Below are 228,568 nucleotides of genomic sequence, written 5' to 3'. Positions count from 1 at the left end.
TGCGCGCTGGTTGCAGAACCCCCGCATGACCCAGGTTGCGGCCTGCATGACGGTGGCGCTGCTGGCGGCGCTGACGGTGATGAACACCTTCGCCGCAGGCACGGCCCTGGTGCTGGATGCCCGTCTGGCAGCGCTGGCGGTGGCCGCGGTCGCACTGTGGCTGCGTGCGCCTTTTCTGCTGGTGGTGGTACTGGGGGCATTGGCCGCCGCCCTGGTGCGCTGGCTGGCGTAGCCGCGGATCGTCGCCGCCGGTTGGCGGCGGCGTGGCCGCTTGCATCTGGCGCTAGACTGCGCTTTCCGTTGTTCCCCCCTTGATCGACTGTTCACCAGGAGCCTGTCCATGGATTTTCGCGATGCACACAACGATGTCGGCGCCTTGCTGCCCGGCAAGTCCACCGAACAAGGCGCCAGCCGCCGTACCGCCTTGCAGGCGGTGCTGGGCTTGGGCTACGCCGCAGCCGCTGCACCCATCATGGCGCAGACGGCCATCACCACGCCGGGCGATGGGCTGGAGGAGGGCTGGGTGACCATTCCTTCGCAGGGCTTTGACCTGCCGGCCTACCAGGCCCGTCCCAAAGGCAAGAAGCACCCGCCCGTGGTGCTGGTGGTGCAGGAAATCTTTGGCGTGCACGCCTATATCCAGGATGTGTGCCGTCGCCTGGCCAAGGCCGGCTATCTGGCGATCGCGCCCGAGTTCTACGCCCGCCAGGGCAAGGCCAGTGACTACACCGAGATCAGCAAGCTGCAGGCCGAGTTGGTCAGCAAGGTGCCTGATGCCCAGGTGCTGGGCGATCTGGATGCCACGCTGGCCTGGGCGGCCAAGGCCGGCGGCAACACGCAGAAAGCGGCCATCACCGGCTTTTGCTGGGGCGGACGCATCACCTGGCTGTACGCGGCCAGCGGCAAGGTCAAGGCCGGCGTGGCCTGGTACGGCCGCTTGGAAGGCCAGGCTTCGGCCATGACGCCCACCCACCCGCTGGCGCTGGCGGGTCAGCTGAAAGCGCCGGTGCTGGGTCTGTACGGCGGGCAGGACACCGGGATTCCCGTGGCCAGCGTGGCCAAGATGCAGGAGGCCCTGGCACAGGGCAGTGCGGCAGCCAAGAAGTCGGAATTTGTGCTGTTCCCGGATGCACCGCATGCCTTCCATGCGGACTACCGCGCCAGCTACCGCGAAGCCGCCGCCCGGGATGGCTGGCAGCGTCTGCTGCAGTGGCTGCACAGCCACGGGGTGTAAGCAAGCACACCGGCGGGCGGTGCCAGCGTGCTGCTCGCCGTGGCAGCCCTGCCGCCTGGCCGTGGTGGCAGGAAGAGCCGCCGCTGCGGCAAAACCCCCGACCAGGGGGTGGTGCGGCCACCGCTTCCGGCGCAAAAAAGTCAGTAGGTGTAAGCTTTTGGCCCTTGTCGCACAGCCATCGGTGTCTGTGAGTGCGCGGTACGGCGCATTCCAGCGGGCACCCCGTAGCGCGCATGCCGACCTATAAAAATACCCGCCATTTCGGGTGCTCCAACCCGTTCACAAAGCGCAAAAAGCTATGACCTTGGTCGCAATTCTTCTGGCCACACTGGCCGCCGGCATTGGCAGTGTCTGGGTGGCCGACCTGCTGTTGAGGGCCGGCCTGGGCCGCGGCAATGCCCAGCAGGGCATGCTCAGCCTGGCTGCCGGAGCCCTGCTGGCCACGGCCTTCATGCATCTGCTGCCCGAAGCCTTCGAAAGCGAAGCCGGTGCCAAAGACCTGTTTCTGACCCTGCTGGTGGGCGTGGTGTTCTTCTTTCTGCTGACCAAGGCCGAACTGTGGCACCACGGCCATGAACACCACCATGCGCCGCTGGCACAGGCGGAGGACCATACCCACCACGACCACGCGCACCATGGCCATGCCCACCCATCGGCCCATGGCCACACGCACAGCCACCGCAGCGGCGGAGGCTGGTCGCTGCTGACCGGTGACAGCGTGCACTGCTTTGGCGACGGCATCCTGATTGCCTCGGCCTTCCTGGCCGATATGCGGCTGGGTCTGATTGCCGCGGTGTCGGTGCTGGCCCACGAGGTGCCGCACCACATGGGCGATCTGGTGGTGATGCGCCTGAACAGCAACCGCAATGCCGCCGTGCTCAAGGTGTCGCTGGCCGGTGCCGTGACGGCCTTTGGCGGTCTGGTGGGCTACTTTCTGGTGGGGCAACTGGAAGCCTGGCTGCCGTTCTTCCTGACCATCGCGTCCAGCAGCTTTGTCTATGTGGCGCTGTCGGACCTGATTCCGCAGCTGCAAAAACAGCTGTCCGCCCGGGAAACGCTGGCCCAGGTGGTCTGGCTGGCGGTGGGCATCGTGCTGGTCACGGTGGTCAGTCATCTGGCACACGGCGGGCACTGAGCACGCTGCCATTTCACGGCGCCATCGGCACGGATGCTCGCCATGAAAAAACGCTGGCCACCTTGCGGTGCCAGCGTTGGCTGATGCAGATGTGCCAGTGGGCGCGGATCAGGCCATTTCCGGCTGCACCTGGATGTGCGGCTGGTTCATGATGGCCCGCACGGCAGACAGCTGGCGGCGCGAGACCATCAGCAACTCGGGCACGGCGTGCATGCGCAGCGCCCAGCCTTCGCCGTCGTCTTCGGTGTAGTGCTTTTCCAGGCTGCGCATCTGTTCACGGGTGACCAGGGCGTTGCGGTGGATGCGCACGAACTGCAGCGGATAGCGGCCTTCCAGCTCGGTCAGCGAGTTGTCCAGGATGTAGCTGCGGGTGGCCGTGCGCACGGTGACGTACTTCTGCTCGGCTTTCAGATAGATCACCTGGTGCAGCGGCACACGTTCGGTGCGGCCGCGGTCACGGATCAGCAGGGCGGCGGCGCTGCCCATGGACATGGTGGCCGGTGCCTTCTGCTCCAGCGTATACAGGCGGCGCACCTTGGCCACGGCCTGCTGCAGGCGGTCGGGGCGCACCGGCTTGGTCAGGTAGTCCACGGCTTCCACTTCGAACGCATTGGCGGCGTACATGGCGTGGGCCGAGATGAACACCACCGCCGGCGGACGGGGCAGGGAGCGGAGCGTTTGGGCAAAGCGCAGGCCGTCCTGGCCGGGCATCTGCACGTCCAGGAAGATCATGTCAACGGGATGGTGATCCTTGGTGCGGTGCAGCACATCCAGCGCCTGGGCGGCAGTGGCAGCTTCCGATACCAGGAACGGGGCCGAGGGATCCTCGCAATCGCTCAGCAGGACGCGCAGGCGGTTACGGGCCAAGAGTTCATCATCAACGATCAGTACGTGCATAGCTCCTTCTCCCTTATCTCAATATGGCGGATACATCAGGTACTGGCAGCGTGACGACAAACGGACCCTTCATGTCAGGGACAGAAATCGCCTGACCTAGTGCCGCAGTACCAAACGCGTTTGCACATTCGCGTGGGCCATGCCTTGACCCAGCGCAACCTCCCTCCGGTTAACAGGGGTGAAACAAAGTGTATTGGTAACTTGCAAGATGCACCCGTGACTGAAGAGTTTTGTTGTGACTGTCACGTTTCTGCTGCATTTACGGGCCGTTCCCGGCACTTTGCGGCGTTTTCTGCCCGCAAAGCCAGTGGAAACCCTGATGCGGGCCGTGGGGTCAGACTCCGTGGGCCGTGTACTGCAGGCGCCCATGGCATCGGTGCTCTGGCCGTCCCCACGGCAGCCGGACCAGCTCCGTCGGAGAGGCGCCAGACGCCAGCACGGTGAGGGTGTCGCGGTGCAACGTGGGGTCACCGCAGGCCGCAGAAACCGGGGGAGCCGCCGGGCTCGATAAAATTTGCGTATCTTGCATACGCGGCACCCGGATTTCCGGGTGTCCTGAACTTCCGGAAAATCTGTCCTCGCCTATGTCCTCCAACACCACCGCGCAGCCCTCCCACAACCAACTCGACACCAAGGCGCAGGCGTGGTCTGCCCTGTTTTCCGAGCCCATGAGCGACCTGGTCAAGCGCTACACCTCCAGCGTTTTCTTTGACAAGCGCATGTGGAAGGCCGACATCACCGGCAGCCTGGCGCACGCGGAAATGCTGGCTGCACAGGGTGTCATCGGTCAGGACGACTACTCCGCCATCCAGAAGGGCATGGCCCAGATCAAGTCGGAGATCGAAGCCGGTCAGTTCGACTGGAAGCTGGACCTGGAAGATGTGCACCTGAACATCGAAGCGCGTCTGACGGCCCTGGTGGGCGATGCCGGCAAGCGCCTGCACACCGGCCGCAGCCGCAACGACCAGGTGGCCACCGATGTGCGCCTGTGGCTGCGCGACGAGATCGATCTGATCGAAGGTCTGCTCAAGGAGCTGCAGCTGTCGCTGGTGGAAGTGGCCGAGCAGAACGTGGAAGTGATCCTGCCCGGCTTCACCCACCTGCAGGTGGCGCAGCCGGTGAGCTTTGGCCACCACATGCTGGCCTATGTGGAAATGTTCAAGCGCGACGCCGAACGCATGCTGGACGTGCGCAAGCGCGTGAACGTGCTGCCCCTGGGCTCGGCCGCGCTGGCCGGCACCACCTACCCGCTGGACCGCGAGCGCGTGGCCCGCACGCTGGGCATGGAAGGCGTGTCGCAGAATTCGCTGGACGGCGTGAGCGACCGCGACTTCGCCATCGAGTTCACGGCCGCCGCCAGCCTGTGCATGGTGCACGTGAGCCGCCTGTCCGAAGAGCTGATTATCTGGATGAGCCAGAACTTCGGCTTCATCAAGATTGCGGACCGCTTCACCACCGGCTCGTCGATCATGCCCCAGAAGAAGAACCCCGACGTGCCCGAGCTGGCACGCGGCAAGACCGGCCGTGTGGTCGGCCACCTGATGGGCCTGATCACCCTGATGAAGGGCCAGCCCCTGGCCTACAACAAGGACAACCAGGAAGACAAGGAACCGCTGTTCGACACCGTCGACACGCTGAAGGACACGCTGCGCATCTTTGCCGAAATGATTGGCGGCCAAGTCAACCCCGCCTCCGGCAAGAAGGAAGGCGGCATCACCGTGAATGCCGAGAACATGCGTGCTGCGGCCCTGAAGGGCTATGCCACCGCCACCGACCTGGCCGACTACCTGGTCAAGAAGGGTCTGCCTTTCCGCGATGCCCATGAAACCGTGGCCCATGCGGTGAAGCTGGCCTCTATGAAGGGGGTGGACCTGACCGAGCTGCCCTTGATCGAACTCCAGGCCTTCAACCCGCACATCGAAGCCGATGTCTTCGAGGCGCTGAGCCTGGAAGGCTCGCTCAACGCCCGCAACACGCTGGGCGGCACGGCACCGGCCCAGGTGCGCGCACAGCTGGTCAAGCACCGCGCACGCCTGGCCTGAGAGGCCAGGGCGCTGGGCGCAGAGAGGCAGGTCGACAAGACGCCTGTCTGCACACATGCAAAAGGGACGCTTCGGCGTCCCTTTTTTCATGGTGCCTGCACCGGGGCAAAAGGTTGGTTTCGCGGTTGAAGATGTGCAACATCGCAAACCAGTGTGTCTTCGAAATTTTTTCCGGGTATCCGACCGCTACGCTCGCAGATGGCCGTGTATGGCTTCTTCTTTTTTCTGCCTTCGGAGCACGTTGTGACCCTCTCTTCCCGCCGCCGATTCCTGGTCCACTCCGCTGCACAGGCCGCGGTTCTGGCTGCGGCCAGCGGGTCCGCCGGGGTCTGGGCCAAAGGCGGGCGTCCCTTGCGCATCCTGGTGGGCTTTCCGCCGGGCGGTGGCAGCGATGTGATCGCACGCCTGCTGCAGGAGCCGCTGTCGGAGCTGCTGGCCGTGCCCGTGATCGTGGACAACCGCCCCGGCGCGGGCGGGCAGATCGCCGCCCAGCAGCTCAAGGCGGCCCAGCCCGATGGCACGACGGTGTTCCTGACGCACGACCACACCATCTCCATCCTGCCGCAGGTGGTGCGCCAGCCGGGTTTCGATCCGGCACAGGACTTTGTGCCGGTCGGCGGCTTTGCCTCGTTCGTGAACTGCCTGGCCGTGTCTGGACAGCACCCGGCACACAGCGTGGCCGAGTATGTGGACTGGGTGCGCAGCGCTGCCCAGGGGCGCAGTGCGGTGGGAATTCCGGCGCCGGCATCGACCCCGGAGTTTCTGGTGCAGCTGTTGGCCAGGCACTACCAGCTGGATCTGGTGGCAGCGCCCTACAAGGGCAGCGCGCCGATGATCGGCGATCTGCTGGGCCGGCAGATCGAAGCCGGCATTGGCTCGGTGCAGGATTTCGTGGAGTACCACAAGAGCGGCAAGCTGCGCGTGCTGGCCGTGCTGGGGGCACACCGGCAAAAGGCGTTTCCCCAGGTGCCCACCCTGGGCGAGCTGGGTCTGGCGGGCTTCGAGGACATGCCCTACTACGGTTTCTATGCGCCCAAGGGCACGTCCGCAGCGTTTACACAACGTTTTGCCCAGGCGCTGGCCCAGGTGGTGGCGCGTCCGCAGATCCGCAGCCAGCTCGAACAGCTGGGGCTGACGGTGGAGCCCATGAACCCGCAGCAGCTGCAGCGCCGTGAACAGGCCTATACCGCGGCCTGGAAGGCCATCATCCGCAAGAGCGGCTTTCAGCCGCAGTAAGCGCCAGCTCGTGGTGCCTGTGGCGCACCGATGCCGGGTGCCCGCCGTGGGCCATTCCCAGGACGGAAAGCAGGGCACGCCAGCGCGCTGCCTGCCGGATGGCGTCTGCCATGTGCGTTTTGTCCGATTTGTTTCAGCTTGAAACGGCGGCTGCACGCCCTGGGGGAAGTTGCAGCCCTTTGGTACCCTCGTTGCTTCGCAAGAGGAGACCGCATGAAGCGCATGCACAAATGGGCTGCCGCAGCCGCCTTGTTGGGGGCGGGGCAGACATGGGCATTGGACATACAGAACGTCACCCCCCAAGGGCAGGTGGCAGAGATTCGCCAACTGGTGGTGCGGCTGGATGCCGATGCCGTGGCACTGGGCTCGGCCGAAGGGCCGGCACCGGTGGACTTCAGCTGCGCACCCGAGCAGCTGCCCGGCGGCAGCGGCCGCTGGAACAATGCCCGTGAGTGGGTCTGGCAGTGGAACAGCCCGCTGCCCCCCGGCACCCGTTGCACGGTGACGCCGAAAAAAGCCTTTAAGGCGGTGTCCGGCGCCACGCTGACCAGCACCAAGCGCTACCAGTTCGAGACGGCGGGGCCTTTTGTGCGCCACATCTGGCCGCGTGGCTGGGTGGCCATCGATGAGGAACAGTTCTTCCTGCTGCAGCTCAGCGGCCCGGCCACGCAGCAAAGCCTGCAGGAGCATGTGCATTGCCAGGCCGAAGGCGTGGGCGAACGCATCCCGGTGCGCTGGATCGGCGGCAAGGAGCGTGACGCGGTGCTCCAGACCCAGGTCTGGGACCAGGAGCTGCTGAAGAAATCCCCGGACCAGTTTGCCGTGCTGGCCTGCAACCGGCGCCTGACCGCCGGCACCGCCGTGCAGCTGGTGTACGGCAAGGGCGTCGCCGGCCCGCAGGGCGTGGCCAACCGCGAGGAAAAGCGGTTTGACTACACGGTGCGCGAAGCGTTTGCGGCCGAAATGCGCTGCGAACGCGAAAACGCCCAGGCCGGCTGCCTGCCGATCCGCCCGGTCTATCTGCAGTTCAGTGCCCCCGTGCCGCGCAGCAAGGCGCAGGAGATCCGCCTGGTGGGCGGTGGCGACAACCTCAAGCCCGTGCTGGAGCAAGGCAGCGGCGATGTGCGTGAGCTGCGCTTTGAAGGCGGCCTCAAGCCGCTGACCGGCTACCAGCTGGAACTGCCCAAGGACCTGAAGGACGATGCCGGCCGCCCGCTGCGCAATGCCGCGATGTTCCCGCTGGCGATCAAGACCGGCGACACGCCGCCGCTGGCCAAGTTCGCCGCGGCGCCGTTCGGCATTGTCGAACGCTTTGCCGAAGGTCCGGACGGGCCGGCCCTGCTGCCGGTGACCCTGCGCAAGGTGGAAGCCAGCGACAGCTCCCAGGTCAGCACCCTGCAGCTGCAAAGCGATGCCGACATCATCCGCTGGCTCGACAAGGTGCAGAACTACCACGAGAACAGCGTGTCCCGCACCGAGGCCCGCAAGGACGTGAAATCCCTGCCGCCAGTGATCGACCCCGACAACCAAACCTATGTGGCCACGCGCCAGCTGTCGCTGCTGCAGGGCCGGGACGGTGTGCAGCAGATGCAGCTGCCGGCCGGCAGCAAGGAAGACCCGCGCCCGTTCGAGGTGGTGGGCATTCCGCTGCAGCCGGGTTTTCATGTGGTGGAAATCGCATCGCCCCGCCTGGGTGCTGCCTTGCTTGATGAGCGCTACGGCGCGCAGCGCAAGATGTATGTGCGCACCGCCGCACTGGTCACCAACCTGGCGGTGCACTTCAAGCTGGGGCACGAAGGCTCCATGGTCTGGGTGACCTCGCTGGACAAGGGCAAGCCGGTGGCCGGCGCCCGGGTGCAGGTGTCGGATTGCGCGGGCAAGCCGGTGACCCAGGGGGAAACCGATGCCCAGGGGATGCTGCGCCTGCCGGAACTGGCCGGTGAAGCGCCCCGCTGCCGCACAGGCCGCAACAGCGGATCCTATTTTGTGAGCGCCCGCGCCACGCAGGCCGGTGTGGCCGATATGGCCTTTACCTGGAGCGACTGGCAAAAAGGCATCGAGCCCTGGCGCTTCAATGTGCCCGTGGCCTGGTCCGGCGAAAGCCAGCTTGTGGCCCATACGGTGATGGACCGCACCCTGGTGCGGGCCGGCGAAACCGTGTCCATGAAGCATTTCCTGCGTCAGCAGACGCTGACCGGCCTGGGGCTGCCGCAGCAGTGGCCGCAGCAAGCCATCATCACCCACATCGGCAGCGGTCAGCAGTTCCAGCAGGCACTGCAGTGGCGCACCACGGCGACCGGCGGCAAGAGTGCGGAAGCCAGCTTTGCCGTGCCGCGCGCCGCCAAGCTGGGCCAGTACGACGTCGAACTGCGCCTGCCGGGTGGCCGCAGCCTGCAGTCCGGCAGCTTCCGCGTGGAAGCCTTCCGCCTGCCGGTGCTGCAAGGCCAGGTGGCCCCCGTGGACAAGGGGCCGCTGGTGCGCCCGGGCAAGCTGGCCGTGGCCGTGCGCCTGGATTATGTGAACGGCGGTGCCGCCGCCAACCTGCCGGTGCAGGTGACGGCCATGGTGCGTTCGCGTTCGACCAGCTTCAAGGACTGGGATGACTACCGCTTTGGTCCGCCGCAGTCGCAGCGCCGCGAGCAGGGCGAGGAGTCCGACGATGAGGCGCCACGCGAAAGCAACCGCATCGTGCTGGACCGTGCGGCCCTGAAGCTGGATGCCAAGGGCCAGGGGCAGGTGGTGATCGACGCACTGCCGCCGTCCGAGCAGCCGCAGGATCTGGTGCTGGAAGCCACCTATGCCGACCCCAGCGGAGAAATCCAGACCCTGCGCAGCACCCACCCGCTGTGGCCTTCGGCCGTGGCGGTGGGCGTGCGCGCCGAAGGCTGGGCCGCAGCCGGCCAGCAGGTGCGCTTCCAGGCGCTGGCGCTGGGGCTGGACGGCCAGCCCAAGGCGGGCGTGGCTCTGTCGGTCAAGGCCATGCTGCACACCACCACCTCGGCGCGCAAGCGCATGGTGGGGGGCTTCTACACCTACGACAACCAGGAAAGCAGCAAGGACCTGGGCGAGGTCTGCAGCGGCACCAGCGACAGCCGCGGCCTGCTGCTGTGCAACACCAAGCTGGAGCAATCCGGCGAGGTGGAGCTGATTGCCACCGCCAAGGACGAGAAGGGCCATCCCGTGCAGGCCGCCACCAGTGTGTGGATCACGCGCCAGGGCGAGCTGTGGTTCGGCGGCCAGGACCATGACCGCATGGACCTGCTGCCGGAAAAGCGCAGCTACGAGCCGGGTGAAACTGCCCGCCTGCAGGTGCGCATGCCATTCCGCCATGCCACGGCGCTGGTGACGGTGGAGCGCGAAGGCATTCTGGACGCCCGCGTGGTGGAACTGCGCGGCGACAACCCGACGGTGGATGTGCCGGTGCAAAAGGAATGGGGCCCGAACGTGTATGTCAGCGTGATGGCGCTGCGTGGCCGTCTGGTGGAGGTGCCCTGGTACAGCTTTTTCACCTGGGGCTACAAGTCGCCCCGCGCCTGGTGGCAGGCCTTCTGGCATGACGGCAAGCAGTACGCCGCGCCCACGGCACTGGTCGACCTGTCCAAGCCGGCATACCGGCTGGGCATGGCCGAGCTGCAGGTGGGCCAGAAGGGGCAGACGCTGCAGGTGACGGTCACGCCGGACAAGTCCAGCTACCGCATCCGCGACACGGCCCGCGTGATCATCGAAGTCCGCCAGCCCGACGGCAAGCCGGCCGCCGGTGCCGAAGTGGCACTGGCCGCAGTGGACCAGGCGCTGCTGGAGCTGATGCCCAACACCAGCTGGCAGCTGCGCGACGCGCTGTGGCAACGCCGCAGCTGGGGCGTGCAGACGGCGACGGCGCAGATGGAAATCATCGGCCGGCGCCACTATGGCCGCAAGGCCGTGCCGGCCGGCGGCGGCGGTGGGCGTGCACCCACCCGCGAGCTGCTGGACACGCTGCTGCTGTGGAACCCGCGCGTGGTGCTGGACGCCCAGGGCAAGGCCACGGTGAATGTGCCGCTCAACGATGCGCTCACGGCCTTCCGCATTGCTGCCGTGGCCGATGACGGCGTGCAGTGGTTCGGTACGGGCGAAGCCTCCATCCGCACCACGCAGGATCTGCAGATCGTCAGCGGCCTGCCGCCGCTGGTGCGCGAAGGCGACCAGTTCCGCGCCCAGCTCACGTTGCGCAACACCACCAAGGCGGCGATGCAGGTGGAGCTGTCGCCGCGCGCCACCTGGCTGGATCTGAAGCCCCAGACGGTGGAGATTCCCGCCGGCGCCTCGCGCGAAGTGGCCTGGGACGTGACCGTGCCGGCTGCACTGGGCCAGACCCGTACCCAGCAGCTGATGTGGGAGGTGGCGGCCAAGGACAAGACCAGCGGCGCCAGCGATACGCTCAAGATCAGCCAGCGCGTGGAGGCGGCCGTGCCGCTGGCGGTGCAGCAATCGGTGCTGCAGCAGCTGGACGGCCCGTGGAGCCAGCAGGTCAGCCTGCCGGCCAATGCCCTGCCTGGCCGCGGCGGCATGCGCCTGGACTTCAGCGCGCAGCTGGCGGGCGGACCGGATGGCCTGCCCGGCGTCCGCGCCTGGTGGGAACGCTACCCCTACAGCTGCCTGGAGCAGACCAGCAGCCGCGCCATCGGCCTGAAGAATGCCGATCTGTGGCGCAGCACCATGGACAGCCTGCCCACTTACCTGGACGGCGACGGTCTGGCCCTGTACTTCCCGGTGCAGGACGGTCAGCGCGCCCAGGGCAGTGACACCTTGACGGCCCACCTGCTGGCCGTGGCCAGCGTGGCGGCCGAGCTGGACCCGGCGTTTGCCATTCCGCCGGCGCAGCGGGCGCAGATGGAATCCGGCCTGATCGCCTTTGTGGAAGGCCGTCTGCAACGCAAGTTCTGGAGCCCGCGCCAGGATCTGCAGGAGCGCAAGCTGGCCGCCATCGCCGCCTTGGCGCGCGGCGGCAAGGCCCAGGCGCGCATGCTGGGCAGCATCGACATCACCCCCGTGCAGTGGCCCACGCACACGCTGATCGACTGGATCACGGTGCTGCAGAAACTGCCGGATGTGCCCCAGCGTGAGGAGCGCCTGGCCGAGGCGCAGCAGCAGCTGCGCAACCGCCTGAGCTACCACGGCAGCCAGCTGGCCTTCAGCACCGAGGACCAGGACCGCTGGTGGTGGCTGATGCAGGACACGGACAGCAATGCCGCCCGTCTGCTGCTGGCCACCATGGGCGATGCCAGCTGGGCTTCGGAAGTGCCGCGCATGGTGGCCGGTCTGCTGGCACGCCAGAAGGGCGGCGCCTGGTCCACCACCACGGCCAACGTCTGGGGCGGGCTGGCGCTGCGCCAGTTCTCGCGCAAGTTCGAGAACACGCCCGTGGCTGGCACCACCACCACGGTGCTGGGCGCGCAGTCGGTGAATGTCGACTGGAAGGATGTGAAGCCCCTGCCCAAGGCGGAAGCCGGCGCGCAGGACGGCGCAGCGCTGGAGTCCCTGACGACTGCACTGGCCGGTGCGGTGCAGCAAGACCCACAAACGCCGCAGCGCATCTACATGCCCTGGGGCGAGCGCCGTTCGGGCGAGCTGCGCATCACCCACCACGGTGCAGGCAAGCCCTGGGTCACGCTGCAGTCGCTGGCTGCGGTGCCGCGCAAGGAGGCCTTCAATGCCGGCTATGCGGTGCGCAAGACCATCACCCCGGTGCAGCAGGCCGACGGCGTTGCCGCTGGCAAGTACCAGCGCGGCGATGTGCTGCGGGTGCGGCTGGAGGTCGAGGCCGGCGCCGACATGACCTGGGTGGCGCTGAGCGACCCCATCCCCGGTGGTGCCACGATCCTGGGCAGCGGCCTGGGCCGTGACTCCGAAGTGGCGGTGCGGGACCAGAAGGCGCCGGAAGGGGCCTGGCCGGCGTACGAGGAACGGGCGCACAACGCCTTCCGTGCCTACTACGCCTACCTGCCCAAGGGCAAGTCGGTGGTGGAGTACACCATGCGCCTGAACAACGCGGGCACCTTCGCCCTGCCGCCCACCCGGGCCGAGGCGCTGTATGCCCCGGAGGTGTTTGGCGAAGCGCCGAACGCCAGCATGCAGGTGCTTCAGGGCAAGCCCTGAGCACGCAGTCTGCGCAGCAGGTGTCGGCAGATGCCCGCTGCGTGGACAATCAACCGGCCGGCGCCGCACTGCGATTTTTCGGGTGCGGCGCTTTTTTATCGGGCCACCTGGCTGGCGTGGCCTGCCCGCATTTCTGGAGGAGACTTTCCATGCACTACCTGCTGACCTACGAATACACCGCTGACTACCTGGAGCGCCGTGGCACCTACCGCAATGCGCACATTGCCAAGGCCTGGCAGGCACAGGAGCGGGGCGAGCTGCTGCTGGCCGGTGCCGCCGGCGATCCGCCGGACAGCGCGGTGTTTGTCTTCGACTGCGACAGTGCGGCCCCCATCGAGGCCTTTGTGCAGGGCGATCCCTACTACGTGAACGGCCTGGTGGCCCGCCATGTGATCAAGCCCTGGACCACGGTGGTGGGCAAGGACGCCAAGACGCCCATCCGTCCGGACTGAGCCTGCATGCCGCGGCCGTGACGGGCGGCCGCAGCAACAGGATGCGCCAGGGCCCGTGCCCAGGCGCTTTGCCTTCCCAGGTGTCCCCTGTGCCGTTCCCAGGGAGGCCGCCCAATGGCGCAGGCGGTGTCGGGGTGTCATGACGCTGTCATGCCAGCCATCGACAACAGGGGGTTTATCCCGTCATGACGTTGACACAAGTCGTTTCTAGACTGGGTGCATGTCAACCATTCAACTGGAAGCCATCGCCAAATCGTGGGGAGACACCACGGCGCTGCGGGCGATGGATCTGCAGATTCCTGCGGGATCGTTCTGTGTGCTGCTCGGCCCCTCGGGCTGCGGCAAATCCACCACCTTGCGCATCATTGCGGGCCTGGAGTCCGCCACCTCCGGGCGGGTGAAGATCGGTGGCAAGGACGTGACCGATCTGCCGCCAGCCGCCCGCGGCATCGCCATGGTGTTCCAGAACTATGCGTTGTTTCCGCACCTGAGCGTGGCGGAGAACATCGGCTTCGGCCTGTCGGTGCGCAAGGTGCCCAAGGCCGAGGCCGACCAGCGTTTGAAAGAGGCGGCCGACCTGCTGGGCCTGACGCAGCTGCTGGACCGCAAGCCGGGTCAGCTCTCGGGTGGCCAGCAGCAGCGCGTGGCGCTGGGCCGGGCCCTGGTGGCCCAGGCCCATGTGTGTCTGATGGACGAACCCCTGTCCAACCTGGACGCCCAGCTGCGCCAGGAAATGCGCGCGGAGCTGCGTGAGCTGCAGCAGCGCCTGAGCCTGACGGTGGTGTACGTGACGCACGACCAGGCCGAAGCCATGAGCATGGCCGACCAGGTGGTGCTGCTGCACCAGGGCAAGGTCGAGCAGTGCGCGGCACCGCGCACCCTGTATGCACAGCCTGCGACCACATTTGCGGCGCGCTTCATCGGCACGCCGGCGATGAACCTGCTTCAGCTGCAGGACGGCGCCATCGCCGGCAGCGAGGTGCGCCTGCCGGCACCGGCGGGTGCCGCCTGGCTGGGCCTGCGGCCCGAGGCGGTGCACTGGGCCGATGCCGCCGGGGTGCCAGCCGGTGTGACCGGCCAGGAATACCTGGGGGCCGATGTGGTGCTGCGCTGCGCGATTGGCAGCGAGCCGATCATGGTGCGCACCCCCGGCCACCAGCAGGCTGCGGTGGGCGCTGCCGCACACCTGGCCTGGCAGCCCCAGGACATGCATTTCTTTGACGCCCAGGGCCAGCGCATCGCCTGCGGCTGACGTCGGTTTCCGCTCTCCCTTTCTTTCGTTTGAATCGCGCTTCGGCGCACCAGGAGTTTCCATGCAACGCAGCACCTTCTTGAAATCCATTCTGGCCACCACGGCCGCCATGCTGGGCCTGAGCGCACCCACCGCCCAGGCCGCCGAGCCGCTGGAAGTGCCGTTCTACTACCCCGTGGCCGTGGGCGGCCCCATCACCAAGGTGATCGACGGGTACGCCGCCGACTTCAACAAGGCTCACCCGCAGTACAAGGTCACGCCCATCTACGCGGGCACCTACCAGGAGACCATTGTCAAGGCGCTGACGGCCAACAAGTCGGGCAAGGCTCCGGCCACGTCGGTGCTGCTGTCCACCGACATGTTCACGCTGATCGATGAAGATGCCATCGCCCCCATCGATGACTTTGTGAAGACCGATGCCGACAAGGCCTGGCTCAAGGGCTTCTACCCCGCCTTCATGGCCAACAGCCAGACCGGAGGCAAGACCTGGGGGGTGCCGTTCCAGCGCTCCACCGTGGTTATGTACTACAACAAGGACGCGTTCAAGGAGGCCGGCCTCGATCCGAGCAAGGCCCCTGCGACCTGGAAGGAACTGAGCGAGGCGGCCAAGAAGCTGACCAAGAAAGACGCCAACGGCAATGTCACGCAGTACGGCATCCAGATTCCGTCGACCGGCTTTGCCTACTGGATGCTGCAGACGCTGACCACGCCCAATGGCGTGCTGCTGGCCAATGAAGCCGGCACCAAGGTCACGTTCGACCACCCCAAGGTGATCGAGGCGCTGGACTTCTGGGTCAACCTGACCAAGGAAGGCGTGCACCCCAAGGGCGTGGTGGAGTGGGGCACCACCCCCAAGGACTTCATGGAAAAGAAGGCCGCCATCATCGTCACCACCACCGGCAATCTGACCAATCTGAAGGCCAATGCCAAGTTCGACTTTGGCGTGGGCCAGATCGCGGGCAATGTGCGCAAGGGCTCGCCCACCGGGGGCGGCAACTTCTACATCTTCAAGAAGGCGCCCAAGGAGCAGCAGCAGGCGGCGTTCGAGTTCGCCAAGTGGGTGACCCAGCCCGAGCGTGCGGCCCAGTGGAGCATGGACAGCGGCTATGTGGCTGTCTCGGCGGCGGCGTACGACACCCCCACGCTGAAGAAATACGGCCAGGATTTCCCCCAGGCCCTGGTGGCACGTGACCAGCTGCCGGTGTCGGTGGCGGAGTTCTCCACCCACGACAACCAGCGTGTGACCAAGGTGCTCAACGATGCGGTGCAGGCGGCGCTGAACGGCACCAAGACCTCGGCACAGGCCATGAAGGATGCGCAGAAGGAAGCCGATCGCATTCTGCGTTCGTACAAGTAAGCGGCGTCACCGCCAGGCCTGACAAGGCCTGGGATGCCGTGGCCCGGATGGTCGGCCGCACTGCGGCAGCCCGTCCGGGCGCCATGTCTTCGGACAGGCACTGCCACCCGGCGCGGTGGTGATGCGGGATTGCAAACAGAGAAATTTCGGGAATGAGTGCTTCTTCTTCCATCGCCGGGTCCGGTCAGCGCAGCATCCATGCCTGGTTGCTGCTGCTGCCTGCGCTGGTGCTGCTGGTCACGTTCACCCACTGGCCGGCTGTGGCCACTTTGATCGACAGCTTCTATTCCACCCCCAAAGGCGTGCGCGCGGCGGTGTGGGTGGGGCTGGAAAACTACGAGACCATGGTGGATGACCCGGTGTTCTGGCAGGCCGTGCGCAACAACCTGTGGTTTGCAGCGGCCACCATTCCGGCATCGATCGGCCTGGCGCTGCTGATGGCGGTGTGGGTCAACGAACGCATTGCGGGCCGCACCTTCATCCGCATGGCCTATTTCACGCCCACGGTGCTCCCCATGATTGCCGTGGCCAACATCTGGCTGTTCTTCTACACGCCGCAGTACGGCCTGCTGGAGCAGGTGACGGGCGCCCTGGGGCTGCCGTCGCACAACTGGCTGGGCAGTCCCTCGACCGCACTGGGCGCCATCACCCTGGTGGCAGTGTGGAAGGAAGCCGGCTTCTTCATGATCTTCTATCTGGCGGCGCTGCAGACGCTGAATCCCAGCCTCAAGGAAGCGGCGGCCATCGAAGGTGCCTCGCGCTGGTATTTCTTCCGTCGCGTGCAGTGGCCGCTGCTGATGCCCACCACCTTGTTCGTGCTGGTCAACGCCGTCATCAATGCCTTCCGCCTGGTGGACCATGTGTTCATCCTCACCCGCGGCGGGCCGGACAACGCCACCACCTTGCTGCTGTACCACCTGTACGAGGTGGGCTTCAAATTCTGGGACACGGCCTATGCGGCCGCCATCACGGTGGTGCTGGTCGTGGTGCTGGCCGGCGTGGCGCTGTTCCAGTTCTTTGTGCTGGACAAGAAGGTGCACTACAAATGAACCGCACCCACGCCCCTGCGGTGATCTATCGCCACACCTGGTTCGACACGCTGGCCGCCTGGCTGCTGGCCCTGTGCTGGATCCTGCCGCTGGCCTATGCGGTGTGGACGGCTTTCCACCCCAGTGAATACGCCACCCGCTTCGATCTGACGGCGCCGTGGACGCTGCAGAACTTCCGCCACGCCTGGGAGGCCGCGCCGTTTGCACGCTATTTTCTGAACACCACGCTGCTGGTCACCATCATCCTGCTTGCGCAGCTGGTGCTGTCCACCCTGGCGGCGTTCGCCTTTGCGCGCTATGAATTCCGGGGCAAGAACATTGCGTTTGCGCTGGTGCTGGTGCAGCTGATGATCATGCCGGACATCCTGCTGGTGGAAAACTACCAGACCATGGCCAGGCTGGGCCTGGTCGATACGCTGCTGGCCATCGGCCTGCCGTACTTCGCATCGGCCTTTGCCATCTTCCTGCTGCGCCAGACCTTCATGGGCATTCCCAAGGAGCTGGACGAGGCGGCACGCGTGGAAGGTGCCAGTACCCTGCAGATTCTGTGGCGTGTCTATGTGCCCCTGGCCAAGCCGGTCTACACCGCCTTTGCGCTGGTGTCGGTCAGCTTTCACTGGAACAATTTCCTGTGGCCGCTGATCATCACCAACAGCGTGGAATCGCGCCCGCTGACGGTGGGGCTGCAGGTGTTCTCCAGCGTGGAGCAGGGCGTGGACTGGTCCACCATCACCGCCGCGACCCTGATGACTTCGGCACCGCTGCTGGTGGGCTTCATCCTGTTCCAGCGCCAGTTTGTGCAGAGCTTCATGCGCGCCGGCATCAAGTGAGGCGACGGTTGCTGCGCGCACAATCGGACCATGTCTGAGAACGCTGTATCCGGCCTGGTCTTGCGCCAGGCCACGCCCGCCGATCTGCCCCGGTTGATCGCCATCGAAAACGCCTGCTTCACGCCTCAAGAGGCGGCCACTCCTGCCGCCTTTGCGCAGCGCCTGCAATGCATCCCCGACAGTTTCTGGGTGGCCGTGCTGGAAGGCCGGGTGGTGGGCCTGGTCAACGGCCCGGTGGTGAACGAGCGCTATATCCGCGACGGCTTGTTTCGTGAACTGGGGGCCAACCCGGCCAGCGGCGGACACCAGACGGTGCTGGGGCTGGCGGTGGATCCCGCCTGCCGCCAGCTGGGCCTGGGCCGCAGGCTGCTGGCACAGCTGGAAGCCGTGGCCCGCGCCGCACAGCGCGAAACCGTCACGCTCACCTGCCTGCAGGACCGGGTGCCGTTCTACGAAGCGCTGGGCTATGCCAACGAAGGCCCGTCCACATCGGCCCATGCGGGCGCGCAATGGTTCAACATGGTCAAGCCGCTGGCTTGAGAAAGTCTTGGCAATGCAGATCCTGACGTGGAATGTGCAATGGTGCTGCGGGCTGGACGGCGTGGTCAGCCCGCAGCGGATCGTGCAGCACGCGCTGGCGATGGGGGCCGACCACGGCGGTCTGGACGTGCTGTGCCTGCAGGAAGTGGCGGTGGGCCACGACGGCTTGCAGGGTGGGCCGGGCGACCAAGTGGCGCAGCTGCGCGCGCTGCTGCCGGGGTGGCAGCTGTGCTTTGCCGCCACCACCGAGGGCTTTGATGCCCAGGGCCGGCACCGGGCCTTTGGCAATCTGGTGGCCACGCGCCTGCCGGTGGTCGAAGTGGCGCAGCACCGCCTGCCGTGGCGGGCCGAAACCGGCGTGGTCAGCATGCCGCGCGGCTGCCTGGTGGTGACGGTGCGCGACCCTGCGCTGGGCCTGGTGCGGGTGATGACCACGCACCTGGAATACCACAGCGCCCACCAGCGCCGCGACCAGGTGCAGGCACTGCGCCGCCTGCATGCCGAGGCCCTGGCCCAGTGTGCGGCGCTGCCCGGTGCGGCCGGTGCGGCCACGCCTTACGCCACGCCGGTGCATACCCCGCATGCCGTGCTGTGCGGCGACTTCAATCTGGAGCCGCACGAGGCGGAATATGCCCAGCTGGTGGCAGCGGCGGTTCCGGGCGAAGCCGCTTTCCACGACAGCTGGTCGCTGCTGCACCCGGGCGACCAGCAGCCGAACACGTTTCGCCTGTTCGACCGGACCTGGGGGCCGGAGCCGGGGGCCTGCGATTTTGTGCTGGTCAGCGACAGCCTGCGCGAGGCCGTGCGCGGCTGGCGCACGGACAGTATCACCCGGTTTTCGGACCACCAGCCGGTGTGCATCACGCTGGGCTGAACGCCGCATCCAAGGCGGCCTGAGAAGGTCCCCCGGGCTGCCAACCTACCGGGACCGTGGGCCAGGCCGGTGAGAACTTCGGTGCAGCGGGTGCTGCTGCGTCAGCAGGGCCACTGGCCTAGGCGGTAGGCACTGTCCCAGAACATCCATTCCAGCCGCGCCGCATCGGTGTAGGCCTGGTGCATGGCTTCCAGCGTGCGGGCATCCGCCTGGGCGGCCAGCTGATCGATGGTGGCACGCACACGGGCCACCAGGGCGTGGAACTCGTCACCGGCGTAGGTGTCGACCCAGCTCTGGTAGGGGTTGTTCGGTCGGGCTTCGGCCAGGATGGCACGGCCCACTTCGGCATAGATCCAGAAGCAGGGCAGCAGCGCGGCCAGCGCCACCGGGTAGCTGCGGCTCCAGCCCATGGATTGCAGGTAGTGCACATAATGGTGGCAGACCGGGGACAGCGGTGTGGCCTCGAACTGCGCGGCGCTGACTGCGTATTCGCGCATGAAGCCGTCATGCAGGGCGCGTTCCACGACCACGGCCTCTTCGGCTGCCTTGGCGAACTGCACCACGCCGTCGGCATCATCGGCCTTGGCGGCGGCCACGGCCAGGCTGCGGCCAAAGGCCACCAGGTAGTGCGCATCCTGGATCATGTAGTGCTGAAAGCGCTCGCGGCTCAAGGTGCCGGCGGCCAGTTCGCGGTTGAAGGGCAGGGCCAGCGTGGCGTTGAACAAGGGCAGATTGCGCTGCCAGGCAGCATCGGTGAAGCAGGGCGTGCTCATGTGGTGGTTTCTCCGGTAGCCAGGCGCACCGCCGCAGGGGGCGCGCGAAAGCGCCGATCATCGCCCATGGTGCAGACAAACACCGGGATAGGCCGGCATGGCCGGCGGGCTTTGTGCAGCGCCTTGGGGTGTGGCGCAGGCGGTCCGGCGGGGAACGAAGCGGCTGCGCTGCCGCCGCTCTGCTACAACCTCGGCTGGATTCTTTGTGGATGTGGTCTGTGTCAGCTGCTGTGCGTGCTTCTTTGTCGTTGTCCTTTCTGCCCCGGCGTCTGCGTGCGCGCACGGCCTGGCTGTGCCTGGCCGGCAGCCTGGCCGGCCCCGCCTGGGCCCTGCCCAGCTACACCGAGGTGCGCGGGGACTTTCGCCCGTCGGAGACCTGGATGCTCTCGCGCGAAGGGGAGCCGCTGCAGCGCCTGCGCACCGACAGCGCGGCCCGGCGCGGAAACTGGACGCCGCTGGCCGACATCTCTCCCGCACTGCGCATGGCCCTGGTGCTGAGCGAGGACCAGCGTTTCTATGCCCACAGCGGCGTGGATTGGGCGGCCGTCACGGCTGCCGCCTGGGGCAATCTGTGGAACAGCCGCACGCGCGGGGCCAGCACCATCACCATGCAGCTGGCCGGTCTGCTGGACGAGGACTGGCGCCAAAGCGGCGGCGGCCGCAGCGTGACCCAGAAGCTGGGCCAGGCCGTGGCCGCGCAGCGGCTGGAACGCAGCTGGCGCAAGGACCAGATTCTGGAGGCCTACCTGAACCTGGTGCCGTTTCGCGGCGAGATCGTGGGCATCGATGCGTTGTCGCGCAGCCTGTTCGGCAAGGCCCCGCACGGACTGGACCTGCAGGAAGCAGCCATTGCCGCGGCCCTGGTGCGCGCACCCAATGCCAGCGCCCAGCGCGTGGCCCAGCGTGCCTGCGGGGTATGGCGCGACATGCTGCAGGCGCAGTCGTCCGCCAGCCGCCCACGCCCAAAAGCCAGCCAGAACCCAAGCCAGAACGAAGGCGAGCAACCAGCCGAGGCGGTCCGCTGTGAGGCGCTGGAGTGGCAGGTCAGCCAGATCCTGCAGCAGCGGCGCTGGCCGGCCAGCGAGGGCGAGGCCCCCCACTTTGCGCGCCAGTGGCTGCAGCGGGTGCCGGACAGCCGCAAGGCGGCTGCGGTGCGCACCAGCCTGCGCGCCGATGTGCAGCGGGTGGCGCTGCAAAGCCTCAGGCAGCATCTGCTGGAGCTGTCCGGCCGCAATGTGGAAGACGGCGCCGTGGTGGTGCTGGACAACGCCAGCGGCGAGGTGCTGGCCTGGGTGGGATCTTCCGGCAGCCTGAGCCAGGCCCAGGAAGTGGATGGCGTGCTGGCGCGGCGCCAGCCCGGCTCCACGCTCAAGCCGTTTCTCTATGCCCAGGCGATAGCGGAAAAGCGGCTGACGGCGGCTTCGTTGATCGAGGATTCCGCCGCGCAGATCCGCACGGCCAACGGCCTGTACATCCCGCAGAACTACGACCGCAGCTTCAAGGGCTGGGTCTCGGCGCGCACGGCGCTGGGGGCGTCGCTGAACGTGCCGGCGGTGCGCACGCTGGTGATGGTCACGCCGGATGCGTTTTTCGAACAGCTGCAGGCCCTGGGCCTGCGCCTGCCGGAAAGCGGTGGCTACTACGGCTACAGCCTGGCCTTGGGCAGCAGCGAAGTCACCTTGCTGGACCTGACCAATGCCTACCGTGCGCTGGCCAACCAGGGGCTCTACACCCCGGTGGCCTGGGGCAGTGCCGCACGGCCGGCAGCGCTGCGCGCTGTGGATGCCGGTGCCTCCTTTGTCGTGGGTGACATGCTGGCCGACCGCAATGCGCGGGCCATGACCTTCGGCCTGGACAGCGTGCTGGCCACGCGTTTCTGGACCGCTGTGAAGACCGGCACCAGCAAGGACATGCGCGACAACTGGGTGGTGGGCTGGTCGGCCCGCTACACCGTGGGCGTGTGGGTGGGCAATGCCAGCGGCGCGTCCATGCACAGCGTCAGCGGGGCCAGCGGGGCAGCGCCGGTCTGGGCCGAGGTGATGGGGCATCTGCACGCCCGCCAGCCCAGCCGCCCGCCGCAGCCGCCCGCAGGGGTGGCGCAGCAGGCCGTGCGCTATGGGGCCGACCCGGTGACGGGCGTGCCGCCCGAAAGTGCGCGCCAGGAGTGGTTCCTGCCTGGCACGGCCCAGGCGGAATTCCAGATGGGCGGCGCAGGCAGCCAGGTGGCGGCAGGGGCCGGGCGCATTCTGCAGCCGGTGGATGGCAGCGTGCTGGCGCTGGACCCGGACATTCCACCCAGCCGCCAGCGTGTGCAGCTGCGCGCCCGGGCGGGGGAGGCACGCGAGACGGCGCAATGGCGCTGGCGCGTGGCGGGCGAGACCGTGCCAGCCAACCGGCGCGCGCTGGGCCAAGGCGCGCAGGCGCAGTGGTTCCCCTGGCCGGGGCGCCACCGCATCGAGCTGGTGGCGGCGGATGGACGGGTGCTGGACAGCGTGCAGATCGAGGTGCGCGGCGCCGGCGTGCGCTAGCCAGGCGACCGTTCGTCCGGCGTTCAGGGTCAAAGAATGTGAACGGTGCCGCTTTGTGGCGCAGTGGCGACGCGGCGGCGCAGGGCCGACGGGAGAATGGGCAAATCCCTTTTCTGTCCCTCTTTCTTCCTCCTGACCATGGGTGCCCCCTCCTTGCCGTGCCGTCTGCGTGCCGCGCGCCCGCTGCTGGCGGGGGCGCTGCTGGCCTGCACCGGCGTGGCCGCAGTGGCGCAGGAGGGCAATGCCCGGGGCATGACCGTGCCGGCGGCCTCGGTGTCCGCTGCGGTGGCGCAAACGGTCTGGGGGGTGCTGGGCTATACGCGCTGGCCCGGTGATCCATCCCCTGTGCAGCTGTGCCTGGTGGGGGAAACCGCCCACGCCCAGGTGCTGCTGGCGGGCACGGAACTGCCGGGCGGGCGCAGGCTGCAGACCCGGCGCATCAGCCCGGACGATGCACAGCCCCTGAACTCCTGCCATGCGGTGTATGCCGGCCCTCTGCGCCCCGGCCAGTGGCAGCGGCTGATGGCGGCCTGGCCTGCAGGCCAGCCGCTGCTCACGATCAGCGAGGTCGCGGCCGACTGCGCCACCGGCGGCATGTTCTGTCTGGACATCACGCCGCAGGGCGTCAGCTTCGAGCTGAACCTGGATTCCATGGCCCGCAGCGGCGTGCGTGTGAATCCCCGGGTGCTGGGTCTCGCCCGCCGCAAGGAGGGCAGCTGATGCATTTGCGCCAGGCCCTGCGCCGCACCCACACCCGCATTGCCCTGACGGCCGTGGCCGTGGCCAGCGTGCTGCTGCTGGCGGCCGGGCTGACGGCGCTGCGCGCCAACACCCAGGACAACCTGGAGCTGATGGCCCGCTCGCTGGTCTACAACGTGGAGCCGGCCCTGGTGTTTGGCGACAAGCTGGACGCCGCGGAATCGCTGGCCCGGATGGTGCGCGACGAAGGGGTGGCCGAAGCCACGGTCTGGGACGCGCGGGGCAATGTCTTTGCCCAGTGGATGGCACCCAACTGGCTGCCCTGCAACTGCGGTCACCAGCTGGCACGCGTGCTGGGGCTGAAAGTGGCAGCGCAGGAGGTGCGGGCCAATGGGGTGGTGATTGGCCGGGTCGAGCTCAGCAGCAACGGCCAGCGCATGCTGGCGTTCCTGCTGTGGGGCGGCCTGGCGCTGATGGTGTGCATGGCGGCCAGCGTGGTGGTGGGACACATCGTGTCGCGCCGTATCCACCGCAGCATCGTCAAGCCGCTGCAGGAGCTGGGGCGGGTGGCCCGTGCCGTGCACCGCGAGCGTGCCATGGGCCAGCGCGTACCGCTGGCGGACATTGACGAGCTGCGGGAACTGGGGGAGCACTTCAACGCCTTGCTGGACGAGCTGGAGGCGCGCCAGCTGCACCTGCAGCAGGAAAACCTGGTGCTGGAGCACAAGGCCTACCACGATGGGCTGACGGGTGTGTTCAACCGCGTGTACTTCGAGCTGCGGCTGATGGTGGCATTGCGCCAGGCCGCGCAGACCCATGGGCGGCTGGCGCTGCTGTTCCTGGACCTGAACCACTTCAAGGCGGTGAACGACAGCCACGGCCATGCCATGGGAGACCTGCTGCTGAAGGCGGTGGCCCAGCGCACGCAGAGGCAGGTGCGGGATGCCGATCTGGTGGCCCGGCTGGGGGGCGATGAGTTCGTGGTGCTGCTGCTGGAGCCGCATTCGCGGGAGGCGGTGCAGCAGGTGGCACGCAAGATACAGGAGGCGGTGCAGGCCCCGCTGGCGGCGGACGGGGGCGTGGTGCTCCAGCCCTCGGTCAGCATCGGGATGGCGCTGTTCCCGGAAGACGGGCAGACCATGGAGGCGCTGATGGCCGCAGCCGACGGCGCCATGTATGCCGCCAAACAGCAGTTCCGCGCCGGTGCGTAGCCGCGCGGAACACCACAGGAAATGGAGGAAGGGCGTATGGGACGTTGGTTATGGAAGTGGAGTGCCGCCTGCTGGCTGGCGATCGGTCTGGCGGCGTGCCAGAGCCCGGTGCAGCAGCCGGCCGCGCCGGGGCTGTCGCCCGAGCAGGTGCAGGTGCTGCGCTCCCACGGATTCGAGGACCAGGGAGGCAGCTGGGCCCTGATGATGCCAAGCAAGCTGCTGTTTGCGGTGGACACCGACCAGCTGGGCAGCCAGCAGGCCGATTACGTGAACCAGCTGGCCCGGGATCTGAAGCGCGTCGGTATCCAGAGCGTGCGGGTGGAAGGGCATACCGACGATACCGGGCCGGTGCTGTACAACCAGCAACTGTCGGAGCGCCGTGCACAGCGGGTGGCGGAGCAGCTGGTGCGTGCCGGCATGGATCCTTTGCAGATCAGCACCCGGGGCTGGGGCAACAGCAAGCCCCTGCCGATGGCCCAAGGCCAGGACGCGCGGCGGGAAAACCGGCGCGTGGCCATCATCATTCCGGCCCCTGTGGGGCCGTGATCGGATGGCAACACGGGCGGTGGACGGGGTGGCCTGCGCCCTGGCGCAGGCTCTGAGGGCCGCGTGGGCGGCAGGCAGGTAGCGGAGAAGGCCTCAGCGCTCCTGCACCAGCAGGTCGCCGGTGATCTCGGCCACGTTCTTCACGCTGGTCAGGGTCATGGCCACGCGCATTTCCTTTTCCAGCAGCTGGAGCAGATGGCTCACACCGGCACCGCCCTGTGCGGCCAGAGCATAGATGAACGCCCGTCCGATCATGGTGCAGTCGGCGCCCAGTGCCAGCATGCGCACGATATCGAGGCCGTTGCGCACCCCGGAGTCGGCCAGGATCTTGATCTGGCCCTTGACCGCATCGGCAATCGCAGGAAGGGCGCGGGCCGACGAGAGCACACCATCGAGCTGGCGGCCGCCGTGGTTGGAGACGACGATGCCATCGGCACCGAAGCGCACGGCATCCTTGGCGTCCTCGGGGTCGAGGATGCCCTTGATGACCATGGGTCCCTTCCAGAAGTCGCGGATCCACTCCAGGTCGCTCCAGGAGATCGAGGGGTCAAAGTTCGCACCCAGATAGCCCATGTAGTCTTCCAGGCTGACGTTCTTGCCCAGATAGGTCGAGATATTGCCCAGCGTGTGCGGCCGGCCTTGCAGGCCCACGTCCAGCGCCCAGTGCGGGTGGGTGGCCGCCTGCAGGTAGCGGCGCATGGCGGCATTGGGGCCGCTCATGCCGGAGTGCGCATCGCGGTAGCGTGCGCCGGGCACGGGCATGTCCACGGTGAACACCAGGGTCGACACGCCGGCTGCCTGCGCGCGCTCCAGCGCATTCTTCATGAAGCCCCGGTCCTTGAGCACATAGAGCTGGAACCACATGGGGCGCTGGATCTTGGGCGCCACTTCCTCGATGGGGCAGACCGACACGGTGGACATGGTGAAGGGAATGCCCTTCTGGTCGGCGGCCTGGGCGGCCTGCACCTCGCCACGTCGGGCGAACATGCCCAGCAGGCCCACCGGCGCCAGCACCACCGGCAGCGAGAGCTTTTCGCCGAACAGCTCGATGCTGGTGTCCAGCTGGCTCATGTCCTTGAGCACGCGCTGGCGCAGGGCCACATCGGTCAGGTCACTGACATTGCGCGCCAGGGTCTTTTCCGCGTAGGCGCCACCATCGATGTAGTGAAACAGAAACGGTGGCAGGCGCTTCTGCGCGGCTGCGCGGTAGTCGGTGGTGGATGAAATGATCATGTGAAAGGCTTGTGTTGTGTGGATGAAAAGCGTCCCAGCCGCTGCTGGCGGGCCTCCTCGGCATCGGCCTCGGCCAGCTTGGCGTGGACAAAGGCCAGGTGCTCGCCGATGACCGCTCTGGCCTGCTCGGGCTCGCCCTGGACGATGGCCTGCATCAGATCCTGGTGCTGCTGGGTCAGCCGCTCCAGGACCTTGGGGTCCTTGTGCACAAACATCTCGCGGCGGTTCTGGGCCACGGTGTTGAGCACCATGTCGAACAGGCTGCGCATCACCTGCACCACCACCACGTTGTGGGAGGCTTCGGCAATCGCCAGGTGAAACTGGGTGTCGGCCCGGGCGGCGTTGTCGCCATCCTGGCGCTGCTGGTGGTGCAGCATGGCGTCAAAGCAGCGGCGGATGTTGTCGCGGTCCTGGTCGGTGGCGCGCTGGGCCGCCAGCCAGGCGGTGCTGACTTCGATGATCTGGCGCGCTTCCAGCACGTCGTAGCGGTACTGCGGGTCGTCACGCAGCAGGGGGGCCAGCGGGGAGATGGCACGGTCACTCCACAGCGCAGCGGGGGCGCGCACAAACGTGCCCGAACCCATGCGGCTTTCCAGCATGCCGTGGCTGGAGAGCTGCTGTATGGCCTCCCGCAATGCGACGCGCGACACCCCCAGCTCGGCGGCCAGTTGCCGCTCGGCAGGCAGACGCTGGCCGGGCTGCAGCTGTCGCTGCTGCACCAGGGCGCAGAGTTGTTCGGCTACGTGGTCTGAGAGTCGCATACAGAGGGCGCCGAGGGACGGAGGGTCCATCGGTGGGGGATTAAATTGGTCTTACCGAAAATCATGGTCTGACGGGATTCGGATTGTAGAAATCGGATATTGGCCGGTATCACATGGTTTACCCTGGTAATTTTGAAATAATTGGTATGACCAATTTGAAGAGTGCAAGCGATCCTGCCATGGGGCGTGCAGGCATGGCGTGCGGGGCTGCGGTGCCGCAGCGGCGGAGTCGACCGGTTTTTCTGGGGACAATGCGCCCATGACCAAGCTTGCCCACATCACCTGTATCGAAGACCTGCGCGTGATCGCCGAACGCCGTGTGCCGCGCATGTTCTATGACTATGCCGACTCCGGTTCGTACACCCAAGGTACCTACCGCGACAACGAGGCCGCTTTCCAGAAGATCAAGCTGCGCCAGCGCGTGGCCGTCAACATGGAAGGGCGAAGCACGTGCAGCACTATGGTGGGCCAGGACGTGGCCATGCCGGTGGCGATTGCGCCCACCGGCCTGACCGGCATGCAGCATGCCGATGGGGAAATCCTGGCCGCCCGGGCGGCCAAGGCCTTTGGCATTCCTTTCACCTTGTCGACGATGAGCATCTGCTCGCTGGAAGACATTGCCGAGCACACCGGCCGCCACCCGTTCTGGTTCCAGCTGTACATGATGCGCGACCGCGGCTTCATGGAGCGCCTGATCGAACGCGCCAAGGCGGCCAACTGTTCGGCGCTGCAGGTGACGCTCGATCTGCAGATCCTGGGCCAGCGCCACAAGGACATCAAGAACGGTCTGTCCACACCCCCCAAGCCCACGCTGCGCAACCTGATCAACCTGGCCACCAAGCCGCGCTGGTGCATGGGCATGCTGGGCACGCGGCGGCGTTTCATGGGCAACATCGTCGGCCATGTCCAGGGCGTGGCCGACATGGGCTCGCTGGCATCGTGGACGGCCGACCAGTTCGACCCGACGCTGAACTGGAAGGATGTCGAATGGATCAGGCAGCGCTGGGGCGGCAAGCTGATCCTGAAGGGCATCATGGACGCGGAAGACGCGCGGCTGGCGGCCGAGACCGGTGCCGATGCGCTGATCGTCAGCAACCACGGCGGCCGCCAGCTGGACGGTGCGCCCGCCACCATCGATGTGCTCCCGTCCATCGTGCAGGCGGCAGGCCGGGACATCGAGGTGTGGCTGGACAGCGGCATCCGCAGCGGTCAGGACGTGCTCAAGGCCCGTGCGCTGGGTGCGCAGGGCACGCTGATCGGGCGCAGCTTCCTCTATGGCCTGGGTGCCTACGGTCAGGACGGCGTGACGCGTGCGCTGCAGATCATCCAGAAGGAGCTGGACACCACCATGGCCTTCTGCGGCCACACCGACATCAACCGGGTCGGCCAGGACATCCTGCTGCCGGGCACCTACCCGCTGCCGTTTCCGCAGGTCTGATACCGCGGGCATGCTGCGGGCGTGCGGGAGTAGCAGGTTTTCTGCCAATCATGGGGTTTTGCAGGCAAATGCGTGCGATTTCGCATGGAGTTGCATTCCGATGTGCGGAGCTGTCCTACATCCTCAGCCTGGTGCATGTTCCTAGACTGGGCCTTTTGCTGCCGCAGTGGTGGCTGGTGCAGCCCATTCAAAGGAGTGCGACATGCTGGATACCTTGATTCGTGAAGTCAGTGCGCGACTGGGCCTGGGCGACCAGGCCCGCCCCCTGATCCAGATGCTGGTGGCCTACATCGCCAACCCGGCGACCGGCGGGCTGTCGGGCTTTCTGGACAAGTTCCGCTCTGCCGGCATGGACGGCCTGGTGCAGAGCTGGCTGGGATCGGCCACCACGCCGCAGGTGCCCAGTGCCTCGCAGCTGGACACGGTGCTGGGTGCCGGGGACGGCCTGCTGAACAAGCTGGCCACGCGCCTGGGCCTGCCCTACGACAAGGTGAGCACGGCCGTGGCGGCCCTGCTGCCCATGCTGGTCTCGCGCATGACCCCGGGCGGCACGGTGCCGAATGTGCTGCCCACGGAATTCAATGACATTGCCCGCGAAGGCCAGTCGCTGTTTGGCATGGGCCAGGCGGCGGCCGCCCGGGTGGGGACTGCGGCCATGGCCGCCACGGCAAGCGCTGCGGCGCCGGTGGCTGCCGCCAGTGGCGGCATGGGCAAATGGCTGCCATGGCTGATTGCGGCCCTGGTGGTGATCTTCGGCATCAGCTACTGCGCCAAGGGCAAGCCGCCCGCCGAAGCGCCAGCGCCTGCTGCAGTGCCCGTGCCGGCGGCACCGGAGCCTGCACCAGCACCCGCGCCGGCCGCCACCCCGCCGGCGACCGACAGCTTCACCGCACCCGAAGGGGCGGGGGTGCTGGAAGGGATGCTGCAGGACATGCCGATGCTGCGCGTGTTCTTTGACAGCGGCAAGACCGAGGTGGCTCCGGAATTTGCCGACAAGGCCAAGGCCCTGGTGGCCTATCTGCAGGGGAACCCGGACGCCAAGGCAGTGATTTCCGGCTTCAACGATCCCACGGGCGACCCGGCCAAGAACGCCGAACTCTCCAAGCACCGGGCTGAAGCCGTGCAGACCGCCCTGGTGGCTGCCGGTGTGCCCATCGAGCGCACCGCGCTGGAAAAACCGGCCGACACCACGGACACGGGGGCCAGCAATGCGGCCTCACGCCGTGTGGATGTGGTGCTGCGCAAATAGGCAGCGCCGTGCCTGTGACGGTGGCGGCCCAACCTGTGCGTGGCGCGGCACACCCTGTGGAGGCGGCGCCACGCGGCAGACCTTGCCAGCCTGGGCGCCTATCATGGGGCCATGATTGACCATACCGGTATCCATGTGCAGGACCTGGCGCTCAGCCTGGCGTTCTACAAGGCGGCGCTGGCGCCGCTGGGCTATGGCGTGCGGCTGTCCTTGCCGGACGCCGTGGGTTTTGGCGCCGTGCCGCCGGCGCCGGGGGATGACCCGGGCGGTGATTTCTGGCTCACCCGGGCCACACCCATGGAACCGCGCAGCCACATCGCTTTCCGGGCACACAGCCGTGCGCAGGTGGACGCCTTCCACCGTGCGGCGCTGCAGGCTGGCGGCACCGACAATGGCCCGCCCGGTCTGCGTCCGCACTACCACGCGCACTACTACGCGGCGTTTGTGCATGACCCCGATGGCTACAACATCGAGGCCGTCTTTCACGGCGCCTGAGACGGTGGCGGAACAGCAGGGCAGGTGGTAGACCGCCTGGGCGGCATGCGGGGCGGCTGCCCGCTGCGCCGGCATCCATGGCGCACAGGCCCGTCGCCATGCGCGATTGCATCGCTGCCCGGAGGGAGGGGCGTCGCCAATCGTGCCGCCGGGCGCCTGCCGGGCTGGGTATGCTGGTGGTCCGTGGCCTGAGAGGGTGTTGTTGCCTTCCCGGCCAGGGCGTTGGCGCCGTGCCGCAGTGTTTGCGTGCACCGGTCTCACGCCTGGGCGGCGGTGCATGGTGGCACCGGCTGCCGCTTGCCTTGACCCTGCTTCATGTCCCTTTCTCTGAACGATCTCACCTGGTTGTGGGTGCCCATCACCCTGTTCGCCGCTGCGGCGCAAACCGTTCGCAATACCGCCCAGCGCTCGCTGACGCAGGAGCTGGGCACGCTGTCTGCCACCCTGGTGCGTTTCATGTACGGCCTGCCGTTTGCGGGCCTGTGGCTGGCGCTGCTGTATCTGGTGCCGGCGCAGGCACCGGCGGTGCCCGACCTGAGTCCGGCCTACCTGGGCTGGATTGCGCTGGGGGCCTTGTTTCAGGTGGGCGCCACCGTGGCGCTGCTGCTGGCCATGAAGGAGCGCAACTTCGCGGTGGCGGTGACCCTGTCCAAGACCGAGGTGCTGCAGGTGGCCCTGTTCTCCACCGTGTTCCTGCACGAGCTGCCCACGCCGCTGGCGCTGCTGGCCATGGCCGTGGCCACGGCGGGCGTGCTGATCCTGTCGCTGCCGCCGCGCGGCCAGCTGCTGTCGCTGCAGGCCTGGATGAGCAAGTCCGCGCTCTACGGTCTGGTGTGCGGCGCCTGCTTTGCGATCGCCACCGTGGCTTTCCGGGGCGGCGCGCTGGCGCTGGCGGCGGAATCGCCCTGGCTGTCCGGTGCCTGGGGGGTGTTGATTGCGCAGACCTTGCAGACCTTGGGCATGGGGGCCTGGATCCAGTGGCGCAGCGAACAGGGCCTGGCACCTATCTTTCGCGCCTGGCGCATTTCCCTGGTGGCCGGCAGCATGGGGGCCGCGGCCTCGCTGGCCTGGTTCACGGCCTATGCCATGCAGGGCGCGGGCCCGGTGCGCACGCTGGGCATGGTGGAGGTGGTGTTCAGCTACCTGGTGTCGCGCCGCTTGTTGAGCGAGGCGCTGAACCGCAACGAAAAAATCGGCATGGGGCTGATGCTGGTGGGGCTGGTGCTGATCTGCCTGCAAGGGGTGTAGAGCGCAGAGGGGTACCGGTGGCGCTGCAGGCGCCACAATGGGGGCTGTGAACGCGCCAGCCCCCGATCAAGCCCCCGCGCCAGCACCCACCGTGCTGCCGCGCCGCATTGCCCACCTGGACATGGACGCGTTCTTTGCGTCGGTGGAACTGCTGCGCTACCCGCAGCTGCAGGGCTTGCCGGTGGTGATCGGCGGCAGCCGCCACACGCCCGAGGACGAAGCTGCACTGATCGCCCGCTGGGGCGGCCTGGAGCAGATCCCGCTGGAGGCCTTTCCCCGACTGGCCGGCTATGTGGGGCGGGGCGTCATCACCACCGCCACCTATCCGGCACGGCAGTTTGGTGTGGGGTCGGCCATGGGCATGATGAAGGCCGCACGCCTGTGCCCGCAGGCCATTCTGTTGCCCATCGATTTTGTGCGTTACCGCACCTATTCCCGCCGCTTCAAGGAGGTGATCCTGTCCCTGGCACCGGTGATGGAGGACCGGGGCGTGGACGAGGTCTACATCGACTTCACCGCAGTGCCCGGCGGGCAGGAGGAGGGCGGCCGTGCGCTGGCGGCGCGCATCCAACAGGCCATCCATGCCGAAACCGGGCTGACCTGCTCCGTGGGCGTCGCGCCCAACAAGCTGCTGGCCAAGATGGCCAGCGAATTCCAGAAGCCGCGCGGCATCTCCATCGTGCAGCCGCAGGATCTGGAGCAGCTGATCTGGCCGCTGGCCTGCCGCAAGATCAATGGCATCGGTCCCAAGGCAGACGCGAGGCTGAAGGCGCTGGGCATCACCACCATCGGTGATCTGGCGGCCTGCTCGCTCCCTTTTCTGGTCCAGCACTTTGGCAAATCCTATGGGGCCTGGCTGCATGCCGCCGCCCATGGCCAGGATGAGCGGCCGGTGGTCACCGAGAGCGAGCCCGTCAGCATGAGCCGGGAAACCACCTTCGAGCGGGACCTGCATGCCGTGCAGGACAAGGCCGAACTGGGCGCCATCTTCACCCGCCTGTGCGAGCGGGTCGCCGAGGACCTGGTGCGCAAGGGGTATGCGGGACGGACCATCGGCATCAAGCTGCGCTATGCCGACTTTCGCAGCGTGACGCGCGACATGAGCCTGGACCACTTCACCCAGGATGCCGCCGCCATCCGCCGGGCGGCAGGCCTGTGCCTGAAACGGGTGCCTTTGCAGCAGCGCATCCGTTTGCTGGGCGTGCGCGTGGGGGCGCTGGTGGCCTGGGAAAATGGGGCTCCCCGGGATGCCGACGAAGTGCCTGTGGCGAGCCAACGCTCCCGCCCGTCGGATCCCTTTACCGCGCCCCTGTTCTGATGTGCAGAAGGGCGCAGCCGCACGCCTAGCGGTGAATGCAGAAAAGCGCGCCGGTAGTAGCCTCCATTCCATCCAGTACCGGAGTGAGAGGGACCATGCGCACCAATTTGCCAATCACGGAAAAAGAGTACGACTTCTCCAGTGATGAGCTGCTGATGTCCACCACGGACAACAAAGGCCAGATCACCCACTGCAACACCGCCTTCCTGCGCGTGAGCGGTTTCACCATGGACGAGCTGATGGGCCAGCCCCACAACATGGTGCGCCATCCGCACATGCCGCCCGAAGCGTTCAAGGACATGTGGAGCACGATCGGCAATGGCCGCAATTGGAGCGGTCTGGTCAAGAACCGGCGCAAGAATGGCGATTTCTACTGGGTGCGTGCCCATGTCACGCCCATCGTGGTGAATGGCAAGCCGCGGGGCTATATGTCGGTGCGCACCAAGCCGTCGCGTGAGGAGGTGCATGCGGCGCAGGCGCTGTACGCCAGGATCCAGGCCGAGCGCGAAGCCGGTATCAAAACCTTTGTGCTGCACGCCGGCCAGGTGCGTCCCACCGGCTGGCGCGACTATGTGGGCAGGCTGCAGCGGGCCTCCTTCACCCAGCGCCTGGCGGCCATGCTGCTGCTCACGCTGGTGGCAGCCATGCTGCCGGGCTTCATGGGCTGGACGGCACCGTGGCAGCAGGGGCTGCAGCTGGCGGTGGTGGCCGTGCTCTCGGCGGTCATGCTGTTTCGCTTTCACCGGCGAATCACGACCGCCGTGCAGGAAGCCAATGATCTGGCGCGCGATATTGCAGGCTGCAACCTGGCCAACGACCTGCCCAAGCTCAGCGGCCGCCATCCCATGGCCCTGCTGATGGAGCGGCTGCACCAGATTCACATCAATCTGCGGGCGGTGGTGGGGGATGCGCGGCATGAGATCCATGGCTTTGGCCACCTTGCCAACTCCATTGCCCAGGGCTCCAGCCAGCTGTCTGCGCGCACCGAACAGCAGGCCTGCAGCCTGGAGCAGACGGCTGCGGCCATGGAACAGCTGTCCAGCACGGTGCGCCAGTCGGCCGATACGGCGGAGCAGGTGATGAAGGTCAGCGAGCAAAGTGCGTCGCTGGCGCGGCAAGGGGGTGAGGCCGTGTCCAAGGTGGGGGAAGTGGTGCAGCGCATCGAGCATTCCTCGCACAAGATGGGGCAGATCATCACCACCATCGAGGGCATTGCGTTCCAGACCAATATCCTGGCGCTGAACGCGGCAGTGGAAGCGGCGCGTGCCGGGGAGCAGGGGCGTGGCTTTGCGGTGGTGGCTTCCGAAGTGCGCGCGCTGGCCCAGCGCAGTGCGGAAGCGGCAGGGGAGATCCGCGGGCTGATCGGGGAGTCCAAGTCGCAGATTGCGCTGGGAGCGGAACAGATGCTGCAGGCCAGCCAGACCATCGGCGAGGTGGTCACGTCGGTGGCCCATGTCAACGGCCTGATGGGCCAGATCGGTGGCGCCACACGGGAGCAGTCCACGGGCATCTCCCAGGTGAACGATGCGGTCACTGACCTCGATCGGTCCACGCAGGACAATGCCCGCATGGTGGACGAGTCGGCCAAATCCGCGCGCGACATGAGCGAGAACGCGGGCGTGCTGGGCCGCACGCTGGATGTCTTTCGTCTGCCTGGAGAGCCGTCGCAGCAGCGCCCTGCGGCGGTGCAGGTTGCACCGGCCAGCATGCTGGGGACGGTGCCCGGCACCGGCGTGTCAGCGCGTGTGCGGGTGCCGGCCATGCATTGAGTGGCATGGCGTTCAAGTGCTTATGCGCAGGATGCAGAAACATATGCCTTGTGCGATGATTCCGGGCACATACAGAACCGCTGCGGCTTTGGGAGGAGTTGGCAGCGGTTTTTGTCATGCGCCACCAGGCGCAGACATGCCAGAGGAACCCACAGCCCATGCGCACCAATCTGCCCGTTACCCAGAACAACTACGACTATCCCGGGGATGAGTTGCTGGTCTCCATCACCAACCCCAAGGGAGAGATCACCCACTGCAATGCGGCGTTTGTGCGAGTGAGCGGGTACACCTATGACGAGCTTCTGGGCCAGCCGCACAACCTGATCCGCCATCCCGACATGCCGGCGGCCGCATTCCAGGATCTGTGGCGCACGATCGCCCATGGCTATCCGTGGACGGCCCTGGTCAAGAACCGGCGCAAGAACGGGGACCATTACTGGGTGCGGGCCAATGTCACGCCCATCATGGAAGCGGGCAAGCCCCGAGGCTATCTGTCGGTCCGTACCAAACCAGCGGCGGCCGAAGTGGCCGCGGCCGAGGCGCTCTATGCGCAGATGCGCAGCGATGCGGCGCAAGGACAGGAGAGCTTCCGCCTGCGCGGCGGCCAGCTGCGGCACAAGGGCCTGCGCGGCCTGTGGGAGCGCTCCAGGGATGTGGGCGCCGTGGTGCGCATGGTCAGCATGCTGCTGCTGCTGACCGTGGTGGTCATGCTGCCGGACATGCTGGGGTGGCAGGGCACCAGCGCCTGGGCCAGCCGCATCGGCGCCATGGTGCTGGGTGGTGCCTGGATCTGCCAGCATTTCTATGACCGCTGCGTGCGCGGTCTGGAACAGGCCAGCCGCTTTGCGGCGGACATTGCCAGCTGCAACCTGACCACCACCTACGAGAACGGCTACCCCGGTGACATGGGCGCGTTGATGCAGCGCCTGCAGCAGATCCAGATCAATCTGCGGGCGGTGGTGGGCGATGTGCGCTCGGAAGTGAAAGGCTTTGCGAACACGGCGCAGGAAATCGCGCACGGCAGCCTGGATCTGGCGGCACGCACCGAGTCGCAGTCCAGCAATCTGCAGGAAACGGCAGCCTCGATGGAGGAGATCGCCGGCACCGTGGCCCAGACGGCGGACATGGCCCAGTCCATGGAACGCGAAAGCAATGCCAGCAAGGGCGTGGCACGCCGCAGCGGCAGCGCCATTCTGGAAGTGGGCACGGCCATGGAGCATATCCGCGGCTCTTCCACGCGCATGAGCGAGATCATCGGCGTCATCGAGAGCATTGCCTTCCAGACCAATCTGCTGGCCTTGAATGCGGCGGTCGAGGCGGCGCGGGCGGGTGAGCAGGGCCGTGGCTTTGCCGTGGTGGCAGGCGAGGTGCGGGCGCTGGCCCAGCGCAGCGCGGAAGCGGCCAAGGAAATCAGCGTGCTGATCCACCGCACGGTCGACGGCATCAACGACGGCAACGCCCGCATGGGTGCGGCCGGCCAGACCATCAATGGCATGGTGGAGGCGGTCGAACGGGTCAGCGACATGGTCCACCAGATCAGCATCGCCACGCGGGAGCAGTCCATGGGCATTGCCCAGGTGAACGAGGCGGTCGCCCAGCTGGACTCCGTGACGCAGCAGAACGCCGCCCTGGTGGAGGAATCCAGCAGCGCCGCGCATTCCCTGCGGCACAGCGCCACCACGCTGGAGCGCTCGGTGGACGTGTTCACCATGCGCTGACACCTGCGGTACCCGCGCATGCGGTGCGCGGTATCCGGAGGGATGTTGCGAAAAGGCAGCCTTTGGGCTGCCTTTTTTCTGTCTCATCTGCGCGCGCCGCCGGTGTTTTGTCTGCGGTCTTAGGTAGCATGGGGGGATGAATCTCCTGCTGAGCTCACTGGCCGTCGTGGCCTTTGTGGTGCTGGTGTTGCTGCTGTTGGCGCTGTTGGTGCTGATGGTGTACCGGCGCCGGCGTTCGAACGTCTCTAGAAATGCGGTGGGCCAGCAGGCGCACGGCATGGGAGGGCACGTGGGCGCGGACGGCAAGGATGTGCAATTTCGCATGCAGGGAGAGCGCGGCGCGGGCGGGCCCGTGTATGGCGATGTGCTGTGTGGCGATGGGGTGTACCTGCCCAAGGTCTGGGAGTCGGACTACCACACCTCGTTTGACGGCCGCTGGATCCGTACCGGTGCCTATGGCGGCGGCACGCCGTGCCTGATCGACCGCAAGTCGTTGCGCAGCTGGAATCTCACCACCGCCGAAGTGTCGGCGCTGGATGGCGTGCATTGGCGCCTGCCGCGCTGGAGCGAGGCCAGCGCCAACCGGCAGCGCCAGATGGAGGACGGGCAGCAGGTGTTCACGGATGCGGCCTTCGATGAATGGCTGAAGGACAACGTGGAGGGCGCGGCACAGGCCCTGGTGGCGGTGCGCGATCTGTGGGTGCCCGCAGACCAGGTCCCGTCGGAAGACGGACAGCAGGCGCCGGCCCTGACCCAGCCGGACGAAACGCCGGTGAAGCTGTCCATGCAGCGCCACTGGCCGGCATCGTTGCGCACCCAGCGCCGGCCGCTGGAGCCGGTGCTGCGTCCGCGCTGGAAGCTGTTGTTCGGTGAAACGCCCCAGCCCTGGGCTGTGGACGAGCACACCGAGCTGGTGTGGCGCGAGGACGGGCAGGCGTTCGCCTTCTACGGAACGTCGGCCGCGGAAAGCGAACAGATACCGGACACGGCACTGATTGTCTGGAGTGCACAGCATGGCTGGCTGCACTGGGATGCCCCGGCGCCAGCGGACCGCAAGTCCTGGCGCATCGGCATCTCCGTGGTGGGCGATGCCTCGGTGACCAAGTCCGTGGTGCCTGTGCTGCGCTGGGATGGCGACACGCTGCTGCAGCGCATGGAAGTCGACACCCCCGAACTGGAGCGTCTGCACGACGGCCAGCAGATCCACAGTGCCATGGACGGGGTCGACGGCTGTGTCACCCACAGCCGTGACGGCCGTGTGCGGCTGCAGAAGATTCCGCGCACCATGTTCCTGTGGCGCAGGCATCTGGCCAAGCCCGAGCTGTGGCAGGCCTACAGCGCCCCGGTGGCAGGCAAGCCGCTGTGCTGGACCCTGGTGAAGGAAGCGGCCGACGAGACCGGCGCCACCCCCGCCTACCAGCTGGAATGGGGTGAAAGCCGCCTGTCCGGCCTGTGGGAGCTGGAGCATGTGGTGGTCCAGGGCCGCTGGGCGGTGCTGCTGCAGCATGGGGCATCGCCGCTGCGGGGCGAGAAAAATACCGTGCAGATCTGGGATGGTGCCCAGCTGCAGACCCTGAGCCTGCCCTGGCCCGTGGCGCGGCTGCGCCCGGTGCCGTCGTCCAGCGGCAACACCGCGCCGCGGGTGCAGCTGCTGGCCATTGCGGCCTGCGCGGCCAGCAATGGCTCGGACTCCAGCACCGGTCTGTGGCGCTGGCACCTGCAGCCGCCCACCGCCAACTTCCTGGGCCGTGCCGGCTGGGAGGCCTGCTATGCGGTGCGCGATGCCGCACCGGACGCGCTGGGCCACTGGCATGTGCAGCCCGGCTGGCGTGAGGTGGAGCAGATCCAGCACCCCTGTGCCGACGGCGACTATGTGTGGCGCCAGCAGAAGGCGGGTGAGGTGATGTGGTGGTTTGGCGGCCTGCACAAGGAAGCCAACAACCAGTGGAGTCCCGATCTGCCGCGCGGTGAAGGCGTGGCGGTGACGCGCCATGGTGCCGTGCTGTGCGGCACCGGCCCCAGCGCCTGCCCGCACCCGGGCGGGGAAGGCTGGGTGGTGCTGGAGCTGGTGGCGCGCAGCGAGCATGAACCCCACCACTGGAAGCTGCACTGGTTGCAGCCGGCCATGCACGAAGTGCACACGCTGGCATTGCGTGCCTACCTGCCCATGCTGCAAAGCTGGGATGGTGTGGGCCTGCACTGGTACGAAGGCGAGCCCACGGTGGATGGGGCTGCTGCCGACACGGGCGCGGCGTCCAAGGCCAAGGGGCCGGAGCTGCAGACGGTGAGCTGGTCGCAGTGGATAGACGCCAAGGTCGAGGTGCTCTACGAAGGCCCCGAAGGCCTGTGGATGCGCAAGGAAGACATGCGTTACGCCGAAAACATCCTGGCGCGCGATGACTGGCCCTGGAAACGCATCAAGACGGCCGCTGCGGCCCAGATCTAGCGCCCAATCGCTCCATCTGACGCCGCTGCACCCGCGTGGCGCAGCTGGCATGCAAAAAACCCATCTCCTGCCAGGCAGGTGATGGGTTTTGTCGTTGTGGCGACCCGGATTTACTGGCGTGCCGTGCGCAGGGCTGCCGGCATGGCGCTGGGGTGGCTGGTGCGGAAGGGGCTGATGTCCAGGCCGCCGCGGCGTGTGTAGCGCGCATAGACGCTCAGCTTGACCGGCTGGCACTGGCGCCAGATGTCGGTGAACATGCGTTCCACGCACTGCTCGTGGAACTCGTTGTGGTTGCGGAAGCTCACGATGTACTGCAGCAGCCGTTCCTGGTCGATGGCCGGGCCGGTGTAGGCAATCTGCACGCTGCCCCAGTCCGGCTGGCCAGTGACCAGGCAGTTGCTCTTGAGCAGGTGGCTGACCAGGGTTTCGCTGATGGGAGGGGTCTCGGTGTCGGCGCGCAGCAGCTCGGGGCGGGGCTGGTAGTCGGTGCATTCCACATCCAGGCGGTCCAGCTCCAGGCCTTGCAGTTCCTGAACCTTCTGCGTGGCAAAGGCTTCGGGCAGCACCAGGCGCACGCCCACGGTGGCGCTGTGCGCGGCGCCGCGCCAGACGGCTTCGCTGACATCGGCACGCAGGCGGGCCAGCACCTCATCGGCACTGGCAAAACGGCTGTTGTTAAAGCTGTTCAGGTACAGCTTGAACGACTTGCTTTCGATGATGTGGGGCGTTTCGCAGGGGATGGTGAAGTGTACCAGCGCCACCTGGGGCTTGCCGCGCAGGTTCAGCCAGGACAGCTCATAGCCCGTCCACAGGTCGGCGCCAAAGAAGGGCAGCTGGCTGCCGATGCCGATTTCCGTGCGCTTGGTGGCGCGGGGCAGGGGAAAGAGCAGGCTGGGGTCGTACTGGTCGGCGTAGGCCGAGGGCTTGCCCAATTGGGATTGTTCGGGAGTGCTCATAAAAAATAGCTGTCCATGCGCTCCGGATAGGCGTCAGCGCGGAAATTTCACAGTCTGGTGGCGACGGGGTCAGTGGAACTCGCGTTCGCGCAGCCACTTGGTGGCGATCCATTTCTCGCCACGCAGCACCGGATCGCCACCGTGCAGCGTCAGTGTATGGGCTTGGGGCTGGGCATAGCTGAAGAACACCGCATTGCCCTTGCGCGGCTGGATGCGCAGCCGGGCTTCGGGGAAGGAGGTGCCGCCGCCTTCCTCAGGATCGTTCAGGTAGATCACGATCGTGCCCACGCGCTGGCCGCCCCGGCGCACGATGGTGGCCGTGCCGGGCTCGGCCGGGTCGAAGTAGTCGTGGTGGGGCTTGTACTCCGCCCCGGGGCCGTAGTGCAGCACCTGCAGGCCCTCGCCGTTCTCCAGCGGCCACTGCAGCAACTTGGCCAGGCGCGCTTCCAGCCGGGCCACTTCGGGGGTCTGGCCGCGCACGAAGAACATGCCCTGGCTGGTGCGGTCGGCATTGATCTCTTCGCTGCCGGTACGGGTCTCCACGGTGCGCGAGCGTGCCATCTGGGGGCGTGCCGCCGCGACGATGGCATCGCATTCGTCCGCGCTGAGCAGGTTGCCAAACAGCACGATGCGGGGGTGCTCCAGTGCCATCAGCACATGCACGGCACGGTCGCCCACATCGATGTCGGTGGGACTGCGGCGCAGGTCGGGCTCCGGAATCGGCGGGGCAGCCTGGGGCGCGGGGGCACTGCGCCAGCGCACCACCTGCGCAAAGGCCTGGCGGGCCACCGCATCGGACCAGCCGGTGTCGCGCAGCGACTGCAGCAGCGTGGCCTCCTTTTGACCAGCCTGCAGCTGCTGGTCCAGCCAGCGCAGCAGGTCGGGCGTGGAGCCGGGCACCATGGCGCTCAGGCTTTCCAGGGTGGTGGGGGCTGCACGCTCGGGCATAGGGGCTCTCCGTGGTCAGGTTCCAGAAGGGGCGGTACGGCGGAAGACCCAGCGGTCGGGTTGCGAGACTTCCGGTGCATAAGCATAGCCTTCGGCGTCGAACTGTTGAAGCTGGGCCGGACGGGTGAGGCGGTGTTCGATCGCATAGCGTGCCATCAGCCCGCGTGCGCGCTTGGCATGGAAGCTGATGATCTTGTACTTGCCGCCCTTGAAGTCTTCGAACACGCATTCGATGACGTGGGCCTTCAGGTGCGCCAGGTCCACCGCCTTGAAATATTCCTGCGATGCCAGGTTGACGACCACGGGTGCCTTGGCGTCCTTCTGGCGCGCGTTCAGATGCTCGGCGATGCGCGTTCCCCAGTACTGGTAGAGGTTGCGGCCCTGGTTGGTGGCCAGGCGGGTCCCCATTTCCAGGCGGTAGGGCTGCATCCAGTCCAGCGGGCGCAGCACGCCATACAGGCCGCTGAGGATGCACAGGTGCTCCTGTGCCCACTGCAGATCCTGGGTGGACAGGGTCCGGGCCTGCAGTCCTTCGTACACATCGCCATTGAAGGCCAGCACGGCCTGGCGGGCATTGCCGGCGGTGAATTCCGGGCTCCAGGCGGCGTAGCGCGCCACATTCAGTGCCGCCAGCTTGTCGCTGATGGACATCAGGCTGGCCACGTCCTGGGGTGCCAGCTCCCGCAGCACATCGATCAGCGCCTGGGACTGGGGGATGAACTGCGGCAGCGTGTGCGGCAACCGGTCGGGCAGGGGGGTGTCGTAATCCAGCGACTTGGCGGGCGAGAGCAAAAACAGCATGGCAAACAAAACGGAGGCTGGAGTGCAAACAGGGGCCACATGGGCCCCTGTTGTCTTGCGGTGCGATCAGGCAGCGGTGGCGCTGTCTTCGCGTTCAAACGGCAGCGTCATGGCCGCCAGGTCTTTGCGGGTCTCGACCAGGATCAGCGGACCCTCGTCGAGCACCACCACCGGCGGCCGCTCGCGCGGAACGTGCACGGGCTTGGGCTCGGCCGCGATGGCCGCCTGCACGGCAGCGATCTTGTCGGCATCGGAGTTGATCCACTGCAGACCCGAGGCTGCTGCAATCTGCTGCAGCGCATCCAGCGGCAGCTGGTACTGGCCGATGCGGGGCATGCGGCTGGCCGGCTCGGCCGCCGCCACAGGCGCTGCCACCGGTGCCGGAGCCGCCACGGGTGCGGCTGCGACCACGGGTGCGGCGGCCGGTGTGGCCGGTGCAGCAGCGGTTTCGACCGGTGCGGCAGCTTCGGCCACGTGCTCCACGGCGTCGACGGCCGCAGCAGGTGCCGCAGCGCGTTCGAAGTAGCTGCGGCGGGCCGGAGCGGAGTCGTCAGCGCCAGCATCCACGGGGGCGGCGGATTCGACCTGCGGGGCTTCAGCGGTCAGAGGCTGGGCTGCAGCGGCGGCTTCAGCCTCCTCGCTCACTTCGCCTTCGGCGGCGGCATCGCGGCCACGGCCACGGCGGTCGCGGCCATAGCGGTCACGCGAGCGGCGTTGGCGTGGTGCGCCGTCTTCGCCCACCGGGGCGGCAGAGGGCTCGCCATCTTGCGGCAGGGCGGTGGCAGTGTTGTCCAGCACGTCGGCGGCAGAGGCTTCAGGGGCCACAGCCGGGGCGCGTTCGCGGCGGCCTTCGCCGCGTTCTGCGCGCTCGCCACGCTGGCGGCCTTCGCCACGCTCACCGCGCTCACCACGCTCACCACGTTCGCGGCGGGGGCCGCGTTCGCTGCGTGCGGGCTCGGCACCGGCTTCCAGGCTCACGCCTTCGACCAGGTTCTGTGCAGCACCTTCCTGGGCCGACAGGCGTTGCTCGGCATCGCGGCGTTCGCCACGCTCTGCACGCTCACCGCGTTCGCGGCGCGGTGCGCGCTCGGTGCGCTCTCCGTCCTGCGGGCGGTTGGCACGGGCTTCGCCGTTGCGTTCGTTGCGGCGGCCGTTGCCATTGCCGTTGCGCTCGCCACGGCCTTCACCGGCTTCGCTGCGTTCACCGCGTTCGCCACGGTTGCCACCGCGTTCGTTGCGGCGGCCACGGCCTTCGCCGGTGCGACCGTCGCGGCGGGGCTCACGCTGGCCTTCGGGCTTGGCGGCCGGTGCGGCTTCCGTGGCCGGCTGGGCTGCCGGAGCACCAAAGCCGAACAGGCTCTTGAGCCAGGAGAAGAAGCCTTGCTCGCGCACTTCGGGCTTGGCAGCAGGCGCTGCCGCGGCAGCAGCCGGGCGCTGGCCTGCGGCTGCGGTGCGGCTGGCAGCGGGGGCGCGGGGTTCGGCCACCGGTGCCGGCACATCGGGCAGCACGCCCTTGATGATGGGGGTCTGCTTGTTGGTGGGCTCTTGCGAGCGGCGGGTGACCTTGGTCTGGTCTTCCACCACGTCGGCCAGCTTGTAGCTGGAGTCCAGGTCTTCCAGACGCGCGTCGTCGTGCTTCAGACGGTCCAGCTTGTAGTGCGGCGTCTCCAGCGTCTTGTTGGGGACGAGCATCACCGACACGCGCTGCTTGAGCTCGATCTTGGTGATTTCGGTGCGCTTCTCGTTCAGCAGGAAGGAGGCCACTTCCACCGGCACCTGGCAGTGCACGGCGGCCGTGTTGTCCTTCATGGACTCTTCCTGGATGATGCGCAGAATCTGCAGCGCCGAGCTTTCGGTGTCGCGGATATGGCCGGAGCCGCTGCAGCGCGGGCAGTTGATGTGGGCACCTTCGCTCAGGGCGGGCTTCAGGCGCTGGCGGCTCATTTCCATCAGGCCGAACTTGCTGATGGTGCCGAACTGGACGCGGGCACGGTCCTGGCGCAGGGCGTCGCGCAGGCGGTTTTCCACTTCGCGGCGGTTCTTCGACTCTTCCATGTCGATGAAGTCGATCACGATCAGACCGCCCAGGTCGCGCAGTCGCATCTGGCGGGCCACTTCGTCGGCGGCTTCCAGATTGGTGCGGGTGGCGGTTTCCTCGATGTCGCCGCCCTTGATGGCGCGGGCCGAGTTCACGTCCACCGACACCAGTGCTTCGGTGTGGTCGATGACGATGGCGCCACCGGAAGGCAGTTGCACGGTGCGCGAGTAGGCCGATTCGATCTGGTGTTCGATCTGGAAGCGGCTGAACAGCGGCGCGTCGTCGCGGTAGCGCTTCACGCGGGCGGCATGTTCCGGCATCACGTGGGCCATGAACTGCTGGGCCTGCTCGTAAATGTCATCGGTGTCGATCAGGATGTCGCCGATGTCATTGTTGAAATAGTCGCGGATGGCGCGGATCACCAGGCTGGATTCCTGGTAGATCAGGAAAGCGCCCTTGCCCGACTTGGCGGCGCCGTCAACGGCGCTCCACAGCTTGAGCAGGTAGTTCAGGTCCCACTGCAGCTCGGGCGCGGTGCGGCCGATACCGGCGGTGCGCGCAATGATCGACATACCCTTGGGGTACTCGAGCTGGTCCATGGCTTCCTTGAGCTCGGCCCGGTCATCGCCCTCGATGCGGCGCGACACGCCACCGCCACGGGGGTTGTTGGGCATCAGCACCACATAGCGGCCGGCCAGCGAGATGAAGGTGGTCAGGGCGGCGCCCTTGTTGCCGCGCTCTTCCTTTTCGACCTGGACGATCAGTTCCTGGCCTTCACGGATCACATCGTTGATGCGGGCCTGGCTGGGCGATACGCCTTCGGCAAAGTACTGCTTGGAGATTTCCTTGAAGGGCAGGAAGCCGTGGCGGTCTTCACCGTAGTCCACGAAGCAGGCCTCCAGGGAGGGTTCGACGCGGGTGACAACGGCCTTGTAGATATTGCCCTTGCGCTGTTCGCGGCCTTCGATCTCGATCTCGTAGTCGAGCAGTTTCTGGCCGTCCACAATGGCCAGGCGGCGTTCTTCAGGCTGCGTCGCGTTAATCAGCATCCGTTTCATGATGCGTTTCCTTTTCGTGAGGGGCGGGCAGTGGCAGCGATACGCTGCTTCACCGCGACGCCCCTGATTTTTTGCAATCAAAGACAGGCTCTGCTGGAGCCGTGATGCCTGACTGACGCGCTGAAACGAAAAGGAAGGGAATCGCCTGAGGCCTGGTTGCAACTGTGCCGAATCAGGTCAGCAAAGGTGGCAAGGGCAGGGGGCAGGGAGCGAGACGCGCATACAGCAGCGGCCGCTGTGTGCGGTCCGAGCCAGAGGCGACAAAAGACGGTGGGCGGCTTTTCACGGGGGCAGCAACGCTCCGCACCGGCACGTGCCGTTGCGTGATGCTCACCAGCCAGGAAAGAAAAGCCCACATGCTCGCTATACGTTTAATCGGCGGGTGGTGTGCAGAGCACCGTGCTCCAAACAGCACCACCAGCGTGAAGATTCCGTTCAGTGTTTCAATGCGTCAACCAGCCAGGTGGTGCGCCACTCCGTCAGGCCTGTCAGCCTGGAAATCATGGGCGCGACACCTGTGGCATCGACCTTCCTGCACGGGGGAAATGGCTGGCTGGACTAAACTCCATCAAAATCAACCACTTATAAATAAGTCGCGCAGGTGAAACACATTATAGAGGGCAAACCGGCCACCGACCGTTCCCCACAGCAAGTACAGGCAGCCGTGCGACTGATCGAGGTCGACGAGGAATCGGCAGGCCAGCGTCTGGACAACTTCCTGATGCGCCACCTCAAAGGGGTGCCCAAGACCCATGTCTACCGCATCATTCGCAGCGGCGAGGTCCGCATCAACAAGGGCCGTTGTGCGGCCGATACACGGGTGCAGACGGGGGATGTGGTGCGGCTGCCACCGGTGCGCGTGTCCGACAAGGTGCAGGAAAAGGCCGAGCGTCCGGCGCCGGCTCGGGAATTTCCCATCCTGCTGGAAGACGAGCACCTGATCGCCATCGACAAGCCGGCCGGCGTGGCCGTGCACGGCGGATCGGGTGTCAGCTTTGGCGTGATCGAGCAATTGCGCCAGGCGCGGCCGGAGGCCAAGTTTTTGGAGTTGGTGCACCGCTTGGATCGCGAAACCTCGGGCATCCTGCTGGTGGCCAAGAAGCGCTCGGCGCTGACCAAGCTGCAGGACCAGTTCCGGGAACGCGAAACCGGCAAGACCTACCTGGCCCTGGTGGCGGGCAGCTGGCCGGGCAACAAGAAGGTCATCGACACCCCGCTGCGCAAATACCTGCTGCCGGATGGCGAGCGCCGCGTGCGCACCACCACGGCCGACGATCCGGATGCCATGCGGGCGCTGACCCTGGTCAAGGTGCGCAGCCAGCTCGAGGCACGCAGCCTGCAGGGCCTGCCGGCCATGAGCTTGCTGGAAGTGACCATCAAGACCGGCCGCACCCACCAGATCCGGGTGCACCTGGCTTCGCAAGGCCACGGCATCGTGGGGGATGAGAAATATGGGGACTTCGATCTGAACCGCCGTCTGCCCAAGCAGGGACTCAAGCGCATGTTCCTGCATGCCTGGCGGCTGCAGTTCAACCACCCGGCCACCGACGAGCGCATCGAGTTGCGGGCAGAATTGCCCGAAGAGCTGGCCGAGTTTGTGGCCTGAAAGCACGCATGAGCACTGTGGATTCTTCCGTGCGGCCCCGCCGCTTTGATCTGATTGCCTTCGACTGGGATGGCACCTTGTTCGACTCCACCGCCGCCATCACCCGCAGCATCCAGGCTGCGGTGCGCGATGTCGGGGGAACGGTGCCGTCGGATGCCCAGGCGTCCTATGTGATCGGGATGGCACTGATGCCGGCGCTGGCCCATGCAGCGCCCGATGTGCCGCAGGACAAATACCCGGAGCTGGCCAACCGCTACCGCTACCACTATCTGCAGCAGCAGGAGCAGGTGACGCTGTTTGACGGTGTGCTGCCCCTGCTGCAGGCGCTGCGGGAACGCCACCACTGGCTGGTCGTGGCCACCGGCAAGAGCCGCAGGGGGCTGAATGAAGCGCTGGCCACGGTGGATCTGAAAGGCGTGTTCGATGGCTCGCGCACGGCCGATGAAACGGCCGGCAAGCCCCACCCCCTGATGCTGCAGGAGCTGATGGCCGAATTCGGGGTGGCGCCGGACCGGCTGCTGATGATCGGCGATACCACGCACGACCTGGAAATGGCCCGCAACGCCGGCTGTGCCAGCGTGGCGGTGGCCTATGGCGCCCACGGCAGCGAAGGTTTTGCGCCGCTGGGGCCCTTGCATGTCGCGCAGACGGTAGAGGATCTGCACGCCTGGCTGCTGGCCCACGCCTGATGCCGGCTTTGTCCCTATAGTGGCGGTATGACCCTGCCGCCCGACACTGCCATTGCCCTGTGCGCCAGCACCGATCTGCAGGAACGAGGGCGCGGGGTGTCGTTTGATGTGGTTTTTTCGGGACAGACCTGCCGGGGTTTTGCGATTCGTTACAACGGCGTGGCCTATGGCTATCTGAACCGCTGTGCCCACATCCCCATGGAAATGGACCATGAGGCCGACCGCTTTCTCGACGACAGCGGCGAATGGCTGCTGTGCTCCACCCATGGTGCGGTGTATGAACCCCATACCGGGCTGTGCGCGGGCGGCCCCTGCCGCGGCGGCCGCCTGGTGCCGATCGCACTGAGCGAGAGCGACGGGGTGGTGCACTGGCATACTGCCCACAACCTGCAACCTATCGAGTTTTGAGATGAGTTCACCGCAGACGCCCGGTACACCGGGTTCCGACCCTTCTTCCGCACTGCCCGGTCAAGACCTGTGGGCGCGCGCTGCCGTCCCCGAGACGCCGACCGCATCCGCTGCCGCAGCCCAGGCTCAGCCGCCGGGCTGGGAGCGCGATCTGCTGGAAAAGCTGGCCTTTGCCTCGCTCAACGAGCAGCGCAGCGCCCGCCGCTGGCGCCTGTTCTGGCGCTTTTCCTGGCTGATTCTGGGGCTGGCGCTGCTGTGGGCGCTGCTGTCCAAGGAGGTGTCGACGGCCGCCGTGTCCGGTCCGCACACTGCCGTGGTGGACATCAAGGGCGAAATCGCCTCGGGGGCCGACGCGAGTGCCGAATTCGTCATTGCCGCCATGCGCAGTGCGCTGGAGGACCAGGGTGCCCAGGCGCTGGTGCTGCTGATCAACTCGCCGGGCGGCAGTCCGGTGCAGGCCGGCATGATCACCGACGAGATCGTGCGCCTCAAGGCCATCCACCAGAAGCCGATTTACGCGGTGGTCGAGGAAAGCTGCGCTTCGGCGGCCTACTACATCGCCTCGGCGGCGGATGAGATCTTTGTCGACAAGGCCAGCATTGTCGGCAGCATCGGCGTGCTGATGGACGGCTTTGGCTTCACCGAGGTGATGCAGAAGGTCGGCGTGGAGCGCCGCCTGCTGACGGCAGGCGAGAACAAGGGCTTTCTCGACCCCTTCAGCCCGCTGACCGAGAAGCAGCGCGGGTTTGCGGAAACCATGCTGGGCCAGATCCACCAGCAGTTCATCGACGTGGTCAAGCGTGGTCGCGGCGACCGCCTGAAGGTGACGGATGAAACCTTCAGCGGCCTGTTCTGGACCGGTCAGCAAGCCATTGACCTGGGGTTGGCCGACAAGCTGGGCAGCCTGGACTATGTGGCGCGCGAGATCGTCAAGGCCGAAGAGGTGATCGACTACACGCGCCGCGACAACATTGCCGAACGCCTGGCCAAGCGCTTTGGCGCCGCCATTGGCGGTGGTGCGGTGAGTGCGGTGCGCGGCATGGCGCCGGCCATCCGCTGACAGCCCAAGCCCGCAGCAACCCTCTTTCAATACAGAAGCGCCTTCAGCGCCGTCTGCCAAGGTTTCCAGGCATCGTGTCTGGAAATTCCTGTGCAGCGGGCGGAAGGCGCTTGGTGTTTCTGGGGGCGGCTGCGCCGCCTATTGCCTATTGGCTATTGGCTATTGGCTATTGGCTATTGCCCCAGGGCAAACACCACCGGGGTGTGCTTGTCGGGCACGCGGTCCAGCTTTTTCCAGTCGCGCACGGTTTTGGACTGCACGCTGGCGCTCTCCAATGTCAGGCCGCTGGCCACCACCAGGCGGGTGGCGGGTTGCAGGCTTTGCAGCAAGGCCTGCCACAGGGCGGGGTTGCGATAGGGGGTCTCGATGAACAGCTGGGCCTGGTTCAGGCGCTGGCTCAGGCCTTCCAGTTCCTTGATGCGCTGGGCGCGCGGCGCGGCATCCTGGGGCAGGTAGCCCACAAAGGCAAAGTTCTGGCCGTTCAGGCCGCTGGCGGCCAGGCTCAGCAGCAGCGACACCGGGCCGATCAGCGGCACCACGGTGATGCCCAGGTCGTGGGCGGCGCGCACGATGGAGCTGCCGGGGTCGGCCACGGCCGGCATGCCGGCTTCGCTGACCAGACCCATGTCGTGGCCGGCCAGCGCCGGTGCCAGCAGGGCCTTGGCGTCAAACTGGGCACTGCCCTTGCCGCCGTGGTCGCCTTTTTTATGGGCTTCCCGCGGGAGTTCCTGGATCGCCTGGGCCTGCAGCGGGGCCGCCAGCGGGAACAGGGCATCCACCCGCTTCAGGTAGGCGCGGCAGCTTTTGGCGTTTTCGCTCACCCAGTGGGTCAGACGGGCGGCCGTGCGCAGCGTCAGCTCGGGCAGCACGTCGGTCAGCGGGCTCTGGCTGTCGCAGCCAAAATCCAGGGGGGCGGGCACCAGGTACAGGCGCCCCGGGGTGGCGGCGGTGCTCATGGCAGCACCAGCCCGGCAGCGCGCAGCATGCGGCAGGTGCGGATCAGCGGCAGGCCGATCAGCGCGGTGGGGTCATCGCTGTCAATCGCGTCCAGCAGGCTGATGCCCAGGCCTTCGCTCTTGGCGCTGCCGGCGCAGTCATACGGTTTTTCGGCCAGCAGATAGCGTTCGATCTCGGCGTCCGTCAGATCGCGAAAGCGCACGCCCACCTCGGCGATGTCGCTGTGCACCATGCCGGTGGCCTGGCAGACCACGGCCAGGGCGGTGTAAAAGCGCACGGTCTGGCCGCGCATCTGGCGCAGCTGGGCCACGGCGCGTTCGTGCGTCAGCGGTTTGCCTAGCGGCTGGCCGTTCAGGTCGGCCACCTGGTCGGAGCCGATGACGACGGCCTCCGGGTGCTGTTGGGCCACGGCATGGGCCTTGGCCAGTGCCAGGCGCAGCGACAGGTCGCGCGAGGCTTCGCCGGGGCGGGGCGTCTCGTCCACATCGGGCGAGGCGGTGGTGAAAGGGTATTGCAGGCGCTCCAGCAGCTCGCGGCGATAGCGCGAGGTGGAGCCCAGGATCAGTGAGCGGGCCACAGGGGCGGAAGAAGCAGTGGATTCAGGCATGCAAGGATTCTCTTACACTGCCGCCATGAGCAAGGATTTCTCTCCGGATCACCTTGATGTGAAGGCGTTTGCCCAGGCAGGCGCCACACTGACAGGCAGCGATCCGCTGTCACGATATACACGACTGGCCCAGGACGCCGAAGGCCCGGTGGACGGGTTGCAGGTGGATTGGCGCGCCGAAGGCGAATTGCGCGCCGAATCCGGCGGTGCCAGCCATCTGTGGCTGCACTTGACGGTCGAGGCCGGCCTGCCGCTGACCTGCCAGCGCTGCCTGCAGCTGGACCGCATGCCGCTGCAGGTGGACCGTTCCTTCCGCTTTGTGGCGGACGAGGCCACGGCCGAAGCCCTGGACGACGAAGCCGAGGAAGATCTGCTGGCGCTCAGCCGCGATTTCGATCTGCGCGCGTTGATCGAGGACGAGCTGCTGATGGCGCTGCCTCTGGTGCCGCGCCACGAGGTCTGCCCGCAGGAACTGCCCATGCAGTCCAGCGACGCCGACTTCGAGCAGGCCAGCGAGGAAAAGCCCAACCCGTTTGCGGTGTTGCAAGGCTTGCGCAAGAATGGCGCCCCGGACTGACTGGAGGTTTTCTCCATTCAGAAGCCTGCGCTGCTGCAGCGATCTTCGATCGGCAGCGTGGTCTGCCCAAGACACTGGTTATTCATTGCATAACGCTGTTGATAACGTTTGCGCTATACTCTAGGGCTTCGCGCGAAACCCCCTCGTGTCTTTAATGGGCTGATCGCGTATTTTTAGGGCATGCGTCTGTACGCAGGCCATGTCACCAACCCTTTTCAGACTCAGGAGCCATCATGGCTGTTCAGCAAAACAAAAAGTCTCCTTCCAAGCGCGGCATGCACCGTTCGCACAATGCACTGAATGTGCCTGGTATCGCAGTGGAAGCCACCACCGGTGAAACCCACCTGCGCCACCACATCAGCCCCAACGGCGTGTACCGCGGCCGTCAGGTGCTGAAAAACAAGTCCGAAGCCTAAACTAGCGTCTCGGACCCCCGCAAGGCCCGTCGCTACTTCTGGTAGCACGGGCTTTTGCGTTTTTTGAACACGCCCTGGCGTGTGACGGTTTCGGTCTGCCGCTCAGGCCTGCGCACCTTTCCTTCATGATCACTTTGGCAGTTGACTGCATGGGTGGCGATCACGGCCCCCGTGTCACGCTGGCCGCATGCCGCCAGTTTCTGGATTCCCACTCCGATGCCCAGCTGTTGCTGGTGGGGCGTGCGGAGAGTCTGCAGTCGTTTGCGCATCCCCGTGCCACGGTGGTGGGGGCCAGCGAAGTGGTGGGCATGGACGACCCGGTGGAGGTGGCGCTGCGCAAGAAGAAGGATTCTTCGATGCGCGTGGCCATCCAGCAGGTCAAGGATGGCATCGCCCAGGCGGCCGTGTCGGCCGGCAATACCGGTGCGCTGATGGCCGTGTCGCGCTACCTGCTCAAGACCCTGGAAGGCATCGACCGCCCGGCCATTGCCACCCAGATGCCCAATGAAAAAGGCGGCGCCACCACGGTGCTGGACCTGGGGGCCAATGTGGACTGCACACCCGAGCATTTGCTGCAGTTTGCCGTCATGGGCACCGCCCTGGTGAGCGCATTGAACGAGAGCGCTTCCGGTGGCGAGCCGTCGGTGGGCTTGCTCAATATTGGTGAAGAAGCCATCAAGGGCAATGAAACCATCAAGCGCGCCGGCGAATTGCTGCGTGCGGCCGGCGAGGCCAAGGCCCTGAATTTCTACGGCAACGTAGAAGGTAACGACATTTACAAAGGGCCGGTGGACATCGTGGTGTGTGACGGCTTCGTGGGAAATGTGGCCCTGAAGGCCAGCGAAGGCGTGGCCAGCATGATCGTGGGTGGCTTGAAGTCTGAATTCAAGCGCAACATCTTCACGAAATTTGCCGCCATCATGGCCTATCCCGTGTTATCTGCGCTGATGAAGCGTATGGATCACCGTCGATACAATGGAGCGGCCCTGTTGGGCTTGCGTGGCCTGGTGTTCAAAAGCCATGGCTCGGCCGATGCGATCGCTTTTGAGCACGCGCTCAATCGTGCGTATGATGCGGCCCGCAACAACCTGCTTGACCGTGTCCGGGCCCGGATTGCGACTGCGGCCCCTTTGCTGGTGCCTGCCGTTGCTGCACCAACCGCTGGAACCACGGGCAGCCCTGAGTGAGCCTCCGCATGACACGTTACGCACGCATTACCGGCACCGGCAGCTACCTGCCTCCCCGCCGCCTGACCAACAACGACTTGGCGGCGGAGCTGGCCCAGCGCGGTATTGAAACCTCGGACGAATGGATCGTCGAGCGCACGGGCATCCATGCCCGCCACTTTGCCGCTCCCGATGTGGGCAGCAGCGATCTGGCGCTGGAAGCCAGCCGCAATGCGCTGGAAGCCGCAGGCATCACCGCGCAAGACTTGGACCTGATCATCGTCGCCACGTCCACCCCGGACATGGTGTTCCCCTCGACGGCGGCCATCCTGCAGCACAAGCTGGGCATCACCAACGGCTGCCCCGCGTTTGACGTGCAGGCGGTGTGCAGCGGCTTTGTCTATGCATTGACCGTGGCCGACGCCATGATCCGCTCCGGCTCCGCCCGGCGCGTGCTGGTGGTGGGCGCGGAAGTGTTCAGCCGCATCCTGAATTTCAACGACCGCACCACCTGCGTGCTGTTTGGCGACGGCGCCGGCGCCGTGGTGGTGGAAGCCTCCGAAGAGCCCGGCATCCTGGCCAGCGATCTGCATGCCGACGGCAGCCATGTGGGCATTCTGTGCGTGCCCGGCCATGTGTCGGGTGGCGAGGTCCTGGGTTCGCCCATGCTGACCATGGACGGCCAGGCCGTCTTCAAGCTGGCCGTGGGCGTGCTGGAAAAAGCCGCCCGTGCCACGCTGGACAAGGCCGGCATGACCGACGCCGACATCGACTGGCTGATCCCGCACCAGGCCAATATCCGCATCATGCAAAGCACGGCCCGCAAGCTGAAGCTGCCCATGGAGAAGGTGGTGGTCACGGTGGGTGAGCACGGCAATACCTCGGCGGCGTCGATTCCGCTGGCCCTGGACCATGCGGTGCGCAACGGTCAGGTGCAAAAAGGCCAGAACGTCCTGCTCGAAGGCGTGGGCGGCGGTTTCACCTGGGGTGCAGTACTCCTGAAGATGTAGTGTTCGGTGCGCTCCATGAGCGCGCCAGAGCCTGTTTTACCGCTATTGAGTGACCAACACATGACGCAATTTGCATTCGTCTTTCCCGGCCAGGGCTCGCAGTCCGTGGGCATGCTGGACGCCTGGGGCGACCACCCGGTGGTGGCCCAGACGCTGAAGGAAGCCTCTGACGCCATGGGCGAAGACGTGGGCGCCCTGATCCACAGCGGCCCCAAGGAAGCGCTGGCCCTGACGACCAACACCCAGCCCGTGATGCTGGTGGCCGCCGTGGCCGCCTGGCGCGTGTGGCGTGCCGAAGGCGGCGCGCTGCCTGCCGCCGTGGCCGGTCATTCCCTGGGTGAGTATTCCGCCCTGGTGGCGTCCGGCGTGCTGACGCTGGCCCAGGCTGCTCCGCTGGTGCGCCTGCGCGCCGCGGCCATGCAGGAAGCCGTGCCCGTGGGCGTGGGCGCCATGGCCGCCGTGCTGGGTCTGGAAGCCGACAAGGTCAAGGCCGTCTGCGCCGAAGTGACAGCCCAGCTCGGCGGTGCCGAGGTGGTGGAGGCGGTGAACTTCAACGATCCCGGTCAGACCGTGATCGCCGGCTCCAAGGCCGCCGTGGAAGCCGCCAGCGTGGCCGTCAAGGCCGCAGGTGCCAAGCGTGCACTGCCGCTGCCGGTGTCGGCACCGTTCCACTCCAGCCTGATGAAGCCTGCTGCCGAAAAGCTGAAGCTGGCACTGGCTGCGCTGGAGTTGCAAGCTCCCCAGATCCCCGTGATCAACAACATCGACGTGACCGTGCAAACGGACGCCGATGCCATTCGCGACGCTCTGTACCGCCAGGCTTTCGGCCCGGTGCGCTGGGTGGAATGCGTGCAGGCCATCAAGGCCCGCGGCATCACCACCCTGGTGGAGTGCGGCCCCGGCAAGGTGCTGGCCGGCATGACCAAGCGCATTGATGCGGAATTGACGGGTGTTGCCCTGTATGACCCTGCCACACTGGCAGAAGTGAAGGAATTGCTCGCATGACAGAGACGACCACCCCCGGCCAAGTGGCCCTGGTGACCGGTGCCACCCGTGGCATCGGCGCTGCCATTGCCCAGGAACTGGCCGCCCGCGGCTACACCGTGATCGGAACCGCCACCTCGGACGACGGCGCGGCCCGCATCAGCGCGGCCCTGGCCCCTCTGGGCGGCCGTGGCGTGAAGCTGGATGTGAACGACGCTGCTGGCGTGGACGCGCTGGTGGACGACATTGCCAAGAACCAGGGCGGCCTGCACGTGCTGGTCAACAATGCCGGCATCACCCGCGACACCCTGGCCATGCGCATGAAGGATGACGATTGGGACGCCGTGGTCGACACCAATCTGAAGGCAGTATTCCGACTCAGCCGCGCGGCTATTCGCCCGATGATGAAGCAGCGTTTCGGCCGCATTATCAGCATCACCAGTGTGGTGGGCGGCATGGGCAATGCCGGTCAGGCCAACTATGCTGCAGCCAAGGCTGGCGTGGCTGGCATGACGCGCGCTCTGGCCCGTGAACTGGGCAGCCGCGGTATCACCGTGAACTGCGTGGCCCCCGGTTTCATTGCAACAGATATGACTGCAGTGCTCCCAGAAGAGCAGCAAAAGGCCTTGTCCGCACAGATCCCTCTGGGCAAGCTGGGCCAGCCTTCCGACATTGCAAACGCAGTGGCCTATCTGGCCTCTGCCGGTGCCGGCTATGTGACAGGCCAGGAATTGGCTGTCAATGGCGGCATGTACATGTAAATAACGAAAGTTATGCCGTTTCCTCGCGACGGCAAGCCGGCTGAAGGGAGATTCCCTGAACCGGCTAGAATCGCGGGTTCATTCACAACCCCCTGAGGGAAACCATGAGCGATATCGAAGCACGTGTCAAAAAAATCATTGCTGAACAACTCGGCGTTGAAGAGTCCCAAGTGACCAGCGAAAAGGCCTTCGTGGCTGATCTGGGCGCTGACTCCCTGGACACGGTCGAACTGGTGATGGCCCTGGAAGATGAATTCGGCATCGAAATCCCCGATGAAGACGCTGAAAAGATCACGACGGTGCAAAACGCCATCGACTACGCCAACACCCACCAAAAGGGCTAAGCCCTTTTGAGCGCACCGAGCGATAAGAATAAGGTTTGAACGCATGAGCCGTCGTCGCGTTGTCGTGACCGGCCTGGGTTGCATCAGTCCCGTGGGTAACACGGTTGCTGAGGCCTGGGCCAATCTTTTGGCCGGCAAGTCCGGCATTGGCCACATCACCAAGTTTGATGCCACGAATTTTTCGTGCCGCATCGCAGGTGAGGTCAAGGGATTCAACGTGGAGGATTACATGAGCGCCAAGGATGCGCGCTCCATGGACACCTTCATTCACTATGGCATCGCGGCTGCGGAACAGGCTGTGAAGGATGCGGGTCTGCCTACGGGCGAGGCCCTGTCCGACGACCTTGCGACCCGCATCGGTTGCGTGCTCGGGTCCGGTATCGGGGGCTTGCCCCTGATCGAGAACACTCAGATTGAGCTCTCGAACCGGGGTCCCCGACGCATCACCCCATTTTTCGTGCCCGCTTCCATCATCAACATGGTGGCTGGTCACGTTTCCATGCGCTTTGGCTTCAAGGGTCCGAACCTGTCCGTGGTGACAGCGTGCACGACCGGCCTGCACTGCATCGGCGAAGCCGGGCGCATGATCGAGTACGGCGACGCCGACATCGTGGTGGCCGGTGGTACCGAAGCCACGGTGTCCCCGCTGGGCGTGGGCGGCTTTGCTGCCATGCGTGCCCTGTCGACCCGCAATGACGACCCCACCGCAGCTTCTCGTCCCTGGGACAAGGACCGCGACGGCTTCGTGCTGGGCGAGGGCGCTGGCGTGCTGGTGCTGGAAGAGTACGAACACGCCAAGGCCCGTGGCGCCAAGATCTACGCAGAGCTGAGCGGCTACGGCATGAGTGCCGATGCCGGTCACATGACGGCTCCCAATATGGACGGACCGCGCCGCGCCATGTTGAACGCCATGCGCAATGCCGGTGTGAATCCGGATCAGATCAACTATCTGAACGCCCACGGCACCTCGACCCCTCTGGGCGACCAGAACGAAAGCAATGCCATCAAGGCAGCGCTGGGCGATGCCGCGTTCAAGACCGTGGTCAGCTCCACCAAGTCCATGACCGGCCACTTGCTGGGCGGTGCGGGCGGCGTGGAAAGCGTGTTCACCGTGATGGCGCTGCACGATCAGAAGATCCCGCCGACCATCAACCTGGACAACCAGGACCCCGGCTGCGATCTGGACTACTGCGCCAATGTGGCACGCGATGCCAAGATCGATGTGGCCCTGAAGAACAACTTCGGCTTTGGTGGTACCAACGGCTCGCTGATCTTCAAGCGCATCTGACCGCATTGGCAGTCCACAGCGCCCAGGAGTTCTGCTTCTGAAGCGCCCATCACCCGCAGGCCGATCAAACGGCTCTGCGGGTTTTGTTTTTGTGGCACTGCCGTGGCATGGTCGGCAGCATGCCTTCTGCACACCATCTGCCGCCTGCCGTGCGCTACCCCGTGGTGCGCCACCGGCTGCCCGGCTACCTCGGAAGCCTACTGTGGCTGCTGGCGGGCGCCGTGCTGCTGGCCTGGTGGCGGTACAGCGCGCCCCAGCCCGCCGCCGTGCTGGGGGCGGCGGCCCTGCTGTGGCTGGCCGCTGGCGGGGCCCAGTTGCACGCCTGGCGTGCCGCACCACACGGAATGCTGCAATGGGATGGCGGAGCCTGGTGGTGGCAGGCCCAGGGGGAAGCGGAGCCCCAGCCGCTGGAGGTCCTGGAGCTGCGCATCGACCTGCAAACCGCCGTGCTGCTGGCCTGGCGCGGTGCGGGCGGCCGCTGGCAACATGCCTGGCTGCTGCAGCGCAGCGTACCCTGGCGTTGGGGGGATTGGCGGCGTGCGGTATATTCGGCGGCCACCGTGTTCCGCCAGACGGAGTCTGCGGTCTGACCTTTCCCCCGCTGCATGAGCCCCCACGTCGCACCTCCTCCCGCACCTTCTGACACCGATCTGCAACTGGTGGAGCGCACGGTAGCGGGCGACCAGCGGGCCTATGAGCTGCTGGTGCTCAAGTACCAGCGCCGCATCGAGCGCCTGATAGCGCGCATGGTGCGCGACACCGATCTGGTGCAGGACATCGCCCAGGAAACCTTTCTGCGCGCCTACCGGGCCCTGCACCAGTTCCGGGGGGAGGCGCAGTTCTACACCTGGCTGTACCGGATTGCGGTGAACACGGCCAAGAAGGCGCTGCTGGACATGAAGCGCAATCCGGTGGTCACGGAGAGCGCGTTACAAACCTCCGATGACGAGGATGAAACTTCTCGGCCCGGAAACGAACCAATCAACGAGGAGACTCCCGAGACGGTGCTGGCGGCGCAGGAAATTGCAGCTGCCGTGAACGCCGCGATGGATGCTTTGCCCGAGGATTTGCGCCAGGCGGTCACGCTGCGCGAGATCGAAGGGCTGAGCTACGAAGAAATTGCCACTGTCATGGGTTGTCCCATCGGAACCGTGCGTTCGCGCATCTTCCGAGCCCGCGAGGCCATCTCCGCACGCGTCAAGCCGCTGCTGGAGCGCCAATCGGGCAAGCGGTGGTGAGGGTGGTGTTGAACACATGGCAGGCGCAAGCCCAAGTGAGCAGGTAACCCCATGACGGACGATCTGAAAAACAAGGAATTGCTGTCGGCGCTGGTCGACGGCGAGCTGTATGGCGACGAGCTGAGCCAGGCGGTGGCGTGGGCCGAAGAAGGCGAAGGCCATGCCAGCTGGCAGCTCTACCATCTGGTGGGCGATGTGCTGCGCTCGCCCGAGCTGGCCCACCACAGCCAGCACGATCTGCTGAGCGGTCTGCGTGCCCAGCTGGCCCAGGAGCCACCGCTGTCGCTGCAACCCGCCGCGCTGGAGCAACTGGCACCGGCCCAGCTGCCCATGACCTCGGCCGTGCAGAGCCTGGTGCGCGACCCCGTGGCCAATGCCTCGGTGTTCCGCTGGAAGGTGGCCGCCGGCTTTGCCTCCGTGGCAGCCGTGGCCGCCATGGGCTGGAATCTGGTGGTGGTACCGGCCGGCACCGGCAGCCAGCTGGCCCAAGCGCCGGCCGCCAGCCAGGCCAGCGTGCAGCTGGCGCAGGGCACGCCCGGTGTCCCGATGATGTCGGTCCCCCAGACCGATGGCTCGGTGATTGCCGTGGCCACCGGCAATGGCTCGGAAGTGATTCTGCGCGACCCGCGTCTGGACGAACTGCTGGCCGCGCACCGCCAGTTCGGCAGCAAGGCATCGCTGCAGATGCCGGCCGATTTCCTGCGCAATGCCAGCTTTGCCAGCACACCGGTGCCGGCGGCCAACCGCCATTGATCTGCCCGCGGCAGAGTGGGGTGCTTGTGTTTTGATAGCTTTCTGCGCTGATGCAGAGGGCTTTTCAAACTGAAAATCCGATACAGAACATGAAATGAGCGCCCAAGGCGCTCATTTTTTTGTGCATGCGGCCCACAGCGTCCACAGCGCTTCGGTGCATGATGCTGGGGAACCAATCGCAAGGATGCCTTTCCAAACAGGCAGTCTGATAGCGAGATAGAGCGCCTTGGAAAGGATGAAGATGCCCGCATTGCAACGCAAAACCCTGCAAGCCTTGAGTGTGGCGGCCTTGATCGCGGCCGCCGCAGCCGGTGGTGCCGTTTGGAATCTGCCGCTGGCCCAGGCACAGGCCGCAGCCCCCAGCCCGGCCGCGTCGTCGGCTGCCGCACCAGCGGCTGCACCGCTGGTCAGCGGTCTGCCGGATTTCACCGCGCTGGTCGACCATGTCGGCCCTTCGGTGGTCAACATCCGCACCACCGAAAAGGTGGCCGCCCGCGGCAATGGGGGCGGATCGGCACTGGGCATGGACGAGGACATGCTGGAGTTCTTCCGCCGTTTCGGCCTGCCGGTGCCCAATATTCCCAAGCAGCCGCAGCGCCCCGGACCGGGCGGCAGCGACGGGGATGGCGAGTCCCAGCCCAGCGGCGTGGGCTCGGGCTTCATCCTGACCGGCGACGGCTATGTGATGACCAATGCCCACGTGGTCGAAGATGCGGACGAAGTCATCGTCACGCTGACCGACAAGCGCGAGTTCAAGGCCAAGATCGTGGGCAGCGACAAGCGCACCGATGTGGCCGTGGTCAAGATCGATGCCAAGGGCCTGCCCGCCGTGAAGATCGGCGACGTGAGCCGCCTGAAGGTGGGCGAGTGGGTGATGGCCATTGGCTCGCCCTTCGGCCTGGAAAACTCGGTGACGGCCGGCATTGTGTCGGCCAAGCAGCGCGACACCGGTGACTACCTGCCGTTCATCCAGACGGACGTGGCCATCAACCCCGGCAATTCCGGCGGGCCGCTGCTGAACCTGCGCGGCGAGGTGGTGGGCATCAACAGCCAGATCTATTCGCGCTCCGGCGGCTTCATGGGCATCAGCTTTGCGATTCCGATCGACGAAGCCGTGCGCGTGAGCGACCAGCTGCGCTCCACCGGCAAGGTGACGCGCGGCCGCATTGGCGTGCAGATCGGCTCGGTGACCAAGGAGGTGGCGGAATCCATCGGCCTGGGCAAGCCGCGCGGCGCCCTGGTCTCGGCGGTGGAAGCCGGTTCGCCCGCCGCCAAGGCCGGCGTGGAGGCCGGGGACGTGATCATCAAGTACAACGGCACGGACATCGACAAGGTCTCCGACCTGCCGCGCCTGGTGGGCAACACCAAGCCGGGCGTCAAGGGCACGGTCACCGTGTTCCGCCGAGGCAGCAGCAAGGACCTGTCCATCACCATTGCCGAGGTGGAGCCCGACGAGGCCGTGGCCGCACGCAAGAAGGCCGAAAGCAGCAGCGCCGCGACGGCCAGCGCCAAGTCGCTGGGCCTGGTGGTGGCCGATCTGACGGCCGCGCAGAAGAAGGAGCTCAACGTCAAGGGCGGCGTGCGCATTGTCAGCGTGGCCGATGCCGCGGCCCGCGCCGGCCTGCGTGAAGGCGATGTGGTGCTGTCCGTCGCCAATACCGAGGTGGCCGATGCCAAGGGCTTCGAGGCGGCGCTGAGCAAGGCCGACAAGAACAAGCCCGTCAACATGCTGGTGCGCCGCGGGGAGTGGGCCCAGTACGTGCTGGTGCGACCGGCCCGCTGAGGTGGGTGCCTGGGGGCGGCTGCCATGCCGCCCCAAGGGGACTGGGAATGCCCGTGAGCGCAAGGTGGTCGCTTGGGTAGAATCCCTAGTCCGGCGCACAGGTGCCGTCGCGAGCGGGTGCTTGCTGCGGTGCTAGGAGCTGACGGGCATTGCCGGCAGCGAATTTCCGCTGAACCGCAATTGTGGATAAGCTGTGGTTAGTTTTGCTGCATCGCTGGCGCTGAGCCGCCAGACAGCAAAAACGGTGCTTTTGCAGAGGGCTTTTGCCTACAATCAGCAGCCCAACCATCGCAGTTGCCCAAGATTGTTGGTTCAGGGCGCGTCAGAGTCGACGCGCCCTTTTTTCTTGCCTTGTGCGCGCCACATTCATTTAAGTTACCAAGACGCTTTTCGTTGATGAATCACATCCGTAATTTCTCCATCATTGCGCACATCGACCATGGCAAATCCACGCTGGCCGACCGCTTGATCCAGCGTTGTGGCGGCTTGGCCGAGCGCGATATGGAAGCCCAGGTGCTGGACTCGATGGACATCGAGAAAGAGCGTGGCATCACCATCAAGGCGCAGACGGCTGCACTGCAGTACAAGGCCAAGGATGGCAAGGTCTACAACCTCAACCTGATCGACACGCCCGGCCACGTGGACTTCTCGTACGAAGTCTCGCGTTCGCTGTCGGCCTGTGAAGGCGGTCTGCTGGTGGTCGATGCCTCGCAGGGCGTGGAAGCCCAGACCGTGGCCAACTGCTACACCGCACTCGACCTGGGGGTCGAGGTCTTTGCCGTGCTCAACAAGATGGATCTGCCCAATGCGGATCCGGACAACGCCAAGGCCGAGATCGAAGACGTGATCGGCATTGACGCGACCGACGCGATTCCCTGCTCGGCCAAGACCGGCATGGGCATCGACGAGATTCTGGAAGCCATTGTGGCCAAGGTGCCGGCGCCCAAGGGCGACCCGGATGCGCCGCTGCGCGCCATGATCGTGGACAGCTGGTTCGACCCCTATGTGGGCGTCGTGATGCTGGTGCGCGTGGTCGACGGTCAGCTCAAGAAGGGCGAGCGCTTCAAGATGATGGCCACAGGCGCAGCCTATGAAGCCAACAACATCGGCGTGTTCACCCCTGCCAACCAGCCGCGCGATGCGCTCAAGGCCGGCGAAGTGGGCTACATCATTGCCGGCATCAAGGAGTTGAAGGCCGCCAAGGTGGGCGATACCGTCACGCTGGAAAAGAAGCTGCCGAACAATCTGGGCCCTGCCGAGAAGGCGCTGCCCGGCTTCAAGGAAGTCAAGCCCCAGGTGTTTGCGGGTCTGTACCCGACCGAAGCCAGCGAATACGACCAGCTGCGCGATGCGCTGGAAAAGCTGCAGCTCAACGATGCGGCACTGCAGTACGAACCCGAAGTGTCGCAGGCGCTCGGCTTTGGCTTCCGCTGCGGCTTCCTGGGCCTGCTGCACATGGAGATCGTGCAGGAACGCCTGGAGCGCGAGTTCGATCAGGACCTGATCACCACCGCCCCCAGCGTGGTGTACGAAGTGGTCAAGGCCGACGGCGAAGTCATCCAGGTGGAAAACCCCTCCAAGATGCCCGATCAGGGCCGCATGGAAGAAATCCGCGAGCCCATCGTGACCGTGCACCTGTACATGCCGCAAGACTATGTCGGCCCGGTGATGACACTGGCCAACCAGAAGCGCGGCGTGCAGAAGAACATGGCCTACCACGGCCGTCAGGTCATGCTGACCTACGAAATGCCGCTGGGCGAAATCGTGCTGGACTTCTTTGACAAGCTCAAATCGGTCTCGCGCGGCTATGCCTCCATGGACTACGAGTTCCTGGAGTACCGAGCCTCGGACGTGGTGAAGGTCGACATCCTGCTCAACGGCGAAAAGGTCGATGCGCTGTCCATCATCGTGCACCGCTCGCAGGCCACTTTCCGCGGTCGTGCCGTGGTGGCCAAGATGCGTGAAATCATCAGCCGCCAGATGTTCGACGTGGCGATCCAGGCGGCGATCGGCGCCAACATCATCGCCCGTGAAACCGTCAAGGCCATGCGCAAGAACGTGCTGGCCAAGTGCTACGGCGGTGACATCACCCGCAAGCGCAAGCTGCTCGAAAAGCAGAAGGCCGGTAAGAAGCGCATGAAGCAGATCGGCTCGGTGGAAGTGCCGCAGGAGGCTTTCCTGGCCATCCTGCAAGTGGAGGATTGATGCAAGCCATGCAATGGATCACAGCCGCCGTTCTGGCGGCTTTCGTAGGCTATGTGGGCGCCTGGTACACGGGTGCGATCGAAGGCAATTTCGCCCTGTTGATGTTCCTGGCCACCGTCGTGACCGGTGCGTACTGGCTGGCGGAGCGCCTGTATTTCTGGCCGCGCCGCAAGCAGGCGGCACAGGCCCTGGCCGATGCCGCCACGGCACGCCGCGCCGAGCTGGACCGCATGGGCATTGCCAAGGTCGATCTGGACACCACCGAAGGCCAGCAAAAAGCCCTGGTCCAGCCCTGGTGGCTGGATTGGACGGCCGGTCTGTTCCCGGTGATCGCCGTGGTGTTCATCCTGCGCTCCTTCCTGTTCGAGCCGTTCAAGATCCCGTCCGGTTCGATGATTCCCACGCTGCTGGTGGGGGACCTGATCCTGGTGAACAAGTTCACCTACGGTGTGCGCCTGCCGGTGCTCAACACCAAGGTCATCGACGGCAAGACGCCGGAACGTGGCGATGTGATGGTGTTCCGCTACCCGCCCCAGCCCTCGCTGGACTACATCAAGCGTGTGGTGGGTGTGCCCGGTGACACCGTGGCTTACCTGAACAAGCGCCTGACGATCAACGGCCAGCCGGTGCCCACCAAGGACCTGCCCGATTTCTTCGATGAAGACGCCATGCGCTACTTCAACCAGTACGAGGAAACCCTGGGCCTGTTGCCGCACCGCCTGCTCAACACCCAGGGGGTGCCGGCCTTTGTCCAGGGCGCCAGCAACTACGCGTACCGGGAAAACTGCACCTACAGCGTCGAAGGCGTGACCTGCAAGGTGCCCGAAGGCCACTACTTCGTGATGGGCGACAACCGCGACAACTCGCTGGACTCGCGCTACTGGGGTTTTGTGCCGGATGCGAACATCGTCGGCAAGGCCTTCTTTGTCTGGATGAACTTCGGCAACCTCAAGCGCATCGGTTCCTTCAACTGATCGCCGGCACCGGGGGAGGGCGCCATGCCGCTCCCGGCGCACCACAGCCCGCGCCCGCCAGCGCGGGCTTTCCTTCAGGGCGCGGGTGTTTAGGGGGCGCCGCCGCCGCGGCTTTCACGATTGGCGGACAATCAATCCCCTGTCTTTCTGGACATACCAGACCCTGTGCAAGACGACACCCCCTGGATTGCCCGTGCCGGACGGCATGGGTCCCGGCTTCACCCCGCCCCGCCGCCGATGGCATGACGCCGCGCAAGAGTGCCGCGTGGCAGCCGCCCGGTGCATGAAAAAGCACTGGCCGACGGCCTGTATTCCCGATAGATTTCGCTGGCAGGCGCCGCCTGCCTTGTTTACCGATTTAACGACCAGATTCCTAGGTGCTACCCGGCCTTTTAGCTTTGCAGCAGCGTCTGCAACATAATTTTTCTGAACCCGCCTTGCTGCAACGTGCGCTGACGCACCGCAGCTTCTCGGCGGACAACAACGAACGCCTGGAGTTCCTGGGGGACTCCGTGCTCAGTCTGGCCGTCTCCACGCTGCTGTACCAAAGGCTGCAGTCGCTGCCCGAAGGCGATCTCTCCCGTGTGCGGGCCAACTTGGTCAAGGAAGGCACGCTGCACCAGATCGCACTCAAGTTGGAGCTGTCCGGCCTGTTGCGCCTGGGCGAAGGCGAAGCCAAGTCGGGCGGCAAGCAGCGCCCCTCCATCCTGGCCGATGCCGTGGAAGCGCTGATCGGCGCCGTCTATCTGGACGCCGACTACCGCACGGCCGAACGCCTGGTGCACCACCTCTATGAGGGGGTGGACATCAACCCGCACATGCGTGCGGTGCAAAAAGACCCCAAGACCGCACTGCAGGAATGGCTGCAGGGCCGTCGCATGAAGCTGCCGCAGTACAAAGTGGCAGAGATCACCGGGGCCGCGCATTTGCAAACCTTCGAGGTGGCCTGCGAGATCGCAGAACTCCACCTCCATGCCAACGGCACAGGCGCTTCGCGCCGTGCTGCGGAGCAGGCAGCAGCCGCTGCCTTGCTCGATCAACTGAAAGCGAAACATCCATGACCGACGCTGCCAAGAAAAAAACAGCAGGCAAAACCAGCCCCGATCGCGCCAAGAGCCAGATCGACATCAACGATCCCAGCCTGGACTACATCAGTGCCATGCTGTCCGGGGCCAAGCCCGGAGCGGCCGCCACGCCCATCCGCAGCGAAGAGGAAAGCGCCGCCGAGCCCGTGCGCGAAGTGCCGGTGGAAGAGCAGCGCTGTGGCCTGATCGCCATCGTCGGCAAGCCCAACGTGGGCAAGTCCACGCTGATGAACGCGCTGGTGGGGCAGAAGATCTCCATCACCTCGCGCAAGGCGCAGACCACGCGCCACCGCATCACCGGCATCCACACCAAGGACGACACCCAGTTCGTCTTTGTGGACACCCCGGGTTTCCAGACCAAGCACTCCACCGCACTGAACAAATCGCTGAACAAGACGGTGATGGGTGCCATCGGTGACGTGGACCTGATTCTGTTCGTGGTCGAAGCCGGCAGCTTCACCCTGGCCGACGCCAAGGTGCTGAGCCTGTTCAAGCCCGGCATCCCCACGCTGCTGATCGCCAACAAGCTGGATGCCGTGGGCCGCCGCCACGAAATCGCCCCCTGGCTGCAAAGCATGCAGGAGCGCCACCCCTTCGCCGAGTTCGTGCCCATGTCGGCCAAGAACAAGAAGGACATCGAGCGCATGTACGGCATCTGCGCCAAGTACCTGCCGCAGCAGCCCTGGTTCTACAGCCAGAACGAGCTGACCGATCGCAGCGAGAAGTTCCTGGCCGCAGAAACCGTGCGTGAAAAGCTGTTCCGCTTTACCGGCGACGAGCTGCCCTACACCTCGACGGTGGTCATCGACAAGTTCGAGGAAGAGCCCAGCAAGACCCACAAGCGCTTCATGCGCGTGGCCGCCACCATCGTGGTGGAGCGCGATGGCCACAAGGCCATGGTGATCGGTCAGGGCGGCGAGCGCCTCAAGCGCATCAGCACCGAAGCGCGCCAGGAACTGGAAAAGCAGTTCGACGCCAAGGTGTTCCTGGAAGTCTGGGTCAAGGTGAAGTCCGGCTGGGCCGACGACGAGGCCCGCGTCAAATCCTTCGGTTACGAGTGAGCGCCGGGTACTGCAGGGTAGCTTCGCGGTGCCGTGCCAAGGGCTTGCGCCCGGCATCGGCTGCTGCGCAGCGCGCTCTGCGACACTGTGAGGCTCTGTGACAGCCTTTCTTTCCAAGGCCCTTCGGGGCCTTTTGTTTTCACCACACCATGGCCGCCAAAAGGGTTAGCGAAGAACCTGCCTTCATCCTGCACCAGTACGACTGGAGCGAATCCAGCCTGATCCTGGAATGCTTCACCCGCCACCGTGGGCGGGTGGCGCTGGTGGCCAAGGGGGTCAAACGTCACACCTCCAATTTCCGGCCGGTGCTGCTGGCGCTGCAGCCGCTGCGGCTGAACTGGACGCTGTCGGGCGACGGCGCGGCCGACATCCATGTGCTCAAGGGGGCGGAATGGGCCGGCGGCCATGTACTGCCCATGGGCGATGGGCTGATGACCGGCATGTACCTGAACGAGCTGCTGCTGCGTCTGCTGGCCCGTGAAGACCCGTATGCGCTGCTGTTCGACGCCTATGCCGCGGTTGTGCGCCTGCTGGCCGCAGCCTCGGCGCCGCGCCGCCAGGCCGGGGAGGGGGAGGCTGCGGTGGAGCCCGCACTGCGCGCGTTCGAACTGCTGCTGCTGCGCGAGCTGGGCCTGCTGCCCGCGCTGGATAGCGAAACCCTGACCCTGCAGCCGCTGCAGCCCGAGGCCCGCTATGCCCTGGCCGCCGAGTCCGGCCTGCAAGCCACCACCAGCCCGCGTGGCAGCCTCCACGGGGCGCAGTGGCTGGCGCTGAATGCCGCGCTGCAACAGAAAGACCCGATGACCGCCCTGGCACGCTGCTGCGAAGCCGTGGCCGCGCCGCTCAAGCCGCAGCTGCGGGTGCTGTTGCAATACCATTGCGGCAATCCCCCGCTGCGCACCCGCCAGCTGATGTTGGATCTTCAATCGCTATGACCGTTTCTTCCGTTTCGTCCGCTGCCGTGCGCACCGCGCTGTCCGTCAACGTCAACAAGGTCGCACTGGTGCGCAACACGCGCCACCTCGGCATTCCCAGCGTCACGCGTGCGGCGCAGCTGTGCCTGGAGGCCGGTGCGCAGGGCATCACCATCCACCCGCGGCCGGACGAACGGCATATCCGCGGCACGGATGTGTACGAACTGGCCGAGCTGATGCAGGCCTGGCCGCGGGCAGAGTTCAATATCGAAGGCAATCCCACGCAGAACCTGATGGACTTCATCCGGCAGGTGCGCCCCCACCAGGCCACCTTCGTGCCGGACAGTGAGGACCAGTTCACCAGCGACCATGGCTGGACCTTTCCGCAGGATGCCGAGCGGCTGCGTCCGCTGATTGCCGAATGCAAGGCCCTGGGGGTGCGCGTGAGCCTGTTCATGGACCCGGTGCCCGAGCAGATGGCCGCAGCCAAGGCCGTGGGCGCGGACCGCGTGGAGCTGTACACCGAACCCTATGCCGCCTCCTGGGGAACGCCCCAGCATGCCGAGCAGCTGCGCATCTACGCCGTCGCCGCCCAGGCTGCGCTGGATGTGGGCCTGGGCATCAACGCCGGGCACGATCTGAACCGCGACAACCTGCCGGCCTTTGTGGCCCAGGTGCCGGGCGTGGCGGAGGTGTCGATCGGCCATGCACTGATCGCCGATGCCCTGGAGCTGGGCTATGCCGAGACCGTGCGTGGCTACCAGCGTGCCATCGATGCCGGCATGGCGGACCGGGCGTGAAGGCGAGGGTCCACACCGCCGCGCTGGCGGCCTGCGTGGCGGCATCGGGTGTAGGGAATTGACTGTGCGGAGGCTTCTTCCATGATCTACGGCATTGGCACCGATATCTGTGACATCCGCCGCATCCGTGCCAGCCTGGAGCGGCACGGCGAGCGCTTTGCACGCAAGGTGCTCAGCGACGCCGAAATCGCGACCTGGAAAAAGCGCAGCGAGCGCTGGCCGGACCGCGGCGTGCGTTACGTGGCCACGCGCTTTTCGGCCAAGGAGGCCTTCAGCAAGGCCATCGGCCTGGGCATGGTCATGCCCATGACCTGGCGCAGCTGCGAGATTGCCAACCTGCCCAGCGGCCAGCCCACGGTGGTGCTGCATGGCGCGCTCAAGACGTGGTTCGAGGCTCGGGGCCTGCAGGCCCACATCTCCATGTCCGATGAATCGGAATACGCCACCAGCTACTGTGTGGTCGAACAAAAGCCCTGATGGATGACCGCCCGTGCAGTGCAGCAGCACGGGCCGCGATCCGCACCGAAGTCTCTGACACCTTCACCCGTTTCCAAGGTATCTCCATGCGCTTGCACGCTCCTTTGATCATCGACATCGCCGGCACTTCGCTCTCCGACGCGGACCGCGCCCGCCTGGCCCACCCGCTGGTGGGCGGCATCATCCTGTTCAAGCGCAACTGGGAAGACCGCGCGGCCCTGGTGCAGCTGTGTGCCGACATCAAGGCCGTGCAGCCGGACCTGCTGATCTGTGTGGACCACGAAGGCGGGCGCGTGCAGCGCTTTCGCACCGATGGCTTCACCCACATCCCGCCCATGCGCGCCCTGGGTGCGATGTGGATGGATGACGGCAAGGGCAGCAAGCACCGCGAAGGCAGCGGCGCCATGCGCGCCCTGAATGCCGCCACCGCGGCCGGCTATGTGCTGGGCAGCGAACTGCGCGCCTGCGGTGTGGATTTCAGCTTCACCCCGGTGCTGGATCTGGACTATGGCGAAAGTTCGGTCATCGGCGACCGCAGCTTCCACCGGGACCCGCGTGTGGTGGCGGCCCTGGCCAGGAGCCTGATGCACGGCCTGCTGCAGGCCGGCATGGGCAACTGCGGCAAACACTTTCCGGGCCACGGCTTTGTGAAGGCGGATTCGCATGTCGATATCCCCGTGGACCCGCGCAGCCTGAAGGCCATCCTGGACGAAGACGCCGCGCCGTACCCGTGGCTCTCCAGCGTGCTGACGGCCGTGATGCCCGCCCATGTGATCTACCCCAAGGTGGACAAGCGTCCGGCGGGCTTCAGTGAAAAATGGCTCAAGGACATTCTGCGCAGCCGCCTGCGCTATGACGGCGCGATCTTCAGCGACGACCTGAGCATGGAAGGTGCCCGGCGCCTGCACGGCAGCAGCGGCCCGCTGATCAGCTATACCGACGCCGCGCTGTCTGCGCTGCAGGCGGGCTGCGACATGGTGCTGCTGTGCAACCAGAGCCTGGGCTTTGGCGAGCATGTGGACCAGTTGCTGGACGGCATGGACGCCGCGCTGCGCGACGGCCGCTGGGTGCCGGATGTGGACTCCGAATCGCGCCGCGTGTCGCTGCTGCCGGATACCGAACCCCAGGCCTGGGACGATCTGATGCGCCAGCCCGCCTATCTGCAGGCGCTGGACCAGCTGCCCTGAACACCGGCCCCGGCAGGGGCCCTGCATCCGCCGATCCGCTGCAAACCCCGGTTTGCAGCGGATTTTTTTATGCCTTGGATGCCGCCGTTGTCCCGAAAAAAGGGGTGCCAGCTGCCTGCTTCCCAGGGGTGGAAGGGGTGTGTGCAAGAGGGTCTGAAGGGGTGCGCAGGGCCGCAGATCGACCGTGTCGCCCAGGGGGAAGACCTCAGCACAAGTCTTGGGTCTTATATCTAATGGTAAACCCCAGTATTCCACTCCAACAAAAGACCACTGGTCGCATGCAGGTGTGCTCCGCCTCTGAAACAAATGCTTGCTTGCGCTACTAGGATCGGAGCATTAAAACAACATGATCTCGCTCAAAGAAGCGGGAGTTATGTGTGCGCGCGCACCTTCGAAAGTGCATTTGTGTGATGTGGATCTAACTTCTGCATCGCCAAAAAACCACGTTCGATGCAACGAAACACTTCCCACACACTGGCGTGTGGAGCGGTGTTGACACGATGTAGGAATAGAAAAATGTCTAACTTTTCCCCACCCAGCCGCCGATCTTTCCTGATGGCATCCGGTGCCGGTGTGGCACTGACGGGCGTCGCCATGACGTTCCATGCCAACTCCAAGGAAGCCCCCGTACCGCTGGACAAGTACCAGCCCGTGTACTTCAACGCAGAGGAGTGGGCTTTTGTGCTGGCTGCCACCGCACGCCTGATCCCCTCGGAAGGGGACGGCCCCGGAGCCATCGAAGCCCATGTGCCGGTGTTCATCGACCGCCAGCTGAAGGACTACTACGGCAATGCCGACATCTGGTACATGGAAGGCCCGCACGACCCGGCCGCCACGCCCGATCGCGGCTGGCAATCGCCGCTGACGCCTGCGCAGCTGTACCGCCAGGCCATCCCTGCCTTCAACGCAGCGTGCCAGGAACGCTTTGGCAAGGAATTCAAGAGCCTGACGGTCGAGCAGCAGAACGAAGCCCTGACCGCCCTGCAAAAGGGTGAGATCAAGCTGGCTCCCGAGCTGAGCTTCTTCTTCGCCACCCTGCTGGCCAACACCAAGGAAGGCTACTTCGCCGACCCCATGCACGGCGGCAACCATGGCATGCAGGCCTGGAAGTACATCGGTTTCCCCGGCGCGCGTGCCAGCTACGCGGAATGGGTCGACCAGCACAACAAGAAGTACCCACTGGGACCGGTATCCATCAAGGGCGAAAGGGCTTAAACCATGGCACGCATTGAAAAGAAAAAAGACGTGGTCATCGTTGGCCTGGGCTGGACCGGCTCCATCGCCGGGATGGAACTGGCCGCCGAAGGGCTGGAGATCGTGGCGCTGGAGCGCGGCGGCGACCAGAACACCGTGCCCGAGTTCAAGTACCCCAACCAGATCGATGAACTCACCTACGGTGTGCGTCTGAAGAATATGCAGCACCCCCGTCAGCAGACGGTGACGGTGCGCCGCGACGACAACGAAGTCGCCCTGCCTTACCGCGCCATGGGTTCCTTCCTGCCCGCCAACGGCGTGGGCGGTGCCGGCACGCACTGGAACGGTCTGCTGTGGCGTCCGCAGGCGGAAGAAATCAAGCTGCGCACCTATGTGAAGGAACGCTGGGGCGAGTCCATCATTCCGGAAGGCATGAACCTGATGGACTACCCCGTCAGCTATGACGAGCTGGAACCCTTCTTCACCCAGTTTGACGAAGTGGCCGGTGTCTCCGGCAAGGCCGGCAACATCAAGGGCCAGATCCAGGCCGGCGGCAACCCGTTCGAAGGCTGGCGCTCCAAGGACTACCCCATGCCTGCGCTGCCATCGACCTACGATGCTAGCAAGTTCGAAGCCTGCGCCAAGAGCATGGGCCTGCACCCGTTCCCGGCACCTGCCGGCATCGCGTCCACGGCCTATGTGAATCCGTACGGCATGCAGATGGCGCCTTGCAACTTCTGCGGCTTCTGCGAGCGTTTCGGCTGCTACCAGTACTCCAAGTCGTCGCCCCAGACGGCCGTGCTGGACGCCCTCAAGCGCAAGCCCAACTTCGAATACCGCACGCACTCCGAAGTGCTGCGCGTGGAAAGCTCGGCCGACGGCAAGACCGCCACCGGCGTGACGTACTTCGACGCGGTCAAGCAGGAAGAAGTGTTCCAGCCTGCGGACCTGGTGATCCTGTCGTCCTACCAGCTGAACAACGTGCACCTGCTGCTGGTGTCCGGCATCGGCAAGCCCTACGACCCCAAGACCAACACCGGTGTGACGGGCAAGAACTACGCCTATCAGATGAATGGTGGCGTGACCCTGTTCTTCAAGGACGAAAGCTTCAACCCCTTCATCGGTCACGGCTCCAACGGCATGTGCATCGATGACTACGGCATCAACCAGAACGACTTCGGCAAGCTGGGCTTCATCGGTGGCGCCTACTGGCGCGTCGGCACCATGAACGGTCAGCCGATCCGCTCCATGCCGCTGCCCAAGGGCACGCCGGGCTGGGGTGCAGGCTGGAAGAAGGGCATTGGCGAGTGGTACGGCCACTCCATGTCGATCGGCACGCACGGTTCGCACATGTCCTACCGCAACAACCACTTGGACCTGGATCCCACCTACAAGGATCCGCATGGCCGTCCGTTGATGCGCATGACCTTCAACTGGCAGGACAACGACATCAAGATGACCCAGTACCAGAAGGTCAAGGCCGAAGAGGTGGGCAACGCCTTGAAGCCGGATCTGATCCAGTCGGGCTTCAAGAGCATCGGCGCCAAGTTCGACGTGCGTCCTTACCAGACCACGCACAACACCGGCGGTCACGTGATGTCCGAAAAGCCCACCGAAGGGGTGGTCAACCGCTACTGCCAGGCCTGGGACAAGCACAACGTGTTCGTCTTCGGTGCCGGCAACTTTGTGCAGAACACCCAGTACAACCCCACCGGCATGGTCGGCGGTCTGGCTTACTGGACGCTGCATGCCATCCGTACCATGTACCTGAAGAACCCGCGTCCGTTGGTCTGAGGAGCGTTATCCATGAAAAAAATCCTCAGCATCCTGATTGCACTGATCGTCCTGGGTATCGTCGCTGCGCTGGCCCTGGCCTACGCGCCGTTCAAGCCCACTCCGGCCAACGAAACCCTGGCAGCCGACTGGAAGGCCGAGCCCGGCCGCGGTGAATATGTCATGCGTGCAGGCGACTGCATGGCCTGCCACACCGCCAATGGCGGCGAGTCCATGGCCGGTGGCCGTGGCATCGAAAGCCCGCTGGGCACTATCTGGTCGTCCAACATCACGCCCGACAAGGAAACCGGTATCGGTAACTGGACACTGGACCAGTTCCGCGCCGCCATGGTCGACGGCGTGGGTGGCCACGGTCAGCAGCTGTACCCGGCCATGCCGTATGAGAACTACCGTTTCATGACGGAAAGCGATCTGCGCGCCCTGTACGACTACATCCAGACCGAAGTGAAGCCCGTGAAGAACGAAGTGCAGGCCACCAGCCTGACCTTCCCGTTCAACATGCGCTTTGGCCTGCGTGCCTGGAACTGGCTGGCCCTGTCGGGTGAAGCCAAGTTCAAGCCCATGGCCGGTGACGAGCAGCAGATCCGCGGCCAGTACCTGATCGAAGGCGCAGGCCACTGCGCTGCCTGCCATAGCCCGCGCACGACCTTCATGGCTCAGGACGGCACACGCCTGAGCGATGCCAGCTTCCTGACCGGCGGCATGGTGGACGAGTGGACGGCACCTGCACTGCGCGGCAAGGATGCCCGCGTGCAGAAGTGGACGGCCGAAGAGATCGCCGCCTACCTGGCAACAGGCCGCAATGCACACGCGGTGGCCAATGGCGAAATGGCGCTGGTGGTCGAGCACTCGATGCAGTACATGACCGATGCCGACCTGAACGCCATGGCGGTGTTCCTGAAGAGCATGGACGGCCAGCCGGTGGAAGCCGTGCCTGCCAAGGTGGCCGCTGCCGGTCCCCGCAGCATGCCCGCACTGCCTGCTGACGAAGCCGGCAAGGCCACGGCCACGCTGCTGACCTCCGCATCGCCGGACATGCCGGTGGGCGCCCGTCTGTATCTCGACAACTGCGCAGCCTGCCACTTTGTGAGCGGCAAGGGTGCCCCCGAGATCTTCCCCGAGCTGCAAGGCAATGCCATGGTGCTGGGCAAGGACGCCAACCCGTTCGTGTCGGTGATCCTGAACGGTACGTCGGTGCCTTCGACCAGCCGCCGCCCCATGCACCTGGCCATGCAAGGCTATGCCGACCGCCTGACCGATGAAGAAGTGGCCCAGCTGGCCAGCTTCATCCGCAACGGCTGGGGCAACAAGGCTTCCAACGTCAGCGCAAGCGACGTCAGCAAGGTGCGCAAGCACACCCAGGCTGCGGCGGCTCCCGAACGCGCCCAGTAAGCCGCAAGGCGCGCACCCCGGCCCTTTGCGGGACGGGCATGTCTCCCATCGAACCCAGCCGGACAGAGCGTCCGGCTGGGTTTTTTTATGCCGCAAGCGCCTGCCGGCGTGGGATGATTCCGTTTTGCACCGCTGCGCCGATGGGATGGCGCCCGGTGCGGTACAGAACAAGGAGTCTTTTCATGCGCGTTGGTGTGTTGACCGGTGGTGGCGATTGCCCGGGCCTGAATGCGGTGATCCGCTCGGTCACCAAGTCCCTGATCAACCATGGCCAGTGCGAGGTGCTGGGCATTGCCGACGGCTTTGAAGGCCTGATGGGCGAGGTGCCGCGCGTCAAGCCCCTGAGCTGGGATGAGGTCTCGGGCATCCTGCACATCGGCGGCACGATCCTGGGCACCAGCAACAGCGCCAACCCGCTGCGCGACGAAGCCACGCTGGCGCAGGTGGGACGCAACGTCCAGACGCTGGGCCTGGACGTGGTCGTGGCCATCGGCGGCGACGGCACCATGAGCCTGGCCCACGGTCTGTCGCGTGTGGGCCTGCAGTGCGTGGGGGTGCCCAAGACCATCGACAACGACATTGCCCGCTGCGAGCGCAGCTTCGGCTTTGACACGGCCGTGGCCACGGTGACCGAAAGCCTGCGCCGCATCGAGAGCACGGCCAACAGCCACCACCGCGTGATGATCGTGGAGACCATGGGGCGCCATGCCGGCTGGCTGGCGCTGGAATCCGGCATTGCCGGCGCGGCCGACGTCATCCTGCTGCCCGAGATCGACTACGACCTGCAGAGCATCATCCATGTCTGCCAGGAGCGCGAGCAACGCCAGCGCTACACCATCATCTGCATCGGCGAAGGCGCCAAGGAAAGCGGCCACAGCCTGACGGTGCGCGAACACATTGCACACAGCCCCGACCCGGTGCGCCTGGGTGGCGTGGGCCATGTGCTGCGCGAACGCCTGCAGCCCCACCTCCAGAGCGAGGTGCGCACCACGGTGCTGGGCCATGTGCAGCGCGGTGGCGATCCCACCCCGTTCGACCGGGTGCTGGCCACCCAGTTCGGCCACCACGCCGCCCAGCTGGTGCTGCAGGGCCAGTTCGGCCGCATGGTCACGCTGGAGCACGGGGCCATCGGCAGCGTGGCGATTTCCGAGGTCGCCAACACCCAGCGCAAGGTGCCGCTGGACCACGGCCTGCTGCGCATGGCCCGCGATATCGGCATCTGCCTGGGCGAGCACTGCTGAGCGAGCGCCCGGTGCGCCGCCGCAGCCGCCGCCACGGTATGCGGATGCAGGCTTTTACACCGTGCGCAGCGGGCAGGGCGGCCAAAACGCGCTAAGGTGCGGGGCTGCTGAATTTGCAAGAAACACAAGCCATGGACCGACATGAAGAAGCCGTGATGCAACTGCTCACGGCCAACGGCGAAACCTTTGTGGCCCACCGCTACGATGTGGCCGCCGGCTGGCACAGCCCGGCCTTTGTGGCGCTGCGCCCCAGCAAGCGCCAGCTGTATGTGGTGGAGGTCTCGGCCTCCGGATTCCCGCTGGGGCTGGTCAACAAGCTCAACGAACGCGTGGCCAAGTGGTACGCCCCGCTGCTGGAGCAATTGCAGGGCCTGGGCGTGACCGATGCCGAATGGAGCATCAACACCCTGGTGTTTGTGCGCAGCGACCAGATCGCCTGGCTGCAGGAGCGCGTGCAGGACCTGGCCGGCGTGCATGTGCTGAGCCTGGAGCAGGCCAGCGCCAATTGGAACTGGGGCGACGCCGTGTGGTCCGGGGACTATGACTTTGCCAGTGGCGAAGTGCCCCAGCGCGGCAGCGGCAAGGCCGCACTGACGCATTGACACACTGAACCGCGCACTGACGACACGACCCACCACCGCCTGGCGTGCCGCTGTTGCCGCGCACCCAGGCCAGTATCCCCCTCCAGAGCATGAGCACCATTTCTTCCGGCTTTGCCGAACAACTGCGCCAGTCCAGCATCAGCGACTGGAACGCCTGCGTACAGCACCGTTTTGTCGATGAGATCTTTGCCGGCACGCTGGATGATGCCGTGCTGCGCCGCTACCTGGTGCAGGACTACCAGTTCATCAACCGCTTTGTGGCCCTGCTGGGCGCTGCCATTGCCAGTGCCGACCGGTTTGCGCCGCGTGTCACGCTGTCGCAGTTTGCGGCCATGATCACCAGCGACGAGAACACCTATTTCCTGCGCAGCTTCGACGCGCTGGGCGTGCCCGAGTCCGAGCGCCTGGCGCCGTCGCTCACGCCCCAGACCCAGGCCTTCCAGCAACTGATGCACGAAGCCGCGCAAAGCCTGAACTACGCCAACTGCATCGCCGTGCTGGCCGTGGCCGAAGGCCTGTACCTGGACTGGGCGGACCAGCCCGCCAAGCAGCAGCTACCGCTGCCCGCCCGCTTCGAGCATGCGGAGTGGATCACCTTGCACGCGAACGACTTCTTCCGCGGCTTTGTGGCCTGGCTGCGCAGCGAGCTGGACCGGGTCGGTCCTGCGCTGAGCGACGCGGCCCGTGACGAGGCCGCTGGCTACTTCCAGCGTGCCGTGCAGCTGGAGCGGCAATTCTTCGACCATGTGTATGCCTAGGCCTGAAGCCGCAGTGTCTGCACCATCGCCTGCGGACATGGGGCGCATGCACAAGCCCTGCGGCGCACTGTCGCCGCGTGCATGGAGAATGGGTGCGCATTTCCCCAGGAGCACTTTCCCATGCAGATGAACGACATTCCTTTTGGCACCACCGACTGGTCGCAGGTGGAACCCACGGCCCATCCGGGCGAGCAGGGCACCGCCTGGTGGCGCACCCGCCAGTTTGGTGCGCTGCGCGTGCGCATGGTGGAGTACACGCCGGGCTATCTGGCCGACCACTGGTGCAGCAAGGGCCATATCCTGCTGTGCCTGGAAGGGGAGCTGCACACCGAGCTGGACGATGGCCGCCACGTGGTGCTGCGCCCGGGCATGAGCTACCAGGTGGCCGACCAGGCCGAAGCCCACCGTTCTTCGGCGCCCACTGGCGCCAAGCTGTTCATCGTGGACTGAGCGACAGGGGCAGGCGGGGCACAACCCGTTCGGCGGCCAGGGCCGGCCGCCAGCCACTATGATTCCGCCTGTGCGGCGGAGCCTTCCGCCATGTAAAACGATAGCGGGCCACGCCCGCTGGCTGGACGGAAAGCGCCTATGACCACCCTCGGAACCCCTCTCACCCCCCACGCCACCAAAGTCATGCTGCTGGGCAGCGGCGAGCTGGGCAAGGAAGTGCTGATTGCCCTGCAGCGCCTGGGCGTGGAGACCATTGCGGTCGACCGCTATGACCATGCCCCCGGCCAGCAGGTGGCCCACCATGCGCGCACCATCACCATGAGCGATCCGGCGCAGCTCAAGGCCTTGATCGAGGCCGAAAAGCCCGATCTGGTCGTGCCCGAGATCGAAGCCATTGCCACCCCCATGCTGGAAGAGCTGGAAGCCGCCGGCGTGGTCACCGTCATCCCCACGGCGCGTGCCACGCGCCTGACCATGGACCGCGAAGGCATCCGCCGCCTGGCGGCCGAAACCCTGGGCCTGCCCACCAGCCCCTACCGCTTCTGCGATTCGCAGGAGGAGCTGCAGGCCGCCATCGACGGCAGCGACGGCCAGCCCGCGATCGGCTACCCCTGTGTGGTCAAGCCGGTGATGAGCAGCTCCGGCAAGGGCCAGAGCAAGATCGACGGCCCCGCCGATGTGCAGAAAGCCTGGGACTACGCCATGGCTGGTGGCCGCGTGGCCAAGGGCCGTGTGATCGTCGAAGGCTTCATCGATTTCGACTACGAAATCACCCAGCTGACGGTGCGCGCCAAGGGCGCGGACGGCCAGGTCCAGACCCATTTCTGCGATCCGGTGGGCCATATCCAGCAGGCGGGCGACTACGTGGAAAGCTGGCAGCCCCATCCCATGTCCGCCACGGCCCAGGCGAAGTCGCAGCAGATTGCCAAGGCCGTGACCGACAACCTGGGCGGCCTGGGCCTGTTCGGCGTGGAGCTGTTCGTCAAGGGCGAGCAGGTGTGGTTCAGCGAAGTCTCGCCGCGCCCGCACGATACCGGGTTGGTCACGCTGGCCACCCAGTGGCAGAGCGAGTTCGAGCTGCACGCCCGTGCCATCCTGGGCCTGCCGGTGGACACCAGCCTGCGCAACCCCGGTGCCAGCGCTGTGATCTACGGCGGCCAGGACGCCCAGGGCCTGGTGTTCGACGGCGTGGACGAAGCGCTGGCGATTCCCGGTACCGATCTGCGCCTGTTCGGCAAGCCCGAAAGCTTTGTGAAGCGCCGCATGGGCGTGGCCCTGGCGCGCGCTGCGGATGTGGAGCAGGCCCGTGTGACGGCCAAGCTGGCCGCCAGCAAGGTCAAGCCGCGCAAGCCCTGAGCGGCCCTGACGGCGGCCGCTTCGGCGCAGGGACATTGCGTTGAAGCACTCCATAAAAAAGCCACGGCAGCGCAAGCTGCCGTGGCTTTTTTGGCGCCGGCTGCCTTCAGCGGCGCTGGCTGGCCAGGCGCCGCACGATGGCGACCAGCTGGTCGATTTCCTCGAAGGTGTTGTAGAAGGCCAGCGACGGGCGCACCGCGGTTTCCACGCCGAAGCGGCGCAGAATCGGCTGGGCGCAGTGGTGGCCGGTGCGCACGGCAATGCCTTCGGCATTCAGCGCCTTGCCCACCTCGTCGGTCGTATAGCCTTCCAACGTGAACGACAGCACGCTGGCCTTGCCGGGGACGGTACCGATCAGGCGCAGGCCGGCAATCGTGGCCAGCTGCTGCATGCCGTAGTCCACCAACGCGTGCTCGTAGCGGCTGATGTTCTCGATGCCGATGCGCTCCACATACTCCAGCGCCGCCCCCAGGCCCACCGCGTCGGCAATGTTGCCGGTGCCTGCCTCGAAGGTGTTGGGCAGCGGCTGGAACACGGTCTTCTCGAAGCTCACGTCCGCAATCATGTTGCCGCCGCCCTGCCAGGGCGGCATGGTTTCCAGCACGGCGCGGCGGCCCCAGAGGGCGCCGATGCCGGTGGGGGCAAAGATCTTGTGGCCCGAAAAGACGAAGAAGTCCGCCCCGATGTCCTGCACATCGACCGGCGTGTGGGCGATGGACTGGGCGCCATCCACCAGCGTGGTGATGCCGCGCGCCCGGGCACGGGCCACCACTTCCTTGACCGGCACCACGGTGCCCAGCACATTGGACACATGGCCGATGGCGACGATCTTGGTGCGGTCGTTCAGCAGCTTCTCGTATTCGTCGAGGCGGATCTGCCCCTGGTCGTCGACCGGAATCACGCGCAGCTTGGCTCCCTTGGCCTGCGCCAGCTGCTGCCAGGGGACGATGTTGGCGTGGTGCTCCAGGTGGCTGACGATGATTTCATCGCCCGCCCCCACGTTCTGCCCGCCCCAGGCCTTGGCCACCAGGTTGATGGCTTCGGTGGTGCCGCGCACGAAGATGACTTCGTTCACATCGGGCGCGTGGATGAAGCGGCGCACCACTTCACGGGCATGTTCATAGGCATCCGTGGCGCGGGCCGCCAGCGTGTGGGCGGCGCGGTGGATGTTGGAGTTCTCGTGCGCGTAGAAGTGCGCAATGCGTTCGATCACCTGGCGCGGCTTGTGGGTGGTGGCGGCGTTGTCCAGCCAGACCAGCGGCTTGCCGTTGATGCGCTCGGCCAGGATGGGAAAGTCGCGGCGCACGGCCTGCACGTCGAAGCCGGGATGGCGGTCGGCCTGTGCCAGCGGCGTGCTGTCGGCCTGCCCGTGGGGGTGGGGCTTGGCCGGGGTGACAAAACCGCTGGGCAGGGCGACCGCATCCACAAAGTAGAACTGCGGGGCCGCGGCGTCGGTGCTGCCGGCAAGGGCGGTCGCAGGCGCAGCGGGCGTTGCCAGCAGGCCGGAGGGGATGGCGGGAACGAACGGGCTACCCGGTGCCGTGCCCTGGCTGCCCAGTGCGGTCACCGCCTGCTGGCTCAGCGCATCCAGTCCGGGATGGGGGGCGTGCGGCGGCGCAAGGCCCGCAGCGTCCGCAGTGTCCACGGGGGCGGGCCGATGTGTGGCGGCCGCTGCGGCAGTGGCCTGGGGTACGCCATCGGTGGCGTGCCCGAGGCGGGGTTCGTAGGCGGGCAGGGCGGTGAATGCCTGGTCGGGCACGCCGTTGCCGGCGACCGCATGCGGGCGGGCCGTGGCGGCGCGGTGGCCCAGGGCCAGCACGGTGCCGGGGTTGCTGGGCAGCACATTGGCCCCCGGGATCTGCCCCTGTGGAAGCGGCGTGCCGGGCACATTGGGCGCCAGGCCCGCCGGGCTGGCCAGCGGGGAGCCGCCCGGAGCCCAGGTGGTGGGCGGCTGGGCGCCCTGGGGTGCGGCGCTGCCGGGCAGGCTGCGGAACAAGGCTGTTGCCAGCTGGGCCAGCGCGCCGGTGTCCAGCGGCGGCGCCGGGGTGGCGGGAATCGGGGGCGCCAGCGGGGCGGCCTGTGCGGCGGCCGGGGTGGGCGCTTGCGCGGTGGTGGTGCTCAAAACCGCATCTCCTGTGGTGCGCGATGTCGAAAAAGGGGGAGGACTGGTCGTGCTCTGGGGATTGGCGCTGCGCCGGGAGGGGCTGCCACCCCGGCGCAGCACTGCGCGGGCTTACTTGTAGGTGTCCAGTACCGAGTAGTCGTGGTACTTGTTGATTTCCACGTCGTCCAGCACGGCCACGGCATCGGGGGTGAGCACAGCCAGCGAGCAGTACAGCGAGATCAGGTAGCTGGCGATGGCGTGGTTGTTGATGCCCATGAAGCGCACCGACAGGCCCGGGCTCTGTTCGCCGGGCAGACCGGGCTGGAACAGGCCCACCACGCCCTGGCGGCGGTCGCCCACGCGCAGCAGCAGGATCTTGCTCTTGCCATCGGCCACCGGCACCTTGTCCGAAGGGATCAGCGGCACACCGCGCCAGGTGATGAACTGGCTGCCGAACAGGCTGACGGTGGGCGGCGGCGTGCCACGGCGCGTGGCTTCGCGGCCGAAGGCGGCAATGGTCAGCGGGTGGGCCAGGAAGAAGGCGGGTTCCTTCCAGACCTTGGTCAGCAGCTCGTCCAGGTCATCGGGGGTGGGGGCGCCGGTCAGCGGGAAGATGCGCTGTTCGTCGCTCACCTGGGACAGCAGGCCGTAGTCGGGGTTGTTGATCAGCTCGCTTTCCTGGTTCTCCTTGATGGTCTCGATCGTCAGGCGCAGCTGTTCCTTGATCTGGTCGTGCGGGCTGCTGTAGAGGTCGGAGATGCGGGTGTGCACATCCAGCACGGTGGAGACCGCGTTCAGGAAGTACTCGCGCGGCTTGGCGTCGTAGTCCACATAGGTGCGCGGCAGCTGGTTCTCGTGCTGCTTGGCGGTGCAGGTGACCTTGATGTCTTCCGGGTTCTTGACCTGGTTGACGCGGTAGATGCCGGCCTCCACCGGCACCCATTGCAGCAGGTGGGTCAGCCAGCGCGGCGTGATCGTGGCCAGCTGCGGTGCGGTCTTGGTGGCATTGGCAAGCTGGCGGGCTGCGTTGTCGCCCAGGGCGGTGGTACCGCCGACGGTTGCTGTCATGGAAAAAGGCTCCTGGTGGAATCGGTGGTGGGGATGCGGGAAAACAGTCTTCGCCAGTGTTCAATGCCGCCGATCGGGCTTCAACCGGCTATCGCCGCCAAGCGCGTCGCCAGGTGCTGGCGCTGGGTTTCACGCTGCTGGCGTATGCGTTCGGCATGCGCCAGCAGCTCGGCCGTGCCCAGGTGCAGGGCCTGGGCCAGTTTGTGCAGCGTGATCAGGGAGGGCGCCACCTGGCCGCGCTCGATCTCGCCCACATAGGAGCGGTTCAGATCGGACTGTGCAGCCAGGTGCTCCTGCGACCAGCCATGCCCTTCGCGCAGCTGGCGCACGGCCAGGCCGAAGTCCTGGACCAAGTGTTGCGCGGGCATGTTCAGGCGGCCACGCGGGCGGTGCGTTCCGGGGCCGGAGCGGACAGCACCGGGGGCGTGGCGGGCGGCACCGCAGCAGTCACGGGCGGCTCCGCCGGTTGCTCTGCCTGGCGCAGGCTGGCCTGGCTGACATGGGTGCCGGCGGGCACGTCGTCGGTGATCCAGACGTTGCCGCCGATGACCGCGCCTTTGCCGATGGTCACCCGCCCCAGGATGGTGGCGCCGGCGTAGATCACCACGTCATCCTCCACGATGGGGTGGCGTGCCCAGCCTTTTTGCAGGTGGCCCTGGGCATCCTTGGGGAAGCGCTTGGCGCCGAGGGTCACGGCCTGGTAGATGCGCACGTTCTGGCCGATGACGGCAGTTTCCCCGATCACGACACCGGTGCCGTGGTCGATGAAGAAGCCGGGGCCGATCTGTGCGCCGGGGTGGATGTCGATGCCGGTCTGCCCATGTGCCAGCTCGGCCATGATGCGGCCCAGCAGCGGCAGCTCCAGCCGGTAGAAGGCGTGGGCGATGCGGTGGTGGATCAGTGCCAGCACGCCGGGGTAGCTCAGCACCACCTCGTCCACGCTGCGCGCAGCGGGGTCGCCATGGAAGGCGGCCAGCACATCGATGTCCAGCAGCTGGCGCAACAGGGGCAGCTGCTGGGCAAAGGCCTGGACTGCGCGCTGGGCCTGGGCAGCCTGGCCGGCCGGGTCCGGCACGCTCACCCCCGCGCTGCGGTGGCGGTAGTGCAGCTCGATCTGGGCCTGGGTCTGCAGCAGCTGCAGCGCCGTGTTCAGGGTGTGGCCCACATAGAAGTCTTCGCTGGCGTGGCGCAGATCGGACGGCCCCAGGCGCTGCGGGTAGAGCACGCCTTTGAGGCCTTCCACGGCCTGGGCAATGGCGTCCCGCGATGGGAATTCACGGTGGCCGGAGTCCGTGCGGTTCTGCTGCTCGCGCCAATGGTCGCGGACCTGGCGCAGCTGCGTGACGATGGGGGCAATGTCGAAAGAGCTCATGGTGGCAATCGCAATCCGGTAAAGGTGTGGGGTCAGTCCTGCACCCAGGGCAGGCCGTAAAAGCGCCAGCCATTGAAGTGGCCGCGTTGCTGCTGTGTGTCGTGGTCGCCCTCAAAGCCTTCGCTGACATTGAAGACATGGGGCAGGCCGGCCTTGGCCGCTTCCTGGGCGGCCAGGGCAGAGCGCTTGCCGCTGCGACATAACAGCAGCACGGGCAGCGGTTGGGGTTGTTTGGCGTGCAGCGCGGCCAGTTCGCGGGCAAAGCGGGGGTTGCGTGTCAGCGCCGTGCCGCTGGCCCAGGCCACATGGGCGCTGCCGGGCACCTGGCCGACAAATTTGCGTTCTTCGGCGCTGCGCACATCCACCAGCAGGGCCAGGCCTTGCTGCACCAGCTGCCAGGCCTGAAGTGGGGCCACGCTGCCGGCGTAGCCAAGGCCTTGTTCCTGGGCCTGGGCCAGGGCCTGCTGCAGCACGGCAGGCAGCTGCGGGCGCTGGGCGGCGGTTGCGGTGGGGGTCTCGGCGGTGGTGGCGTAGGTCATGGCGTGGTCTTTCGGTGCAATCCATCACAGGAAGATGGCGATAGACAGCATCTTGCGAGCCGTCGGCGGCCAGTCCAACGAACAAAAATGGATGTGCTTGTGCACAAAACGATGAAGCGATACGGCGATGCCGGCCTCCGGCGGCGGCCGGCGGGCGGGCTGCACGCGGGAGGGCGTGCGGGGTGCGTGCGGCTGTCATCAAACCGTCGCACGGGGCGCGTAGCCTGTGTGGCAGATGCCACAACCGGCAAAGCAAGAAGGTGTGCGATGAATTGGGACAACCGTGAAGAGCTGGTGCGCCGTATCGAGAGCGACCTGCTGGACAGCCTGGACGAAGAGCTGGAGCTGGAAATCGAAGACCGTACGGGCGTGCTCTGCGCCGTGCCGGGCGGGGCCGCTGCGGCACCGGAAAGCCATGCCCAGCGCGTGGCGTATTTCAAGGAGCTGTTCCGGCTGCAGGCCGAGCTGGTCAAGCTGCAGGACTGGGTGGCGTCCACCAAACAGAAGGCCGTGATCCTGTTCGAAGGGCGGGATGCCGCCGGCAAGGGCGGCGTGATCAAGCGCATCACCCAGCGCCTGAATCCGCGCGTGTGCCGCGTGGTGGCCCTGCCGGCCCCCAACGACCGCGAACGCACGCAGTGGTACTTTCAGCGTTACGCCGCCCACCTGCCGGCCGCCGGGGAGATGGTGCTGTTTGACCGCAGCTGGTACAACCGCGCCGGGGTGGAACGGGTGATGGGTTTTTGTTCGGACGAGGAGTACGACGAGTTCTTCCGCTCCGTGCCCGAGTTCGAGCGCATGCTGGCGCGCTCCGGCATCCGCGTGATCAAGTACTGGTTCTCCATCACCGATGAAGAGCAGCACCTGCGCTTTCTGGGGCGTATCCACGACCCGCTCAAGCAGTGGAAGCTCTCGCCCATGGACCTGGAGTCCCGCCGCCGCTGGGAGGACTACACCCGTGCCAAGGAGGTGATGATGGAACACACCCACATCCCCGAAGCACCGTGGTGGGTGGTGCCGGCCGACAACAAGAAGCAGGCACGGCTGAACTGCATACGGCATTTGCTGTCGCAGTTCCCCTACAGCGAGGTGCCCCGCCCCGAGGTGGAGCTACCCGCGCGGGTGCGCCATGCGGACTATCTGCGCAGCCCGGTGCCAGAAAGCATGATCGTGCCCCAGCTGTACTGAGCGTTACCGTTTCCGGACCACGGGACCACGGGACCACGGGACCACAGGGCTGACTGGCCCTCGGCCCAACGGGTGCGCAGCCGCCTGCGGATAAAAAAAGCCCTGGTGCAATGCAGCAGGGCTTTTGGACATCGAGGGCGTGGTTCTTTAAGGGAAGGTCGCACTCTTGGGGGCGGGGGCGGGCTCCGATGCGCCGGGGGCCGGCGGGGCCGGGTGCTGCAGCTTTTCGGGTGGCAGCTCGGTGCCGGCGCGCCAGCGGCGCACCACGCGCTGGAAGATCAGTGCATTCGGAATCTGCAGCAGCGTGCCGGGCACCGGGGCGGTGGCGTCTTCCAGCGTGGTGTAGAGCAGGTTGATGTCCACCACCTTGCCCAGGGCGCCGGGCTTTTCGGCCGTGTCCAGCAGTTCGATGTGATCGCCCACGCGAAACGGCCCCACGGTGAAGATCAGGAAGGCGCAGAACAGGTTGGACAGCACGCTCCATGCGGCAAAGAACGCCACAGCGCCCACGGTCGCAAAGCCGGTGAAGGCCGTCCACAGCACGCTGGCAGAGACCCCCAGGCGCTCCAGCACCAGCAGCAGCGCGCTGATGATGATCAGCCAGCGCACCACGGTGTGGATGGGCATCAGCAGCTCGTGCGGGAACTGGTAGTGGTCGCTGGCGCGCACGATCAGCCGCTTGAGCAGGCGGTGCAGCAGCCAGGCGACCACGATGATCAGCACCATCTGGAGCAGGGGAACCACGACATCCAGCCAGTCCGTCACCCAGGCGGGTAAATGGGTCTGGAGGGTCTTCATGCGTTGCAGCAGGGTCACGGGAACAAAACTTTCTATCCAAAAAAACAGGGCACCGCCGTGGTGCCCTGGTCGGTGTGGCGCAGGCCGGGTTCAGCCCCGGCGTTGCTCAATGGTATCCATCTGCATCTCGAAACTGAAAAACCGGTCGCGGCCCTGGGCTTTGGCCGCGTACAGTGCTTCGTCGGCGCGCATCACCATGCTTTCGGCGCTGGTGCCTTCGTCGGGAATGCAGGTGGTGATGCCGCCGGACAGCGACAGCACGGCGCCGTTGGGTGAGTCCGGGTGGGGGATGGCGCGGCTGCGCAGCATGCTGCCCAGGGCGCGGGCAAAGGTCATGGCGCCCGAGCGCGGCGTGTTGGGCAGGATCATCGCAAACTCCTCCCCGCCGTAGCGCGAGGCCACGTCGCGCGGGCGCACGCAGACTTCCTTGAGCAGCCGGCCCACGGCGCGCAGGCAGTCATCGCCCTGCACATGGCCTGCGGCGTCGTTGAAGCGCTTGAAATGGTCCAGGTCGCACAGCATCAGTGTCAACGGTTGCTGCTCGCGGCGGGCGGCTTCGATCTCGGAGTGCAGGATGCGGTCAAAGCCGCGGCGGTTGACCAGGCCGGTCAGGGCATCGACCTCCACCATCTCGTTGAGGCGCTGGTTGGCCAGGTGCAGCTCGGCCGACAGGCTGACCAAGCGGCGGCGCATGTCCAGCAGGCGGCGCATGGCGCGCAGCTTGGCGATCAGCACAATGGGCTTGACGGGTTTGATCAGGTAGTCGTCGCCACCGGATTCAATGCCGCGCCAGATGTCCAGGTCATTGTCCAGGCCCGACAGGAAGATGATGGGCGTCCAGTCGCCCACTTCGGCCTCGCGCAGCTGCTGGGCGACCCAGTAGCCGTCGTGCGTGGGCAGGCGGATGTCCAGCAGCACCAGGTCCGGGCGGCGCATCTTGAACATCTGCACGGCAGATGGAGCGTCCACGGCCTCCATCACCTCGGTGACGCCGGCGTGGCGCAGTTCGGTGATCAGGGAATGGCGCACCGAGGCCTGGTCGTCCACCACCAGCACGGTGAAGCTGTTGGACAAGGGGGCCGAAGCGTCCGGGTGGGGCGCTGCGGCATTCAATGCAGTGGATGCATGCATTCGGCAGTCCTGTCTCTCCAAAAAAGCGGCGCCACCACGCACAAAGGGCCGCGGTGTGCGGCCCAGTGTAGTGGTTGGTTACGAAGGCAGCCATCGCGGGCCGCCGAACGTGGGTGTTATCCAGCGTTCTGTTCGCGGCGCAGGGCAGGGAACAGAATGATGTCACGAATGCTGGCGCTGTCTGTGAGCAGCATCATGAAACGGTCAATACCGATGCCGCAGCCGCCGGTGGGGGGCATGCCGTATTCCAGGGCGCGCACAAAGTCGTGGTCGAAGTACATGGCTTCGTCGTCACCGCCGTCCTTGGCATCCACCTGGGCGTTGAAGCGGGCGGCCTGGTCTTCGGCATCGTTCAGCTCGGAGAAACCGTTGCCGAACTCGCGGCCGGTGATGTAGAGCTCGAAGCGCTCGGTCACTTCGGGGCGGTCGTCGTTGGCACGGGCCAGCGGCGAGATTTCGGTGGGGTGTTCCATGATGAAGGTGGGGTTCCAGAGCTTCTCTTCGACCACTTCCTCAAAGTACAGCACCTGCAGGCTGGCCAGGGAACGGGTGGACAGCTTGTCCTTGTCTTCCTTCATGCCCAGCTTCTTCAGGGCATTGGTCAGCCAGTCGCGGTTGCCCACGTTCTCGCCGGCGTCGGTGTACTTGACGATGGCTTCCGGGATGGTCAAGCGCTCGAACGGCGCGGCCAGGTCCACCGGCTTGCCGCCGTAGGTCAGCTGCAGCGTGCCCACTGCCTTGGTGGCGGTATCGCGCACCAGGGCTTCGGTGTAGTCCATGATGTCGCGGTAGTTCCAGTAGGCCGCGTAGAACTCCATCATGGTGAACTCGGGGTTGTGGCGCACCGAGATGCCTTCGTTGCGGAAGTTGCGGTTGATTTCGAACACGCGCTCGAAACCACCGACGACCAGGCGCTTGAGGTAGAGCTCCGGCGCAATGCGCAGGTACATCTCCTGGTCGAGGGCGTTGTGGTGGGTGATGAACGGCTTGGCGTTGGCACCACCGGGGATGGGGTGCAGCATGGGGGTTTCGACTTCCAGGAAGCCGTTTTGCACCATGAAGTCGCGCATGCCGGAGACGGCCTTGCTGCGGGCCACAAAACGCTTGCGGGCGTCTTCGTCCATCATCAGGTCGACGTAGCGCTGGCGGTACTTCTGTTCCTGGTCGGCCATGCCGTGGAACTTGTCGGGCATGGGGCGCAGGCTCTTGGTCAGCAGGCGGATGCGGGTGGCCTTGATCGACAGTTCGCCGGTCTTGGTCTTCATCAGCACGCCTTCGGCACCGATGATGTCGCCCAGATCCCACTTCTTGAAGTCGGCATAGACCTCTTCGCCCACGGCGTCGCGGGTCACATAGATCTGGATGCGGCCGGTGGCGTCCTGGATGGTGGCAAAGCTGGCCTTGCCCATCACGCGCTTGAGCATCATGCGGCCGCCCACGCTGACGGTGGTGGCCGCGGCGTCCAGGGCTTCGGCTTCCTGGCCGGCGTGCGCGGCGATCAGGTCGGCAGCGCGGTCGGCAGGCTTGAAGTCATTGGGGAATGCCACACCACCCTGGGCCTTGACCTGCTCGCGCAGGGCCTTGAGTTTTTCGCGGCGTTCGGCGATGAGCTTGTTTTCGTCCTGGGGAGCGGCAACTTCTGCCGCAGCGGTGTGGGTGGTGTCAGACATGGAGGTGCGCAGCCCGCAGGCCGTTGTTGCAAATACCAAAACCCTGCATTCTAGTTTTTTTGCCTCTGAATGTGGGTAAGTGCGGTAATGGCGCACCGCCAGAGCAGCTACGACAGACGGGTGCGCGGTTCCCGTGCTGGTGGGACGGGGCAATCGCCGCACTGACCCTGCGGGTGCTGGAAGGGGCGGACCGCAGACCGCAGGCGCGGGAATGGGATGCCGACGGACGGCGCGGCCGCTCAGAAGGCGATGCCGGTGCGCTCCAGCACATCACCGACCAGTTCCAGCCGCACCAGCGGGCTTTCCAGCTCCAGCAGCTGCTGCTTGAGCGGGAGCGGAATGGGCAGCAGCTCGCACCAGCGGTTGGCGACCCAGCCGCAGTCGTCCAGCTGCAGGTCCGTGGGCAGGTCCACGGAAGGACCCTGCACCCGGTCTTCCTGGGCCAGCTGGCGCTGGTGCAACCTGTGCAGCACCTGGGACAGGGCCTGGCTGATGTTGCGCAGGTCCTCGGGAACGGCACAGCGCAGGTCCATGGCAATCAGGGAGACGTCGGCCACCCACAGGCCGTGGGGCAACTGGTGGGCACGGTCCAGGCGCATGCGGGCATGGCCCTGGCACAGGATGTGCAGCAGACCGGGCTGGACGCTGTCGAGCTGCTGGATCTGGGCCAAGGTGCCCACCGGGTGGAAGGATTCGGTGGGTTGCATCGGACGGCGCACCTCTTCGCCACCGGTCAGGGCCACCACGCCAAATGGAGTGCCCGCCTGGTGGCACTTGCGCACCATATCCAGGTACCGCACCTCGAACACCCGTAAAGGCAGCTGACCGCCAGGAAACAGCACGGTGTTCAGCGGAAACAACGGCAGCGAGGTCAAGGTCAGCGGGTTTGGCATGGGCAGCAGCTTTCCATCGCTATCATCATCCCATGCGGCCCCGGAAGCGGGGCTGGTTGTCTCAACTTGTTTCCGCTGTTGCAGCATTCACTGTTTTGCGATTGCCGTCGCACCCCACCACTGGAGCGCTGACCCGTCCATGATCGAGCAAATCCTGTCTTTTCTTCTTGAAGTGGCCGCCGGCCTGATTTCGGGCGCCTGCCTGTTGCGCCTGTACATGCAGGTCCAGCGCGTGCCGTTTTCCAACCCCGTGGGGCAGCTGGTGTTTGCCTTGTCCGACTGGCTGGTGATGCCGCTGCGCAAGGTCATCAAGCCCACGGGCAAGTACGACATGTCCAGCCTGATCGGCGCCATCCTGATCCAGCTGGTGCACTACCTGCTGCTGTGGGGCCTGGCGGGCGCTGCGGGCTCGCTGGTGATGGTGCCGCTGCTGGCGCTGTTCGGCCTGGCGCGCATGGTGCTGACCGGGCTGATCGGTCTGCTGATCGTCTACGCCATCCTGTCCTGGGTGTCGCCGCATTCGCCCATCTATGGCGTGATCGCCCGCCTGTGCCAGCCCGTGCTGCGCCCGTTTCAGCGCATCATCCCGCTGGTGGGCGGGGTGGATCTGTCGCCGCTGGCGGCGCTGATTGTGCTGCAGGTGCTGCTGATGGTGCTGGCCCACCTGCAATTCAGCGTGCTGGGTAGCGTGGCGGCAGGCATGGCCATGATGTAGGCAATGCCCCGTGGCCAGGCGGAACACGCCCTGGCCTGCGGCGCAGACACAAAAAAAGCGGTCCGAGGACCGCTTTTTTTGTTGCCTGGCGCAGGAGGGGCTGGGCTTACTCGGCGCCTTGCACCACGGCATCGGCCGGCAGGCGTTGCAGCATGGCCAGCGAGGTGGCCACGGTCTGGCGCAGTTCGCGGCGGTCCACGATCATGTCCACGGCACCCTTTTCCTTCAGGAACTCGGCACGCTGGAAGCCTTCGGGCAACTTCACGCGCACGGTGGTTTCGATCACGCGGGGACCGGCAAAGCCGATCAGGGCCTTGGGCTCGGCCATCACGATATCGCCCACGAAGGCGAAGCCGGCCGACACACCGCCCATGGTCGGATCGGTCAGCACGCTGATGTAGGGCAGGCCCTTCTTGGCCAGGCGGGTCAGCGCCGCATTGGTCTTGGCCATCTGCATCAGGGACAGCAGGCCTTCCTGCATGCGGGCGCCACCGGTGGCGGTGAAACACACAAAAGGCACTTTCTGCTCGATGGCCGTCTCGACGCCACGCACAAAGCGCTCGCCGACCACGGAGCCCATGGAGCCGCCCATGAAGTCGAACTCGAAGCAGGCCACGACCAGCTCGATCCCCTTCACCGCACCGCCCATGACGATCAGGGCATCGGTCTCACCCGTGTTTTCCAGGGCTTCTTTCAGGCGCTGGGGGTATTTGCGGCTGTCCTGGAACTTCAGTGCGTCAACGGGAATGACTTCCTGACCGATCTCATAGCGGCCTTCGGCGTCCAGAAAATGGTTCAGGCGTGCACGGGCACCGATGCGGTGGTGGTGACCGCAGGTCGGGCAGACGTTCTGGTTCTTTTCCAGATCGGCCTTGTACAACACGGATTCGCAGCTGGGGCACTTGATCCACAGGCCTTCGGGAATCTGCGTTTGGCGTTCCGAGGGGGTCGTTTGCTGGATTTTGGCAGGCAGGAGTTTTTCGAGCCAGGACATGGTGTCTTCCTTCTTTCAGGCAGGATCACCGCATCCTCCCGGAGGGGATGCGGTGACGGTGCCGCATTATGCGTCCATCGCCTTGCGCACGCCGCGCAGGAAATCAATGGTCAGGGGAATGATTTTTTCGTGTGGCTGGTCTTCGAGCAGCTGGATGATCTTGCTGCCGATGATGACCGCGTCCGAAAACTGGGAAATGGTCTGGGCGGTCTGGGCATCGCGGATGCCAAAGCCGACGCCGACTGGGATGTGCACGTGCTGGCGGATGACGGACAGCATCTGCTGCACGCTGTCGGTGTCCAGCGCGCCGGAACCGGTCACGCCCTTGAGCGACACGTAATACACATAGCCGCTGGCAATGCGTGCCACCTGCTGCATGCGTTCCACGGTGCTGGTGGGGGCCAGCAGGAAGATCTGGTCCATGCCGCGTGCCTGCAGCTTGGCGGCAAATTCCTCGGATTCCTCGGGCGGATAGTCCACCACCAGCACGCCGTCCACGCCGGCGGCTGCCGCATCGTTGACGAAGGCGTCCTGGCCGTGGATCTGGTCGTAGCGTTCCACGGGGTTGGCATAGCCCATCAGCACCACCGGGGTGGTGCTGTCTTTCTGGCGGAATTCGGCCACATAGGCCAGCACCTGGGCCAGGCCCACACCATTGGCAATGGCGCGGTCACCGGCCTTCTGGATCACCGGGCCATCGGCCATGGGGTCCGAAAACGGCACCCCCAGCTCGATGATGTCGGCACCAGCGTCCACCATGCCGTGCATCAGCGACGGGGTGATGGCCGCAAAGGGGTAGCCGGCGGTGATGAAGGGGATCAGCGCCTGGCGGCCTTCGGATTTCAGTTTTTCGAATGTGGTGGCGGTGCGGCTCATGCTGCAGGCCCTCCCTTGACAGTGTGGCCGCGCATGCTGGGGCGGTCGTAGTAGTCGCCGCCGGTCAGGTCGGCCACGGTGCCGATGTCCTTGTCACCCCGGCCGGACAGGCTGACCAGAATGGACTGGTCGGCGCGCATGGTCTTGGCCAGCTTCATGGCATAGGCCACGGCGTGGCTGGACTCCAGCGCGGGGATGATGCCTTCGGTGCGGCACAGGTAGTGGAAAGCTTCCAGTGCTTCCTGGTCGGTGATGCCCACGTACTGGGCACGGCCCAGCTCCTGCAGCCAGGCGTGTTCGGGGCCGACGCCGGGGTAGTCCAGGCCGGCGCTGATGCTGTGCGTCTCGGTGATCTGGCCGTTTTCGTTCTGCAGGATGAAGGTGCGGTTGCCGTGCAGCACGCCGGAGCTGCCTTTTTGCAGCGAGGCGGAGTGCTTGCCGCTCTCCAGGCCTTCACCGGCCGCTTCGACCCCGATCAGCTTGGTGTGCTCGAAGGGGATGTAGGGGTAGAAGATGCCCATGGCATTGGAGCCGCCGCCCACACAGGCGACCACGGCGTCCGGTTGCTCGGCAGCAATGTGCTGCTGCTTCAGCAGCTCGGGCATCTGCGTGAGGCATTCGGTGCCGATCACGCTCTGGAAGTCGCGCACCATGGCCGGGTAGGGGGCGGGGCCGGCCACCGTGCCGATGATGTAGAAGGTGTTGTCCACATTGGCCACCCAGTCGCGCATGGCTTCGTTCAGCGCGTCCTTCAGCGTCTTGGAGCCGGATTCCACCGGCACCACGGTGGCGCCCAGCAGCTTCATGCGGTAGACATTGGGGCTTTGGCGCTTCACGTCCTCGGCACCCATGTAGACCACGCATTCCAGGCCATAGCGGGCGCAGATGGTGGCCGTGGCCACGCCGTGCTGGCCGGCACCGGTTTCGGCAATGATGCGCGGCTTGCCCATGCGCTTGGCGAGCATGGCCTGGCCGATCACATTGTTGATCTTGTGGGCGCCGGTGTGGTTCAGGTCTTCGCGCTTCAGATAGATCTGGGCGCCGCCCATTTCCTGCGACATGCGGGCTGCATGGTAGACCGGGGAGGGACGGCCGACGAAGTGGGCCAGCTCGTAGCGGAACTCGGCCAGGAAGTCCGGGTCGTTCTGGTACCTGGCGTAGGCCTGGCTCAGCTCGTCGAGGGCATGGGTCAGCGTCTCGCTGGCAAAGCTGCCGCCGTAGGGGCCGAAATGGCCGCGTGCATCGGGGTAGGAGTATTCAAACATCGGTGAAAGAGGCAAGTTGGGCGTCGGCGGCGCGCACGGCCGCAACGAAGCGTTGGATTTTTCCGGCGTCCTTGATGCCCTTCAGGGGCTTTCCATCAGGCCCTGTGGCCTCGACGCCGGAACTGACATCAACCGCCAGCGAGAGACCCCGCGGGCGTACTTGCAAGATGCCATCGGTCACGTTTGCAGGCGTGAGTCCACCAGACAAAACGAGGTGAGAGGCGACGTTTGGTGGAAGCAGTGACCAATTGAATGTTTGCCCGCCGCCGCCGTAGCCCTCCACGTGGGCGTCCAGCAAAATGGCCTGGGCCTGGGAATATCGTTGGGCATATTCTACGAGGTCGAGCCCCAGAGTGTCCCCGGTGAGGGGAATGCGCGCTGCACGCAGAAAGGGGCGGCGCCCGGCATCGGTGGCGGCCAGGCAATCCGCCGGCGATTCATCCCCATGAAACTGCACGGTGGCGCCCGGTATGTGGTTGCATGCAGCTATCACATTGGGAACGGTCTCGTTGACGAACAGCAGCACTGGCGTGACAAAGGGCGGCAGGCGCCGGGCCAGCTCGGCCGCGCGCGCCACCGTCACCGCCCGGGGGCTGGGGGCGTAGAGCACAAAGCCGATGGCGTCCGCACCGGCTTGCACGGCGGCGTCCACATCGGCTTCACGGGTCAGGCCGCAGATCTTGATGCGGGTACGGGGGGTAGATACAGACATGGCAAATCCCAGGCGTAGCAGCCGTCAAAAGCGCGCGGCCGCTCAGGGCAGCCAGGCAAACGGGGGCGTGTCGGTCGGCAGGCCCCAGCGTGCATCGTAGATGGGACCGAGAAAATACAGTCCGTCGGGCGAAAACGTGGGTGCTGCCACCTCGCGCGAGCGGGCGTCCAGCACCTGCTGCATCCACTCCACCGGCTTGGTGCCCTGGCCCACATACAGCAGGCAGCCCATGATGTTGCGGATCATGTGGTGCAAAAAGGCATTGCCTTCGAATTCGAAGTGCCAGTAACCGCATGCCATCTCTCCATCGCGCATGGGCGCCCGGCCGGCCGGACGGTAGCGGATGTCGATGCGGTGCAGGGTCTTGACCGGGGTCTTGGCCTGGCAGCCGGCTGCACGAAAGGACGAAAAATCATGCTCGCCCAGCAGTAGCGCGGCCGCTGCCTGCATGCGTTCGGCGTCCAGCGGCTGAAAGATCCAGCCCACCCGGCCGTGGTCTACGCTGGGGCGCACGGGCGACTGCAGCAGCACATAGGCATAGCGGCGCGCCGTGGCGCAGGCGCGGGAATGGAAGCCATCCAGGCCCTCCGGGACCTCGGCAGCCCATTGCACGGCGATGTCCTTGGGCAGAAAGGTGTTGGTCCCGCGCACCCAGGAGTTGGGCGCACGCTGCAGCGCGGTGTCGAAATGCACCACCTGCATCAGCCCGTGCACACCGGCATCGGTGCGGCCCGCGCAGATGGTGGACACCTTCTGAGCAGTGAAGCGGCCCAGGGCCGCTTCGAGGTGGTCCTGCACGGTGTTGCCGGACGGTTGGCTTTGCCAGCCGTTGTAGGCCTGGCCGTTGTAGGAGACCCCGAGGGCTATGCGCATGGCAGGCCCTCAGACCCGGCGCCATGCGCCGGGGAAAAACACAGAAACAGCATCAATCGATTTCGGCAAGCAGGTTTTGGGCACGTTCCTTGAGGTCACCGGACGCTTCGGCAATCACTTCCTCGACCAGGGTGCGTGCGCCTTCGCTGTCGCCGATGGCGTGGAATTCGCGGGCCAGGTCCAGCTTGGTGGACAAGGGGTCATCGGCCACGGCAGGGGCGGCGGCCGTGTCCGGGGCCGGGGCGTCGCCCAGGTCCAGGTCCAGATCACCCAGGTTCAGCCCCAGGTCGATGTCGGCGGCAGACACTGCGGCCGGGGTGGGCACGCTGGCGGGTTCATCGTCCAGCGTGAAGTTCAGCGTCTCCAGCTCCGGTGGTTTCTGGGGCTCGGGTGTGGCGGCAGCGAGCGGCTCCACCACCTGCGCAGGGGCGGCCGGCTCTTCCGGCGTGTCCCAGTCGGGTTCCAGCGCCGCCAGGTCCGGCTCGGTCAGCTCGGGCTCGGCCACAGGCGCTGCGGCATCGGCCACTTCGGCGCTGGAGGTTGCACCAGGCAGGTCCAGGTTCAGATCCAGGTCGGGCGGCAGGTGCTGGCCCAGTGCCGAGCCAGCGGCTTGCGCCGCGGCCGCGGAGACTGACGCCGCAGGCACGGCATGGCTCTTGGCCAGCGCGTCGGCAAAGGCGCTGGTGCTGGGGGCGGTGGGTGCGGGGGCCTCGTGGTACAGGGGATTGCCGGCGTCCACGGATTGGCCCAGTTCCACGATGCGGTCCCAGCTGGGGCCGACGCCATGGGTGAGTGCTTGTACGGACAGGGCCGTGGCTTCCAGTGCCTTGGCATCCTGGCGCTTGGCATGGATTTCGGCCAGCTTCATGTGCACGCCCAGGTGTTCCGGCTGGGTGCGCAGCGCCTCCAGCAGGATTTCCTCGGCCTGCACATCACGGCCATAGGCCAGGTAGACCTCGGCTTCGGCCACCGGGTCGACCGTGTCGTCGCTGTCCAGCTGGCTGGGCACCTCGTCCAGGGCCGTGCTGTCGGCTGCGGCGTCCTGGTGGGTGTCGACCTGCTGGCCGCCGCTGTCTGCAAAGAAGGCATCGGGCGGCACGGGGCTGTCCGAAGCCGTGTCGGCTTCGGCATCCTGGGGGGCGCGGCGGCGCTGTGCGATGCGCCAGCCCAGCAGGCCCAGCAGCAAGGCCAGTACGCCACCTGCCGCGGGCAGGACCAGCGGGTTGCCGTCGGTCAGCTCGTCCAGCACACCGGGGGCAGGAGCGGGCGCTGGCGCAGGAGCGGCAGCAGCGCTGGGCTGGGGCGTTGCCGCAGCGGCAGCCGCTTCTGTAGCAGCGGGCGCCGTGCTGTCGGCTGCCGTACCTTCGGGGGTTGCCGCCGAGGCATCGGCGGACGGGGCCTCGGCCGCAGCGGGTGCCGCGGGTGGGGGCGTGGTGGCGCTAGCGTCGGCTGTCGCAGCGGGGGCCACCGGGGCTTCCACGGGCAGCGTCACGCCGGGTGTGGCTGCGGCCGCAGGGGCGGCTGCGGCGCCGGCGGTACCAGCGGGGGCTGTCGGCGCGGAGGCCGAAGCCACTTTCTGCAGCTCGGACAGATTGCGTTGCAGCTCGCCCACGCGATCGGCCTGGGCGCTGGCCTGCTTGTCCTTGGCCAGCTTTTCCTCGGCCGCGTGCTGGTTCAGCGCGCCCTTGCTCAGCGTCAGCTTGTCGGCAGCAGCAGCGGCGGCGCTGTTGTCCTGCACCTGGGCCTGCACCTGGCCGGAAGAGGCGCGCTCGGCGGCGGCCACCTTGGCTTCCTGGGCCTTGCCGGCGAGGCGGCGGCGGAATTCGTTGAAGTCACGGCTCTGGGCCGCCACGATCTGGCGGGCTTCCTGGGCCGTGGTGGCGCTCGCCTGGTCCTTGCTGGGCATCTGCACCACGCTGCCGGCACGCAGGCGGTTGACGTTGCCGTTGACGAAGGCATTCGGGTTGGCGCGCAGCATGGCCACCAGCATCTGGTCCAGCGAGACGCCGGCGGGGCGTTGGGCATTGGCCAGTTGCCCGGCGGTGTCACCGGCCCGCACGGTCACGCTGCCGCTGCTGGCAGCAGCCCTGGAGGGTGTGGATGCGGGTGCAGGCGCTGCGGCCAGGGGGGCGGCACCATCGCTGCTGACGGTCCGCCCGGTGACGGACGCCGGGGCGGGGGCAGGGCGGCTGGCGCTGATCTGCGGGGCGTTGGTGGGCGCCGGCGTGGGCGCTGCTGCCTGCGGGGTGGGGGCGGGATCCAGCAGCAAGGTGTAGCTGCGCACCAGATGGCCGGCGGCCCAGTTGGCGTCGATCACCAGATCCATGAAGGGATCGCTCACCGGGCTGCGGCTGCTAAGCTTGAGCTTGGCCGTGCCGTCGGGCTGGCGCACCACTTCCACCTGCACCTGGCGGGCGGAATTGGAGTATTCCATGCCATGGGCCTTGAACACATCCGGATTGGCGATGCGGGCCTGCAAGGCATCCAGCTCGGCGGCCGTGGCCTGGGGCACGTCAATTTCGGCGCGCAGCGGTTCGCCGAGTGCGGACTGCACCGCGATGCGACCCAGGGTCAGGGCCGAAGCGTCGGTGGGGGTCAGTGCGGCAGAGGCGAAGGCCGCAGCGGCAAGGGCTGAGAGTTTCCAACGATGCATTGTGCGTGTGGTGTGGTTATGCCGCCGGGCGGCAGTCGTTGATCGCAAAGGGCTCCCGTGGATCCATCCAGTTGGGGCCCACCTGGGCAGCAACGTTGCCGGCAGCGGACCGCAAGGGCCAGGCCCAGATTATGACCAAGGCACGGCATCGCCTCACATCGGTGGGTCTTGTCGGCCTCTCCGGTGGGGACGCATCCAAGGCATGGGCACCGGGGGACATGACACAGACGCTTTGCCATGGCCAGCCGATACAGTGTGCGGCAGCGCCGCGCGCGGTGCATGCAGGCGCCACGGACCGTTGTTTCCATGACACATACCGCCAGGCCTTCCGTCGGTGGGCCCGGTGCGGCAGGTGCTATGCAAAATGGAGCGGCAACAAAAAAGGGGCCTCAGGCCCCTTTTGTGTCCGTGTCCGGCGGGCCTCAGGCCGCCAGCAGGATGCGCAGCATGCGGCGCAGCGGTTCGGCAGCGCCCCACAGCAGCTGGTCGCCGATCACGAAGGCCGACAGGTACTCCGGACCCATGTTCAGCTTGCGCACGCGGCCCACGGCCACTTCCAGGCCGCCGGTGGTGGCGGCGGGGGTCAGTTCCTTGACGGTCAGTGCGCGCTCGTTGGCGACGAATTTCACCCAGGGGTTGCCGGCCTTGATAAGGGCTTCGATCTCCTCCAGGGGCAGGTCCTTCTTCAGCTTCAGGGTCAGCGCCAGGCTGTGGCAGCGCATGGCGCCGATGCGCACGCACAGGCCGTCGACCGGGATGGTGGCGTCGGTGCCGAGGATCTTGTTGACTTCGGCCTGGCCCTTCCACTCTTCCTTGGACTGGCCGTTGGGCAGCTGGGCATCGATCCAGGGGATCAGGCCGCCAGCCAGCGGGGCGCCGAAGAATTCGGTGGGCACGTCTTCGCGGATGGTCGCAGCCACCTTGCGGTCGATGTCCAGAATGGCGGAAGCCGGGGTGGCCAGCTCATCGGCCACGGCAGCGTGCACCACGCCCATGCCCTTGAGCAGTTCGCGCATGTGGTTGGCGCCGCCGCCCGAGGCAGCTTGGTAGGTCATGGACGACACCCATTCCACCAGACCGGCCTTGAACAGACCGCCCAGGCCCATCAGCAGAATGGAGTTGGTGCAGTTGCCGCCGATCCAGTTCTTGCCGCCGGCCGCCAGCTTGCTCTTGATCAGGTCGTCGTTGACGGGGTCCAGCACGATGACGGCGTTGTCTTCCATGCGCAGCGAGGAGGCGGCATCGATCCAGTGGCCGTTCCAGCCGGCAGCGCGGATCTGGGGGAAGACTTCCTTGGTGTAGTCACCGCCCTGGCAGGTGATGATGATGTCGCACTTGGACAGCTCGGCGATGTCGTTGGCATCCTTGAGCTGGGTGTGCACCGTGGCCATCGCGGGGGCCTTGCCGCCGGCATTGGAGGTGGAGAAGAACACTGGCTCGATCAGCGCGAAGTCGCCTTCGGCCTGCATGCGGTCCATCAGCACGGAGCCGACCATGCCGCGCCAGCCGACCAGACCTACCAATTGCTTGCTCATTTGAAATTGCCCTTTCAGTGGTGAAAACAGTGTGTGCAGACTGTCGTCGCCCGGCTCGTCGGGGCCGGATGAAGGGCGCAAGACGAACCGGGCTGGGTCAGCCTGTAATCGTCTTAATGGTGGTGGAGATGTGTGCGCGCGCAGCCACGCCAGCCAGGGCGGCAGAGGCGATGTTCAGCGAGACGGTAAAGCGGTGGGCGCACATAAGAGTTGCCATTCTAGCCAAGGCACGGCCTTTGGCGACGGCGAAAGTGGAGAATGGATTCGTCGAAATGACGAAAACAGCTACTTATTTTTGACGAATTGCAGTTGGTGTGCACTGCCTGCAGTGGCGCCGCCAGCGAAAAGGCCTTTCCATCCATCCGCATAGTCGGGGTGGAAAGAAAGGCCTGGAGGCCTGCAGCGCTGGCTGCAGGCGCATGGGCTGCTATCAGGCTTGCAGTGCGGCGACCACAGCGTCACCCATTTCGCGGGTGGAGACCTTGGTGGTGCCTTCGCTGTAGATGTCGGGCGTGCGCAGACCGTCGGCCAGCACCTTCTGCACGGCGGCTTCGATCTTCTGGGCCGCATCTTCCAGGCCCAGGCTGAAGCGCAGCAGCATGGCGGCGCTCAGGATGGTGGCCAGTGGATTGGCAATGCCCTTGCCGGCGATGTCGGGGGCCGAGCCGTGGCTGGGCTCGTACAGGCCCTGCTTCTTGTCGTTCAGGCTGGCGGAGGGCAGCATGCCGATGGAGCCGGTCAGCATCGAGGCTTCGTCGGACAGGATGTCGCCGAACATATTGCCGGTCACCACCACGTCAAAGCGCTTGGGTTCCTTGACCAGCTGCATCGCGGCGTTGTCCACGTACATATGGTCCAGCGCCACATCGGGGTACTGCTGGCCCACTTCGGTGACCACATCCTTCCAGAACTGGAAGGTTTCCAGCACATTGGCCTTGTCCACGCTGGTGACCTTCTTGCCGCGCTTGCGAGCGGCCTGGAACGCCACATGGGCGATGCGCTCGATCTCGGGCTTGGAGTAGCGCATGGTGTCGAACGCTTCCTCGGCACCGGGGAAGTGGCCGTCGGTGGCCACGCGGCGGCCACGGGGTTGGCCGAAGTAGATGTCGCCGGTCAGCTCGCGGATGATCAGAATGTCCAGGCCTGCCACCAGCTCGGGTTTCAGGCTCGAGGCGTGGGTCAGTTCCTTGTAGCAGATGGCCGGGCGGAAGTTGGCAAACAGGCCCATGTGCTTGCGCAGGCCCAGAATGGCTTGCTCGGGGCGCAGGTGGCGCTCCAGCGTGTCGTACTTCCAGTCGCCCACGGCGCCGAACAGCACGGCGTCGGATTCCATGGCCAGCTTCAGCGTGGCTTCGGGCAGGGGGTGGCCGTGGGCCGCATAGGCCGCGCCACCGACGGGGGCGGATTGCAGTTCCAGATCCAGGTCCAGAGCGTTCAGCACCTTGACGGCTTCGGCAACGATTTCGGGGCCAATGCCGTCACCCGGCAGTACGGCGATCTTATGGGTCATATCTCTTCCTGATGGTGTGGCTGCGCACGCCGGGGCTCCCTGCATGCGCGCCTGTTTTTTAATTGTGGTCGACGGAAAGGGGCTCAGCCCTGCACCAGACGGTGGGACAGCCAGGGCTTTTGCGCCAGGCGCTCGGCTTCGAAGGCCTTGATCTTGTCGGCGTGGCGCAGGGTCAGACCGATGTCGTCAAAGCCATTGAGCAGGCAGTACCTGCGGAAGGCGATCACGTCGAACGGGATTTCCTCGCCCTGGGGGCGCACGATGACCTGGCGCTCCAGATCGATGGTCAGCTCGTAGCCGGGGAAGGCCGCCACTTCGTTGAACAGCAGATCGATGGTGGCTGCCGGCAGCACGATGGGCAGCAGACCGTTCTTGAAGCAGTTGTTGAAGAAGATGTCGGCAAAGCTGGGAGCCAGGATGGCGCGGAAGCCGTACTGGTCCAGCGCCCAGGGGGCGTGCTCGCGGCTGGAGCCGCAGCCGAAGTTGGCGCGTGCCAGCAACACGCTGGAGCCCTTGTAGCGCGGCTGGTTCAGCACGAAGTCGGGGTTGGGCTTGCGGGCCGATTCGGGGACGCCGGGCTGGCCGGGCTGGTCCAGGTAGCGCCATTCGTCAAAGGCGTTCACGCCAAAGCCGGTCTTCTTGATCGACTTGAGGAACTGCTTGGGGATGATGGCGTCGGTGTCGACGTTCTCGCGGTCCATGGGGGCCACCAGGCCCTTGTGCACGGTGAATTTTTGCATGGCGGTATCGGTGTGTCGGGGGTCAGCGCGCCGCGCGCTCGATGGCGTTGCCGGCTTTCTGCACGTCCTGGCCAATGCCCTGGACGGTGTTGCAGGCGCCCAGGGTGAAGGCCAGGCCAATCAGGAGGATCGAGATAGAAGGCTTCATGGTGTGGCTCGCGGGGTCGGTGGTATCAGGCGAACTTGCGGATGTCGACGAAGTGGCCGTGGATGGCGGCTGCCGCCGCCATGGCCGGGCTGACCAGGTGGGTGCGGCCCCCGGCGCCCTGGCGGCCTTCGAAGTTGCGGTTGGACGTCGAAGCGCAGCGCTCGCCGGGCTCCAGGCGGTCGGCATTCATCGCCAGGCACATCGAGCAGCCGGGTTCGCGCCATTCAAAGCCGGCGGCCTTGAAGATCTGGTCCAGGCCTTCGCGTTCGGCCTGTTCCTTGACCAGGCCCGAGCCGGGCACCACCATGGCCAGCTTGATGTTCTTGGCCACTTTCTGGCCCAGCTTCTTCACCACGGCTGCCGCTTCGCGCATGTCTTCGATGCGGCTGTTGGTGCAGGAGCCGATGAACACCTTGTCGACAAAGATGTCGTTCAGCGGCTTGCCGGGTTCCAGGTTCATATAGGTCAGCGCGCGTTCGATGGCGCCACGCTTGTTGCTGTCCTTTTCCTTGTCGGGATCGGGCACGCGGGCGTCAATGCCCAGCACCATCTCGGGCGAGGTGCCCCAGGTCACCTGCGGCACGATGTCGGGGCCATGCAGTTCCACCACGCGGTCGAACTTGGCGTCGGCGTCGGAATGCAGCGTCTTCCAGTAGGTCACGGCGGCATCCCATTCGGCGCCGGTGGGCGCCAGCGGACGGCCTTTCACGTAGGCAATGGTCTTGTCGTCCACCGCCACCAGACCGGCGCGGGCGCCGCCTTCGATGGCCATGTTGCAGACGGTCATGCGGCCTTCCACGCTCAGGTCGCGGATGGCTTCGCCGGCAAACTCAATGGTGTAGCCCGTGCCGCCGGCGGTGCCGATCTTGCCGATGATGGCCAGCACGATGTCCTTGGCGGTGATGCCGGGAGCGACCTTGCCGTTGACCTGCACCAGCATGTTCTTGGCCTTCTTGGCCAGCAGGGTCTGGGTGGCCATCACGTGTTCGACCTCGGAGGTGCCGATGCCGTGGGCCAGCGCGCCGAATGCGCCGTGGGTGGAGGTGTGGCTGTCGCCGCAGACCACGGTCATGCCGGGCAGGGTGGCGCCTTGCTCGGGGCCCATCACGTGGACGATGCCCTGGCCCTTGTCCATGAAGGGGAAGAAGGCCGCAGCGCCGAATTCGGCGATGTTGCTGTTCAGGGTGACGATCTGCTCTTTGCTGATCGGGTCTTCAATGCCGTCGTAGCCGCGTTCCCAGCCGGTGGTCGGGGTGTTGTGGTCGGCCGTGGCCACCACCGAGCTGGTGCGCCACAGCGGACGACCGGCCACGCGCAGACCTTCGAAGGCCTGGGGGCTGGTCACTTCGTGCACCAGGTGGCGGTCGATGTAGAGGATGGAGGTGCCGTCTTCTTCGGTATGAATGACGTGCTCGTCAAAAATCTTGTCGTAGAGGGTGCGTCCCATGGTGTTCTCGTGGTCGTTGGGTTTTTTGAAATCGGTGGATTCTAGGGAGTTGCCTGCAAGGCCTGTGGCACTTGCGGGGCGGACCGGCTCAGGTGTTCCACCAGCAGGCGCGCCGTCACCGGCAAGGTGTCGAAGTCGCGGGCGACCAGGCTGAGCATGCGCTGCGCCCAGGCATCGGTCAGCGGCACGGCGCGCAACTGGCCCACACCGTGCATCAGCTCGAAGGCGCGGTCCGGAATCAGGCCCACGCCCAGGCCGTTGTCGATCATGCGGCACATGGCGTCCAGGCTGGTCACCTGGATGCGCTGGTGCAGCGGCTGGCCCGCGCGGGCAGCGGCGCCGCGCATGGCCAGGCTGATGGAGCTGCCTCCGTGCAGACCCACCACGTCCCAGTCCAGCACCTCGTCAAAGGCCACGTTTTCACGTTCGGCCAGCGGGTGGTGGTCGGGGCAGACCAGCACCAGGCGGTCGTTGCGGTAAGGACGGCTTTGCAATCCGTTGTCGCTGCCGGAAGCCAACGAGCAGATGCCGATGTCGGCCGTGCCTTCGGCCACGGCGCTGATCACGTCGGGGCTCAGGTGCTCCTGCAGATCGATCTTGATCTGGCTGTGTTCCTTGGCAAAAGCGCCCAGGTCTTCCGGCAGGAACTGCACGATGGCCGAGATGTTGGCGTGCATGCGCACATGGCCGCGCACGCCTTCGGCGTATTCGCTGAGCTCGCCCTGCATGCGCTCCAGCCCGTACAGCACGTTGCGGGCATGGTGCAGCAGGCTTTCGCCGGCCGGGGTGAGGGTGACGCCACGGCTGTGGCGGTAGAGCAGGGCGGTGTCGACCGCGGCTTCCAGGTCGGACAGGCGTTTGCTGACGGCGGAGGCGGCAATGTATTCGCGTTCGGCCGCACGGCCGATGCTGCCCAGTTCGCAGACTGCGACAAACAGCTGCAGCGATGTCAGGTCGATGCGTCGCGCAAAACTGCGCTCGGAATTTCTCATGGTGGGGGAGAGTCGTTTTATCTTCTCGTTTGGAGAAGTGTTGGGGATTTTCCATGGTAAATCACCGCTTAGTCATCGTCAAATGCGATGTCTTGTGTGGCCGGCGGTGCAGGCCGCCTTCGCGGTTGGCGCGGGCTGCGTGGCGTGGCGACCCGTAGCCGACGCCGCGCGAGCGTGGAGGGCCGCCGTCTGCGCTGCTTTTTCCAGTCAAATCAAGGCGGTAGGCACAGGGCGGCGGTACATGGGGGTGCGCGCAAGGCCAGGTCGCGCCGCCGTACCAGGACGAAAGTGCCCGTGGACGGCACCCACGGCGTGTCGAGGGCGGCGCCAAAGGGGTGTCGAAGAAACGGAGCATGTGGCGTGCTAACCACCCGGGAGGGGAGGCACTGCAGCCGGTGTCGCCGCAGGGGAATTGCTGCAGGGCATAAAAAAACGCAGCCTGAGGGCTGCGTTTTCTGTGGTGTGCGCGGTGCGCCGCCATCGCGTGATCACGCAATAGCGCAATGGCGCAATCAGCTGAAGAAGCTCTTGAGCTTGTCGGTCCAGCTGCTGCCGCTGGGCGAATGGCGCGAGCCGCCTTTCTTGAGCGAGTCTTCCAGCTCGCGCAGCAGCTTGCGCTGGTGCTCGGTCAGCTTGACGGGGGTTTCCACCACGATGTGGCAGTACAGATCGCCGGGGTAGCTGGAGCGCACGCCCTTGATGCCCTTGCCGCGCAGACGGAACTGCTTGCCGGCCTGGGTGCCTTCGGGGATGTCGATCGCAGCCTTGCCCTGCAGCGTGGGCACTTCGATCTCGCCACCCAGGGCGGCGGTGATGAAGCTCACCGGCACCTGGCAGTGCAGATCGTCACCGTCGCGCTCGAAGATGTCGTGCTTCTTGATGCGGATCTCGATGTACAGATCGCCCGCCGGCCCGCCATTGGTGCCGGGCTCGCCGTTGCCGACGCTGCGGATGCGCATGCCGTCGTCGATGCCGGCGGGAATCTTGACTTCCAGCGTCTTCTGCTTCTTGAGCTTGCCCTGGCCGTGGCAGCTGGTGCAGGGCTCGGGAATGATCTTGCCCGTGCCGCGGCAGTGCGGGCAGGTCTGCTGCACGCTGAAGAAGCCCTGGCGCATCTGCACCGAGCCCTGGCCACCGCAGGTGGTACAGGTCTTGGGCTGGGTGCCGGGCTTGGCGCCGCTGCCGTGGCAGGTGTCGCAGCTTTCCCAGCTGGGGATGCGGATCTGGGCATCCTTGCCCTTGGCCGCTTCTTCCAGCGTGATTTCCATGCCGTAGCTCAGGTCGTTGCCACGGTAGACCTGTCGTCCGCCGCGACCCTGGCCGCCACGGCTCTGGCCGAACATGTCGCCAAAGATGTCGCCAAACGCTTCGGCGAAACCGCCAAAGCCTTCCGCACCGCCGCCCATGCCGCGGTTGGGGTCCACGCCGGCGTGGCCGTACTGGTCGTAGGCCGCGCGCTTCTGGCCGTCGGAAAGCATCTCGTAGGCCTCTTTGACCTCCTTGAACTTTTCTTCGGCTTCCTTGGCCTGGTCCCCCTGGTTGCGGTCAGGGTGGAACTTCATGGCCAGCTTGCGGTAGGCCTTCTTGATTTCATCGTCCGAGGCGGTCTTGGCAACGCCCAGAACCTCGTAATAGTCGCGTTTGGACATGAGTGGTGGGGTCCTTCAGAACAGGAACGCCGCGCAAGCCCTGAAACCAGGGTCCGGCGCGGCGGCAGGCGGGCCGTGCGGCCGCTCTACTGCATCAAATTACTTTTTGACTTCCTTGACTTCGGCGTCAACGATGTCGTCGTCGCTGGCATTGGCGGAAGCCTGCTGTGCGCCGGCAGCCGATTCGGCACCGGTGGCGCCTGCGGCACCGGCCGCTGCGGCTTGGGCAGCCTGGGCGTCAGCGTACATCTTCTCGCCCAGCTTCTGGCTGGCGGTCATCAGGGCGTTGGTCTTGTCGTCGATCGCGGCCTTGTCGTCACCCTTGAGGGCTTCTTCCAGGTCCTTGATGGCGGCTTCGATCTTTTCCTTCTCGCCGGCGTCCAGTGCGTCACCGTGCTCGGTCAGGCTCTTCTTGACGCTGTGGATGGTGGCTTCACCCTGGTTGCGGGCCTGGATGATTTCCAGCTTCTTCTTGTCTTCGGCTGCGTTCAGTTCCGCATCCTTGACCATCTGCTGGATCTCATCTTCGGACAGACCGGAGTTGGCCTTGATGGTGATCTTGTTTTCCTTGCCGGACGCCTTGTCCTTGGCCGAGACGTTCAAGATGCCGTTGGCGTCGATGTCGAACGCCACTTCGATCTGGGGAACGCCACGGGCTGCGGGCGGAATGCCTTCCAGGTTGAATTCACCCAGCAGCTTGTTGCCCGAAGCCATCTCGCGCTCGCCTTGGTAGACCTTGATGGTCACGGCCGGCTGGTTGTCGTCGGCGGTGGAGAAGGTCTGGGCGAACTTGGTCGGGATGGTGGTGTTCTTGGTGATCATCTTGGTCATGACACCGCCCAGGGTTTCGATACCCAGGGACAGCGGGGTCACGTCCAGCAGCAGCACGTCGGAACGTTCGCCGCCCAGCACCTGGCCTTGCACGGCAGCGCCCACGGCCACGGCTTCGTCAGGGTTTACGTCCTTGCGGGGATCCTTGCCGAAGAATTCCTTGACCTTTTCCTGCACCTTGGGCATGCGGCTCATGCCGCCGACCAGGATGATGTCGTCGATGTCGGACACGGCAATGCCGGCATCCTTGATGGCGGTGCGGCAAGGAGCGATGGTGCGCTCGATCAGCTCTTCCACCAGGCTTTCCAGCTTGGCGCGGGTCAGCTTGATGTTCAGGTGCTTGGGACCCGAAGCGTCTGCGGTGATGTAGGGCAGGTTGATGTCGGTGGCGGCCGAGCTGGACAGCTCGATCTTGGCCTTTTCGGCAGCTTCCTTCAGGCGCTGCAGGGCCAGCACGTCCTTGGACAGGTCCACGCCCTGTTCCTTCTTGAACTCGCCGATGATGTAGTCGATGATGCGCTGGTCGAAGTCTTCGCCGCCCAGGAAGGTGTCGCCGTTGGTCGACAGCACTTCGAACTGCTTTTCGCCGTCCACGTCAGCGATTTCGATGATGGACACGTCGAACGTACCGCCACCCAGGTCATACACGGCGATCTTGCGGTCGCCCTTGCCGGTCTTGTCCAGGCCGAAGGCCAGGGCTGCGGCAGTGGGTTCGTTGATGATGCGCTTGACTTCCAGACCGGCGATGCGGCCGGCGTCCTTGGTGGCCTGGCGCTGTGCGTCGTTGAAGTAGGCCGGCACCGTGATCACGGCTTCGGTCACGGCTTCGCCCAGGTAGTCCTCGGCGGTCTTCTTCATCTTGCGCAGCACTTCTGCGGAGATCTGGGGCGGTGCCAGCTTCTGGTCGCGCACTTGCACCCAGGCGTCGCCGTTGTCGGCCTTGACGATTTCAAAAGGCATCAGGTTGATGTCCTTTTGCACTTCCTTCTCGTCGAACTTGCGGCCGATCAGGCGCTTGGCGGCGTAGATCGTGTTCTTGGGGTTGGTGACGGCCTGGCGCTTGGCCGAAGCACCGACCAGGATTTCGCCGTCTTCTTGGTAGGCGATGATGGACGGCGTGGTGCGGGCACCTTCGCTGTTTTCGATGACCTTGGTGGTGTTGCCTTCCATGATGGCAACGCAGCTGTTGGTCGTGCCCAGGTCAATACCGATGATTTTTCCCATTTTTGAGGCTCCGAATTGGTGAAATATTTGGTGGACTGGTTGGTAGCTAGGGATGTATTCCCGGTCTTCAAGCCAGTAGGGTCTTTTTTTGCTTACTTGGGGGCGGCCACGGTGACCAGGGCCGGGCGCAGCACGCGGTCGGCAATCAGGTAGCCTTTTTGCAGCACGCCCACAATGGTGTTGGCTTCCTGCTCGGCAGGCACCATGGAGATGGCCTGGTGCTGGTGCGGGTCGAACTTGGCGCCGGCTTCCGGATTGATGGTCACCACCTTGTTGCGCTCCAGCGCGTGGACCAGTTGGCGCAGCGTGGCGTCCGAGCCTTCGCGCAGTTGCTCGGGGGTGGCGTTCTGGATGGCCAGGGCCGCGTCCAGGCTGTCGATCACGGGCAGCAGGCTTTCGGCAAAGCTTTCGATGCCGAACTTGCGCGCCTTGGCGACTTCTTCTTCGGCGCGGCGGCGGGCGTTCTCGGCCTCGGCCTTGGCGCGCAGGAACTGGTCAGCCAGTTCTGCACTCTTGGCTTTCAGCTCGGCCAGCTCCGCCTGCAGACGGTCCATTTCGCCGGCGGCATGGGCGGCCAGCGCGGCCTCCATTTCCTCGGGGGAAGCGTCGGCCGGTAGGGTGTTGGTGTTCTGATCGGACATGGGTGCAGTGGTCAGTGAATGGTGAAGATACCTTCTACCGTGGGGTCGGTGTGCCGGATTTCAAGGGAAAGTTCCCCGGAAAACCAATGTCCCCATCGCGGCAGACGGTTTTTTGCCAGCCGCCACTGTACAGGGAAAACGCCTAAGTCTATAATTGCACGCTTTGCCTTGCCACACCGCTTCAGGACGCAGCGGGGGGCCTAACCCAAAAGGGAGTTTTCATGCGTCATTACGAAATCATTTTGTTGATCCACCCGGATCAAAGCGAACAAGTTCCAGCCATGCTGGAGCGCTACAAGGGCATGATTGCCGCCGGCGGCGGTAAGGTGCACCGTGAAGAAGACTGGGGCCGTCGTCAGCTGGCCTACATGATCAACAAGCTCGCCAAGGCCCACTACCTGTGCCTGAACATCGAAGCCGACCAGGCTGTGATGGCTGAGCTGGAGCATGCCTTCAAGTTCAACGACGCCGTGCTGCGTCACCTGACGGTTCAAAAGAAGAACGCCGATACGGCTCCTTCTTCGATGATGAAGACCGTCGAGCGTGAAGAAGCCCGCAAGGCCAGCCAAGCTGAACAAGCCTAAGCTGCCCGGTAGTCACTGATCCCTTGGGAGTGGAAAACCACGTTGCCTTGACCGCCTGTATCGCCGAGGTTCAGCCCCTGCGCTACACGCCCGCCGGATTGCCCGCTTTGGATATGCGCCTCGAACACGAGTCGCAGCAGCAAGAAGCCGGCAATGCCCGCAAGGTTCAGGCGATGGTGAAGGCGGTGGCCTTCGGTGCGCTGGCAGAGCGTCTCGCCCGCCAGGCACTGGGAAGCAGCTGGAAGTTCCAGGGCTTTCTGGCCACGCCGCGCAACAGCAAGACTGTGGTGCTTCACATCCAAGACATTCAACAAAATTAATTTTCAAGAGGTCCAGCAATGGCCACGTTCAAGAAATTCAACAAAGACAAGCGCCCCAAGCGCAACAACCAGTCGCTGCTGTTCAAGCGCAAGCGCTTCTGCCGCTTCACCGTGGCTGGTGTGGTCGAAATCGACTACAAGGATGTCGACACCCTGCGTGACTTCATCGCCGAAAACGGCAAGATCATCCCCGCACGCCTGACCGGCACGCGCGCCATCTACCAACGTCAGCTGAACACTGCCATCAAGCGCGCTCGCTTCCTGGCCATGCTGCCGTACAGCGACCAGCACAAGATCTAAGGAGCACGAACCATGCAAATCATTCTGCTCGACAAGGTTGTGAACCTGGGTAACCTGGGTGAAATCGTCAAGGTCAAGGACGGTTACGCACGTAACTTCCTGATCCCCGCTGGCCGCGCTCGTCGCGCTACCGAAGCAGCCAAGGCTGAATTCGAAGCTAAGCGCGCTGAACTGGAAAAGGCTGCTGCTGAAAAGCTGGCTGCTGCCCAGGCTTCCGGCGAAAAGCTGAACGGCACGACCGTGAAGCTGTCGCAAAAGGCTGGCGTGGATGGCCGTCTGTTTGGTTCCGTGACCAACGCCGACATCGCTGAAGCCCTGAAGGCCCAAGGCTTTGAAGTGGTCAAGTCCCAAGTGCGCATGCCCAACGGTCCCATCAAGACCGTGTCTGCTTCTACCGTGGAAGTGGCTCTGCACACCGACGTGGTCGTGGAAGTGAGCGTGGAAGTGGCCGGCGACCACGCCTAAGCTTTCGCGGATCTTTTCGATCTGTCACCAAAAGCCGCCTTTGGGCGGCTTTTGTGTTTTCTGCGGCCCAGGTGGGTCGCGTGCACATTTCCTGCGCAAGGGCCGGCCATGCAGGCCTGCCGTGCGCAGGCAGCTCCTGATTCCGGGGCTGCTGCGGTGTGCCATGCGGTTGCGCCTGGGCGGGCCGTGTGGTGCGCAGCACCCCTGTCACCCGCCTGCGCGGGATGACTCTCCGTGACGCGGCGCTGCCATGGCGCTACGATCAAGGGCTTGATTGTTTGGGAACCCCATGTCTTCTGTGATGCCACCCCTGGATACCGATGATGTTTTTGGCGCCCCTGCCGGTTCGGGTGTGGCGGACCAGCAGGTGGCGCAGCTGCGGGTGCCCCCGCACTCGCTGGAGTCCGAGTCCTCGGTGCTGGGCGGCCTGCTGCTCGACAACAACGCCTGGGACCGCGTGGGTGACCTGCTCAAGGACAATGATTTCTACCGCCACGAGCACCAGCTGATCTTTGAAGCCATTGGCAAGATGATCAACGCCTCCAAGCCGGCGGACGTGATCACGGTGTACGAGCACCTGCAGGGCATGGGCAAGGCCGAGGAAATCGGCGGTCTGCTGTATCTGAACCAGCTGGCCCAGTACGTGCCCAGCGCCACCAACATCCGCCGCTACGCGGAAATCGTGCGCGAGCGCGCCATCCTGCGCAAGCTGGTGACGGCCAGCGACGAGATTGCCACCAATGCCTTCAATCCCCAGGGCAAGCCTGTGGAGCGGGTGCTGGATGAGGCCGAGCAGAAGATCTTTGCCATCGGGGAAGAAGGCTCACGCATGAAGCAGGGCTTCCAGTCGCTGGACACCCTGGTGGTGAACCTGCTGGACCAGGTGCAGGAGATGGCCGACAACCCCATGGATGTGACCGGCGTGCCCACGGGCTTTGCCGATCTGGACCGTATGACATCGGGTCTGCAGGCTGGCGACATGGTGGTGCTGGCCGCGCGTCCGTCCATGGGCAAGACCTCGTTCGCGGTGAACATTGCCGAGCATGTGGCACTGAACGAAGGCCTGCCGGTCGCCATCTTCTCCATGGAAATGGGGGCCGCCCAGCTGGCGGTGCGTATCGTGGGTTCCATCGGCAAGGTGAATCAGGGCAATCTGCGTACCGGCAAGCTGACCGATGAAGAGTGGCCGCGCCTGACCGAAGCCATCGAACGCCTGCGCACGGTGAGCCTGCACATTGACGAAACCCCGGGTCTGACCCCGTCCGAGCTGCGTGCCAACGCCCGCCGCCTGGCGCGCCAGTGTGGCAAGCTGGGTCTGATCGTGGTGGACTATTTGCAGCTGATGAGCGGCTCCGGAGCGGGCAGTGCCGACAACCGGGCCACGGAGCTGGGCGAAATTTCCCGGGGCCTGAAGATGCTGGCCAAGGAGCTGCAGTGCCCGGTGATTGCGCTGTCGCAGCTGAACCGTTCGGTGGAGCAGCGCACCGACAAGCGCCCCATGATGTCCGACCTGCGTGAATCGGGCGCCATCGAGCAGGATGCGGACATCATCATGTTCATCTACCGCGACGACTACTACAACAAGGACAGCAAGGAGCCGAACATTGCCGAGGTCATCATCGGCAAGCAGCGTAACGGCCCCACGGGTACGGTGAAGCTCTTCTTCCAGAAGAACCAGACCCGCTTCGAAAACCTGGCCATGGACTACAGCACCAGCAGCGACTACTGAGGCCGCAGCCGTCCGTACCCGGACCCTGTCCATGAAAAAAGGCCTTGCCGGTTGGCAAGGCCTTTTTGTTGCGGTCGGTGCAGGAGCGTTCAGTCCTGCTTCTTTCTATGCATACCCCCGGTGGACTCCGGCGGGGTATTTATAGATATGGGTCGGCGGGTTTTTGTCCCGGCCGTCCGTTGCGCAGCCTAGCTGCGCAGCACCTGGATCAGCAGGCCGATCACCACCACACCGAGCACGCCGCAGGCCCAGGCCAGGCGGGTGGCACCGGTGCGCAGCAGGCCCACGGTCTGCACGATCTGGGACTGCTGCTCGGCCATCTGCTCGATCAGCTGGGCGGAGGCGTGCTGGGCCTGCTCCAGCTGGGCCACGCGGGCTTCCAGCTGGGCCACATGCTGCAGTGCCAGCTCGCCCGCATTCTGGGCGGGCAGGGCGATGCCGGCCGGTGCGCTGGGCGCCACGGCGGCATCACCGCCGCCTTCGGCCGGCGACTTGTTCAGCAGCCCCTTGGCGGCCTTGAGCACATGGGGCGCTGCCTGGATGACATCGCCCCAGGGCACCAGCTTCAGCGCGGAAACCCAACCGATGGCCATGGCTTACAGCACCTCGCTGGCAAAGTCCGCCAGGCGCGAGCGTTCGCCGCGCGCCAGCTGGATGTGGCCGCTGTGCGGCCAGCCCTTGAAGCGGTCCACGGCAAACGTCAGGCCGGACGAGCCTTCTGTCAGGTAGGGCGTGTCGATCTGGGCCAGATTGCCCATGCAGATGATCTTGGTGCCGGGGCCGGCGCGGGTGATCAAGGTCTTCATCTGCTTGGGCGTCAGGTTCTGTGCCTCGTCGATGATGACGTACTTGTTCAGGAAGGTACGGCCACGCATGAAGTTCATGCTCTTGATCTTGATGCGGCTGCGGATCAGCTCGTTGGTGGCCGCGCGGCCCCATTCGCCGGGGTTGCCGCCGTCGCCCTTGGCCAGGAACTCCAGGTTGTCGTCCAGGGCGCCCATCCAGGGGCCCATCTTCTCTTCCTCGGTGCCGGGCAGGAAACCGATGTCCTCGCCCACGCTCACCGTGGCACGGGTCATGATGATCTCGGTGTAGCGGCGCTCGTCCAGCACCTGTGTGAGGCCGGCGGCCAGGGCCATCAGCGTCTTGCCGGTGCCGGCGGTGCCGGTGAGGGTGACAAAGTCCACCTCGGGATCCATCAGCAGGTTCATGGCGAAGTTCTGCTCACGGTTGCGGGTGTTCACGCCCCAGACAGCGTGCTTGCTGCTGCCGTAGTCCTTGAGCGTCTCCAGCACGGCCGTCTTGTCGCGGATCTCGACCACGCGCGCATACAGGCTGGGGGCGCCCGGGGCTTCGTAGTAGACGAACTGGTTGATCATCAGCTGCTGCGCAAAGCTGCCGGTGATGCGGTAGAAGCTGCGGCCGCTTTCCTGCCAGCTTTCCACCTGCTTGCCGCCCTTGTCCCAGAAGTCGGCGGGCAGGGCCAGGGCGCCGGAGTACAGCAGATCGCCATCGTCCAGGGCCTTGTCGTTCTGGTAGTCCTCGGCCGGAAGGCCCAGGGCGCGCGCCTTGACGCGCATATTGATGTCCTTGGACACCAGCACTACTTCCTGCTGGCCTTTCTTGTGGCTGCGCAGGGCTTCGACCACGCCCAGGATCTGGTTGTCGGCCTTGCCTTGCGGCAGGCTGGTGGGCAGTTGGTAGTCCAGCGGTTCGGTCTGGAAGTACAGGTGGCCGGTGCTGCCCTTGTTGCCCGTGGCATCCAGGCGCAGGCCGGAGCCCAGGTCGGCGTTTTCCTGTGCGGCGACCAGGGCATCCAGGGTGCGGCTGACCTGGCGGCCGTTGCGGGCCACTTCGGTCATGCCCTTCTTGTGGGCATCCAGCTCTTCCAGCACCACCATGGGCAGGAAGATGTCGTGTTCCTGGAAGCGGAACAGGCTGCTGGGGTCGTGCAGCAGCACATTGGTGTCCAGCACAAACAGCGTGCTCTGGCCCACGCGCTGCTTTTTGCTGGTGCGGGCCGGGCTGTCGGTCACGGCGCTGGGCGCGGTGCTGGCTGCGGGCTTGCGCGTGCTGCGCTTGGCGGCCGGTGCTGGGGTCGGCTCGGCGGCGGCGCGGGCGGTGGTGGCCGGCACAGCCGGCTTGCCTGCGGGTGCGGCTGGTGTGACCGGTGCGGTCGGGGCCGGGCTCAGCAGCGCGGCGCGCTGGCGGGCCAGGCTCTGGGCGGCCGCTGCGGTGGCGCTGCTGACCTGGGGGTTGCTGTTCTGAGGGGATGTCTTGGCGCTGCCCTTGCGCGCCCGGGCGGGGGCTGCAGGCGCGGCCTGCATGGGCGCGGCGGGCTGGATGGCGTCGTCATCGGCCACTTCTGCGAGGGCGGCTGCCGCACGCTTTGTGGTGCGCAGCGGCGCATCAAAGGCTTCCTTGGCGAGCCGGGAGGCGCGGCGAGTCGGTGCGGGAGGCAGGGGCATGGTGTTCAGGCCTTGTTTTCAGGGCTAGAAAAGCACAAAGCCGCCGGATCGCTGACCCAAGCGGCTTTGGTAGGGAGGAAAGAAATGCAGGGCACACAGCTCAAACGCATGGGCCCATTATGCACATCTGGCGGCCCAGATCGGCCGCCGGAATGCCAGTGGATCAAGCGGCCTTTTTGATGGCTGCTTTGAGGCCCTTGACGGCCTTGAGGACTTCGTCCACGTGGCCGGGGACCTTCAGGCCGCGCCACTCCTGCACCAGCAGGCCGTCGGGGCCGACCAGGAAGGTGGAGCGCTCGATGCCCTTGACCTTTTTGCCGTACATGATCTTGTTCTTGACCACGCCGAACATGTGGCACATTTTTTCTTCGGTGTCGGCGATCAGCTCGAACGGCAGCTCGAGCTTTTCCTTGAAGTCGTCATGGGACTTCATGTTGTCGCGCGACACGCCAAACACCGCGGCGCCGGCCTTCTCGAAATCCTTGTACTTATCGCGGAACTGCATTGCTTCCGTGGTACAACCAGGCGTATTGTCCTTGGGGTAGAAATACAGGATCAGGATCTGGCCCGTATGGGAAGTGTTGGATACCTTGATCCCACCGGTTGCGTTGGCTTCAAATTCAGGAAGGGGTTTGTTGACAACGATCGCCATGCGCTTCTATCTCTCGGATGTGGACGTTAAAAAGCCGAGGGTATGGGTGTGCTGCTTTGAACTCGGTAAGCCCCCGACCGCAACCTGCGATTTTACCCTGATTCGCTTCAAAAAGGGAATCCGCTCAGGAGCCTACTCCACGAGTAGGGCTGCGAGCACCGGCCGGCCTTCTTGTGACAAAACGTTATAGGTGCGGCAGGCGGCCGGAGTACCCATGGTTTCCACGCCGATGCGCTTGGCCGTCAGCGGGGCCAGCCAGGCGGGCGGCACAAAACGCAGCTTGGCGCCGCTGCCAAAGATCACCACTTCCACCGGCTGTTCGGCCAGCAGCGCAAAGTGCTCGGCCGTCAGGTCTTCGAAGCGGGTGCAGTTCCAGGCTTGCAGCAGGCCATTCGAGCCCACCAGCATGCTGCTGGTGAACTGCACCTGGTCCACGGCCAGCCAGCCGCTGCCGTGGCCGGTGAGTGTCAGGGTGTCGGATTTGTCGGGCTGGAATTTCATGGGTCGGTGCTCCTTCTGCGTTCAAGATGCCACACCGTCCCAACGGGCGCAGCCTCATTCCGCACCTGCATGGGGCATACGCGCGGAACTGTGGTCAAATTATAGGTTTCACCGAGGCGCGGGCGCGCCTTGGCGCCAACCAGCCCTTCGGAATCCTCCCCATGAAGACCGTCCAGAAATCTGCCAAGTTAGCCAACGTCTGCTATGACATCCGCGGGCCGATCATGGACGCGGCGAAGAAGATGGAGGAAGACGGCCAGAAGATCATCAAGCTCAACATCGGCAATCTGGCGGTGTTCGGCTTCGATGCGCCGGAAGAGGTCCAGCAGGACATGATCCGCAACCTGCCCAATTCGGCCGGCTATTCGGACAGCAAAGGCATCTTCGCCGCCCGCAAGGCCGTGATGCACGAAACCCAGCGCCAGGGCATCAAGGGTGTCACGCTGGACGACATCTACCTGGGCAACGGCGCCTCCGAGCTGATCAGCATGGCCACCAATGCCTTGCTGGACAACGGCGACGAGATGCTGCTGCCGGCCCCCGACTATCCGCTGTGGACTGCCGCGACCAGCCTGTCGGGCGGCACGCCGGTGCACTACATGTGCGATGAGAGCAATGGCTGGATGCCCGACATGGCCGACATCCGCGCCAAGATCACGCCGCGCACCAAGGGCATCGTGGTCATCAATCCCAACAACCCCACGGGCGCGCTGTACTCCAAGGAACTGCTGCTCGAGATCGTGGCCCTGGCCCGCGAGCATGGCCTGGTGATCTTTGCCGACGAGGTCTACGACAAGGTGCTGTACGACGATGCCGTGCACACCCCCCTGGCCGGCCTGTCCACCGATGTGCTGACGCTGACCTTCAACTCCCTGTCCAAGGCCTACCGCAGCTGCGGCTACCGCGCGGGCTGGATGGTGGTCTCGGGCGACAAGAAGCCCGCCAAGGACTACATCGAAGGCCTGAACATGCTGTCCAACATGCGCCTGTGCGCCAACGTGCCCGGCCAGTGGGCCGTGCAGACGGCACTGGGCGGCCACCAGAGCATTGACGCGCTGGTGAAGGAGGGCGGCCGCCTGCGCGTGCAGCGCGATCTGGCCTGGGAGCTGATCAATGCGATTCCGGGCGTGAGCTGCGTCAAGCCCCAGGGCGCGCTGTACATGTTCCCGCGCCTGGACCCGGCGGTCTATCCCATCCAGGACGACCAGGAGTTCTTCCTCGAAGCGCTGCAGGAAACCAAGGTCATGCTGGTGCAGGGCACGGGCTTCAACTGGCCCCACCCGGACCATTTCCGCATCGTCTTCCTGCCGCACGACGCGGACCTGCGCGAAGCCATCAACCGCCTGGCGGCCTTCCTGGCCAAGTACCGCCAGCGCCACGGCACCGACAAGCTCGCGCTGGTCAAGCCGGGCAAGCCCAGCAAGGCTGTGGCATAAATTTTTTTATAGCTGTATGCGTAGTTCCAGTAAGCGCTGCAGTCCCTTTTGACTGGTAATCGTTAGACCTTATGAAACCGATCCAAGTAGGCCTGTTGGGCATTGGCACCGTGGGCAGCGGCACTTTCAACGTGCTGCAGCGCAACCAGGAAGAGATCCGCCGTCGCGCGGGTCGTGGCATTGAGATTGCCATGGTGGCCGACTTGGATACCACGCGCGCCAAGGCCGTGGTGGGCGATGCTGCCAAGGTGGTGGGCGATGCGCGCGAGATCATCGCCAACCCCGACATCGACGTGGTGGTGGAGCTGATCGGTGGCTACGGCATTGCCAAGGCCCTGGTGCTGGAAGCGATTGCGGCCGGCAAGCATGTGGTCACCGCCAACAAGGCGCTGCTGGCCGTGCACGGCACGGAAATCTTCAAGGCAGCGGCCGAAAAGGGCGTGATGGTGGCCTATGAAGCGGCCGTGGCCGGTGGCATCCCCATCATCAAGGCGCTGCGCGAAGGCCTGACCGCCAACTCCATCCAGTGGGTGGCGGGCATCATCAACGGCACAACCAACTTCATCCTGTCCGAAATGCGTGACAAGGGCCTGGACTTCGATGTGGTGCTGAAGGAAGCGCAACGTCTGGGCTATGCCGAAGCCGACCCCACCTTCGACATCGAAGGCGTGGACGCAGCCCACAAGGCCACCCTGATGAGCGCGATTGCCTTCGGCATCCCCGTGCAGTTCGACAAGGCCTATGTGGAAGGCATCACCAAGCTGTCTTCGGCCGACATCAAGTACGCCGAGCAACTGGGCTACCGCATCAAGCTGCTGGGCATCACCAAGCGCACGGACAAGGGCATCGAGCTGCGCGTGCACCCCAGCCTGATCCCGGCCAAGCGCCTGATCGCCAACGTGGAAGGCCCCATGAACGCCGTGGTGGTCAACGGCGATGCCGTCGGCACCACGCTGTACTACGGCAAGGGCGCCGGCTCCGAGCCCACGGCTTCCGCCGTGGTGGCCGACCTGGTGGACATCGCCCGCATGGACGGTTCCGACCCCGCCCACCGCGTGCCGGCCCTGGCCTTCCAGAGCAGCACGCTGGCCGCCGCCGGCAGCGAACTGCCGGTGCTGCCCATGGCCGACGTGGTCACCAGCTACTACCTGCGCATCCGCGTGGCCGACGAAGCCGGAGTCCTGGCCAAGATCACCACGCTGCTGGCCAACACCGGCATCAGCATCGACGCCGTGCTGCAGCGCGAAGCCGATGAAGTGGGCGGCGAAGGCTCGACCCAGACCGATCTGATCATCCTGACGCACGACACGCGCGAAGGCGATATGGACAAGGCACTGGCCGAAATCCAGGGCCTGCCCACCGTGCTGGCACCGATCACCCGCATCCGCAAGGAAGAGTTGAACTGATTCTCCCCGTGAGCGGCTGCGCCGCCGCCCCCGTGCCGGCTGTGCCGCAGGGGGCTGGCGCTTTCGCTGCGGGGCGCCCCGGTCCGGCGCTTCTGGGCCGGGCCCAGCCTGTTTTCCGGTAGTGCACGGCGCTACCGACCTCTGACAAGGAAGCACCATGCTTTATCTGTCCACCCGCGGTCACGCCGACCGCAAACGCTTTTGCGACATCCTGCTGGAAGGCCTGGCTCCCGATGGCGGCCTGTACCTGCCGGTGCAGTACCCCCAGATCGACGATGCCAAGCTGACCCAGCTGCGCACCACGCTGGCCACCCAGGGCTATGCCGCGCTGGCGTTCGAGATCCTGTCGCTGTACATCGACGACATTCCTGCCGACGATCTGCGCGCCCTGTGCGCCAAGACCTATACGAAGGAAGTCTTTGGCACCGAGGCCATCGTGCCGCTGCGCCAGCTGGATGGCGTGCTGCACATCGAAGCCCTGTCCAACGGCCCCACGCTGGCCTTCAAGGACATGGCCATGCAGCTGCTGGGCAATCTGTTCGAGTACGAACTGGCCCGCCGCGGTGAAGAGCTGAATATTCTGGGCGCCACCAGCGGCGACACCGGCAGCGCGGCCGAATACGCCATGCGTGGCAAGCAGGGCGTGCGCGTCTTCATGACCAGCCCCCATGGCCGCATGAGCCCCTTCCAGCAGGCGCAGATGTTCAGCCTGCAGGATGCCAACATCCACAACATCGCCATCGAAGGCGTGTTCGACGACTGCCAGGACATCGTCAAGGCGGTCTCCAACGACCACGCCTTCAAGGCCAAGTACAAGATCGGCACCGTCAACTCCATCAACTGGGCCCGTCTGCTGGCCCAGGTGGTGTACTACTTTGCGGGCTATCTGCAGGCCACGCGCAGCAACAGCGAGCAGGTGAGCTTCACCGTGCCCAGCGGCAACTTCGGCAACATCTGCGCCGGCCATGTGGCACGCCAGATGGGTCTGCCGATTGCCAAGCTGGTGGTGGCCACGAACGAGAACGATGTGCTGGACGAGTTCTTCCGCACCGGCGTCTACCAGGTGCGTGGCGCGGCCAACACCTACGAAACCTCCAGCCCCTCGATGGACATCTCCAAGGCCAGCAACTTCGAGCGCTTTGTGTTCGACCTGGTCGGTCGCGATGGCGCACGCACCAAGCAGCTGTTCGCCGAAGGCGTGGCCCAGGCCGGCAAGTTCGACCTGAGCGCGGATGCGGCCTTCCAGGGCGCCAAGGCCAAGTATGGTTTCGAGAGCGGCAAGAGCACCCATGCCGACCGCCTGGCCACCATCAAGGACACCTTCGAGCGCTTTGGCCAGATGATCGACACCCACACCGCCGACGGCGTGAAGGTGGCACGCGAGCACCTGGGGGCCGAGCCCATGATCGTGCTGGAAACCGCCTTGCCCATCAAGTTTGCGGAGACCATCGAAGAAGCGCTGGGCCGCCTGCCCGACCGTCCTGCCAAGTTCGACGGCATCGAAGACCTGCCCAAGCGCGTGGTGGTGATGGCTGCCGATGTGGACCAGGTCAAGGCTTTTATCACTGAACACTGCAAGTAACACCGCGCAGCGTTAAGCTTGAAAAGCACCTGGAGCCTGGCTGCAGGTGCTTTTTTCTTTTGGATTCAGGATGCGATCCAGCGCAAGCCCATATTGCGCAGGTAGCTATCAAAACCGATACTCACCACCATGAAGGCCATTGGCTTTGTCGCCTACTCCGGCGCCGGCAAGACCACGCTGCTGGAACGCATCATTGCCGAACTGCGCGCGCGCGGGCAGACGGTGTCCAGCGTCAAGCATGCCCACCATGATGTGGACATCGACGTCCCCGGCAAGGACAGCTGGCGCCACCGCCAGGCCGGTGCCCAGGAGGTGCTGCTGGTCTGTGACCGGCGCCTGGCCCTGGTGCGCGAATTCGGCGAGACGCGGGACCTGGATGTGCACGCCATGCTGGCCGAGCTGGACCCGCGCGTGGACTGGGTGCTGGTGGAGGGCTTCAAGCAGGGCGACCTGCCCAAGATCGAGCTGTGGCGCCAGCCGGAGCCCGGCAGCAAACCGCGTGCGCTGCGCTTTCCGCAGGATCCGCAGGTGCTGGCGCTGGCCACCGATGACCCGGCCGCCTTGCCCCAGCAACCACCGGCCAGCGTGGCGCTGCTGGACCTGAACCAGCCCACGGCCATCGTGGACTGGATGCTGGCGCATGCCAGCCGTTTGGAATACCGGGCTGCGGCCCAAGGAAGCACTGCATGCAGTCCCCGACTTTGACCTCCCTTGACGACGCACTGGCTGCGGTGCTGGCCCAGGCCCAGCGCCTGGACGGCCCGGAATCGGTCGATCTGTTCAGTGCCGACGGCCGGGTGCTGTGGTCGGATTGCGTATCCGCCCTGCAGGTGCCGCCGCAGGACAATTCGGCCATGGACGGCTACGCAGTGCGCCTGGCCGATGTGCCCACGCCCGGCACGGTGCTGCCGGTGAGCCAGCGCATTCCCGCCGGCCACGTGGGCACCGATCTGCTGTCCGGCACGGCCGCGCGCATCTTCACCGGGGCCCCCGTGCCACCGGGTGCGGACTGCGTGCTGATGCAGGAAGACTGCGAAGCCCTGGAGAACGCCGATGGCAGTGTCAGCGTGCGCATCCAGGCTGTCCCCAGGCCGGGCCAGCACATCCGCCGTGCGGGCGAAGACATTGACCTGGGCGGCACCATCCTGGCCGCCGGCACGCGGCTGACGCCTCCGGCCCTGGGCTTGGCCGCCAGCATCGGTCTGGCGCAGCTGCCCGTGGCCCGCAGGCCGCGCGTGGCCCTGTTTTCCACCGGCGACGAACTGGTGCTGCCCGGCAGCGTGGCGCCGCAGGACATGCCGCCCGGCAGCATCTACAACAGCAACCGCTACTTTCTGCGCGCGCTGCTGCAGCGCCTGGGTTGCGAGGTGGTGGACGGCGGCATCCTGCCGGATGACCGTGCACAGACCGTGCAGGCCCTGCACACCGCGGCCCAGGACTGCGACCTGATCCTGACCAGTGCCGGTGTCTCCGTGGGCGAGGAAGACCATGTGAAGCCCGCCGTGGAGCAACTGGGCGAGCTGGGCCTGTGGAAAATCGCCATGAAGCCCGGCAAGCCGTTTGCCTATGGCAAGGTCGGCCGGGCCGATGGCGGGTGCGCCCACTTCATGGGCCTGCCGGGCAACCCGGTCTCCAGCTTCATGACCTTTCTGGTGCTGGTGCGACCGTTTGTGCTGCGCCTGCAGGGCATGCAGGAGGTGGCGCCGCGTGCGGTGGAGGCCGTGGCCCATTTCGATCTGCCCAAGGCCGACAAGCGCCGCGAATTCCTGCGCGTGCGCCACGACGGCCAGGGCGGGCTGGAGATCTTCCGCAACCAGAGCTCGGGCGTGCTGACCAGCGCCGTCTGGGGCGATGGCGTGGTGGACAACCCGCCGCAGACCCCGATTGCACGCGGTGACCGCGTGCGCTTCATTCCGTTCTCGGAATGGTTCTGAGGACAATTCCATGAATATCACCGTGCGCTACTTTGCGTCCATCCGCGAAGCCATGGGCAGCGGCAGCGAAGCGCTGGACACCGCTGCCGCCACCGTGGGCGCGCTGCGCGACGAACTGGTGGCCCGCAGCCCTGCCGCTGCCCAGGCCCTGGCCCACGGCAAAGCCGTGCGCATGGCCTTGAACCAAGACATGTGCGGCGCCGATGCGCCACTGAAAGCCGGCGATGAAGTGGCTTTCTTCCCGCCGGTGACCGGCGGTTGAGAGCTTGCACATGAGCGAGACCCCCAAGGACGTGGACGCTGCCATCAGTGCCCGCACGCGGCTGGCCCTGAGCGAAGCCAAGGCACGCGGCGTGCAGCTGGGCAAGGCCGGTGCCGACAACATCCGCGCCACCGTGGAAAAGCGCAAAAGCGCGGCCGATGCCTTTGCCCGCCAGCATGCGGCCCTGTTTGCCGATCTGGTGGCCCAGGGCCTGACCCACCGCAAGATGGCCGAGGTGCTGAACGAGCGCGGCATTGCCGCCGCCAAGGGCGGCCCCTGGACCCATGGGCAGGTGCAGCGCATTCTGAACCGCTATGCCGACTGGGCGGCGGCGGAATCCAGCGCGAAGTAAGGCACGCGGGGAGGGCGCGCGGGAGCCGGCGCCTGCTGCTGCAGCTTTCGCGGTGGGGCTCTACAATCTGCGTTCCAGGTGCCAAGGGGGCGCCTGCCCGCACAAGAGGCTCTCACCCCTGTTTTGACGCATTGCATGTTCTGACAGACATGGTTGCCGTACGGGCCCAGCGCGGGGGGCTGTGCATGCAACCTGGAGCCCTGTCATGACAGTTTCTCTTCTGCTTTCCTCCCAGGCGCGGCGCGCGCGGGTGCAGGACTACAAGCAAATTTCCCCCCCGTTGGGCATTTATGCCGTGCGCTGCGAAGCCGCAGGGCTGCTGCGCCTGGGCGCCAGCCGCAATGTGGATGGCACGCTCAATCGCCTGCGGTTTGAACTGGCCCACGGCACCGCGCGCGATGCCGCACTGGCCCAGGCCTGGGCCCGCCACGGGGCAGAGGCCTTTTCCTTTGCGGTGCTGGACCGTGTGAAAGAGCGCGTCGATCCGGATTTTGATTACGAGGCCGAACTGCAGGCCTTGCTGGCGCTGTGGCGGGCAGAACTGCAGCCCGAGCTGCAGGCCGCTGCGTGCGCCCCTGGAGGCCAGCCATGAGCGCGACCGCACTGTACTTTGGTGCCGCCTTGCACCGTGCCCATGCCGTACTGCAACAGCGTCTGGACGAACGCCTGGGCGACTGGCATGGGCTGAGCCTGGGGGACTACCACCTGCTGCAGGCCCTGGAGGCCACTCAGGGCCTGGCCCTGCCGGCCTTGGCCCGTGCACTGCTGCAACCCGCGGTGCCCACTCTGCGCCAGGTGCTGCCCATGGAGAAGACCGGTCTGCTCGAGCGTGTGGACGGACGGGTGCGGCTGCGCCCGGCGGGCCGCCAGTTGCTGGTGGAGGCGCGGCAGACGGTGGAAGCTGCCTATGCCCGCGCCTTGCAGGCTCCGAGCGTCGAGGCCGACCGTGTCGCTGTCTGCCTGCCGCTGCTGGAGCAGCTGGCCCTTGCGGTGCGGGGGGCGCGATGACGATGCGGGACACGGCGCCGCACACGCTGGCGGAGCAGGCCCTGGTGGACGAACTCAAGGTGCGTGCCCGTGTGCGGCTGAACCGGGCGCGCCGCGAAGGGCTGGCCGGTGCGGAGCGCTTGCGCGATGCCTTGCATGAGGTGGCCCGCGGGCAGGGCTTTACCGACTGGGAGCACGCGCGCCGCGTGCTGTCCGGCCTGGCTTTGCCCGGGGATGACATGGGCAGCTTCTGGCATGCGCCGCGTACCGGGATGCTGCTGAACCTGTGGTTCAGCAGCTATGTGCAGGCACAGACCGTGCTGCAGCAGCAGGGCGAAGGCTTTTTGCTGCCTTACCGGCGCCAGTGCTTCATTGTGCAGGCGCCTTTCATCGAGGCGCTGGGCGTGAATCCGGCCGATCCCGGATGGGCTGCAGCCGGGCACGATCTGGTGGCCGCCTATGGCACGCCGGTCTGGCGGGGGCTGGCGTGGCAGCGTCTGCGAGCCTCCGCGGGGATGGGGTGAACCATGCCAGGGCTGCCTTGGGCCGCCCTCTGGGCAGCAGCCCGTGCCGGATCGCTCAGGCGGCGGCCACCGGGGGCGGCAGCTGCGGTGCACGCCACTCCAGCAGCTCGGCCAGGCGCTGGACCACCCAGCCGGCCTCGGCTGGGCTGACCACCGAGCCTTCGTCGCTCAGGCCCGCGTGAAAGCCCAGCAGCACGCCTTCTTCGCTGGAATTGCCGCTGTAGTACAGCGTCTGCGCCTGTTCCACTAGGTGGCAGGCCAGGTCTTCGCACAGCTCATAGCGGGCCACCACTTCGGCGATGGGCGTCTTGAGCACGCCGGCGCGGCTGCGGAACAGCGCGGCAAAGCTGTCGGGGGGCTGGATTTGGCTGGTGTCGTCCATGGCAATCGGAATCCGGGGCTCAATCGGGTTCGAACAGGCGCTCAAAGCGCACCAGATCCTCGGCCAGCTCGCAGGTCACCAACTGGCCCTGCTTGCCGTCGCTCTTGCGCTGGGCCGAAAACAGCGTGGCCTTGCCGCGGAAGCCGTAGTCGGGCAGGTGGATCAGCGTGTACATGTGCGGCACAAAGCTCTGGTGCTCAAAGATGATGCGGTGCTCATTGCGCGGCGAGGGGTAGAGCATGTACTCCAGCGTGTGGATGGTTTCGGTGGCCATACGGGTCGACTCAAGGAGGGCAACGGAGCAGCGCCCCGGGGCGGCAATGCTACCGCGTGCCGGTGGGGCATGCAGCCGGGGTGGAATTGCGGCCGGGGCTGCTGCGACAATCGGAGCCATGTCCTCTGCCCGCACCGCCCCCCTGACCGCGCACCCGCCTGCTGCGCGCGTGGTCATCCAGACCCAGGACTTCGACCTGGGCGCCGAAGTCGCCGCCCTGCGGGCGGGCGACGCTGGCGTGGGTGCGGTGTGCAGCTTTGTGGGGACGGTGCGCGACCGCAATGCCGGCGATGCCGTCTCGGCCATGGAGCTGGAGCACTACCCGGGCATGACCGAAAAAAGCATCGAAGCCATCATCGACCGTGCGGTGGCGCGCTTCGGTATCCATGCGGCCAAGGTCATCCACCGCGTCGGTCCGCTCGCGCCCATGGACCAGATCGTGCTGGTGGCCGTCACCTCGGCCCACCGGGGCATGGCTTTCCAGGCCTGCGAGTTCATCATGGACTACCTCAAGTCCGAAGCGCCGTTCTGGAAGAAAGAGCAGACGGCCGAAGGCGCCCGCTGGGTGGATGCGCGGGTCAGCGACGAACAGGCCCTGGCCCGCTGGACCTGACGGCCGCACCCGCGCCAGCTGTCTGCCGGCAGGATGCGGGCCATGCTCCGAGGTCGATAGCTGTTGCCGCCCATGCTGCCCGGTGGTGGCGCATGACAATGCGTCAAACCCAGGGTGCATGCAGGCAGGCAGTTCCTGCATCGGGAGCAGTGGGCGGGGCGTGGTCCCGCCCTTAAGATGGGTTGGACCGCGTGGCGCGCCGGCAGACCGCTCTTTTGGCTGACAGACAATGGCGCACAGGCCCGGCACAGTGCAGTCCGGTGGGGGTGGACCCAGGTGCGGCGGGCTTGATCCAGGTCAGGCGTTCGCCGGGCCGAGCGGGACAGGCGCCTTGAAGGCGGCTGAAATGTCCCCACGTGGAATGCAGTCCTAATACTTTGCTGTTGAGAAAGCTTTGCAACCATGCGTATCGACAAGCTCACCACCAAATTCCAAGAAGCCCTGGCCGATGCCCAAACCCTGGCACTCGGCAACGACCACAACCGTATCGATCCCCTGCATCTGTTGGCAGCCATGCTGCGCCAGCAGGACGGCCCCAAGGCGCTGCTCGAGCGTGCCGGCGCCAAAGTCGGCGCCATGCAGACGGCCGTGGAAAACGCCATCAAGGCGCTGCCCACCGGCGACAGCGGTGCGGAAGTGCAACCCAATTCCGACCTGATCAAGCTGCTGCAGGCCACGGAGAAGGAATCCATCAAGCGCGGCGACCAGTTCATCGCCAGCGAACTGTTCCTGCTGGCGCTGGCCGACAGCGATGTGCAGGCCGCCCGGCTGGCCAAGGAAAGCGGCCTGTCCCGCCGGAGCATGGAAACCGCCATCGAGGCCGTGCGCGGCGGACAGAAGGTGGACAGTCCCGAAGCCGAAGGCCAGCGGGAAGCGCTGAAGAAATACACCCTGGACCTGACCGAGCGTGCCCGCCTGGGCAAGCTGGATCCGGTGATCGGCCGTGACGATGAAATCCGCCGTGCCATCCAGGTGCTGCAGCGCCGCAGCAAGAACAACCCGGTGCTGATCGGCGAGCCCGGCGTGGGCAAGACCGCCATCGTGGAAGGTCTGGCCCAGCGCATCGTCGAAGGTGAAGTGCCCGAGACGCTGAAAGAAAAGCGCGTGCTGGTGCTGGACATGGCCGGCCTGCTGGCCGGTGCCAAGTACCGCGGCGAGTTCGAAGAGCGCCTGAAATCCGTGCTGAATGAAGTGGCCAAGGAAGAAGGGCGCATCATTCTGTTCATCGACGAAATCCACACCATGGTGGGGGCCGGCAAGGCCGAAGGCGCCATGGACGCCGGCAACATGCTCAAGCCCGCACTGGCGCGGGGCGAGCTGCACTGCATCGGCGCCACCACGCTGGACGAATACCGCAAGTACATCGAAAAGGATGCCGCGCTGGAGCGCCGTTTCCAGAAGGTGCTGGTGGAAGAGCCCTCGGTGGAAGACACCATCGCCATCCTGCGCGGTCTGCAGGTGCGCTATGAGGCCCACCACGGCGTGGACATCACCGACCCTGCGATCGTGGCGGCCGCCGAACTGAGCAACCGCTACATCACCGACCGTTTCCTGCCCGACAAGGCCATCGACCTGATCGACGAGGCCGCGGCCAAGATCAAGATCGAAATCGACTCCAAGCCCGAGGAGATGGACAAGCTCGAGCGCCGCATGATCCAGCTCAAGATCGAGCGCGAGGCCATGAAGAAGGAAAAGGACGAGGCGTCGCAAAAGCGCCTGGCCTTGATCGAGGAAGAGCTCGAGAGCCTGGAGCGCGAGTACGCCGATCTGGAAGAAGTCTGGAAGAGCGAAAAGGCCAGCGCCCAGGGCTCCGAGCAGCTGCGCAAGGAAGTGGACCAGATCCGCATCCAGATCGACGAGCTCAAGCGCAAGGGCGACTTCAACAAGGTGGCCGAGCTGCAATACGGCAAGCTCCCCGAGCTGGAAAAGAAGCTCAAGGAAGTTCAGGCCAGCGAGGCCGATGGCGGCGCGGGCGCTGCGCCCAAGCACCGTCTGCTGCGCACCCAGGTCGGTGCGGAAGAGATCGCCGAAGTCGTCAGCCGCGCCACCGGCATCCCGGTGGCCAAGATGATGCAGGGCGAGAAAGACAAACTGTTGCACATGGAGGCCAAGCTGCACGAGCGTGTGGTGGGCCAGGACGAGGCGATCTCGGCCGTGTCCAATGCCATTCGCCGCTCCCGCTCGGGCCTGTCGGACCCGAACCGGCCGCTGGGCAGCTTCCTGTTCCTGGGCCCCACCGGCGTCGGCAAGACCGAGCTGTGCAAGGCGCTGGCCGGTTTCCTGTTCGACAGCCAGGAGCACCTGATTCGCATCGACATGAGCGAATTCATGGAAAAGCACAGCGTGGCACGCCTGATTGGCGCGCCCCCCGGCTATGTGGGCTATGAGGAGGGCGGCTACCTGACGGAAGCCGTGCGCCGCAAACCCTATAGCGTGGTGCTGCTCGATGAGGTGGAAAAAGCCCACCCCGACGTGTTCAACGTGCTGCTGCAGGTGCTGGACGATGGCCGCCTCACGGACGGCCAGGGCCGCACGGTGGACTTCAAGAACACAGTGATCGTGATGACCAGCAACATCGGCTCGCTGCTGATCCAGAGCATGGTCGGCCAGGATGCCGAGGACATCAAGGAAGCGGTGTGGGGGGAACTTAAAACCAATTTCCGACCCGAATTCTTGAACCGCATCGACGAAACCGTGGTCTTCCACGGACTGGATGCCAAGAACATCGAAGCCATTGCCCGGATCCAGCTGCGCCTGCTCGAAGGCCGTCTGGAGAAGATGGAACTGCAAATGCAGGTCTCGGAGCAGGCTTTGGCGGAACTGGCTAAAGTGGGGTTTGACCCGGTCTTCGGTGCCCGTCCGCTCAAGCGGGCCATCCAGCAACGCATCGAAAATCCGCTGTCCAGGCTGCTGCTCGAAGGCAAGTTCCCGCCCAAGAGCGTCATCGAGGTGGCGGTGGATCCGGTGCAGGCGCCCGGCGTGTTCCAGTTCACGCAAGCTGTCCCCATGGGCAGCTGAGCTGAAGCCCGCCGGCACACATGAAAGGTGATGTTTTGAACGATTTCGCACACACGGCAGCCCGCTGGGCGGTCCGCATCTTCCTCCTTGCGGCAGGTGCGGTGTTCTTTCTGTGTCTGCTTGCGGTCGCCAGCCTGCTGGCCCTGGTCTGGGGCGCCCGTGCGCTGTGGGCGCGGCTCACCGGCCGCCCGGTGATGCCCTGGGTCATGCCCACGATGCGCCCCGGCGCCTCCTGGGGCATGTACCGCAGCAGCGGCTGGGCCAGCACCATGGCCGGTGCGGCCGGCGGTGCGGCCCATGACGCCGCGGACAGCACCCACGCTGCCGACAGCAAGCGCAGCGGCGTGCTGGCCAGTGCGGCACGCGACATCACCGACGTGCAGCCGCGCGAAGTGCGCTGATATCCTGTAGCTTCCCCCGGTGCCATGGCGCCGGTGGGCTTTGGCGACAGAGAGGGCCAGCATGGCTGGCCGCGACAGGGACTCCCACCGGCACGCGGTGGTTTCACAGGATGCACGCCCGCGCATGAACCCAGTTTCTCCCCTGCAGCAGGCTTTCGACCTGCAATACCTGGCCAGCCGCCAGCACCTGGAAGTGCCGGCCATGTTGCGCAAAGAGCGCTTGCTGCGCGTGCAGCGCATGCTGGACGAGCACGGCCCCGTGCTCACCGCTGCCGTACAGGCCGACTTCGGTATCCGTTCGCCGCAGCTGACCGAGTTTGCCGACCTGCTGGTGCTGCGCTCCCAGCTCAAGCAGGCACTGCGCAGGCTGGAGCGCTGGATGCGCCCCCGCCACGTCTGGACACCGCTGCATCTGCTGCCGGCGCGCGCGCGCATCGAGCGCCAGCCGCTGGGGGTGGTGGGCATCATTGCCCCCTGGAACTACCCGCTGCAGCTGTCGCTCGGCCCGGCCATCACCGCGCTGGCGGCGGGCAACCGCGTGATGCTCAAACCCAGCGAACTGGCGCCGCACACGGCGGCCCAGCTGGCGGCGGCGGTCGAGCAGTACTTTGCTCCGGACGAGTTCTGCGTGGTCCAGGGCGACAGCTATCTGTCCAGCCAGTTTGCCGGCCTGCATTTCGACCATCTGATGTTCACCGGTTCCACGGCCGTGGGCCGGCGCGTGGCCCAGGCGGCGGCCGTGCACCTGACGCCGACGACCCTGGAGCTGGGGGGCAAATCGCCCTGCATCCTGGCGTCCGACTGCGACATGGCGCAGGCGGCGCTGCGCGTGGCCCATGGCAAGCTGCTCAATGCCGGCCAGACCTGTATTGCGCCCGACTACGTGCTGCTGCCCCGGGGCCAGGAGGCCGCTTTCGAGCAGGCCTACCGCCAGGCGGTGGCGCAGCTGTTCCCGCGCATCGTTGGCAATCCGGATTACGCCTCCATCATCCACCAGCGCCACCTAGTGCGGCTGCGCAATCTGCTGCAGCAGGCCCAGAGCCTGGGAGCCCAGGTGCAGGTGATCGACCCTGCCCAGGGCCAGCAGGCGGCGGCCCCCGGCTGGGGGGATGCCGCGCAGCGCCAGATGCTGCCCACCCTGGTGTGGAATGTGCAGCCCACGATGACGCTGATGCAGGAGGAGATCTTCGGTCCCATCCTGCCGGTGGTGCCCTATGACCGGCTGGACGATGCCATTGCCGCCATCAATGCCGGGCCGCGCCCGCTGGCGCTGTACTGGTTTGGCAAGGACGAGAAGGCGCGCGACACCGTGCTGCGCCGCACCGTGAGCGGCGGTGTCACGGTGAATGACACCCTGCTGCATGTGGCCCATGACAATCTGCCTTTTGGCGGCGTGGGAGACAGCGGCTGGGGCGCCTACCATGGCGAGCAGGGGTTCCTGCGCTTTTCGCACCAGAAGGCGGTGTGTCTGCAGGGGCGCTGGTCGGCCGTACAGTGGCTGTATCCGCCCTATGGCGCCCGCTTCGACAAGATCATGGCCCTGCTGCGCCGCTGGGTCTGAAGCACGCAGCGCCCGCCGCAGTGTGGCGGGCGTTCCGCCGCGCCGATTCGCGGCGCCAGCGCACGGCCCAGGGTGGGGGCGGCGGCTGTCTTCCGGGGCGCGCACCGTGATTCCGCGGCTGCAAGGCCCATGGCAGGCCAGCGGGCTGTGGGGCTGAAGCAGGCGCTATCACATCCGCTATACCACGGCAAGAAGGGCCCTACAGCCGTACTGGTGCAAATGGCTACAGCATTAGGGCGTGCGTCTGCCGAGCGTTTCACAGACAATTGCGACCTTTCGTTTTTCAACTGCTGTTTTCGTTTCGTTTTCCATGTCCAGTTACCAGGTCCGTCCCGCTACGCTTCGCGATGCGAAGGCCATCGCACAGATTCACACTTCGTCCGCCCAGGAGGTTTACCGAGGTATCGTGCCAGACGACCAATTGAAGGCCATGTCGTCGGTAGAGAAGCGCCAGGCCTATTGGCGCGAGGCCATTGAATATTGTGAGCCCCAGGTGCAGGTTGCCATTGATGGCGACAAGATCGTGGGCTTTGTCGGTTTTGACCGTTCCCGTGACGAGAAGTCGCGCCAGACCACCGGTGAGATCTGGGCCATCTACGCGGCCCCGACCCATTGGGACCAAGGCGTGGGCGTGGCCCTGTGGGATGCCGCCCGTGACGGTCTGGTCGAAGAAGGCTGCACCAACGTCACCTGCTGGGTGCCGCTGCGCAATGAACGCGCTCTGCGCTTTCACGAGTCCGCCGGCTTCAAGCGCGAGATGACCACGGCCAAGACCGCGGTCGTCGGTGGTGTCAAGATCGAGGAAGTGCGCCTCAAGCGCGCCTTGAGCTAAATCTTCGTTTGCGGGCTGTTCAGCCCAGAAAGTGCACCCCATGCTGCAATGGCAACACCAGGGCAAGGATTTCCAGGCAGCATGGCACAGCGAAAGCGGTGCCCCGGCACCGCGCCGGCTGCAGGTGGTGGACGACAGTCTGCCCGCGGACACCGCCTATCGCCTGGCCTGTGAAGGCACTTCCCTGCTGTGGCAGGGCGACTTCCAGAATGCCCGTCACCTGCTGGACGCGCTCAAGCGCCGTCTGGACAAGCCGGTGCGTGCCGAGTCTGCCAAGGCCCGGCACCAGCGGCGCCAGGCCGGAGCCCAGGCCGATGCGCCCACCTTTCCCCATGCCTTTCACCTGTACCGCCAGTCCCAGGCCCAGCGCGCACGCGTGCTGAACAGCCTGCTGGTGGTGGTGCAGCCCGACTACGTCATCTCGCTGCGCCGTGCGCCCGATTGGCGGCTGGCCTTCAACGAAGCCTGGGGGGCGGCTGCCGTCCTCAAGGGCCCGCGTGTGGTGGCCTTGCGGGAATTGCTGGGGGTGGTCGCCGCGCACGAGTGGCGCAAGAAAGGCGTGCCCATGCCTTTGCTGGGGGACGATGTCCGTGTGCATGCGCACTACGGTGTGTTCTCTCCGGTGCGGGGCGAGTACCTGGATCTGGTGGCCGAAGCCCCGCTGCCGGAAGCCGGCGAAGCCCTGGCTTTCGACATTGGCGTGGGAACCGGTGTGCTGTCGGCGCTGCTGTTGCAGCGTGGCGTGCAGCGCGTGGTGGCCACCGACCTGTCGCCTCGTGCCATCTCCTGCGCCAAGGACAACTTCCGCCGCATGGGGCTGAGCGACCAGGTGGATCTGCAGACCTGCGACCTGTTCCCCGAAGGGAAGGCCGGCCTGATCGTCTGCAACCCGCCCTGGCTGCCGGGCAAGGCCACGACCACGCTGGAGCAGTCGGTCTACGACCCCGACAGCCGCATGCTGCGCGGTTTTCTGCAAGGGCTGCGCGCCCATCTGGCGCCGCAGGGTGAAGGCTGGCTGATCCTCTCCGATCTGGCCGAGCATCTGGGCCTGCGCAGCCGTGCACAGCTCGAAACCTGGATTGCCGAGGCCGGTCTTGCCGTCGCCGGCAAGCTGGACACCCGCCCCCACCATGGCAAGGTCCAGGATGCCCACGATGCGCTGCACAGCGCCCGGGCGCAGGAAGTCACCTCGCTGTGGCGCCTGGTGGCCCAGTAAGGGCGTAGCGCCGCCCGTGCGGATGCACGGCGGCGTACCCGTCGGTCCCCGTCCCTTTGCAGCCGGGCGGCTGCAGGAGCCGTGCTCCAGCGCGTCCAGAGCCGATGCCGGTGCCCAGTAGGGCCCTGGTCACTACGCAAGCTGCAGTGACGGCGGCAGACCCGGGCCGGCAGCGGCTTCGTCCGCACTTTCCATCCCCTCCATGCCTTCAGCCATCGGCGGCGGTGCCAGCAGCACCGCCAGCTGGGTGCGCAGGCAGTGGATGCGGCGTGCGCCCCCCTGGCGCACCAGGGTCTGCATCCAGCGCGCGCAGGCCAGGCGCAGGCTGGGCAGGTCGGGGGCCTGCAGCAGCAGCTGGCGTAGCTGCGGCGCCAGATCGCATTCCTGCTCGTGCAGCAGGCGCTCGCACAGCTCCAGCAACTGGGCGCGCAAACGGGCCAGACGCACCGGGGCACTCAGCGCCGGGCCTTCGGGTGCGGGTGGGGTCTCGGTCAGATAACCGGCGGCCAGCAGTTCCTGCACCAGGGCCGCGCCCTGGCCGTGGAACAGGGCTTCCAGCACCGGGCGGGGTGTGCCTTCGGCCATCAGCAGTACCGATCGCTGGCGCAGCGTGAACGCAGCCCGGCCGGCCAGTGCCTGGGCGGCCAGCGGGGTGCGCAGCACCAGACAAGGAGGGCTGTGGGACATGGCCCGATTGCAGCACCGCCGCATGACAAAGCCATGACCCCTGCAGCCAGCAGGGAGGTTGGGGACAATAGTGGTCTCCGGGCGGCGTTGCTTCACCAGAGAGCACCGCCGCCTGCGCTCCGGTGCGGGGCGCCATCTGCCGATTTGACTTGAATATGTGACCAGGCCCAGACCCGCCTGGATGACCCCATGAAACTGTTGCTGGCCCCGATGGAAGGGCTGCTGGACTTTGTGCTGCGCGATGTGCTGACCCAGGTGGGCGGCGTGGACCGCTGTGTGTCGGAATTCATCCGCGTCAGTGGCTCGCTGCTGCCCGACCGGGTGTTTCTGGGCTATATGCCCGAGCTGCTCAACGGCAGCCGCACGCTGGCGGGCGTGCCGGTGCGGGCGCAGCTGCTGGGTTCGGACCCGGTCAGCATGGCCGAGAACGCGGCCAATCTGTGCCGCCTGAACCCCGAGGGCATCGACCTGAATTTCGGCTGCCCGGCCAAGACCGTGAACCGCCATGGGGGCGGGGCTTCGATGCTGCAGGACCCGGAAGCGATTGCCCGGCTGGTGACCGCGGTGCGCCATGCCGTGCCGGCGGCGCTGCCGGTGTCGGCCAAGATGCGCCTGGGCTTCCATGACCGGGGGCTGATGCGCGAATGTGCCCAGGCCATGGCGGAGAGCGGGGCCTGCGAGATCGTGGTCCATGCCCGCACCAAGCTGGATGGCTACCGCCCGCCGGCCTACTGGGAGCTGATTCCGCAGATCCAGCAGGCAGTGCAGGTGCCGGTGATTGCCAACGGCGAGATCTGGACCGTGCAGGATGCGCTGCGCTGCCGCGAACAATCGGGCTGCAGCGATCTGATGCTGGGGCGCGGCAGCGTGGCCGACCCCGGGCTGGCCTGGGCGCTGCGCGCGGCCGTGGCCGGCGGCGTGCCCCAGGCCGATGTCGTACCTTCCGCACAGCCGCCCTTCGTGTCCTGGGCGCAGATGCTGCCGCGCCTGCAGCGTTTCTGGGACCTGGTGTGCCGTGACCTGAACCCCGGCCAGCGTGCCGGGCGCCTGAAACAGTGGCTGAACCTGATGCGCCGCCGCTACCCCGAGGCCGAAGAGGCCTTTCAGACCGTGCGCGTGATGACCAACCAGCAGGTGGTGGGCGACTGGATCCGTGCCCAGCATGCGCGCCACGGGGTGGACTGGGCCCTCAGCGACCCGGCCAGCCTGCCGCACGTCATCGACCGGTAAGAGAGGAGCGGGGCGCACGCAGCGGTGCCTGTTCCGATCTGCTCCACCTGTTCCACTGCCGCCCGTGGCGGCGGGGCTTACAGCAGGTGGTCGGGGGCCAGCGGGCCAATCAGGCGGATCAGCATGCGCAGCGGCAGACTGGCATCGGGTTCGCTGGTCTGGTCGCCCCAGTCGCTGCCGCTGGGTGCACGCCACAGCAGGCGTTTGCCGCCCTCCAGGGTGACATGCCAAGCCGATTCGTCCAGGCTTTCCTCGATGTTGTGCGCGGCCTCGGCCGACAGCTTGCGGGAGGCCACCAGCAGCGCGATTTCGGTGTTCTGCAGCTGGGAGCGCATATCCAGGTTCATCGATCCCACCACGGTCAACTGCCCGTCCATCACCATCAGCTTGGTGTGGAGCATGGCGCGCGACTGGCCGCTGGAGCCGCTGATCTGCCCGGCCGAGCTGCGCAGCGTGCTGCGGCTGCCGGGCTGGACGCTGCGCAGCTCATACAGCTGCACACCCATGTCCAGCAGCTCCTGGCGGTGGCGCGCATAGCCGGCATGGGCCAGCGGGGCATCGTTGGAGGCCAGCGAATTGGTCAGGATGCGCACCTGCACGCCGCGCTGCACGGCACGGCGGAAAGCGGCCTTCATGTCCGCGCCGGGCACGAAATAGGGCGAGACGATCAGCAACTGGCTGCGCGCCCTGTCCACCAGGGCCAGCAGACCATCGACCACGCTGTCCTGGGCATCGACCGGGGCCAGCACCCGGCCCAGGGCCTTCTGGTTGGCGGTGGGCGCACGGGGGAGGGCGGGGCGTGTGCCGCTGGCGGCCGAAGGCAGGCCGGCCAGCAGGGAGCTGTCGTCCTCGTCCTCCGGCGGTGCGGGGCTGTCTTCGTCCGGGGACGGCGCACTGTCGTCGGGCAGGGCCACCTTGGTGGGACGGTCGGCCAGCACCACGCCGGGGGCCCAGATCCAGGCCATGGTGGCCAGGTCCATGGGCGGTAGCAGCAGGAGCTGCTGCTGGGTGAAGGCCTGGGCTTCATCGGCCGGACTGGGCGGGCTGGCGCGGTGCTGCAGCCGGGCGTGCTGCGCGGGGCTGAGCATGGCATCCAGTTCGGTCAGGCTCAGCAGCGATTCCACCGGGTAGGCACGGGGGTCGTTCCAGTAGGTGTCAAAGCTGCGCGAGAGCAGGCGCACCACGGCGCCGCCGGCCATGATGTCCAGGTCGATGAAGTTGTCGCTGTCCAGGCCGTCGAAATAGGCGTCGCCCAGGTTGCGTCCGCCGGCAATGCCCACCATGTTGTCCGCCAGGAACAGCTTGTTGTGCATGCGCTGCTGGGCGCGGCTGAAATCGGTCAGCGTGCTCAGGGCGCGCAGTGGCGGCGAGCTGCGCGCGCCCATCACCGGGTTGAACATGCGCATTTCCACGCCGGGGACAAAGGCCATGCGCATGACCTGGGCGTCCTTGCCGGCGCTGTGGAAGTCGTCCAGCAGCATGCGCACCCGCACACCGCGGGCGGCGGCACGGGCCACTTCCTCCAGCAGCCGGGCGGTGCTGGCATCGGCATGGATGGCGTAGTACTGGATATCCAGCGTCTTCTGCGCCGCCTGCACCAGGGCCAGGCGGCTGGTGTAGGCCGCTTCGGCCCCGCCCAGCAGCACAAAGGCCGAATGGTAGGGCGTGCCGGCCTGCTGGCGCTGCCGGGCCAGCAGCTGGCCCAGGGGGGTGACTTCCGGCTGTGCCAGCGCGCTGGAGGGGGTGCGCTGCACCTGCTGGGGCAGCTGGGCGCAGCCTGCGAGCCACAGACTGCCCAGGCACAGCAGCAGGGCACAGGTCCAGCGGTGCCAGGACAGGAGGGGCAGGCCAGGGGCGGGCAGAGCGGTCCGAACGGTCATGCGCCAGGGTACCAGTTCTGCATGCCGGCACGCTGTCGGACGCGGGACGACCCACGGCGGTGCACGTGCATGCCGCGCCCATGAAAAAGCCGCACCCCGGGGGATGCGGCTGCCGGAGTCGGTCGTTTATTCCTGCGGGAAGATGCGCACGGCACGCACCACGGTGGGGATGCGGCGCAGATTGCGCAGTGCGCTGTCCAGCTGGTCCAGGTTGTGGACCGAGATGATGAAGCGCAGGTCGGTGGTCTCCATGGCCGCTTCGTCGTCCATGTCCACATGGCGGATGTCCACATTCAGCGCCGACAGCTCGCCCGCCACCCGGGCCAGCACACCCTTGCTGTTCTTGATGGTGACGACGATGCCGCTCTCGAACAGGTGCTGCTGGCTTTCCTCGCCCCATTCCACGGCGATGAAGCGTTCGGCATCCCTGGCCTGCAGGCGTTTGGCATTGGCGCAGCCGGCATGGTGCACCACCAGGCCGTCGCCATGGCCCAGGTAGCCCACGATGGGGTCGCCGGGCACCGGTCGGCAGCAGGGCGCATAGCGTATGGATGAGGTGTTGGGGCTGTCCAGCACCACGGTGCCCTGGCTGAGCTTGTCCTTGGCGGTGAAGCGTGACTGGGTCAGCAGCAGCGCATCGGGGCGCTGGCCATGGTTGGAGAGCTGGGCCAGGATGTGCGAGGCCACCAGGCTGGAGATGCGCCGGCCCATGCCGATGTCGGCCATCAGCTCCGCCCGGCTGCGGCTGCCGGTCTTGCGCAGCACCTCGTCCCACAGCGCCTGGTTGGCTTCGGAGCCATCGGGGGTGGCGGCAATGCCGGCCTGGCGCAGTGACTGGTTCAGCAGCTTTTCACCCAGTTCCACCGATTCGGACTGGGCCGTGTTCTTCAGGTGGTGGCGGATCTTGGAGCGGGCGCGCCCGGTCTTGACAAAGCCCAGCCAGGCCGGGTTGGGCGTGGCGTCGTCCGAGGTGATGACTTCCACCACGTCGCCGCTCTTGAGTTCGGTGCGCAGTGCCACGTATTCGCCGTTGACCAGGGCGGCCGTCACATGGTTGCCGATGTTGCTGTGGATGGCATAGGCAAAGTCGACCACGGTGGCGCCGCGCGGCATGGCCAGGATCTTGCTCTTGGGCGTGAACACATAGATGGAGTCCGGGAACAGGTCCACCTTGACATGGTCCCAGAACTCGGTGGCATCGCTGTTCTCGTTCTGGATGTCCAGCAGCGACTGCAGCCACTTGGTGTTCAGGTGGGCATCCTCGCCGGCCTGGGCCTTGTACAGCCAGTGCGCGGCCACACCGGCCTCGGCCACGATGTGCATCTGCTCGGTGCGGATCTGGAATTCCACGCTCACGCCCGAGGGGCCAACCAGCGTGGTGTGCAGCGACTGGTAGCCATTGTTCTTGGCAATCGCGATATGGTCCTTGAACTTGCTGGGCACCGGCTTGTAGAGCTGGTGCAGCACGCCCAGCGCGGTGTAGCAGTCAATGACCGTGGGCACGACGATGCGAAAACCATAGATGTCCGTGACCTGCGCAAACGTCAGGTTGTGGCGGATCATCTTCTGGTAGAGCGAATACAGCGTGCTTTCACGCCCCATCAGCCGGGCGTGGATGCCCATGCGGGCAAAGGCGCTGTCGATTTCCCCCTGCACGCGCTGGACCAGATCGCGGCGGCGGGCACGGGACTTGGCAATCGCCTTGTCCAGCGTGTCGTAGCGCCAGGGGTGCAGGTGGCGGAAGGCCAGGTCCTGCAGTTCGCGGTAGGTCTGGTTCAGCCCCAGCCGGTGGGCGATGGGGGCGTAGATTTCCAGCGTTTCCGACGAGATGCGGCCCCACTTGCTGCGGGGCATGTCGCCCATGGTGCGCATATTGTGGGTGCGGTCGGCCAGCTTGATCAGGATGACGCGCACATCGCGCGCCATGGCCAGCAGCATCTTGCGGAAGGACTCGGCCTGGTTCTCTTCGCGGGTGTTGAACTGCAGCTTGTCCAGCTTGGTCAGCCCATCGACCAGTTCCGCCACCGCTTCGCCAAAGCGCTCGGTGAGGTCGTCCTTGGTGATGCCGCAGTCCTCCATGGAGTCGTGCAGCAGCGCGGCCATCAGGGCGGGCGCATCGAGCTTCCAGTTGGCGCAGATGCCGGTGACGGCAATCGGGTGGGTGATGTAGGGGTCGCCGCTGCTGCGCCACTGGCCGGTGTGGGCCATGTCGGCATAACGCCACGCTTCGGTGACCTGGGCGATGCTGGCCGGGTCCAGGTACTGCAGCTGGCTCAGCAACTGGTCGAAATGGGCAGCCGAGACCTCCGCAGCAGTGCGCTTGCCGCCGTCCGGGAGTGCGGAGCGGGCAATGGCAGGATCAGTAGCATCAGACGTAGGTAGGGCCGCGTTCATGTCTCAAATGTATCGCGGTCGGAGTATTCCGCGGATAGAAATAAAAAAGCACCGGGATACGGTGCTTCTATTGTCTAGCGGAAATGCTGCAGTGCCAAATCAACCCGGCACTTTCTTCAGCATCTCGAGGCCGACCTTGCCTTCTGCGATTTCACGCAGAGCGGTCACGCCGGGCTTGTTCTGGCACTCCACCTTGGGGGTGTGGCCTTGGCTGAGCATGCGGGCGCGGTAGGTCGCGGCCAGCACGAGCTGGAAGCGGTTGGGGATCTGCTCCAGGCAGTCTTCAACGGTGATGCGTGCCATCGGGGTTCTCCAAGGAATTCAATTCAGGAAAGATTGAGCGACTCGAAGACGTCGGACCGCAGGCGAAGCTGGGAGGCGTATTTGAGGCGCTGTGAGTGGATGATCGCTTTCAGGTCAAAAAGCGCACTCTCGAACAATTCGTTGATTATAACGAAGTCGAACTTTCCGACCTGGGCCATCTCCTCTTCGGCATTCTTCATGCGCAGCTCGATGACTTCGGGGGCGTCCTCGCCCCGGTTTTCCAGGCGCGAACGCAGCTCTTCCCAACTGGGCGGCAGGATGAAGATCAGCACGGCCTGGGGAAAGGCGGTGCGCACCTGCAGCGCGCCCTGGTAGTCGATCTCCAGCAGCACGTCCTCGCCCTTGGCCAGGCGGTCCTGGATGCCTTTCTTGGACGTGCCGTAGCGCTTGCCGTGGACATTGGCCCATTCGACAAAGGCGTCATTGCCGACCATGGAGTCGAATTCGGCATCGGAGGCGAAGTAGTACTCGCGACCGTGTTTTTCCTGGCCGCGGGGCGCGCGGGTGGTGTGCGACACCGAGGGATAGACCCGCGCATCGAAGGAGCGCAGGGCCTTGACGAGGCTGGATTTGCCGGCGCCACTGGGCGCTGCGACGACGAAGAGGTTTCCGGGAGTTTCCATAGCTCTATGGGTGCCTGGGGAGGGCTTGCAAAAAGGGCGCTTGCGCGCCCTGGTGGTGTTGTGTGGTCACTCGATGTTCTGGACCTGCTCGCGCATCTGCTCGATCAGGACCTTCATGTCCACGCTGATGCGGGTCAGCTCCAGCGCGGCGGATTTGGAGCCCAGGGTGTTGGCTTCGCGGTGCATTTCCTGGATCAGGAAGTCCAGGCGCTTGCCGATCTCGCCACCCTTCTTGATCAGGCGGTCGACTTCGTCCAGGTGGGAGCTCAGGCGGGTGATTTCCTCGGCCACATCGATGCGGATGGCAAACGCGGTGGCTTCGCTCAAGGCGCGGTCCTGGGCGGCTTCCGGCGTGACCTGGCCTTCGGTCAGGCCCATGGCTTCCTGCCAGCGCTCCAAGAAGCGCTGACGCTGCTGCTCGACCAGCTGGGGCACCAGCGGGCCGGCCTGTCCGGCCAGGGTGCGCAGCTGCTTGGTGCGGTCCAGCAGCATCTGGGCCAGGCGCTTGCCTTCGCGTTCACGGGCGGCAATCAGCTCGCCCACGGCCTGTTCGGCCAGCGCAGGGGCAATTTCGGACCAGTCCACGGCGCTGCTCTGGCCCTGGCCGCACAGGCGCAGGGCGTCGGCCACGGACAGGCCCTTGGCGTCGGGCAGCCAGGCCTGGACCTGGTCCTGCAGCGACACCATGCGCTGCAGCAGCGCGGGCGAAGGCTGGGGCAGGGAGGCGGAGGCATCCTGGTCGATGGCGGCGCGCACTTCGACCTTGCCGCGTTTCAGACGGGCGGTCAGCAGGGTGCGCAGCGCGGGTTCCTGGGCGCGCAGCTCGTCGGGCAGGCGGAAGGTGAGGTCCAGGAAACGGCTGTTGACCGAGCGGATTTCCAACCCCAGCCGTACGTTGCGCGAAGACGCCTCACCGGCCTCGGCACTGCTGCCGTGCTGGGCGCTGGCGTAACCGGTCATGCTGTAAACTGCCATTGGACTTTCGATGGTTGCTTGCGAATTCGCTGATTATCCGGCTTCCGCCCTGACCTTGAGGTTTACCAGCACAAAATGTCGACTGCACGGCCCAAACCGGCCCCTCTGCCGCCCGACACCCTCATCGGGGAATACCGCGTGCTTGGCCGCCTGGCGGCCGGGGGCTTCGGGGTCGTCTACCTGGCGGTCGACGCCTCGGGTCAGCAGGTGGCGATCAAAGAATACATCCCTGCCGCCCTCAGCACCCGCGCCCCCGGCGCCCTGGTGCCCCAGGTGGAGCCGCAAAACACCGCGCTCTACCGCCTGGGCCTGAAAAGCTTCTTCGAGGAAGGTCGGGCGCTGGCGCAGATCTCCCACCCTTCGGTGGTGAGCGTGCTCAACTTCTTCCGCGAAAACGACACGGTCTACATGGTGATGAACCACCTCAAGGGGGCCACCTTGCAGGACTTTGTCATCACCGCACGGACCCGCAGGCAGGGCAAGGTGCTGCGCGAATCGACCATCCGCTCGCTGTTCGACGAGGTGCTGCACGGCCTGCGCGCCGTGCACCAGCACCGGATGCTGCACCTCGATATCAAGCCGGCCAACCTCTTCATCACCGACGATGACCGGGCCGTGATGATCGACTTCGGTGCTGCGCGCGAGGCGATCAACAAGGAAGCTCCGTTTGTGCGCCCCATGTACACCCCGGGCTTTGCGGCGCCCGAGATGTACCTGCGGGATGCCCGCCTGGGCCCGTGGACGGATCTCTACGGGGTGGGTGCCTGTATCTACGCCTGCATGACCGGACTGCCGCCCAGCGATGTGCTGCAGCGCCAGAAGAAGGACCGCCTGCCCATGGCGCTGGGCCGGCTGCGCGGCATCTATTCCGACAACCTGCTGGACGTGGTGCGCTGGTGCATGGCCATGGACCCGCTGGCCCGGCCACAGTCGGTGTTTGCGCTGCACAAGGCGCTGAGCCATGGTGCGTGCCGCCGCTGCACGCCCTTGTCGATGGCCGAAAAAGTGCGGCTGCAGCTGGAAGCGCTGCTGACCGAGCCGCCGCGCCCGGCTGCCACCCGCTACCGCCCCACGCGGGCACTGGCACCATGAGGTTCGCGGTCTTCCAGCTCAGCCGCCAGGGAGGGCGCGCTGTCAACGAAGACCGCATGGGTTACAGCTACACCCGGGAAGCAGGCCTGTTCCTGCTGGCCGACGGCATGGGCGGGCACGCCGACGGCGAGGTGGCCGCGCAGATGGCGCTGCAGTCCATTGCCGCCCGGTTCCAGCGCGAGGCCAGGCCCGCGCTGGCCGATGTGACGGGGTTTCTGGAAGCTTCGCTGCTGTCCGCCCACCACCAGATCCTGCGGTATGCGCGAACGCGCTACCAGTCCGACACCCCCCGCACCACGCTGGTGGCGGCCGTGGTGCAGCAGGGCCAGGTCTGCTGGGTGCATTGCGGCGATTCGCGCCTGTACTGGATGCGTGCGGGCCGGCTGCTCCAGCGCACGCGCGACCATTCCTTTGCCGAAATGGCCCGCAGCGGGGCCCTGCTGCCCGGCGATGCGGTGCAGAACCGCAACGTGTTGTTCACCTGCCTGGGCGCCACCCAGCGCCCGGTGTTCGATCTGGAAGGGCCGCACCCTCTGCTGCCGGGCGACCGGCTGCTGCTGTGCTCCGACGGTTTGTGGGATGCGTTGCCCGATGCCGCGCTGCTGCACGGCCTGTGCGCTGCGCCGCTGGATGTCGCCGTCCCCGCGCTGGTGGATGCCGCACTGCAGGCCGCCGGCGCCCACAGTGACAATGTGACGGCCCTGGCCGTGGAATGGCAGCCGGACATGGATCTGCACGGTGGGGTGGCGGCCCCGGCCGGGAGTTACGGCCTGCGTGCACCCAAGCTGCCTGGCGGCTAGGGCCGCAATCCATGCAGCCCGTCGCCATGCGCGGGGCTTTGCCAGGGGCTGCAGACTCCCCGATCGGCCTGCAAGGCCTTGCGGCTTGGGCGACACTCGGCGGCATGGCCGCCCACGCCGGGTGGCTGCTCTATCAAAAACAATAGCTGTTTACGCTCTCTGTGCCTGCGTAAGAGTCCCATCTGACCATGAAAATCGTTCTCGCTTCCAACAACCGCGGCAAGCTGGCCGAGTTGCAATCCATGTTCGCCCCCCTGGGTGTGGAGCTGATCTGCCAAGGCGATCTGTTTGAAGGCGAAGCGCCCGAGCCGTTTGGCACCTTTGTCGAAAACGCGCTGTCCAAGGCCCGTTTCGCTGCCGAGAAGACCGGTTTGCCCGCCATTGCCGACGATGCCGGCCTGTGCGTGGACGCCTTCGGCGGCCTGCCGGGGGTGGACACGGCCTACTACTGCACCCAGTTCGGCATGGAAAAAAGCGATGCCAACAATGTCACGGCGCTGCTGAACAACCTGGAAGGCCAGGCCAACCGCCGCGCCGCCATGGTCAGCACCCTGGTGGGCGTGCGTTCGCCCAAGGATCCGGAGCCGCTGATCGCCGTGGGCCGCGTGCGCGTGGAGATCGCCACCGAGCGCCGCGGCAGCAACGGCTTTGGTTTTGACCCGGTGCTGGTCATTCCCGAACTGGGCAAGACCTTTGCCGAAATGGACCCCGCCTTCAAGAACGACCACAGTCACCGTGGCCGCAGCACACGCGCGATGATGGACCTGTTGCGCCACAGCTGGCTGGCCGCCTGAGGCACTGCGCCGGCGCCTGCAGGTACACGGCACACGGGCCACAGGTTGGAGCATGGTGCACCGCTGAGAGTTTTATGAATATTCCCATCCATCCCGCTGCATCGCTGGAAACGCAGGCCACGCTGGGCCAGGCTCCCAAGGATGTGCAGCACTACATGCGCGCCGGCACGCTGGGTCTGCCGGCGCTGCCGCCGCTGTCGCTGTACATCCACCTGCCCTGGTGCCTCAAGAAATGCCCGTACTGCGATTTCAACTCGCATGAGCACCGCGAAGGCGGCGGTGTACGGGACATCCCCGAACAGCGCTATATCGATGCGCTGATGGCCGACCTGGAAGCCAGCCTGCCGCTGATCTGGGGCCGCACCGTGCACAGCGTGTTCATTGGCGGCGGCACGCCCAGCCTGTTCAGCCCGGAGTCGATCGATCAGCTGATCAGCGGTCTGCGTGCGCGCCTGCGCATGGAGCCGGACTGCGAAATCACCATGGAGGCCAATCCCGGCACCTTCGAGAAAGACCGTTTCCGGGCCTTTCGCCATGCCGGCATCAGCCGCCTGTCGATCGGGGTGCAGAGCTTCGACGACCGCTTTCTGAGTGCCATCGGCCGTGTGCACAGCGGCGACCAGGCGCGCGCGGCGGTGGAGGAGGCTGCGGGTGCCTTCGAGACCTTCAACCTGGACATCATGTACGCGCTGCCCGGCCAGACCGAGCTGGATCTGGTGCGCGATCTGGAAGCGGCGCTGTCCTTCAAGCCGCCGCACATCTCCATCTACCACCTGACCATCGAGCCCAACACCTACTTCGCCAAGTACCCGCCGCAGGTGCCCGAGGACGATGCCGCCTACGACATGCTGGACCGCATCACCGCCATGACCGGTGCAGCGGGCATGCAGCGTTATGAAATCTCCGCCTATGCGCGCGACGGCCACCAGTGTTTCCACAACACCAACTACTGGCAGTTCGGCGACTACCTGGGGATTGGCGCGGGCGCGCACGGCAAGCTCAGCTTTGCCCACCGCATCGTGCGCCAGGTGAAGATCCGGGACCCGCAGCGCTATATGGACGCCGCGCTGGCCGGCCATGCACTGGCCAGCGACACCGATGTGCGGCGCAAAGACCTGCCGTTCGAATACATGCTCAACGCCCTGCGCCTGCGCAGCGGCTTTGCGGTGCAGGACTATCTGGACCGCACCGGTCTGCCCATCAGCACCATCCGCAGCGCACTGGACGAGGCCGAGCGCAAAGGACTGATCACCCAGTCCCTGGGCCGTGTGACGCCCACCGAGCGCGGGTTCGACTTCCTGAGCGACCTGCAGGAGCTGTTTTTGGCGCCAGAGTGAAGGGCAGCCCGGTAGGCTTCTGGCCGGAGGGCTGACACCACACGAGACTCGGCGGCCTATGGCGGCGGCGCTGTGGCGGCGTCCGCTGTGCAGGGCGGGGTGTGGCGTACCCGCCGTGGGAGCCGGCGGCCGCAAAAAACCGGCCAGGAGGCCGGTGTGCGCGGGAACGGGCGTGCGGCCCGGGGCCGTCAGCCCTTACTTGGCAGCCTTGCGCGCATCGTCCACGGCTTCTTTCACATCGCCCACTTTCTTCTGGGCGGCGCCTTCCACCTGCTTGGCCAGTCCCTTGGCCTGTTGTCCGGGGCTGTCGATCAGCTCGCCGGCTTTTTGCTGCGCCTTGCCTGCAGCTTCCTTCAGCGCACCTTTGACTTGGTCGGTATTCATACGGGGATTCCTCTCGTGAACATGCGGTCAGGTGGCGACGGACGGCTTCCGTGCCTGGGGCCACCTTAGGTCACAGGGAAAAACCCGAGGGCCGGTCTGCGCCGCAGCGGACCGTGGGGCTGCACCTACGGCTGTAGGCCGGTCGGCAGCGGGAACAGGCGGAAGTGCCTGTCAGACAGGCCTGTGATCGGCTGTGCGCTTCAGCCGCAGCTGGCTGTCGTGAAACGGCCGGTGGCATCCACCAGCAGGTTCAGGCGTTCGGCATTGAATTCCAGCGTGGTGGCCTGACCGGGGCGCAGCACACGGGCCATCAGCGCGCCGGAGCGGCGGCGTGCTTCTTCCACATGCTGCACGGTGTTGGTCTTGCCCACGGCCCACTGGGCGGCCGCAGCGTCACAGCGTTGCAGCGGCTGGGCCGGCGCGCCCGGATTGCCGTGACCAGGGCCACCCGAGCCCATGCCTGCGCAACCGGCCAGTGCGGCCACCAGCGGAATACCCATCCAAAGCACAGTACGCATAGATCAACCTCTCTCAAAACAATAGCATGCACCATACCAGCAGCCCCCGGTAGGCGGAAGGCTACACATGCAAGTAATTGTCACGAAAGGCGGCCGTGTGTCCACCTCCGCCGGTGCCGGCATGGCGGAATCAGTCGGGCAGGTGGCGGAAGACCTGGGCTTCCAGCTTCATGCCCTGGATCTTGCTGGCTGCGGCCTCGGCCTGGGCGCGGCTGTCGAACGGGCCCACGCGGATGCGGGTGACCTCGCCCTGGCGTGATTCCAGCAACTGGGTGAAGACCGGCTGGCCGGCTTCACGCAAACGGCGGGTCACGCGCTGGGCGTTGTCCGCCTGGGCGTAGAGGCCGCTGTTCAGGTAGTACTTGCGGGGCTGCAACACGGTCTTGCCGGCGGCAGCGTGCTTGCTGTCGGGCTTGTCGGCCTGGTCCGCTTTGTTCGCCTTGTCCAGTTTGCCGGGTGCCTTGTCGGTCTTGCTGCCGGCCTTGTCCCTGGTGCGCTCGTTCGGGGTGGCGGGGCTGGCGTGGTCGGCCTTGTCCGTGGAGGGGGCCTTGGCGGAAGCCGGTGCTGCGGGCACCGGCGCCGGCTTGGCGCTCTCGGGCAATGCGGCCGGGGCTGGCGCTGCGGAGGCGGTCACGGCCGCAACGCTGGAGGCCGCCAGGGCCGAGGTGGACACCGCAGCAGCGGGAGCGCCGGGGGCGGCGGCATCAGTCTGACCGGGCTGCTCCAGCGGGGACAGCGGAGTTGCGTTACCGGCTGCAGAGTCGGATGCAGGGGGGCTGTCCGGCGCAGCGGGCGCGGTCTCTGCCGCAGCAGGGGGCGCCGGGGGCATGTCTGCCGCCGGGGTGGGGGCCAGGGCCGCCAGGGCACGGGCGGTGTCCTGCTGGGTGGGGCCGGTGTGGACGGGGCCCGTGGTCGTGGACAGGGTGCTCAGCCCCCAGACCAGGCCGGCCACCAGGAGGGCGCTCAGTGCATGGCCGGTGGTGGCCCATTGCAGGCGGATGGGGGTGGGGGCCTGGGTTTCCAGCAGGGCCATGGCCTCGCCCAGGGTGCGCGACCGGGTCAGTGCCTGCATGGTGCGCTCGCGCACCGCGCGGTGGTAGAGGGCATTGCCTCCCAGGCCGGGCAGCAGCACGGCCAGCAGCACCAGCAGCAGGGCCAGTGCGAGGGCCGCAGGGCGGGGCAGCAACTGGTTCAGGCCCAGGGTCCACCACAGTGCCACCACCGCCACCAGCACGCCGGCGTACACGGCGGCATGGCGCCACAGACCGCGCAAGGCCATCCAGCCCAGGGTGCAGCAGCCGGCAGCCCAGTTCCAGCTGGGCAGGGGTTTGCCGAGCGCGTCAAAGCGCTCGAACTGTCGCTGATAGTAGGCCGTCTGCAGCGGGCCGATGGCCGCCTGGTAGAGGCGGGGCATCAGCGGGTTGTCGGCTGACAGGACTGGGGGTGCGTGGTGCTCCGAAGACATGCGTCGAATTGTGTCATGCAGGGGCCGCTTCCCACGCATCTCTGGCACAGCGTGGCATGGCCGCATCGCTTGCGGGGGCGCCCCTGGCAGCAAAACCGGGTGGGACAGCAGGGGCCGACATGGAAAATGCGCTGGGCAAAGCGACACGTTTGCAAACAAATGTTGCGCAGGTCCCATGGCTGTGGCGTGCCGCCCCGCAGGCGGGAGGGTGTCCGCGGACGGTCACTGTGCCGCCAAGCCAGTAGGGGCGCGGGCTGGCGCCAAATGTATCCAGATTGCTATGTATTGCAGAGCGACGGATGGGTGCTGTGCGGTCAGTCGTGGCCCCGGGGGCATTTGCGGCAGGGCAGCATGCGGCGCGCCTACACTGGCGCCTTTCGCACGCGGGCCGGGCTTTTGCGCGGTGCGCCGTGGCAGGCCAGGAGGCCTGCAGTTTTGTACCGTCAGACCGTTTTCATGCAGCAGCAAGCAACAGGGTACGCATGGCAGTTCTTCCGCGCAGGCGGGGTAGAGCAGGTGGCCATCCGTACCGGCCAAGATATCGCGAACATCGCTTCGCTGGACCAGAAACTGTGGGTGGCCCTGGCCTGTCCCACCCGGGGCATCGAATTCGACCCCGCCACGCTGGACTTGATCGACAAGGACCACGACGGCCGCATCCGCGCACCCGAACTGATCGAAGCCTGCCAGTGGGCCGTGGCCCAGGTGCGCCACCCCGATGTACTGACCAGCGGCAGCGATGTGCTGCAGCTGAGCAACCTGGACACCGAGGGCGCATCCGGCGCCGCCTTGTACGCCGAGGCCCAGCGCATCCTGCGCCTGCTGGGGCGCGAAGGCGCTTCCACCGTGACCCTGGCCGATGTGCGGGAGCGCCTGACCATGCTCAACGCCCTGGCCTTCAACGGCGACGGGCTGCTGAACCCGGTCAAGCTGCCCGAGAACGATGCCCGCAAGGCCCTGGTGCAGCGCATCATGGACTTGTATGGCAGCGCCGTCGGGGTGGATGGCGAGCCCGGCATGGGCCGGGCCCAGCTGGATGCCTTCTTTGCCGATGTGCGTGCCATCCATGCCTGGCATGCCCAGGCCGGGCAGCACCACTGCGTGCTGGCGTCGCAGGCGCAGGCGGTGGCCGCCGCACAGGCACTGACGGCCATCCAGGCCAAGGTGGAAGACTTCTTCGCCCGCTGCCAGCTGGCCGCCTTCGATGCCCGGGCGCTGGCGCCGCTCAGCCCCAGCGTGGAAGGCTATGCCCTGCTGGGGGCGCAGCAGCTGTCGCTGGCGTCCCAGGCCATTGCCGATCTGCCGTTGGCCCCCGTCAGCGCGGACTGTGTGCTGCCGCTGGCCGAAGGCGTGAACCCGGCCTGGGCCGACGCGCTGCACGCGCTGCGCACCGATGCGGTGGCGCCGGTGCTGGGCGGCGATGTGCTGGTGCTGACGGCATCCCAGTGGGCTGCGCTGAAGACCCAGCTGGCGCCGTGCCAGGCATGGCTGGCGGCGTTTCCGGCCTCCCCGCTGGGCGCCATGGACGCTGCAGAAGCCCAGGCCTTGCTGGACGGCGGGGAAGAAGCTGCGCTGCAGGCCCTGATTGCCCACGATACCGAAGAGAAAAGCCATGGCGAACAGGCCACGGCACTGGAAAAGCTGATCCGCCTGCAGCGCGACCTGCTGCGCCTGCTGAACAACTTTGTCTCGTTCGCCGACTTCTACAACCGCGGTGAAGCGGCCGCCTTCCAGGCCGGCACGCTGTTCCTGGACGGCCGCAGCTGCGACCTGACGGTGGACGTGGCCGACCCCGGCGCCCACGCCACGCTGGCCGGGCTGGCCAAGGTCTATCTGGCCTACTGCGAATGCCGTCGGGGCACGGACAAGCGCCACATCGTGGCCGCGTTCACCGCCGGGGATGTGGACTATCTGATGGTGGGCCGCAACGGCGTGTTCTACGACCGCACGGGCCAGGACTGGGATGCCACCATCACCAAGATCATCGAGAACCCCACCAGCATCGGCCAGGCCTTCTTCTCGCCGTACAAGAAGTTTCTGCGCATGGTCGAAGAGCAGGTCGCCAAGCGCGCAGCCGCCAAGCAGGAGACCGTGACCTCGGGGATGGACAGCACGGCGGGCAAGCTGGTCGACATGGCCAAGCCGGCAGCTGCTGCTGCGCCGCAGGCTGCCGCGCGCAAGACCGATGTGGGCACGGTGGCGGCCATCGGCGTGGCGCTGGGCTCCATCAGCGCCGTCATGGTGGGCATCTTCGGCAAGTTCATCGAACTGGGCCCGTGGATTCCCGTGGCGCTGCTGGGCATCATCCTGGCGATTTCCGGCCCCAGCATGCTGATTGCCTGGCTCAAGCTGCGCCAGCGCAGCCTGGGACCGATCCTGGACGCCAGCGGCTGGGCCATCAACGGACGCATGAACATCAACCTGCGCCTGGGAGGCATGCTGTCGCAGACCGCCAAGCGCCCGGCTTCTGCCACGCTGCGCATGGGCGACCCCTATGCCGACGGCCACAAGGGCCGCTGGGCCACCGGCGGCGTGCTGGCGGTGGTCCTGCTGCTGGCACTGTGCTGGCGCATGCAGTGGCTGGATGCGGTGCTGCCGACCGACTGGCAGCATGGCGCTCCGGCCGCCATCGCCCAGGGGTCTGTGGCGAATGCCGCGGATGCAACGGGCGCGGGAGACACGGTCCGCGACCAGTGACCACACCCACACGTCGACTCATCCCCGCAACGTGACCCAGCCCCTTCGTGCGCAGCGAAGGGGCTTTTTTGTGGCCGCAGGGGCCGGGCGCCCTGGGCCAGACCGCTGCTGGGTGATCCGGCCGCATGGGGTGCCCGGGGCGCGGTCTTCAGCGGGGAAAAAGAGGGACTAGCGCTGCGCGCCTGCCGGGGCCGCCGGAGCGTAGAGGTGCAGAAAGGCCTCGACCCCCCGGTCGGCACAGGCAGCCAGCTCGGCGGGGGCGGGCAGCGGCAGGTGCTGGAACAGGAAGCGCTCCAGCAGCTCGGCCTCCAGCAAGGCCAGCAGATGGCGTGTGGCCAGCTCGGCCGGGGCGCTGCGCAATGCGCCGCGGTCCATGGCCTGCTGCAGAAAGCCGCTGATCAGGGCATGGCCCCGGCGCGGGCCCTGGTCGTAGCAGCGGGCCCCCACCTGGGAGCGCTCGCCCTCGGCCACCAGCAGGCGGCGCACGGCCGTGACCTCGGGGGCATAGAGCAGGGCCAGAAAGCGCCGGCCAAAGGTGCGCAAGGCGGCCGGCAGGTCCTGGCTGTCGGCCTGCAGGGCCAGCATGGTGTTCTGAAAGTCGGCCTCCGAGGCTTGGAACATCACTTCCACAAACAGCGCTTCCTTGGACGGGAAGTAGTTGTAGATGGTGGCTTTGGAGCCGCCCAGCCGGGCGCAGATCTCGGACATGGAGGTGCGCTCGAAGCCCAGTTCGCCAAAGGTGGCAGCAGCCACATCCAGGATGGCTTGCCGCTTTTCTTCCGTTTTCGTCCGCATGTGCGCGCAATGTCCTTCGGTTGGTGTGTTGTCTTTCAGTGTAGCGCTTGGATGGAAGGCGGTTCAGAATCTATACTGTACCGTACAGTTCATTAATAAAGTATTCCATGAGAACATGCAAAGCTTGTGCGCCTGGGGCAGCCCGTCCCGTGCGCACCGCCTGGCTGGCACTGGGCCTGCCGGTGCTGCTGACCGCCTGCGCCCAGTTGCCCGACTGGCAGGGCAAGGCGGTGCTAGAGCAGCCCGTCCCGCAGACGCTGCAGGCGGCGGCCGGTGCCCCGCAGGCGGCCTGGCCACAAGACCGGTGGTGGCTGCGTTACGGCGACAGCCAGCTGGACAGCCTGATTGCCGAAGCGCTGGAGCACGCGCCCGACATGGCCGCCGCGGCCGCCCGCGTGCGCCAGGCCCAGGCCCTGCTGGGCGTGAACGAGGCGGCCACGGCGCCACAGCTCTCGGCCAACGCCAGCGCCAGCGGCGACAAGTTCAGCTACCACTACCTGACCCCTTCCTCCATGGTGCCGCGCGGTCTCAACGATGTCGGCCGGGCCACGCTGGACCTGGGCTGGTCGCTGGACCTGTGGGGCCGGCACCGTGCCGCCGTGGCCGCTGCCTCGGGCGAGCTGCAGGCGCGCCAGGCCGATGCGGCCCAGGCCCGTCTGGTGCTGGCCAGCGGCGTGGCGGCGGCCTACGCCGATCTGGTGCGCCTCACGGTGACCGAGCAGACCCTGGCGCAATCGCTGCAGGTGCGCACCACCACGGCCCGGCTGTTTGCCGAACGTTTTGCCCATGGACTGGAAAACCAGGGCGGCGTGCACAGTGCCAACGCACGGAAGGCGGCGGCCCAGGCCGAATGGCTGCAGGCCCAGGAGCAGTTGGCGCTGCAGCGCCACCGCATTGCCGCATTGATGGGGGCCGCGCCCGACCGGGGGGCCGCCATCACCATTCCGGCCTCCACCTTGCAGCAGCCCTGGCAGCAGCAATGGGCCTTGCCGGACCAACTGCCGGCCAGTCTGCTGGGTCGCCGCCCCGATGTGGTGGCCGCACGCCTGCAAGCCCAGTCCCTGGAGTCGCGCGTGGCTTCCAAACAGGCCGAGTTCTACCCAGACGTGAACCTGAGCGCCTTCATCGGGGTGCAGTCCCTGGGCCTGGACATGCTGACCAAGGGCGGCTCCAGCGTGGCCAGCGTGGGCCCGGCCATCAGCCTGCCGCTCTTCAACGGCGGCCGTCTGCGCTCCGAGCTGGGCGCTGCGCGTGCCCAGTACGACGAAGCGGTGGCGCTGTACCAGAACACGCTCAACCACGCGCTGCAGGAAGTGGCGGACAACGCCGTGAGCCAGCGGGCGCTGCAGCAACAGCTGCAGGCCATGGAGCAGGCCGTGCATGCGGCCACCGAAGCCCACCGCGTGGCCCGCAACCGCTACGAAGGAGGATTGGCCACGCACCTGGATGTGCTGTCGGCCGAAGACCAGTTGCTGGCCAGCGTGCGCCAGCTGGTGGATGTGCAGGCCCGTGCGCTGTCGCTGGACATTGCGCTGCACCGCGCGCTGGGCGGTGGCTGGCAGGAAGCCCCTTCGCCCCAGACCGCCCAGGCCTCTGCGGCCCCGGTCACCCCCTGCATTCCCCAGGCGTGATGTGCGCCTGCGGCACCCGAATTCCCTGAATTTCCCAAATTGATTCTGCGAGAGCTTTTATGACTGACAACGCTTCTTCCGTGAGCGCCAATCCCGTGGTGCGCGAGCAGCGCCGCAACAAACTGCTGGCCGGTCTGGCCGGTCTGGCCGGTGCGGTGGTGGTCGCCGGCGTGGCGGGCGGTGGCTACTGGTGGCTGCATGCCTCCCACTTCGTCTCCACCGACAATGCCTATGCGGCGGTGGAGGTGGCCCAGGTCACCCCATCCGTGGGCGGTACCGTGCTGGAGGTGCTGGTGAAGGACACCCAGGCCGTGAAGCAGGGGGAGGTGCTGGTGCGCATCGACCCTACGGATGCCCGGCTGGCGCTGGCCCAGGCCGAAGCCGAGCTGGCACGCGCCGTGCGCCGCGTCAAAGGCTATGTGGCCAATGACGGCGGCCTGAAGGCCCAGGTGGCCGCCCGCGAGGCGGACCAGAAGAGCGCCGCCGCCCAGCTGACGGCGGCCCAGGCCGATATGGCCCGCGCCACCATCGATCTGCAGCGCCGTGAAGCCCTGGCCCACAGCGGCTCGGTCTCGGGGGACGAGCTGACCAACGCCCAGAACGCCTTTGCCGCTGCCAAGGCCCGTCTGGCATCGGCCCAGGCGGCGCAAGCCCAGGCCGAAGCCAACCGCGAAGCCGCCGTCGGCGCCAAGCAGGTGAACGCCACGCTGATCGAAGGCACGACCGCCGAGACCAACCCCGAAGTGCTGCTGGCACTGGCCCGCCGCGACCAGGCACAGGTGGACCTGGACCGCACCACGGTGCGGGCGCCGGTGACCGGTGTGGTGGCCAAGCGCAGCGTGCAGCTGGGCCAGCGTGTGGCGGCGGGTGCGCCGCTGATGTCGGTGGTGCCGGTGCAGCAGATGTATGTGGATGCCAACTTCAAGGAAGGTCAGCTGGGCAAGGTGCGCGTGGGCCAGAGCGTGGAGCTGCATGCCGACCTGTACGGCAGCCAGGTGGTCTACCACGGCACCGTGGCCGGCTTGAGCGGGGGATCGGGGGCGGCGTTTGCCGCCATTCCGGCCCAGAACGCCACGGGCAACTGGATCAAGGTGGTGCAGCGCCTGCCCGTGCGCGTACAGCTGGACCCGGCCGAGCTGGCCACCCACCCGCTGCGTGTGGGCCTGTCCATGAACGTGACGGTGGACACCCGCAGCGGCGGTGAACCGGCAGCCCGCGTGGCGTCCACCACGGCTGCGCAGTGAGCTGCCGATGGCTGAAGCAAACTCTGCGCCGCTGACCATCGGCGGCAAGCCGCTCACCGGCGGCATGCTGTGGCTGGCGGCCCTGGTGCTGGCCGCTGCCAACTTTGTGGCCGTGCTGGACATGACGATTGCCAACGTCTCGGTGCCCAGCATTGCCGGCAACCTGGGCGCCACCACCAGCCAGGGCACCTGGGTGATCACCAGCTACGCCGTGGCCGAGGCCATCAGCGTGCCCCTGACCGGCTGGCTGGCAGCGCGCTTTGGCGCGGTGCGTGTGTTCTCCGTGGCCATGGGCCTGTTCGGTGTGGCGTCGCTGCTGTGCGGGCTGGCCAATTCGCTGGGCTTTCTGGTGTTTGCGCGCATCCTGCAAGGCTTTGCCGGCGGCCCGCTGATGCCGCTGTCGCAGACGCTGCTGCTGCGCATCTTCCCGCCGCGCATGGCGCCGGCCGCCATCGGCCTGTGGTCCATGACCACGCTGATTGCGCCGGTGCTGGGGCCGATTGTGGGCGGCTGGATCTGTGACAACTACAGCTGGCACTGGATCTTTCTGATCAACCTCCCCGTGGCCATCGGCTGTGCGTTTGCCGCCTGGAACCTGCTCAGGCGTTACGAACTGGCGCTGCGCCGCAATCCGATTGACACCGTGGGCCTGGGCCTGCTGATCGTCTGGGTGGGTGCATTGCAGCTGATGCTGGACGAAGGCAAGAACCTGGACTGGTTTGCCTCGCCCACCATCGTGGTGCTGGCTGTGGTGGCCGCCGTGGGCTTTGCGGCCTTTCTGATCTGGGAGCTGCATGAAGAGCACCCCATCGTGGACCTGCGCGTGTTCCGCCACCGGGGCTTCACCATGAGCGTGCTGACCATCAGTCTGACGTTTGCGGCCTTCTTTGCCGCGAATGTGCTGACCCCGCTGTGGCTGCAGAGCTTCATGGGCTACACGGCCACCGATTCGGGCATGGTCACGGCGTGGACCGGGCTGTTTGCGCTGTGTGTGGCGCCCATGGCGGCCGGCCTGTCGGCCAAGGTGGATCCACGCCGGCTGATCTTTGCCGGTGTGCTATGGCTGGGCCTGATGACCTTCTGGCGCACCGTGGCCACCACCGACATGGGCTACTGGGACATTGCGCTGCCGCTGATGTTCATGGGCTTCGGGCTGCCGTTCTTCTTCATCCCCACCACCGGGCTGGCGCTGGCCAGCGTGGAGCCCCAGGAGATGGACAACGCCGCCGGGCTGATGAACTTTCTGCGCACGCTCTCTGGCGCCGCTGCCGTGTCGCTGGTGAACACCGCCTGGGAAGATGGCACGACGCGCCAGCACGCCGAGCTGGTCGGGCTGACCGACCGCAGCGGCGAGGTGCTGCAGGGGCTCAAGGCATCGGGCATGTCGCCGGATGCGGCCCTGTCCGCGCTGGACCAGCTGCTGACCAGCCAGAGCGTGATGCTGGCCACCAACCAGATCATGTTCACCATCGCCATCTGCTTTGTGGTGGGGGCCTGTGTGATCTGGCTGGCCCCCAAACCCACGCGGGTGGTGGAGCCCGGGGCTGGTGGGCATTGAGCGGCACCGCCCGCACACAACCCGTGTCCCTACGAGCCTGCAGCCTCAGGCCAGGGGGCATGGGGGTGGAATGCGGCGAAGTGGACCGCGCTCGGTGGTGGGCGCAGGCTGGCGGCAACGGCCGGAGGCGTGCCGGGGATCCGGAGGGGCAGTGACCCCTTGGCCAGGCCTAGCCGCGTGTGCGCAAAGCCTTCTCGATCTTGTTGCGCGGCACGGTGGGCTTGGGGACCTTGAACGGGAACCAGTTGCGCACGTCCTCTTCCACGCCGATGCCATGCATGAAGTTGTAGATGGCTTTCTTCAGCACCGCGCCCAAGGCATCGTGGTCCACGCCGGTGGGGTCGATGAAGGCGATGTCGTTCTTGGCAAACGTCACCTCGGGCAGCGGCACCAGCTGCACGCCGTATTCCGCCGGGTTCAGGCCCACGGGCGAGTGCACCGTGCAGGCAAAGCGGTGGAAGAAGCCGCTCTGGATGCAGCCGTTCTCGAACAGCTGTCGCACATATTCCAGCGCGTCCACCGTGTCCTGGACGGTCTGTGTGGGAAAGCCGTACATCAGGTAGGCGTGCACCAGAATCCCGGCCTCGCTGAAGGCCTTGGTCACGCGCGCCACCTGTTCCACGGACACGCCTTTTTTCATCAGGTCCAGCAGCCGGTCGGATGCCACCTCCAGACCGCCCGAGACCGCAATGCAGCCGCTGTCGGCCAGCAGCTGCGTCAGCTCGGGGCTGAAGGTCTTCTCGAAGCGGATATTGCCCCACCAGCTGATGTCGCTGCCGCGCTCGATCAGCTCGGTGGCCAGGGCCTTGAGCGCCTTGGGGGGCGCCGCTTCGTCGACAAAGTGAAAACCGGTCTGCCCGGTCTCGGCCACGATGGCGTCGATGCGGTTGGCCAGCTCCACGGCGCTGGCGCCTTCGTAGCGGCCGATGTAGTCCAGGCTCACATCGCAGAAGCTGCACTTCTTCCAGTAGCAGCCATGGGCAATCGTCAGTTTGTTCCAGCGCCCGTCGCTCCACAGCCGGTGCATGGGGTTGAGCATGTCCAGCAACGACAGGTAGTCGTGGATGGGCAGGCCGTCCCAGGTGGGCGTACCCACTTCGGCAAAGGCGATGTCGGCTTCCATCATGTTGATGTACTGCACGGCCCCGGTATCGTTGCGCACATAGGTGCGCACCAGGCGCGAGCGGCCGCGCTCGCCGCGCAGGTGCTCCAGCAGGGCCAGCAGCGGGCGCTCGCCGGCGTCCAGCGTGACGAAGTCGAAGTGGTCGAACACGCGTGGCTCGGTCAGCTCGCGCAGCTCGGTGTTCACGAAACCGCCGCCCAGCACCGTGGTGATGTGGGGGAACTCGGCCTTGATGGTCTGGGCAATGCGAAACGCCGCATACACCGAGCCGGGAAAGGGCACGGACAGCAGCACCACCGTGGGCCGCTGACGCCAGATCGCCTTGCGCGTCAGCTCGGCCAGGGTCTCGTCCACCAGGGTCTGGGGTGCGGCCAGGGCCTGGGCCAGCGGCTCGAAGGTGGGCTGGCTGCCGGCCAGCGATTCGGCATAGCGCACGAATTCGAAGCGCTCGTCGGCTGCGTCACGCAGCACATCGGCCAGGTCGTTCAGGTACAGCGTGGCCAGGTGCTTGGCACGGTCGGCCTGGCCCAGGGCGCCAAAGGCCCAGCCCAGCGGGTCGCCGCTGCCGTCATCGAGGTAATGTTCCAGTGCCGCAAAGCGCGGCCCTTCGGGCAGCCAGCCACGGCCGACGATGCGGTGGCTGAGCGTGCTGTCCTTGCCCTGCAGATAGGCAATCACCTTGTTGATGGTGGCCAGGTACTGGTCGCGCTGGCCCATGAAGCTTTGCACGGCGGGGCTGAAGGCACGGTCGGGGTCGGCGTCGTACTGCGCCTGCACCAGATCGATCACCTGCTGCAGACCGTCCCTGGACAGCAGCTGCAGCACCAGGGCCAGCGCCAGGTCCTCCTGCACCGCATCCACGCCGCGCCCACGCAGAAAGCCCGTCAGGTAGGCGGTGGACGGGTAGGGCGTGTTGAGCTGCGTCATCGGCGGGATGAGCGACAGCACACGGACAGGAACGGGCGTGGTCATGGGGCAGAAAGGGCAAAAAAGAGGGCTGGGCAGTGCCCGGGCCAGGGCCGCATTGTCCCAGCATGGGGCCGGGGCTGCAGGGGCGGGGGCTTGGCGCCGTGGCCGGCGGCGAAGGATGCCATCGCCACACGCGGGATCAGCGGGGTGGATGGGGCACACCACGCGGCGGCATGCTGCTCCTAAAATGCAAGTTGCCTGTGCGCATGGTGCGCCGGCCTGACCTGCCTGTGCAGCACTGCCCGGCCGGAGCCCCTGGCCTCCGACCCGCGCGCGACAGGGCTGCACACCGCCGGTGGGGCGGCTTTTTATTTGTGAAAGAGGGTGGACGCCGATGTCCTCCTTGCCCGGGGGCGCGGCCCCCGCTTCGGCCGGTACTGCCGGTATGGCGTCGCGTTCGGCCTTGCTGGGCATTGCCCTCACGCTGTCGGCCTGTGCGCTGTTCGCCCTGCTGGACAGCGCCACCAAATATGCGGGCCTCATGTTGCCCATGCTGCTGGTGCTGTGGCTGCGCTTTCTGGCGCAGGCGCTGGTGACCACGGCCCTGGTGCTGCCCCGGCACGGCCTGGCGGCGCTGCGCACGGCGCACCCGAAGTTTCAGGCCAGCCGCGCGCTGTTCGGCATTTCCACGTCGATCTGCGCTTTCTTCTGCATCCAGAGCATGCCGCTGGGCAACTTCACGGCCATCTGGTCGGCCTGCCCCTTGCTGGTGGTGGTGGCGTCTGCCTGGCTGTACCAGGAGAAGGTCAGCCCCGTGCGCTGGCTGCTGCTGGCGGCGGGCCTGGCCTGCGTGATCGTCATCGTGCGGCCGGAACGCAGCGACCAGGCCCTGGGCTGGCAGGCATTGCTGCCGGTGGGCTTACTGGTCAGCGGCTCCGGCTATCTGCTGCTGGGCAGCCGCCTGGCGCGGCTGGATGCCCCGCACACCACGCAGCTGTATTCCACCTGGCTGCCCATGCTGCTGACCACGCCGTTTCTGCCATGGTTCTGGCAGGCGGTGGAAGGCTGGCAGCTGTGGCTGGCGGTGGCGGCCATGGGGTTGTGCAGCGGCGTGGGGCATTTGATGCTGCTGCAGGCCTATACGCACGCCACGCCGTCGGTGATCTCGCCCTTTCTGTACAGCCAGATCGGTTTTGCCATGGGCGTGGGCTGGCTGCTGTTTGGCCAGGTGCCTGATGCGCAGTCGCTGCTGGGTATGGCCGGCGTGGTGCTGTGCGGCATCTGCAGCATGTGGTTGAGTGTGCGCGGGCGGGCGTGAGTCGCCCGTCTGCGCATGTGGCTGTCCTGCGGGCAGCTGCACAGGAACAGCGGGCGCAGTAAGGTGCGCCCTGTATGGAATGAGAGAGCAGCGAGTGCGTCAAGACGATTTTTCCCCTTCCCATCCTCCCCGCAGTGCGACAGCCCCCGTGGTGGCCGATGGCCTGCCATTGCCGCAGCGGCACATCGCCATGGCCGTGATCCTGCTGGGCCTGGTGCTGTGCGTGATGGACAGCACCATGATGAACATGGCCTTGCCCCAGGTGGCGCGCCAGTGGCAGGTGGACCCGGCGCAAACGCTGTGGGTGGTGAATGCCAACCAGATCGCTTCCCTGGTGCTGCTGCTGCCGCTGGCCGCACTGGGCGACCGCATGGGCTATCGCCGTGTCTATCTGGGGGGCATGGTGATCTTTGGCCTGGCCAGCGTGGGCGCGCTGCTGGCGCCTTCGCTGCCCTGGCTGATCGTGGCGCGTGCGCTGCAGGGCCTGGGCGCGGCCGGGGTGTTGAGCGTCAACGCCTCGCTGGTGCGGCTGATCTACCCGCGTGCCCAGCTGGGCAAGGGCATGGCGCTCAATTCCCTGACGGTGGCCCTGTCGTTTGTGGCCGGCCCGGCCGTGGCGGCGGCGGTGATTTCGCTGGGCGACTGGCGCTGGCTGTTTGCCCTGCACCTGCCGCTGGCACTGGCCATCAGCTGGCTGGGCACACGTTCGCTGCCACAACCGGTGCCGCAGGCCGCCGCCGCACAGCAGCCGCTGTCCTGGCTGGACGGCGTGCTGAACATCGTGATGTTTGCCAGCCTGTTCCTGGGCGTGGACCGGCTCAGCCACCTGCAACCCGGCGGCAGCCTGTGGCCGGCCGCGCTGTGGCTGGGTCTGGGGGTGGGCGTGGGTGCCTGGTATCTGCGGCGCCAGCGCCGTCTGAGTGCGCCGATGTTTCCGCTGGATCTGCTGCGCATCCCGGTGTTTGCGCTGTCCATGTGTGCTTCCATCACGGCGTTCTGTGCCCAGACCATGGCATTTCTGGCCCTGCCATTCCTGTTGATCGAGGCGCGCGGTCTGCCCACGGGGCAGGCCGGGCTGCTGATCAGCGCCTGGCCGCTGGCCCTGGCCATCTCTGCGCCCTGGGTGGGGCGGATGATCGGCCGCTGGCCGGCGGGCCGCCTGGGCGCCGTGGGCATGGCGCTGTTTGCCCTGGGGCTGTGGGCGCTGGCACTGCTGCCGCAGGATGCGTCGAACTGGAACGTGGTGTGGCGCATGGCGCTGTGCGGTATGGGCTTTGCCTTCTTCCAGTCGCCGAACAATTTCACCATCGTCACGTCGGCGCCCCTGCACCGCAGCGGCGCCGCCAGCGGCATGCTGGGCGCCGCCCGCCATGTGGGCCAGGGCCTGGGCGCGGTGCTGCTGGCAGCGGCCTTCCTGGTGTGGAACCGTGAACCCGGCCAGGCCGAGCAGTACGCACTGCTGCTGTCCGGGTGCTGCGCGGTGCTGGCCGGCTGCTTCAGCGTGCTGCGCAAGGCACCGGCCAAGGCGTGAGCGCAGGGAGTGGCAGCTACCGGACCGCACATTGCAAAGAATTTGTCGCGAATTTTCTGGAGCGCCAAAAAATGCTGCTAGAATTGCAGCTTCTCTAGGGGAGTCGCCAAGCTGGTTAAGGCACCGGATTTTGATTCCGGCATGCGAAGGTTCGAATCCTTCTTCCCCTGCCAAGATCTGCAAACCCCGACTGCGCAAGCAGTCGGGGTTTTGCTTTTTCTGCCGGCCAATCGATCACCGTCTTTACGCGCCGTCCTGTGTGCGTTCCGTCTGGCAGTGCCGAAGGCCCCCAACAGCAACGCCCTTGCAGGGCAAGGGCGTCATTCGCAGATTCGCCGGTGCGGACACCGGCGTGGCGCGGTCAGTGGCCGTGCGCGGCGTTCGGGTCCGAGACGCCGGAGTACACCCCGGGCTCTGCCTGGCCGCTGACCTCCAGAATGCCGACCAGGCCCTTGCCGGTGCGTGACAGCGCATGGTCCACCAGCAGGTAGTTGCCGGGCACCTGCGGTGTCAGCTCGACGATGGCGGCACCTCCCGGGGGCACCACCGTGGTCTGCACGTTGTGCTTGATGGCGGTGAGCGAGGCTTCGTCATACACCTTGTCGAACACTTCGCCGATCACGTGGAAAGACGAGATCTTGTTGGGCCCGCCCACGCCGAAGTAGATGCGCACCTTCTCACCCACCTTGGCCTTGAGCTTGTGCTCCTTGGTCAGCGCCCCCACGGCGCCGTTGAACACGTAGTACTGCGGCAGTTCCGCGGCCATCTTGTCGAAGTCCACTTCCTGGTGGGTCTTGGCCCCGATGGGACGGGTGGTGTACATCTCGCCCTGCATCACATAGAACTCCTTGTCCACCTGGGGCAGGCCGCCTTCGGGCTCCACCAGGATCATGCCGTACATGCCTGCCATGATGTGGTGGGGCACGAGCGGCGTGGCGCAGTGGTACACGTACAGGCCGGGGTTCAGTGCCTTGAAGGTGATGGTCTTTTCCTGGCCGGGCGGCACCTGGGTGTGCTCGCCGCCGCCCAGGCCGCCGTTGACGGCATGCAGGTCGATGGAGTGGATCATCTTGCTGCTCTTGGCATTGGCCAGCGTCAGCTCCATGGTGTCGCCTTGCTTCATGCGCAGCATGGGGCCGGGCACCTGCTTGTCGAACGTCCAGTAGGTGAAGGTGGTGCCATCATCCAGCTGGCCCACCAGTTCCACGGTCTCGATGCGTTTGTGGTGCTTTTGCGGGCCCGTGGCCTTCACGGCAGGCGGCACGGCACTGGGGTCGGCGGCAATGCTCACGGCACCGGCCAGGGCCGGGGCCATCGCGGCGGCTGGCGTGTACAGGGCTTCGGGACCGGGGGCGTTCTTTTGCACGGCCTTTTCGGCTTCGACCGTGCTGCCCTTGACCTCCAGCTTGCCTTCCATGCCGATCTGGCGGTGGCCGGGGATGGTGCAGTAGTAGCTGAAGGTGCCTGCCTTGGTCACCTGGAAGCGCAGCGTGGCCGGGCCCGTGTCGGCATTCACCTTCTTGGAAACCACATTCAGGCCTTCGACGGCCAGATCGTGCTCGGCACCTTCGCCGCTCTGGAGCACGATCTCCACTGTGTCGCCCACTTCGGCCACGATGGTGGGGTTCACCTGGCCTTTGGCGTTCACATAGACCATCTTGCCGTCGACGATGTTGGTCGTCAGTGCCACTTTGCGCACCTGGGCGGTGGCGGCTTTCTTGGCGGCAGTGGCGGTGGGTGCCGCCTGTGCACTGCCGAGGCTGGGCGCCAGATTCAGTGCCAGGGCGATGGCGAAGGCAACGGGGGTCAGGCAACGTGTCGAGGTCATACGCTTCTCCTTGTAATCCCGGCAATCGGACTGCGGTGGCCAGGAATTTGGGCACCCCATCTGCTGCCGTTGAAGGGAATTCTTCGGAGATTCGGAGGACGTCGATTTGCGTTGGATCAAGCGCGAAATGGCGTGGCGCAGGCCAACCACACAAACCGCGTAGGGCCAATAAAAGGAGTGCAATCAGCCCTTTATGCCCAGACGACGCGCCAGTTTGTGCAGATTGCTGCTATCGATCTGCAAGCTCTTGGCGGCGGCGCTCCACACGCCCTGGTGCTGGCCCAGCGCCTGTTCGATCGCGCTGCGCTGCACATGGTCCACCTGCTCGCGCAGGGAACTGAAGGTGCTGCTCACCTGGCCTGCCATCGCGCCGGGCAGGGCGGCTCCGGGGGCGAGTGCCGGTGCCGACAGCGGCGCGGCCTCCAGGTCCAGCGAGGCCGCATCCAGGCTGACGATGTCGGTGCGGCGTGCCCCGTAGCTGACGGCCTTGAGCGCGGCGCGGCTGATGACATGCTCCAGCTCGCGCACATTCCCGGGCCAGGCATAGCGGCGCATGGCAAGCTGGGCATCGCTGGTCAGGCGCAGGCTGCGCAGGCCCAGGCGGCTGCGGTTGAGCTCCAGAAAACGTCCGGCCAGCAGCAGCACATCGTCGCCGCGTTCGCGCAGCGGCGGCACATGCAGGGGGTAGACCGACAGTCGGTGGAACAGATCGGCGCGGAAGCCGCCGTCGCGCACCTGTTCGTTCAGGGCGCGGTTGGTGGCGGCAATGATGCGCACATCCACCTTGCGCGGCTGGTCGGCGCCCAGGCGCTGGATCTCTCCGTTCTGCAAGGCGCGCAGCAGCTTGGCCTGCACGGGCAGCGTGAGCTCGCCCACCTCGTCCAGAAACAGGGTGCCCTGGTCCGCACTTTCAAACCGCCCGGCGCGGGCGGCCACCGCACCGGAGAACGCGCCCCGGGCATGGCCGAACAGCTCGCTCTCGGCCAGGGTGTCGGGCAAGGCGGCGCAGTTCACATGCACCATGGGCTGCTGGCGACGGCGTGACAGCTGGTGCAGCCGGCGCGCAAACAGCTCCTTGCCCACGCCGGTTTCGCCCAGCAGCAGCACCGGCATATCGGTTTCGGCCACCACGGCCAGTTCTTGCTGCAACCGCAGGAGGGCAGGGCTTTGGCCCACGATGTCCTGCAGTGCGGCGGGCGTGGCATCGGAAGGCTGGGCGCTGCGCGACAGGCGCAGCGCCCGCACCTCGGATTCGAGGTGCGCCATGCGCACCGTGGCCTCGATCAGCGGCACCCGCGCCTGCAGGCGCTCCTGGGCCTGGTCGTCGAACGTGCCGATGTCCAGGGCGTCCAGCGTGATCACCCCCCAGTGCCAGCCTTCGATGGAAATGCCCAGTCCCATGCAGTCGTGCACGGGCAGCGCCTGGCCTGCACGTTCGGTGAGCAGGCCGTCATAGGGGTCGGGCAGGCTGCTGTCGTGGTGAAAGCGTGTGAGCTCGCCGCTGCGGGACAGGATGGTGGCCAGGCGCGGGTGCTGGCTGACGGTGAAGCGCCGGCCCAGGGCTTCCTGCACCAGGCCTGCCGCGGCCACCGGGCGCAGGCATTCGCCTTCCAGCCGCAGCAAGGCCACTGCGCCGCAGTGAAATTCGGCTTGCAGGCTTTCGACCAGGCGTTGCAGGCGCACGGCCTGCGGCAATTCGGTGGAAAGATCGGACAGGACCAGGGAGTCGAGCATGGTGAAAACAACCGGATGGGGTATTTGTGACCGAATCAAGCGGGGTGCATCCTACCCATGGATGCGCTAACTGCTTGATTCTCAAGGAGGGGGATGCAGGCATGGTTTGCGCTAGCGCAAAGGCATCACCTGTTACCTCAAAGGTTTGCCATGTCTCTCGTGCACCAATCCGTCGGCAGCATTGCCAAACAAATCCCCGGCGCCACTGCGGTGTTCCACAAATACGACCTGGATTTCTGCTGCGGCGGCAAGCACAGCCTGGCCCAGGCGGCCCAGGCCAAGCAGGTCGACCCTGCGGCGGTTGAAGCCGAGCTGATGCGTTTGCCTGCCGTGGCAGCACAGGCCGATGCAGAGTCAGCGGCGGTTGCGGCCTGCGACGCCGGCCACAGCGACGTGCTGATCGAGCACATCCTGCAGCGCTACCACGAGGTGCACCGCCAGCAGTTGCCGGAGCTGATCCGCCTGGCCCACCGCGTGGAGCAGGTGCATGGCGACCGTGCCGATTGCCCGGTCGGTCTGGCAGCCCATCTGGAAGCCATGTTCCAGGCGCTGCAAAGCCATATGCTGAAGGAAGAAAGAATCCTGTTCCCGCTGCTGCTCGCCCAGCGCAATGCCCAGGCCCGGATGCCGATTGCGGTGATGCGCCATGAACACGACCAGCATGGCGATGAGCTGCAGAAACTGCTGGATCTGACCGACCACATCACGCCGCCGCGTTCCGCATGCACCACCTGGCGTGCGCTGTATGCGGGACTGCGCGAGTTCAAGGAAGACCTGATGCAGCACATCCACCTGGAAAACAATGTGCTGTTCCTGCACACGGAGCAGACCGCAGCAGCTGTGTGATCGGTACTACCGCCTGTAGGAATTTTTTCCGATGGATGTATCAGGCCGTAAAAAAGCGTTATCGGAGCGCTTTTTTATGAGATTTTGTCGCAAACCCAACCAATGGAGTTTCGCGATATGCCCCCTAGCGTCGAGCGTCGTCCCCAGTTTGTTGTGCCTTTGCAGGGTTCCCTGGTTCTCTCCGATTCCTGCAGCCAGAGGGCTGCCAGCCTCTCTCCCCGCGCCACCCCGGTGGCCGTTCACCGTCCCCTTGATGCGGTGCTGGCCCCCGCACCGCATCCCTCCAGCAAACCCTTGTCGCCGCGGTTGCCGCTGCGCCGTGCCATCGCACTGGCGAGTGCAGTGGCCATGCTGGGCTGGGGTGTTCCGGCAGCACGTGCGCAAGACAGCGCAGGCGGGTGCTCTGCGACCCCGGGCGCCACCTGTACCGGGGGGGCGCCCGGTGCGCCGAACGGAGGCGCAGGCGGCAATGCGAGCGATGCCAACGGCACCGGTGGCAGTGGCGGCGGCGGTGGTGGCGTGGACGCCAGTGGCACTGCCGGCAACGGCGGGGCGGGTGGCGCAGGCGGTGCCAATGCCGGTGGCGGTGGCAACGGAGGGGACGGGACGGCAGGCTCGGGGGCTGCAATCTTTCCCGGTGGCGCAGGCGGTACCGGCGGCACGGGGGGCTCGGCCAACACCACCGGACCCACGGCCAATGGTGCAGGTGGTGGCGGCGGGGGGGCGGGTGGGACGGGCGCCGTCCTGACGGCCGGTGGCACCAACACCCAGACCGTCAGCGGCGGCAACGGTGGTAACGGCGGTGGCGGTGGTGGCATGGACACCACCGGCAGCGGCGGCGGAGGCAATGGCGGTGGCGGCGGCGAAGGCGGCGCAGGGGTCGTGCTGACGACATCGGGCGAGTCCACGAACAACGGGGCGGTCGTGGGCGGCAATGGCGGCAGCGGCGGCGGTGGCGGTGGCTTCGGCAATGCCGGCCAACAAGGCCTTGGCCACGCCAACAATCTCATTGCGGGCAACGGCGGCAACGGCGGCGCAGGGGGCGACGCCGTGGTCTCGCTGCAAGGGGGCACCTTCACCAACAACGCCGGAGCGACCGTGACCGGGGGCAACGGCGGCAATGGCGGTGGCTCCGGCTCGGTCAGTGCGGTTGCCGGCGTCACCCCCTATGGCGGTAGCGGTGGCGATGCCGGTGCGGGCGGGCACGGTGCCACCGTGTCCGGCGGCAGCACGGTCAACAACAGCGGCACCATCACCGGCGGCAATGGCGGCAATGGCGAGAACGGGGGCTTTGCGCTGGCCACCAGCGGCACAGCCGCCGTTGCGGGCAGCGGTGGCCTGGGGGGCGCCGGCGGCGTCGGCGTACTGGTCAACGGCAACGGCACCGTGCTGAACCAGCAAACCGGCACGATTCGCGGCGGCAATGGCGGCACCGGCGGTGGCGGTAATGCGCAGAGCCAGGTCGGCGCGGGCGGTGCAATCACGGGGGGCGTGGGGGCGGATGGTGGGGCCGGTGGGGACGGCGTGAAGCTGGACGGCGGCGGCATCGTCATCAACAGCGGCCAGATTCTGGGCGGCGCCGGCAACCGCGGCGGCGGTGCGGGGAACAGCACAGGAGCGGGAACCGGCGGCGAAGCGGCCGCCGGCGGCAACGGCGTATCGCTCAACAGCGGCAATGTGTTCAATACCGCCACGGGCCGCATCGTCGGCGGTACGGGGGGCGACGACAGCGCCGGTGGTGGCGGCAGCGGCGGCCTGGGTGGCGACGGGATCCTGCTCAGCGGCAATGGCATCGTCACCAACAGCGGTGCGGTGATCGGCGGCGACGGCGGCAACGGCGGCAACGGGGCGAATACCTCCGGCGGATCCGGCAGTGAAGGGGGGGCCGGCATACGCATCGGCGGCACCGGTACCGTGAACATCGTGAGCGGCGGGACAGCCAAGGGCGGCGCAGGCGGCACCGGTGGCGGAGCGGGCAATGCGGCGTCGGCCGGTGGCAATGGCGGTGCGGGCGGCGCAGGCCTGATCGTGACCGACGGCGGTACCGTCTCCAATGGCGGAACCATCACCGGTGGTGATGGCAACCGTGGCGGCGGCGGCGGCGCCAGCAGCGTGGGCGGCACGGGCGGAGCCGGCGGTGCGGGGGTGCTGGTCACCAACAACGGCGGGCGCATCCTCAACACGGGCAGCATTGTCGGCGGTACCGGCGGCGGCACCAGCACCGGCGGTACGGCAGGGGTGGATGGGGCTGGTGGCGTCGGCGTGCAGGGGCAGAACATCACCGTGGAGAACAGCGGCACCATCAGCGGTGGGTTGTCCGGTTCCGGTGTCCAGAGCGACGCCGTGCTGTTCACGGCCGGCACCAACTCGCTGGAACTGCGCGCAGGCTCGGTCATCAATGGCACGGTCAACGCGAATACCGGCACCAACACGCTGATTCTGGGCGGCGACCAGAACGCTGCATTCGATGCATCGCGCATCGGGCCATCGGCGCAATACCAGGGGTTTGGGGCGTACCACAAGACCGGTACCAGCGTCTGGACGCTGAACAACACGACGACGGCGCTGACCCCGTGGACCTTGTTCGATGGCACGCTGCTCGTCAGCCAGGATGGCAGCCTGGGCGCACCGGCCGGCACACTCACCTTCAATGGCGGCACGCTGCAGCTGGGCGCCAGCTTCGACCTGGCGGCGGGGCGTCCCGTCGTGCTCGATACCGATGGCGGCACCATCGACACCCAGGCATTCAACACCACCATCACCCAAGGCATCACGGGCACGGGCGCGCTCACGAAGCTGGGCTCCGGCATGCTGCTGCTCAATGGCAACAACAGCTACAGCGGTGCGACGAATGTGAACGCCGGCACGCTGGCGGTGGGTGCACCTACCTCGCCCACGGCCGCGCTCTCCGGCGGAGGGACGGTGACCGTGGCCAGCGGTGCAACCCTGGGCGGCTATGGCAGCGTGACCGGTGACGTGCAGAACAACGGCACCCTGGCCGCTGCCAATGCCATTGCGGCGTTTGCGGCCGGAAGTGCCGGCAATTTCACGGTGCAGGGCGATGTCGTCAACGCGGGCCTGCTGCAGCTGGCGGGCAGCAGCGTCGGCAACACTTTCACGGTGGCCGGCAACTATGTGGGCCAGAACGCTACGGCAACGCTGAGCACGCAACTGGTCAGCGACAATTCACCGACCGACCGGATTGTCATCAACGGCGGAAGCGCCACCGGTTCGACGGCGCTGAAGATCGTGAACGCGGGCGGCACCGGGGCGCAGACCTATGCCGACGGCATCCAGGTGGTGCTGGCCACCAATGGCGCAACGACAGCGACCAGCGCCTTCAGCGGCGGCTCGGTCAGTGTGGGCGCCTACACCTATTACCTCTACCGTGGCGGTGTGAACGCCGGCACGGAAAACAACTGGTACCTGCGTTCGCGCACGCCGGATACCACCACCCCGCCGCCGCTGGTGGTTGATCCCATCGTGCCGATTCCGCCCACCACCGACCCGGGCACACCGATCTACCGCCCGGAGGTGCCGGTCTATGGCGCCATTCCGTCGCTGGCGCGTGAGCTGGCCGTGCAGCAGATCGGCACGTTCCACGATCGTCTGGGCGGGCAGCCGCTGCTGTCCGCCGACGGCAGCTTGCGCGCCGGATGGGGGCGGGTCTGGGGAGATCGCCTGTCGCAGGACCTGAGCGGCGGCGTCAACCCTTCGTTCAAGGGGACGATCGCCGGCTTCCAGGTGGGCAAGGACGTCTACAGCGCCTTGACCGAAAGCGGGCATCGCAACCACTACGGTCTGTTCGCAGGTTACGCGCGTGCCAGCGGCGACGTCAAAGGCTTCGCGCTGGCAACGCGGAACCTGTCTGCCGGCAGCCTGACAATGAACTCGTTCAGCCTGGGCGGCTACTGGACGCACCTCACCCCGAGCGGCGCCTATGCCGACACGGTGCTGATGGGCACGACTTCGTCGGTCGATCCCAGCTCGCTGATGGGCAACACCGCATCGACGCGGGCCAACGCCTTCACGGCCTCGGTCGAGGGCGGGGTGCCGTTCGTGCTGTCACAAGACACCACGCTGGAGCCCCAGGCGCAGCTGATCTACCAGTACACCCACATCAACGACCTGACCGATCCGGCATCCCGGGTCACGTTCAGCAGCGCGAACGAACTGATCGGGCGCCTGGGTCTGCGCCTGCAGTCTCAGTTCCAGTCCCGGGGCATGGACTGGAAGCCCTATCTGCGGCTGGACGTGCTGCGCTACTTCGGCGGCTCCGATTCGGTGACCTATGCCGGGCAGGACCGGTTCACGACCCAGGTCGGCTCGACGCAGGCGCACCTGGGTGGCGGCATCTATGCCCAGGTGAACCGGAACACCAGCGTCTATCTGACGGCAGGCTACTGGTTCAATCTGGGCGGCGATCGCCGGCGCACGGTGCAAGGCAATGCGGGCGTGCGCCTGACCTGGTGAGCTGTTGAGATGGTGAGGAAAGGGCTCCCCCGCCAGGGGGGAGCGCATCGGCGCCGCAGCAGTGGGCAGCGCCATGGCGATGGGCAGGGGGCTGTGCCGTCCGGCTTAGCCCAGCTCCGGCTCGGGCTGTCTCCAGAGCCATACCTGGACGCCCAGCATGCACAGCACGGCCACCACGACCAGCCAGGCGTGCGGGACCATGGCAACCATCAGCACGGTGCAGACGGCCATCGAAGCCGTGGCCATCCACTTGGCCTTGCGCCGGATGCGGCGGCCGTTGTGCCAATCGCGCAGCAGCGGGCCGAAGAGGCGGTGCCGCAGCAGCCAGGCGTGAAAGCGCGGTGAGCTGCGCGCGGAGGCCCATGCGGCAATCAGCACAAACTCCGTACTGGGCAGGCCAGGTGTGACGATGCCCAGCAGGGCCAGGCCCAGACTCACTACCGCGACGCACATCAGCAGGGCTCGCACCACGGGCGAAGCCACAGGCACGGGGGCCTGCGGGGTGGGGCTGTCTGCCGAGGCGGCGGGGGTGGCGCCGGCCTGGACGGGGCAGCAGGCCTTTTGTGCCGCAAGCGTGTCGGGGGAGTCCATCAGCCCAGCTGAAAGAAGCGCGTCAACAGCGCGCCAAAGCGGTCATAGGCCGCATTGGCACCGGCGATGATGGCATCGTGGTCGTCCGGCGTGATCTGCTCGTGGTCCAGCGAGCCGACAAAACGCCGCCAGACCACGGCACGGCCTTCAGGATAGGCGGCTAGGTTGCGTGCGCCAAATTCTGCGGACAGGCCGAGCTTGGCCTGGGCGTCCTTGAAGAGAAAAGCCGCACCCAGGGTGGAGCCTTCCGAGACATACAGCCAGCCCAGTGCCGCGGGCATCGCCACCCGGGCGCTGGCAATCGCTTCCTGCGGGGCTTCCACGCCCAGGTCGGCCAGGTCGGCCAGCGAGGCTTCCTGGCGGCCACGCACGTGCAGGTCAGCCACGGCAGCCTGCACGGCGGGGTCATGGAAGAGGTGTTCCACATCGCGTTGGAACAGGTACTGTGCGGCCACAAAACGGCCATAGGACGTGCGGCTGGAGAAAGGATCGCCTTGCGCCATCAACTGGTGCATGCGTTCGTGCTGATCGGCCGTCTCTTGCTTGAGGCGCAGGGAAAGGGCGGGGCGTTGGAGGAGGTCAGTGGTCATAGGATTGGTGTGGCAGCAAAGGCCGTGCGGGGACGGCACTTCATGCAGAGGGGGTTCGTTTTTACTGCAGCCCTCTGCGCAACGCACGTTAAAGATTCTTTAGGAAAAACGTGGCCTGGCGCGGTGCGGTGGCGGTTGCCACCGCAGTGGCCGCCGCGGTTGTGCGCGTAGGGATACGCGGGGTGTCAGAAGCCGCTTTCGCGCACCAGGACGGCGCCGATCTGGCGCCAGGCACGGCGCAGCAAACTCTCGGCCTGGCCTTCCAGCAGCGCCGTGCCGCGTACCGCCTGCTGCAGTGCGGCAGGGGGCTGCGTGCCCGGCACAGGTTCCAGCAGCACGCGGTACACCGCCTGCTCCGGCATCCAGTCCCCGTCCTCGTCGGCATGGCTGCCCCGCGGCCCTGTGGGGGCACGCACGGCAGCGATGCCACCGCCTTGCGGGGACGCCAGCTCCGGGGCCGAACGCAGCCGCCGGGTGGCGGTGGCCGAGACGTCGGCAATGCGCAGTTCCCAGGCTGGCTGCTGCGGGTTTTCGGGCAGGAAGCGCGCGGGCTTGCCCACCTGCAGCCGGCGCAGGTCCCCTTCGGCCACATAGGCCTCGACCAGCCATGCCGCAGGGTTGGCCAGGGTGCCCAGCCATTCGCCGGGGCCCAGCCATTCGCCTTCGGCCAGCGGGGCGGCCAGGTCCACCACGGTGCCCGAGAACGGCGCCGTCAGCGTCAGCTGGCGCTGCTGCCGCTCCAGCACGGCCAGCCGGTTTTCGGCCGCTTCCAGTTCGCGCTGGGCGGCGGGCACGGCGGTGGCTGTGTCGTGGCGTATGCCCTGAAAGTCGCGTTGCCAGCGCAGCAGGCCGATGCGTTGCTGCAGCGTGCCCAGTTCATGGGCCAGGTCCGGGGCATGCAGCTCGAACAGCGGCTGTCCCTGTTGCACCGCCTGTCCAGGCTGGATCAGCAGCTTCTGCAACTGGGCCCCGGTGGGTGCGATCAGCTGCATCTGCTGTGCCGCGCGGCCCAGTGCCGGGGCCTGGATGCGGGTGTGCCATGGCAGGGCGGCCGCCAGCAGGGCCAGCACCAGCAGCGCCAGGCTGGTGGTGCTGCGCAGATTCCAGCGGGCATTTCCGGCCTGCAGGCGCTGCGCCCAGGCTTTGAGTTCGGTGAAGATGGGACGGATCACGAAAAATACGATTTCGATGCAGAAGAGGACGATTCCCAGCACCTTGAATGCGAAGTGGTAGACCAGCAGCGCAATGCCCAGGAACAGAAAGAAGCGGTACAGCCAGACGGCATAGGCATAGCCGATCAGCACACGCTCACGCCAGGGGGCGAAGATTTCGGGGCGCTCATCGCCCAGGCCAAACAGCCATTCGCGCAGCTGCCAGCGGCCCAGTGCAAAGGCGCGGTTCTGCAGATTGGGGACGTTGAGCGCATCGGACAGCAGGAAATAGCCGTCAAAGCGCATGAAGGGGTTGAGGTTGACGGCCAGGGTCAGCAGCCAGGTCGTGGTCGCCAGCATGAAGGCCGCGCTGCGCAGCATGCCGTCGGGCAGAAAGCTCCAGGCCAATGTGGCCCAGGCCGCCAGGGCGGTCTCGGTCAGCATGCCGGCGCCGCCGATCACCATGCGCTGGCGGCGGCTGGAAAGCCGCCACGCTCCGGAGGTATCGGTGTACAGCACCGGCCACATCACCATGAAAGCCAGGCCCATGCTGGCGACCCGGCAGCCGTAGTGCTTGGCGGCGTAGGCATGGCCGGCTTCATGCAGCACCTTGGTGCATGCCAGGGTGATGCCGGCAATGGCTGCGCCTTCCAGCGTGAAGAAATGCAGAAAGGTGTGCACAAAGCTGTCCCACTGGCGGGTGACCAGGAACAGGCCCAGCACGCCCGCCATGGCGGTCAGCCCCGTGAACCGGCGGTTGATCAGCATGCGGCGCACCCAGGGCAGTGTCTGCCCCAGCAGGGCATCGGGCCGCAGCAGTGGGATACGGAAAAACAGGTAGTGGTGGATGACCCAGGACCACCAGCTGCTGCTGCGGCGCGCCTGTGCCTCGCGCTGGTAGCGCGCACAGGCCTGGGGGCCGGACTGCTGCAGCAAGCCCTGCTGATCGAGGAAGCGGCCCAGCTCCTCGACTTCGGCTGCGGTGGTCTGCAGGGCGGTTTCCCGGCCGATGGCCTGGGCGATGCGCTGCGGGCTGCGCAGCGCCCAGCGCGCCAGCATCTCCGCCTCGGCCCAGCCGATCTGGAAGAACAGGTTGCGGCCCGGGTCCTCCAGGGTCCAGGTCGGGGTGCCATCGTGGCTGTCCGGCGCGCGGTGCAGCAGCAGCTCCTGGCGCAAGGGCGGCAGGGCCGCCGCCTGGGGGGCACGGCCGCCCGCCGCCGGTGCGGCCTGCGCGGCAGTGGTGGCGGGCGTAGAGGTGGCAGTCGTGGTGGTGGTGGCGGCCATCAGAATCCCAGCCAGATGCGCACGGTGGCCAGCGGCCTGCGCAGCAGGTACAGCGCCAGCACGGTGCGTTCGCCGTACAGCTTGGCCGTGCCTTTCAGGCCCACGCGCAAGGCCTCATCGGTGTGCGCGCCTTCGTTCAGGCGCGCCCGGACGCGGTAGGCCAGCGTGCCATCGGCGGTGGGGCTGGCACGGTAGCTGACCCGCAGCACCGATGCGGAAATGGGGGACGCCGGAGCGGTGTTCAGGAAGAGGCGCACCTGTGCCTGTGCGGGCAGGGCGATGGCATCGGCAACCGGCAGCTGCATTTCCAGCTCGGCATCGTGGGGATCGGCCACCATCATGATGCGCTCGCCCAGGGCGACCGGCTTGCCGATCCAGTCGGCCGGATCGTCAAACAGGGCCACGCCATCCCGTTCCGCATGCAGCTGCGTGCGCGCCAGGGCCTGGGCGTAGTAGTCGACATCGGTGGCCGCCTGGTCCCGCTTGCCTTGCAGCAGGGCCAGATCGGACTTGCTGCGGGCATCGAACAAGGCCTGTTGCTGGCCGCGCCGCAGCTCGGCTTCGGCCACCGCCAGGGTCTGGCGGGCCGACTCGATGCGGCCTTCCAGTTCACGCGCATCCAGGGCCACCAGCAACTGGCCTTTGCGCACCGTCTGGTTGGGCATGACTTCGATGCGGTCCACCACGCCTTGCAGCGGTGCGCGCACGGCCTCGGGCGCACGGGCCACGACCTCGGCCGGCGCCATCACCGACTGGCGCATGGGCCACAGCAGCAGCACCAGCGCGGCCACCGCCGCCAGGGCCAGCTTGCGGGAAGGTTTTTGCGGCCACAGCTGCCGCCATCCACGTCCGGGGGCCGCATGCGCAGCATGGCGCAGTGCACGCCAGGCGTGGGCATACAGGTCTGCCGCCAATGCCAGCACCGTGGTTTCCTGGGCGGGCCAGGCCTCTTCGCGCAGCAGCAGCAGGCCGGCCGATGCCTCTCCCAGCGGGAGGGGCAGCCACCAGGCCTGGGCGGGCAGGTATTCGGCCCAGCGTGCGGCATCTTCTCCGGTTTCGGGTTTCGGCAGCGGGCCCGGCGTGGCTCCTGCGGGGCTTGCGGCATGGCGTGCCAGCAGCTGTGCGAGCCAGTGGTTGAAGGGGGCGTGCGTGTCCGGGACGGCCAGGCCGGACAGGGCGGTGATGCGGCCTTCGCGCTCGCCCGGTTCCTGCAGCCACAGCGCTGCCTGGCGGTAGGCGGCCAGGCCATGGCTGTCATTGACCATCACAAAGCCCAGGGCCTGCACATCGGTGCAGGCCCGGGCGCGTTGCCCCAGCTGGGCCAGGGCCGCCAGCAGGGCGGCGGGCTGGGCCGCTGGCTGACCAGGCGGCGGCAGCGGTGGGCGTGCGTTCATGGTTTCGGTGCCGGGGGATCGATGTGCACGCTGCCGCTCATTCCGGGCAGCAGCGGGGTCGCATGCTTGCCACGCTGGTTGCCCAGCTGGCCCACCAGCTTGACGGTCTGGCTGACCGGGTCGACGGCGCCTGCAATCCGGGCCACCGTAGCGGCATAGGTCTGGCCGGTTTCGTCCACGGTGACCTTCATCGGATAACCGGCCTTGAGCCAGCCCATCCAACGTGAAGGCACGATGGCTTCCACCTCGAAAGCGCTGTCGTCATAGATGCTGAGCAGTTCCTTGCCCTCGGCCACATGCTCTGCGGCGCGCACATAGGTCTCGCCGACCCTGCCGGCAAAGGGCGCGGTCACGGTGCACCGGCGGACCATGACGCGCTCGACACCGCTTTCCGCCTGTGCCACGGACACGGCGGCACGGGACTGCACCAGATCGCTTTGGCTGATGGAGCCCAGCTTGTCCAGCTGCTCGGCCACCTTCAGTTTCTCGCGTGCGGCGGTCTCGGCCTGGGCGGCGCGCTCCAGGCGTGCCCGGTGCAAGGCGCAGTCGTAGGCGACCAGGGTCTCCCCCTGGCGGAAGCTTTGTCCTTCGCGCACTGGAAGCTGGCTGATCTTGGCCGCCAGTTCGCTGGAGATGACCGCATGGCGCACCGCAACCAGCTGGGCGCGCATGCCGCCCGCGGCCGGCTGTGCCGGCGCCACGGGCGGTTTGGTCTGTGCCCAGGCGGCGGCTGCGCCGGCCATGGCGGCCAGTGCCACGGTGCACTGGGCGAGACGTCGGAGGCTGCGCGTCATCTCAATGGGCCTTGGCATGGGGCTCGGAGGCGGCACCACCGGTGATGGCACCCAGGTTTTCCCAGCGCTGTCCGGTCACGGTGCGCAAGGCCGGCAACGCAGCCACGGGCTGGACCACGGCGGCCTGTGCCACCGGGGTGCCGCTGGCGGGCTCCAGGGCCATGCCTTGCAGACGCGGCACTTCGATGTGCCCGCGTTCGATCAGCCGGTTGGTGTCGGCGATTTCGCGTGCCAGGCCCGCAATGCTCAGGTCGGCCACGGACTGGGGCAGCGGATCGATGCCGGCCGCTTGGTAGACCGTGTTCTGGGCATTCACCAGCTCTGCATAGCTCAGGTCCCGGGCCCGGGTGGCCAGCAGTGTTTCAACGCGTGCACGCACCAGCTCCAGCTGGGTCTCGGCATTGCTGCGCGCCGCATTCTCGGTCTGCTCCTGGATGGCGTTCTGCAGCTGGCTGAGCTCCTGTGCGCGCTCGAATGCCGCGGAGGCGCGTTCACGCTCCAGCCAGGCCACATGGACCTGGCTCAGCACGGTCATGCGCAGCGCCTGGCGGCGCATTTCCGCCACCTGCTCGCGGGAGGCGCCCGCACGCTCGATGTCCGCCCAGGACAGCACATTCAGCAGATTCCAGCTGACCTGCACGCCTGCATCTGCCCAGTTCTTGTGGGCCAGGTACTTGTTGCTGTCGTAGTTCAGCCCGCCGAAGAGCGACGCGTTGGGGAACAGGCGCAGCAGCGACATGCGTGTTTCCAGCACGGCGTTGCGGCTCAGATAGCCTTCCTCACGCAGTTCCGGGCGGCGCACCATGGACAGGGCTTCCAGGTCATTCAGTCCATACGCCATCTGGGGCTGCTTCAGCGTGGCGGCATCGGGGGCCGCCAGCGCGAACTCGGTGGCCGGTGGCAGGTTCATCAGCGTGGACAGCTTGGCCTTGGCCTGGGCCAGCTCGTTGTTCAGCGCTTCCGTCTGGCGCACCATGGTGAGCAGATCGCGCTGGTAGCGCAGTGCGACGATGGGGGCCACCAGGCGCTTTTGCTGGGTCTGGCGGGCATAGTCCAGGGTCTGGCGGGCCTGTGCCAGCGTGCTGGTCACCTGTTCCTTGAGGCGCTCGGCGGTGACCGCGTTCCAGTAGGCGGCGCGTGTTTCGCGGATGATGTCGGCCACCACACGGCGGCGGCGTTCTTCTGCGGCCAGGGCCTTGTTGCCCTGGGCCTTGGCGCCAAAGTAGCTCAGACCGAAGTCCAGCACATTCCAGGTCAGCTGCAGGTCGGCCGTGCCGCCGGAACGTTCCTGGCTGGTGGAGGGCTCCAGCGACTGGCGCCCGCTCAGCAGCGATTCGCTCGAGGAGCCGGAATCCCGGTCACGGGTGCGCAGACCGGCACGTGCCGTCAGGCGCGGCAGCATGCCTTGCTTCTGCACCTCCACCAGGTTGTCTTCCATGGCCCGTTCCATCAGTGCCAGGCGCTGCTGCAGGTTGTATTTCACGGCACGTGCAATGGCCTCATCCAGCGTGATGGGGGCCACCACCGGCTCCTGGTTGGCGAACATGGCGTGCCGGTCGCTGTTGGCCTGGGCCACCAGGTCCTGGGTGCTCAGCTGTTCCGGCGGAGTGACGGCGCAGCCGGCCAGGACGACCGTGGCCAGCACGCTCAGGGCGAGATGGCGCGGCATGGCGCGGCGGCTGGCAGGGCGGAGGGTGGAAGAGGCAGTCAATTGGTTCATGGTCATGTGCGCAAAAATGGGCAAAAAATCAGGGAATCAGGCGGCGTGGGTGCTGGCGGGTTCTTGCGCGGCAGCTTCACCGGCCTCTGTGGTCATGGGGCCGCTGGAAAGCCGTTCCAGCAGCGCCTGGGCCTGTGCCAGCAGGTTGCTGGAGGCGCTGTGGTGCAGCTGCTCGCTCAGCGCCGGCTTGGTGGCGATGGCGGCAGGGCCGGCCTCGTCACTGGCGATGCTGGCGGTGCCGGCAGGCCGTGAGAACGCAGTGCCAGCGGCATCGATGTGAACAGGGATGGTGAGCGACTGGCCGTCGACGGTGCGCACCACGATGCGCAGGTCCATGGCCTTGGCGTTCTGGCCGGTGGCGATGATGCTGGCGCTTTCGAGGTCCAGACGCACGGACGGTGCGACCAGGCGGCCATGGCTGTCGCGCAGTTCCACGCTGGCAATCGCAATGCGGCTGCTCACCAGGCCGGCAGGGAGCTGGAAGACCATGCGGTTGGCAGCCAGGTCGCGCTGCCAGGGGCCCGCCACCGTGCTGCGTTGGGCCTGGAAGGCCGCTCCGTTTTCGCTGGCCAGTACCACCAGCGGTGAAGACTGTCCATCGGCCAGCTGCAGCGGGTAGGCCGGGGCAGCGGATTCTGTTTCGTGCTGGGCACGGATGGCATCCAGCACCGCCAGCGTGGCACGCGCGGTGGTTGGCTCGGGCGCTGCTTCGTGGCCCGGTGTGGTGCCACGGGACAGCATGGGGGCGCCGGTGCCGGCCGGGCGTGCCGGCAAGACCGGCTCTGCCGCGGACAGCAGTTCGGGGAAGCGGCTGCGGCCCTCGGCTTCTGTTGCACGGTCATGGGACTGGATGAACTGGTCCAGCGGAAGCACCGTGGGGGTGACATCCGCGTCGGAGCCGGTGCCCGGATTGGTCCCTGGGTCGGGATTGGTTCCCGGGTCGGGGTTGGTCCCCGGGTCGGTTCCCGGATTGGTGCCGGGGTCGGTTCCGGGTTCGGTGCTGGCCGCCTGAACCCGCAAGGTCAGCGGGATCTCCGCACTGGCGCCGGACGGGTCGGTGGCGCGGATCGTCAGCACGGTGTCGCCGGCGGTGGCGGGAGTGCCGGAAATCGTGCGGGTCACCGGATCAAACGCCAGCCCTGCGGGCAGGGTGCCGTCGATGCTCCAGGCCAGCTGGTCGCCGTCCGCGTCGGCGAACAGCTGCTCGGGCAGCACCACGCTGTAGCCCTCGCCGGCGGTGGCCTGGGCCAGTGCATAGCTGCCCGGCTGGGCGGTGGGGGGCGTGTTCACCGGCTCGGTGCCGGCTTCATGGCTGACGGCGATGCTGGCGCTGATGTTCAATGGCGCATCGTCGTAATCGCTGATGCCGGTCAGGGTGACCACCACATCGCCATCGGCGACGGTGCTGGACAGCACCTTGTAGCCCATGCCGTCAACCAGTCGCTCCACGTCGGCGGGGGAATTGGCTGCGCTGGCGTCGATGAAGATCTTGACGCTGGCGCTGCCGTCGGCGTTGACCGCCACGGAATAGACGTAGCCATTCGCACTTGTCTGGGCCATTTCGGTGGCCTCCAGGCGGATCTCGTGCCCGTCGATGACCAGGGCCTGGTCGGCACCGCTGCGGTTGACGGTGAGGTGCAGGGCCGTCAGCGGTTCGCCGTCATTGCCTGCCAGTACCGTCACGTCGCGGAACAGGTCCACGGCGGCGGGCAAGGCACCACTGCCGATTTCCAGCTGGCCTGGCACGCCGGTGGCCGTGAGCTCCGGCAAAGCTGTCTCGGACACCGGGCGGGCGGCCTCCAGGGTGACGATGGCCTGGCCTTCGAAAGTTGCACGGGCGTTCTGTGGCTCGGGATGCTGCCAGTCCACGTCCTCGAACAGCTCCAGGCCGATGGTGCGTGTGCCGCTGGTTTCCGCGCCGGTATGGCTGTAGCTCAGGCCGTCAATGACGTCGGCTGCCGCAGCACCGCTGCGTGCCACGTACAGGGTCACGGTGGCCACACCGTTGCTGACGCTGATGCGGTACTCGATCTGGCTGTCCCCGACATGGGCCATCCAGTCCACGGATTGGTCGATGGGAATCTGCCCGCCGTCGACCCCCAGCATGTCGCCTGCTGTCACGCCGGTGATCGTCAGCACCACCCGGTGGACGTTCTGGCCCTGCTCGATGGTGTCGATCTGGGTGTTCTGGAACAGGTCCACGGCGGCGCCGCCGGGAGTGAAGGTCGGGGTTTGCGGGGTGGTGCTCACCACGGCGGCATCGTTCATGCCGACCAGGTCGACCGAGGCGTCCAGGGTTACGCTGTGGCCGTCGCCGTCGTTGAACACCAGATGGAAGCTGGCACTGTCGCCGTTGCGGGTCGGGTCGTTGCTGCTGGAGGCGTAGGCCACCTGGCGCAGCACCTGCTGGGCATCGGCCTGGCTGGTGCCGGCGAGGAAGGTGATGGTCAGCTTGCCGTTGGACTCCACGAAACTGGCAATCGCCGTGTTGCCCTTCCAGATCGTGCCGTCGGCCTTCAGTTCCAGGCCGTTGTCCGCGACAAAAGTGAAGGCATCGCCTTCCTGGGCACCGCCGCTGCGTTCGACCACCAGGCTGGCGCCGGCATAGTCGTTGGCTGCATCCAGCTGCGGATCGGACAGGGTGCCGCCGGGAAGCAGGGCGACCGGGGCACCGTCTTCGGTGAAGGTGACGGTGCGGGGCTTGAGGTCGAGGACGATCAGGCCTTCCCCATCCCGCTCTCTGTTGGTCGAATCCCGGAGGCTGCCGGTGAGATAGATCTGCTGGCCGTCCGCGCTGAACACGGCATGGCGCACCTCGCTGAAAGTGGTACCGGCATAGTTGGCGTAATCACCGAAGCCTTCAACCTTCTGCACCAGCGTCAGTGCCCCGTCTTCGGCACGGCTGTAGAGGAAGACCGCATAGGTGTTCCAGTTGTCGCTGGAGCCCAGCTCACCGATCACGGCCACGCTCTTGCCATCCGGCGACACGATCACATCCTTGGCCGTGATGTTGTCGCCGGAGCCCAATTCCATGGTCTCCGTGGCCGTCAGGTGGCCGTCGGCCGCGACATCCAGCACATGCAGCAGCGACTGGTTGTCGATCACGTAGAGCGTGCTGCCATCGGCCGACAGCGTGAGGGCCGAGGCGAAATAGCCGAATTCGGCCGTGCCGGCCCCAGGGACTGCTTCCTTGAATGTCAGCGCACCATCGGCGCCGACAGTGAACACGCTGACCAGCGTGTTGCCACCCGAGGTGGCGACGTACAGGGTGGTGCCGTCGGGCGACAGGGTCATGGCATTGGCGCCATCCAGCTGCATGCCGGTATCGCCCGCATCCTCGAGGGTGTCCACGAAGGTCAGCGCCGCACCATTGCGGGTGAACACCAGCAGCTTGCCGTCGGCGGTGACATAGACATGGTTGCCCTGGGCCACGACATCGCTCACCAGACCGATGTCGCCACCAAAGGTGCCGAGCTGCTGCAGATCGCTGGCGTTGAACAGCGCCACGCCATCGGCGCCGGTCACATAGACCGTGCTGCCATCGGCCGAGGCATGCAGGGTGGCGGCACCGGTCAGCCCGGTGATGTCCTTGCTTTCGAGCAGTTGCAGCGTGCCATCCGCCGTGCGCTGGTAGACGGAAATGGAGTTGACGGCGATGTCTTCGCCTGAATTCGTCTCTTCGTCATAGACCCAGTCGCTGCTGGAGCGGACCACAAACACCTTGTCGCCGACGACGGTGATGCCCTGGATGCCCTGCAGCTGGTTGTTGCCATTGGCATCCAGCTGGGTCAGCAGGTCGGCGTAGTCCAGCGCGCCGGCTTCGGCGCCCAGCGACGGGAACTGGCTGTGCTCCTGCAGGGTGATGGTGGCGCTGATGCCGGGTTCGATCTGGTCGCTGGTATCGCTCAGGCTGGCCAGGGTGACGGTCACCGTGCCCGCGCTGACGGCATCGTTCAGCACCTTGTAGGCCAGGCCGTCAATCAATGCGGCCGCCGCCTGCGGTGTGGCGCCGCTGGTGGAACTGTCGATGCTGATGTGAATGCGGGTCACGCCATCGGTGACCTCGACCACATACTGGTAGCCGTTGGCGCTGGTCTGGCCGCTGCCCGCCTGCAGGGCGACTTCCTGGCCATCGATGACCAGTGCCTGGTCGGCGCCGCTGCGGTCCACGGTGATGACCAGATCGGTGAGGGGTTCACCGTCTGCGCTGAGGCCTACCGTGACCTGCTCGAACAGGTCGACCGGGCCGGGCAGCTGGCCGGAGCCGACGGTGATCGCCGTCTGCTGGCCGGTGGCCGACAGCGTGGGATCGGGTGCGGTCAGCAGCAGCGCTAGCGTGGTTTCGGTGCTCTTGCCGCCGTCGCCGACGGTCAGCTTCAGGTCCACGCGTGCAGGGGCTTCGGCACTGTCGTTGCGGTAGCTGACCTGCTGCAGCACCTGGTTGGCGGTGGCTTTGTCCACCGCGGCGGTGAAGCGGATGGTCAGCGTGCCGTTGGCCGCGGTGAACTCGGCAATGGCGTTGCCGTCCTGCACGATCTGGTTGCCCACCAGGCTCAGGCCTGCGCCGTTCTGGAAACCGAACACATCGTTCGCAGAGACGGTACCGCTGCGGCTGATGGTCAGCTCGGCGCCCTGGTAGCTGCCCAGGGCGTCGAAGTCCGGGTCCGAGAAGCTGATGCCGTCGCTGAAGGGCGTGGTGGCACGGCTGGCGACATAACCGGTGTGCGGCAGGGCGGAGAGGACGCTGACGCCAGTGGTGGCCTGGCTGCGACCGGTGTAGAGGTTCTGCCCGTCTGCACTCACGGCGATCTGGCTGGTGCGCAGGCCGGTGCTCAGTGCGCTGGCGAAGGTCAGTGCGCCGGTGGTGGTGTCGCGGGAGAAGACCAGCAGCGATCCACCGTACATGCCGACATAGACCGCAGAGCCATCGCTGGACATGGCCATCTCGCGCACGGACAGCGCGTTGGCGGGTGTCAGCCCCTTGCCATAGAGGTCCAGGGTACCGACATAGGTCAGGCTGCCATCGCCTGCGTTGCGGCTGAAGATGGAGACCATGGCCATGTCGCCGGAGCCGACATAGACGAAGTTGCCATCCGGCGAGATGACGATGTCCTGCAGCTGCGACAGGTAGCGGTTGTCGCTGGGGCGTGCGCCGCTGTCGGGGTCGGCCACGATGCTGGCGTCATTGACCAGGCCGACATAGCTCAGCGCGCCGGTCTGCGTGTCACGCGCGAACACGGTGAGCATGCTGCCGCTGCGGTTGGCCACGTAGACCGAGGTGCCGTCGGGCGAGATGACGATGCCCGTAGGCAGGTTCATGCCCAGCGCCGTGCTGCCACCCACATAGGTGCCCAGATAGGTCAGGGCGCCGGTGGTGGTGTCGCGCGAGAACTGTGCCAGACCGGACTTGTTGGTGGTGACGTCGATGGCCGTCACCCCGTTGATGGTGTAGAGCGATTTGCCGTCGGCCGAGAGGACGATTTCGGAGATCGGCGCATCCAGCCCGGTGACGCCGTTCTGGCCTTGTGCCGCCACGACACCGCCATAGCTGAACTGGCCGTTGGCGCCGCGCGTCAGCAGCACGATGGAGTAGACGGCCGAGCCACCGCCCACACCGTAGCCGGCGACATACAGAGAGTCTCCCTGCATGGCCATGGTGGTGACGCCGTTGAGCCCGTTGGCCTCGATCACCTCGGTGTCGGGGTTGTCGCTCTCGCCCTGGGTGAAGCTCTGCACCAGCGTCAGTTCCCCGCTCGCCGCATCGCGTGCGTAGATGCGGACATAGCTGGTTCCGCCGGGAACGGCTGCGGCGCCGGTGCCTGTGGCCGTGGTGCTGCCGCTGATGACCAGGGTCTTGCCGTCTTCGGACACCACGATGTCGGTGACATATTCGTTGTAGCCGCTCAGCGTTCCGTCCACGTAGTACAGGCTCGGATCGGGGTCGCTGACCTCGGCCTGCCATTGCGGCGCATTGTTGATGGCCAGGGCAATGCTGGCGCTGATGCCGGGCTCGCCGGTGTCGTCGCCACCGCCGGCATTGCCGCCGTTGTCGCGGATGCTGGTGATGGTGAAGCTGCGGGTGCCGGTGGTGGCTGCCTGCGTGTCGTTGGCGTAGGCGATGCCGTTGACCAGGGTCTGGGCCGCGGCGGCGTTCATGCCGCTGCTGCTGGTGATGACCAGGGTGGCGCTGTCGCCGCTGCGGGTATAGGTGTAGCTGTAGGCACCGGCGTTGCCGTTGCTGGAATGGGACAGGTCAATGCGTGTGCCGGAGACGATGATGAATTCGTTGGCCACGTTGTTCAGACCATCGATGGCCAGGGTCAGCTCGATGATGGACTGGCCGATCTCGCCGGTGCTGACGGTCGTGTCCTTGAACAGCGCCACGACGGTGCCCGTCGTGTCATAGGATGCACCGGTGGTGGGCGTGGTGCCCAGTACCGGGGCGGTATTGCGGGTCAGCAGCACATCCAGGGTCACCGCCTGGCTGTCCACCTGGCCGTCGTTGGCGCGCAGCTCCAGCGTCACCACACTGCCGTTGGCGTCCGAGGAGCCGGTGTTGCTGTAGGTCACCTGGTGCAGCACGGCATTGGCATCGGCGCGGCTGGTGCCGTCCAGGAAGGTGACGGTCAGGGTGCCGCCACTCTGGGTGAACGTGGCGATGGTCTGACCGTCCTTGCGGATTTCGCCATTTTCCAGTGTCAGGCCGTTGCCGCTGCTGAGGCCGAACACGTCGTTGGCCGAAGCGCCGCCCGCGCGTTCGATCAGCAGCTTGCCGCCGCTGTAGTTGCCGCTGCCGTCGGCCAGGCGGTCGAAGTTGGCATCGCTCAGGCTCAGGCCGCTGGCCACGGGGATGGCTTCACCCCGGATCAGGGTCTGGATGGAAGAGAAACGGCTCAGGCCGTTGCCGGACACCAGCACCGACTGTCCGTCGGCGGACACGGTGATTTCCTGGCCGTTGGTGGCGCTGGTGACCGTGCCCAGCTTGGTCAGGCTGCCATCGTCCGCCACACTGTAGGTGTGCACCACACCATCGGTGGCGGCCACATACAGCCGGTCCCCCGCTGCATTGAGCGACAGGCTGCCGACCTGCATGCCGCTGATCACATTGGCCTGGGTGAGCTGGTTGTCGGCGCCCAGCGTATAGATGGTGACCCCGCTGCTGGTGCCCACATACAGGTAGCGGCCGTCTTCGGAGGCCACCAGGTCCGTGCTGCTGGCACTGACTTCGATGGCGTCGACCAAGGTCAGTGGGCCGTCTCCCGATGCGCTGCGCAGGTACACGGAGATGCTGGGCGGGGTCACGATGCCAGCGGCTGCGTAGCTCACGTAGACATAGTTGCCGGAGGTGGTCACGATGCCACTGCGTCCCTCGGGACGGCCGGACAGTGCGCTGAGGGCGCCGGTATCGACATCGCGGTTGAAGATGTAGAGACCGTTGTATTGGCTGCCCACATACAGTTGCTTGCCGTCGTCGGAGATGGCGATGCCGCCCGTGACAGCAGAACCGACGGCAATGCTGGCGCTGTGGCTCAAGCTGCCATCGGCACCGACGCTGAACAGCACCAGGGTACCGCTGCTGGAGGCGGTGTAGACCGACTTGCCGTCCGCGCTCACCGCAATGTGCCTGACCGTGCCCAGATCCTGAACCCCTGTCAGGGTCTGCTTCAGCACCAGGCTGCCGGTGTCGCTGACTTCGAACACGCTGATGCTGCTGTTTGAACCGGCGGCATAGACGTACTTGCTGTCAGCAGAATAGGCCACTTCGGTGGAGCCCGCCAGGACCCCTGCATTCAGCGCCTCGGCTTCTTTCAGCAGGTCGCCGGAGATCACCGGAGGCACGTTGACCTGGCTGTCCACGTCGACCGTGGCGTGGATGGCACGCAGGTCGGTGGTCTCGCCGCCTTCGTCGCTGAGGCTGTGCAGGGCCACGGTCACGGTGCCGGCAGCGACCGATTTGTCCAGCGCCTGGTAGGCCATGCCGTCGATCAGGGCATTGACATCCGCAGGGGCGTTATCGAAAGAATTCAGCTGGATGGTGATGGTCGTGGTGGTGCCACTGACGCTCACGCTGTAGACATAGCCACTGAAGTTGTCCCGGGTGTTTCCATTGCTGTCTGCGATCAGCTGGATGGCCTTGCCATCGATCACCAGCGCCTGGTTGCTGCCGGTGCGGTCCACCGTGATGACCAGCGCCTGCAGGGCATCGGTCCCGTCGCTGGCATCCGTCTCCAGGGACACGTTGACGTCCGTGAACAAATCCACGGGCGGGAAACTGTCCGTGCTGTCGGTGATGGTGATGGTGCTGTGGACCGGTGTGGCCTCGACGCCGGGCGCCGTGCTGGTCGCAGGCGCCTCGGCCTGCACGGCCACCTCCGCGGCGGTGGTCACCGCAGCGGCATCCAGCAGGATGCGTGGCTCCAGGGCCAGGGCGCGGAATGGGCGTTGCAGTGGCTTGCGTGTGGTCATGGCAGTCTTCCAGGACAGTGAACAGAAAAAAAGAGGGAATTGGGGGAGGGGCGCAGCGGCGGCTTACTCGACCAGGTAGACGTAGGAGCTCTGCTGGCGGATGTCGCTCAGCACCTTGTCCAGCAGATCCTGGATGCGGCTTTCGGCGGCAGCGAAGTCAAACCCCTGGATGTAGGTGATGTCGCTGCTCTTGACCGCGCAGCGGGCCAGGCCGGGGCCGGCCAGGCGCCGGAACTCCGACGCGCCATCGACCGTGCCTTCGGCGCCCAGGTCGTTGTTGGCAATTTCGTCCTGTCCGACGGCGATCATGAAAAAGCGCAGCTTGCGCTCGCGGAAGCTGTCGCACAGGCGGGCGAAACGCTGGGTGCGCAGGCTGGTGTTTTCGCCATCGGAGCCGGTTTCGCCATCGATGGGCTGGGCGTTGTAGGCGTTGTAGGCATCGCTGTCGAACCAGCGCTCCCCGGTGGTGTTGACCAGCATGACGATGGCCTTGTAGCTGTTGCCGCCGTCGTCCTTGAAGTCCTTGGGCAGATCGTCCTCCAGGTTCCAGCCGGCGGTACCGCGGAAGGCCGGGGCCAGCGCCATGGCGCTCCAGCCCATGGCGATGGCGTAGTTGGTGTTGAAGCGGGTCGACATCTGACCGAGGCGTTCCTCGATCTTGTTCATGTCGTTGGTCAGGGGCAGCAGCGGCGCCGATGGGCAGCCTTTGTCGGCCACCATGAAACGCGTGTCCACGGTCTGGTCCGGCCAGATGTCCGGATTGGGGCCGCGCCAGGAAATGGGGTTGGCGCCCGGGCTGCCGTTTATGGGCAGATCGTGGCGGTAATAGATCTGGAACTGCCCGCTGGGCGCCTTGTCCCAGTAGTAGTTCTCTCCGCGGTTCAGACCCCGGTACATGCACAGCAGGTTGGCGCGGCGGTCGGGAATGCGGGGGTCGTGCAGGCCGCTGTAGCCGGTGCGGAACAGGGAGGTCAGCTCGATCGGCCGCAGCGCCGAAGGCATGGCCCAGGTGTTCAGGCGCTGGCGGTGGTTGGCACTGGGGCCCACTGGCGCACGGGTGCTGGGGTTGGTGTAGTCGGGCGATACATTCACCGACTGGCTGAACGGCACCAGGGCCAGCCAGGCCTCCTTGCGGTCTTTGACCAGGTTCTCGGCAAAGTGCATGCCCAGGCGGCGCAGCACGGCCAGGTTGCGTTCGTTTTCCGAGCCCGAGTTGGGCAGGGTCAGCGCCACTTCCAGCGCACTCTTGAGGGCCGCGGCGGCCGAATGCACGCTGACGGCCTGGGGACCGGCGTCCTTGAGCATGGCGCTGGCTTCGAAGGTGGCGGTGACGCGCACCGCAGGGTCGGCATTGCTGCCATAGGTGAAGGTGGCGGTGCTCACGCGCACCTGCCGCCCGGTCTGTGCGGAATCCATGCCCAGGTTGGCACTGACGTACTGCTCGGCGATGGCCTGGATGTCGGCATTGGCATCGGCGGCATAGGCCTGGGCGGCTGCCAGCGCCGCGGCGTCGGTGGCGCGCTTGAGCTGGGCTGCGCCGGCGGTCATGCGGGTGCCGTCGGCACTGTAGGCCGCCAATGCGACGACGGCGGAGATCAGCAGCAGCAGCAAGATGGCCGCAGCGCCGCGCTGGCGCGATGCATGCCGAAGGGGGAGGGCGCGGTGTGCGGGGGCTTGCTGCGGGGTCTGCATAAGCGTCTCATGCCGGTGTGGCGTGGGGTTGTCGGGAAGCGCTGTCACCGGCCTTGCTCCTGGTAGGCCAGGCCGCTGGCGTCGCTCTCGGCCTGGAGCGTGTCGTCCAGTTCGATGTCGGCGGCGGTGGAGCGGTAGATGGCGGTGGTGTCCAGCGTGGAAGGCATGGCCAGTCCGCTGGTCAGCAGGATCTCGTCGGTGCTGCGGCAGGCCCGCACGACCACCATGGACCGCTCGCTGCTGTCGCTGCTGGCCGTCGCATCCTCGGCGGGGCGCTCGGGCAGGGTGCCGGCGTACTGGCCTTGCAGGGACAGGGCGTCGCACAGGTCGCGGGCTCCGCCGCGCTGCAAGGCCCAGTTGATGCGGCCGGACGGCCGGACATGGAGCACGATGAGCTGCTGGCCGGCTTCATGCCCCTGCATGGCGACGGCGCCCAGGGCATCCAGTCCTGCGGCGCTGAGCGTCGGTTGTGCAGCCAGGTTCAGTGCCATGGCCCCTGCCGTGTTTTCCAGGCGGATGCGCTCGGTCTGGATGCGCTGCAGGTCTGCGCCCAGCAGCCCGACGCTGATCAGAATGGGCAGGGCCAGCGCGGTCTCCACCGCGACGGACGCGCGGGTGCTGCGGCCGAAATGCACGGTCTGTCTGCGGCTGCACTGCAGCAGGGCATGCAGGCGCTGCATCATGGCGTGTTCTCGCTGGGCTGGGGCAGGTAGGCCAGCACCTGCTGGTAGCGGTAGCGGAAGGCATTGCTGTCCATGCCCAGCAGGCGTGGCAGCGGGGTGATGAATTCCTTGCGGATGTCGACCGAGATGCGCCAGGCCGGCACATCGGACAGATTGCCTGTGTTGCTGGCCTGGGCAGCGGCATCGCCGCCGCCCATGGCGTCCAGCGTGGCGTAGGGCTCGATATCGATGGTGGCGATGTCCTCCTCGGCCAGGTAGCGGTGCGAGGCCTGCGCCATCCGCGTGCGCAGCAGCCCCTGCATGTCCTGTCCCTGCAGCAGCGCGTTGACACCGTCCTGGCGAAACTGCTGCACGGCCCGCTCCAGCGCGCTGGCACCCATGTTGATGGTCAGGCCGATGCTGGCCAGCTCCATGAACATCATCACGGCGGCGATGACAACCGGCAGCACATAGGCGGCTTCGACCGCCAGCACCCCTCGGTGCTGGTGCAAAGCGGCGCGGCGCAGGCGGGATGGGCGCTGCGTCACGGCTGGGCCTTTTCGCGCAGCGGGAGCCACCGCCGGCTGGCGGCCAGCAGTTCGGTGGCCACCGGGCTGCCGCCCTGGATGCGTTCGCGGCGCTGGGTGAAATCGGCCAGTGCCTGGCGGATCTGACCGTCATCCATCAGGGCGGACAGCGACCGGCTGCTGCGCGCCTCCTGGCCTTGCAGCCACTGGGCAAAAGCCAGGTTCAGCTGCAGGGACGCCCACAAGGGCGTCTGGCGGTTCTGGGTGGCCTGGCTCAGCAACTGCTCGGCCTGTGCCGCATCGCCGGCCGCAAGGTGGGACAGGGCCAGGTTGTTGACCACCCGCAGGTCGGCGGGATCGACCTCGTTGGCATGCTGCAGCAGTGCGCGGGCCTGGTCGTGCGCCCCCTGGGCATCCCGCAGCACGCCCTTGGCGTTCAGGGCCACCACGTTGTCGGGCGCCACGGCCAGCGTGCAGTCGAAATCGTTCAGGGCAGCATCACGCTGGCCCAGCGCCATGCGGGCACGGCCCAGGCCGTTGCACAGGGTGGCCGTGGCATCGGATGTCACGCTCACACCGGATTCGCGCAATGCACGCCGGGCACGGCCATACAGGGCCAGACTGTCCTGGGGTGACTGGAAGTTGGCGGCCACGCTGGCGTATTCGAGCAGCTCCAGCGGCTTGAGGCTGCCGCGCTGCTCCAGCTGGGCATAGATTTCGGAGGCACCTTCGTAGCGCCCCTGGTCGCGCATCAAGCGGGCCAGTTGCAGACCGTCGACGGCCGGATCGGTGACGGCGCGCGGCGGTGTGGGGGCCGCGGCCGCGGTCACCTTGGGGGGCGTGTTGCGGCTGGTGGGGCCGGGACCGGCGTCGGCACGGATGGTCAGGCCGCCGCATGCGGTCAGCAGGGTGCTGGACATCGCCAGCACCATGCCGGCCGTACGCCGGCGGGAGAGGTGCAGCAAGGCGGTGGAGGGGGAGAACGGCTTCATTGCATCAGCGAACGGACGACGCGCATCAGCGCGGGCGTGGCCACGATGGCCACCACGGGGGGGAGGATCAAGGTCATCAGCGGCAGGCTGAGTTGCGCGGGGAGCTTGCCGGCCTTCTCCTCCAGCTCCAGGATCAGGCGGCTGCGGCTTTCTTCTGCGATGGTGCGCAGCGCCTGGGCCAGCGGGGTGCCATAGCGCTCGGCCTGGATCAGCGAGCCCACCATGCTTTCCACGGTGGGGACGCGGGTGCGGTCGGCCAGGTGGCGCAGGGCCGCAGCGCGGTCGGGCAGCAGCTGCAGTTCGGCGCTGGTATAGGCCAGCTCGTCGGCCATGATGGGCGCGCTCAGGCCCAGCTCGCGCGACACAGTCTTCAGGATCCGGGGGAAGGGCAGGCCGGCTTCGGCGCAGATCACCATCAGGTCCAGGGCGTCGGGCATGCTGCGCGCCAGCGCCTCATGCCGTCGTGCAGCCCGGACCTTGACCAGCAGTTCGGGCAGCGTGGTGCCGGCGAACAGGGCGATCAGCCCGGTGGCCAGTCCGGTCAGGCCGGTGCGGCTCTGCGGACCCAGCAGCCCGAACAGGGCCAGGCCGCACAGCACCAGGCCGCAGCTGTACTTGGCTGCCATCAGCAGGCCCAGGGCTTCGGGACGGCGCCAGCCCGCCTGTGCCAGCAGGCGTTCGCTGTTGCTGCGGTCCTGGGCGGTTCCGGCAAATCGCAGGCCGATGCGTGCGATCTCGCGCAGCAGCGGGGACAGGGGCGCATGGTGGTCATGGGCAATGGCGGCCACGGACGGGGCATCCGTGCCGGCCGGTGCCGCGCCCAGGCGCCGGTGCAGGGGGTTCTGGCGGGATTCGCGGTACAGCAGCCAGAGCGTCAATGCCAGCGCGGTCACAAAGACCAGAAGCAGCAGGACGATGGGGTAATCGATGGACAAGGTCATGGCGGGCGGAAGGGGGGTCAACGGATGCGCTTGACCATCAGGTGGGTGATCAGCAGGCCCAGACCGACGCTGATGGCCACATAGGTCATGACCTTGAGCCCTGCGGGATCGTTGAACATGAAGCGGAAGTCCTCGGGCGCGTTCAGGTACATGTAGAGCAGCACGCCGGGCACCAGCAGCGCGACGATCTTGGCGGAGGCCCGTGCTTCGGAGGTCTTGGCCTGCACCTTCATGCCCAGCTCGGCGCGGGCGCGCAGCGTGGTGGCCAGCCGCTCCAGCGTGTCACCCAGGCGGCCTCCCGACTCCTGGCTGATGATCAGGATCACGGCGAAGAAGCGGTACTCGGCCAGCGGCATGCGGTCGGCCGATTGCTGCATGGCCTGCTTCAAGGGAATGCCCAGCTTGAGCCAGTTCTCGATTTCCCGGAGCTCGGCTGCCAGCGGCCCTTGCAGGTGATCGGCAGCGATGCCGAAGGCGCTTTGCAGCGGCACGCCGGAGCGGCAGATGCGGGTGATGGCATCGATGGCCTCGGGCAGGGTGCGCGCCAGCGCCGCCACATGCTTGGCCATGGCGTTCTGGTAGGCCCAGGCGCTGCCCAGCAGCCACAGCAGCGGCGCGCTGACCAGCACCAGCGCCAGGCTGGTGTCCGTCATGCGGGCCAGCACCATGCCGGCCAGCAAGGCACCGCAGATGCTGAACAACAGGCGCATGCGCAGCGTGCCGTACCAGCCCAGGGCGTTCAGGCCGGCGCGCAGATGCTCCAGCTTGCGGCCCAGCCAGGGCCAGGCCGGCAGCAGGTCCGGCATGCCCGGCAGGGCGATGGAATCCGCCTCGGCCAGCACGGCGGACGACAGGCCTTGCTCACGCGCCATCTGCTGGCGCAGCTGTTCCATGCGCTGGGCCACTGCTTCTTCCCGGCGCTGGCGGCGGCTCCAGGCGCGGACGGTGTAGAAACCGATCAGCACCAGAAGAAAGATGAGCAGGGTGAACAGGTCAAGCATGGGGAGAAAGTGGGTGGCGTTGCAGGGCGAGGCGCATCAGTTCGGCGCGGTGTCGAACAGATGGGATTTCTCGGTGTAGAAGTTCGGCCGCAGCCCGGAGCCTTGGTGTTCGCCCACCACCTGACCGGCATGTGCGGACGGGTGGGTGCGGAAGGCGAACAGCTCCTGGGTCTGGATCACTTCCTCTTCCATGCCGCAGACTTCGACGATGGAGACCAGGCGCCGACCCCCGTCGCGCATGCGTTCGATCTGGACGATCAGGTCCACGGCACTGGCAATCTGGCGGCGGATGGCGGCCAGTGGCAGCTGCATATTGGCCATCATCACCATGTTCTCCAGCCGCGACAGTGCGTCGCGGGGGGTGTTGGCGTGGACGGTGCACAGCGAGCCGTCGTGGCCGGTGTTCATGGCCTGCAGCATGTCGAAGCACTCACCGCCACGCACTTCGCCCAGGATGATGCGGTCCGGGCGCATGCGCAGCGCGTTCTTCAGCAGGTCGCGCTGGTCGATGCGGCCGGACCCTTCGGCGCTTTCGGGCCGTGTTTCCAGGCGCACCACGTGGATTTGCTGCAGCTGCAGCTCGGCCGCGTCTTCGATGGTGACGATGCGCTCATCCGGGCTGATGCGCTGGGACAGTGCATTCAGCAAGGTGGTCTTGCCGGCGCCGGTCCCGCCCGAGACGATGACATTCAGGCGCGCTTCCATGGCGCGGCGCAGCAGCACCGCCATGTCCATGGACATGGCGCCGCGCTGGGCCAGCGATTCCAGCGACAGGTCGCGTCGCATGAACTTGCGGATGGAAATGGTCGTGCCGTCCAGTGCCAGCGGGTGGGTGATCACATTGACCCGGCTGCCATCGGGCAGACGGGCATCGACCATGGGGTTGGCTTCGTCGATGCGGCGTCCGACCCGCGTGGCAATGCGCTGCGCGGTGTTGAACACATGCTCTTCGTCGATGAAGGTGATGGGGGTCAGTTCCAGCTTGCCGAAGCGCTCGACAAAGATCTGGCCCGCACCGTTGACCAGGATGTCGTTGACGGAATCATCGTGCAGCAGCGGCTCGATGGGGCCCACGCCCACCATCTCGTCCAGCATCTGGCGTGCAATGGCCTGCTCTTCCTGGCTGGCCAGCTGCAGACGCTGCTCGTCACAGATGCGGCGGATCAGCGCATCGATCTGGGTCTGCAGCTGCTCCCGCGGCATGACCGCCGCCTTGAGCGGGTCGATCTGCTCGAACAAGGCATCGCGGATGACACGGCGGTGGCCGGCATGCTCCGCCGAGATGGGGTGCGCGAGGGGTGCCGGTGCGGAGGCTGCAGCCCTGCGCGCAGGCGCAGGCTCGGACGGGGCGGCTGCGACCGGGCGCTGTGGCTGGGGCGCCATGGGGGGCGCGGCGGTCTGCACCGGTGCGGCAGGGGCCACAGGGGCGGTGACGCTGGCGGCGGGCGGCGACTTGCGAAGCAACATCATGGTCGTACTGTTCCTGGCATCAGACCGCGGCTTTGCGCGGCGCAGGGCGCAAGCCCAGCTGGCGGGACAGGCGCTGCAGCAGGCCGTCGACCGGCTCCGCCGCGCTGTGTGCCGGCAGGTTGAGCAGACCGCGTCCCAGGTTGGAGATGGCCTGTGCATAGGCCGGTGCGTTGTTCCGCTCCAGGGCGCCCTGCAGCAGGCTGGCCGCCAGGACATCGCCTGCATGCGGCAGATGCGCATGGATGGTGCGTCCCACAAAGGACTGGAACTGCTCGGCGCTGAGCACGGCCTGGCTCACATGGTGTGCGGCACTGGTCACCAGCAGCAGTTGCTGCCCGTCGCGTTCGTCGCCAATCTCGGACAGCAGCCTCTGGGTGTTGCGTGCGCCTTGCACATTCAACTCTGTCAGCACGATGCGGACATCGGCGTGGATCAGCACCTCATCGCTGCCGGCCGGGCGGTGCGAAGGCAGATCCCACAGGGACAGCGAGAAGAGCTGGCACAGGGCCGCGCCCAGTTCCAGCACCCGTTCCGGGGCGACCGGGGTTTCGGGGCCCGGGCGCTGGGCCAGCAGCTGCAGGCGCGAGGCGGTGGTGCCCACGCTGCCATTGAGCAGCGTGCGCTGCAGCAGACGCGGGTCGATCGATGGCGCATCCAGCAGGTGGGCCAGGCCGGCATCGGCTTCCAGGCCGAGCAGCAAGGGCAGGTCGGACTGGCGGCGGTCAAAATCCACCAGCACCGTCGGGGTGTGCTGTGCCTGGGCCAGCCACTGGCCCAGGGCGGTGACCAGGGTGCTGGTGCCCACGCCGCCGGATGTGCCGACCACGGCCACCGTACGGCCGGCGCGGACCACGCCGTCGTGGCCCAGGGGGCGGTCTTCCTCGGCCCGTGCCAGCGTGTCCGCCAGGATGTCGAGGCGCAGCGGCTTGAGCAGGTAATCAAAGATGCCGGCAGACAGCAGTTGCCGGTAGAACGCCACGTCGTCCTGGACGCCCAGCGCCACGATCCGGCAGGTGGGACCGCACTGCGTGGCCAGTTCCAGCAAGGCCGCCAGGGGGTGCGGATGTCCGGCGATATCCACCAACAGCGTCTGGGCGCTGGCATTGCCGGCGCACCAGCTGGCGGCTTCGGCCAGACCGCCGGGCACCAGCAGATCGGCCTTGCGCTGCAGGCGCTGGAGCTGGTCCTCGATGGAGGGCAGCTCCGTGGCGGCGGCGAACACGGCCAGGGACACGGTGGTCGATTGGGCGGAGGACGTTGCTTCGCTCATGGTCATTCCTCGAAGTCGATATCGATCAGGTCGCGGATCTCACCGCGTTGGTAGCGCTCGACGGCCAGCACGGCGGCGCGGCCATCTGCCGCTTCCAGCGTGCGTGGGCGCGCCAGATCGCGCGGGTCGCTGACCATGGCGGCCACGTTGGCGCGGCTGGCGCAGCCCAGCGGACCGACGCCGTGGTAGGGGTGGATGGTCCAGTTGCGCCGGTTGGCGATCTGGCAGCGCGTGCTGTCGGCAGTCAGGGCTTCGGACTGCAGCTCGAGCGCCCAGCCGGCGGTGGACGCCTGGGTGAGCCGGACCTCATCGGTGGGCACCGGCAGCACCCGGGGGGCCTGCGCACCGCTGCGCACCAGGGCCTGGGCCAGGCGCTGTGCCAGCGGTTCGGCCTGTGCGCTGAAGGGCGTGATGCTCAGGGTCTGGTCGGCAATGCGGCCTTGCTGGGTCAGCAGCGCGTTGGCGGCGCGTGTGGATTCCGGGGTCAGCGCCTGCTGGTCCGGGCTGGCGTTCAGGCCCAGGGCCAGGGCACGGGGTTCCACACGGGGCGCGACAGGCAGCGGGTCGCCCGCACCGAAGCGTTTGGCACGCACCGAATTGAGAGGGGATTCACAACCGGCCAGCAGCAGTGCTGCGGCAGCCAGCACCGCGGCCTGCCAGGGAAGGGGGGGGAGGGAAGACAAACGCATGGAGACGAGTTCCTGAAATGCAGTGGGGATGTCCGCGTCAGTAGAGGTAGCCGATGGCCGCCTGCGCTGGCAGGTTGCTGTCGATCTGCGGCAGCCCCTGGCCGGGCACTTGCAGCTGCGTGGCAACGACGGGGTCCACCACGTTGGCGGTCACGATGATCACCAGCTCGGTTTCGGCTTTCTGGGTGGATTCGCTCTCGAACATGCGGCCCAGCCAGGGGATGCTGCTCAGGCCGGGTACGCCGGAGACGGTCTGAGCGGTGGTGGAGCGCAACATGCCGGCCAGTGCGAAGCTCTGCCCGCTGGCCAGCTCGACGGTGGTGTCCGCACGGCGCACGCGGAAGGCCGGGATGGTCAGGCCTTCCAGGTTGACGGCACCGTCCTCGGTCAGCTCGCTGACTTCGGGGGCGATGTGCAGGCTGATGCGGTTGGGCGACAGCAGCGTGGGCGTCATCCGCAGAATCACGCCGTAGGACTTGTATTCGATCTGGACGTTGTTGTTGGTCAGGATGACGATGGGCACCTCGCCACCGACGGCGAAGGCCGCGCTTTCGCCGGACAGGGCGGTCAGATTGGGCTCGGCCAGCAAGGTGGCCATGCCCTCGGTCTGCATGGCCTTCAACAGGCCGTTCAGGCTGCCGATGCGCCCATTGCGCGGCTTGAAGCTGCCGCCGATCTGCACACCGCCGGTGACGGCATTGAAGACGGTCGAGCCACCCGTGCCGATCTGGATGCTGCTGTCGGCGCCGAACAGGCCGTACTTGGGGTTGAGCACGGTGTCCCAGCTGAATCCCAGCTCGTGCGACAGCGAACGCGAGACTTCCACCACGCGCACCTGGATGTTGACCTGGGAAGACAGATCCACCTTGAGCTGGTTGATCACGTTCGGCGTGGAGTTGTTGCCAGCCCCGGCGCCTGCGCCGGCGCGTGCGGTGTTGCCAGCCCCTGCGGTATTGCCGCCTGCGCTGCGGCTGATGGTGGCGCTGGCACCCTCCAGGTAGGCCTGGACCTGTTCGACCACCTGGCGCGCTTCAATCGGTGTGCGCACCTTGCCGCGCACGATCATGCGGTTGTCCAGCACGGGCTCCAGCTCGATCTGTGCGCCGGGCACGGAGCGTTCGATCTGGGACTTCAGATTGGGCAGGTTGTGCCGGGTCTCCACCAGCACTGAGGCGATGACCTTGTCCTGGCTGTCCAGGGCGTACAGCGTGGTCTTGCCGGCGGCCAGCGCGAACACATAGACCTGGTTGCGCGCCGGCATCTGGAAGTTGGCAATGCGCGGATCGGCGATCAGCACCTTGGCCGCCTCGGCGGGCAGCTTCAGCAGATGGCCCTGGCTCACCACCAGCTCCAACCGTTCGGTGGGCTGCGCCTGGGTGATGGCATGGGGCAGCGCCTTGGCCGGGGTGGGGATGGCAGGCAGGGGGACGGGCTGGCCGTGCGCGGTGTGCAGCAGGCTGAACGCGCATGCCAGGCCGAGGCTGATGCGCTTGGCCGTGAAGATGCCGCAGGTGCTGGGCGGTTGGAGTGTCATGGACGGAGCTGGGAGACGGTGGGCGTGGGCCGTGGTGCGGGACAGCACGGCTGGAGGGAAGAGGCAGGCCATGGCAGGCACTCAGGGGCGCTGTGCCGGTTGTTCGTAGCTGACGGTGGCTCCCCGGTAGCTGGCGACCGGGGCAGCAGGCGCGGCCTTCAGCACGGAAGACACGTCGTGCAGCCGGGTGGGGCTGGAGGCAGACGCGGTGGCGGCGCCGGTTTCGCGTGCGCCACGCAATGCCAGTTGCAGCGTGCCGGCTTCGCGTGCCAGGGCCAGGCGCTCGGCGTCTTCGGGGGAGACTTCCAGTGTGGCGCTCACATGCTTTTTGACGGGCTGCGTGGTGGGTGTCTTGCGTTTGGCTGCGTCCTCGGGCGAAGGTGCTTCCGCACCCATGTCAGGGGCGATGCCTTCGGTGGTGCTGTCCAGGGCCAGGACGCGCACGTTGTGGACGATGGTCTGCGCCGCCAGCAGATTGAAGGAGCCGTTGGGGTCCGTGCTGGGCGGCAGCAGATCGGCGCGGTTCAGGTTGAGGATGACGTCGACCCGGTCGCCGGCGCTGACCAGCCCCGCATTGCTGGCAACGACGCTGGTGGGAATGGACACAGCGCGCTTGCCGGGCGGCAGCACCGTGGACAGAAAGCCGGGCTCGCCGGCCTTGACCAACAAGGGGCGGCGCAAGGCGGTGCCAGCCGGCATGGCCTGGCGGGCGACGGCACCGAAGACATCCCGTTCCAGGCGGTGGCGGTCGGCGTCGGTGGTGCCGACCAGCTGGTCGCCATGCACGCTGTCTGCGGGGAGCACCTTCCAGCCCACGTTGTCGCTGGTGATGAATTCACCGATCTCCACCGCACGGTCGATGGTGAGTACCCGCAAGGTGGGGGCGGGCGCCGATGCGGCAGGGACTTCCTTGACGATGGTCACGGGTGGTGCTGGACGCATCAGTGCACGGGCGACCAGGGCACTGGCCGCGGCCAGGGTGACAGCACCCGCCAGCAGGATCAAGGGACGTGTTTTCATATTAAATGATAATGATTCGTGCTTTTATTCGCATTAAATGGCGGTGGAAGCACCTGCAGCAATGCCTGGAGTTCGATTCAGCGGTGGAGCGTGGGGTGGTGGTGCAGGGCTAGAAGCTGCCCCAGAGAACGAGCATGGCACCCATGGCAATCGCGATGCCGTACGGAATGCCGGGAATGGGGTGTTCGCGCAGGGAATGGGGAAGGGGCACTGCCGCAGGGCGGGGCAGCCATGCATTCAGCTGCATCAGTGCCAGGGCCAGGCCGCGCTCGAAGAGCGCCAGCACCGGCAATGCCAGGGCCAGCAGGCCTCCCGCCAGCGCGGTCACCATCAGGAACAGCAGCGATTGCTCTCCCAGCCACAGGCAGAGCACGGCCATCAGCTTGGCATCGCCAGCACCCATCCAGCGCATGACAAACAGCAGATAGCCGGCCACCAGCACGGCGGCCGAGGCGCTGGCGCCGATCGTCAGGGCATGCAGGTCGGCGTGGCCCTGCAGCAGTTGCAGGCCGGTGTGCAGCAGCCAGAGGGTCAGCAGGGCGGCCAGCAGCCAGTTGGCGATGCGGCGATACAGCAGATCCGACACGACCACGTACACCAGTGCCGGGGTCAGCACCAGGTGGGAGAGTGATAGTGCCGTGCTCATGCCGAAGCTTTATTTGGCGGACTTGATGTCCGTGCCCGAGCTGGTGATGTCCGAAGCAATGCTTTTGAACTTCTCGCGCAGCGCAGTGATGAAGGCCCCGTCGGAGCCGAAGATGACGCCCACGGCCGCGGCCATGGCGGCGGCCAGGATGCCGTACTCGATGGCGGTCACACCACTTTCGTCACGAAGGAATTGGCGAATACGCGAGGTCACTTTGAATGCTCCTGGAAGAGGTTGAGAGGCAGAAGAAAACGTCCACCCCCTGGCAGGCACGGGCCTGCAGTAGAAGGTGTATTGAAAATCATTTCGGATTGATCCACAACAATCGGATCATTAAAAATCCTTCAGGTTGCCGGGCCCGAGAGTGTCGCCAGGGGTATGCGGAATACTCAAAAATGCGAGCAATCCGCGTTGCGTGGATGCGCTTTTCAGAGGGTTGTCGCTCAGCGTGAGTTTGCCGCCATGCAGGCTGGCCACGGCCTGCACCAGCGCCAGGCCCAGGCCGTATCCGGGGATGCTGCGGTCCCGTGTCAGCCGCTGGAAACGCAGCACTGCCTGGGTGCGTTGCGCGGCGTCGATGCCCGGGCCCTGGTCGGCCACGCCCAGCGAGACATGGCTGGCATCGGCGCGCGCCAGCAAGGTGATGGTGCTGCCGGTGGGGGCGTACTTGAGGGCGTTGTCGACCAGGTTGACCAGCGCCTGCAGCAGCAGTGCGCGGTCGCCCACCAAGGTGGGCATGGTGGGGGGAATGTCGATCACCAGGGACAGATCGCGTTGCTCGGTCAGTACCTCGTAGTACTCCTTCAGATCCCCGAACAGGGCCTGGATGGCCACCGGGGCGGGTTCATGCAGGCAGCGGCCGGTTTCGATCTCGCTGATGCGCATCACCGTGCGGAACAGGCTCTGGATATGCTGCAGCTCTTCCCGGGCCAGGGCCAGCTCCAGGGCCACGGCGCGGTCGCCCTGGGCGGCGTCGGCAATGTTGCTGAGCCTTTGCTGCAGCCGTGTCAGCGGGGTGCGCAGTTCGTGGGCAATGTGGTTGGAGGCATTGCGCACGGCCTCCATCAGGTGGTTGATGCGGGTCAGGGCATGGTTCACGTCCTGGCCCAGCAGATCGAACTCGTCGTGGCGGCTTTGCAGGGGCACGCGGCTGTCCAGTTCGCCCCGGGCGAAGCGGCCCATGGCCTGCCGGGTCTGGTTGATGCGCCGCACCCCGTTCAGGCTGAAATACAGACCGGCCCCCAGGCTGACCAGCAGCACCATGAAGATGCTGAGGCCTGCGGCCAGGGGAACGGGGTAGATCCGGTCCAGCATCGGCAGGATGTCGTAGCCGATGATGTAGCGCCCGCCTTCGGGCAGCGCATGCGAATGGGCCAGCCATTCATGCACCACGCCGTCCGGGGTCTGTTGGCGCGCCCGCAGCCAGCCGTGGCATGGGGCGGCGGAAGAGCACAGGCCGGGGAACAGCAGCTCGGAGCGGCCATGCAGCAACTGCCCGTTGGCCGCCTGCACGGCGGTGGCGCGCTCGCGCCGTGGGGCTGTGGCCTCGCGCTGGTTCAGTGCCGCCGTCAGCCGCTCGGCGCTGCCGTGCGCATCCAGCATCTGCTGGGTCCGGATTTCCGCGGTGACCATGTCCTTGACGTGCGTCACCAGCACCTGTTCCAGCAGATGCTGGCCCCAGAGGATGGAGCCCAGCGTGACCAGCAGGAAGAAATAGGCAAAGCAGGCCGCCTGCCGGAAATGGCTGGTGCGGATCAGCAGCGCCAGAGAGCCCGAGCGCGGCAGGTTGGGTGCCGAATGGCTGCGCCAGAACGGCCGCCAGGCCATGCGGCATTCATTGGCCAGCTGTGCTGCGTCGCGTCGGGCGGGAGTGGAGGCAGGGGCGAACGTCAGATCAACCGAGGACATAGCCGATCGCACGCACAGTCTTGAGCAACGGGCGGGCAAAGCTCTTGTCGATTTTTGCGCGCAATTTGGAGATGTGTACGTCGATCAGATTGGTCTGTGGATCGAACTGCAGCCCCCACACCTTTTCCAGCAGCATGCCGCGCGGCACGATCTGGCCGGTGTGTTCGGCCAGGGTGCGCAGCAGCTGAAACTCCTTGTCCGTCAGGTCGATGACCTGGCCGGAGCGGGAGACCGAGTGGCGCACCATATCGATCTGCAGATCGTGCACATGCAGGCGGGTGCTGCGGGTGGGAGAGGCTTCCGTGCGGCGGACCAGCAGTTCGATGCGCAGCAGCAGCTCGGGGAAATCAAAGGGCTTGCCCAGGTAGTCTTCGGCACCGGCGCGCAGGCCCAGCACCCGTTCACTGGCCGTGTCCAGGGTGGACAGAATGATCACCGGGGGATGGGGGCGGCCGTTCAGCCTTTGCAGCACCTCGATGCCGTCGATACCCGGCAGCATGCGATCCAGCACCACGGCATCGAACGCTTCCTGGGACAGGAGGTCCAGCGCCTGCTCACCGCTGTCCACCTGGACGCAGTCATGCCCGCTGGATCTGAGCTTGGTGCCCAGCCAATAGCTGACCTTGCTATCGTCTTCGACTAACAGAATTCGCACATTCAACTCTCATACAGGCGGCTGCGGGACAGGACCAAAGCGCAGGCGAGGGGGTGACGCTGCGCTTTGCAATTCCTGGGTGCCGCCGGGGCAACGCAAGGAAAAAACTTTGTGTTACGACATTGATTGATAATGATTATCATTAATGTTGAGTCGACCTGTCAGCTACTTTAACTATTCCGTACGTTTCTTGTGCTTAAGATTTCTTTAGTCACGGCATTCGCCGTTGCGTCGTCGCTGGTCCATGCCGCCGACGTCTACGTCTCTTTCGACGATGCCGGCGTGGCCCGCTTCGCCGAGCGCGCGCTGGATGACAGCTACCGCCTGCTGATCAAGGACCTGCAGGCAGAAGTCCGTTCCCCGTCGGCGGCAGCGGCAGGCCATGCCGAGCCCAATGCGGATATCCGCGCTGCGCTGGAAGGGGGCGCCCAGCGCCATGGCCTGGAATACGCCTTGCTGCACGCCATTGCCCAGGTCGAGTCGGGCTTCAATCCCATGGCGGTCTCCCCCAAGGGCGCGATCGGCTTGATGCAGCTGATGCCCGGTACGGCCCAGCGCTACGGGGTGCAGGCAGCCGATGCGGCGGCCCTGCGCGGCAAGCTGCACCAGTTGCCGGTCAATGTCGACGCCGGCGCGCGCTATCTGCGCGATCTGATGCGCCAGTTCAACGGCCAGACCGAACTGGTGCTGGCAGCCTACAACGCGGGCGAAGGTGCGGTGCGCAAGGCCGGCAACCGCATTCCGGCCTACCCGGAGACCCAGGGCTATGTCGAGAAGGTGATGCGCATCTTCCGGAAGATGCAGGGCGCCGAAGCGCCATCGCCCACCGCCGCCCAGGAGCCGTATGTCACGGCCGCGAAGGGCCGGGCACAACTGGTGCGGTCTGCCGGGCACAACGCGGGCGTGCAGCTGTTTCGCGGCGACACGGTGGAGCTGCAGAAATTCGAACAGGGCTTTGGTCTGCACGCGCAGTGACGTGCGCCGCTGCTCAGGCGATGCGGTGGATGGAGGAACCTGACAGGTTAAGGGGCGGGAACAAGGCGCAGACCTGCGGGTCGTGTCCCGGGATGATGTGGTCCGGGCTGTCCGCCAGCTGCCGGATCAGCGCGTAGCCGGCCAGCATGTCGTCCAGGCTGTGGATGGCGGGAAACGGGTTCTGCTTTTCCAGGTTCTCGTAGTAATGCGCGGCGTCGGAGGCCAGCACCACCCAGCCTCGGGCCGTCATCACGCGTACCACCTGCAGGCCGTCGGTGTGGCCGCCGACACGGTGAAACTCGATGCCGGGCGCAAACCGGTGCATGCCATCGATCAGCCGGACATCGCCGGCGTACAGGCGCTTGAGCACGACGGAAATGTCGTCGAGTGCGAAGAAGTGGTTCTGCTTCGCATCGCACATGCACCTGCCCGTGGCGTAGGCCATCTCGCGCTGCTGCAGCCAGATGCGGGCATTGCGGAACTGGTTCACATTGCCGGCATGGTCGTAGTGCAAGTGGGTGATGGCAACATCGCGGATCTCGTCGGGCGCAATCCCCAGTGCACCGAGCGCCTGGACCGGCTCCTGCAGAAATGCACGCTGGCGGGCGAGGGCGGAGACCTTGCTGAAGCCGGTGTCCACCAGCAGCAGCTGGTCGCCCCCGCGCACCAGCCAGACAAAGAAGTCCAGCGGCATCAAGGCATCCGGATCGCCGTCGATGGGGTGCAGAAAATTGCTCTGCCGCACCCGCGCGACGCTGGCGTACCTGATGGCGAGGACCTCATAACGGGGCAGATCGTCCGGCTGCATCCTGCTGGCCGCCTACTTCTTCACCAGAGGGCATTTGCTCTGGTTCAGGCTCTCGAACGCCTCCTTGCCCGGCACGGTTTCCTGCACGCTGTAATAGTCCCAGGGTTTCTTGGATTCCGACGGCGTCTTCACCTTCACCAGCAGCATGTCGTGCACCATCTTGCCGTCGTCGCGCAGCGTGCCGTTCTTGGCAAAGGCGTCGTTGATGCGCATGCGCTTCATGGCCTTGATGACGTCGGCGACATCGTCGCTTTGGGCCTGCTCGACCGCCTTCAGGTAGGTGCGCACTGCCGAATACTGGCCTGCCTGCAGCGCGGTGGGCATGCGCTTCATCTTCTTCATGAACTTGTCGGCGAACTTGCGCGATTCGTCGTCATAGTCCCAATAGAAGGATTCGGCAAACATCATATTGCCCGCGTTCTTGAGCCCCAGGCCATGCACGTCCATGATGCTCATCAGCATGGCCACCGTCGCCTGGCCGCCGGTCCCCAGGCCGAATTCACGGCCTTGCTTGATGGCGTTCTGCAGGTCCAGGCCCGCCGTGGCAATGGCCACCGCATTGGCCTTGCTGCCGTTGGCCTTGACGATGTAGGAGGCAAAGTCGTTGCCGGGGAAGGGGTAGCGTGACGAGCCCACGACACTGCCGCCTGCGGCTTCGATGAACTTCCTGCCATCGTTTTCCAGCGAGTGCCCGAATGCATAGTCGGCCGTCACGTAGTACCAGGTCTTGAAGCCCTTCTTCACCAGCGATTTGGTGCCCACATTGGCCAGGGCATACGAGTCGTAGACCCAGTGCACATTGTTGGGCGTGCAGTCCTCGTTGCTGATGCGCTGTGCGCCAGCCCCCGTGACGATGGACATGCGCCCCTTTTCCTGTGCGATCTTCATCGCGGCCAGGGCCACGGCGCTGTTGCCCAGCTCGGTCACCGCGTCCACCTTGTCGCGGTCCAGCCATTCACGGGTCTTGGTCGAGGCGATGTCGGCCTTGTTCTGGTGGTCGGCGGTCACGATCTCGATGGGCATGCCCAGCACCTTGCCGCCGAATTCCTCGACCGCAATTTCGGTGGCAACGATCGAGCCTTTGCCGACGTTGTCCATGAACGGACCGTTGATGTCGGTGAGCACGCCGATCTTGACCACGCCGTCCGAGATCTTCGCGCCCCCGGCTTGCGCGTGGGCTGCGCCGGTGAGCAGTGCGATGGCGGAAAGAACGAGGGCCGATGGGGGGATGAACTTCATGGTGTGTCTCCTGCGTTATCTGGCGCGTTATCTGGCTTGGCGGTGCGGGGTTTCACGGTTGAATCTGCCGGAGCACCGGCATCAGGTGGGCGATGAAATCGGCGGGGGCCTCGCTCATCGGGAAATGGCCGAGGCCGGGCATGATCGATAGCTGCGCCCCGGCAATGCTCTGGGCAAGGGCCCGGGAGTCATCGGGCGTGCACGAGTAGTCGTACTCGCCGGTCAGCAGATAGAGCGGGCATTGCGCCGTGTCGATGCGGCCCGCCAGCGCGCGCAGATCGCCTTCGGCCTTGTAGAAGTGGAGATCGCCCTTGAACACCCCGGGCCCGCTTTGCATGTAGTGCCACAGGGTTTCCCAGCGGTCCACCTCCTTGGCGTGCGGGCCGATCAGGCCGGACACGATGCCGGCGCAGACTTCGCCGCCGTGCACATCCGGGCGGTGCAGCCATTCCAGGTTGTAGTAGGGCGCGACATGGGCGCCCGATTGCAGGCCGATCAGGGCCTTGAACCGCTCGGGATGCTGCAGTGCCAGGTGCAGCACCACACGGCCGCCGATGGAGCACCCCATGGCGACGGGACGGCGTATGTCCAGTGCATCCATCACGCCGAGGATGGAGTCCACATAAAGCTGCGAGGTGAGCTGGTACTCGTGCTGCTCCCAGCCTTCGGGGGGCGAGGACTTGCCGTGGTAGGGCAGGTCGAAACAGATCACCTGGAAGCGCTCGGTGATGTCCGGGCAATTCATCAGGCCGCGGTACTGGCGCGAGTCGCTGCCTGCCGTGTGCAGGCACAGCAAGGGCTGGCCCTGGCCCGCCGTTTCCACATAGATGCGGTTGGAGCGGCCCTGGATGGTGACGTGGACGTAGCCGCCCGAGATGGGTTCCATGTGTTGGCGGTTCATTGCACGACCCCTCCGAGTGACTTGACCAGGTCCTTGAAGTACAGAAGATTGCTCATGAACGGATGCTGGTCGCCTTCCAGCCGCAGGTGCTTGAACTTGATCATCGCCATCAGATCGTGAAAGCCCGGTGTGGGCGTGCTGGCGTAGTACCGGCTCCAGGCCTGGGCATCGGCCGCCAGCCGGAACGTCCAGCGCGGCATCACGAAGGGGCCGCTCTGAATGCTTTCTATGCGTCCCTCGTGGATGCGGACCAGCCATTCCTTCTCGCTGCTTTGCAGCAAAAACGTCACATGGACGAATCTGCCGCGGTGGACGAGCCAGTCGTTCAGGGGAACAGGGGTGGTGCTCATGGTGCGGCTTTCGTGTCGGCAATCACGCGGTACATCACGGGGTAGTAGTGGTCGGCGAAGCCCGCATCGATGGATTTCTGCAGCTGCTGCGCGGTCAGCGCGGTGATGGCGTTGTCCAGCTGCACCGTGCTGGACAGCTCCAGTGCCAGCTTCAGGTCCTTGAGTGCATAGGCCGTGGAGAACATCTTTTCCGGGAAGACATCCTTGGCCAGGTAGTTGGCTCCGGTGAGATTGAGGGCAAACGAGGCCGCCGACCCCAGACCCAGTGCATGGGCGAGCAGGTCCTTGGAGACGCCCGACTTGTCGGCCATGGCAAAGGCCTCGGCCAGGGTGTGCACGGTGTTGAGCAGCACCATGTTGTTGAGGATCTTCACGACCTGGCCGGCGCCGGTCGGGCCGCAGTGCAGCACGTCGCTGCCCATGCAGTCGAGATAGGGTTTCACGGCGGCGAACTGCGATTCGCTGGCGCCCACGGTGATCAGCAAGGTGCCGTTGTTGGCGGCTGCCCGGCTGCGGGCCACGGGGGCATCCACCAGGTCGATGCCGGCGGCCCCCAGGGTGGCGGCCAGCTGGCGCGTGCGTTCCACATCGCTGGTGCTCATGTCGACAACGGTCTGGAGCGCACGGGCGTTGGCCACCAGCCCGTCCGGGCCGTTGCAGACCGCCTCGACATGCTGGATCGCCGGCAGCGACAGGAACACGATGCGGGCGGTTTCGGCAATCTGCTGCACGCTGCTGGCAATCACGCCATCACCGGCCAGTGCACGCACGTTGTCGGCGTTGAGGTCGGCAGCCAGCACCGTGCAGCCGGACTTCTGCGCCAGATTGCGGCACATGCCCATGCCCATCACGCCCACGCCGATGAAACCGAGGATGGGTTTGCTGCTCATGCCAGACCTCCCTGGCGCACGCACTTGACCTTGAGGAACTCACGCAGTCCCTCGATGCCGCCTTCGGAGCCCAGACCGCTGTCCTTGTAGCCCCCGAACGGGGTCTCGGGCAGCGAGGCCTGCAGCTCGTTGATGCAGACCACGCCGCTTTCGATCTCGTTGGCAAACCGGTGTGCCAGCTGCATGTCGTTGGTGAAGGCATAGGCCGCCAGGCCAAAGGGCAGGCTGTTGGCCTCGTGCAATGCCTCGTCCGCATCCTGCACGGGGATCAGCAGCGCCACGGGGCCAAAGGGTTCGATGCGCGAGACATCGGCTTGCTTGTCGCGCACGGCCAGCACCGTGGGCGCGTAGAAGAAGCCCGGCTGGTCCAGGCTCTTGCCGCCGGCCAGCAGCGTGGCCCCGGACTCGATGGCGTTCGCCACCAGCTGGGCAATGGCACTGCGGCGGCGCTGGTTCTTGAGCGGCCCCATCTGCGCCTTGGCATCAAAGGGATCGAGCACCTGCAGTTTCTGGACATGCTCCACAAACCTGGCGCAGAACGCGTCGTAGATGCTGGCGTGGACCAGAAAGCGCGTGGGCGAGGTGCAGACCTGGCCTGCATTGCGGTACTTGGTGGCCACCGTGGCGGCCGCCACCTTGTCGATATCCACATCGCTCCAGACGATCACCGGGGCGTGGCCGCCCAGCTCCAGCGTGGCTTTTTTCATCTGCGCGGCGGCCTTGGCCCCCAGCTGCCTGCCCACTTCGGTGCCACCGGTGAAGGTGATCATCGCGATGTCGGGGGCGTTGCAGAGCTGGTCCGCAATCTGCGCCGGGTTGCCGAACACCATGTTGACCAGGCCTGCGGGGGTGCCGGCGCGCTGGCAGGCCTGGGCGATCAGCAGCGCCACGCCCGCGGTCTCTTCCGACGGCTTGATGACGATGGCGCAACCTGCTGCCAGGGCGGCGCTGATCTTGCGCGACGGGGTGATCGCGGGGGCGTTCCAGCCCGCAAAGCCGCCGACCACGCCCACCGGTTCCAGCTGCGCAATCTGCTGAATGCCGGGCGCGCGTGCGGGAATCACGCGGCCGTACAGGCGACGGGCTTCTTCGGCGGCCCACTCGAACATTTCGGCCGCGACATCGACTTCCTTCTGCGCTTCGCTGTAGGGCTTGCCGAGTTCGCTGGTGATCTGCGTGGCCAAGCGCTCGCGGTCTGCGCGCATCTCCAGCGCGATCTTGCGCAGCAGGTCGGAGCGCTGGACAGCGCCGCTTTTCTTCCACGCGGACTGGGCCTGGCTGGCACTGTCGATGGCGCGGGCCACATCGTCGGACGACGCCATGGTGTAGCTGCCAATCACCTGGCCGGTCGACGGTGAGATCACCTCGAAGACCTCGGCGGACGTGCCTGCGACGAAGCTGCCCTGGATGAACTGTGAATATTGCATGTGTCGGTTCTCGCAGCCCATCAGTCGAGCGTGATGTTGGATGTCTTGATCACGCCTGCCCAGTGCGCCGATTGCTTCTGGATGAAGTCCTTGAACTGCGCAGGCGTTCCAGTGAGCGGGTACTGGTCCAGGGTCAGCAGCCTGGCCTTGACCTCCGGGCTGGTCATGATCTCGTTGACGGCGCTGTTCAGCTTGGTGACGACATCGGCGGGCAGCCCTGCCGGGCCCATCAGGCCGTTCCAGGGTTCTGCGGCAAAGCCGGGCAGCTTGGCCTGACCGATCACCGGCGTGCCCTTGAGCCCTTTTTCTGGCGCCGAACTGGCCGACGCCAGAATGCGCAGCTTGCCGGCCTGCACCTGCGGAATGGCCACCACACCGGCCAGGAAGGCCAGGTCCACACGGCCGGCCGCCAGGTCGATCACCGCCGCGGAATCGCCCTTGTAGGGCACGTGCAGCGCGTTGATGCCGGTGTCGCTCTTGAACCATTCGCCCGCCAGGTGGTTGATGGCGCCATTGCCTGCCGATGCGTAGGTCAGCTGATTGCCTTTCTGGCGCGCAAACTGGACCAGATCGTCATAGGTCTTGAACCTGGAATCCGGCGGAACCGTCAGGTAGTAGGGGTAGCTGGCCACCAGACCGATGGGGGTGAAGTCCTTGATCGGGTCGAACTGCACGCCCTTTTGCACGTAGGGGATGATGGACAGCGTGCTGCTGCTGCCGATCATCAGCGTGTAGCCGTCGGGGGCGGCCTTCTTCACCTGGTTGGCCGCCACGGCGCCGCTGGCGCCGGCCTTGTTGTCGATGATGAAGCTCTGGCCAAACTTCTGGGTCAGCCTTTCGGCCAGGATGCGCGCCACGATGTCGGTGGGGCCGCCGGCGGAGAAGCCGACCGTGATGGTGACCGGTTTTTCCGGGTAGCCCGCTGCCGATGCGAGGGTGGAGAAAGCAAGGCCGGTGGCCGCTGCCGTGGCGAGCACGGTGCGTCGGGTGAAATTCATTTTTTGTCTCCTGGATATCGTTGTTGCCGCTGCATTTTTTGTGGTCGCAGTCGTTGTGGGTCCGTTCAGAGCCGGATCTTTTCCACCCCGTTGACCTCGGCCCAGTAGTCGGTCAGGCAGGAGGTGTCCTGCCCGGCCTTGCCTGCGGCCAGCGCCATGCGGAACACGTTCTTGGCGGTATCGCAGACCGGCAGGGCCACCTGCGTGGACGCCCCGGCACTGGAGGCAAGCGAGATGTCCTTGTAGCCCAGGGCCAGGTCAAAGCCCGGGCTCAGGTCCCCGGCCAGCACCTTCTTGGGCCACTTCTCCTTCAACTGCCCATTGCTGGCGGTGGTGTTGACCAGCACGTCGAAGGTCTTGGCCGTATCGAGTCCCAGCGACCGGGCCAGCACCAGGGCTTCGGAGTTGATCTGGCAGTAGCACAGCACCATCATGTTGTTGATGATCTTGGTGCGCGTGCCGCTGCCGGCATGGCCGCAGTGGTGGATGGTGGTGCCCATCCGGTAGAGCACCGGCTCCACGGTGGGCAGGTGCCGGGCATCGATGCCCAGCATGAACAGCGACTCGCCGCGGTCGGCATGCATGGCAAGGCGGCCCACGGGGGCGTCGCCAAAGACAAAGCCCGCCTGGGTAAACGCGTCGTTCAGCAGATCGACCGTGTCCACATCGATGGTGCTCATGTCGATGTAGATGGCGCCGGGTTGCAGGTTCCGGAGGATGCCGTTTTCGCCCAGCGCCACCTGCTTGACCTGCTTGGGCCCGGGCAGCATGGTGAAGACGATATCGGCGCTGCGGCACAGGCTGGCCACATCGGGGGCCACGACCGCACCTTCGGCCCCCAGCTGCTGCGCGGCGTCGGTGTTGATATCGAACACCGTCACGCGTTGCTGGTGCTTCAGCAGGGAACGGGCGAGCGCGAACCCCATCCGGCCAAGGCCGATGAATCCAATATCCATTGTTTTTGTCTCCTGGTTGTTTTGTAAAAATTTATCGGTCTGCCGCTGTTAAAAGGAAGAGAAATAATCTTGGTGATATGAGTTTTTGGTATTTCTAGGAAGAGGCCGGTGTCTCCCTGGAAACAGCGTTGCAGGCACCACCAAGCCGTTGCTCCCTGAAGGGCTGTCCACCCATATGGCATGGCCGCGCCTGCATGCCACCGCCAACACGTCGCTTGCAGGCGCATGTGCGTGGCTAGGAGTGGTCGGGCAGACATCCCATGGGGTGTCGACTGCCCGCCGTTCTGCCTAGGGCGGACTGGACGCACGGGCCGGTCAGCGCAGCACGAGACAGCAGGTCTTGGTGCGCTGTGATACCGGCCATGCGGTGAACCCCGGTGAAAGGGGGGCGCGCACGGAGAACCGTGGGCCGCCAGCCAGGACGTTGCGGTCAGCCACGGGTGCCGTGGACCAGGAGATGGGCCTGGAGGGGAGCCGCGTACCTTGTGGGACGGCTGCAGCAGTCCGCCAGATTAGGCGGACTGCGTGCCGCGCTGTGCCAGTGCCTGGAGCAAGCCCTGCCGCTGTTCCTCAAATGCCTGGGCTTGGGCCAGCAGCCACTGCTCGATGGCATCCAGCACCCGCGATGGCTGGCGTGCGCGCACAAACATATAGGACGCCTGCGCGGGCACGCGGCACCCGAACAAGGGCACCAGCCGGCCTGCCGCCACATCGTCCAGGACCAGGGCGGTGCGGCCAAGCGCCACGCCCTGCCCGGCGCAGGCCGCACTTTGTGCCAGCATGGCCAGGTTGTAGGTACGGCCCAGGGCCCAGTCCGGGGGCGGCAGTCCCATGTGCGCGAACCAATGTGCCCATTCCGCGTGGGTGCTGGCGCCTTCCCACGGGCTGAAATCGTGCAGCAACATAGTCCCCGTCAGTCCCTGGGGGGTTGCCAGTGCCGGGTGTGCGGCCAGGAAGGCGGGGCTGGCCACGGGGACCAGCCATTCGCTCAGCAGTTCGCGGGCGTGCAGATCGGGATAGTTCCCCAGGTCAAAGCGCACCGCTGCGTCCACGCCGTCGCGCAGCATGCGCCCGCGGTCCAGCGCGTGGAACTCGGCCTGTACGCGCAGATCGATCTGCGGGTGCTTCTGGAAGAAAGTGCCCAACCGGGGCGTGAGCCAGGCCATCGCAAAAGAGGGCGCGCAACTCATCGTCACCGGTTGCCCCTCGCTCTCCTGCCGCAGGTCGGCCAGCGTGTTTTCGATAGATTGCAGCGATTCGCGCAGCACCCGGCCCAGCAAGCGCCCCTCGGGCGTCAGCGTTAGGGCGCGCGGTGAGCGCAGCAGCAGCGGGCGCCCCAGCCACTGCTCCAGCTGCTTGACCTGCTGGCTGACGGCGCCCTGGCTCACGCACAGGTCTTCGGCCGCGCGCGTGAAGCTGCCATGCCGTGCTGCCGCGTCAAAGCAGCGCAGCCAGGACAGCAGTGACGGTGAGAGCAGGCGTGTGGAGGTGCTCATTATTAGTATGGTTGAGGTTGCCCAGACTATAAGTGACTTGCATCCGGTCTGTGGCGGGCCAAGAATGGGCGCTTCCCTGTGAAAGACTGCCACGCCATGCCCACTTCCGCCCCCACCCTGATGCGCTTGAAACAATCTCTCCCCTTGCTGTGGCTCAACCCGGCGCGCAGTACCGCGGTGGCCGCGCAGGAGGTCGGTCACGCCCTCGCCGCCACCGGCTCCGAGAACCCGGCAGAGCGCCAATACATTAGTCTGGCTGATATTGAAGCCGCCCGGTCGCGCTTCGAGCGCTTTGCGCCGCTGCTGGCCAAGCTGTTTCCCGAGCTGGCCGCGTCGGGCGGGCTGATCGAGTCCGCACTGTCCCCGGCGCCCGCTGTGGCGTCGTTGCTGGGCGTGGCCGCCGGGCAGGGGCGCGTGCTGATCAAGCAGGACCATGCATTGCCTGTGGCTGGGTCGATCAAGGCGCGCGGCGGGCTGCATGAAGTGCTGGAATTTGCCGAGCGGGTGGCCATTGCCAACGGCCTGCTGCCCAGCCAGCCCGGCGCGGCAGACTATGTCGCGCTTCTGAGCGAGCGCGCACGGGAGGTGTTTGCCCGCCACAGCGTGGCCGTGGGCTCCACCGGCAACCTGGGGCTGAGCATTGGCGTGATCGCCTCGGCCTTGGGCTTCAAGGCCAGCGTGCACATGTCGGCCGATGCCAAGGCCTGGAAGAAGGACCGCCTGCGCCAGCGGGGTGTCGAGGTCGTCGAGCATGCGGGCGACTACGCCCAGGCCGTGGCCCAGGGCCGCGCACAAGCCGCCACCGATCCCCTGGCACACTTTGTCGACGACGAGCGTTCGCTCTCGCTGTTCCTGGGCTATGCGGCTGCCGTCTTCGGCTTGCGCCGGCAGCTGGCGGAGCAGGGCATTGTGGTGGACGCCCAGCACCCGCTGTTCGTGTACCTGCCGTGTGGCGTGGGCGGGGCTCCGGCGGGCATCGCCTTCGGTATCCGCCAGATTCTGGGCCCCCATGCGCACTGCTTCTTTGCCGAGCCGGTGCAGTCGCCCTGTGTGCTGGTGCAGATGATGGACGGAGCGGACGGCCCGCAAGGCCCGCACCCCACGGTGTATGACTACGGGCTGCACAACCGGACCGAGGCCGACGGCCTGGCCGTGCCGCAGGCCTCGCGCCTGGCCAGCGCCGCCATGCGCGAGGTGCTGGGTGGTATCTACACGGTGGAGGATGCGCAGCTCATGCGCTTTGTCTACCAGCTTGAACAGGCCGAAGGTCTGCGCGTGGAGCCCTCGGCGACCGCCGGCATGGCCGGTCCGTCGATGCTGCTGGGCACGCCCGAAGGGCAACGCTACCTGCAGGAGGCGGGGCTGCAGACGCATCTGGCACAGTCCACGCATGTGGTCTGGACCACCGGCGGGCTGTTCGTTCCGCCCGCGCAGTACCAGCAGTTCTGGGAGGCAGGGCGCGACCTGCTGGCCCAGCAGGCATAGGATGGCAGTGCCGCATCCTGCGGTGTGCACCTCCCTGCCATTTCTTGCCCGTTTCCATTGCCATCGCCATCGCCATCGCCATCGCTGACATGTCCATTTTCACTGTGCCTCCTGCAGCCGCCATCGGCGCACCGATTTCCGATATCGACACGCCGGCGTTGCTGCTGGACCTCGATGCCTTCGAGCGCAACCTCGACGAGCTGCAGGCCCGCGCCGATGCCGCCGGCATGGCCTTGCGCCCGCATGGCAAGGCGCACAAATGCCCGGCCGTAGCCCTGGCACAGATCGCACGCGGTGCGGTCGGCATCTGCTGCCAGAAGGTGTCCGAAGCGATTCCATTCATAGAGGCAGGGGTGCGTGACATCCACATCAGCAACGAAATCGCCTCCCCCGGCAAGGCACGCCTGCTGGCGCAGCTGGCCTGCCACGCACGCATGAGTGTGTGTGTGGACGATTTGCAGCAGGTCGACTGGCTGGCGGCTGCAGTGCAGGAAGCCGGCGCCGAGCTGACCGTGCTGGTCGAGATCGACATCGGCCATGGCCGCTGCGGTGTGGCCGATGTCGATCTGATGGCCCGTATCGCGGCCCGTATCCAGTCGCTGCCCCGGCTGTCTTTCGGTGGCCTGCAGGCCTACCACGGCACGGTGCAGCATGTGCGCCTGCCCGGGGAGCGCCAACAGATCATTGACGCGGCGAACGCCCGCATCCGCCAGGCCAGGGCGCGCCTGGAAAGCGAGGGACTGCCCTGCGCGGTCGTGACCGGAGGAGGCACCGGGAGTGCCGACATCGACTTTGCCAGCGGCGTCTACACCGAGCTGCAGGCCGGCAGCTACGCCTTCATGGATGTGGACTACAGCCACAACCAGCCGTCCGGCGCGGGCGTGTCCTCTTTTGCGCACAGCCTGTTTCTGGCGACCCGCGTGATGAGCCGTGCCGCAGGCACGCATGCCGTGCTGGATGCCGGCTTGAAATCCATGAGCCTGGAAAGCGGTATGCCCCAGGTGTGGAATGCGGCCCAGGCGCGGCCCGATGCCGTGCTGGCCTGCACCGGTGTCAGCGACGAGCACTGCACGGTGGGGGGGGCCGCAGAGGCGGCCAGCACGGCCGGAGCCACGGCCTTATCCGCGTTGCCGGCCCTGGGGGAACTGGTGCTGCTGGTGCCGGGACACGTGGACCCCACGATCAACCTGCACGACAGCCTGATTGGCTACCGGAGCGGCGTGGTCGAAGCCATCTGGCCCATTGCGGCGCGCGGTCTGAGCCGCTGAGCCCTCCGCCGCCAGGGCGCCCCTGAGGCATGCTTATGGGGCGTGTGTGCCGATTCCCCGTGGGCGTGCGGACACTACCCACCACCCACGGGTGGCCGCACCCGGGGCGCGGCCCACCCGGTGTTCAGCCAAAGCGCGACGGATCGTAGGGCGCAGGGTCCACATACGGCGTCTGGCCGCACATGCGTTCGGCCAGCAGCCGGGCCGATGCCGGGCCCAGGGTGAAGCCCTGGTGGCCATGGCCAAAGTGGAACCACAGGCCACGGTGGCGCGGTGCCGGTCCGATGATGGGCAGCATGTCCGCAGAACACGGGCGGGCACCCAGCCAGGGCTGCGCTTCCACCGGTTGGCCCAGGCCCAGAAGCCGCTCGGCGGCGCGTTCGGCCACCTGCAGCTGCACCGGTGTCGCTGGTGCGCTGGCGCTGGCAAATTCGGCCCCCGTGGTCAGGCGCAGGCCGCGTTGCATCGGCGCCAGCACCACACCGTGGTCGGTGTCGAGCACCGGCCGAAGCAGCGTTCCGCCACCCTGGTAATGGCGGTGGTATCCCCGCTTGGCGAACAGCGGCAGTCGGTAGCCCAGTCGGCGGGTGTGCGCCTCGGCCCACGGCCCCAGCGCCAGGACGGCCGCCTCGGCCTCCAGCGCCCCGTCACGGGTCTGGACGCGCCACCCCTGGGCCGTCTGCTGCAGGCTGTCGGCATCGCCTTCGGCGATCCGGCCACCACGCTGCACGAACAGCGCGGCATAGTGTTCGACCAGCGCTCCCGGGTCGGAAATGGTCCAGGGATCGCGCCAATGGATGGCGCCCGCCGGCGTTTCGCGCAGGGCGGGCTCCAGCTGGACCAGGGCCGGTCCGTCCAGTGCGGCCCAATCCAGCCCATGGGCCTGTGCAAGCTGGGTGGCATGGCGCAGCGCGGTGTCCAGCAAGGCGGGCTGGCGGTACAACTGCAGCCAGCCCTCCTTGCGCACCAGGTGCTGCGCGCCCGCGGCGGCCATCAGCGGCTCGTGTTCGGCAATGCAGTGTGCAATCAGCCGTGCATACGCGGCGCAGGTGTTGGCGTACGGCGCGGGGGCCGAAGACTGCCAGTAACGCAGCAGGCGGCCAGCCAGGGAGGGCAGCGCCGTCCAGTGCACATGCACGTCATTGCCTTGCCCGGTTGCCACGCGCCACAGCGCCTGCCAGCTGCGTGGAAAGGCGTAGGGTTGCACGGCCTCGCGCTGAATGAAGCCGGCGTTGCCGTACGAGGTTTCGCGGCCCGGCGGGCGGCGGTCCACCAGCACCACCTGGCGCCCGCGTTGCTGCAATGCCAGCGCCGTGCTCACGCCGACCATGCCCGCGCCGAGAACCAGGACTTCGGATGCCATGGTGTGTGTTCCTGTTCGAGGGAGTTCGGGGAAAAGAGAGCGGTCAGCCGCGCAGCGCCGCCACGACCGCAATCTCGATGCGGGCAGGGGCCACCAGTTCGGTGCAGACGGTGGCGCGCACCGGCAGCGGATCGGCGAAGTGGCTGGCGTAGGCGGCATTGAACGCAGCGAAGTCCTCCTTGTGCGTGAGGAAGACGTTGACCGACACCACGTCGGCAAGCGACAGGCCTTCTGTGGCCAGCGTGGCGGCAATGCGCTCCAGCGTCAGGTGCGTCTGCGCCGTGATGCCTTCGGGGATGCTGCCATCGGCGGCAAACGGCATTTCGCCAGACAGGAAGGCCAGGCCGGCGGCCGTGCGAATCTTGGAAAAGGGGAGGGCGGGCATGGTGGACATGGAAGGAACTCCTGGGTGCAAAAAACCGAAAGGCAGAGAGGCGCTGGAAAGGCGCTGAAGCGCACCATTCTGGCGGGCCGCAGTGCCCGCCAGGTCCCCCGTGCTGCGCAGAAATCAGAATCGTCGATTGCCGATCCAGCAATTGGGCACCTGGCTCCACCCACCGGCACGCCGCCTTTCACGCGCCGGGCAACCGGCCATCCCCTGCGTTGTCCACGTCGTCCGCATCACCGCCGCCGCCGTTGCCATCGGCGCGGATGGCTGCCACCAGGTACTGCACAAAGGCGTGCACGGCTTCCTGCAGATTGCGTCCGGCCAGGGTCTGGACTTCCAGATAGCGCTCGTTCATCTCGCGGTCGCGCAGCGGCACGGCCCGCACGGCGTTGCCGCCGCGCCGCGTGCGGACCGACAGCTCCCCATAGAACGCCACACCCAGTTCACTGGCGGCGGCGTAGCTGACCAGCGCGTCGGCATGGTTGCTCACCAGCACCTGGCGGTACCGCAGCCCTTGGCGGCTGCAGCTGATGTCGAGCAACTGCCGCAATGTGCTGCTCTTGAGCGGCAGCACCAGCGGGTAGGCCGTCACCTCGCGCAGCGACAGTTGCGGCCGTGAGGCCAGCGGATGCTTTTCCCCCAGCACTGCCATGATGGGGCAGGGGTGGCGTAGCTCCACGCGGATGTCCGGCTCGGGGACCGAGCTGAGGGTGATGCCGATGTCGACTTCGCCATCTCGCACGCGCCGCGCCACGTCGCCCTGCGAGCAGACGTCCAGCCGGAACGCAACGCCCTCGTAGCGGCGCTGGAACTGCGCGATCAGCATGGGAATGAAGTCATGGGCGAAGCCTTCGACCGAGGCGATGCGCACCTGCCCCGTGCGCATGCCCCGCAGCGACTGGATTTCGCTGGTGACACGTTCGATGTCCTGCTCGACCCGGCGTGCGTGGGCGGCCAGCAGTTCGCCCGCCGAGTTCGGCACCATGCCGCGCGAACGGCGCTCGAACAGCAAGGTGTCCAGATCGCTTTCCAGCCGCGCAATCTGGCGGCTGACCGCAGAAGGGGCCACGTTCAACCGGGTGGCCGCCTCCTTGATGGAACCTGTGCGCACCACTTCCAGGAAATAGCGCACCGCCGCTTCCTGCAGCACCCGGCTGTTGGCTGTGGCAGGACCGATTCCTGCTCCGGTATCTGTTTTCCCCATCGGGCCATCCTTTTTACACGCATGAATTCTATTTTTGGCAATGAATTATTCTAAACATTGCGCTTGTGGCATCGGTTGAGCACTCTTAGCATGAACTTGTATTCAGCACGTCCAGCGCAGCCACGGTGGTTGCGGAACGATCCGGATCGTCGTTCCTGCGCTGGTGTTTTTCCCTCGTCCCCTTGCCTCACCGAACCTGTCGCTTCACCATGAAATCCATCACCGCTTTCACCCGCTTGGCCGTGGCTTGCTCGTTGAGCCTGGTTGCCGCTGTCCCCGCTCTCGCTGCCGATGCCTACCCATCGAAGCCCGTCACGCTGGTCATTCCGTTCTCGCCTGGCGGCGCCACGGATGTGATCGGCCGCCTGCTGGGCCAGAAGCTCGGTGAAAAACTGGGCCAGCCTGTGATCATCGACAACCGCCCGGGCGCAGGCACCATCATCGGTGCGACGTATGTGGCCAAGGCCCCGGCCGACGGCTATACCTTGCTGGTCAGCTCCGGCAGCACCTTCACCGTCAACCCCGCCATCCGCCCCAACCTGCCTTACGACCCGGTCAAGAGCTTCGATCCCATCGGGATTCCTGCACGCACCGGGCTGATCGTGCTGGCCAACAGTGCCGTGCCGGTGACCGGCGTCAAGCAGTTCGTGGATTACGTGAAGAAGTCCCCTGGCAAATACGCCTTCGGCTCCTTCGGCAGCGGCACGACGGCCCACTTTGCGGGCGAGCTGGTGCTGGCCCGCACCGGGATCGACATGACCCATGTGCCCTACAAGGGCAGCGCACCGGCAATGACGGACCTGATCGGTGGGCAAATTCCGTTCTCGGTCGACACCGTGGCCGCCGCCATCCCCCAGATCAAGAACGGAAAGATCAAGGCCGTTGCGGTGACCACGGCCAAGCGTTCCTCTTTGCTGCCCGACGTGCCGACCTTCGCCGAGGCCGGTTTCAAGGACATCGACATGGACACCTGGCTGATCGTCGTCGGCCCCAAGGGCATGCCAGCCAATGTGAAGGCCAAGCTGGAAGCCACGCTGGCGGAAGTCGCGGCCGCTCCCGATGTGCAGGAAAAGATGAAGGCGCAGGGCTTTGACCCCGCCTATGCCAACAGCGCCGCCGCCGCGACTTTGATCCGCCAGGAAATGCCGGTGATGAAGAAGCTGGCCGACAGCGCGCACATCACCGCCGACTGATACCAACCGCATGGCCCCCCGCTGCCGGCAGTGACCGCGCCGGGGGGCATCTATATCTATATCTATATCTACATCTATGAGAGAGACATCCATGCACACCGCCCCGTCATCCAGTCCGTCGCTGGTCGAACTGTCTGCCGTCGAACTGCGCCGCCTCATTGGTGCGCGGCAGGTTTCGCCGGTTGAACTGCTCGATGCCTGCATTGCCCGCATCGACAGCGTCAACCCTTATGTCAACGCTGTCACCGCGACCTGTTTCGACCGCGCGCGCAGCGAAGCGCGTGCCGCCGAAAAGGCGGTGATGGCGGGTGAGCCGCTGGGGCTGCTGCATGGCCTGCCGCTGGGCGTAAAGGACCTGGAGCCCACCGAAGGGCTGCTGACCACCTGGGGTTCGCCCATCTACCGCGACCATGTGCCGACTCAGGACATCGAGCTGGTGGCCCGCCTGCGCCGCGCGGGCGCCATCGTGGCCGGCAAGACCAATGTGCCGGAGATGGGTGCGGGCGCCAACTCGCGCAACGATGTCTGGGGTGCGACTGGCAATCCTTTCAACCCCAACCTCAATGCGGGCGGTTCGTCGGGGGGATCAGCCGCGGCACTGGCCTGCGACATGCTACCGGTGTGCACCGGCTCGGACACCGGCGGTTCCCTGCGCATTCCGGCCGCCAAATGCGGCGTGGTGGGGTTTCGCCCCTCGCCGGGCATCGTTCCCAGCGTGCGCAAGCTGCTGGGCTGGACGCCGCTGTCGGTCGTTGGGCCCATGGGGCGCACGGTGGAAGATGCCTGCCTGCAGCTGGCGGCCAGCGCGGGCGTGCATGCCGGTGATCCCTTGAGCTATCCGCTGGATGCCGCTTCCTTTCTGCACCCTGCGCGCACCGACCTCAGCCGCTTGCGCGTGGCATGGACGGAAGACTTTGGTGCCTGCGACGTCGATGAGGGCATCCGCGCCACGTTCCGGCAGAAGATTGCGGCCATGCGCCACCTATTTGCGGCCTGCGATGAAGTCAAGCTGGACCTGGGCGATGTGCACCGCTGCTTCGACGTGCTGCGCGCCGAATCCTTTGTGGCCGGCATGCAGGCCGCCTACGAGCGTGACCCCGACAGCCTGGGCCCCAACCCGCGTGCCAACTACGAAATGGGCGCCCGCATGAGCCTGCTGGACGCCGCCTGGGCGCAGGCAGAGCAGACACGGCTGCTCAAGCGCTTTCAGGACACCTTTGCCGACTACGACCTCATCCTGTCGCCGACCACGCCGGTCTCCCCCTTCCCCTGGACGCAGCTGTACGCCGCCCAGGTGGGGGGCCAGCAGCAGGCCAACTACTACCGCTGGCTGGCGCTGACCTATGTGGTCACGCTGACCACACACCCGGCCATTTCCCTGCCTTGCGGTACAGACCATGCCGGCATGCCCTTTGGCCTGCAGGTGGTGGGCGGCTTTCGCCGCGACCACGAACTGCTGGGGGCCGCCCACGCGATGGAGCAGGCGTTCTCCACCCAGGAAGCACTGCGCCGTCCACGCCCGGACCTGGCCGCGCTGCGGCCCGCAGAACCGGCGCTGACCTCCATCGTCACGGCGCCTCCCGTGCTGCATGCACAAGGCGCCGCCGTGGAGGCCGTGTCAGCGGTTTGATGGACTGATGCCCTGGTGCCCTGGTGTACCGGGATGCGAACAGCGTGGAAACCATCCGTTTGAGCCAGACACGCTCAAGCGCTTGGGCTCCACGCTGTTCGCACTTGGTGGTGGTTGGTGGGTGGTCGCCGGCAGCTCGGCAGCCACCCTGTCACCTTGCCTCCCGGCAGAGCGCCTCGTACGCACCAGTGGCCCAGCGCAGGGTCAGTGCATCGGCCTGCTGAGCCGTTTGCTGGCCCTGGAGATGGCGTAGTTGACCAGGCAGTAAAGCAGGGCGACCACCAGGTACACCGGCACCAGCGCGTGGTAGTTGGCAATCAGCACCTTGGCGTTCTGCATCAGTTCACCGTAGGTCACCACGTAGCCAAAGGTGGTGTCCTTGACCACGATGACCAGTTGCGCCACCAGCGCCGGAACGATGTAGCGCAGGGCCTGCGGGAAGACGATGAGAAAGAACACCTGGGTCTCGGTCATGCCCAGGCTGCGCGCCGCATCGGTCTGGCCGCGGGGGACCGCCAGCACGCCGGCGCGGTAGACCTCGGCCACCACGGCCGCAGTGCTCAGGCCGATGGGCAGGGTCAGCATCCAGTAGGTGCTCAGCTTGATACCCAGCGTGGGCAGCACCAGAAAGCACACATAGATCAGCAGGAGCGTCGGTGTGCCGCGCAAGAACTCGATGGCCGCAACGCTGGGCCAACGCACCAGCTTCAGGCGCGACAGGCGCCCTAGCAGCAGCACCAGCCCGAAGGACAGCGCAATGGCCGCCGCCGTCGCTGACGACTTCAGCGTGCCGAGCAGGCCCTTGGCGAGGAAGGCCCAGGTCGTTGGCCAGGCAAAGAATTCCCAGAACGGGGCGTCCAGTTGCCCGGCGTCGTGGAACTGGTAGCCAATGGCCGCCGCCAGCGCCAGCAACATGGCTGCGGCCATGGCGCTCGCCACCCGGGTGGTGGTGCGGGCGCGCGGGCTGGGCGCCGCAAACAGAATGTCTTCTAGAGGGCGGCTCATCGCAGTATCCGCAGCTTCTTGTCCAAGGTGGCGCCTGCCCAGGCGATCAGCAGTCCGGTCGCCACATACAGCGCCGCGGCCACCGCGAACGCGGCCATGCCTGCAGCGGAGTCGGTGGCGATCTTGGACACCAGCGAGGTGAGCTCCCGGCCTGCAAGCGGCACCTGTGACGCCAGCGAGGTCGACAGCATCAGCGCAATCAGCAGTGAGGTCATCGGCTGCACCACCGAGCGCAGTGCCTGCGGCAAGACCACCACCGCAATGATGTGCCGGGGCCGCATGCCCAGGCTCAGCGCGGCTTCGATCTGGCTGCCGGGAATGGTGTTGATGCCCGAGCGCAGGTAATCCGCCGTGAAGGCCGAGCACACCAGTGTCAGGGCCAGGATCACGCTGGGCTCATAGTCGATCACCACATTCAGATCGGGCAGCGCGAACACGATGAAGATCAGCAACGCTACGCTGGGGATGTTGCGGAAGATCTCCACATAGCCGGTCAGCACCCAGCGCAGCGGCGGCACCGGCAGCAGCCGCAGCACGGCCACGGCCGTGCCCAGCAGGAACCCGGGCACGAACGACACGAGCGTGAGCTTCCACGTCAGCAAAAGAGCCTGCCAGAAGGCAGGCCCGTACTCGGTCAGAAGCCTGGAAACCTCAGCCATCGCTCAGGGGTGGGCAGGCGGGGTTGGAACGGCGGTGCTGCCGGTGCGTTGTCCGATGGAGACCGTCCAAAGCTTGGCCCAGGTGCCATTGGCTTCCAGTTTCTTCAGGAAGGCATTGACGAAGGCCACGCCGTCCGAACCCTTGGGCAGTCCCACGCCGTAGGGGTCCTGTGCACCAAAGGGTGCACCCGCCAGCCGCGCGTTGCTGACACCCAGGCTCAGGGCGTTGAGCAGCAGCGTGTAGTCGGTCACATAGGCATCCACCCGCCCCTGGCGCAGTCCGTCCAGGGTTTCCTGGTGCGTCTGGAACTCCTGCACGACCGCCTTGGGCGCGTACTGGGCCAGGATCGCTGGTCCCGTGGAGCCGGCCTGCGTGGCCACTTTCTTGCCGGCGAGGTCGCTGTACGACTGGATCGCCTTGTTGTTCGCCTTGACCAGCACCCCGGCCTGCGACGTGTAGTACGGGCCGGCAAACGAGATCTTCTCGGCGCGGGCCGGGGTGATGGAGTAGGTGGCGAACACCATGTCCACCTGGTCGTTGATGAGCACCTGCTCGCGTGTCGACGAATTCACCTGCGTGAACTGGTACTTGGCGCCATCGCCCAGGATATAGCGCGTGAGGAGCTGGGCCAGGCCCGCGTCGAAACCGCGGATCTTTCCATCTTTTTCGTTGAGCAGCGAGAACAGATTCGACGTCTGCGTGCCACCAAAGCGCATCGTGCCGGCCTGCTTGATCTTGGTGGCCCAGCTGCTCGATGCGATGGTCGCTGCATCGGCGACCGGGCCCTGGGCGATCAGCGCGTCAAACGCGGCGGCATTGATCGGTGTGCCCTGTGCGAAAAGCGCGCCACTGGCCGTGATCGCCAGCGTCGCCACGGTGGTTTTCAGAATGGATGGGATCGGCATGGGGTCTTCCTGAATGGTCTGTGGCGCCAAGGTGGAGCGGTGCAAGGCACGCGCCGCGCGTTCGGTTCAAGCGCCAGATTGCATTGTGCGCACGATACAGCCTTTCTGCGCGGTCACCACCGTCACGCTGGCACAGCGTCGACATTTGGCGCCGCATACACTCGCTGCAACCGTCACTTCATACAAACTCCTCACCAGAAAGGCATGGCATGTTGCGTGTGCTGGGCAAGGCGTCGTCCATCAATGTCCGCAAGGTGCTCTGGGCCTGTGCCGAAATGGACATCCCCTTTGAGCGGGAGGACTGGGGCGTGGGTTTCCAGTCGACCCACACGGCTGCATTCATGGCTCTAAACCCTAACGCCATGGTGCCGGTCATTCAGGACGGCGATTTTGTGCTGTGGGAGTCGAACTCCATCATTCGCTATCTGGCGAACCGCTACCACGGCGCCGGGATATATCCGCCCGAAGCACAGGCGCGGGCGCGGGTCGACCAATGGATGGACTGGCAGGCGACGGACCTGAACAAATCCTGGAGCTATGCCTTCATGTCGCTGGTCAGGCATTCTCCGGAGCACCAGGACCGCCATGCGCTGGCCACCGGCTGCAGCGAATGGTCCAGGCATATGGCCATCCTGGACCGGCAGCTGGATGCCACGGGTGCCTATGTGTGCGGCCAGTCGTTCTCTCTGGCCGACATCCCGGTAGGCCTGTCGGTGAACCGCTGGTTTGAAACACCGCTGGCGCACCCCGACTATCCGGCGGTACAGGATTATTACGAGCGTTTGAGCCTGCGGCCGGGCTATCGCCTGTACGGCCGAAACGGAACCCCGTGAGGGATTGGTTGGGTTTGGAGCCTGGCGGGATTCGCGTGGCGGGTGTGGGTCCGTATGGCGCCGAAGGTCGTACCATGCTGCGCATCCTGTTCGCGCTGGGGAACCCGTGTGCCTCTGCTTTTGCGCCCACCAACCTGCGCCCTACGAAACGAAAAAAATGACAGCCAGAGAATTAGGGATCGCCTTGCTCGGAGCCATGGCGTTCGCTCTGCCTCCATCTGCTTTTGCGCAGAACACCAATGGGAAGAATCTCTACACACAGCGATGTGCCGTGTGCCACGGAGCGGATATCAAGGGCACGGGGCCATTGGCCAGGAAAAGCAATCCACCCACACCGGACCTCACCACCGCTGCTTTCAAAAAACGGCTGGAGAGTTATCCGGGCGTCATCGTGTCCTCGGTCATACTTCGCCCGAACGGGGACCTGATACCCAGAACGTTGAAGCAGAACGGGGTGAAGATTGCTCCGCATTCCTGGACCGTTCAGGATTTTCGAGACCTGAACAAATACATGGGAGACGTGATTTCAAAAAGTCGATGACCTGCACCGCGCCTGTCTGTGGTGCAAGTTTGAGAATATGTTTTGAAATCAATGGGCTGAAATCAATGGGCTATGGGTGTCTTGACGTGGGGTGTAGCAAGCGCATGTTCCACTGAATGCATCGGCTCTGCTGTCTGGGTGTGCAGGGCGGTTTGGCTCCGGTGGGGCGATCCTGGCCTGGGGCGACCGTTGTGAAGCCGGCTGGCGCATGCGGCAAGGCCGCGTGTGCAAGGCCGCAGGTGCAAGGCCAGGTGCGCTGCGCCATTGGCCCATGGTCCCCACCCGATCAGGAAGGCTTGGCCGTCTCGTCGTCGATGGCCTTCTGCACCTCGCGGTAGAAGTTCTCACGCGCTTGCGTAGCTTGGGGGTCGCGCGCACCGCCGGCCCAATTGGCGTTGGACACAATCACCAGTTTGCGTTGCGGATCGATAAAGATACCCTGCCCAAAAATGCCGCGGGCCGTATAGCTGCCATCGTCGTAGGTCCACCATTGGTAGCCGTAACCACGCCCGGGAAGACCGATCTCCGTGCGCTTGGTGGTCGCTTCCGCCCACCAGCCGTCGGGCACGATGCTCTGGCCGTTGACCTGGGCGCCATTCAGAATGAACACACCCATGCGGGCATAGTCGCGCGGCGTGGCCTGCACGCAGCAACCGCCAATCTCCTTGCCGGTCTTGCTCAAGATCCAGGTGGCTTGCTGCTCCATGCCTGCCGGCACCCAGATCTTCTCGGACAGGTAGGTGGCCAATGGCTTGTGTGTGGCCTGCTGTACCAGCGTTCCCACAAGATTCGTCTCGCCGGTGCTGTACAGCCAGCGGGATCCGGCAGGGGCTTCCCGCGGAAGCTTGCGCATATAGCTCACCAAGGCTTCCACGCCTGCCTCGGGCTGGTGGTTGTTGAACCTGGCCACGTCCGACTGGGGGTCGGCATAGTCTTCGTTCCACTTCACGCCCGAGGTCATGGTCAGCAGCTGCCGCACGCTGACGTCGTCGTAGGCCGAGCCCTTGAGGTCAGGGATATAGACGCTCACCTTGTCGTCCAGGCTCCTGATGAAGCCGTCCTTCACCGCAGCCCCGACCAGCGTGGAAGTGAAGGACTTGGCGACCGAAAAGCTGGTCCAGCGCCCCTGTCCATCAAAGCCCAGGCCATAGCGTTCCAGCCGCAGCTTGCCGTCGTGGACCACCAGCAGGGCGGCACTGCGCTGACCGGCCATGTAGGCATCCACATCACTCTGGAGCTGGAGAGGTGGCCCGGGAGGCAGGGGAGAGGGGCTGCCACTGGCCGCCACCACGTTCGCCTTGGCGAGTATCGGCAGGCGGTCCAGCGCACGGAAGGCCGCATCGCGTTGCGGCACCGTCCAGAACAGCACATCGCGGTTGGTTGGCACGGTGGCCAGCAGCGCCCGCGTCTCCTTGTCCAGACTGAACCAGCCCCCCACGACAGCGGCAGCCAGAATGGCCAGGCTGCCCAGCACCACCTTCTTCAATGACACGTCCGTCTCCTTGGGGTTGAGCAAGAACCGTTGGCCCCAGCAGGGGCAGGCCGTTGCGCATCGCATCGGCTTGCCTGGATACTACGCAGGCGTTGTGGGCCGCAGGGAATGCTGTTGCTCCATCTCGACAGGTGATTGCCCTAGCGCCGCAGCACCTCTTTCGGTTCTAGGTCCGGTCCCATCCAGGTAGGCTTTGCCAGAACTCCGATGGGAATGGAAGCAGGGCCTGTGAACGGGCTACCAAAATCTGGTGGATTCACTTCTCACTTCAGTCTTTGACATGGCCATTCCCCCCTTGGGTAGCGTCCCGCGCGCGGCGTCATACACGCATCGGCTTTTGCGCCGTGTGGTTGCCGTCGAGCCCGATGAAGTGAAGGCGGTGCTCTTGGGCTTTGCCTGGTTCGGCTGCCTGCTGTCGGGCTACTACCTGCTGAGACCGCTGCGGGATGCCATGGGCCTTGTGGGGGGGCCGCAAGAGCTGCGCTGGCTTTTCACCGCCACCTTCGTCGCGATGCTTTTGCTGGTGCCGGCGTTTGGCTTCCTGGTCACGAAGTTGCCACCGCGCCGGTTTGTACCGCTCGCCTACCGTCTCTTCGCGGTGACCTTGCTGGCATTCAGTGTGGCGATGGCCCTCCATGCGGACAGCGTGTGGCTGGGCAGAACCTTCTTCGTGTGGGTAAGCGTCTTCAACCTGTTTGTGGTCAGCATTTTCTGGAGCGTGCTGGACGACTGCTTCAGCAGTGAGCAGGGCCGCAGGCTCTTCGGATTCATCGCGGCTGGAGGGACGTTCGGCACCATCATCGGACCCGCTGTGGCTGCCGCGGCCGTGAGCCTGCTCGGCCCCATGGCGCTTGCTTTGCTCGCTGCCTTGCTTCTGGAGGTGGCGTTGCGGTGCTTCCGTGGGATATATCCCGGCCCATCCAGGGAAGGCGGCGACAGCGCTCAGGCACCACATCCCCAGTCGATCCCGCTGGGCGGCCAGGTGTGGGCGGGGCTGTCCTTGATTGCCAAGTCCCCCTACCTGTTGGGTATATGTGCGTATCTGCTGCTGCACACCGCTGCGTCAACGTTTCTGTACTTTGAGCAGGGCCGCATCGTTGCCGGGTCGTTGACCGATACCGTCTCCAGAACCCGGTATTTCGCGGCAGTCGACTTCAGTGTCTCGTCGCTGACGCTGGCATTGCAAGTTTTCCTCACCGGACGCCTGATGAAGCGATTCGGGCTGGTGCTCTGCTTGGCCATACTGCCTGTGGTGACGGTGGCTGCGTTTGGTGCGCTCGCGCTGGCGCCGACGCTCCTGGTGCTCGCCGTGGTGCAGGTAGCGCGGCGCGCGCAGGATTACGCAATTGCCAGACCGGCGCGCGAGGTACTGTTCACCGTGGTCAGCCGTGAAGAGAAATACAAGGCGAAAAACGCCATTGAGACGCTGGTGTACCGCGGAGGCGATGCGGTCAGCGGCTGGTTGTCTTCGGCGCTGTCTGCAGTCGGTGCAGGGCTGGGGGGCATTGCGGTGGTGGCCATGCCTGTAGCGGCAACCTGGTGTGCGCTGTGCGTCTGGCTCGCAAAGCGTCAGGACACCATGCGGCAGAGGGCTGATGCCGCCACCACCAAGGAATCTGTAACCACTTCGGAGGCCACATGACCGAACCCATTGGACCGTTTTCTGCAGGCATCAACCGGGCACAGCTCCTGCGAGCCACTGCGGCGGCAGCGCTCTCCGCCACCCTGGGGCCAGGTGCGTTGGCCGCGACCGCTGGGGCCCAGGGAGGAAGGATGATCACACGAAAAATTCCCTCGACGGGCGAGCTGCTGCCAGTGGTTGGTTGCGGCACCTGGCAGGGCTTTGGCCATGCCCCAGGCAGTGCCGAGTATGCGCGCCTGCCAGGGGTGGTGGAGGCGCTCTTTGATGCAGGCGGCACGGTTCTGGACAGCTCGCCCATGTACGGTCGCTCCGAAAAGACCACCGGGGAGCTCCTGGCGAAGTCGAACCACCGTACCAAGGCATTCCTGGCGACCAAGGTCTGGACTTCCGGGCGCGAGGCTGGAATCCGGCAAATGGAAGCGTCCATGTCCTTGCTGGGTACGCACAAGCTGGACCTGATGCAGGTGCACAACCTGGTGGACTGGCAGACGCACTTGGCGACGCTGCGTGAGTGGAAAAGCCAGGGCAAGGTCCGGTATGTGGGCATTACGCACTACACCTCCTCCGCGTTCCGCGAAGTGGAGGCCGTGCTCCGGCGCGAGCCACTGGATTTCCTGCAGATTAACTATGCGGTGGACGACCAAAGCGCTGCCGAGACATTGCTTCCTCTGGCGATGGACAAGGGCGTCGCCGTGCTGATCAATCAGCCGTTTGGCGGAGGAGGGCTGCTGCGAGGGCTGCGGGAGAAGCCTTTGCCAGACTGGGCGCAGGAAATCAGCTGCACCAGCTGGGCGCAGGTGCTGCTGAAGTTTGTGCTCAGCAACCCGGCCGTCACTTGTGTCATTCCAGGGACCAGCCGCCCGGAACATATGCTGGACAACGCCCAGGCAGGGATGGGGGCCATACCTGAGCCATCGTTCTGGCGGCAGCGCTCGCTTGGCATCTGAAAGGGCCGGGCTGATCTGTGTCGACTCAGTGGCCTGGATCGCGCAGCGCCGTCACGTCGCCAGTCGTGTGCTCCTTCGTGGGTAGCCGGAGATATTGTGGGCGGTGACCGATATCTCGTGGGTCGGAGCGGCTGCCCGAAGGCAGCACAGCCTACAAATCTATGCGGAAAGGCAAGAAGCCCACAGCGCAACCTTTAGCTGCATCGAGATGTTCTGCAACTTCATCCGCAGTCATTCGTCTGTGGGTGGCCTGTCTACGGCTGAGTTCGAGAAACGTAATTCCTTCAGGCTGGAAGCTATCTAGGAAAAGATGACCGATTCAGGGGCTTGTGCAGCCGAGTGAAGCACAACCTAATCCAGTTGCTCCAAGCCGTATCACCACAAGTGCGGAACATGGCGCTGCGGTTTCCCTTGACCTTGGCATGCCCATCAATGGTGCAGGAGTCGCAGGCATGGAAATGCAGCGTGGTAGCTTGGTCCAATTGGTGGGCAAGTTGACGGTTAAAGCCAGAACTACAACGGATGCAATCTGTTACGGTATCCTTCTTGCTCAACTCGTGAACCTGCAGTTTCAGATGGCTTTACTCAGCCTGAATCTTGAAGCGGAAAAGGTTAAATTAATCATTAGTCCGAATGAGATTGAGCGTGCAAAAAACCAAAGGGATGAGTCTCTAGGGTACGGCTGAAGCAGGTTTTTTGCTAATTTTGCAAGTTGGTGGCGCCATCTTTCACCTAGACCAAACAATAGACCCATTTTTGTCTTGTACGCTTTCAAATTTTTAAATGCTTGGCTGCGTGCTCTGTGGTTCATTACCATCCGCTCGGTAGCAGTATTGCGCTGGCTTAGCTTCAGGTTGTCGCTCATGTGTTCGCTGTCTCAGGCAGCACGTCACGGTTCCATCTGTTGTGAAAGCTCCAGCCTTAAGCTTAGTTGCGGTAAATTTTTCGCCATCGACCTAGAAACGCGCGAACGTAGAAGAATCTAATACCCTCAAGGAGGTCGAAATCACATGAATGAGATCACAAAAGAACCCATGAACGATAGAACTGAAAAAACAACGCGCATATGTCCGGCACAGAAAAAATTGCCGAACATGAACGAATTTTCCCCTGGAACGCTGGATATAAAAAAAATATGGGAAGTGCTAAAACTACTTGAGCCTTACCAGAATTATTCTGGTGATCTAGAGGGTATGCTGGCAGTGCTACAGACGCGCCCAAAGATCCTGAAGACACCTAATGAAAAAGGACAACGTAAGAAACGTGCGCGAAATGTCCTCATCGGCATGTCGCAGTGCTGCTTACTAGAAAAAAAAGGCGGCAAAGTAACTCCCGTATTGACTGATATGGCCAAGGAAATGTTGGTTCTCGGTGAAAAAGATGCGTCAGACGCATTCTCAAAGTACTTGCTCTTGAACGCACATGGACTTGAACTTCTCGACGCGGTCGCGATGATTCGGGCACGAGGTGAATCTATCGACCTTCAGTCAATTCGGGATGAGCTTCGCTCTAGGCAGTTTGTTGTCACTGAGAACGAAGTGAATGCGCCCAAGATTAGGCAATGGCTTGAAGCATCAGAACTAGTATCTGATGACTGGAAGATCAACGATACCGCATTGACTGCTCTTATCGGGGTGGGATCGGGATTTCTCCAGGTCTGGAACGGCCTAACACGGGCGCAACGAGTTTTCGCGAAGCAGGCAAAGAGATTAGATGTATCCAACGCAGGAGATTGGCTGCAGGTTCGCCAAATCAAACGGCTGTGCGAGACAACTCATGGTCGAGGTATTTTTCCGGAGGGAAAGCTTCGTGAAAAAGTGATTACGCCGTTGGTGAGCGTAGGCATGCTTGAAGTTCGAGGCACGGGAGATGGACGCGGAGGTGATTCGGGTGAGGCCTGCGTTTGCGATGCACTCAGGAATCTGAACATTGAACTACCGGCAGAGGGTATGTCCGGTATCCCGAGCGACCTTAGAGATAAGCTGTCCACTCCTCTAAGCGAAATTTTTGATGACTTGGGGCATTCTAGTACAAACACCCGAGGTCTAGCTCTGGAGTTGCTGGCGCTGCGCCTCGTGAGAGACATTGGACTGCTGCCTGTCTGCTTTCGTGAACGAACATCCAAGACTCAACAAGCCGAAGTTGACCTCATCGCGCAAGGTGTACACCTTCATTATTCCCGTTGGCTTATCCAGTGCAAGAACACTGCCTCAGTGGAAGTTTCAGATATTGCCAAAGAGGTAGGGATGGCAGTTGTTCTCAAAGCTCAAGTAATCCTAATGGTCACCACTGGTTCATTTAGGCGCACGGTCCAAGTCTATGCAAACGGACTTGCGACTTCATCTAATCTACAGGCGATCCTCATTGACGGGGAACTGCTTAAAAAATACAGATTGTCGGGTGTTGCAGCCGTGATTGATGAACTCCAAAAGGCAGCCTATCAGGTGCTTGCATTGAAGGCTCCTCAGGTCCGCGACGACGAATAATAAAAAATAATATATTTTAGGGGGTCCAGCGTCGAATCTTCCGCGATTTTGTAATATATTCCGTGGAGGGGTAATCGCGTTTGTCTGCTGGTAAAATAATAGCCGTCAGTAAGCTTTTCTTAAAAGAGCCAAAACCTCCTGCGAGATTTTTTGCCGCCAATCGGGACTGTTCTGAAGAACTGACTTCAACCGTGTAGTCAGCGTTGAAGGAAACCAAGTTCCGATCATAAGCGAAATGATGTAACTTGCAAAGCGCGATGCCGTTAACGGTTTCATCCGTACTAGCTTCCGAAGCAACGGGTATAATGTGCGCAGCGTCAATGAGCTTCAGCTGGACCCCACAAAATGCACATCGATGCTGATAAGCACTCAAGACGCGACCGCGAAAATCGGCTGCTCGGTATTTTCTAGCAATAGTAGATATTACTGTCTCTCGCTCAATATTTTTTTTGTCGGCCAAGCAATCTGAATTAGCTGTACTCAAGTCATTCAGAAGTGAAAGATCTCGGGAGCTTATGCCTTGCTCATGCAGTGAGCGGGAGTTGAGAATATAGTCAACTAAAAATTCTGGTCGAAAGGCTACAGCTAGTTCGCCATTTTGTCGTTGTGAGACAGAAAATGCTTTTTTATGCGCTGCCTTAAGAGTCTCTTCTTTAATCTGAATTGACGGAGATTGTGAGTTCTGATTTATATGCCAATCAATGTCAAAACCTGCGAATACTCCATACCCTTCGTGCCAACCCAAAATGGCTGTTGTAACTCCTGCAGTCCTCTGCGGAATAACGCCGGTAAGCTGAATTCGATATTCGTCTGCCGCTCGCTTCGTGCCACCGCCGTGAGTGCAGTTCCAAATATATACAGCGACCTCAAAAACCTTGCTGCTTTTATCGTAGATCCGTAACCGGAACGGTTTATTGGTATCAATGATCAGGCAATTCCAGCCTGATTCAGAAATGGAACCAACTATAAGATCAAGAAGCTCGCGGTTTCTTAAGGTCGCCATGTCGTTATTTCTTATTCAAATGCTTTGCTAATGCCTCTCCAAAACGCTGTCCTAAAATGGGAGGTACAGCATTTCCGATTTGCCGCCACTGTCTTTCAATATTCCCTGCTAATTTGTATTCATCGGGAAAGGTTTGCAGTCTTTTAATTTCTTCGATGCGAAGTATTCTGCTTCTCCAGTGAAACGGCCCCATGTTATTTGATCGCCTGGCTTGGATTGTCCAGGACGGCATATCAGGACTCAGCTTCAATAGAAATGACCAGTAACGTGAGCGCCACTTGAACAAAGGTGCAGTATGGCCACGTTCTTCCGTAAAGAAGAGATAGTTATCTCCAGGAGGAATTTCCCGAAGCTGAGCATGGTGCTTCCCTCCGGCAAAATGACCATCGTCATTTGCATTCTCGAGAGTATCGAGGTCACTCAATACATCGCCAGAAGTGACCCATCGAGGTAAGGGTGAAGCTAGATCGGGGGCTTTTGCGTGCGTTGGCGCAGCGGGTATTACTTCCCCATCGAGGGCTCCTAA

The 228,568-nt window shown here is 66.0% G+C and carries 196 protein-coding genes, 1 tRNA gene and 1 pseudogene (2 of these 198 running past the window's edge); 105 read left to right on the top strand and 93 right to left on the bottom strand.

Annotated features, from left to right (window positions below; all coding sequences use genetic code 11):
• The 3 genes from QM470_RS05530 to QM470_RS05520 form a co-directional block, all read left to right on the top strand.
• A protein-coding gene (locus tag QM470_RS05530; protein WP_272971736.1) for an AzlD domain-containing protein crosses the window boundary here: on the top strand, window positions 1-232 show its 3' portion. It extends 95 nt beyond the left edge of the window; 232 of the gene's 327 nt are visible here — the last part of the coding sequence; the start codon falls outside the window, past its left edge; its stop codon occupies window positions 230-232.
• A 108-nt stretch (window positions 233-340) separates the two neighbouring features.
• A complete protein-coding gene (locus QM470_RS05525; protein WP_283338482.1) occupies window positions 341-1,234 on the top strand; it encodes a dienelactone hydrolase family protein in 894 nt (297 codons plus the stop codon).
• A gap of 298 nt (window positions 1,235-1,532) precedes the next feature.
• Window positions 1,533-2,369: a ZIP family metal transporter gene (locus QM470_RS05520; protein WP_283338481.1), complete on the top strand. Its 837-nt coding sequence runs from the start codon at window positions 1,533-1,535 to the stop codon at window positions 2,367-2,369.
• Between the two features lie 108 nt (window positions 2,370-2,477).
• On the opposite strand, the gene QM470_RS05515 is transcribed toward QM470_RS05520, so the two are convergent.
• Window positions 2,478-3,266: a LytR/AlgR family response regulator transcription factor gene (locus tag QM470_RS05515; protein WP_192334208.1), complete on the bottom strand. Its 789-nt coding sequence runs from the start codon at window positions 3,264-3,266 to the stop codon at window positions 2,478-2,480.
• 584 nt (window positions 3,267-3,850) lie between these two features.
• On the opposite strand from QM470_RS05515, the gene argH reads away from it, so the two are divergent.
• The 10 genes from argH (at window position 3,851) to QM470_RS05465 (ending at window position 19,033) form a co-directional block, all read left to right on the top strand.
• Window positions 3,851-5,308, top strand: coding sequence for an argininosuccinate lyase (gene argH, locus QM470_RS05510; RefSeq protein WP_283338480.1), 1,458 nt, complete (start codon window positions 3,851-3,853; stop codon window positions 5,306-5,308).
• A gap of 198 nt (window positions 5,309-5,506) precedes the next feature.
• The gene (locus QM470_RS05505) at window positions 5,507-6,544 is read left to right on the top strand and encodes a Bug family tripartite tricarboxylate transporter substrate binding protein (RefSeq protein ID WP_502846810.1); all 1,038 of its coding nucleotides are present in this window, start codon (window positions 5,507-5,509) and stop codon (window positions 6,542-6,544) included.
• A 222-nt stretch (window positions 6,545-6,766) separates the two neighbouring features.
• Window positions 6,767-12,679 (top strand): alpha-2-macroglobulin family protein, encoded by a 5,913-nt coding sequence (locus QM470_RS05500; protein WP_283338575.1) that lies wholly within the window; start codon window positions 6,767-6,769, stop codon window positions 12,677-12,679.
• Between the two features lie 149 nt (window positions 12,680-12,828).
• On the top strand, window positions 12,829-13,131 hold the full coding sequence (locus QM470_RS05495) for a YciI-like protein (RefSeq protein ID WP_066537251.1): 303 nt from the start codon (window positions 12,829-12,831) through the stop codon (window positions 13,129-13,131).
• Between the two features lie 220 nt (window positions 13,132-13,351).
• Entirely contained in the window at window positions 13,352-14,383 is a 1,032-nt protein-coding gene (locus QM470_RS05490; protein ID WP_283338478.1) for an ABC transporter ATP-binding protein, read from the top strand.
• A 61-nt stretch (window positions 14,384-14,444) separates the two neighbouring features.
• Window positions 14,445-15,740 (top strand): ABC transporter substrate-binding protein, encoded by a 1,296-nt coding sequence (locus QM470_RS05485; RefSeq protein ID WP_272971741.1) that lies wholly within the window; start codon window positions 14,445-14,447, stop codon window positions 15,738-15,740.
• A gap of 152 nt (window positions 15,741-15,892) precedes the next feature.
• The gene (locus tag QM470_RS05480) at window positions 15,893-16,789 is read left to right on the top strand and encodes a carbohydrate ABC transporter permease (RefSeq protein ID WP_272971742.1); all 897 of its coding nucleotides are present in this window, start codon (window positions 15,893-15,895) and stop codon (window positions 16,787-16,789) included.
• Window positions 16,786-17,619 (top strand): carbohydrate ABC transporter permease, encoded by an 834-nt coding sequence (locus QM470_RS05475; RefSeq protein ID WP_272971743.1) that lies wholly within the window; start codon window positions 16,786-16,788, stop codon window positions 17,617-17,619. The genes QM470_RS05480 and QM470_RS05475 overlap by 4 nt, the downstream gene beginning before the upstream one ends.
• Before the next feature lie 30 nt (window positions 17,620-17,649).
• Complete coding sequence (locus tag QM470_RS05470) at window positions 17,650-18,159, top strand: GNAT family N-acetyltransferase (protein ID WP_283338477.1); 510 nt, start codon at window positions 17,650-17,652, stop codon at window positions 18,157-18,159.
• Between the two features lie 13 nt (window positions 18,160-18,172).
• Window positions 18,173-19,033, top strand: coding sequence for an endonuclease/exonuclease/phosphatase family protein (locus QM470_RS05465; protein WP_283338476.1), 861 nt, complete (start codon window positions 18,173-18,175; stop codon window positions 19,031-19,033).
• Window positions 19,034-19,134: 101 nt separating this feature from the next.
• Here QM470_RS05465 and tenA read toward each other — a convergent pair whose 3' ends face one another.
• Window positions 19,135-19,806, bottom strand: a complete 672-nt coding sequence (gene tenA, locus QM470_RS05460) for a thiaminase II (protein ID WP_066537224.1) — start codon at window positions 19,804-19,806, stop codon at window positions 19,135-19,137.
• A gap of 209 nt (window positions 19,807-20,015) precedes the next feature.
• On the opposite strand from tenA, the gene pbpC reads away from it, so the two are divergent.
• From pbpC to yfiB, 4 genes are all read left to right on the top strand, one after another.
• Window positions 20,016-22,334, top strand: coding sequence for a penicillin-binding protein 1C (gene pbpC, locus QM470_RS05455; protein WP_502846807.1), 2,319 nt, complete (start codon window positions 20,016-20,018; stop codon window positions 22,332-22,334).
• 138 nt (window positions 22,335-22,472) lie between these two features.
• A complete protein-coding gene (gene yfiR / locus QM470_RS05450) occupies window positions 22,473-23,054 on the top strand; it encodes a regulatory sequestration protein YfiR (protein ID WP_283338474.1) in 582 nt (193 codons plus the stop codon).
• Window positions 23,054-24,244, top strand: a complete 1,191-nt coding sequence (dgcN, locus tag QM470_RS05445; RefSeq protein WP_280014364.1) for a diguanylate cyclase DgcN/YfiN — start codon at window positions 23,054-23,056, stop codon at window positions 24,242-24,244. Before yfiR ends, dgcN begins: the two co-directional genes overlap by 1 nt.
• Window positions 24,245-24,280: 36 nt before the next feature.
• Window positions 24,281-24,790: an outer membrane lipoprotein YfiB gene (gene yfiB / locus QM470_RS05440; RefSeq protein ID WP_283338473.1), complete on the top strand. Its 510-nt coding sequence runs from the start codon at window positions 24,281-24,283 to the stop codon at window positions 24,788-24,790.
• Window positions 24,791-24,883: 93 nt separating this feature from the next.
• Here the strand turns inward: yfiB and lldD are convergent, their stop codons facing one another.
• A complete protein-coding gene (lldD, locus tag QM470_RS05435; RefSeq protein WP_283338472.1) occupies window positions 24,884-26,023 on the bottom strand; it encodes an FMN-dependent L-lactate dehydrogenase LldD in 1,140 nt (379 codons plus the stop codon).
• Window positions 26,020-26,784, bottom strand: coding sequence for a transcriptional regulator LldR (gene lldR / locus QM470_RS05430; protein WP_283338471.1), 765 nt, complete (start codon window positions 26,782-26,784; stop codon window positions 26,020-26,022). Before lldR ends, lldD begins: the two co-directional genes overlap by 4 nt.
• A gap of 259 nt (window positions 26,785-27,043) precedes the next feature.
• Here lldR and QM470_RS05425 point away from each other — a divergent pair, with 259 nt between their 5' ends.
• The 8 genes from QM470_RS05425 (at window position 27,044) to QM470_RS05390 (ending at window position 38,465) form a co-directional block, all read left to right on the top strand.
• Window positions 27,044-28,222 carry an alpha-hydroxy acid oxidase gene (locus tag QM470_RS05425; RefSeq protein ID WP_283338470.1) on the top strand — a complete coding sequence of 393 codons (1,179 nt, stop codon included), beginning with the start codon at window positions 27,044-27,046 and terminating at the stop codon, window positions 28,220-28,222.
• 202 nt (window positions 28,223-28,424) lie between these two features.
• Window positions 28,425-29,471, top strand: coding sequence for an OmpA family protein (locus QM470_RS05420; RefSeq protein ID WP_283338469.1), 1,047 nt, complete (start codon window positions 28,425-28,427; stop codon window positions 29,469-29,471).
• Between the two features lie 111 nt (window positions 29,472-29,582).
• Window positions 29,583-29,966, top strand: a complete 384-nt coding sequence (locus QM470_RS05415) for a VOC family protein (RefSeq protein WP_283338468.1) — start codon at window positions 29,583-29,585, stop codon at window positions 29,964-29,966.
• 315 nt (window positions 29,967-30,281) lie between these two features.
• Entirely contained in the window at window positions 30,282-31,214 is a 933-nt protein-coding gene (locus tag QM470_RS05410; RefSeq protein WP_283338467.1) for a DMT family transporter, read from the top strand.
• Window positions 31,215-31,251: 37 nt separating this feature from the next.
• Window positions 31,252-32,532 carry a DNA polymerase IV gene (dinB, locus tag QM470_RS05405; protein WP_283338466.1) on the top strand — a complete coding sequence of 427 codons (1,281 nt, stop codon included), beginning with the start codon at window positions 31,252-31,254 and terminating at the stop codon, window positions 32,530-32,532.
• A gap of 95 nt (window positions 32,533-32,627) precedes the next feature.
• On the top strand, window positions 32,628-34,301 hold the full coding sequence (locus QM470_RS05400; protein WP_283338465.1) for a methyl-accepting chemotaxis protein: 1,674 nt from the start codon (window positions 32,628-32,630) through the stop codon (window positions 34,299-34,301).
• 158 nt (window positions 34,302-34,459) lie between these two features.
• A complete protein-coding gene (locus QM470_RS05395) occupies window positions 34,460-36,019 on the top strand; it encodes a methyl-accepting chemotaxis protein (RefSeq protein WP_283338464.1) in 1,560 nt (519 codons plus the stop codon).
• Window positions 36,020-36,155: 136 nt separating this feature from the next.
• Complete coding sequence (locus QM470_RS05390; protein ID WP_283338463.1) at window positions 36,156-38,465, top strand: hypothetical protein; 2,310 nt, start codon at window positions 36,156-36,158, stop codon at window positions 38,463-38,465.
• A 110-nt stretch (window positions 38,466-38,575) separates the two neighbouring features.
• Here the strand turns inward: QM470_RS05390 and queF are convergent, their stop codons facing one another.
• The 4 genes from queF to QM470_RS05370 all read right to left on the bottom strand — a co-directional run bounded on the left by queF (window position 38,576) and on the right by QM470_RS05370 (window position 44,266).
• On the bottom strand, window positions 38,576-39,421 hold the full coding sequence (queF, locus tag QM470_RS05385) for an NADPH-dependent 7-cyano-7-deazaguanine reductase QueF (protein ID WP_283338462.1): 846 nt from the start codon (window positions 39,419-39,421) through the stop codon (window positions 38,576-38,578).
• A gap of 69 nt (window positions 39,422-39,490) precedes the next feature.
• Window positions 39,491-40,369, bottom strand: a complete 879-nt coding sequence (locus QM470_RS05380) for a 2OG-Fe(II) oxygenase (protein WP_283338461.1) — start codon at window positions 40,367-40,369, stop codon at window positions 39,491-39,493.
• 15 nt (window positions 40,370-40,384) lie between these two features.
• A complete protein-coding gene (gene yaaA / locus QM470_RS05375) occupies window positions 40,385-41,170 on the bottom strand; it encodes a peroxide stress protein YaaA (RefSeq protein WP_283338460.1) in 786 nt (261 codons plus the stop codon).
• Window positions 41,171-41,236: 66 nt separating this feature from the next.
• The gene (locus tag QM470_RS05370; RefSeq protein WP_283338459.1) at window positions 41,237-44,266 is read right to left on the bottom strand and encodes an Rne/Rng family ribonuclease; all 3,030 of its coding nucleotides are present in this window, start codon (window positions 44,264-44,266) and stop codon (window positions 41,237-41,239) included.
• Between the two features lie 601 nt (window positions 44,267-44,867).
• Between QM470_RS05370 and QM470_RS05365 the strand changes: the two genes are divergently transcribed.
• Genes QM470_RS05365 through QM470_RS05350 form a run of 4 tightly spaced genes read left to right on the top strand, consistent with a single transcriptional unit; the run spans window position 44,868 to window position 48,029 of the window.
• Window positions 44,868-45,872: an RluA family pseudouridine synthase gene (locus QM470_RS05365; protein ID WP_280013416.1), complete on the top strand. Its 1,005-nt coding sequence runs from the start codon at window positions 44,868-44,870 to the stop codon at window positions 45,870-45,872.
• A gap of 8 nt (window positions 45,873-45,880) precedes the next feature.
• Window positions 45,881-46,561, top strand: coding sequence for an HAD family hydrolase (locus tag QM470_RS05360; protein WP_283338458.1), 681 nt, complete (start codon window positions 45,881-45,883; stop codon window positions 46,559-46,561).
• Between the two features lie 27 nt (window positions 46,562-46,588).
• Window positions 46,589-46,969, top strand: a complete 381-nt coding sequence (locus QM470_RS05355) for a Rieske (2Fe-2S) protein (RefSeq protein ID WP_283338457.1) — start codon at window positions 46,589-46,591, stop codon at window positions 46,967-46,969.
• 1 nt (window position 46,970) lies between these two features.
• Window positions 46,971-48,029, top strand: coding sequence for a S49 family peptidase (locus QM470_RS05350; RefSeq protein ID WP_218333588.1), 1,059 nt, complete (start codon window positions 46,971-46,973; stop codon window positions 48,027-48,029).
• Between the two features lie 173 nt (window positions 48,030-48,202).
• Here QM470_RS05350 and QM470_RS05345 read toward each other — a convergent pair whose 3' ends face one another.
• The gene (locus QM470_RS05345; RefSeq protein ID WP_283338456.1) at window positions 48,203-48,985 is read right to left on the bottom strand and encodes an SAM-dependent methyltransferase; all 783 of its coding nucleotides are present in this window, start codon (window positions 48,983-48,985) and stop codon (window positions 48,203-48,205) included.
• Window positions 48,982-49,593: a Maf family nucleotide pyrophosphatase gene (locus tag QM470_RS05340; protein WP_218333589.1), complete on the bottom strand. Its 612-nt coding sequence runs from the start codon at window positions 49,591-49,593 to the stop codon at window positions 48,982-48,984. Before QM470_RS05340 ends, QM470_RS05345 begins: the two co-directional genes overlap by 4 nt.
• Window positions 49,594-49,618: 25 nt before the next feature.
• On the opposite strand from QM470_RS05340, the gene QM470_RS05335 reads away from it, so the two are divergent.
• From QM470_RS05335 to purT, 28 genes are all read left to right on the top strand, one after another.
• Window positions 49,619-50,170, top strand: coding sequence for a YceD family protein (locus tag QM470_RS05335; protein WP_066537168.1), 552 nt, complete (start codon window positions 49,619-49,621; stop codon window positions 50,168-50,170).
• Between the two features lie 233 nt (window positions 50,171-50,403).
• The gene (gene rpmF, locus QM470_RS05330; RefSeq protein ID WP_003058062.1) at window positions 50,404-50,586 is read left to right on the top strand and encodes a 50S ribosomal protein L32; all 183 of its coding nucleotides are present in this window, start codon (window positions 50,404-50,406) and stop codon (window positions 50,584-50,586) included.
• 125 nt (window positions 50,587-50,711) lie between these two features.
• Complete coding sequence (gene plsX / locus QM470_RS05325) at window positions 50,712-51,773, top strand: phosphate acyltransferase PlsX (protein ID WP_283338455.1); 1,062 nt, start codon at window positions 50,712-50,714, stop codon at window positions 51,771-51,773.
• A gap of 8 nt (window positions 51,774-51,781) precedes the next feature.
• Window positions 51,782-52,762: a beta-ketoacyl-ACP synthase III gene (locus tag QM470_RS05320; RefSeq protein ID WP_066537162.1), complete on the top strand. Its 981-nt coding sequence runs from the start codon at window positions 51,782-51,784 to the stop codon at window positions 52,760-52,762.
• Between the two features lie 60 nt (window positions 52,763-52,822).
• A complete protein-coding gene (gene fabD / locus QM470_RS05315) occupies window positions 52,823-53,767 on the top strand; it encodes an ACP S-malonyltransferase (protein WP_280013426.1) in 945 nt (314 codons plus the stop codon).
• Window positions 53,764-54,507 (top strand): 3-oxoacyl-ACP reductase FabG, encoded by a 744-nt coding sequence (fabG, locus tag QM470_RS05310; protein WP_066537156.1) that lies wholly within the window; start codon window positions 53,764-53,766, stop codon window positions 54,505-54,507. Before fabD ends, fabG begins: the two co-directional genes overlap by 4 nt.
• A 104-nt stretch (window positions 54,508-54,611) precedes the next feature.
• The gene (gene acpP / locus QM470_RS05305; RefSeq protein WP_066537147.1) at window positions 54,612-54,851 is read left to right on the top strand and encodes an acyl carrier protein; all 240 of its coding nucleotides are present in this window, start codon (window positions 54,612-54,614) and stop codon (window positions 54,849-54,851) included.
• Between the two features lie 43 nt (window positions 54,852-54,894).
• A complete protein-coding gene (gene fabF / locus QM470_RS05300) occupies window positions 54,895-56,139 on the top strand; it encodes a beta-ketoacyl-ACP synthase II (RefSeq protein ID WP_066537146.1) in 1,245 nt (414 codons plus the stop codon).
• Between the two features lie 119 nt (window positions 56,140-56,258).
• Complete coding sequence (locus tag QM470_RS05295; protein ID WP_283338454.1) at window positions 56,259-56,729, top strand: hypothetical protein; 471 nt, start codon at window positions 56,259-56,261, stop codon at window positions 56,727-56,729.
• Between the two features lie 15 nt (window positions 56,730-56,744).
• The gene (rpoE, locus tag QM470_RS05290; protein WP_066537142.1) at window positions 56,745-57,377 is read left to right on the top strand and encodes an RNA polymerase sigma factor RpoE; all 633 of its coding nucleotides are present in this window, start codon (window positions 56,745-56,747) and stop codon (window positions 57,375-57,377) included.
• Between the two features lie 51 nt (window positions 57,378-57,428).
• Window positions 57,429-58,130, top strand: a complete 702-nt coding sequence (locus QM470_RS05285) for a sigma-E factor negative regulatory protein (protein WP_283338453.1) — start codon at window positions 57,429-57,431, stop codon at window positions 58,128-58,130.
• 241 nt (window positions 58,131-58,371) lie between these two features.
• Window positions 58,372-59,913: a DegQ family serine endoprotease gene (locus QM470_RS05280; RefSeq protein WP_283338452.1), complete on the top strand. Its 1,542-nt coding sequence runs from the start codon at window positions 58,372-58,374 to the stop codon at window positions 59,911-59,913.
• Window positions 59,914-60,309: 396 nt separating this feature from the next.
• Entirely contained in the window at window positions 60,310-62,118 is a 1,809-nt protein-coding gene (gene lepA / locus QM470_RS05275; protein ID WP_066537125.1) for a translation elongation factor 4, read from the top strand.
• Window positions 62,118-63,092, top strand: coding sequence for a signal peptidase I (gene lepB, locus QM470_RS05270; protein ID WP_066537116.1), 975 nt, complete (start codon window positions 62,118-62,120; stop codon window positions 63,090-63,092). Before lepA ends, lepB begins: the two co-directional genes overlap by 1 nt.
• A gap of 377 nt (window positions 63,093-63,469) precedes the next feature.
• Window positions 63,470-64,153, top strand: a complete 684-nt coding sequence (gene rnc, locus QM470_RS05265; protein WP_066537113.1) for a ribonuclease III — start codon at window positions 63,470-63,472, stop codon at window positions 64,151-64,153.
• Window positions 64,150-65,238 (top strand): GTPase Era, encoded by a 1,089-nt coding sequence (gene era / locus QM470_RS05260; RefSeq protein ID WP_225608717.1) that lies wholly within the window; start codon window positions 64,150-64,152, stop codon window positions 65,236-65,238. The genes rnc and era overlap by 4 nt, the downstream gene beginning before the upstream one ends.
• A gap of 149 nt (window positions 65,239-65,387) precedes the next feature.
• Complete coding sequence (recO, locus tag QM470_RS05255; protein ID WP_283338451.1) at window positions 65,388-66,173, top strand: DNA repair protein RecO; 786 nt, start codon at window positions 65,388-65,390, stop codon at window positions 66,171-66,173.
• Complete coding sequence (locus tag QM470_RS05250; RefSeq protein WP_283338450.1) at window positions 66,170-66,952, top strand: pyridoxine 5'-phosphate synthase; 783 nt, start codon at window positions 66,170-66,172, stop codon at window positions 66,950-66,952. Before recO ends, QM470_RS05250 begins: the two co-directional genes overlap by 4 nt.
• Window positions 66,953-67,033: 81 nt before the next feature.
• The gene (gene acpS, locus QM470_RS05245; RefSeq protein WP_283338449.1) at window positions 67,034-67,429 is read left to right on the top strand and encodes a holo-ACP synthase; all 396 of its coding nucleotides are present in this window, start codon (window positions 67,034-67,036) and stop codon (window positions 67,427-67,429) included.
• 86 nt (window positions 67,430-67,515) lie between these two features.
• Window positions 67,516-68,616, top strand: coding sequence for a beta-N-acetylhexosaminidase (gene nagZ / locus QM470_RS05240; protein ID WP_283338448.1), 1,101 nt, complete (start codon window positions 67,516-67,518; stop codon window positions 68,614-68,616).
• A gap of 516 nt (window positions 68,617-69,132) precedes the next feature.
• Window positions 69,133-69,831 carry a gluconate 2-dehydrogenase subunit 3 family protein gene (locus QM470_RS05235; protein WP_280013437.1) on the top strand — a complete coding sequence of 233 codons (699 nt, stop codon included), beginning with the start codon at window positions 69,133-69,135 and terminating at the stop codon, window positions 69,829-69,831.
• A 3-nt stretch (window positions 69,832-69,834) separates the two neighbouring features.
• Window positions 69,835-71,604 carry a GMC family oxidoreductase gene (locus QM470_RS05230; protein ID WP_280013439.1) on the top strand — a complete coding sequence of 590 codons (1,770 nt, stop codon included), beginning with the start codon at window positions 69,835-69,837 and terminating at the stop codon, window positions 71,602-71,604.
• A gap of 12 nt (window positions 71,605-71,616) precedes the next feature.
• Window positions 71,617-72,996 (top strand): c-type cytochrome, encoded by a 1,380-nt coding sequence (locus QM470_RS05225; protein ID WP_283338447.1) that lies wholly within the window; start codon window positions 71,617-71,619, stop codon window positions 72,994-72,996.
• A gap of 182 nt (window positions 72,997-73,178) precedes the next feature.
• Entirely contained in the window at window positions 73,179-74,237 is a 1,059-nt protein-coding gene (locus QM470_RS05220) for a 6-phosphofructokinase (protein ID WP_283338446.1), read from the top strand.
• Between the two features lie 131 nt (window positions 74,238-74,368).
• Window positions 74,369-74,839 carry a hypothetical protein gene (locus QM470_RS05215; RefSeq protein WP_283338445.1) on the top strand — a complete coding sequence of 157 codons (471 nt, stop codon included), beginning with the start codon at window positions 74,369-74,371 and terminating at the stop codon, window positions 74,837-74,839.
• Window positions 74,840-74,928: 89 nt separating this feature from the next.
• Window positions 74,929-75,597 (top strand): TenA family protein, encoded by a 669-nt coding sequence (locus QM470_RS05210; protein ID WP_283338444.1) that lies wholly within the window; start codon window positions 74,929-74,931, stop codon window positions 75,595-75,597.
• A gap of 120 nt (window positions 75,598-75,717) precedes the next feature.
• Complete coding sequence (locus tag QM470_RS05205; protein WP_066537081.1) at window positions 75,718-76,047, top strand: DHCW motif cupin fold protein; 330 nt, start codon at window positions 75,718-75,720, stop codon at window positions 76,045-76,047.
• A gap of 138 nt (window positions 76,048-76,185) precedes the next feature.
• Window positions 76,186-77,403 (top strand): formate-dependent phosphoribosylglycinamide formyltransferase, encoded by a 1,218-nt coding sequence (purT, locus tag QM470_RS05200; protein ID WP_283338443.1) that lies wholly within the window; start codon window positions 76,186-76,188, stop codon window positions 77,401-77,403.
• Window positions 77,404-77,509: 106 nt separating this feature from the next.
• On the opposite strand, the gene QM470_RS05195 is transcribed toward purT, so the two are convergent.
• The 5 genes from QM470_RS05195 to QM470_RS05175 all read right to left on the bottom strand — a co-directional run bounded on the left by QM470_RS05195 (window position 77,510) and on the right by QM470_RS05175 (window position 82,486).
• The gene (locus QM470_RS05195; RefSeq protein WP_502846806.1) at window positions 77,510-79,525 is read right to left on the bottom strand and encodes a family 2A encapsulin nanocompartment cargo protein cysteine desulfurase; all 2,016 of its coding nucleotides are present in this window, start codon (window positions 79,523-79,525) and stop codon (window positions 77,510-77,512) included.
• 111 nt (window positions 79,526-79,636) lie between these two features.
• On the bottom strand, window positions 79,637-80,575 hold the full coding sequence (locus tag QM470_RS05190; protein WP_283338442.1) for a family 2A encapsulin nanocompartment shell protein: 939 nt from the start codon (window positions 80,573-80,575) through the stop codon (window positions 79,637-79,639).
• 80 nt (window positions 80,576-80,655) lie between these two features.
• Entirely contained in the window at window positions 80,656-80,943 is a 288-nt protein-coding gene (locus QM470_RS05185; protein WP_283338441.1) for a helix-turn-helix domain-containing protein, read from the bottom strand.
• 2 nt (window positions 80,944-80,945) lie between these two features.
• Window positions 80,946-81,947: a serine O-acetyltransferase EpsC gene (epsC, locus tag QM470_RS05180; RefSeq protein ID WP_283338440.1), complete on the bottom strand. Its 1,002-nt coding sequence runs from the start codon at window positions 81,945-81,947 to the stop codon at window positions 80,946-80,948.
• Window positions 81,948-81,979: 32 nt separating this feature from the next.
• Window positions 81,980-82,486, bottom strand: a complete 507-nt coding sequence (locus QM470_RS05175) for a rhodanese-like domain-containing protein (RefSeq protein WP_283338439.1) — start codon at window positions 82,484-82,486, stop codon at window positions 81,980-81,982.
• Between the two features lie 267 nt (window positions 82,487-82,753).
• Between QM470_RS05175 and ppk2 the strand changes: the two genes are divergently transcribed.
• The gene (gene ppk2, locus QM470_RS05170) at window positions 82,754-83,674 is read left to right on the top strand and encodes a polyphosphate kinase 2 (protein ID WP_280014198.1); all 921 of its coding nucleotides are present in this window, start codon (window positions 82,754-82,756) and stop codon (window positions 83,672-83,674) included.
• Between the two features lie 147 nt (window positions 83,675-83,821).
• Here ppk2 and QM470_RS05165 read toward each other — a convergent pair whose 3' ends face one another.
• The 4 genes from QM470_RS05165 to QM470_RS05150 form a co-directional block, all read right to left on the bottom strand.
• Window positions 83,822-84,472 (bottom strand): mechanosensitive ion channel family protein, encoded by a 651-nt coding sequence (locus QM470_RS05165; protein ID WP_283338572.1) that lies wholly within the window; start codon window positions 84,470-84,472, stop codon window positions 83,822-83,824.
• Window positions 84,473-84,562: 90 nt separating this feature from the next.
• Window positions 84,563-85,603 carry a diguanylate cyclase domain-containing protein gene (locus QM470_RS05160; RefSeq protein ID WP_280014197.1) on the bottom strand — a complete coding sequence of 347 codons (1,041 nt, stop codon included), beginning with the start codon at window positions 85,601-85,603 and terminating at the stop codon, window positions 84,563-84,565.
• Between the two features lie 116 nt (window positions 85,604-85,719).
• Window positions 85,720-87,273, bottom strand: a complete 1,554-nt coding sequence (lysS, locus tag QM470_RS05155; protein WP_280014196.1) for a lysine--tRNA ligase — start codon at window positions 87,271-87,273, stop codon at window positions 85,720-85,722.
• Between the two features lie 239 nt (window positions 87,274-87,512).
• Window positions 87,513-88,166 (bottom strand): LON peptidase substrate-binding domain-containing protein, encoded by a 654-nt coding sequence (locus QM470_RS05150; protein WP_283338438.1) that lies wholly within the window; start codon window positions 88,164-88,166, stop codon window positions 87,513-87,515.
• A 139-nt stretch (window positions 88,167-88,305) separates the two neighbouring features.
• Here QM470_RS05150 and QM470_RS05145 point away from each other — a divergent pair, with 139 nt between their 5' ends.
• Window positions 88,306-88,881 carry a YggT family protein gene (locus QM470_RS05145; RefSeq protein WP_283338437.1) on the top strand — a complete coding sequence of 192 codons (576 nt, stop codon included), beginning with the start codon at window positions 88,306-88,308 and terminating at the stop codon, window positions 88,879-88,881.
• A 106-nt stretch (window positions 88,882-88,987) separates the two neighbouring features.
• Here QM470_RS05145 and accD read toward each other — a convergent pair whose 3' ends face one another.
• The 15 genes from accD to grpE all read right to left on the bottom strand — a co-directional run bounded on the left by accD (window position 88,988) and on the right by grpE (window position 106,971).
• Window positions 88,988-89,875 carry an acetyl-CoA carboxylase, carboxyltransferase subunit beta gene (accD, locus tag QM470_RS05140; RefSeq protein WP_066537056.1) on the bottom strand — a complete coding sequence of 296 codons (888 nt, stop codon included), beginning with the start codon at window positions 89,873-89,875 and terminating at the stop codon, window positions 88,988-88,990.
• Window positions 89,876-89,941: 66 nt separating this feature from the next.
• Complete coding sequence (trpA, locus tag QM470_RS05135; protein ID WP_280014192.1) at window positions 89,942-90,751, bottom strand: tryptophan synthase subunit alpha; 810 nt, start codon at window positions 90,749-90,751, stop codon at window positions 89,942-89,944.
• Window positions 90,748-92,016 carry a tryptophan synthase subunit beta gene (trpB, locus tag QM470_RS05130; protein ID WP_283338436.1) on the bottom strand — a complete coding sequence of 423 codons (1,269 nt, stop codon included), beginning with the start codon at window positions 92,014-92,016 and terminating at the stop codon, window positions 90,748-90,750. The genes trpA and trpB overlap by 4 nt, the downstream gene beginning before the upstream one ends.
• Window positions 92,009-92,728 (bottom strand): phosphoribosylanthranilate isomerase, encoded by a 720-nt coding sequence (locus tag QM470_RS05125; RefSeq protein WP_283338435.1) that lies wholly within the window; start codon window positions 92,726-92,728, stop codon window positions 92,009-92,011. The genes trpB and QM470_RS05125 overlap by 8 nt, the downstream gene beginning before the upstream one ends.
• A 42-nt stretch (window positions 92,729-92,770) precedes the next feature.
• Window positions 92,771-93,601 carry a tRNA pseudouridine(38-40) synthase TruA gene (gene truA, locus QM470_RS05120; RefSeq protein WP_283338434.1) on the bottom strand — a complete coding sequence of 277 codons (831 nt, stop codon included), beginning with the start codon at window positions 93,599-93,601 and terminating at the stop codon, window positions 92,771-92,773.
• Window positions 93,602-93,653: 52 nt separating this feature from the next.
• Window positions 93,654-96,254 (bottom strand): FimV/HubP family polar landmark protein, encoded by a 2,601-nt coding sequence (locus QM470_RS05115; protein WP_283338433.1) that lies wholly within the window; start codon window positions 96,252-96,254, stop codon window positions 93,654-93,656.
• Window positions 96,255-96,676: 422 nt separating this feature from the next.
• Window positions 96,677-97,789, bottom strand: coding sequence for an aspartate-semialdehyde dehydrogenase (gene asd, locus QM470_RS05110; RefSeq protein ID WP_066537026.1), 1,113 nt, complete (start codon window positions 97,787-97,789; stop codon window positions 96,677-96,679).
• Between the two features lie 430 nt (window positions 97,790-98,219).
• Entirely contained in the window at window positions 98,220-99,299 is a 1,080-nt protein-coding gene (leuB, locus tag QM470_RS05105; protein WP_066537024.1) for a 3-isopropylmalate dehydrogenase, read from the bottom strand.
• Between the two features lie 83 nt (window positions 99,300-99,382).
• Window positions 99,383-100,039 (bottom strand): 3-isopropylmalate dehydratase small subunit, encoded by a 657-nt coding sequence (gene leuD / locus QM470_RS05100; protein WP_066537023.1) that lies wholly within the window; start codon window positions 100,037-100,039, stop codon window positions 99,383-99,385.
• A 22-nt stretch (window positions 100,040-100,061) separates the two neighbouring features.
• The gene (locus tag QM470_RS05095) at window positions 100,062-100,187 is read right to left on the bottom strand and encodes an entericidin A/B family lipoprotein (RefSeq protein ID WP_066537020.1); all 126 of its coding nucleotides are present in this window, start codon (window positions 100,185-100,187) and stop codon (window positions 100,062-100,064) included.
• Between the two features lie 25 nt (window positions 100,188-100,212).
• On the bottom strand, window positions 100,213-101,634 hold the full coding sequence (gene leuC / locus QM470_RS05090; protein WP_280014140.1) for a 3-isopropylmalate dehydratase large subunit: 1,422 nt from the start codon (window positions 101,632-101,634) through the stop codon (window positions 100,213-100,215).
• A gap of 41 nt (window positions 101,635-101,675) precedes the next feature.
• Window positions 101,676-102,626: a LysR family transcriptional regulator gene (locus QM470_RS05085; RefSeq protein ID WP_066537015.1), complete on the bottom strand. Its 951-nt coding sequence runs from the start codon at window positions 102,624-102,626 to the stop codon at window positions 101,676-101,678.
• A 512-nt stretch (window positions 102,627-103,138) separates the two neighbouring features.
• Window positions 103,139-104,275, bottom strand: coding sequence for a molecular chaperone DnaJ (gene dnaJ, locus QM470_RS05080; protein ID WP_066537006.1), 1,137 nt, complete (start codon window positions 104,273-104,275; stop codon window positions 103,139-103,141).
• Window positions 104,276-104,374: 99 nt separating this feature from the next.
• Window positions 104,375-106,330, bottom strand: a complete 1,956-nt coding sequence (gene dnaK / locus QM470_RS05075) for a molecular chaperone DnaK (protein WP_280014142.1) — start codon at window positions 106,328-106,330, stop codon at window positions 104,375-104,377.
• A 92-nt stretch (window positions 106,331-106,422) separates the two neighbouring features.
• Window positions 106,423-106,971: a nucleotide exchange factor GrpE gene (gene grpE / locus QM470_RS05070; protein ID WP_218333606.1), complete on the bottom strand. Its 549-nt coding sequence runs from the start codon at window positions 106,969-106,971 to the stop codon at window positions 106,423-106,425.
• A gap of 221 nt (window positions 106,972-107,192) precedes the next feature.
• Here grpE and rpsF point away from each other — a divergent pair, with 221 nt between their 5' ends.
• From rpsF to dnaB, 5 genes are all read left to right on the top strand, one after another.
• Window positions 107,193-107,555 (top strand): 30S ribosomal protein S6, encoded by a 363-nt coding sequence (gene rpsF / locus QM470_RS05065; protein WP_066537003.1) that lies wholly within the window; start codon window positions 107,193-107,195, stop codon window positions 107,553-107,555.
• A 29-nt stretch (window positions 107,556-107,584) separates the two neighbouring features.
• Complete coding sequence (priB, locus tag QM470_RS05060; RefSeq protein WP_066537001.1) at window positions 107,585-107,875, top strand: primosomal replication protein N; 291 nt, start codon at window positions 107,585-107,587, stop codon at window positions 107,873-107,875.
• Between the two features lie 18 nt (window positions 107,876-107,893).
• Complete coding sequence (gene rpsR, locus QM470_RS05055; RefSeq protein WP_066536999.1) at window positions 107,894-108,175, top strand: 30S ribosomal protein S18; 282 nt, start codon at window positions 107,894-107,896, stop codon at window positions 108,173-108,175.
• A gap of 12 nt (window positions 108,176-108,187) precedes the next feature.
• A complete protein-coding gene (gene rplI / locus QM470_RS05050; protein ID WP_280014144.1) occupies window positions 108,188-108,640 on the top strand; it encodes a 50S ribosomal protein L9 in 453 nt (150 codons plus the stop codon).
• 289 nt (window positions 108,641-108,929) lie between these two features.
• A complete protein-coding gene (gene dnaB, locus QM470_RS05045) occupies window positions 108,930-110,369 on the top strand; it encodes a replicative DNA helicase (RefSeq protein WP_066536996.1) in 1,440 nt (479 codons plus the stop codon).
• 188 nt (window positions 110,370-110,557) lie between these two features.
• Here dnaB and QM470_RS05040 read toward each other — a convergent pair whose 3' ends face one another.
• The 4 genes from QM470_RS05040 to QM470_RS05025 form a co-directional block, all read right to left on the bottom strand.
• The gene (locus tag QM470_RS05040; protein ID WP_066536995.1) at window positions 110,558-110,962 is read right to left on the bottom strand and encodes a hypothetical protein; all 405 of its coding nucleotides are present in this window, start codon (window positions 110,960-110,962) and stop codon (window positions 110,558-110,560) included.
• 3 nt (window positions 110,963-110,965) lie between these two features.
• Complete coding sequence (locus QM470_RS05035; RefSeq protein WP_283338432.1) at window positions 110,966-112,837, bottom strand: PhoH family protein; 1,872 nt, start codon at window positions 112,835-112,837, stop codon at window positions 110,966-110,968.
• Between the two features lie 163 nt (window positions 112,838-113,000).
• Window positions 113,001-113,489 carry a peroxiredoxin gene (locus tag QM470_RS05030; RefSeq protein WP_066536993.1) on the bottom strand — a complete coding sequence of 163 codons (489 nt, stop codon included), beginning with the start codon at window positions 113,487-113,489 and terminating at the stop codon, window positions 113,001-113,003.
• 132 nt (window positions 113,490-113,621) lie between these two features.
• Window positions 113,622-113,990 carry an Mth938-like domain-containing protein gene (locus QM470_RS05025; RefSeq protein WP_066536991.1) on the bottom strand — a complete coding sequence of 123 codons (369 nt, stop codon included), beginning with the start codon at window positions 113,988-113,990 and terminating at the stop codon, window positions 113,622-113,624.
• Between the two features lie 161 nt (window positions 113,991-114,151).
• Between QM470_RS05025 and QM470_RS05020 the strand changes: the two genes are divergently transcribed.
• The 10 genes from QM470_RS05020 to QM470_RS04975 all read left to right on the top strand — a co-directional run bounded on the left by QM470_RS05020 (window position 114,152) and on the right by QM470_RS04975 (window position 122,473).
• Window positions 114,152-115,426, top strand: coding sequence for a pyridoxal phosphate-dependent aminotransferase (locus tag QM470_RS05020; protein ID WP_192334211.1), 1,275 nt, complete (start codon window positions 114,152-114,154; stop codon window positions 115,424-115,426).
• A 71-nt stretch (window positions 115,427-115,497) separates the two neighbouring features.
• Window positions 115,498-116,832, top strand: a complete 1,335-nt coding sequence (locus tag QM470_RS05015; RefSeq protein ID WP_066536988.1) for a homoserine dehydrogenase — start codon at window positions 115,498-115,500, stop codon at window positions 116,830-116,832.
• Between the two features lie 157 nt (window positions 116,833-116,989).
• Complete coding sequence (gene thrC / locus QM470_RS05010; protein ID WP_283338431.1) at window positions 116,990-118,414, top strand: threonine synthase; 1,425 nt, start codon at window positions 116,990-116,992, stop codon at window positions 118,412-118,414.
• A 129-nt stretch (window positions 118,415-118,543) separates the two neighbouring features.
• Window positions 118,544-119,119, top strand: coding sequence for a molybdopterin-guanine dinucleotide biosynthesis protein B (gene mobB, locus QM470_RS05005; RefSeq protein WP_283338430.1), 576 nt, complete (start codon window positions 118,544-118,546; stop codon window positions 119,117-119,119).
• Complete coding sequence (locus QM470_RS05000; protein ID WP_283338429.1) at window positions 119,101-120,348, top strand: molybdopterin molybdotransferase MoeA; 1,248 nt, start codon at window positions 119,101-119,103, stop codon at window positions 120,346-120,348. The genes mobB and QM470_RS05000 overlap by 19 nt, the downstream gene beginning before the upstream one ends.
• 10 nt (window positions 120,349-120,358) lie before the next feature.
• A complete protein-coding gene (moaD, locus tag QM470_RS04995; protein WP_283338428.1) occupies window positions 120,359-120,610 on the top strand; it encodes a molybdopterin converting factor subunit 1 in 252 nt (83 codons plus the stop codon).
• Window positions 120,611-120,620: 10 nt separating this feature from the next.
• The gene (locus QM470_RS04990) at window positions 120,621-120,962 is read left to right on the top strand and encodes a recombinase family protein (RefSeq protein ID WP_283338427.1); all 342 of its coding nucleotides are present in this window, start codon (window positions 120,621-120,623) and stop codon (window positions 120,960-120,962) included.
• A gap of 205 nt (window positions 120,963-121,167) precedes the next feature.
• The gene (locus QM470_RS04985) at window positions 121,168-121,554 is read left to right on the top strand and encodes a GIY-YIG nuclease family protein (protein ID WP_283338426.1); all 387 of its coding nucleotides are present in this window, start codon (window positions 121,168-121,170) and stop codon (window positions 121,552-121,554) included.
• The gene (locus tag QM470_RS04980; protein ID WP_283338425.1) at window positions 121,551-121,970 is read left to right on the top strand and encodes a winged helix DNA-binding protein; all 420 of its coding nucleotides are present in this window, start codon (window positions 121,551-121,553) and stop codon (window positions 121,968-121,970) included. Before QM470_RS04985 ends, QM470_RS04980 begins: the two co-directional genes overlap by 4 nt.
• Entirely contained in the window at window positions 121,967-122,473 is a 507-nt protein-coding gene (locus tag QM470_RS04975; RefSeq protein ID WP_283338424.1) for a hypothetical protein, read from the top strand. The genes QM470_RS04980 and QM470_RS04975 overlap by 4 nt, the downstream gene beginning before the upstream one ends.
• A gap of 55 nt (window positions 122,474-122,528) precedes the next feature.
• Here the strand turns inward: QM470_RS04975 and QM470_RS04970 are convergent, their stop codons facing one another.
• Window positions 122,529-122,855, bottom strand: a complete 327-nt coding sequence (locus tag QM470_RS04970) for a hypothetical protein (protein ID WP_066536974.1) — start codon at window positions 122,853-122,855, stop codon at window positions 122,529-122,531.
• 19 nt (window positions 122,856-122,874) lie between these two features.
• Window positions 122,875-123,129, bottom strand: coding sequence for a hypothetical protein (locus tag QM470_RS04965; protein WP_066536971.1), 255 nt, complete (start codon window positions 123,127-123,129; stop codon window positions 122,875-122,877).
• A gap of 118 nt (window positions 123,130-123,247) precedes the next feature.
• Between QM470_RS04965 and moaE the strand changes: the two genes are divergently transcribed.
• The 6 genes from moaE (at window position 123,248) to QM470_RS04935 (ending at window position 130,770) form a co-directional block, all read left to right on the top strand.
• Window positions 123,248-123,742: a molybdopterin synthase catalytic subunit MoaE gene (moaE, locus tag QM470_RS04960; protein WP_283338423.1), complete on the top strand. Its 495-nt coding sequence runs from the start codon at window positions 123,248-123,250 to the stop codon at window positions 123,740-123,742.
• A gap of 402 nt (window positions 123,743-124,144) precedes the next feature.
• Window positions 124,145-126,760, top strand: coding sequence for an ATP-dependent chaperone ClpB (gene clpB / locus QM470_RS04955; RefSeq protein ID WP_283338422.1), 2,616 nt, complete (start codon window positions 124,145-124,147; stop codon window positions 126,758-126,760).
• A gap of 35 nt (window positions 126,761-126,795) precedes the next feature.
• On the top strand, window positions 126,796-127,161 hold the full coding sequence (locus QM470_RS04950) for a hypothetical protein (RefSeq protein WP_283338421.1): 366 nt from the start codon (window positions 126,796-126,798) through the stop codon (window positions 127,159-127,161).
• Between the two features lie 124 nt (window positions 127,162-127,285).
• Entirely contained in the window at window positions 127,286-128,722 is a 1,437-nt protein-coding gene (locus QM470_RS04945) for a coniferyl aldehyde dehydrogenase (protein ID WP_283338420.1), read from the top strand.
• A gap of 310 nt (window positions 128,723-129,032) precedes the next feature.
• Window positions 129,033-129,554 (top strand): GNAT family N-acetyltransferase, encoded by a 522-nt coding sequence (locus QM470_RS04940; protein ID WP_066536963.1) that lies wholly within the window; start codon window positions 129,033-129,035, stop codon window positions 129,552-129,554.
• A gap of 40 nt (window positions 129,555-129,594) precedes the next feature.
• Window positions 129,595-130,770, top strand: coding sequence for a methyltransferase (locus QM470_RS04935; protein ID WP_066536960.1), 1,176 nt, complete (start codon window positions 129,595-129,597; stop codon window positions 130,768-130,770).
• Between the two features lie 132 nt (window positions 130,771-130,902).
• Here QM470_RS04935 and QM470_RS04930 read toward each other — a convergent pair whose 3' ends face one another.
• Entirely contained in the window at window positions 130,903-131,457 is a 555-nt protein-coding gene (locus QM470_RS04930; protein WP_218333614.1) for a hypothetical protein, read from the bottom strand.
• Window positions 131,458-131,646: 189 nt separating this feature from the next.
• On the opposite strand from QM470_RS04930, the gene QM470_RS04925 reads away from it, so the two are divergent.
• A complete protein-coding gene (locus QM470_RS04925; RefSeq protein ID WP_283338419.1) occupies window positions 131,647-132,687 on the top strand; it encodes a tRNA dihydrouridine synthase in 1,041 nt (346 codons plus the stop codon).
• Between the two features lie 77 nt (window positions 132,688-132,764).
• Here QM470_RS04925 and QM470_RS04920 read toward each other — a convergent pair whose 3' ends face one another.
• From QM470_RS04920 to QM470_RS04900, 5 genes are all read right to left on the bottom strand, one after another.
• On the bottom strand, window positions 132,765-134,567 hold the full coding sequence (locus QM470_RS04920; protein WP_283338418.1) for a phospholipase D family protein: 1,803 nt from the start codon (window positions 134,565-134,567) through the stop codon (window positions 132,765-132,767).
• A 126-nt stretch (window positions 134,568-134,693) separates the two neighbouring features.
• The gene (locus QM470_RS04915; RefSeq protein ID WP_283338417.1) at window positions 134,694-136,961 is read right to left on the bottom strand and encodes a RelA/SpoT family protein; all 2,268 of its coding nucleotides are present in this window, start codon (window positions 136,959-136,961) and stop codon (window positions 134,694-134,696) included.
• Between the two features lie 99 nt (window positions 136,962-137,060).
• Window positions 137,061-137,264: a DNA-directed RNA polymerase subunit omega gene (rpoZ, locus tag QM470_RS04910; RefSeq protein ID WP_042417268.1), complete on the bottom strand. Its 204-nt coding sequence runs from the start codon at window positions 137,262-137,264 to the stop codon at window positions 137,061-137,063.
• A gap of 23 nt (window positions 137,265-137,287) precedes the next feature.
• Window positions 137,288-137,908 carry a guanylate kinase gene (gene gmk / locus QM470_RS04905; RefSeq protein WP_283338416.1) on the bottom strand — a complete coding sequence of 207 codons (621 nt, stop codon included), beginning with the start codon at window positions 137,906-137,908 and terminating at the stop codon, window positions 137,288-137,290.
• Between the two features lie 66 nt (window positions 137,909-137,974).
• A complete protein-coding gene (locus tag QM470_RS04900) occupies window positions 137,975-138,868 on the bottom strand; it encodes a YicC/YloC family endoribonuclease (RefSeq protein WP_066536935.1) in 894 nt (297 codons plus the stop codon).
• 90 nt (window positions 138,869-138,958) lie between these two features.
• Here QM470_RS04900 and QM470_RS04895 point away from each other — a divergent pair, with 90 nt between their 5' ends.
• From QM470_RS04895 to hemW, 4 genes are all read left to right on the top strand, one after another.
• The gene (locus tag QM470_RS04895; protein ID WP_283338415.1) at window positions 138,959-139,975 is read left to right on the top strand and encodes a serine/threonine protein kinase; all 1,017 of its coding nucleotides are present in this window, start codon (window positions 138,959-138,961) and stop codon (window positions 139,973-139,975) included.
• Window positions 139,972-140,775, top strand: a complete 804-nt coding sequence (locus QM470_RS04890; RefSeq protein WP_283338414.1) for a PP2C family protein-serine/threonine phosphatase — start codon at window positions 139,972-139,974, stop codon at window positions 140,773-140,775. Before QM470_RS04895 ends, QM470_RS04890 begins: the two co-directional genes overlap by 4 nt.
• A gap of 188 nt (window positions 140,776-140,963) precedes the next feature.
• Window positions 140,964-141,569, top strand: coding sequence for an RdgB/HAM1 family non-canonical purine NTP pyrophosphatase (rdgB, locus tag QM470_RS04885; RefSeq protein WP_066536921.1), 606 nt, complete (start codon window positions 140,964-140,966; stop codon window positions 141,567-141,569).
• 74 nt (window positions 141,570-141,643) lie between these two features.
• Window positions 141,644-142,906, top strand: a complete 1,263-nt coding sequence (gene hemW, locus QM470_RS04880; RefSeq protein WP_502846805.1) for a radical SAM family heme chaperone HemW — start codon at window positions 141,644-141,646, stop codon at window positions 142,904-142,906.
• A 195-nt stretch (window positions 142,907-143,101) separates the two neighbouring features.
• Here hemW and QM470_RS04875 read toward each other — a convergent pair whose 3' ends face one another.
• From QM470_RS04875 to QM470_RS04865, 3 genes are all read right to left on the bottom strand, one after another.
• Window positions 143,102-143,290, bottom strand: coding sequence for a CsbD family protein (locus tag QM470_RS04875; RefSeq protein WP_283338413.1), 189 nt, complete (start codon window positions 143,288-143,290; stop codon window positions 143,102-143,104).
• Between the two features lie 200 nt (window positions 143,291-143,490).
• Window positions 143,491-143,808 carry an I78 family peptidase inhibitor gene (locus QM470_RS04870; protein WP_414646927.1) on the bottom strand — a complete coding sequence of 106 codons (318 nt, stop codon included), beginning with the start codon at window positions 143,806-143,808 and terminating at the stop codon, window positions 143,491-143,493.
• Between the two features lie 130 nt (window positions 143,809-143,938).
• Window positions 143,939-145,273, bottom strand: a complete 1,335-nt coding sequence (locus QM470_RS04865) for an SPOR domain-containing protein (RefSeq protein ID WP_283338412.1) — start codon at window positions 145,271-145,273, stop codon at window positions 143,939-143,941.
• A gap of 456 nt (window positions 145,274-145,729) precedes the next feature.
• Between QM470_RS04865 and QM470_RS04860 the strand changes: the two genes are divergently transcribed.
• Window positions 145,730-147,970: a hypothetical protein gene (locus QM470_RS04860; RefSeq protein ID WP_283338411.1), complete on the top strand. Its 2,241-nt coding sequence runs from the start codon at window positions 145,730-145,732 to the stop codon at window positions 147,968-147,970.
• Between the two features lie 168 nt (window positions 147,971-148,138).
• On the opposite strand, the gene QM470_RS04855 is transcribed toward QM470_RS04860, so the two are convergent.
• A complete protein-coding gene (locus QM470_RS04855) occupies window positions 148,139-148,765 on the bottom strand; it encodes a TetR/AcrR family transcriptional regulator (protein WP_280012907.1) in 627 nt (208 codons plus the stop codon).
• Window positions 148,766-148,872: 107 nt separating this feature from the next.
• Between QM470_RS04855 and QM470_RS04850 the strand changes: the two genes are divergently transcribed.
• The 3 genes from QM470_RS04850 to QM470_RS04840 are packed head-to-tail and all read left to right on the top strand — an operon-like array spanning window position 148,873 to window position 153,198.
• Window positions 148,873-150,396, top strand: a complete 1,524-nt coding sequence (locus QM470_RS04850; protein ID WP_502846804.1) for an efflux transporter outer membrane subunit — start codon at window positions 148,873-148,875, stop codon at window positions 150,394-150,396.
• 59 nt (window positions 150,397-150,455) lie between these two features.
• Complete coding sequence (locus tag QM470_RS04845; protein ID WP_283338409.1) at window positions 150,456-151,640, top strand: HlyD family secretion protein; 1,185 nt, start codon at window positions 150,456-150,458, stop codon at window positions 151,638-151,640.
• Between the two features lie 7 nt (window positions 151,641-151,647).
• A complete protein-coding gene (locus tag QM470_RS04840) occupies window positions 151,648-153,198 on the top strand; it encodes a DHA2 family efflux MFS transporter permease subunit (protein WP_283338408.1) in 1,551 nt (516 codons plus the stop codon).
• A 169-nt stretch (window positions 153,199-153,367) separates the two neighbouring features.
• Here QM470_RS04840 and QM470_RS04835 read toward each other — a convergent pair whose 3' ends face one another.
• On the bottom strand, window positions 153,368-155,248 hold the full coding sequence (locus QM470_RS04835; protein WP_502846809.1) for a B12-binding domain-containing radical SAM protein: 1,881 nt from the start codon (window positions 155,246-155,248) through the stop codon (window positions 153,368-153,370).
• A 376-nt stretch (window positions 155,249-155,624) separates the two neighbouring features.
• Between QM470_RS04835 and QM470_RS04830 the strand changes: the two genes are divergently transcribed.
• The 3 genes from QM470_RS04830 (at window position 155,625) to QM470_RS04820 (ending at window position 158,252) form a co-directional block, all read left to right on the top strand.
• Window positions 155,625-156,548 (top strand): DMT family transporter, encoded by a 924-nt coding sequence (locus QM470_RS04830; protein ID WP_283338406.1) that lies wholly within the window; start codon window positions 155,625-155,627, stop codon window positions 156,546-156,548.
• Window positions 156,549-156,738: 190 nt separating this feature from the next.
• On the top strand, window positions 156,739-158,079 hold the full coding sequence (locus QM470_RS04825; protein ID WP_115594690.1) for an MFS transporter: 1,341 nt from the start codon (window positions 156,739-156,741) through the stop codon (window positions 158,077-158,079).
• A 96-nt stretch (window positions 158,080-158,175) separates the two neighbouring features.
• Window positions 158,176-158,252: transfer RNA gene (locus QM470_RS04820), tRNA-Gln, on the top strand.
• Window positions 158,253-158,440: 188 nt separating this feature from the next.
• On the opposite strand, the gene nirK is transcribed toward QM470_RS04820, so the two are convergent.
• Together nirK and norR are read right to left on the bottom strand one after the other, a co-directional pair.
• Window positions 158,441-159,907: a copper-containing nitrite reductase gene (nirK, locus tag QM470_RS04815; protein ID WP_283338405.1), complete on the bottom strand. Its 1,467-nt coding sequence runs from the start codon at window positions 159,905-159,907 to the stop codon at window positions 158,441-158,443.
• Between the two features lie 183 nt (window positions 159,908-160,090).
• Window positions 160,091-161,641: a nitric oxide reductase transcriptional regulator NorR gene (gene norR, locus QM470_RS04810; protein WP_283338404.1), complete on the bottom strand. Its 1,551-nt coding sequence runs from the start codon at window positions 161,639-161,641 to the stop codon at window positions 160,091-160,093.
• Window positions 161,642-161,791: 150 nt separating this feature from the next.
• Here norR and ytfE point away from each other — a divergent pair, with 150 nt between their 5' ends.
• Window positions 161,792-162,487 (top strand): iron-sulfur cluster repair protein YtfE, encoded by a 696-nt coding sequence (gene ytfE, locus QM470_RS04805; protein WP_283338403.1) that lies wholly within the window; start codon window positions 161,792-161,794, stop codon window positions 162,485-162,487.
• 294 nt (window positions 162,488-162,781) lie between these two features.
• Window positions 162,782-166,960: an autotransporter outer membrane beta-barrel domain-containing protein gene (locus QM470_RS04800; RefSeq protein WP_283338402.1), complete on the top strand. Its 4,179-nt coding sequence runs from the start codon at window positions 162,782-162,784 to the stop codon at window positions 166,958-166,960.
• Between the two features lie 105 nt (window positions 166,961-167,065).
• Here QM470_RS04800 and QM470_RS04795 read toward each other — a convergent pair whose 3' ends face one another.
• The 22 genes from QM470_RS04795 to QM470_RS04690 all read right to left on the bottom strand — a co-directional run bounded on the left by QM470_RS04795 (window position 167,066) and on the right by QM470_RS04690 (window position 197,957).
• On the bottom strand, window positions 167,066-167,551 hold the full coding sequence (locus QM470_RS04795; RefSeq protein ID WP_283338401.1) for a YbaN family protein: 486 nt from the start codon (window positions 167,549-167,551) through the stop codon (window positions 167,066-167,068).
• Window positions 167,551-168,141 (bottom strand): biliverdin-producing heme oxygenase, encoded by a 591-nt coding sequence (locus QM470_RS04790; protein WP_283338400.1) that lies wholly within the window; start codon window positions 168,139-168,141, stop codon window positions 167,551-167,553. The genes QM470_RS04795 and QM470_RS04790 overlap by 1 nt, the downstream gene beginning before the upstream one ends.
• A 185-nt stretch (window positions 168,142-168,326) precedes the next feature.
• Window positions 168,327-170,576: an HlyD family secretion protein gene (locus QM470_RS04785; protein ID WP_283338399.1), complete on the bottom strand. Its 2,250-nt coding sequence runs from the start codon at window positions 170,574-170,576 to the stop codon at window positions 168,327-168,329.
• Window positions 170,576-171,970, bottom strand: a complete 1,395-nt coding sequence (locus QM470_RS04780) for an efflux RND transporter periplasmic adaptor subunit (protein WP_283338398.1) — start codon at window positions 171,968-171,970, stop codon at window positions 170,576-170,578. The genes QM470_RS04785 and QM470_RS04780 overlap by 1 nt, the downstream gene beginning before the upstream one ends.
• Window positions 171,967-172,764 carry an efflux RND transporter periplasmic adaptor subunit gene (locus QM470_RS04775; RefSeq protein ID WP_283338397.1) on the bottom strand — a complete coding sequence of 266 codons (798 nt, stop codon included), beginning with the start codon at window positions 172,762-172,764 and terminating at the stop codon, window positions 171,967-171,969. Before QM470_RS04775 ends, QM470_RS04780 begins: the two co-directional genes overlap by 4 nt.
• Window position 172,765: 1 nt before the next feature.
• A complete protein-coding gene (locus tag QM470_RS04770) occupies window positions 172,766-174,484 on the bottom strand; it encodes a TolC family protein (protein ID WP_283338396.1) in 1,719 nt (572 codons plus the stop codon).
• 36 nt (window positions 174,485-174,520) lie between these two features.
• Window positions 174,521-182,950: a beta-propeller fold lactonase family protein gene (locus QM470_RS04765; RefSeq protein WP_283338395.1), complete on the bottom strand. Its 8,430-nt coding sequence runs from the start codon at window positions 182,948-182,950 to the stop codon at window positions 174,521-174,523.
• Between the two features lie 63 nt (window positions 182,951-183,013).
• A complete protein-coding gene (locus QM470_RS04760) occupies window positions 183,014-184,642 on the bottom strand; it encodes a hypothetical protein (protein WP_283338394.1) in 1,629 nt (542 codons plus the stop codon).
• Between the two features lie 44 nt (window positions 184,643-184,686).
• Window positions 184,687-185,325: a TadE/TadG family type IV pilus assembly protein gene (locus tag QM470_RS04755; RefSeq protein WP_283338393.1), complete on the bottom strand. Its 639-nt coding sequence runs from the start codon at window positions 185,323-185,325 to the stop codon at window positions 184,687-184,689.
• The gene (locus QM470_RS04750) at window positions 185,322-185,852 is read right to left on the bottom strand and encodes a hypothetical protein (RefSeq protein ID WP_283338392.1); all 531 of its coding nucleotides are present in this window, start codon (window positions 185,850-185,852) and stop codon (window positions 185,322-185,324) included. The genes QM470_RS04755 and QM470_RS04750 overlap by 4 nt, the downstream gene beginning before the upstream one ends.
• The gene (locus QM470_RS04745; RefSeq protein ID WP_283338391.1) at window positions 185,849-186,823 is read right to left on the bottom strand and encodes a tetratricopeptide repeat protein; all 975 of its coding nucleotides are present in this window, start codon (window positions 186,821-186,823) and stop codon (window positions 185,849-185,851) included. The genes QM470_RS04750 and QM470_RS04745 overlap by 4 nt, the downstream gene beginning before the upstream one ends.
• Window positions 186,820-187,764: a type II secretion system F family protein gene (locus QM470_RS04740; protein ID WP_283338390.1), complete on the bottom strand. Its 945-nt coding sequence runs from the start codon at window positions 187,762-187,764 to the stop codon at window positions 186,820-186,822. Before QM470_RS04740 ends, QM470_RS04745 begins: the two co-directional genes overlap by 4 nt.
• A 17-nt stretch (window positions 187,765-187,781) precedes the next feature.
• Window positions 187,782-188,765 carry a type II secretion system F family protein gene (locus QM470_RS04735; protein ID WP_283338389.1) on the bottom strand — a complete coding sequence of 328 codons (984 nt, stop codon included), beginning with the start codon at window positions 188,763-188,765 and terminating at the stop codon, window positions 187,782-187,784.
• A gap of 36 nt (window positions 188,766-188,801) precedes the next feature.
• Window positions 188,802-190,235, bottom strand: a complete 1,434-nt coding sequence (locus QM470_RS04730) for a TadA family conjugal transfer-associated ATPase (RefSeq protein WP_283338388.1) — start codon at window positions 190,233-190,235, stop codon at window positions 188,802-188,804.
• Between the two features lie 19 nt (window positions 190,236-190,254).
• The gene (locus QM470_RS04725) at window positions 190,255-191,505 is read right to left on the bottom strand and encodes a CpaE/TadZ family protein (protein WP_283338387.1); all 1,251 of its coding nucleotides are present in this window, start codon (window positions 191,503-191,505) and stop codon (window positions 190,255-190,257) included.
• Between the two features lie 2 nt (window positions 191,506-191,507).
• Entirely contained in the window at window positions 191,508-192,194 is a 687-nt protein-coding gene (locus QM470_RS04720; RefSeq protein WP_283338386.1) for a CpaD family pilus assembly lipoprotein, read from the bottom strand.
• Between the two features lie 37 nt (window positions 192,195-192,231).
• Window positions 192,232-193,728, bottom strand: a complete 1,497-nt coding sequence (locus QM470_RS04715) for a type II and III secretion system protein family protein (protein ID WP_283338385.1) — start codon at window positions 193,726-193,728, stop codon at window positions 192,232-192,234.
• Window positions 193,729-193,809: 81 nt separating this feature from the next.
• The gene (gene cpaB, locus QM470_RS04710) at window positions 193,810-194,748 is read right to left on the bottom strand and encodes a Flp pilus assembly protein CpaB (protein WP_283338384.1); all 939 of its coding nucleotides are present in this window, start codon (window positions 194,746-194,748) and stop codon (window positions 193,810-193,812) included.
• Window positions 194,749-194,857: 109 nt separating this feature from the next.
• Window positions 194,858-195,394 (bottom strand): A24 family peptidase, encoded by a 537-nt coding sequence (locus tag QM470_RS04705; protein ID WP_283338383.1) that lies wholly within the window; start codon window positions 195,392-195,394, stop codon window positions 194,858-194,860.
• 9 nt (window positions 195,395-195,403) lie between these two features.
• Window positions 195,404-195,607 (bottom strand): Flp family type IVb pilin, encoded by a 204-nt coding sequence (locus tag QM470_RS04700; RefSeq protein ID WP_280012214.1) that lies wholly within the window; start codon window positions 195,605-195,607, stop codon window positions 195,404-195,406.
• A 120-nt stretch (window positions 195,608-195,727) separates the two neighbouring features.
• The gene (locus QM470_RS04695) at window positions 195,728-197,302 is read right to left on the bottom strand and encodes a sensor histidine kinase (RefSeq protein WP_283338382.1); all 1,575 of its coding nucleotides are present in this window, start codon (window positions 197,300-197,302) and stop codon (window positions 195,728-195,730) included.
• Window positions 197,289-197,957 carry a response regulator transcription factor gene (locus tag QM470_RS04690; protein ID WP_280012216.1) on the bottom strand — a complete coding sequence of 223 codons (669 nt, stop codon included), beginning with the start codon at window positions 197,955-197,957 and terminating at the stop codon, window positions 197,289-197,291. Before QM470_RS04690 ends, QM470_RS04695 begins: the two co-directional genes overlap by 14 nt.
• Before the next feature lie 192 nt (window positions 197,958-198,149).
• On the opposite strand from QM470_RS04690, the gene QM470_RS04685 reads away from it, so the two are divergent.
• A complete protein-coding gene (locus tag QM470_RS04685) occupies window positions 198,150-198,932 on the top strand; it encodes a lytic transglycosylase domain-containing protein (protein WP_283338381.1) in 783 nt (260 codons plus the stop codon).
• A 13-nt stretch (window positions 198,933-198,945) separates the two neighbouring features.
• Here the strand turns inward: QM470_RS04685 and QM470_RS04680 are convergent, their stop codons facing one another.
• The 9 genes and pseudogenes from QM470_RS04680 to QM470_RS04635 all read right to left on the bottom strand — a co-directional run bounded on the left by QM470_RS04680 (window position 198,946) and on the right by QM470_RS04635 (window position 207,997).
• Window positions 198,946-199,740 carry an N-acyl homoserine lactonase family protein gene (locus QM470_RS04680; protein ID WP_283338380.1) on the bottom strand — a complete coding sequence of 265 codons (795 nt, stop codon included), beginning with the start codon at window positions 199,738-199,740 and terminating at the stop codon, window positions 198,946-198,948.
• Between the two features lie 12 nt (window positions 199,741-199,752).
• Window positions 199,753-200,979, bottom strand: coding sequence for an ABC transporter substrate-binding protein (locus tag QM470_RS04675; protein WP_283338379.1), 1,227 nt, complete (start codon window positions 200,977-200,979; stop codon window positions 199,753-199,755).
• Between the two features lie 52 nt (window positions 200,980-201,031).
• Window positions 201,032-201,880 carry an alpha/beta fold hydrolase gene (locus QM470_RS04670; RefSeq protein WP_283338378.1) on the bottom strand — a complete coding sequence of 283 codons (849 nt, stop codon included), beginning with the start codon at window positions 201,878-201,880 and terminating at the stop codon, window positions 201,032-201,034.
• Window positions 201,877-202,230, bottom strand: a complete 354-nt coding sequence (locus tag QM470_RS04665; RefSeq protein ID WP_283338377.1) for a hypothetical protein — start codon at window positions 202,228-202,230, stop codon at window positions 201,877-201,879. The genes QM470_RS04670 and QM470_RS04665 overlap by 4 nt, the downstream gene beginning before the upstream one ends.
• Window positions 202,227-203,120: an NAD(P)-dependent oxidoreductase gene (locus tag QM470_RS04660; RefSeq protein ID WP_283338376.1), complete on the bottom strand. Its 894-nt coding sequence runs from the start codon at window positions 203,118-203,120 to the stop codon at window positions 202,227-202,229. The genes QM470_RS04665 and QM470_RS04660 overlap by 4 nt, the downstream gene beginning before the upstream one ends.
• The gene (locus tag QM470_RS04655) at window positions 203,117-204,547 is read right to left on the bottom strand and encodes an NAD-dependent succinate-semialdehyde dehydrogenase (RefSeq protein WP_283338375.1); all 1,431 of its coding nucleotides are present in this window, start codon (window positions 204,545-204,547) and stop codon (window positions 203,117-203,119) included. The genes QM470_RS04660 and QM470_RS04655 overlap by 4 nt, the downstream gene beginning before the upstream one ends.
• A gap of 20 nt (window positions 204,548-204,567) precedes the next feature.
• Window positions 204,568-205,545, bottom strand: a complete 978-nt coding sequence (locus QM470_RS04650) for a Bug family tripartite tricarboxylate transporter substrate binding protein (protein WP_280012225.1) — start codon at window positions 205,543-205,545, stop codon at window positions 204,568-204,570.
• 65 nt (window positions 205,546-205,610) lie between these two features.
• A pseudogene (locus QM470_RS21390) lies at window positions 205,611-206,507 on the bottom strand (NAD(P)-dependent oxidoreductase); the annotation flags it as partial.
• Between the two features lie 506 nt (window positions 206,508-207,013).
• Window positions 207,014-207,997, bottom strand: coding sequence for a LysR substrate-binding domain-containing protein (locus tag QM470_RS04635; protein ID WP_283338374.1), 984 nt, complete (start codon window positions 207,995-207,997; stop codon window positions 207,014-207,016).
• A 96-nt stretch (window positions 207,998-208,093) separates the two neighbouring features.
• On the opposite strand from QM470_RS04635, the gene dsdA reads away from it, so the two are divergent.
• Together dsdA and QM470_RS04625 are read left to right on the top strand one after the other, a co-directional pair.
• The gene (dsdA, locus tag QM470_RS04630; RefSeq protein ID WP_283338373.1) at window positions 208,094-209,482 is read left to right on the top strand and encodes a D-serine ammonia-lyase; all 1,389 of its coding nucleotides are present in this window, start codon (window positions 208,094-208,096) and stop codon (window positions 209,480-209,482) included.
• Between the two features lie 89 nt (window positions 209,483-209,571).
• Window positions 209,572-210,750, top strand: coding sequence for a DSD1 family PLP-dependent enzyme (locus tag QM470_RS04625; RefSeq protein ID WP_283338570.1), 1,179 nt, complete (start codon window positions 209,572-209,574; stop codon window positions 210,748-210,750).
• 124 nt (window positions 210,751-210,874) lie between these two features.
• Here QM470_RS04625 and QM470_RS04620 read toward each other — a convergent pair whose 3' ends face one another.
• The 3 genes from QM470_RS04620 to QM470_RS04610 all read right to left on the bottom strand — a co-directional run bounded on the left by QM470_RS04620 (window position 210,875) and on the right by QM470_RS04610 (window position 213,705).
• Entirely contained in the window at window positions 210,875-212,113 is a 1,239-nt protein-coding gene (locus QM470_RS04620) for an NAD(P)/FAD-dependent oxidoreductase (protein WP_283338372.1), read from the bottom strand.
• Window positions 212,114-212,156: 43 nt separating this feature from the next.
• Window positions 212,157-212,507 carry a RidA family protein gene (locus tag QM470_RS04615; RefSeq protein ID WP_283338371.1) on the bottom strand — a complete coding sequence of 117 codons (351 nt, stop codon included), beginning with the start codon at window positions 212,505-212,507 and terminating at the stop codon, window positions 212,157-212,159.
• Window positions 212,508-212,685: 178 nt separating this feature from the next.
• The gene (locus QM470_RS04610; protein WP_283338370.1) at window positions 212,686-213,705 is read right to left on the bottom strand and encodes a LysR family transcriptional regulator; all 1,020 of its coding nucleotides are present in this window, start codon (window positions 213,703-213,705) and stop codon (window positions 212,686-212,688) included.
• A 209-nt stretch (window positions 213,706-213,914) separates the two neighbouring features.
• Between QM470_RS04610 and QM470_RS04605 the strand changes: the two genes are divergently transcribed.
• Together QM470_RS04605 and QM470_RS04600 are read left to right on the top strand one after the other, a co-directional pair.
• Window positions 213,915-214,898, top strand: a complete 984-nt coding sequence (locus QM470_RS04605) for a Bug family tripartite tricarboxylate transporter substrate binding protein (protein ID WP_283338369.1) — start codon at window positions 213,915-213,917, stop codon at window positions 214,896-214,898.
• 91 nt (window positions 214,899-214,989) lie between these two features.
• Window positions 214,990-216,528: an amidase gene (locus QM470_RS04600; protein WP_283338368.1), complete on the top strand. Its 1,539-nt coding sequence runs from the start codon at window positions 214,990-214,992 to the stop codon at window positions 216,526-216,528.
• Window positions 216,529-216,732: 204 nt separating this feature from the next.
• Here QM470_RS04600 and QM470_RS04595 read toward each other — a convergent pair whose 3' ends face one another.
• From QM470_RS04595 to QM470_RS04585, 3 genes are read right to left on the bottom strand one after another with little or no spacing between them, the layout of a single operon-like run.
• Entirely contained in the window at window positions 216,733-217,533 is an 801-nt protein-coding gene (locus QM470_RS04595; protein WP_283338367.1) for an amino acid ABC transporter permease, read from the bottom strand.
• A complete protein-coding gene (locus tag QM470_RS04590; RefSeq protein WP_280012236.1) occupies window positions 217,530-218,192 on the bottom strand; it encodes an amino acid ABC transporter permease in 663 nt (220 codons plus the stop codon). Before QM470_RS04590 ends, QM470_RS04595 begins: the two co-directional genes overlap by 4 nt.
• A gap of 3 nt (window positions 218,193-218,195) precedes the next feature.
• The gene (locus tag QM470_RS04585) at window positions 218,196-219,098 is read right to left on the bottom strand and encodes a glutamate ABC transporter substrate-binding protein (protein WP_283338366.1); all 903 of its coding nucleotides are present in this window, start codon (window positions 219,096-219,098) and stop codon (window positions 218,196-218,198) included.
• A gap of 209 nt (window positions 219,099-219,307) precedes the next feature.
• On the opposite strand from QM470_RS04585, the gene QM470_RS04580 reads away from it, so the two are divergent.
• Together QM470_RS04580 and QM470_RS04575 are read left to right on the top strand one after the other, a co-directional pair.
• Entirely contained in the window at window positions 219,308-219,931 is a 624-nt protein-coding gene (locus QM470_RS04580; RefSeq protein ID WP_283338365.1) for a glutathione S-transferase family protein, read from the top strand.
• Window positions 219,932-220,088: 157 nt separating this feature from the next.
• The gene (locus QM470_RS04575) at window positions 220,089-220,472 is read left to right on the top strand and encodes a c-type cytochrome (protein WP_502846803.1); all 384 of its coding nucleotides are present in this window, start codon (window positions 220,089-220,091) and stop codon (window positions 220,470-220,472) included.
• A gap of 286 nt (window positions 220,473-220,758) precedes the next feature.
• Here the strand turns inward: QM470_RS04575 and QM470_RS04570 are convergent, their stop codons facing one another.
• Window positions 220,759-221,964 (bottom strand): serine hydrolase domain-containing protein, encoded by a 1,206-nt coding sequence (locus tag QM470_RS04570; RefSeq protein ID WP_283338364.1) that lies wholly within the window; start codon window positions 221,962-221,964, stop codon window positions 220,759-220,761.
• Window positions 221,965-222,244: 280 nt separating this feature from the next.
• Between QM470_RS04570 and QM470_RS04565 the strand changes: the two genes are divergently transcribed.
• From QM470_RS04565 to QM470_RS04550, 4 genes are all read left to right on the top strand, one after another.
• Complete coding sequence (locus QM470_RS04565) at window positions 222,245-223,606, top strand: NTP/NDP exchange transporter (protein ID WP_283338363.1); 1,362 nt, start codon at window positions 222,245-222,247, stop codon at window positions 223,604-223,606.
• Between the two features lie 29 nt (window positions 223,607-223,635).
• Window positions 223,636-224,553, top strand: coding sequence for an aldo/keto reductase (locus QM470_RS04560; RefSeq protein WP_283338568.1), 918 nt, complete (start codon window positions 223,636-223,638; stop codon window positions 224,551-224,553).
• A 422-nt stretch (window positions 224,554-224,975) separates the two neighbouring features.
• A complete protein-coding gene (locus tag QM470_RS04555) occupies window positions 224,976-225,239 on the top strand; it encodes a hypothetical protein (protein ID WP_283338362.1) in 264 nt (87 codons plus the stop codon).
• 324 nt (window positions 225,240-225,563) lie between these two features.
• Complete coding sequence (locus tag QM470_RS04550; RefSeq protein WP_283338361.1) at window positions 225,564-227,039, top strand: restriction endonuclease; 1,476 nt, start codon at window positions 225,564-225,566, stop codon at window positions 227,037-227,039.
• A gap of 16 nt (window positions 227,040-227,055) precedes the next feature.
• Here QM470_RS04550 and QM470_RS04545 read toward each other — a convergent pair whose 3' ends face one another.
• Window positions 227,056-228,042, bottom strand: a complete 987-nt coding sequence (locus QM470_RS04545) for an HNH endonuclease (protein ID WP_283338360.1) — start codon at window positions 228,040-228,042, stop codon at window positions 227,056-227,058.
• Between the two features lie 4 nt (window positions 228,043-228,046).
• Window positions 228,047-228,568, bottom strand: partial view of a DNA cytosine methyltransferase gene (locus QM470_RS04540; protein ID WP_283338359.1) — the end only. Its footprint extends 537 nt past the window's final position; only the last 522 of its 1,059 coding nucleotides appear in the window; its start codon lies beyond the right edge, outside the window; its stop codon occupies window positions 228,047-228,049.

The sequence above is a fragment of the Comamonas sp. 17RB genome, from assembly GCF_030056555.1.
Classification (GTDB): domain Bacteria; phylum Pseudomonadota; class Gammaproteobacteria; order Burkholderiales; family Burkholderiaceae_C; genus Comamonas; species Comamonas terrigena.
Note: the sequence above shows the minus strand (reverse complement) of the source record. Positions and strands in the feature narration are given on the sequence as shown.

Excerpts from the sequence above, each read along its gene's own strand:
- QM470_RS04660 (WP_283338376.1), bottom strand. The coding sequence starts at position 203,120 with ATGAGCAGCAAACCCATCCTCGGTTTCATCGGCGTGGGCGTGATGGGC.
- QM470_RS04545 (WP_283338360.1), bottom strand. The coding sequence starts at position 228,042 with ATGGCGACCTTAAGAAACCGCGAGCTTCTTGATCTTATAGTTGGTTCC.
- QM470_RS05395 (WP_283338464.1), top strand. The coding sequence starts at position 34,460 with ATGCGCACCAATCTGCCCGTTACCCAGAACAACTACGACTATCCCGGG.
- QM470_RS04775 (WP_283338397.1), bottom strand. The coding sequence starts at position 172,764 with ATGACGCGCAGCCTCCGACGTCTCGCCCAGTGCACCGTGGCACTGGCC.
- QM470_RS05205 (WP_066537081.1), top strand. The coding sequence starts at position 75,718 with ATGCAGATGAACGACATTCCTTTTGGCACCACCGACTGGTCGCAGGTG.
- QM470_RS05340 (WP_218333589.1), bottom strand. The coding sequence starts at position 49,593 with ATGCCTGAATCCACTGCTTCTTCCGCCCCTGTGGCCCGCTCACTGATC.
- QM470_RS05400 (WP_283338465.1), top strand. The coding sequence starts at position 32,628 with ATGCGCACCAATTTGCCAATCACGGAAAAAGAGTACGACTTCTCCAGT.
- QM470_RS04620 (WP_283338372.1), bottom strand. The coding sequence starts at position 212,113 with ATGGCATCCGAAGTCCTGGTTCTCGGCGCGGGCATGGTCGGCGTGAGC.
- QM470_RS05335 (WP_066537168.1), top strand. The coding sequence starts at position 49,619 with ATGAGCAAGGATTTCTCTCCGGATCACCTTGATGTGAAGGCGTTTGCC.
- QM470_RS04595 (WP_283338367.1), bottom strand. The coding sequence starts at position 217,533 with ATGAGCCGCCCTCTAGAAGACATTCTGTTTGCGGCGCCCAGCCCGCGC.
- QM470_RS05520 (WP_283338481.1), top strand. The coding sequence starts at position 1,533 with ATGACCTTGGTCGCAATTCTTCTGGCCACACTGGCCGCCGGCATTGGC.
- QM470_RS04830 (WP_283338406.1), top strand. The coding sequence starts at position 155,625 with ATGTCCTCCTTGCCCGGGGGCGCGGCCCCCGCTTCGGCCGGTACTGCC.
- QM470_RS04930 (WP_218333614.1), bottom strand. The coding sequence starts at position 131,457 with ATGTCCCACAGCCCTCCTTGTCTGGTGCTGCGCACCCCGCTGGCCGCC.
- dnaK (WP_280014142.1), bottom strand. The coding sequence starts at position 106,330 with ATGGGAAAAATCATCGGTATTGACCTGGGCACGACCAACAGCTGCGTT.
- QM470_RS05425 (WP_283338470.1), top strand. The coding sequence starts at position 27,044 with ATGACCAAGCTTGCCCACATCACCTGTATCGAAGACCTGCGCGTGATC.
- trpA (WP_280014192.1), bottom strand. The coding sequence starts at position 90,751 with ATGAGCCGCACCGCCACCACATTCGAAAAACTGAAATCCGAAGGCCGC.
- QM470_RS05415 (WP_283338468.1), top strand. The coding sequence starts at position 29,583 with ATGATTGACCATACCGGTATCCATGTGCAGGACCTGGCGCTCAGCCTG.
- rdgB (WP_066536921.1), top strand. The coding sequence starts at position 140,964 with ATGAAAATCGTTCTCGCTTCCAACAACCGCGGCAAGCTGGCCGAGTTG.
- QM470_RS05295 (WP_283338454.1), top strand. The coding sequence starts at position 56,259 with ATGCCTTCTGCACACCATCTGCCGCCTGCCGTGCGCTACCCCGTGGTG.
- hemW (WP_502846805.1), top strand. The coding sequence starts at position 141,644 with ATGAATATTCCCATCCATCCCGCTGCATCGCTGGAAACGCAGGCCACG.
- QM470_RS04840 (WP_283338408.1), top strand. The coding sequence starts at position 151,648 with ATGGCTGAAGCAAACTCTGCGCCGCTGACCATCGGCGGCAAGCCGCTC.
- QM470_RS05280 (WP_283338452.1), top strand. The coding sequence starts at position 58,372 with ATGCCCGCATTGCAACGCAAAACCCTGCAAGCCTTGAGTGTGGCGGCC.
- ppk2 (WP_280014198.1), top strand. The coding sequence starts at position 82,754 with ATGAATTGGGACAACCGTGAAGAGCTGGTGCGCCGTATCGAGAGCGAC.
- QM470_RS04835 (WP_502846809.1), bottom strand. The coding sequence starts at position 155,248 with ATGACGCAGCTCAACACGCCCTACCCGTCCACCGCCTACCTGACGGGC.
- QM470_RS05320 (WP_066537162.1), top strand. The coding sequence starts at position 51,782 with ATGACACGTTACGCACGCATTACCGGCACCGGCAGCTACCTGCCTCCC.
- QM470_RS04675 (WP_283338379.1), bottom strand. The coding sequence starts at position 200,979 with ATGAAGTTCATCCCCCCATCGGCCCTCGTTCTTTCCGCCATCGCACTG.
- trpB (WP_283338436.1), bottom strand. The coding sequence starts at position 92,016 with ATGTTTGAATACTCCTACCCCGATGCACGCGGCCATTTCGGCCCCTAC.
- rpsR (WP_066536999.1), top strand. The coding sequence starts at position 107,894 with ATGGCCACGTTCAAGAAATTCAACAAAGACAAGCGCCCCAAGCGCAAC.
- rpmF (WP_003058062.1), top strand. The coding sequence starts at position 50,404 with ATGGCTGTTCAGCAAAACAAAAAGTCTCCTTCCAAGCGCGGCATGCAC.
- QM470_RS05000 (WP_283338429.1), top strand. The coding sequence starts at position 119,101 with ATGCAGTCCCCGACTTTGACCTCCCTTGACGACGCACTGGCTGCGGTG.
- plsX (WP_283338455.1), top strand. The coding sequence starts at position 50,712 with ATGATCACTTTGGCAGTTGACTGCATGGGTGGCGATCACGGCCCCCGT.
- QM470_RS04670 (WP_283338378.1), bottom strand. The coding sequence starts at position 201,880 with ATGAACCGCCAACACATGGAACCCATCTCGGGCGGCTACGTCCACGTC.
- QM470_RS05485 (WP_272971741.1), top strand. The coding sequence starts at position 14,445 with ATGCAACGCAGCACCTTCTTGAAATCCATTCTGGCCACCACGGCCGCC.
- argH (WP_283338480.1), top strand. The coding sequence starts at position 3,851 with ATGTCCTCCAACACCACCGCGCAGCCCTCCCACAACCAACTCGACACC.
- QM470_RS05210 (WP_283338444.1), top strand. The coding sequence starts at position 74,929 with ATGAGCACCATTTCTTCCGGCTTTGCCGAACAACTGCGCCAGTCCAGC.
- QM470_RS04795 (WP_283338401.1), bottom strand. The coding sequence starts at position 167,551 with ATGGACTCCCCCGACACGCTTGCGGCACAAAAGGCCTGCTGCCCCGTC.
- queF (WP_283338462.1), bottom strand. The coding sequence starts at position 39,421 with ATGAGCACTCCCGAACAATCCCAATTGGGCAAGCCCTCGGCCTACGCC.
- fabD (WP_280013426.1), top strand. The coding sequence starts at position 52,823 with ATGACGCAATTTGCATTCGTCTTTCCCGGCCAGGGCTCGCAGTCCGTG.
- QM470_RS04695 (WP_283338382.1), bottom strand. The coding sequence starts at position 197,302 with ATGTCCTCGGTTGATCTGACGTTCGCCCCTGCCTCCACTCCCGCCCGA.
- QM470_RS05125 (WP_283338435.1), bottom strand. The coding sequence starts at position 92,728 with ATGTCTGTATCTACCCCCCGTACCCGCATCAAGATCTGCGGCCTGACC.
- yfiR (WP_283338474.1), top strand. The coding sequence starts at position 22,473 with ATGGGTGCCCCCTCCTTGCCGTGCCGTCTGCGTGCCGCGCGCCCGCTG.
- QM470_RS04625 (WP_283338570.1), top strand. The coding sequence starts at position 209,572 with ATGTCCATTTTCACTGTGCCTCCTGCAGCCGCCATCGGCGCACCGATT.
- QM470_RS05465 (WP_283338476.1), top strand. The coding sequence starts at position 18,173 with ATGCAGATCCTGACGTGGAATGTGCAATGGTGCTGCGGGCTGGACGGC.
- QM470_RS04745 (WP_283338391.1), bottom strand. The coding sequence starts at position 186,823 with ATGAAGCCGTTCTCCCCCTCCACCGCCTTGCTGCACCTCTCCCGCCGG.
- mobB (WP_283338430.1), top strand. The coding sequence starts at position 118,544 with ATGAAGGCCATTGGCTTTGTCGCCTACTCCGGCGCCGGCAAGACCACG.
- QM470_RS04870 (WP_414646927.1), bottom strand. The coding sequence starts at position 143,808 with ATGCGTACTGTGCTTTGGATGGGTATTCCGCTGGTGGCCGCACTGGCC.
- QM470_RS05025 (WP_066536991.1), bottom strand. The coding sequence starts at position 113,990 with ATGAAATTCCAGCCCGACAAATCCGACACCCTGACACTCACCGGCCAC.
- QM470_RS05355 (WP_283338457.1), top strand. The coding sequence starts at position 46,589 with ATGACCCTGCCGCCCGACACTGCCATTGCCCTGTGCGCCAGCACCGAT.
- QM470_RS04990 (WP_283338427.1), top strand. The coding sequence starts at position 120,621 with ATGAGCGAGACCCCCAAGGACGTGGACGCTGCCATCAGTGCCCGCACG.
- QM470_RS04985 (WP_283338426.1), top strand. The coding sequence starts at position 121,168 with ATGACAGTTTCTCTTCTGCTTTCCTCCCAGGCGCGGCGCGCGCGGGTG.
- QM470_RS04790 (WP_283338400.1), bottom strand. The coding sequence starts at position 168,141 with ATGACCACTGACCTCCTCCAACGCCCCGCCCTTTCCCTGCGCCTCAAG.
- asd (WP_066537026.1), bottom strand. The coding sequence starts at position 97,789 with ATGAGCAAGCAATTGGTAGGTCTGGTCGGCTGGCGCGGCATGGTCGGC.
- QM470_RS05360 (WP_283338458.1), top strand. The coding sequence starts at position 45,881 with ATGAGCACTGTGGATTCTTCCGTGCGGCCCCGCCGCTTTGATCTGATT.
- QM470_RS05020 (WP_192334211.1), top strand. The coding sequence starts at position 114,152 with ATGAAGACCGTCCAGAAATCTGCCAAGTTAGCCAACGTCTGCTATGAC.
- QM470_RS05185 (WP_283338441.1), bottom strand. The coding sequence starts at position 80,943 with ATGCCCGCGCAACACTTGGTCCAGGACTTCGGCCTGGCCGTGCGCCAG.
- QM470_RS04925 (WP_283338419.1), top strand. The coding sequence starts at position 131,647 with ATGAAACTGTTGCTGGCCCCGATGGAAGGGCTGCTGGACTTTGTGCTG.
- gmk (WP_283338416.1), bottom strand. The coding sequence starts at position 137,908 with ATGGAAACTCCCGGAAACCTCTTCGTCGTCGCAGCGCCCAGTGGCGCC.
- QM470_RS05420 (WP_283338469.1), top strand. The coding sequence starts at position 28,425 with ATGCTGGATACCTTGATTCGTGAAGTCAGTGCGCGACTGGGCCTGGGC.
- dsdA (WP_283338373.1), top strand. The coding sequence starts at position 208,094 with ATGCCCACTTCCGCCCCCACCCTGATGCGCTTGAAACAATCTCTCCCC.
- QM470_RS04655 (WP_283338375.1), bottom strand. The coding sequence starts at position 204,547 with ATGCAATATTCACAGTTCATCCAGGGCAGCTTCGTCGCAGGCACGTCC.
- QM470_RS04550 (WP_283338361.1), top strand. The coding sequence starts at position 225,564 with ATGAATGAGATCACAAAAGAACCCATGAACGATAGAACTGAAAAAACA.
- QM470_RS05285 (WP_283338453.1), top strand. The coding sequence starts at position 57,429 with ATGACGGACGATCTGAAAAACAAGGAATTGCTGTCGGCGCTGGTCGAC.
- QM470_RS05390 (WP_283338463.1), top strand. The coding sequence starts at position 36,156 with ATGAATCTCCTGCTGAGCTCACTGGCCGTCGTGGCCTTTGTGGTGCTG.
- leuC (WP_280014140.1), bottom strand. The coding sequence starts at position 101,634 with ATGGGACGCACCCTCTACGACAAGATTTTTGACGAGCACGTCATTCAT.
- QM470_RS05235 (WP_280013437.1), top strand. The coding sequence starts at position 69,133 with ATGTCTAACTTTTCCCCACCCAGCCGCCGATCTTTCCTGATGGCATCC.
- QM470_RS04965 (WP_066536971.1), bottom strand. The coding sequence starts at position 123,129 with ATGGCCACCGAAACCATCCACACGCTGGAGTACATGCTCTACCCCTCG.
- pbpC (WP_502846807.1), top strand. The coding sequence starts at position 20,016 with ATGTGGTCTGTGTCAGCTGCTGTGCGTGCTTCTTTGTCGTTGTCCTTT.
- QM470_RS04680 (WP_283338380.1), bottom strand. The coding sequence starts at position 199,740 with ATGCAGCCGGACGATCTGCCCCGTTATGAGGTCCTCGCCATCAGGTAC.
- QM470_RS05370 (WP_283338459.1), bottom strand. The coding sequence starts at position 44,266 with ATGAAACGGATGCTGATTAACGCGACGCAGCCTGAAGAACGCCGCCTG.
- QM470_RS04895 (WP_283338415.1), top strand. The coding sequence starts at position 138,959 with ATGTCGACTGCACGGCCCAAACCGGCCCCTCTGCCGCCCGACACCCTC.
- QM470_RS04760 (WP_283338394.1), bottom strand. The coding sequence starts at position 184,642 with ATGCAGACCCCGCAGCAAGCCCCCGCACACCGCGCCCTCCCCCTTCGG.
- tenA (WP_066537224.1), bottom strand. The coding sequence starts at position 19,806 with ATGAGCACGCCCTGCTTCACCGATGCTGCCTGGCAGCGCAATCTGCCC.
- QM470_RS04765 (WP_283338395.1), bottom strand. The coding sequence starts at position 182,950 with ATGACCACACGCAAGCCACTGCAACGCCCATTCCGCGCCCTGGCCCTG.
- ytfE (WP_283338403.1), top strand. The coding sequence starts at position 161,792 with ATGTCTCTCGTGCACCAATCCGTCGGCAGCATTGCCAAACAAATCCCC.
- QM470_RS04970 (WP_066536974.1), bottom strand. The coding sequence starts at position 122,855 with ATGGACGACACCAGCCAAATCCAGCCCCCCGACAGCTTTGCCGCGCTG.
- thrC (WP_283338431.1), top strand. The coding sequence starts at position 116,990 with ATGCTTTATCTGTCCACCCGCGGTCACGCCGACCGCAAACGCTTTTGC.
- cpaB (WP_283338384.1), bottom strand. The coding sequence starts at position 194,748 with ATGAAAACACGTCCCTTGATCCTGCTGGCGGGTGCTGTCACCCTGGCC.
- dnaJ (WP_066537006.1), bottom strand. The coding sequence starts at position 104,275 with ATGTCCAAACGCGACTATTACGAGGTTCTGGGCGTTGCCAAGACCGCC.
- QM470_RS04860 (WP_283338411.1), top strand. The coding sequence starts at position 145,730 with ATGCAGCAGCAAGCAACAGGGTACGCATGGCAGTTCTTCCGCGCAGGC.
- QM470_RS04600 (WP_283338368.1), top strand. The coding sequence starts at position 214,990 with ATGCACACCGCCCCGTCATCCAGTCCGTCGCTGGTCGAACTGTCTGCC.
- QM470_RS05115 (WP_283338433.1), bottom strand. The coding sequence starts at position 96,254 with ATGCATCGTTGGAAACTCTCAGCCCTTGCCGCTGCGGCCTTCGCCTCT.
- QM470_RS05475 (WP_272971743.1), top strand. The coding sequence starts at position 16,786 with ATGAACCGCACCCACGCCCCTGCGGTGATCTATCGCCACACCTGGTTC.
- grpE (WP_218333606.1), bottom strand. The coding sequence starts at position 106,971 with ATGTCCGATCAGAACACCAACACCCTACCGGCCGACGCTTCCCCCGAG.
- QM470_RS04705 (WP_283338383.1), bottom strand. The coding sequence starts at position 195,394 with ATGAGCACGGCACTATCACTCTCCCACCTGGTGCTGACCCCGGCACTG.
- yfiB (WP_283338473.1), top strand. The coding sequence starts at position 24,281 with ATGGGACGTTGGTTATGGAAGTGGAGTGCCGCCTGCTGGCTGGCGATC.
- rpoZ (WP_042417268.1), bottom strand. The coding sequence starts at position 137,264 with ATGGCACGCATCACCGTTGAAGACTGCCTGGAGCAGATCCCCAACCGC.
- QM470_RS04735 (WP_283338389.1), bottom strand. The coding sequence starts at position 188,765 with ATGCTTGACCTGTTCACCCTGCTCATCTTTCTTCTGGTGCTGATCGGT.
- QM470_RS05040 (WP_066536995.1), bottom strand. The coding sequence starts at position 110,962 with ATGGCCATCGGTTGGGTTTCCGCGCTGAAGCTGGTGCCCTGGGGCGAT.
- QM470_RS04755 (WP_283338393.1), bottom strand. The coding sequence starts at position 185,325 with ATGATGCAGCGCCTGCATGCCCTGCTGCAGTGCAGCCGCAGACAGACC.
- truA (WP_283338434.1), bottom strand. The coding sequence starts at position 93,601 with ATGCGCATAGCCCTCGGGGTCTCCTACAACGGCCAGGCCTACAACGGC.
- nagZ (WP_283338448.1), top strand. The coding sequence starts at position 67,516 with ATGCGCTTGCACGCTCCTTTGATCATCGACATCGCCGGCACTTCGCTC.
- QM470_RS05175 (WP_283338439.1), bottom strand. The coding sequence starts at position 82,486 with ATGACCTACGCCACCACCGCCGAGACCCCCACCGCAACCGCCGCCCAG.
- QM470_RS04650 (WP_280012225.1), bottom strand. The coding sequence starts at position 205,545 with ATGAATTTCACCCGACGCACCGTGCTCGCCACGGCAGCGGCCACCGGC.
- QM470_RS05190 (WP_283338442.1), bottom strand. The coding sequence starts at position 80,575 with ATGACAGCAACCGTCGGCGGTACCACCGCCCTGGGCGACAACGCAGCC.
- accD (WP_066537056.1), bottom strand. The coding sequence starts at position 89,875 with ATGTCCTGGCTCGAAAAACTCCTGCCTGCCAAAATCCAGCAAACGACC.
- QM470_RS04725 (WP_283338387.1), bottom strand. The coding sequence starts at position 191,505 with ATGAGCGAAGCAACGTCCTCCGCCCAATCGACCACCGTGTCCCTGGCC.
- QM470_RS04780 (WP_283338398.1), bottom strand. The coding sequence starts at position 171,970 with ATGAACGCACGCCCACCGCTGCCGCCGCCTGGTCAGCCAGCGGCCCAG.
- epsC (WP_283338440.1), bottom strand. The coding sequence starts at position 81,947 with ATGAGCTCTTTCGACATTGCCCCCATCGTCACGCAGCTGCGCCAGGTC.
- lldD (WP_283338472.1), bottom strand. The coding sequence starts at position 26,023 with ATGATCATTTCATCCACCACCGACTACCGCGCAGCCGCGCAGAAGCGC.
- purT (WP_283338443.1), top strand. The coding sequence starts at position 76,186 with ATGACCACCCTCGGAACCCCTCTCACCCCCCACGCCACCAAAGTCATG.
- rpoE (WP_066537142.1), top strand. The coding sequence starts at position 56,745 with ATGAGCCCCCACGTCGCACCTCCTCCCGCACCTTCTGACACCGATCTG.
- QM470_RS05495 (WP_066537251.1), top strand. The coding sequence starts at position 12,829 with ATGCACTACCTGCTGACCTACGAATACACCGCTGACTACCTGGAGCGC.
- QM470_RS04730 (WP_283338388.1), bottom strand. The coding sequence starts at position 190,235 with ATGATGTTGCTTCGCAAGTCGCCGCCCGCCGCCAGCGTCACCGCCCCT.
- dgcN (WP_280014364.1), top strand. The coding sequence starts at position 23,054 with ATGCATTTGCGCCAGGCCCTGCGCCGCACCCACACCCGCATTGCCCTG.
- moaD (WP_283338428.1), top strand. The coding sequence starts at position 120,359 with ATGAATATCACCGTGCGCTACTTTGCGTCCATCCGCGAAGCCATGGGC.
- QM470_RS04610 (WP_283338370.1), bottom strand. The coding sequence starts at position 213,705 with ATGGGGAAAACAGATACCGGAGCAGGAATCGGTCCTGCCACAGCCAAC.
- QM470_RS05215 (WP_283338445.1), top strand. The coding sequence starts at position 74,369 with ATGGACCGACATGAAGAAGCCGTGATGCAACTGCTCACGGCCAACGGC.
- leuD (WP_066537023.1), bottom strand. The coding sequence starts at position 100,039 with ATGCAAAAATTCACCGTGCACAAGGGCCTGGTGGCCCCCATGGACCGC.
- QM470_RS04665 (WP_283338377.1), bottom strand. The coding sequence starts at position 202,230 with ATGAGCACCACCCCTGTTCCCCTGAACGACTGGCTCGTCCACCGCGGC.
- QM470_RS04845 (WP_283338409.1), top strand. The coding sequence starts at position 150,456 with ATGACTGACAACGCTTCTTCCGTGAGCGCCAATCCCGTGGTGCGCGAG.
- moaE (WP_283338423.1), top strand. The coding sequence starts at position 123,248 with ATGTCCTCTGCCCGCACCGCCCCCCTGACCGCGCACCCGCCTGCTGCG.
- rpsF (WP_066537003.1), top strand. The coding sequence starts at position 107,193 with ATGCGTCATTACGAAATCATTTTGTTGATCCACCCGGATCAAAGCGAA.
- yaaA (WP_283338460.1), bottom strand. The coding sequence starts at position 41,170 with ATGCTGTTTTTGCTCTCGCCCGCCAAGTCGCTGGATTACGACACCCCC.
- QM470_RS04980 (WP_283338425.1), top strand. The coding sequence starts at position 121,551 with ATGAGCGCGACCGCACTGTACTTTGGTGCCGCCTTGCACCGTGCCCAT.
- QM470_RS05220 (WP_283338446.1), top strand. The coding sequence starts at position 73,179 with ATGCGCGTTGGTGTGTTGACCGGTGGTGGCGATTGCCCGGGCCTGAAT.
- lepA (WP_066537125.1), top strand. The coding sequence starts at position 60,310 with ATGAATCACATCCGTAATTTCTCCATCATTGCGCACATCGACCATGGC.
- QM470_RS05160 (WP_280014197.1), bottom strand. The coding sequence starts at position 85,603 with ATGCATGCATCCACTGCATTGAATGCCGCAGCGCCCCACCCGGACGCT.
- QM470_RS04865 (WP_283338412.1), bottom strand. The coding sequence starts at position 145,273 with ATGTCTTCGGAGCACCACGCACCCCCAGTCCTGTCAGCCGACAACCCG.
- QM470_RS05145 (WP_283338437.1), top strand. The coding sequence starts at position 88,306 with ATGATCGAGCAAATCCTGTCTTTTCTTCTTGAAGTGGCCGCCGGCCTG.
- QM470_RS04740 (WP_283338390.1), bottom strand. The coding sequence starts at position 187,764 with ATGACCTTGTCCATCGATTACCCCATCGTCCTGCTGCTTCTGGTCTTT.
- QM470_RS05015 (WP_066536988.1), top strand. The coding sequence starts at position 115,498 with ATGAAACCGATCCAAGTAGGCCTGTTGGGCATTGGCACCGTGGGCAGC.
- QM470_RS04915 (WP_283338417.1), bottom strand. The coding sequence starts at position 136,961 with ATGAACGCGGCCCTACCTACGTCTGATGCTACTGATCCTGCCATTGCC.
- QM470_RS04565 (WP_283338363.1), top strand. The coding sequence starts at position 222,245 with ATGGCCATTCCCCCCTTGGGTAGCGTCCCGCGCGCGGCGTCATACACG.
- QM470_RS04590 (WP_280012236.1), bottom strand. The coding sequence starts at position 218,192 with ATGGCTGAGGTTTCCAGGCTTCTGACCGAGTACGGGCCTGCCTTCTGG.
- QM470_RS05490 (WP_283338478.1), top strand. The coding sequence starts at position 13,352 with ATGTCAACCATTCAACTGGAAGCCATCGCCAAATCGTGGGGAGACACC.
- lysS (WP_280014196.1), bottom strand. The coding sequence starts at position 87,273 with ATGTCTGACACCACCCACACCGCTGCGGCAGAAGTTGCCGCTCCCCAG.
- QM470_RS05165 (WP_283338572.1), bottom strand. The coding sequence starts at position 84,472 with ATGAAGACCCTCCAGACCCATTTACCCGCCTGGGTGACGGACTGGCTG.
- QM470_RS05480 (WP_272971742.1), top strand. The coding sequence starts at position 15,893 with ATGAGTGCTTCTTCTTCCATCGCCGGGTCCGGTCAGCGCAGCATCCAT.
- QM470_RS05030 (WP_066536993.1), bottom strand. The coding sequence starts at position 113,489 with ATGGCGATCGTTGTCAACAAACCCCTTCCTGAATTTGAAGCCAACGCA.
- QM470_RS04770 (WP_283338396.1), bottom strand. The coding sequence starts at position 174,484 with ATGAACCAATTGACTGCCTCTTCCACCCTCCGCCCTGCCAGCCGCCGC.
- QM470_RS04935 (WP_066536960.1), top strand. The coding sequence starts at position 129,595 with ATGCTGCAATGGCAACACCAGGGCAAGGATTTCCAGGCAGCATGGCAC.
- QM470_RS04720 (WP_283338386.1), bottom strand. The coding sequence starts at position 192,194 with ATGCGTTTGTCTTCCCTCCCCCCCCTTCCCTGGCAGGCCGCGGTGCTG.
- fabF (WP_066537146.1), top strand. The coding sequence starts at position 54,895 with ATGAGCCGTCGTCGCGTTGTCGTGACCGGCCTGGGTTGCATCAGTCCC.
- QM470_RS04850 (WP_502846804.1), top strand. The coding sequence starts at position 148,873 with ATGAGAACATGCAAAGCTTGTGCGCCTGGGGCAGCCCGTCCCGTGCGC.
- norR (WP_283338404.1), bottom strand. The coding sequence starts at position 161,641 with ATGCTCGACTCCCTGGTCCTGTCCGATCTTTCCACCGAATTGCCGCAG.
- dnaB (WP_066536996.1), top strand. The coding sequence starts at position 108,930 with ATGTCTTCTGTGATGCCACCCCTGGATACCGATGATGTTTTTGGCGCC.
- acpP (WP_066537147.1), top strand. The coding sequence starts at position 54,612 with ATGAGCGATATCGAAGCACGTGTCAAAAAAATCATTGCTGAACAACTC.
- QM470_RS05150 (WP_283338438.1), bottom strand. The coding sequence starts at position 88,166 with ATGCCAAACCCGCTGACCTTGACCTCGCTGCCGTTGTTTCCGCTGAAC.
- QM470_RS05470 (WP_283338477.1), top strand. The coding sequence starts at position 17,650 with ATGTCTGAGAACGCTGTATCCGGCCTGGTCTTGCGCCAGGCCACGCCC.
- recO (WP_283338451.1), top strand. The coding sequence starts at position 65,388 with ATGGCCGCCAAAAGGGTTAGCGAAGAACCTGCCTTCATCCTGCACCAG.
- QM470_RS05505 (WP_502846810.1), top strand. The coding sequence starts at position 5,507 with ATGGCCGTGTATGGCTTCTTCTTTTTTCTGCCTTCGGAGCACGTTGTG.
- QM470_RS04975 (WP_283338424.1), top strand. The coding sequence starts at position 121,967 with ATGACGATGCGGGACACGGCGCCGCACACGCTGGCGGAGCAGGCCCTG.
- QM470_RS04585 (WP_283338366.1), bottom strand. The coding sequence starts at position 219,098 with ATGCCGATCCCATCCATTCTGAAAACCACCGTGGCGACGCTGGCGATC.
- QM470_RS05380 (WP_283338461.1), bottom strand. The coding sequence starts at position 40,369 with ATGCCCGAGCGTGCAGCCCCCACCACCCTGGAAAGCCTGAGCGCCATG.
- lepB (WP_066537116.1), top strand. The coding sequence starts at position 62,118 with ATGCAAGCCATGCAATGGATCACAGCCGCCGTTCTGGCGGCTTTCGTA.
- QM470_RS05500 (WP_283338575.1), top strand. The coding sequence starts at position 6,767 with ATGCACAAATGGGCTGCCGCAGCCGCCTTGTTGGGGGCGGGGCAGACA.
- QM470_RS04920 (WP_283338418.1), bottom strand. The coding sequence starts at position 134,567 with ATGACCGTTCGGACCGCTCTGCCCGCCCCTGGCCTGCCCCTCCTGTCC.
- QM470_RS04900 (WP_066536935.1), bottom strand. The coding sequence starts at position 138,868 with ATGACCGGTTACGCCAGCGCCCAGCACGGCAGCAGTGCCGAGGCCGGT.
- lldR (WP_283338471.1), bottom strand. The coding sequence starts at position 26,784 with ATGCGACTCTCAGACCACGTAGCCGAACAACTCTGCGCCCTGGTGCAG.
- QM470_RS04715 (WP_283338385.1), bottom strand. The coding sequence starts at position 193,728 with ATGACACTCCAACCGCCCAGCACCTGCGGCATCTTCACGGCCAAGCGC.
- QM470_RS04615 (WP_283338371.1), bottom strand. The coding sequence starts at position 212,507 with ATGTCCACCATGCCCGCCCTCCCCTTTTCCAAGATTCGCACGGCCGCC.
- QM470_RS05525 (WP_283338482.1), top strand. The coding sequence starts at position 341 with ATGGATTTTCGCGATGCACACAACGATGTCGGCGCCTTGCTGCCCGGC.
- QM470_RS04635 (WP_283338374.1), bottom strand. The coding sequence starts at position 207,997 with ATGAGCACCTCCACACGCCTGCTCTCACCGTCACTGCTGTCCTGGCTG.
- QM470_RS05035 (WP_283338432.1), bottom strand. The coding sequence starts at position 112,837 with ATGCCCCTGCCTCCCGCACCGACTCGCCGCGCCTCCCGGCTCGCCAAG.
- QM470_RS04605 (WP_283338369.1), top strand. The coding sequence starts at position 213,915 with ATGAAATCCATCACCGCTTTCACCCGCTTGGCCGTGGCTTGCTCGTTG.
- QM470_RS05095 (WP_066537020.1), bottom strand. The coding sequence starts at position 100,187 with ATGAAGCCTTCTATCTCGATCCTCCTGATTGGCCTGGCCTTCACCCTG.
- QM470_RS04940 (WP_066536963.1), top strand. The coding sequence starts at position 129,033 with ATGTCCAGTTACCAGGTCCGTCCCGCTACGCTTCGCGATGCGAAGGCC.
- QM470_RS04945 (WP_283338420.1), top strand. The coding sequence starts at position 127,286 with ATGAACCCAGTTTCTCCCCTGCAGCAGGCTTTCGACCTGCAATACCTG.
- era (WP_225608717.1), top strand. The coding sequence starts at position 64,150 with ATGACCGACGCTGCCAAGAAAAAAACAGCAGGCAAAACCAGCCCCGAT.
- QM470_RS05230 (WP_280013439.1), top strand. The coding sequence starts at position 69,835 with ATGGCACGCATTGAAAAGAAAAAAGACGTGGTCATCGTTGGCCTGGGC.
- QM470_RS05350 (WP_218333588.1), top strand. The coding sequence starts at position 46,971 with ATGAGTTCACCGCAGACGCCCGGTACACCGGGTTCCGACCCTTCTTCC.
- clpB (WP_283338422.1), top strand. The coding sequence starts at position 124,145 with ATGCGTATCGACAAGCTCACCACCAAATTCCAAGAAGCCCTGGCCGAT.
- QM470_RS05410 (WP_283338467.1), top strand. The coding sequence starts at position 30,282 with ATGTCCCTTTCTCTGAACGATCTCACCTGGTTGTGGGTGCCCATCACC.
- QM470_RS04825 (WP_115594690.1), top strand. The coding sequence starts at position 156,739 with ATGGCCGTGATCCTGCTGGGCCTGGTGCTGTGCGTGATGGACAGCACC.
- leuB (WP_066537024.1), bottom strand. The coding sequence starts at position 99,299 with ATGACCCATAAGATCGCCGTACTGCCGGGTGACGGCATTGGCCCCGAA.
- QM470_RS04855 (WP_280012907.1), bottom strand. The coding sequence starts at position 148,765 with ATGCGGACGAAAACGGAAGAAAAGCGGCAAGCCATCCTGGATGTGGCT.
- QM470_RS04580 (WP_283338365.1), top strand. The coding sequence starts at position 219,308 with ATGTTGCGTGTGCTGGGCAAGGCGTCGTCCATCAATGTCCGCAAGGTG.
- QM470_RS05225 (WP_283338447.1), top strand. The coding sequence starts at position 71,617 with ATGAAAAAAATCCTCAGCATCCTGATTGCACTGATCGTCCTGGGTATC.
- QM470_RS05250 (WP_283338450.1), top strand. The coding sequence starts at position 66,170 with ATGACCGTTTCTTCCGTTTCGTCCGCTGCCGTGCGCACCGCGCTGTCC.
- QM470_RS05345 (WP_283338456.1), bottom strand. The coding sequence starts at position 48,985 with ATGAGCACCGCCGCCACCCCGGGGCGCCTGTACCTGGTGCCCGCCCCC.
- fabG (WP_066537156.1), top strand. The coding sequence starts at position 53,764 with ATGACAGAGACGACCACCCCCGGCCAAGTGGCCCTGGTGACCGGTGCC.
- QM470_RS04785 (WP_283338399.1), bottom strand. The coding sequence starts at position 170,576 with ATGGCCGCCACCACCACCACGACTGCCACCTCTACGCCCGCCACCACT.
- QM470_RS04555 (WP_283338362.1), top strand. The coding sequence starts at position 224,976 with ATGCCCATCAATGGTGCAGGAGTCGCAGGCATGGAAATGCAGCGTGGT.
- nirK (WP_283338405.1), bottom strand. The coding sequence starts at position 159,907 with ATGACCTCGACACGTTGCCTGACCCCCGTTGCCTTCGCCATCGCCCTG.
- QM470_RS04890 (WP_283338414.1), top strand. The coding sequence starts at position 139,972 with ATGAGGTTCGCGGTCTTCCAGCTCAGCCGCCAGGGAGGGCGCGCTGTC.
- QM470_RS05515 (WP_192334208.1), bottom strand. The coding sequence starts at position 3,266 with ATGCACGTACTGATCGTTGATGATGAACTCTTGGCCCGTAACCGCCTG.
- QM470_RS04875 (WP_283338413.1), bottom strand. The coding sequence starts at position 143,290 with ATGAATACCGACCAAGTCAAAGGTGCGCTGAAGGAAGCTGCAGGCAAG.
- QM470_RS05085 (WP_066537015.1), bottom strand. The coding sequence starts at position 102,626 with ATGAGAAATTCCGAGCGCAGTTTTGCGCGACGCATCGACCTGACATCG.
- acpS (WP_283338449.1), top strand. The coding sequence starts at position 67,034 with ATGATCTACGGCATTGGCACCGATATCTGTGACATCCGCCGCATCCGT.
- rplI (WP_280014144.1), top strand. The coding sequence starts at position 108,188 with ATGCAAATCATTCTGCTCGACAAGGTTGTGAACCTGGGTAACCTGGGT.
- QM470_RS04575 (WP_502846803.1), top strand. The coding sequence starts at position 220,089 with ATGACAGCCAGAGAATTAGGGATCGCCTTGCTCGGAGCCATGGCGTTC.
- dinB (WP_283338466.1), top strand. The coding sequence starts at position 31,252 with ATGGGGGCTGTGAACGCGCCAGCCCCCGATCAAGCCCCCGCGCCAGCA.